The sequence below is a fragment of the Bacillus sp. IT-79MI2 genome (assembly GCF_949768135.1).
Lineage (GTDB): Bacteria > Bacillota > Bacilli > Bacillales > Bacillaceae_G > Bacillus_A > Bacillus_A pseudomycoides.
Map to the genome: position 1 here is coordinate 1 of NZ_CATKPV010000117.1, position 186,306 is coordinate 186,306.

At 34.9% G+C, this 186,306-nt stretch carries 172 protein-coding genes and 11 pseudogenes; 130 read left to right on the forward strand and 53 right to left on the reverse strand.

Translation table 11 applies throughout. The features are described from left to right. Positions 1-457: 457 nt before the first annotated feature. From rfbG to ACM6HU_RS25490, 4 genes are all read right to left on the reverse strand, one after another. Positions 458-1,546: a CDP-glucose 4,6-dehydratase gene (gene rfbG / locus ACM6HU_RS25475; RefSeq protein WP_077294941.1), complete on the reverse strand. Its 1,089-nt coding sequence runs from the start codon at positions 1,544-1,546 to the stop codon at positions 458-460. Between the two features lie 26 nt (positions 1,547-1,572). Beyond that, on the reverse strand, positions 1,573-2,538 hold the full coding sequence (locus ACM6HU_RS25480) for an NAD-dependent epimerase/dehydratase family protein (protein ID WP_016115792.1): 966 nt from the start codon (positions 2,536-2,538) through the stop codon (positions 1,573-1,575). Between the two features lie 116 nt (positions 2,539-2,654). Then, positions 2,655-4,730: a glycosyl transferase gene (locus ACM6HU_RS25485; RefSeq protein ID WP_414848511.1), complete on the reverse strand. Its 2,076-nt coding sequence runs from the start codon at positions 4,728-4,730 to the stop codon at positions 2,655-2,657. Positions 4,731-4,746: 16 nt separating this feature from the next. Continuing rightward, positions 4,747-5,496: a sugar phosphate nucleotidyltransferase gene (locus ACM6HU_RS25490; protein ID WP_016131845.1), complete on the reverse strand. Its 750-nt coding sequence runs from the start codon at positions 5,494-5,496 to the stop codon at positions 4,747-4,749. A 346-nt stretch (positions 5,497-5,842) separates the two neighbouring features. Between ACM6HU_RS25490 and ACM6HU_RS25495 the strand changes: the two genes are divergently transcribed. From ACM6HU_RS25495 to ACM6HU_RS25520, 6 genes and pseudogenes are all read left to right on the forward strand, one after another. After that, positions 5,843-6,181 (forward strand): YmaF family protein, encoded by a 339-nt coding sequence (locus tag ACM6HU_RS25495; protein WP_016115789.1) that lies wholly within the window; start codon positions 5,843-5,845, stop codon positions 6,179-6,181. A gap of 183 nt (positions 6,182-6,364) precedes the next feature. Next, positions 6,365-6,710: pseudogene (locus ACM6HU_RS25500) on the forward strand (DUF2935 domain-containing protein); the annotation flags it as partial. Between the two features lie 300 nt (positions 6,711-7,010). Further along, the gene (locus ACM6HU_RS25505) at positions 7,011-8,063 is read left to right on the forward strand and encodes a pyruvate kinase (RefSeq protein WP_016131842.1); all 1,053 of its coding nucleotides are present in this window, start codon (positions 7,011-7,013) and stop codon (positions 8,061-8,063) included. A gap of 222 nt (positions 8,064-8,285) precedes the next feature. After that, a complete protein-coding gene (locus ACM6HU_RS25510; RefSeq protein ID WP_003199239.1) occupies positions 8,286-8,597 on the forward strand; it encodes a PadR family transcriptional regulator in 312 nt (103 codons plus the stop codon). 4 nt (positions 8,598-8,601) lie between these two features. Then, complete coding sequence (locus tag ACM6HU_RS25515) at positions 8,602-9,144, forward strand: DUF1700 domain-containing protein (RefSeq protein ID WP_016131841.1); 543 nt, start codon at positions 8,602-8,604, stop codon at positions 9,142-9,144. A gap of 5 nt (positions 9,145-9,149) precedes the next feature. After that, entirely contained in the window at positions 9,150-9,950 is an 801-nt protein-coding gene (locus tag ACM6HU_RS25520; RefSeq protein WP_016131840.1) for a DUF4097 family beta strand repeat-containing protein, read from the forward strand. Positions 9,951-9,979: 29 nt separating this feature from the next. Here ACM6HU_RS25520 and lexA read toward each other — a convergent pair whose 3' ends face one another. Further along, entirely contained in the window at positions 9,980-10,600 is a 621-nt protein-coding gene (gene lexA, locus ACM6HU_RS25525) for a transcriptional repressor LexA (protein ID WP_016115782.1), read from the reverse strand. A 142-nt stretch (positions 10,601-10,742) separates the two neighbouring features. On the opposite strand from lexA, the gene ACM6HU_RS25530 reads away from it, so the two are divergent. Both ACM6HU_RS25530 and ACM6HU_RS25535 read left to right on the forward strand, forming a co-directional pair. Continuing rightward, a complete protein-coding gene (locus ACM6HU_RS25530; protein WP_016115781.1) occupies positions 10,743-11,399 on the forward strand; it encodes a recombinase family protein in 657 nt (218 codons plus the stop codon). Positions 11,400-11,444: 45 nt separating this feature from the next. Further along, on the forward strand, positions 11,445-11,684 hold the full coding sequence (locus tag ACM6HU_RS25535) for a DUF896 domain-containing protein (RefSeq protein ID WP_016115780.1): 240 nt from the start codon (positions 11,445-11,447) through the stop codon (positions 11,682-11,684). Positions 11,685-11,727: 43 nt separating this feature from the next. On the opposite strand, the gene ACM6HU_RS25540 is transcribed toward ACM6HU_RS25535, so the two are convergent. Further along, positions 11,728-13,311, reverse strand: a complete 1,584-nt coding sequence (locus ACM6HU_RS25540) for a bifunctional metallophosphatase/5'-nucleotidase (protein ID WP_414848512.1) — start codon at positions 13,309-13,311, stop codon at positions 11,728-11,730. A 645-nt stretch (positions 13,312-13,956) separates the two neighbouring features. Continuing rightward, positions 13,957-14,256 carry a hypothetical protein gene (locus ACM6HU_RS25545; protein ID WP_016115777.1) on the reverse strand — a complete coding sequence of 100 codons (300 nt, stop codon included), beginning with the start codon at positions 14,254-14,256 and terminating at the stop codon, positions 13,957-13,959. A gap of 360 nt (positions 14,257-14,616) precedes the next feature. Here ACM6HU_RS25545 and tkt point away from each other — a divergent pair, with 360 nt between their 5' ends. The 5 genes from tkt to ACM6HU_RS25570 all read left to right on the forward strand — a co-directional run bounded on the left by tkt (position 14,617) and on the right by ACM6HU_RS25570 (position 21,153). Next, positions 14,617-16,617, forward strand: coding sequence for a transketolase (gene tkt, locus ACM6HU_RS25550; RefSeq protein WP_414848513.1), 2,001 nt, complete (start codon positions 14,617-14,619; stop codon positions 16,615-16,617). Positions 16,618-16,773: 156 nt separating this feature from the next. Continuing rightward, a complete protein-coding gene (gene sirA / locus ACM6HU_RS25555; RefSeq protein ID WP_016115775.1) occupies positions 16,774-17,214 on the forward strand; it encodes a sporulation inhibitor of replication protein SirA in 441 nt (146 codons plus the stop codon). Positions 17,215-17,292: 78 nt separating this feature from the next. Then, the gene (locus tag ACM6HU_RS25560; RefSeq protein WP_414848514.1) at positions 17,293-17,514 is read left to right on the forward strand and encodes a YneF family protein; all 222 of its coding nucleotides are present in this window, start codon (positions 17,293-17,295) and stop codon (positions 17,512-17,514) included. A gap of 124 nt (positions 17,515-17,638) precedes the next feature. Then, complete coding sequence (locus tag ACM6HU_RS25565) at positions 17,639-19,390, forward strand: ABC transporter transmembrane domain-containing protein (protein WP_414848515.1); 1,752 nt, start codon at positions 17,639-17,641, stop codon at positions 19,388-19,390. Next, the gene (locus tag ACM6HU_RS25570; protein ID WP_016131836.1) at positions 19,390-21,153 is read left to right on the forward strand and encodes an ABC transporter ATP-binding protein; all 1,764 of its coding nucleotides are present in this window, start codon (positions 19,390-19,392) and stop codon (positions 21,151-21,153) included. Before ACM6HU_RS25565 ends, ACM6HU_RS25570 begins: the two co-directional genes overlap by 1 nt. A gap of 70 nt (positions 21,154-21,223) precedes the next feature. Here ACM6HU_RS25570 and ACM6HU_RS25575 read toward each other — a convergent pair whose 3' ends face one another. Then, entirely contained in the window at positions 21,224-21,394 is a 171-nt protein-coding gene (locus ACM6HU_RS25575; protein WP_414848521.1) for a hypothetical protein, read from the reverse strand. Between the two features lie 262 nt (positions 21,395-21,656). On the opposite strand from ACM6HU_RS25575, the gene ACM6HU_RS25580 reads away from it, so the two are divergent. The 6 genes from ACM6HU_RS25580 (at position 21,657) to ACM6HU_RS25605 (ending at position 28,133) form a co-directional block, all read left to right on the forward strand. Further along, positions 21,657-23,258: an esterase/lipase family protein gene (locus ACM6HU_RS25580; RefSeq protein ID WP_016131835.1), complete on the forward strand. Its 1,602-nt coding sequence runs from the start codon at positions 21,657-21,659 to the stop codon at positions 23,256-23,258. Positions 23,259-24,278: 1,020 nt separating this feature from the next. Next, on the forward strand, positions 24,279-25,322 hold the full coding sequence (locus ACM6HU_RS25585) for a nuclease-related domain-containing protein (RefSeq protein ID WP_016131834.1): 1,044 nt from the start codon (positions 24,279-24,281) through the stop codon (positions 25,320-25,322). A 30-nt stretch (positions 25,323-25,352) separates the two neighbouring features. Continuing rightward, complete coding sequence (locus ACM6HU_RS25590) at positions 25,353-25,916, forward strand: hypothetical protein (protein WP_016131833.1); 564 nt, start codon at positions 25,353-25,355, stop codon at positions 25,914-25,916. A gap of 584 nt (positions 25,917-26,500) precedes the next feature. Beyond that, complete coding sequence (locus tag ACM6HU_RS25595) at positions 26,501-26,647, forward strand: BC1881 family protein (RefSeq protein WP_003199195.1); 147 nt, start codon at positions 26,501-26,503, stop codon at positions 26,645-26,647. Between the two features lie 131 nt (positions 26,648-26,778). Next, positions 26,779-27,516 carry a sulfite exporter TauE/SafE family protein gene (locus ACM6HU_RS25600; RefSeq protein ID WP_255851297.1) on the forward strand — a complete coding sequence of 246 codons (738 nt, stop codon included), beginning with the start codon at positions 26,779-26,781 and terminating at the stop codon, positions 27,514-27,516. 26 nt (positions 27,517-27,542) lie between these two features. Next, positions 27,543-28,133: a DUF2238 domain-containing protein gene (locus ACM6HU_RS25605; RefSeq protein WP_016115768.1), complete on the forward strand. Its 591-nt coding sequence runs from the start codon at positions 27,543-27,545 to the stop codon at positions 28,131-28,133. A gap of 302 nt (positions 28,134-28,435) precedes the next feature. Here the strand turns inward: ACM6HU_RS25605 and ACM6HU_RS25610 are convergent, their stop codons facing one another. Next, positions 28,436-28,636, reverse strand: coding sequence for a DUF3903 domain-containing protein (locus ACM6HU_RS25610; protein ID WP_016115767.1), 201 nt, complete (start codon positions 28,634-28,636; stop codon positions 28,436-28,438). Positions 28,637-28,778: 142 nt separating this feature from the next. Between ACM6HU_RS25610 and ACM6HU_RS25615 the strand changes: the two are divergent. The 3 genes and pseudogenes from ACM6HU_RS25615 to ACM6HU_RS25625 all read left to right on the forward strand — a co-directional run. Then, positions 28,779-28,924, forward strand: a pseudogene (locus tag ACM6HU_RS25615) (NUDIX hydrolase); the annotation flags it as partial. 179 nt (positions 28,925-29,103) lie between these two features. Beyond that, a complete protein-coding gene (locus ACM6HU_RS25620) occupies positions 29,104-29,850 on the forward strand; it encodes an IclR family transcriptional regulator (RefSeq protein ID WP_242226996.1) in 747 nt (248 codons plus the stop codon). An 80-nt stretch (positions 29,851-29,930) separates the two neighbouring features. Next, positions 29,931-31,571: a M20/M25/M40 family metallo-hydrolase gene (locus ACM6HU_RS25625; RefSeq protein ID WP_016133202.1), complete on the forward strand. Its 1,641-nt coding sequence runs from the start codon at positions 29,931-29,933 to the stop codon at positions 31,569-31,571. 145 nt (positions 31,572-31,716) lie between these two features. On the opposite strand, the gene ACM6HU_RS25630 is transcribed toward ACM6HU_RS25625, so the two are convergent. After that, positions 31,717-32,394, reverse strand: a complete 678-nt coding sequence (locus tag ACM6HU_RS25630; RefSeq protein WP_016131828.1) for an LrgB family protein — start codon at positions 32,392-32,394, stop codon at positions 31,717-31,719. After that, positions 32,391-32,756, reverse strand: a complete 366-nt coding sequence (locus ACM6HU_RS25635) for a CidA/LrgA family holin-like protein (RefSeq protein WP_016131827.1) — start codon at positions 32,754-32,756, stop codon at positions 32,391-32,393. Before ACM6HU_RS25635 ends, ACM6HU_RS25630 begins: the two co-directional genes overlap by 4 nt. A gap of 144 nt (positions 32,757-32,900) precedes the next feature. Here ACM6HU_RS25635 and alsR point away from each other — a divergent pair, with 144 nt between their 5' ends. Continuing rightward, complete coding sequence (gene alsR / locus ACM6HU_RS25640) at positions 32,901-33,803, forward strand: acetoin biosynthesis transcriptional regulator AlsR (protein WP_016115762.1); 903 nt, start codon at positions 32,901-32,903, stop codon at positions 33,801-33,803. A gap of 45 nt (positions 33,804-33,848) precedes the next feature. On the opposite strand, the gene ACM6HU_RS25645 is transcribed toward alsR, so the two are convergent. Then, on the reverse strand, positions 33,849-34,445 hold the full coding sequence (locus tag ACM6HU_RS25645; protein ID WP_016131826.1) for a hypothetical protein: 597 nt from the start codon (positions 34,443-34,445) through the stop codon (positions 33,849-33,851). A 198-nt stretch (positions 34,446-34,643) separates the two neighbouring features. Here ACM6HU_RS25645 and ACM6HU_RS25650 point away from each other — a divergent pair, with 198 nt between their 5' ends. The 3 genes from ACM6HU_RS25650 (at position 34,644) to ACM6HU_RS25660 (ending at position 37,161) form a co-directional block, all read left to right on the forward strand. Further along, positions 34,644-35,219, forward strand: coding sequence for an ABC transporter permease (locus ACM6HU_RS25650; RefSeq protein ID WP_016115760.1), 576 nt, complete (start codon positions 34,644-34,646; stop codon positions 35,217-35,219). Between the two features lie 93 nt (positions 35,220-35,312). Beyond that, a complete protein-coding gene (locus ACM6HU_RS25655; protein ID WP_016131825.1) occupies positions 35,313-36,224 on the forward strand; it encodes an ATP-binding cassette domain-containing protein in 912 nt (303 codons plus the stop codon). Beyond that, entirely contained in the window at positions 36,217-37,161 is a 945-nt protein-coding gene (locus tag ACM6HU_RS25660) for an ABC transporter permease (protein ID WP_016115758.1), read from the forward strand. Before ACM6HU_RS25655 ends, ACM6HU_RS25660 begins: the two co-directional genes overlap by 8 nt. A gap of 47 nt (positions 37,162-37,208) precedes the next feature. On the opposite strand, the gene ACM6HU_RS25665 is transcribed toward ACM6HU_RS25660, so the two are convergent. Together ACM6HU_RS25665 and ACM6HU_RS25670 are read right to left on the reverse strand one after the other, a co-directional pair. Continuing rightward, entirely contained in the window at positions 37,209-38,354 is a 1,146-nt protein-coding gene (locus ACM6HU_RS25665; protein WP_016131824.1) for a M20 peptidase aminoacylase family protein, read from the reverse strand. Between the two features lie 139 nt (positions 38,355-38,493). After that, on the reverse strand, positions 38,494-39,402 hold the full coding sequence (locus ACM6HU_RS25670) for an EamA family transporter (RefSeq protein ID WP_016115756.1): 909 nt from the start codon (positions 39,400-39,402) through the stop codon (positions 38,494-38,496). A gap of 660 nt (positions 39,403-40,062) precedes the next feature. On the opposite strand from ACM6HU_RS25670, the gene ACM6HU_RS25675 reads away from it, so the two are divergent. Both ACM6HU_RS25675 and ACM6HU_RS25680 read left to right on the forward strand, forming a co-directional pair. Next, positions 40,063-40,770: a cytochrome c biogenesis CcdA family protein gene (locus ACM6HU_RS25675; RefSeq protein ID WP_016115755.1), complete on the forward strand. Its 708-nt coding sequence runs from the start codon at positions 40,063-40,065 to the stop codon at positions 40,768-40,770. A gap of 89 nt (positions 40,771-40,859) precedes the next feature. Beyond that, the gene (locus tag ACM6HU_RS25680) at positions 40,860-41,366 is read left to right on the forward strand and encodes a CcdC family protein (protein ID WP_016115754.1); all 507 of its coding nucleotides are present in this window, start codon (positions 40,860-40,862) and stop codon (positions 41,364-41,366) included. Positions 41,367-41,448: 82 nt separating this feature from the next. Here ACM6HU_RS25680 and ACM6HU_RS25685 read toward each other — a convergent pair whose 3' ends face one another. Both ACM6HU_RS25685 and ACM6HU_RS25690 read right to left on the reverse strand, forming a co-directional pair. Beyond that, positions 41,449-41,880 carry a DUF2621 domain-containing protein gene (locus ACM6HU_RS25685; protein ID WP_016131823.1) on the reverse strand — a complete coding sequence of 144 codons (432 nt, stop codon included), beginning with the start codon at positions 41,878-41,880 and terminating at the stop codon, positions 41,449-41,451. Between the two features lie 104 nt (positions 41,881-41,984). Continuing rightward, on the reverse strand, positions 41,985-42,281 hold the full coding sequence (locus ACM6HU_RS25690; protein WP_016115752.1) for a hypothetical protein: 297 nt from the start codon (positions 42,279-42,281) through the stop codon (positions 41,985-41,987). Positions 42,282-42,541: 260 nt separating this feature from the next. Here ACM6HU_RS25690 and ACM6HU_RS25695 point away from each other — a divergent pair. Continuing rightward, positions 42,542-43,116, forward strand: a pseudogene (locus ACM6HU_RS25695) (AAA family ATPase). A gap of 92 nt (positions 43,117-43,208) precedes the next feature. Further along, positions 43,209-43,409 carry a hypothetical protein gene (locus ACM6HU_RS25700; RefSeq protein WP_016131820.1) on the forward strand — a complete coding sequence of 67 codons (201 nt, stop codon included), beginning with the start codon at positions 43,209-43,211 and terminating at the stop codon, positions 43,407-43,409. 500 nt (positions 43,410-43,909) lie between these two features. Here the strand turns inward: ACM6HU_RS25700 and ACM6HU_RS25705 are convergent, their stop codons facing one another. Together ACM6HU_RS25705 and ACM6HU_RS25710 are read right to left on the reverse strand one after the other, a co-directional pair. Further along, positions 43,910-44,470 (reverse strand): class I SAM-dependent methyltransferase, encoded by a 561-nt coding sequence (locus ACM6HU_RS25705; RefSeq protein WP_016131819.1) that lies wholly within the window; start codon positions 44,468-44,470, stop codon positions 43,910-43,912. Positions 44,471-44,596: 126 nt separating this feature from the next. Continuing rightward, positions 44,597-45,547 (reverse strand): class I SAM-dependent methyltransferase, encoded by a 951-nt coding sequence (locus ACM6HU_RS25710; RefSeq protein ID WP_016131818.1) that lies wholly within the window; start codon positions 45,545-45,547, stop codon positions 44,597-44,599. Between the two features lie 197 nt (positions 45,548-45,744). Here ACM6HU_RS25710 and hutP point away from each other — a divergent pair, with 197 nt between their 5' ends. The 8 genes from hutP (at position 45,745) to ACM6HU_RS25750 (ending at position 56,116) form a co-directional block, all read left to right on the forward strand. Further along, positions 45,745-46,185: a hut operon transcriptional regulator HutP gene (gene hutP, locus ACM6HU_RS25715; protein WP_003199156.1), complete on the forward strand. Its 441-nt coding sequence runs from the start codon at positions 45,745-45,747 to the stop codon at positions 46,183-46,185. A 102-nt stretch (positions 46,186-46,287) separates the two neighbouring features. Next, the gene (gene hutH / locus ACM6HU_RS25720) at positions 46,288-47,805 is read left to right on the forward strand and encodes a histidine ammonia-lyase (RefSeq protein WP_016131817.1); all 1,518 of its coding nucleotides are present in this window, start codon (positions 46,288-46,290) and stop codon (positions 47,803-47,805) included. A 23-nt stretch (positions 47,806-47,828) separates the two neighbouring features. Continuing rightward, positions 47,829-49,487 (forward strand): urocanate hydratase, encoded by a 1,659-nt coding sequence (gene hutU / locus ACM6HU_RS25725; RefSeq protein ID WP_016131816.1) that lies wholly within the window; start codon positions 47,829-47,831, stop codon positions 49,485-49,487. 12 nt (positions 49,488-49,499) lie between these two features. After that, entirely contained in the window at positions 49,500-50,771 is a 1,272-nt protein-coding gene (hutI, locus tag ACM6HU_RS25730) for an imidazolonepropionase (RefSeq protein ID WP_016115745.1), read from the forward strand. Then, on the forward strand, positions 50,750-51,721 hold the full coding sequence (hutG, locus tag ACM6HU_RS25735) for a formimidoylglutamase (protein ID WP_016131815.1): 972 nt from the start codon (positions 50,750-50,752) through the stop codon (positions 51,719-51,721). Before hutI ends, hutG begins: the two co-directional genes overlap by 22 nt. A gap of 523 nt (positions 51,722-52,244) precedes the next feature. After that, positions 52,245-52,706 carry a CarD family transcriptional regulator gene (locus tag ACM6HU_RS25740; RefSeq protein WP_170927953.1) on the forward strand — a complete coding sequence of 154 codons (462 nt, stop codon included), beginning with the start codon at positions 52,245-52,247 and terminating at the stop codon, positions 52,704-52,706. 618 nt (positions 52,707-53,324) lie between these two features. Then, positions 53,325-54,452: an alkene reductase gene (locus ACM6HU_RS25745; RefSeq protein WP_016131814.1), complete on the forward strand. Its 1,128-nt coding sequence runs from the start codon at positions 53,325-53,327 to the stop codon at positions 54,450-54,452. Positions 54,453-54,541: 89 nt separating this feature from the next. Continuing rightward, positions 54,542-56,116: an FMN-binding glutamate synthase family protein gene (locus tag ACM6HU_RS25750; RefSeq protein ID WP_016131813.1), complete on the forward strand. Its 1,575-nt coding sequence runs from the start codon at positions 54,542-54,544 to the stop codon at positions 56,114-56,116. Between the two features lie 203 nt (positions 56,117-56,319). Here the strand turns inward: ACM6HU_RS25750 and ACM6HU_RS25755 are convergent, their stop codons facing one another. Continuing rightward, positions 56,320-57,861: a BA3702 family sensor histidine kinase gene (locus tag ACM6HU_RS25755; protein WP_016131812.1), complete on the reverse strand. Its 1,542-nt coding sequence runs from the start codon at positions 57,859-57,861 to the stop codon at positions 56,320-56,322. A gap of 279 nt (positions 57,862-58,140) precedes the next feature. On the opposite strand from ACM6HU_RS25755, the gene ACM6HU_RS25760 reads away from it, so the two are divergent. Then, complete coding sequence (locus ACM6HU_RS25760) at positions 58,141-58,509, forward strand: VOC family protein (RefSeq protein WP_016131811.1); 369 nt, start codon at positions 58,141-58,143, stop codon at positions 58,507-58,509. Between the two features lie 29 nt (positions 58,510-58,538). On the opposite strand, the gene ACM6HU_RS25765 is transcribed toward ACM6HU_RS25760, so the two are convergent. Continuing rightward, positions 58,539-59,348: a YitT family protein gene (locus tag ACM6HU_RS25765; RefSeq protein WP_016131810.1), complete on the reverse strand. Its 810-nt coding sequence runs from the start codon at positions 59,346-59,348 to the stop codon at positions 58,539-58,541. A gap of 149 nt (positions 59,349-59,497) precedes the next feature. Here ACM6HU_RS25765 and ACM6HU_RS25770 point away from each other — a divergent pair, with 149 nt between their 5' ends. Genes ACM6HU_RS25770 through ACM6HU_RS25780 form a run of 3 tightly spaced genes read left to right on the forward strand, consistent with a single transcriptional unit; the run spans position 59,498 to position 61,038 of the window. Then, positions 59,498-60,301, forward strand: coding sequence for a protein phosphatase 2C domain-containing protein (locus ACM6HU_RS25770; RefSeq protein ID WP_016131809.1), 804 nt, complete (start codon positions 59,498-59,500; stop codon positions 60,299-60,301). A 14-nt stretch (positions 60,302-60,315) separates the two neighbouring features. Beyond that, positions 60,316-60,774, forward strand: a complete 459-nt coding sequence (locus tag ACM6HU_RS25775) for a peptidoglycan recognition family protein (protein WP_016133198.1) — start codon at positions 60,316-60,318, stop codon at positions 60,772-60,774. A gap of 15 nt (positions 60,775-60,789) precedes the next feature. Next, entirely contained in the window at positions 60,790-61,038 is a 249-nt protein-coding gene (locus ACM6HU_RS25780) for a DUF2164 domain-containing protein (protein WP_016115736.1), read from the forward strand. Between the two features lie 82 nt (positions 61,039-61,120). Here ACM6HU_RS25780 and ACM6HU_RS25785 read toward each other — a convergent pair. Further along, positions 61,121-61,441, reverse strand: a pseudogene (locus tag ACM6HU_RS25785) (GNAT family N-acetyltransferase); the annotation flags it as partial. Between the two features lie 98 nt (positions 61,442-61,539). Here ACM6HU_RS25785 and ACM6HU_RS25790 point away from each other — a divergent pair. The 5 genes from ACM6HU_RS25790 (at position 61,540) to ACM6HU_RS25810 (ending at position 67,351) form a co-directional block, all read left to right on the forward strand. Next, positions 61,540-61,743 (forward strand): hypothetical protein, encoded by a 204-nt coding sequence (locus ACM6HU_RS25790; RefSeq protein WP_016115734.1) that lies wholly within the window; start codon positions 61,540-61,542, stop codon positions 61,741-61,743. 361 nt (positions 61,744-62,104) lie between these two features. Next, positions 62,105-63,724: a long-chain fatty acid--CoA ligase gene (locus tag ACM6HU_RS25795; protein ID WP_414848516.1), complete on the forward strand. Its 1,620-nt coding sequence runs from the start codon at positions 62,105-62,107 to the stop codon at positions 63,722-63,724. 411 nt (positions 63,725-64,135) lie between these two features. Further along, on the forward strand, positions 64,136-64,711 hold the full coding sequence (locus ACM6HU_RS25800) for a biotin transporter BioY (protein WP_016131805.1): 576 nt from the start codon (positions 64,136-64,138) through the stop codon (positions 64,709-64,711). A gap of 83 nt (positions 64,712-64,794) precedes the next feature. Next, positions 64,795-66,261, forward strand: a complete 1,467-nt coding sequence (locus ACM6HU_RS25805; RefSeq protein WP_033671390.1) for an acyl-CoA synthetase — start codon at positions 64,795-64,797, stop codon at positions 66,259-66,261. Continuing rightward, positions 66,254-67,351: an acetyl-CoA C-acyltransferase gene (locus tag ACM6HU_RS25810; RefSeq protein ID WP_016131803.1), complete on the forward strand. Its 1,098-nt coding sequence runs from the start codon at positions 66,254-66,256 to the stop codon at positions 67,349-67,351. Before ACM6HU_RS25805 ends, ACM6HU_RS25810 begins: the two co-directional genes overlap by 8 nt. A gap of 15 nt (positions 67,352-67,366) precedes the next feature. Here the strand turns inward: ACM6HU_RS25810 and ACM6HU_RS25815 are convergent, their stop codons facing one another. Next, on the reverse strand, positions 67,367-67,939 hold the full coding sequence (locus ACM6HU_RS25815) for a DUF6434 domain-containing protein (RefSeq protein ID WP_016115730.1): 573 nt from the start codon (positions 67,937-67,939) through the stop codon (positions 67,367-67,369). Positions 67,940-68,070: 131 nt separating this feature from the next. On the opposite strand from ACM6HU_RS25815, the gene ACM6HU_RS25820 reads away from it, so the two are divergent. Beyond that, positions 68,071-68,514, forward strand: coding sequence for an NUDIX hydrolase (locus tag ACM6HU_RS25820; RefSeq protein WP_016131802.1), 444 nt, complete (start codon positions 68,071-68,073; stop codon positions 68,512-68,514). 49 nt (positions 68,515-68,563) lie between these two features. On the opposite strand, the gene ACM6HU_RS25825 is transcribed toward ACM6HU_RS25820, so the two are convergent. Next, positions 68,564-69,784: an alanyl-tRNA editing protein gene (locus tag ACM6HU_RS25825; RefSeq protein ID WP_077294950.1), complete on the reverse strand. Its 1,221-nt coding sequence runs from the start codon at positions 69,782-69,784 to the stop codon at positions 68,564-68,566. Between the two features lie 119 nt (positions 69,785-69,903). Between ACM6HU_RS25825 and ACM6HU_RS25830 the strand changes: the two genes are divergently transcribed. Next, positions 69,904-70,296: a hypothetical protein gene (locus ACM6HU_RS25830; protein WP_016115727.1), complete on the forward strand. Its 393-nt coding sequence runs from the start codon at positions 69,904-69,906 to the stop codon at positions 70,294-70,296. Between the two features lie 270 nt (positions 70,297-70,566). Here the strand turns inward: ACM6HU_RS25830 and ACM6HU_RS25835 are convergent, their stop codons facing one another. Together ACM6HU_RS25835 and ACM6HU_RS25840 are read right to left on the reverse strand one after the other, a co-directional pair. Then, the gene (locus tag ACM6HU_RS25835) at positions 70,567-70,947 is read right to left on the reverse strand and encodes an Hsp20 family protein (protein WP_016115726.1); all 381 of its coding nucleotides are present in this window, start codon (positions 70,945-70,947) and stop codon (positions 70,567-70,569) included. A 143-nt stretch (positions 70,948-71,090) separates the two neighbouring features. After that, positions 71,091-71,234: a small acid-soluble spore protein P gene (locus ACM6HU_RS25840; RefSeq protein WP_000414451.1), complete on the reverse strand. Its 144-nt coding sequence runs from the start codon at positions 71,232-71,234 to the stop codon at positions 71,091-71,093. Between the two features lie 120 nt (positions 71,235-71,354). Between ACM6HU_RS25840 and ACM6HU_RS25845 the strand changes: the two genes are divergently transcribed. Together ACM6HU_RS25845 and ACM6HU_RS25850 are read left to right on the forward strand one after the other, a co-directional pair. Then, positions 71,355-71,618 (forward strand): hypothetical protein, encoded by a 264-nt coding sequence (locus ACM6HU_RS25845; RefSeq protein ID WP_016131800.1) that lies wholly within the window; start codon positions 71,355-71,357, stop codon positions 71,616-71,618. A gap of 44 nt (positions 71,619-71,662) precedes the next feature. Then, complete coding sequence (locus tag ACM6HU_RS25850; protein ID WP_016115724.1) at positions 71,663-72,388, forward strand: polysaccharide deacetylase family protein; 726 nt, start codon at positions 71,663-71,665, stop codon at positions 72,386-72,388. Between the two features lie 38 nt (positions 72,389-72,426). Here ACM6HU_RS25850 and sspO read toward each other — a convergent pair whose 3' ends face one another. Next, complete coding sequence (gene sspO / locus ACM6HU_RS25855) at positions 72,427-72,576, reverse strand: small acid-soluble spore protein O (RefSeq protein WP_003199101.1); 150 nt, start codon at positions 72,574-72,576, stop codon at positions 72,427-72,429. Positions 72,577-72,868: 292 nt separating this feature from the next. On the opposite strand from sspO, the gene acnA reads away from it, so the two are divergent. Beyond that, positions 72,869-75,592, forward strand: a complete 2,724-nt coding sequence (gene acnA / locus ACM6HU_RS25860) for an aconitate hydratase AcnA (RefSeq protein ID WP_016131799.1) — start codon at positions 72,869-72,871, stop codon at positions 75,590-75,592. A 94-nt stretch (positions 75,593-75,686) separates the two neighbouring features. Here the strand turns inward: acnA and ACM6HU_RS25865 are convergent, their stop codons facing one another. The 3 genes from ACM6HU_RS25865 to ACM6HU_RS25875 all read right to left on the reverse strand — a co-directional run bounded on the left by ACM6HU_RS25865 (position 75,687) and on the right by ACM6HU_RS25875 (position 76,954). Then, positions 75,687-76,013, reverse strand: coding sequence for a YmzC family protein (locus ACM6HU_RS25865; RefSeq protein WP_016131798.1), 327 nt, complete (start codon positions 76,011-76,013; stop codon positions 75,687-75,689). A 23-nt stretch (positions 76,014-76,036) separates the two neighbouring features. Further along, positions 76,037-76,249 carry a hypothetical protein gene (locus tag ACM6HU_RS25870; RefSeq protein WP_016131797.1) on the reverse strand — a complete coding sequence of 71 codons (213 nt, stop codon included), beginning with the start codon at positions 76,247-76,249 and terminating at the stop codon, positions 76,037-76,039. Positions 76,250-76,363: 114 nt separating this feature from the next. Beyond that, a complete protein-coding gene (locus ACM6HU_RS25875; protein ID WP_016131796.1) occupies positions 76,364-76,954 on the reverse strand; it encodes a YjdJ family protein in 591 nt (196 codons plus the stop codon). Between the two features lie 199 nt (positions 76,955-77,153). On the opposite strand from ACM6HU_RS25875, the gene ACM6HU_RS25880 reads away from it, so the two are divergent. The 5 genes from ACM6HU_RS25880 (at position 77,154) to tlp (ending at position 79,718) form a co-directional block, all read left to right on the forward strand. Next, positions 77,154-77,729, forward strand: a complete 576-nt coding sequence (locus tag ACM6HU_RS25880; RefSeq protein ID WP_016131795.1) for a redoxin domain-containing protein — start codon at positions 77,154-77,156, stop codon at positions 77,727-77,729. A 116-nt stretch (positions 77,730-77,845) separates the two neighbouring features. Then, positions 77,846-78,793, forward strand: a complete 948-nt coding sequence (locus ACM6HU_RS25885) for a 3'-5' exonuclease (RefSeq protein ID WP_016115718.1) — start codon at positions 77,846-77,848, stop codon at positions 78,791-78,793. A gap of 271 nt (positions 78,794-79,064) precedes the next feature. Then, positions 79,065-79,208, forward strand: a complete 144-nt coding sequence (locus tag ACM6HU_RS25890) for an FbpB family small basic protein (protein WP_077294947.1) — start codon at positions 79,065-79,067, stop codon at positions 79,206-79,208. Positions 79,209-79,251: 43 nt separating this feature from the next. Further along, positions 79,252-79,386 (forward strand): acid-soluble spore protein SspN, encoded by a 135-nt coding sequence (gene sspN, locus ACM6HU_RS25895; RefSeq protein WP_003199081.1) that lies wholly within the window; start codon positions 79,252-79,254, stop codon positions 79,384-79,386. Positions 79,387-79,493: 107 nt separating this feature from the next. After that, positions 79,494-79,718 carry a small acid-soluble spore protein Tlp gene (tlp, locus tag ACM6HU_RS25900; RefSeq protein ID WP_003199079.1) on the forward strand — a complete coding sequence of 75 codons (225 nt, stop codon included), beginning with the start codon at positions 79,494-79,496 and terminating at the stop codon, positions 79,716-79,718. A gap of 16 nt (positions 79,719-79,734) precedes the next feature. On the opposite strand, the gene ACM6HU_RS25905 is transcribed toward tlp, so the two are convergent. Beyond that, positions 79,735-81,027, reverse strand: a complete 1,293-nt coding sequence (locus ACM6HU_RS25905; protein WP_016131794.1) for a LysM peptidoglycan-binding domain-containing protein — start codon at positions 81,025-81,027, stop codon at positions 79,735-79,737. Between the two features lie 109 nt (positions 81,028-81,136). On the opposite strand from ACM6HU_RS25905, the gene ACM6HU_RS25910 reads away from it, so the two are divergent. Continuing rightward, entirely contained in the window at positions 81,137-81,556 is a 420-nt protein-coding gene (locus ACM6HU_RS25910; protein ID WP_016115715.1) for an acyl-CoA thioesterase, read from the forward strand. Between the two features lie 26 nt (positions 81,557-81,582). Here ACM6HU_RS25910 and ACM6HU_RS25915 read toward each other — a convergent pair whose 3' ends face one another. Next, on the reverse strand, positions 81,583-81,873 hold the full coding sequence (locus ACM6HU_RS25915; RefSeq protein WP_016131793.1) for a HesB/YadR/YfhF family protein: 291 nt from the start codon (positions 81,871-81,873) through the stop codon (positions 81,583-81,585). A 108-nt stretch (positions 81,874-81,981) separates the two neighbouring features. Next, positions 81,982-82,578: a glycerol-3-phosphate 1-O-acyltransferase PlsY gene (plsY, locus tag ACM6HU_RS25920; protein ID WP_016131792.1), complete on the reverse strand. Its 597-nt coding sequence runs from the start codon at positions 82,576-82,578 to the stop codon at positions 81,982-81,984. Positions 82,579-82,804: 226 nt separating this feature from the next. Between plsY and ACM6HU_RS25925 the strand changes: the two genes are divergently transcribed. The 8 genes from ACM6HU_RS25925 (at position 82,805) to ACM6HU_RS25960 (ending at position 94,105) form a co-directional block, all read left to right on the forward strand. Next, a complete protein-coding gene (locus ACM6HU_RS25925; RefSeq protein ID WP_016131791.1) occupies positions 82,805-84,661 on the forward strand; it encodes an anaerobic ribonucleoside triphosphate reductase in 1,857 nt (618 codons plus the stop codon). Then, positions 84,658-85,110, forward strand: a complete 453-nt coding sequence (gene nrdG / locus ACM6HU_RS25930) for an anaerobic ribonucleoside-triphosphate reductase activating protein (RefSeq protein ID WP_016115712.1) — start codon at positions 84,658-84,660, stop codon at positions 85,108-85,110. Before ACM6HU_RS25925 ends, nrdG begins: the two co-directional genes overlap by 4 nt. A gap of 18 nt (positions 85,111-85,128) precedes the next feature. Beyond that, the gene (locus ACM6HU_RS25935; RefSeq protein ID WP_003199064.1) at positions 85,129-85,806 is read left to right on the forward strand and encodes a response regulator transcription factor; all 678 of its coding nucleotides are present in this window, start codon (positions 85,129-85,131) and stop codon (positions 85,804-85,806) included. Positions 85,807-86,516: 710 nt separating this feature from the next. Continuing rightward, positions 86,517-87,746 carry a S1C family serine protease gene (locus ACM6HU_RS25940; protein ID WP_016115711.1) on the forward strand — a complete coding sequence of 410 codons (1,230 nt, stop codon included), beginning with the start codon at positions 86,517-86,519 and terminating at the stop codon, positions 87,744-87,746. A gap of 72 nt (positions 87,747-87,818) precedes the next feature. Then, positions 87,819-88,232 (forward strand): CoA-binding protein, encoded by a 414-nt coding sequence (locus tag ACM6HU_RS25945; protein ID WP_016115710.1) that lies wholly within the window; start codon positions 87,819-87,821, stop codon positions 88,230-88,232. Positions 88,233-88,607: 375 nt separating this feature from the next. After that, the gene (gene parE / locus ACM6HU_RS25950; protein ID WP_016115709.1) at positions 88,608-90,572 is read left to right on the forward strand and encodes a DNA topoisomerase IV subunit B; all 1,965 of its coding nucleotides are present in this window, start codon (positions 88,608-88,610) and stop codon (positions 90,570-90,572) included. Position 90,573: 1 nt separating this feature from the next. Then, positions 90,574-92,997, forward strand: a complete 2,424-nt coding sequence (gene parC / locus ACM6HU_RS25955) for a DNA topoisomerase IV subunit A (RefSeq protein WP_016115708.1) — start codon at positions 90,574-90,576, stop codon at positions 92,995-92,997. A 457-nt stretch (positions 92,998-93,454) separates the two neighbouring features. Next, positions 93,455-94,105: a hypothetical protein gene (locus tag ACM6HU_RS25960; RefSeq protein ID WP_016115707.1), complete on the forward strand. Its 651-nt coding sequence runs from the start codon at positions 93,455-93,457 to the stop codon at positions 94,103-94,105. Positions 94,106-94,148: 43 nt separating this feature from the next. On the opposite strand, the gene ACM6HU_RS25965 is transcribed toward ACM6HU_RS25960, so the two are convergent. The 3 genes from ACM6HU_RS25965 to ACM6HU_RS25975 all read right to left on the reverse strand — a co-directional run bounded on the left by ACM6HU_RS25965 (position 94,149) and on the right by ACM6HU_RS25975 (position 95,597). After that, the gene (locus ACM6HU_RS25965) at positions 94,149-94,499 is read right to left on the reverse strand and encodes a hypothetical protein (RefSeq protein ID WP_016115706.1); all 351 of its coding nucleotides are present in this window, start codon (positions 94,497-94,499) and stop codon (positions 94,149-94,151) included. 235 nt (positions 94,500-94,734) lie between these two features. Continuing rightward, positions 94,735-95,160, reverse strand: coding sequence for a thioredoxin family protein (locus ACM6HU_RS25970; protein ID WP_016115705.1), 426 nt, complete (start codon positions 95,158-95,160; stop codon positions 94,735-94,737). After that, positions 95,157-95,597 carry a disulfide oxidoreductase gene (locus ACM6HU_RS25975; RefSeq protein ID WP_016115704.1) on the reverse strand — a complete coding sequence of 147 codons (441 nt, stop codon included), beginning with the start codon at positions 95,595-95,597 and terminating at the stop codon, positions 95,157-95,159. Before ACM6HU_RS25975 ends, ACM6HU_RS25970 begins: the two co-directional genes overlap by 4 nt. Before the next feature lie 460 nt (positions 95,598-96,057). Between ACM6HU_RS25975 and ACM6HU_RS25980 the strand changes: the two genes are divergently transcribed. After that, positions 96,058-97,086 carry an oxidoreductase gene (locus ACM6HU_RS25980; RefSeq protein WP_016115703.1) on the forward strand — a complete coding sequence of 343 codons (1,029 nt, stop codon included), beginning with the start codon at positions 96,058-96,060 and terminating at the stop codon, positions 97,084-97,086. 117 nt (positions 97,087-97,203) lie between these two features. Here the strand turns inward: ACM6HU_RS25980 and ACM6HU_RS25985 are convergent, their stop codons facing one another. Beyond that, entirely contained in the window at positions 97,204-97,839 is a 636-nt protein-coding gene (locus tag ACM6HU_RS25985; protein ID WP_098116703.1) for a TetR/AcrR family transcriptional regulator, read from the reverse strand. Positions 97,840-97,976: 137 nt separating this feature from the next. Here ACM6HU_RS25985 and ACM6HU_RS25990 point away from each other — a divergent pair, with 137 nt between their 5' ends. From ACM6HU_RS25990 to ACM6HU_RS26035, 10 genes and pseudogenes are all read left to right on the forward strand, one after another. Beyond that, positions 97,977-98,870, forward strand: a complete 894-nt coding sequence (locus ACM6HU_RS25990; protein WP_016115701.1) for an ABC transporter ATP-binding protein — start codon at positions 97,977-97,979, stop codon at positions 98,868-98,870. Continuing rightward, positions 98,863-99,669: an ABC transporter permease subunit gene (locus tag ACM6HU_RS25995; protein ID WP_016115700.1), complete on the forward strand. Its 807-nt coding sequence runs from the start codon at positions 98,863-98,865 to the stop codon at positions 99,667-99,669. Before ACM6HU_RS25990 ends, ACM6HU_RS25995 begins: the two co-directional genes overlap by 8 nt. A gap of 430 nt (positions 99,670-100,099) precedes the next feature. Continuing rightward, positions 100,100-100,633, forward strand: a complete 534-nt coding sequence (locus ACM6HU_RS26000; RefSeq protein WP_016115699.1) for an RNA polymerase sigma factor — start codon at positions 100,100-100,102, stop codon at positions 100,631-100,633. A 12-nt stretch (positions 100,634-100,645) separates the two neighbouring features. Further along, on the forward strand, positions 100,646-101,644 hold the full coding sequence (locus ACM6HU_RS26005; RefSeq protein WP_033671857.1) for a hypothetical protein: 999 nt from the start codon (positions 100,646-100,648) through the stop codon (positions 101,642-101,644). A gap of 61 nt (positions 101,645-101,705) precedes the next feature. Beyond that, positions 101,706-102,755: an LCP family protein gene (locus ACM6HU_RS26010; protein ID WP_016115697.1), complete on the forward strand. Its 1,050-nt coding sequence runs from the start codon at positions 101,706-101,708 to the stop codon at positions 102,753-102,755. Positions 102,756-102,844: 89 nt separating this feature from the next. Then, positions 102,845-103,161, forward strand: a pseudogene (locus ACM6HU_RS26015) (cation:dicarboxylate symporter family transporter); the annotation flags it as partial. Positions 103,162-103,514: 353 nt separating this feature from the next. After that, positions 103,515-105,221: a peptide ABC transporter substrate-binding protein gene (locus tag ACM6HU_RS26020; protein ID WP_016131787.1), complete on the forward strand. Its 1,707-nt coding sequence runs from the start codon at positions 103,515-103,517 to the stop codon at positions 105,219-105,221. Between the two features lie 380 nt (positions 105,222-105,601). Beyond that, positions 105,602-107,314, forward strand: a complete 1,713-nt coding sequence (locus tag ACM6HU_RS26025) for a peptide ABC transporter substrate-binding protein (RefSeq protein WP_016115694.1) — start codon at positions 105,602-105,604, stop codon at positions 107,312-107,314. A 547-nt stretch (positions 107,315-107,861) separates the two neighbouring features. Continuing rightward, a complete protein-coding gene (locus tag ACM6HU_RS26030) occupies positions 107,862-109,574 on the forward strand; it encodes a peptide ABC transporter substrate-binding protein (RefSeq protein WP_016115693.1) in 1,713 nt (570 codons plus the stop codon). 152 nt (positions 109,575-109,726) lie between these two features. Continuing rightward, positions 109,727-110,446 (forward strand): class I SAM-dependent methyltransferase, encoded by a 720-nt coding sequence (locus ACM6HU_RS26035; RefSeq protein ID WP_016115692.1) that lies wholly within the window; start codon positions 109,727-109,729, stop codon positions 110,444-110,446. 234 nt (positions 110,447-110,680) lie between these two features. Here ACM6HU_RS26035 and ACM6HU_RS26040 read toward each other — a convergent pair whose 3' ends face one another. Beyond that, a complete protein-coding gene (locus tag ACM6HU_RS26040) occupies positions 110,681-111,055 on the reverse strand; it encodes a hypothetical protein (protein ID WP_016133195.1) in 375 nt (124 codons plus the stop codon). A 137-nt stretch (positions 111,056-111,192) separates the two neighbouring features. On the opposite strand from ACM6HU_RS26040, the gene ACM6HU_RS26045 reads away from it, so the two are divergent. The 9 genes and pseudogenes from ACM6HU_RS26045 (at position 111,193) to ACM6HU_RS26085 (ending at position 121,777) form a co-directional block, all read left to right on the forward strand. After that, positions 111,193-111,528, forward strand: a complete 336-nt coding sequence (locus ACM6HU_RS26045) for a hypothetical protein (protein WP_033671409.1) — start codon at positions 111,193-111,195, stop codon at positions 111,526-111,528. Between the two features lie 13 nt (positions 111,529-111,541). After that, positions 111,542-111,745: pseudogene (locus ACM6HU_RS26050) on the forward strand (P1 family peptidase); the annotation flags it as partial. A gap of 318 nt (positions 111,746-112,063) precedes the next feature. Then, positions 112,064-114,163: a vWA domain-containing protein gene (locus ACM6HU_RS26055; RefSeq protein WP_016115688.1), complete on the forward strand. Its 2,100-nt coding sequence runs from the start codon at positions 112,064-112,066 to the stop codon at positions 114,161-114,163. Positions 114,164-114,192: 29 nt separating this feature from the next. After that, positions 114,193-117,555 (forward strand): tubulin-like doman-containing protein, encoded by a 3,363-nt coding sequence (locus ACM6HU_RS26060; protein WP_016115687.1) that lies wholly within the window; start codon positions 114,193-114,195, stop codon positions 117,553-117,555. A gap of 57 nt (positions 117,556-117,612) precedes the next feature. Further along, a complete protein-coding gene (locus tag ACM6HU_RS26065; RefSeq protein WP_016115686.1) occupies positions 117,613-117,750 on the forward strand; it encodes a hypothetical protein in 138 nt (45 codons plus the stop codon). Between the two features lie 71 nt (positions 117,751-117,821). Next, positions 117,822-118,067, forward strand: a complete 246-nt coding sequence (locus ACM6HU_RS26070) for a DUF1294 domain-containing protein (protein WP_016115685.1) — start codon at positions 117,822-117,824, stop codon at positions 118,065-118,067. A 305-nt stretch (positions 118,068-118,372) separates the two neighbouring features. Continuing rightward, positions 118,373-119,314, forward strand: coding sequence for an EamA family transporter RarD (gene rarD / locus ACM6HU_RS26075; RefSeq protein WP_016115684.1), 942 nt, complete (start codon positions 118,373-118,375; stop codon positions 119,312-119,314). A gap of 77 nt (positions 119,315-119,391) precedes the next feature. Beyond that, positions 119,392-119,817, forward strand: coding sequence for a divergent PAP2 family protein (locus ACM6HU_RS26080; protein WP_016115683.1), 426 nt, complete (start codon positions 119,392-119,394; stop codon positions 119,815-119,817). Between the two features lie 100 nt (positions 119,818-119,917). Next, entirely contained in the window at positions 119,918-121,777 is a 1,860-nt protein-coding gene (locus ACM6HU_RS26085; RefSeq protein WP_088094229.1) for a prenyltransferase/squalene oxidase repeat-containing protein, read from the forward strand. A gap of 80 nt (positions 121,778-121,857) precedes the next feature. Here ACM6HU_RS26085 and ACM6HU_RS26090 read toward each other — a convergent pair whose 3' ends face one another. Further along, positions 121,858-122,007, reverse strand: a complete 150-nt coding sequence (locus ACM6HU_RS26090) for a YfhD family protein (RefSeq protein ID WP_016115681.1) — start codon at positions 122,005-122,007, stop codon at positions 121,858-121,860. Positions 122,008-122,139: 132 nt separating this feature from the next. Here ACM6HU_RS26090 and fabG point away from each other — a divergent pair, with 132 nt between their 5' ends. Then, positions 122,140-122,880, forward strand: coding sequence for a 3-oxoacyl-ACP reductase FabG (fabG, locus tag ACM6HU_RS26095; protein WP_016115680.1), 741 nt, complete (start codon positions 122,140-122,142; stop codon positions 122,878-122,880). A 109-nt stretch (positions 122,881-122,989) separates the two neighbouring features. Here the strand turns inward: fabG and ACM6HU_RS26100 are convergent, their stop codons facing one another. Beyond that, the gene (locus tag ACM6HU_RS26100; RefSeq protein WP_016115679.1) at positions 122,990-124,474 is read right to left on the reverse strand and encodes an aldehyde dehydrogenase family protein; all 1,485 of its coding nucleotides are present in this window, start codon (positions 124,472-124,474) and stop codon (positions 122,990-122,992) included. Between the two features lie 274 nt (positions 124,475-124,748). On the opposite strand from ACM6HU_RS26100, the gene ACM6HU_RS26105 reads away from it, so the two are divergent. Further along, the gene (locus tag ACM6HU_RS26105) at positions 124,749-125,027 is read left to right on the forward strand and encodes a YhdT family protein (protein ID WP_016115678.1); all 279 of its coding nucleotides are present in this window, start codon (positions 124,749-124,751) and stop codon (positions 125,025-125,027) included. Between the two features lie 3 nt (positions 125,028-125,030). Then, positions 125,031-126,467, forward strand: coding sequence for a sodium/pantothenate symporter (gene panF, locus ACM6HU_RS26110; protein WP_016115677.1), 1,437 nt, complete (start codon positions 125,031-125,033; stop codon positions 126,465-126,467). 292 nt (positions 126,468-126,759) lie between these two features. Here the strand turns inward: panF and ACM6HU_RS26115 are convergent. Then, a pseudogene (locus ACM6HU_RS26115) lies at positions 126,760-127,037 on the reverse strand (hypothetical protein); the annotation flags it as partial. A 503-nt stretch (positions 127,038-127,540) separates the two neighbouring features. On the opposite strand from ACM6HU_RS26115, the gene ACM6HU_RS26120 reads away from it, so the two are divergent. The 4 genes from ACM6HU_RS26120 to ACM6HU_RS26135 all read left to right on the forward strand — a co-directional run bounded on the left by ACM6HU_RS26120 (position 127,541) and on the right by ACM6HU_RS26135 (position 132,474). Beyond that, the gene (locus ACM6HU_RS26120; RefSeq protein ID WP_016115675.1) at positions 127,541-128,473 is read left to right on the forward strand and encodes a nucleoside hydrolase; all 933 of its coding nucleotides are present in this window, start codon (positions 127,541-127,543) and stop codon (positions 128,471-128,473) included. A 119-nt stretch (positions 128,474-128,592) separates the two neighbouring features. Further along, positions 128,593-129,702: a serine hydrolase gene (locus ACM6HU_RS26125; RefSeq protein ID WP_016131781.1), complete on the forward strand. Its 1,110-nt coding sequence runs from the start codon at positions 128,593-128,595 to the stop codon at positions 129,700-129,702. A 179-nt stretch (positions 129,703-129,881) separates the two neighbouring features. After that, a complete protein-coding gene (gene argH / locus ACM6HU_RS26130) occupies positions 129,882-131,390 on the forward strand; it encodes an argininosuccinate lyase (protein WP_016115673.1) in 1,509 nt (502 codons plus the stop codon). A 247-nt stretch (positions 131,391-131,637) separates the two neighbouring features. Next, on the forward strand, positions 131,638-132,474 hold the full coding sequence (locus ACM6HU_RS26135) for a GNAT family N-acetyltransferase (RefSeq protein WP_016115672.1): 837 nt from the start codon (positions 131,638-131,640) through the stop codon (positions 132,472-132,474). A gap of 35 nt (positions 132,475-132,509) precedes the next feature. Here ACM6HU_RS26135 and ACM6HU_RS26140 read toward each other — a convergent pair whose 3' ends face one another. Continuing rightward, entirely contained in the window at positions 132,510-133,262 is a 753-nt protein-coding gene (locus tag ACM6HU_RS26140; protein WP_016115671.1) for a (S)-benzoin forming benzil reductase, read from the reverse strand. A 50-nt stretch (positions 133,263-133,312) separates the two neighbouring features. Further along, positions 133,313-134,047 (reverse strand): iron-sulfur cluster repair di-iron protein, encoded by a 735-nt coding sequence (ric, locus tag ACM6HU_RS26145; protein WP_016115670.1) that lies wholly within the window; start codon positions 134,045-134,047, stop codon positions 133,313-133,315. Between the two features lie 285 nt (positions 134,048-134,332). On the opposite strand from ric, the gene ACM6HU_RS26150 reads away from it, so the two are divergent. The 13 genes from ACM6HU_RS26150 to ACM6HU_RS26210 all read left to right on the forward strand — a co-directional run bounded on the left by ACM6HU_RS26150 (position 134,333) and on the right by ACM6HU_RS26210 (position 147,896). Continuing rightward, a complete protein-coding gene (locus tag ACM6HU_RS26150) occupies positions 134,333-134,950 on the forward strand; it encodes an acetate uptake transporter (RefSeq protein ID WP_016115669.1) in 618 nt (205 codons plus the stop codon). Between the two features lie 301 nt (positions 134,951-135,251). After that, on the forward strand, positions 135,252-135,563 hold the full coding sequence (locus tag ACM6HU_RS26155) for a flavodoxin domain-containing protein (protein WP_088094230.1): 312 nt from the start codon (positions 135,252-135,254) through the stop codon (positions 135,561-135,563). A 232-nt stretch (positions 135,564-135,795) separates the two neighbouring features. Continuing rightward, positions 135,796-135,996: a cold shock-like protein CspB gene (gene cspB / locus ACM6HU_RS26160; protein WP_001179149.1), complete on the forward strand. Its 201-nt coding sequence runs from the start codon at positions 135,796-135,798 to the stop codon at positions 135,994-135,996. Positions 135,997-136,320: 324 nt separating this feature from the next. Then, complete coding sequence (locus tag ACM6HU_RS26165; RefSeq protein ID WP_016115667.1) at positions 136,321-137,166, forward strand: exonuclease; 846 nt, start codon at positions 136,321-136,323, stop codon at positions 137,164-137,166. 1,002 nt (positions 137,167-138,168) lie between these two features. Then, positions 138,169-140,259 (forward strand): right-handed parallel beta-helix repeat-containing protein, encoded by a 2,091-nt coding sequence (locus ACM6HU_RS26170; protein ID WP_275857586.1) that lies wholly within the window; start codon positions 138,169-138,171, stop codon positions 140,257-140,259. 138 nt (positions 140,260-140,397) lie between these two features. Continuing rightward, positions 140,398-140,586: a hypothetical protein gene (locus ACM6HU_RS26175; RefSeq protein WP_140386074.1), complete on the forward strand. Its 189-nt coding sequence runs from the start codon at positions 140,398-140,400 to the stop codon at positions 140,584-140,586. 242 nt (positions 140,587-140,828) lie between these two features. Next, complete coding sequence (locus tag ACM6HU_RS26180; RefSeq protein ID WP_016115664.1) at positions 140,829-141,377, forward strand: AarF/UbiB family protein; 549 nt, start codon at positions 140,829-140,831, stop codon at positions 141,375-141,377. 760 nt (positions 141,378-142,137) lie between these two features. Continuing rightward, the gene (locus ACM6HU_RS26185; RefSeq protein WP_016115663.1) at positions 142,138-142,794 is read left to right on the forward strand and encodes a PIG-L deacetylase family protein; all 657 of its coding nucleotides are present in this window, start codon (positions 142,138-142,140) and stop codon (positions 142,792-142,794) included. Continuing rightward, a complete protein-coding gene (locus tag ACM6HU_RS26190; RefSeq protein ID WP_016115662.1) occupies positions 142,791-144,119 on the forward strand; it encodes a glycosyltransferase family 4 protein in 1,329 nt (442 codons plus the stop codon). Before ACM6HU_RS26185 ends, ACM6HU_RS26190 begins: the two co-directional genes overlap by 4 nt. Next, complete coding sequence (locus tag ACM6HU_RS26195) at positions 144,109-145,284, forward strand: hypothetical protein (RefSeq protein WP_016131780.1); 1,176 nt, start codon at positions 144,109-144,111, stop codon at positions 145,282-145,284. Before ACM6HU_RS26190 ends, ACM6HU_RS26195 begins: the two co-directional genes overlap by 11 nt. A gap of 5 nt (positions 145,285-145,289) precedes the next feature. Beyond that, entirely contained in the window at positions 145,290-146,345 is a 1,056-nt protein-coding gene (locus ACM6HU_RS26200) for a phosphotransferase (RefSeq protein WP_170927949.1), read from the forward strand. Positions 146,346-146,383: 38 nt separating this feature from the next. Then, the gene (locus tag ACM6HU_RS26205; RefSeq protein ID WP_016115659.1) at positions 146,384-147,712 is read left to right on the forward strand and encodes a glycosyltransferase family 4 protein; all 1,329 of its coding nucleotides are present in this window, start codon (positions 146,384-146,386) and stop codon (positions 147,710-147,712) included. A gap of 7 nt (positions 147,713-147,719) precedes the next feature. Then, complete coding sequence (locus tag ACM6HU_RS26210) at positions 147,720-147,896, forward strand: hypothetical protein (RefSeq protein WP_170927950.1); 177 nt, start codon at positions 147,720-147,722, stop codon at positions 147,894-147,896. A gap of 220 nt (positions 147,897-148,116) precedes the next feature. Here the strand turns inward: ACM6HU_RS26210 and ACM6HU_RS26215 are convergent, their stop codons facing one another. Then, complete coding sequence (locus ACM6HU_RS26215) at positions 148,117-149,178, reverse strand: DUF3900 domain-containing protein (RefSeq protein WP_016131778.1); 1,062 nt, start codon at positions 149,176-149,178, stop codon at positions 148,117-148,119. A gap of 162 nt (positions 149,179-149,340) precedes the next feature. Further along, a complete protein-coding gene (locus tag ACM6HU_RS26220; protein WP_016115657.1) occupies positions 149,341-149,667 on the reverse strand; it encodes a hypothetical protein in 327 nt (108 codons plus the stop codon). A 405-nt stretch (positions 149,668-150,072) separates the two neighbouring features. Here ACM6HU_RS26220 and ACM6HU_RS26225 point away from each other — a divergent pair, with 405 nt between their 5' ends. Continuing rightward, a complete protein-coding gene (locus ACM6HU_RS26225; RefSeq protein ID WP_016115656.1) occupies positions 150,073-150,984 on the forward strand; it encodes a VanW family protein in 912 nt (303 codons plus the stop codon). A gap of 773 nt (positions 150,985-151,757) precedes the next feature. On the opposite strand, the gene ACM6HU_RS26230 is transcribed toward ACM6HU_RS26225, so the two are convergent. The 3 genes from ACM6HU_RS26230 to ACM6HU_RS26240 all read right to left on the reverse strand — a co-directional run bounded on the left by ACM6HU_RS26230 (position 151,758) and on the right by ACM6HU_RS26240 (position 153,686). After that, the gene (locus ACM6HU_RS26230; protein WP_016131777.1) at positions 151,758-152,210 is read right to left on the reverse strand and encodes a DinB family protein; all 453 of its coding nucleotides are present in this window, start codon (positions 152,208-152,210) and stop codon (positions 151,758-151,760) included. A 19-nt stretch (positions 152,211-152,229) separates the two neighbouring features. Next, positions 152,230-152,763, reverse strand: coding sequence for a GNAT family N-acetyltransferase (locus tag ACM6HU_RS26235; RefSeq protein ID WP_275857599.1), 534 nt, complete (start codon positions 152,761-152,763; stop codon positions 152,230-152,232). Between the two features lie 503 nt (positions 152,764-153,266). Continuing rightward, positions 153,267-153,686 (reverse strand): CbrC family protein, encoded by a 420-nt coding sequence (locus ACM6HU_RS26240; protein ID WP_088094235.1) that lies wholly within the window; start codon positions 153,684-153,686, stop codon positions 153,267-153,269. A gap of 356 nt (positions 153,687-154,042) precedes the next feature. On the opposite strand from ACM6HU_RS26240, the gene ACM6HU_RS26245 reads away from it, so the two are divergent. After that, on the forward strand, positions 154,043-155,428 hold the full coding sequence (locus ACM6HU_RS26245) for an FAD-binding oxidoreductase (protein ID WP_016115653.1): 1,386 nt from the start codon (positions 154,043-154,045) through the stop codon (positions 155,426-155,428). A 36-nt stretch (positions 155,429-155,464) separates the two neighbouring features. After that, positions 155,465-155,968: pseudogene (locus ACM6HU_RS26250) on the forward strand (SDR family NAD(P)-dependent oxidoreductase); the annotation flags it as partial. 142 nt (positions 155,969-156,110) lie between these two features. On the opposite strand, the gene ACM6HU_RS26255 reads toward ACM6HU_RS26250, so the two are convergent. After that, positions 156,111-156,866 carry a cell division protein FtsQ/DivIB gene (locus tag ACM6HU_RS26255; RefSeq protein WP_229161828.1) on the reverse strand — a complete coding sequence of 252 codons (756 nt, stop codon included), beginning with the start codon at positions 156,864-156,866 and terminating at the stop codon, positions 156,111-156,113. Between the two features lie 767 nt (positions 156,867-157,633). Next, entirely contained in the window at positions 157,634-158,515 is an 882-nt protein-coding gene (locus ACM6HU_RS26260; protein ID WP_016131771.1) for a VanZ family protein, read from the reverse strand. A 990-nt stretch (positions 158,516-159,505) separates the two neighbouring features. Here ACM6HU_RS26260 and ACM6HU_RS26265 point away from each other — a divergent pair. The 6 genes from ACM6HU_RS26265 to ACM6HU_RS26290 all read left to right on the forward strand — a co-directional run bounded on the left by ACM6HU_RS26265 (position 159,506) and on the right by ACM6HU_RS26290 (position 165,806). Then, a complete protein-coding gene (locus ACM6HU_RS26265) occupies positions 159,506-161,617 on the forward strand; it encodes a peptidoglycan D,D-transpeptidase FtsI family protein (RefSeq protein WP_414848517.1) in 2,112 nt (703 codons plus the stop codon). A gap of 77 nt (positions 161,618-161,694) precedes the next feature. Further along, on the forward strand, positions 161,695-162,225 hold the full coding sequence (lepB, locus tag ACM6HU_RS26270) for a signal peptidase I (RefSeq protein WP_016115648.1): 531 nt from the start codon (positions 161,695-161,697) through the stop codon (positions 162,223-162,225). Between the two features lie 112 nt (positions 162,226-162,337). Next, positions 162,338-162,517 (forward strand): hypothetical protein, encoded by a 180-nt coding sequence (locus ACM6HU_RS26275; RefSeq protein WP_414848518.1) that lies wholly within the window; start codon positions 162,338-162,340, stop codon positions 162,515-162,517. A 225-nt stretch (positions 162,518-162,742) separates the two neighbouring features. Continuing rightward, positions 162,743-163,933 carry an efflux RND transporter periplasmic adaptor subunit gene (locus ACM6HU_RS26280; RefSeq protein WP_414848519.1) on the forward strand — a complete coding sequence of 397 codons (1,191 nt, stop codon included), beginning with the start codon at positions 162,743-162,745 and terminating at the stop codon, positions 163,931-163,933. Beyond that, positions 163,930-164,610: an ABC transporter ATP-binding protein gene (locus ACM6HU_RS26285; protein ID WP_016131767.1), complete on the forward strand. Its 681-nt coding sequence runs from the start codon at positions 163,930-163,932 to the stop codon at positions 164,608-164,610. The genes ACM6HU_RS26280 and ACM6HU_RS26285 overlap by 4 nt, the downstream gene beginning before the upstream one ends. After that, positions 164,607-165,806: an ABC transporter permease gene (locus ACM6HU_RS26290; RefSeq protein ID WP_016115645.1), complete on the forward strand. Its 1,200-nt coding sequence runs from the start codon at positions 164,607-164,609 to the stop codon at positions 165,804-165,806. Before ACM6HU_RS26285 ends, ACM6HU_RS26290 begins: the two co-directional genes overlap by 4 nt. A 203-nt stretch (positions 165,807-166,009) precedes the next feature. Here the strand turns inward: ACM6HU_RS26290 and ACM6HU_RS26295 are convergent, their stop codons facing one another. Beyond that, complete coding sequence (locus ACM6HU_RS26295) at positions 166,010-167,032, reverse strand: CamS family sex pheromone protein (protein WP_016115644.1); 1,023 nt, start codon at positions 167,030-167,032, stop codon at positions 166,010-166,012. A 378-nt stretch (positions 167,033-167,410) separates the two neighbouring features. Here ACM6HU_RS26295 and ACM6HU_RS26300 point away from each other — a divergent pair. Then, positions 167,411-167,598: pseudogene (locus tag ACM6HU_RS26300) on the forward strand (hypothetical protein). A gap of 333 nt (positions 167,599-167,931) precedes the next feature. Here the strand turns inward: ACM6HU_RS26300 and ACM6HU_RS26305 are convergent. Next, the gene (locus ACM6HU_RS26305) at positions 167,932-168,306 is read right to left on the reverse strand and encodes a hypothetical protein (RefSeq protein WP_016115643.1); all 375 of its coding nucleotides are present in this window, start codon (positions 168,304-168,306) and stop codon (positions 167,932-167,934) included. A 277-nt stretch (positions 168,307-168,583) separates the two neighbouring features. Here ACM6HU_RS26305 and ACM6HU_RS26310 point away from each other — a divergent pair. Further along, a pseudogene (locus tag ACM6HU_RS26310) lies at positions 168,584-168,907 on the forward strand (hypothetical protein); the annotation flags it as partial. Between the two features lie 50 nt (positions 168,908-168,957). Here ACM6HU_RS26310 and ACM6HU_RS26315 read toward each other — a convergent pair. Then, the gene (locus ACM6HU_RS26315) at positions 168,958-170,193 is read right to left on the reverse strand and encodes a helix-turn-helix domain-containing protein (protein WP_016115641.1); all 1,236 of its coding nucleotides are present in this window, start codon (positions 170,191-170,193) and stop codon (positions 168,958-168,960) included. A 157-nt stretch (positions 170,194-170,350) separates the two neighbouring features. Here ACM6HU_RS26315 and ACM6HU_RS26320 point away from each other — a divergent pair, with 157 nt between their 5' ends. The 5 genes from ACM6HU_RS26320 (at position 170,351) to ACM6HU_RS26340 (ending at position 177,729) form a co-directional block, all read left to right on the forward strand. Then, positions 170,351-172,642 carry a glycoside hydrolase family 3 C-terminal domain-containing protein gene (locus tag ACM6HU_RS26320; protein WP_016115640.1) on the forward strand — a complete coding sequence of 764 codons (2,292 nt, stop codon included), beginning with the start codon at positions 170,351-170,353 and terminating at the stop codon, positions 172,640-172,642. 314 nt (positions 172,643-172,956) lie between these two features. Continuing rightward, entirely contained in the window at positions 172,957-174,063 is a 1,107-nt protein-coding gene (locus tag ACM6HU_RS26325; RefSeq protein ID WP_016131766.1) for an alpha/beta hydrolase, read from the forward strand. A 719-nt stretch (positions 174,064-174,782) separates the two neighbouring features. After that, positions 174,783-175,490 carry an IS6 family transposase gene (locus ACM6HU_RS26330; RefSeq protein WP_016131765.1) on the forward strand — a complete coding sequence of 236 codons (708 nt, stop codon included), beginning with the start codon at positions 174,783-174,785 and terminating at the stop codon, positions 175,488-175,490. Positions 175,491-175,970: 480 nt separating this feature from the next. Then, a complete protein-coding gene (locus ACM6HU_RS26335; RefSeq protein WP_242226979.1) occupies positions 175,971-176,915 on the forward strand; it encodes a nucleoside hydrolase in 945 nt (314 codons plus the stop codon). 355 nt (positions 176,916-177,270) lie between these two features. Continuing rightward, a complete protein-coding gene (locus ACM6HU_RS26340; RefSeq protein ID WP_016115635.1) occupies positions 177,271-177,729 on the forward strand; it encodes a VOC family protein in 459 nt (152 codons plus the stop codon). A gap of 86 nt (positions 177,730-177,815) precedes the next feature. On the opposite strand, the pseudogene ACM6HU_RS26345 reads toward ACM6HU_RS26340, so the two are convergent. Continuing rightward, positions 177,816-178,127, reverse strand: a pseudogene (locus ACM6HU_RS26345) (recombinase family protein); the annotation flags it as partial. On the opposite strand from ACM6HU_RS26345, the gene ACM6HU_RS26350 reads away from it, so the two are divergent. From ACM6HU_RS26350 to ACM6HU_RS26385, 8 genes are all read left to right on the forward strand, one after another. Further along, positions 178,079-178,327 carry a hypothetical protein gene (locus ACM6HU_RS26350; RefSeq protein ID WP_175637015.1) on the forward strand — a complete coding sequence of 83 codons (249 nt, stop codon included), beginning with the start codon at positions 178,079-178,081 and terminating at the stop codon, positions 178,325-178,327. The pseudogene ACM6HU_RS26345 and the gene ACM6HU_RS26350 sit on opposite strands and share 49 nt — an antisense overlap. Next, complete coding sequence (locus tag ACM6HU_RS26355; protein ID WP_016115633.1) at positions 178,328-178,840, forward strand: ribonuclease domain-containing protein; 513 nt, start codon at positions 178,328-178,330, stop codon at positions 178,838-178,840. It abuts the gene before it with no gap. 13 nt (positions 178,841-178,853) lie between these two features. Further along, a complete protein-coding gene (locus ACM6HU_RS26360) occupies positions 178,854-179,129 on the forward strand; it encodes a barstar family protein (RefSeq protein WP_016115632.1) in 276 nt (91 codons plus the stop codon). Positions 179,130-179,275: 146 nt separating this feature from the next. Further along, positions 179,276-180,606 (forward strand): IS3 family transposase gene (locus tag ACM6HU_RS26365; protein ID WP_414848520.1). Its coding sequence is split into 2 segments (ribosomal slippage): positions 179,276-179,648 and positions 179,648-180,606, totalling 1,332 coding nucleotides; the frame shifts between segments, so codons are not numbered across the junction. Between the two features lie 107 nt (positions 180,607-180,713). Next, the gene (locus tag ACM6HU_RS26370) at positions 180,714-183,170 is read left to right on the forward strand and encodes a M4 family metallopeptidase (RefSeq protein ID WP_242226978.1); all 2,457 of its coding nucleotides are present in this window, start codon (positions 180,714-180,716) and stop codon (positions 183,168-183,170) included. 504 nt (positions 183,171-183,674) lie between these two features. After that, the gene (locus ACM6HU_RS26375; RefSeq protein WP_016133108.1) at positions 183,675-185,135 is read left to right on the forward strand and encodes an IS1182 family transposase; all 1,461 of its coding nucleotides are present in this window, start codon (positions 183,675-183,677) and stop codon (positions 185,133-185,135) included. 176 nt (positions 185,136-185,311) lie between these two features. Further along, a complete protein-coding gene (locus tag ACM6HU_RS26380; RefSeq protein ID WP_016115627.1) occupies positions 185,312-185,626 on the forward strand; it encodes a PadR family transcriptional regulator in 315 nt (104 codons plus the stop codon). Position 185,627: 1 nt separating this feature from the next. After that, positions 185,628-186,155 (forward strand): DUF2812 domain-containing protein, encoded by a 528-nt coding sequence (locus tag ACM6HU_RS26385; protein WP_016115626.1) that lies wholly within the window; start codon positions 185,628-185,630, stop codon positions 186,153-186,155. Positions 186,156-186,306 lie beyond the last annotated feature (151 nt).

Below are 186,306 nucleotides of genomic sequence, written 5' to 3' on the forward strand. Positions count from 1 at the left end.
CATAACGTGTTGAGGTTTTTTTCTATTTGGTTGTTCTACATATATCTCATCAAGGGAACTATCTTTGCCCCACTTTTGTCCATGTTAAATTCTTACCCCACATAAGCATCATATTTGCCTTGTTCATTCTCAATGATTTTAGGAATAATAAGAAAATACATATTGGCTGTGATTTCAATGCTTTTATGACCTAATCGTTCTGTATATATTGTCGTTAATATGAGGCGTTGCTTCTTTCTGACAAAAGGAATCACGAAGAGGACGCGTGATTCCTTGTATTTGTAACTTATATAGTTTAAATGAAATGTTTGTTTGGGAATGAAATGGATTACATATAACTTATTTAGAGGGAATAATGTTGGAAGGAATAAAATGTTTCGAGTTAATAGGCATAAGAGCAAACTTATATTCACCCTGAAAGAACAACGTGGTCTATAAAAATTGTTATTTTCTTTTTTTAAGACTGCGAGTATTGTTTAATTTGGTTAATACATAAATTTCTCATCTTTGCACTGGAGTACGTATTGTAATTTTTATACCAATCTACCGTATAGTCTAAGGTCTGTTGGAGGGACCATTTTGGTTCCCAATTGAGCTTGAATTTCGCTTTACTTATATCAAGGTTTAGGAATGTTGCCTCATGAAATTCTTCTTGATGTACATTTGATGATATCCAATTCCCACATCCCCAAGTCTTTATTATACCGGTAACAAGTTCTTTTACTGAGGCAATATTATTTAATTTTGGACCAAAGTTCCATGCACCAGAAAAAAGGATACCATCTATTAAAATTTTTTCTGTTAGAAGTAAATATCCATTTAAGGGTTCGAGTACATGTTGCCAAGGTCTTATTGCATTAGTATTTCTAATAAAGATTTCTTGATTTGATTCCAATGCTCGTATACAATCAGGAATAATCCTGTCTATTGACCAATCCCCTCCGCCAATTACATTGCCAGCTCGAACACTTGCGATTATTTTTTTATGATGCTCATATTTTTTTTCTGGAAAGTAAGAATTACGGTAGGAAGAAATTAAAAGTTCACAGCATCCTTTGCTAGAGCTATAAAGGTCATATCCGCCTATTGGGTCATTTTCGCGATATCCCCAAACCCATTCACTGTTCTCATAACATTTGTCACTTGTAACTATAATTCCTACTTTAGTTGATTCATGTAAACGAATTGCCTCTAATATATTCATTGTTCCCATAACATTTATATCATACGTGTCTCTAGGATAATCATAGGAATATTTAACAAGTGGTTGTGCGGCTAAATGAAATACAATCTCAGGTTTATATTCTTTGAAAACCTTATTTAATTTATTAAAGTCTCTAATATCCCCACGAATATCAATTATGTCGTTTTGAAGATTTGTTAACATAAAATTATCTTTTTTATTTTTAGGATCTAAAGAATATCCAATTACAGTCGCACCTAATTCTTTTAACCATATGGATAGCCAAGAGCCTTTAAAGCCAGTGTGACCTGTAATTAAAATCTTTTTTCCATGAAATACATTATTAAAGCTATTATTTAACAATTGATTCACACCTTAGAAATAGATTTTCATACATTCAGATATAGATGTGCATTATGTTTATACCAATTAACAGTTTTAATAATACCTTCTTCAATACTTATGCGTGGTTCCCAGGAGAGCATACTTTTAATTTTATTAATATTCGGTTTAGAAATCGTTCGTTCATTAGTTCTATAGGATAATGCACCATAATTGGGTCTGTTATTTGTCTGCAAGTGTTTAAAGAGTAATTCCACATAATGTTTTAAAGAGTAAATTTCGCCACTTCCAATATTAAAAATCTCATTTCGTATAGAATTATTTTCAATTGTTAGCATACAAGCATCTATAATATTATCTATATAGCAGTAATCTCTTAATTGATTACATAAGGTTAAATCTACAGTTCTATTCTGCAATACTTGTAAAATAATATAACAAAAAATTTTATGTGGTTCTTCACCTTCTCCAAATATTCCAAAGGGTCTTAAGGTTATAAGATTAGTATTATTTTCAGCAGCAATTTGGTGAGCAAGTATAGTGGCTGCCGCTTTGCTACTTCCATAAATATCTATTGGTGTTAGTGCCATACCTTCATGAATAGAGTCTGTTTTATTTCCATACTCAGAACTACTTCCAATATTAATAATCTTTTTGCAATCTATAGATTTTGCTGCTTGAATAATATTAATTGTACCTAAAACATTTGTTTCAATGGCATTCATGTAATCTGTATGAGCTGAATTTACCCCATATGCAGCAAGATGAAAAATATAATCGGGACAAATTTGTTTTATAATATTTTGAACTTTCATTTTATCGCGTATATCTACTTCATACAGTTTAATACTTTTTGATACGTCTTTAAGACGCCAAGGGTTCGATGATTCTCTTGTCAAAATAACGATTTTTGCTTGTAATCTTAATAATCTTCGTACTAAATGAGAACCAATAAAACCGTATCCGCCAGTGATAAGAAACGTTTTATTTTCAAAATGATCAATCGTATTCATAGAATTTCATTCGTCTCCTTGAAAAAATTTTTAGGTAAAGGGGATAAATAATTTTACTTAGAAAGTTTTGTAGTAATTGGGGAATAATACCATTTATATAAAAGAGAGAACGGATTTCATCTGAAATGCGATGTAGGGTATTGAAAATAGTTTTTTACTGAGGACTTATCTAATTGTCCAGCAAATAAAGGGGTAAGAGAAAAAACATTTTGAAGTATGCGACATGTATTTTTTATTTTTTCGATATAAGGGATATATATATATTCTAAAATTGATTGATCAATTTCTACATGTTCTTGTTTCCATAAATCAAATTCATTTGGATTAATAATTTTCATACTCCCAAAGTGGAAAGTGATTAATTCATCTTGGTCTATAAAAATCTTACTTTCTGTTTTTGTTATAGAAGAATGATTATTTAAAATTAGATTCCAAGGTGCAGTGTTAATACCCTTTTGAGTCATGATTTTGATATTAGAAAATAAATCAGGGATGTGATTTAAATATTTTTGATCTCCCCATCTATTCATCTCAATATCATATACATCCTTGCAATATTCTAGGCACTTATCTTTCCACCATGTTAAAATATCTTTACTGTTTTGATCATTTTTAAATCCTATTAGGCCCGCCTGATACATACCATGTACATTTTCCAGTTCAGTAGTACCTCTCTGTGGACAAAGAAATACAGAGTACTTCCACCATTCATCTAGAATTATATTAGATTTTGCAAAGAAAAACATATCTGCATCACAGTATATAATGTGATCAACTTCAGAATAATGATTAAGAATATGGAGGCATAGAGGGGCTTTTAACGTCCAACAGTATTCCTGTAAACTTCTTTCATTTTTTATATTTAAGAGTTCTTGATTTTCTATGTCTTTCACATGAATCAGTATAGCATGCTTCAATTTTAGATTTGTTAAAATTTGATAAGTTAAATTATCCATACAACAGATCCATACAGTAAAATTTGTGCCATGGCTTTCAAGTGAATAATAACAAGTCAGACCTTGAATTAAACGTTTTTGACTTATAATCATTGAGTAATTCATAAAATGATTTGATTGATTCATTTTTCTTCTTAATTGTGAATCTTTATATAAAGTTTGCGCTTCATTTATATCTTTAACACTTAATAGTCGCTTTGCTGTTTCACCTAATTTTTCTGTTGATTTTTTGAGAGTAAACTGAATTTGTTCTAAATAGGGGGTATAGATATGGTTTAATATATTATTTGGTATTGAGATTTCACCTAAAGACCAAAGGTCAAAATCCTTTTCATTGAAAATGGTAATGCAAGCAAAATGATATACAACTAGTTTATCTGTTTCGATGTATACCTCACTTTGATTTTTATCAATTTTATAATTGTTATTATAAATACAATTCCATGGTGCAGCATTTATACCTAGATTTCTGGAGATTTTTACTTTTGGAAAATAAATAGGAATAAAATCTAAATATTTTTGGTCACCAAATCTTCCATTATCAGGATTAGCACTACACCAATCTAAGCATTTATCTTTCCACCATCGTACGCTTTTTAATCCGTAGAAATCGTTTTTAAATCCAATTAACCCAGCTTGATATTTCCCATATTTTTCTTCTACCCAGTCACGGTCTCTCTGCGGACAAAGATAAATAGAATTGTCACCCCATTCTTCAAATATCGTATTAGGATCAGAGAAGAAATATAAATCACTATCGCAATAAAGAACAGATGGCAAATCATAATTTACCAATAAATATTCAATAAGTACGGACTTTAAAGTCCAACAATATTCATTGACTGTCCTATTTCGTTTAATGGCTTTCAAATTTGCATCCTCTATATCATCGACCTGTAAGAGATTTACATTATTCAAGTTCATTTCTTTCAATACTGAATACGCAAATGAATCTATACAACAAATCCATAATGTGAATCTTTGTGAATTTTGTATTAAAGATTGTCGCAAGGCAATTGTTTTTAAGACATATTCTGTTCCAACAATGGCACAAAAATGATTTCCGGAGTGGGGCTGTTTATTATAAAATAGAGGGTTGATTTTTTTGATTGTAGATTTTTTAGAATGATTTATATCAGGAGCATCTGAAGTATCTGGGGATAACAGAACATCTTTTTCTATTTTAGAGGGAATATAAAGGCGCGGGTAACTTTCCTTTCTATCGTTAAAATTCAATGTTCATTCATTCCTTTCAACTATTTTTGTTAGGGTTCCAGCTTTCATTTGCGTCTTTAAGATCTTTAGGTGTATCAACGCTAATCCAAAAATCATTGTGCTCATAAACTGAAAGTTCCTTGTTTTTTATTAAATTAAGTAGAGGTTCCTCTTCAAGCATACAATCATTATCATTCAAATAATTAAATATTCCTTTATTAAATACAAAAAAGCCTCCATTTATTACAGTATTAAGTAGGGGTTTTTCCTTAAAATCTATAGCAATCCCATTTTCAACCTGTAATAAACCATATTGACTATTTTTTTTAATGCCAGTTAATGTTGCAGTTTTCCCTTTGTCTTTATGAAATTTTATAAGTTCATTAATATTTATCTTTGCTAATCCGTCACCATAAGTTAATAAAAATATCTCATCCTGTATATGCTTTTCAAGTTTTTTTAATCTGGTTCCGGTCATTGTTTCAAGCCCTGTATCTATAAATTTTATATTCCACTGTTTTGGTTCTTCAAGCAACTGGTAATGATTATTCCTTAAATCTAAATTAAAATCATGTTCTTTCCATATATAGTCCATGAAATATTCTTTGATTTTTTCACCTCCATATCCCAATGGTAGGATGAATTCATAATGCCCAAACCTGCTATACCAATCCATTATATGCCAAATGAGAGGTTTTTCTTGAACTTGAACTAGTGGTTTAGGAATATCTTTGAGAATCCCTTGCATCCTCAGGCCTTTTCCACCACACAAAATTATGACTTTCATAACATATTTGCCACCCTTCTGTTTATATAACTAATTTAAACTATGTGGTACATATATAACTTGTATCCACGTATGTACGGACATTTATAAAAAAAATGAAAATTTTAAAATATGGATTTACCGAATAGTTATGACTTACTCAGACTACTTAAAACAATCTTACTAAAATATGATTCTTTACTAAGAGTCTCGGCCTTTTGACATATAACAGTAATAATATGTACTTTAAATTACTTAATTATTCTTATTACTCAACAGTAAGCAAATAGGGAACTAATAGGTATTAATTTTGATTTTAAGCATATAAGTTTAGAAAGTTTATCTTGGTGGCCAAGGAGTGAGCAGAGTGAACAGGGTAGGAAAAGATGATTTTGTTTCAGGATTTGTACCTAATCATAATCATGGTTCTGTTGATTATACATCTGTTGAGGCGGGGCATGTACATCAATGTTTAGATGTAACCTCTCCGCCAATTTCGGTACAGGACGGAGGACATATACACTATACAGAAGGATATGTAGTATTCGAAGATGGACATACGCATTATTATAAGGCGCACTCAGGGCCAGCTATTCCCGTTGGAAATGGGATGCATGTCCATTATTACGATTTTTATACAACAGAAGATAATGGACATAAACATCGTATTAGGGGAGTGGACCAGCCTGCGCCAGGTAATAAATAAAAAGATATTTTTTAAAAGGAAAACTCACGTCCTAATGAAATGTGAGTTTTTTATTTGTAAGTATCTTTTCTTTACAAAACACTAGATTTACAGTTCTTAATGATGCAGTTTAAGTATGATGGGTATCGTCTATTCATATACATGGTGTAGTAGTGAAATTTTCACAAATGAAGTGGGATTTTAATGACTAACGGACAACAACCAATTCCTGATCATTTTGTCATGGATAAGCAAAGGGCTATGCTGCTTCCGTCGGAATTGAAAGCTGCGCCTTCTGAATCATTAACTGAACAATTATTTATTGAACGCTCTTTAACTGAAAATCGATTTTGGTTACGGATTATGAAGGAACATGCACTTTTTCTTGGTGAAGGATTTAATCGGAAAGCTAAATAAAGATAGTGAAAATGCCACAGTTGAATTGAGAAATTTCAAAAAGGCGGGATTGGAACTTATTCAAACATGCCAAATTCGAAATGTAATTAATCCATTACTAGCTGATCATGTTACAAGAGAAGCTGAGCATTTCTAATTTATGATTCATGTGTTGGAAGAAAGGTTGAAACAAAAACAAATGCAACAATCGATGGAATGAGTGCTTTGTTATCATGATGGATACATACTAGAGTATTCATTTGTTAAAAAAGTCCATTTGATGGTGCGCTTTTTTATCATGCAACAACTCAGGTCATTTTCATCATGAAAAGGTCGGTAATTCTTGTACTAAGGAATGATCGGTCTTTTCTACTCTTACATTACAAACCATGTATGAGGAATATTATTTTTTCTTTTTATATGGGAATTATAGATAAAAAAGGATGGTGAAAATATGACAATTGATCGAATTTGTACAATTGGACCGGCGAGTAATAATAAGGATACTTTGTCTCAGTTAATAAGAAATGGTATGAATATTATCCGCCTTAATTTATCGCATGGTTCCCATGAAAGCCATAAGGAAATAATTCAATTAGTAAAATCTTTAGATGATTCCATCAAAATTTTAGGGGATTTACAAGGGCCCAAGATAAGATTGGGAGTTATTGAAGAAAATGCAGTTACTCTTCAAGCAGGAGATACTTTTACTTTATACATTCATTCTATTTCTGGAAACAAAGAAGAAGCAAGTGTTGATTATCCAGGGATTATTAATGACGTGAAAGTTGGAAATAGAATTCTTATTAATGATGGACAAGTTGAGTTAACGGTTGAAAAGATAAGCGAGGATAAAATAGAAACAAAAGTAAAGGTAGGTGGCGATATAGCTTCTCATAAGGGGGTGAATTTACCAGGTACAATTGTTAGCTTACCAGCTATTACAGAGAAGGATAAAAAAGATATTCAGTTTCTTTTAAGTGAGAACGTTGATTTTATTGCATGCTCATTTGTTAGAAAACCTTCTCATATACAGGAAATCCGGAACTTTATCCGCCTAAAAAATGAAACTTCACCAAATCTAATTGCTAAGGTGGAAACGATGGAGGCCATCGAGAATTTTCAGGAGATATGTAAAGAAGTGGAGGGTATTATGATTGCCAGGGGCGATTTAGGTGTAGAATTACCGTACCAATTTATTCCGCTTTTACAAAAAATGATGATTCATGAGTGTAATCGCACAAATACATATGTGATTACGGCAACGCAAATGCTTCAATCCATGGTGGATTATTCTATTCCTACAAGAGCTGAGGTGACTGATGTATTTCAAGCTGTATTGGATGGAACGAATGCTGTTATGCTTTCTGCTGAAAGTGCATCAGGTGATCATCCGATTGAAAGTATTAAAACATTGCGTCTAGTTTCTGAGTTTGCTGAGCGTGTAAAAAAAGATGCCCCCTTTGTTATGAAAGATGTGCTGGAATTATTACATAAATCCATTTAGTGTATAGAATTGTATGATATTATTTATCACGATTTCTCCATGTTTAGGTAAGGGGAATCGTGATTCTTTAATTTGTTTGGTATAAAGAAAAGAGAGGCGGAAAACGGTATTTTATTAAATAGATAACAAACAGTACCTTGTAATAAACAATAGCAAATGGTATATTATGGGTGACGCAAGTACCTTGCATTGAGTGGTACTGATTGGAAAGGAGGATTATCTTTGAACGTCCAGTTTAAAAAAGGTGTGCTAGAACTTTGTGTACTGGCACTTGTCAAACGAAAAGATTGCTACGGTTATGAGCTCGTTCAGCAAATCTCCAATAAATTTTTAATATCGGAAGGGTCTGTATATCCGTTATTACGTCGATTAACAAAAGAGGGCTATTTTCAAACATATTTAAAAGAATCAACAGAAGGGCCACCGCGTAAATATTATCAATTAACAAATCAAGGCGAAGAACAACTCCATTTACTTGTAACGGATTGGCGTGATTTTGCTAGAGGAGTACAAGAAATTATTGAAGAGGTGTAATGAGATGAACAAAGAACAGTTTCTTCGAGATCTATCAGGACATCTTAGAAAGCTATCAGAAGAAGAAAGACAGGATATTTTATACGATTATGAGGAGCATTTTCAGTTTGGATTAGAGGAAGGGAAGACAGAGGTAGAAATTATAAAAGGACTCGGTTCGCCAAAAGCAATTGCGAAAGAGATGTTGGCGTTATATCGTTTTGATGAGATGAAAAAGGATCCATCTGCTTCAAATATAACAAGAGCTGTAATGGCGGCAATTGGTCTTAGTTTATTAAATTTTATTCTTGTATTAGGTCCTTTAATCGCAATTATAAGTTTTATATTTGCACTTTGGATTGGTGGAGTTGCTAGCGTTGTGGCACCACTATTTGTAGTAATTAAAATCCTAACTGGTACTTTTTTGTGGCTTGAGGTATTCGTGTCTATTACGTTTGTTGGTGTTGGATTATTGTTATGTATAGGTGCCTACTACTGTACAAAATGGTTTAAAAATTTTTGTGTGCGCTATGTCAATTGGAATCTCAAAATGATTAGAGGGGAATAGATGAGATGAAAAAGATATTGTTAGTAGCGGTCGCTTGTATCATCATTGGGGTTGTTGGTATATCACAAACATATTCAAAAACAGTAGATGCGGCGGAAAAGGGAGAAACTGAAAGAGTTATAAAAAATGAAGCAATTAAAAATCTAGAAATTGATTTGGATGCTGGGGATGTTACAGTTCAAAAAGGGGATGATTCTTCTTTTTATATAAAACAATCAGGAAATACTACGAAGCAAAAAATGAGTATTGATGAAAAAGGAGATATATTAAAAGTTCAAGGTAAGATAAAAAAAGGAATTTCATTTGATTTTTCATTTTTATCTTTCGGATTTAAAACGCCAGGTGTAACAATTGTTGTTCCGGAGCGTTCCTATCAAGAAATAAAAGTAAGTTCATCTGCAGGTGAGATAACAGTAAATGATGTGAAAAGTGAACGTGTAGAAGCAACAACGCTTGGTGGAGATGTAGAAATAGAGCGGGTGACAGCGAAGAAAGTGGAAGGATCTTCAAAAGCGGGCGGAATTAAAATGAAAAAAGTAAGTGGAAAAGTTGTTGCGAAAACAACAAGTGGAGATGTGGACGTTATTGATCATGACTCTAAATATGATGTGGAAGCAAGCTCGACTGCAGGAGATGTTGATATTCGTCTACTTGAAAAGCCTCAGGATGCGACTGTAAGTGGGAAGACATTTGCCGGTGAAGTTAAGGTTTTCAAGGAAGAAGAAAGAAATGTAGTAGTAGGGAATGGGAGCGTAAAAATTAGCGGACAAACATCTGCTGGAGACGTGACAATTGAAGCGAATTAAAAAATAGACCAGTTAAACTGGTCTATTTTTTAATGTAAATCACGATATACACCGATTACTTTTCCAATAACAGAGACTTTATCTAAAATGATTGGCTCTAAAGAAGAGTTTTCGGGTTGTAAGCGGAAATGATCTTTTTCTTTGTAAAAACGTTTTACAGTTGCTTCATTATCTTCTGTTAAAGCAACAACGATTTCTCCATTGTATGCAGAATGTTGCTGACGAACAACAACTAAGTCTCCATCCAGAATACCCGCTTCAATCATACTATCTCCAGAGATTCGTAGCATAAACACCTGGTCTGCTCCAGCAACAACGCTTGCAGGAAGCGGGAAGTGTTCTTCTACACTTTCAACTGCTGTAATTGGTAAACCAGCTGTAACTTTTCCGACAATTGGGACTTGAACAACTGATTGTGTGTTTGTTTCGATTCTTACTTCTCCTAAAATTTCAATGGCTCTTGGTTTTGTTGGATCACGTCGAATATAACCTTTTTCTTCTAGACGTGATAAATGTCCGTGCACCGTAGAACTAGAAGCAAGGCCAACCGCTTGACCGATTTCGCGTACGGAAGGTGGATAACCTTTTTCTTGTACTTTTAGTTTAATGAAGTCGAGAATGTCTTGCTGGCGTTTTGTTAACTTTTCCATGTTTTTTAACACCTCGTTTTCTTTCGATTTTCTTACTTATAAGTATAACATGCAAAAAAACATTCTACAAACATAAGTTCGAACAAAAGGGCGATTTGTGATACACTAAAGGGAAAATTGAAATGAGGAAGAAGGTTTTAAAATGAATGCAATCATTTATGCCCGTGTAAGCACAACGAAAGAAGCGCAGGAAACTTCATTATCACGCCAAAAAGATGAATTATTGCATTTAGCTGAGCGGTATCAAATGAATGTTATAAAGGTGATTGAGGAGAAGGCAAGCGGCTATACGATTGAACGAGACGGTATATTAGAAGTGTTAGATATGATTCGAGATGAACAGGTCGATGTGCTTCTCATTCAAGATGAAACGCGGCTTGGAAGAGGGAATGCAAAAATTGCTTTAATGCACTGTTTACATAAAGAAGGAATACAAGTATATACACATACGCATAATGGTGAATTACAGCTTTCTGATTCGGATTCTATGGTGCTAGATATTATTGGTATAGTTGAAGAGTATCAGAGAAAGATTCATAATTTGAAGATTAAACGTGGAATGCAGAGAGCGGTAGAAAGAGGGTTTCGTCCAGAAAAAAACTTAAAAAACCGACATTTAAGTACAGGACGTGAAAAGAAAGAAGTGCCGATTGAAGAAATTGTACGTCTGCGTCGCAATGAATTAACATTTGAGGAAATTGCAGCAACGCTTCGTGGTTTTGGACACGATGTATCTAAAGCAACAGTACATCGCAGGTACGTGGAATACACGAAGCAATTGCTTGATAAACAAGACTAACTATTGTATGATAATAATCAGTTTTAAGTAGAAAGGGGATTCGAGATGCTAAGTCACGAACTCATTGAACGCATTAACTTCTTAGCGAAAAAAGCGAAAGCTGAAGGATTAACTGAAGAAGAACAACGTGAGCGCCAATCGCTCCGTGAACAATATTTAAAAGGATTTCGTCAAAATATGTTAAACGAATTAAAAGGCATTAAAGTCGTTAACGAAGAAGGTAAAGATATTACACCGGCGAAATTAAAAGCATTGAAAAAACAAGATAATACAAAGTTAAATTAAGAGGTGGGCGCAGCCCATCTTTTTTTGATTTTAATAGAATTGTTTATTTGATGACTTTCCAATTATGGTTGGTCTTTGCTTCAATTGTCCCCCGTTCTAATATGTAATTCGCGATAAGCTCAGACATATCAATTGGTATGTCTTTTATGATGGGTTTATTTTGATACATAAAATAATTTCCGCCACCACTTGCGCGATAATTATTCATGACTACGTCATATTCTTGATTAAAGCGAATGGGAGATCCGTTATATTCTAAGGAAACGACTCGTTCACCAACTGGTTTTGAAATGTTTAATATGTATGAAATTCCTTCCCACATATCGTAATTGTAATGCTGTGGTTTTGGTGTAGTGTAAGCGGGATTTACAATAATATCTCCCTCGGTATTTAATGTGAAATATTCAGCTGATAGTTCAAGAGCATCTTTAATATCTTTTCCTGTAATACGTATGACCTTTAATGTATTTGGATAAATATAATTCGATACAATATCTCTCATTGTAATTCGATTTGGAAAGCCAGAAGATTCATTATGAAATAGGCTTGTACAAGAAATGTTGACTCCAGCTACCTCCATTTGTACTTTGTTTATAAATTCAATAAAAGGATTGTCTTGTAAACGTGTTTGCATCGCAGTGTGAATTTGCATGTCACCAATAATGGTGCCGATTGGTTGATCTAGCCATTGTTGCGTTTGATTTTCGTAGTCAGATACAAGTGAAAGTGCTTTTTCGTCTGCTTGAACGCCTTTAACAGACAACAGTTCCGAATGACATTTTTTAATTATCCATCGATTTTTATTTTGTTCTAACTCCACTCGAACTTTTCCTAATGAATGGCCATTAGATCCGGGTTGTACAACTGTTACACCATTTACTTTCGTATTTGCAATAGAGCGATGTTGGTGACCTGTTAGTAATATATCAATACCATCTATTTCTTGGCACATCGCATATCCTTGATTCTCACCGGTTAAAATTTCTATTGGTTCTCCAGATTGTAAATCCCTTTCAAAGCCACCATGATATGCTACGACTAATAAGTCAGGTTGCTCTTGGTTATGAATGAGAGAAACCCATTTTTTTGTTGTTTCTAGTGCATCTTCAAATAGTAAATCTTTAATATGATGTGGCTGCTCCCAATTTGGGATGTAATGTGTTGTAACTCCCAAAATAGCGACTTTTATATTAGGATGTATGTGTTTAATGATATAGGGTTTCCTAAAATAAGGATCCTTTGTATGTTTATTTAAAATATTTGCAGATAGATAAGGCATATTCGCGTTTAATACAGCTTTGTTTAATACATCCATTCCATAGTTGAATTCGTGATTTCCGATAACGGCCGCATCATAACCAATGTAATTCGCGATAAGTGACATTGGGTTGTTTTTATGCTGTATATATTTAGCGTAGTGATAGGTGAATGGAGTTCCCTGTATAAAATCGCCGTTATCGATCGCAATTACATGTTCATGTTGGTTACGCTCTTGTGTGATACGTGTTGCAAGTTTGGCTAATCCTATTTCTGCATTTTCATTATTTTGATAGTGAATCGGATAGACTGTACCATGTACATCGCTTGTTAGTAGAATGTTTATATGAACAATGTTGTTCTTATTCAAGCTTATCAACCTTCTTTTTTTGTTATCTTATGATAAATCATAACAGATAATATAGGTTTGTTTTTTATTGAATGTTTAGAAAATCTAAAATTTATAAAGAAGAAAATGAAAATGTTTTCGGAGTATCGTATGATGACAGGAGGAGGGTATTGTGGCTTTGTAACATGAATTTGTATTTGTTTCAAATGAAAAAGGAGAGCTAAGTTCTGAAGATTTTTCTTGGCATGACAGGGAGTTTTTTTATAAAGATGGAATGGTTGTTGAAGAATGCGTGATATTCAGTGATGAAATTGTTTTGTATGTGTCAGATTTTTTACAGTGGATTCCAACATATAATCCTTTTAAGAAAGAGAAAGGGTTTGGTATCCATTATTGGTATTACAAAAATCGAGAAAGAGGGAGCAGAAATAGCGATCAACCTATTTCGCTCATTAGTCAATCTCTTTTCATTGGGACCTGAAAAAATAGAACTCACAGGCTCATTTCAATGGACGGTATGAACACCTTGTTTTTAATCGAGATATTCTTTGTACAGAGTTAGAGTCTTTAATTAGACTACTCTATAAAGTGAACGCAGGAGAAGGACACCTTTTGCATTTTGGAATTTAATTTTTTATCGAGCGTAGTGCTCAGACATAACAAATGTTAATTTTTTCTAAATAAAGCTGAAATAAAAGAAATAGCAATTGCTATAAATAAAGAAATAATGGCGATAAGTAACGAGAGGATTGCAATGAGACTATATAAATAACCTAATCCTTCACTTGTTATCATTACACCCCGATCAAAATACAGTATGCCAAACGTACCAATGGAGAGAATAAGTATGACAACACCTGGGATGTATTTATGGGGTGATTTTAATTTTACTGAAAGGTAAATAGAACTAATTGTAATAAGGGAAAAAACAATTAAAAAGGTGTAGGAAGCCACTTGTTCACTCATCATTTCTCCTCCCGCAGTTTTTATTTGATATATACGATGAAAATCAATATATATTCATTTCTATCTATATGTTGTGAATAAATGGTAAATAAAGGAGTGGTATGGAGGGGGGCAGAATATTTGCTAAATATTTTTATGAGCCACGTATGAAAATGCAGATAATTCCCTTTATTATCAATAAATGAATAATAAAAAAGTATAGCAGATTGAAACCCTATACATTGTGAAATTAAGTATGTTTTTTGAACAAATTCGAAAAAACATCAACATATTTGTCGATACATGTTGTATAATCTTGCGTGGGAAGCTATCATATAAATGTGTAAAACGTTTACTAATATAAGCGAAGGGAAGAATAGCATGTCACATTCAATCGAACAACTTTCTATCAACACGATTCGCACATTATCCATTGATGCGATTGAAAAAGCAAACTCTGGTCACCCAGGAATGCCAATGGGTGCAGCACCAATGGCTTATACATTATGGACTCAATTTATGAAACATAATCCAAATAACCCAACGTGGTTTAACCGCGATCGTTTCGTATTATCTGCAGGTCATGGTTCAATGTTATTATACAGCCTACTTCATCTATCTGGTTACGACGTAACAATGGATGATTTAAAGAACTTCCGTCAATGGGGAAGCAAAACTCCAGGACATCCTGAGTATGGTCACACAGCAGGCGTAGATGCAACAACTGGTCCGCTTGGACAAGGTATTTCGACAGCTGTTGGTATGGCAATGGCTGAGAGACATTTAGCAGCGAAGTATAACCGTGATGCATACAATGTAGTTGACCATTATACATACGCAATTTGCGGTGATGGCGATTTAATGGAAGGCGTTTCTGCTGAAGCATCTTCATTAGCTGCTCACTTAGGATTAGGTCGACTTGTTGTATTATACGATTCTAATGATATTTCATTAGATGGTGATTTAAATCGTTCATTCTCTGAAAGTGTAGAAGATCGTTATAAAGCATACGGTTGGCAAGTAATCCGTGTTGAGGATGGAAACGATGTTGCAGCAATTGCGAAAGCAATTGAGGAAGCGAAAACTGACGAAAAACGCCCAACGCTAATCGAAGTAAGAACAACAATCGGTTTCGGTTCTCCAAACAAATCAGGAAAATCAGCTTCACACGGTTCTCCACTAGGTGTAGACGAAACAAAATTAACAAAAGAAGCGTATGCTTGGACAGCTGAACAAGACTTCCATGTATCAGAAGAAGTATATGATAACTTCCGTAAAACGGTACAAGATGTTGGCGAAACAGCTCAAGCTGAGTGGAACACAATGCTTGGTGAATATGCACAAGCATATCCAGAATTAGCAAATGAATTACAAACAGCGATGAAGGGTCTTCTTCCAGAAGGTTGGGATCAAAACTTACCAACTTATGAATTAGGATCAAAAACAGCAACTCGTTCTTCTTCAGGTACTGTAATTAACGCGATTGCAGAAGCTGTACCATCATTCTTTGGCGGATCTGCAGACCTTGCTGGTTCTAACAAAACATACATGAATAACGAAAAAGACTTTACAAGAGCTGACTACAGCGGTAAAAATATTTGGTACGGTGTACGTGAGTTCGCAATGGGTGCAGCAATGAACGGTATCGCACTTCATGGCGGCTTAAAAACTTACGGTGGTACGTTCTTCGTATTCTCTGATTACTTACGTCCAGCAATCCGTCTTGCAGCGTTAATGCAATTACCTGTAACATATGTGTTTACACATGACAGCATCGCTGTTGGAGAAGATGGTCCAACGCATGAACCAGTTGAACAATTAGCAGCGCTTCGTGCAATGCCGAATGTATCTGTTATTCGTCCTGCTGATGGTAACGAATCTGTTGCAGCTTGGAAATTAGCGTTAGAATCTACAAACACACCAACTGCATTAGTCTTAACTCGTCAAGATCTTCCAACATTAGAAGGTGCAAAAGACGATACGTATGAAAAAGTAGCAAAAGGTGCATATGTCGTTTCTGCAAGCAAGAAAGAAACAGCTGATGTAATTTTACTTGCAACTGGTTCTGAAGTAAGCTTAGCAATTGAAGCGCAAAAAGCATTAGCAGAAGATGGTGTTGATGCAGCTGTTGTCAGCATGCCATCTATGGATCGCTTTGAAGCGCAATCTGCTGAATATAAAGAATCTGTATTACCAAAAGCAGTAACAAAACGTTTCGCAATTGAAATGGGTGCGACTTTCGGATGGCACCGTTACGTTGGTCTTGAAGGAGATGTACTAGGTATCGATACATTCGGTGCTTCTGCTCCTGGTGAAAAGATCATGGAAGAGTATGGATTCACTGTAGAAAATGTTGTTCGTAAAGTAAAAGAAATGCTTTAATGGTTTGTGAAAAATCTCTCCGGCATGGAGAGATTTTTCTATGTAAATGAGTTTATTCGACAGAAAAAGTTTTTTCTTTCTCCGTAGTCAGACAATCATTGCATATTTTCTTCTATATAATGAAGAGAAAAGGTTGTCCAGAGCGGGAGGGAAAGTATGAAAACGTATGAATTGTATTTAATTCAAGAAGATATTGCGAAGGCATACTTTGGTCGGGAGTATTTGTTTTTTGATTTATTTGCTCGATTTTCAGAATCTGATTCCCTTTCGGAAAAGAAAGTGTTATATAAGCAGATGATGTATATTACGATGCCATTACAAGTAATGAGAATTCACCATAAATTAGAACAGGTTTTACGTAGTTTTGGGAAGTATAATAGAACACATCATACACACATGCTTTATACTGGGGCAGAATACGGCGAAATAACGGTGAAATCACAATATATTCAAATGAGTACATCCGGAAATGTATCGATGGAAACGACTTTCTTTGAGGTTCTCAGGAAATGCGAATTGACATTTTTAGCAATGGATTATGAAAATAAAAAGTATGGTTGGTTAAATCCTCTGAAACAAGCACGAACATATGTGTAAAAAATGTCGAATACAATCTTGTCTTATTGAAAAGGTTTTAGTACACTGTAAGGTAGACAACATGAAGGAGGAAAATATATGTCAATTTGGATAGTTGTTCTAGTGGGCGTATTAGCACTAGTAGCAGGCGTGGCGTTAGGATTTTTCATCGCCCGCAAATATATGATGAATTACTTACAAAAAAATCCACCAATCAATGAACAAATGTTAAAAATGATGATGATGCAAATGGGACAAAAACCATCCCAAAAGAAAATCAATCAAATGATGAGCGCAATGAACAAACAACAAATGAAATAAGCGCTAAAGGGGCACTCGATAAGAGTGCCCTTTTCTTTTGGAAAACTGTAGTGTTTAAAACTTTTAAAAATTCTGTATTTTTGATAAACTGAAAACATCGCTCATTTCAAGGGAGGGGGATATAATGAAGATATTTTTTAATTTAGCGTGGTTTTTTAAACAAGAAAAACGGGCGTACATAACGGGAATTATTTTGTTATTTGGTGTAGCACTTCTTGAGCTTGTTGCACCAAAAGTAATTGGAGTTGTTGTAGACCAAATTAATAACCAAACGCTAACATCTGAAAAGTTGTTACAATGGGTTGTTCTTTTAGTAGTTGTCGGGATTACAATGTATATATTACGTTACATATGGCGTATTATGATTTTTGGGTCTTCTTTAAAGCTCGCGCGCCAATTACGAAAGAAATTATATGAACATTTTACAAACATGAGTCCATCTTTTTATCAATCACATCGTACAGGGGACTTAATGGCCCATGCAACGAATGATATTCAAGCAATCCAACAGACAGCTGGAGCGGGCGTTTTGACGCTTGTTGATTCGTTAGCCGTAGGTGGATGCGTGCTAGTGGCTATGGGGTTTACGATTAGTTGGAAGTTAACATTGTTAAGTTTAATCCCAATGCCGATTGTAGCGATTTCAACTAATTATTATGGTACTTTATTACACAGACGTTTTCATAAAGCACAGCAAGCGTTTTCTGAGATCAATGATAAAGTACAAGAAAGTATGAGTGGAATGAAGGTGATTCGCTCAATTGGTCAAGAAAAGGAAGATTTACAAGCATTTCGAAAAAAGTCAGAAGATGTTGTGCATAAAAATATGTTAGTTGCGCGCATCGATTCATTATTTGATCCAACAATTTCTCTTATTGTCGGTTTTTCATTCTTAATCGCTGTGTGCTATGGATCACTATTAGTTGTTCGCGGAGAACTGACAGTTGGTGAGTTAATTACATTTACAACATATTTAGGGACGCTTGTTTGGCCGATGCTCGCATTTGGTTGGCTGTTTAATATTATGGAACGTGGTCGTGCTTCATATGACCGTGTGGAAAAAATATTATCTCAAACTTCAGATGTTGTGAGCAAAGATGGGGCGGTACATAAAGAGGCAAGCGGTGATATAACGTTTGCAATTGATGCATTTTCCTATAAGAAAAATGAAACTCTCCATTTAGAAGATATTCATTTCACACTGAAAAAGGGTGAAACATTAGGTATTGTTGGCCGCACTGGTGCAGGGAAAACGACATTGTTAAAATGTTTAATCAGGGAATATGATCATTTTAATGGATCGCTGCAAGTTGGTGGGAAAGATATTCGTGATATGACGCTGCATGGCATTCGATCTGCTATTTCGTATGTTCCTCAAGACCATTTCCTATTTTCAGCAAGTATAGGTGAAAATATTGCATTTGGAAAGGCTGATGCTACATATAAAGAAATTGCATGTGCTGCTGATATTGCTTGTATTCATGATGATATTGTTCAATTTCCAGAAGGATACGATACGGTAGTAGGGGAACGAGGAGTGTCTTTATCAGGTGGACAAAAACAAAGGATTTCTATTGCACGTGCTTTACTAACGAATGCTGAAATTTTAATTTTAGATGATTGTTTATCAGCAGTTGATGCAAAGACAGAAGAAACAATTTTAACAGCGCTGAAACGAGAAAGAGAGCAAAAAACAACGATTATTACAGCACATCGGTTAAGTGCTATTCAACATGCAAATCTTATTCTTGTTGTTGATGAAGGGAAAATTGTAGAGCGTGGTACACATGAACAACTAATGAGGCAAGAAGGTTGGTATAAAGAGATGTATGAAAGCCAGCAGTTAGAAGCGTTAGTTGAGAAGGGAGGCATATAATGGCTGAGAAAAAAAGAAGCGATTTATGGCGATTACTTTCTTATATGAAACCATATAAAGGCTTATTGTCACTAGCATTTCTATTTCTAGTTGGTGCAACTGTTACAGAAATGATGGGTCCGTTTTTAATTAAACAGTTTCTTGATGAACATTTAGTTCCGCGTAACTTTGAACAATCAGCACTTGTAACCTTATTTGTTGTATATATGATTGCTCATCTATTAAAGGTTTTATTTACGTATTTAAATTTATTATATTTCCAAAATATAGCTTTCAAAATTGTGCAAGATATGCGAGTGGAAGTGTATGAACATGTACAACGGTTGTCATTAAGCTTTTTTGACCGTACACCAATTGGTACCCTCGTATCTCGTATAACAAATGATACAGAAGCAATTAAAGATTTCTATGTGAGTGTGTTATCAACATTTGTAAAAAATGTAGTATTTTTAATTGGAATTTTAGTGGCTATGTTTTTACTTAATGTGAAACTTGCATTGTTTTCTCTTTTATTAATTCCAATTATGTTGACGATTATGACCATGTATCGCAGGAAAAGCTCTGTTTTTTATTTAGAACTTCGCAATCAATTAAGTATTTTAAATGCAAAGCTTAATGAATCGATTCAAGGGATGAACATTGTGCAAGTGTTTCGTCAAGAAAAACGGATGCGAAAAGAATTTGAAGAAGTGAATAATAAGCATTACAGTGCTGGGCGCCGTACGTTAAAATTAGATGCATTGTTTTTACGACCGGCAACAGATTTTGTTCATATTGTGGCGATTGCATTGGTGCTCGCATTATTTGGAATTGACGCTTTGAATAGTCCAGTTGAAGTTGGGGTATTATATGCTTTTGTTAACTATATTCATCGTTTTTTCCAACCTGTAAATGAAATGATGATGAAATTATCTTTCTTCCAACAAGCACTTGTTTCTTCATCACGTGTCTTTCATTTGATGGATGAAAAAGATTTAGCGCCTGTTCAACAAGGGAATGGAGAGCCGAAAGTACATGAAGGAGAAATTGAATTTAAAGATGTTACATTTTCATACGACGGAAAACGTGATGTTTTAAAAAATGTATCTTTTCATGTAAAACCTGGGCAAACAGTTGCTTTTGTTGGACATACTGGAAGTGGGAAAAGTACAATTATGAACTTGTTGATGCGGTTTTATGATATTAAAGCGGGTCATATTTTAATAGACGGTGTAAACTTAGAAAAGTTTGAAGAGAAGGAAATTCGAAAGAGAATTGGGCTCGTATTGCAAGATGCCTTCTTGTTTGCCGGAAATGTGAAACAAAACATTCGCATGTATAATGAAAGTATTACGGATGAAGAAATAAAAGAAGCAGCACGTTTTGTTCAAGCAAATACGTTTATTGAAAAGTTACCAGAACAGTATGATACAGAAGTAGTAGAAAGGGGAGCGGCATTCTCAAGTGGACAAAGGCAACTCATCGCGTTTGCTAGAACGATTGCGACAAATCCGAAAGTATTGGTATTAGATGAAGCAACGGCCAATATTGATACAGAAACGGAAGAGGCCATTCAAACAGCGTTGCAGCGTATGCGAAAAGGTAGAACAACAATTGCGATTGCACATCGCTTATCTACTATTCAAGATTCTGACCAAATCTTTGTTATGCATGATGGAGAAATTATAGAAAGAGGAACACATCAAGAGTTACTGAGTAAGCAAGGATTATATTACAATATGTATTTACTTCAGAATAAAGGAAGCCTTCAGAAAGCCTTGTAGTATTAAGGTTTTGAAGGCCTCTTTTTTATTCTTTTAAAAATGATCACATTGCTGTAATTTCTGTTATGCCTCACATACTGAATTCGTAGTGATACTCTGTTCTTTCGATACATACACCAAATTCTAAATCATCACCAACTAAAACAAAATCTTCAGCACCATTTAAGAACGTTGAAATTATTGATATTTCTTCTAAGTTATTAAATTGTTCATTTTCTAGTGGGTTTTTTAAATTCAGCATTATTACCGATATAGTGTGTGAGATTTTTGTTGAGAAACATTCGTATTTGTTATGAGTGAAAGGAATTAGGGAGCATAGGAAGAATATCGTTTATAAAGAATAAGAAGATGCTGTCAAACTATCATACTTATGAATTGAATAAATATGACTCTTAGAAACTTTAGAAGAAAATGAGATTTGGAAATAATAGCAGTTATTGTATTGCAACAGCATAGTAATCTATAAACTTTGCATCATCTTTCTGAAAAAAGGAGGGGTTATTATGCGAGCATTTAAAAGATGTATGGTGTTGATTACTGCATTTATTTTACTCGTTACTACTTTTGCTATTACAACTGCTGAGGCGAATGTTGTATCAACTTACAGAGAAGCACTTCCACCAAAAGAAACATTTACTCCGGGAGATTGGTTTTTAGGTGAGAAGCCTTTAAATTATGATGAAAATAGGTCCCCTATTGTTTTTGTACAAGGGAGAAATGGAAGTGCGGATAGTTGGTATGGAAAAACAGTTTATCATGATACAAATGATATGTATGATTATGCTTATCGTGCAGGGTATCAAACTGTGTTTGTTCAACTATACGATGCAGCTGGAAAGGGATCTGCAAGTCAGTGGGATAATGGTAAACTGTTGGCTGCAAAGCTAGAAGAGATTTATAATCATTTTGGTAAAAAAGTGAATATTGTGGCTCATAGTAAAGGTGGAATTGACACTCAAGCAGCACTCATTCAATATGGTGCGAATCGTTTTGTAGGAAAAGTCATTACACTGGCTTCGCCGCATTATGGATCAAATTTAGCAGACTTATCGTATAGTTGGTGGGCTGGTTGGCTGGCTTCATTACTCGGACAAAGAGACGATGGCACTTATTCTTTACAAACAGGTGAAATGGCACAATTTCGTTCCGTAATAGATAGCAATCCAAATGTTAAATTAAATCGTTACTATACAGTTGCAGGTACAAGTTGGGGACCGGCTTTCTCTGCTCTATCTTTAGGTGGGCTATATCTTTCCGCGTATGGCTCCAATGATGGATTAGTGAATGAATGGAGTACAAAATTACCTTATGGAACACACTTATTTACCGATTCTAGATTTGATCATGATGATATACGAAAAGGTTCGGCGGTGTTTTCTCGAATTGAACCGTATTTACGTACTTCTACCGCCACGTTCGTTCCTGATACTTTAAATAATAATGATAGAGAATTTGTTAATGATTTAAATACTACTTCTAATCAAACCGTTTTAGGTGGAGAACTAATACAGAATAAATGGATTGATCAAACGTTTGCTGTAGATACAAAAACAGAGGGCGTTGTCTCGGTGTTAACAGCATCTTCAGAAGTGAAAATACAACTTATTTCTCCGTCGGGAAAAGTATATACAAACGAAGATAGTAAGGTCACGATAGGAGATGAAACTTCCTACTTTAAGGGTGCGTCTATTCGGACATTTAAAATAAATCGAATGGAAATAGGGGAATGGCATGTTAAACTAATGACAGCACATGCAAAAGATGCTTATATGATTGTTAGTGATTATAAGCAAAAAGCACCGTTTACTTTGAAAATGCCAGGGAAAATCAAAGCTGATAAAGTTGAATTTCAATTGAAACAATCTACTAAAGAACTAGGAAAACAAGAGGATCTTTCTTTCACTGTCCGAGTTGTTGATCGAGAAGGGAATTTAGTATCGCAATCGAATCAGCTGCAAAGGTTAGATGAGGCTGCATTCACAGGCCTTTTGAATCATATTAAAAAGTCAGATGTATATAATGTGACGATTGATATTAAAGGTATTAACTCAGAAGGTAAAGCTTATACTCGTACGATTGTACGTTCGGTGTATATTGAAAAATAAAAAGTATGGAGGCATTACAGTTTAAAGCTTATTTTATGATTCAATTATTGAGTATATTCTTTTCAAAAAGATATAGAAATATGGAAAGAAAATGGATTATAGTAAATAATCAGGTCTAAATGTAGTAAGGCAAAGAATTATAAATTAAAATATATATTTACTTCAAAATACAAGAGGTCTTCAGGAAAAACTGCGAGAACAAGGTTTTCCTGAAGGCTTTTTTATACTATCATATCTGATTATCGATATTTTCACTCTACTTTTAAAAATTCAATATGTATTCTATCAACTTCAATTTCAACATATTTGTTAAACCATTTGCTATATTCCGAGAGATACCCATTGCTATCTGTGATAAGTATTTCCACATCGATAAAATCCTGATTCAAAATTCCTTTTATACGATATTTGAAAAAAATGGTTGATTCCTCTTAAGTTCTTAACTCCTCGTCTCCCTTCATGTATTACAATGTCATCAAGAACTGTAATGTCTAGAATGATTGGATAACTTTTTCCTTCTTCAATTTTATATGGACAAATAGTAGAAAAGCCTGTAACTATTATGCCGTTAATATTTAATGTGATTTCTTCTTCAACTAGTCCATCAATTTTTCTGTATATGCTAAATATTTCATATATTTTCCTCCTGTCATGAATCAGATGAAGGATAACTTGTTCACTTTCCTATCGAAGGAATATTTGAGTGTATTGGGATAGATGAAGTTTTTAAATGTAGTTTATCCCGCATTAACGGGCAGTAAGACTCCTACCTCAAAATTCAGCGAAAGCAAAGAAGTTAGGAGAGAGATTAACTGCCCATAAAAGTCCGATTGGTGAGGGGGAATAATCAGTGGGGGCGTATATTTCTAGATTTCAAGTTACCTTCATTTTATATAGTGAATAAAGTGTACAAAGTATATCCAAATTTTACAGAGAGTTATTTTAATACGTAGTATAATAGAATAAAATTGATTTTAAAAGTTTAGGTAATATTTTACTAAGCCATAAAGGAGAAAAAAGATGGAATATGTACTTATATGTGTAATTTTAGCTTTATTAGCTGGAGTATTTGTACTGTTTTATAAGAATAAACAGTTAGAATCAGAAAACCAACAAGTGGAATTTGAAAAGACAAAGTCAATAGAAAACTATCAAAGTGAGATGGCTGCAGCTGTAGCGGATTATGAAGAAAAGCAGGAGACATTAAAAAACATAGAGCGTAAAAAGTACAATAATTTAAAAGAGAGTGCAGCTAGAGAAGTAGAAAACATGAGAGTGATGAAGAATCAATTAGCGATGCAGCATAGTAAAGAGCGTAGTGAAATGCAACAGAAACACAGTAATGAGGTACATATGTTACAAGATCTAATTACAGAATTAAGAGCGTATTCTAGAAATGGTGAAGAAATGAATACGCATGAAATATTACATTATATGAAACGGGGATTTGTTCAGGAAGGAATCATAACTGAAGACGAACTACATATTATTCCAAATGTATTTCTTCCCAAAGTACATAGTAGAAGAGAAAATAAAATGGGGAATACTCGAGTTGATCATATATTGTTATCGACAACCGGAATATATGTAATTGAGACAACAGAATGGCAAGGAAGAATGATACACGGATTGACGAAAGAAAATGCAGGGGTATATTCATTTATGATTGATGAGATTGGTAAGTATCAAAATGAATATGAGAAGGAAGAGACATTTGTTTTTATGAAAAAGGGAGATTCAATGACTCTAATGGTAGAAAACGTAGGAAACCCTGTTTATAAAGCAAAACATCTTTCAACAATTGTATATGATTACTTGAAAGAGGTTCATTCGCAAGCTCTAAAAGAAGAAGTTAAGCCCACTGTATATTTCGGTAATGAGACAAATGGAAGTGGAAATGAAATGATCGATCTTTCCAATGAAGTACTTCCGAGGTTGAAGGATAGAGAGCAACTTGTTACGTATTTTAGAAAGGAAAGATTGGAAGGGAAAGTACTATATACAGTGCAAGAATTACAAGGGATAAAAGAAATGATTGAATGTATGGGAGAAGTGAAGTTGTAAAAAATCTGATGTGATAAAGGTGATTTTTCATTGGGAGCGTATAGAGATTTTTTATTGCGGGCAACATTGTATGTTTATGTTTTTTTATATTTGTTTATATGTATCGCTTTCATATTCATCATTGGCATGACTCATTCGTCTTATAATACTGTGAGTATTTTAGTGGTATCAATTCCGTTTATTCTTTTACTGGCTCTTCAGTGGATCGTTTTTCACTTTTCTGGTGGTAATAATAAGGGAATATTTAAAAGTATTACAATTGTGGGAGCGGTATTATTCAGTATTTGTATCGTACAACTAGGTGTAAATGGGTATAATTCAAAGTTTCAAACAGATAGATGGCTAAAAGATGAATGGAAACGAGTATATATGATAGATGATCTTCTAACGAAACATAAACTAGTGGGAAAACCTAAGAAAGAGATTGTACAATTGTTAGGAAAACCAACTGAGACAAGGCGTTTTGAGGAAATGAATCAAACTGTTTATTACCTTGGAGATGAAAGAGGGTCTATTTCTATAGATAGTGAATGGCTCATTCTTCAATTTGATAATGATGATAAGGTGGTAGAGTATAGGTTATATAAAGATTGAAATGAAAAGCAGAAGATCATTATGAGTTATGGTCTTCTGTTTTTTTGTTAATGAATGTAAAAAAGTGAAAAATGGGATTTCTTGTCTATGTGAATTGGGAAAATTTCATTCTACTTTAAACTAGTTTTGTAATCTAGAAGTTTATTAGTCAGAGGGATGTTAAAAAGTTAGAATTTTATAAAAATAAATGGAATTAAAATAGGAAATGATATAAAATTAATTTATTTAATATAAATATAATAAGAAAAAGGGATATGCATATGGAAGATTTACAAACACTCGGTTCATTCTTTTTAGGCCTAGGTACAATGTTTGCGGGGCTAGGGGTATTGCTTGCAGGTATTGGTGTGTATACAAAATTTTCACGTGAATCAAAATGATGAAAGCATCCGTACAGGATGCTTTTTTATTTTTTTTTCAATATGCTACAAAAAGGAATCGTATATTCTTTATGGAATAAGGAATGAAAATGGCAGGGGTAGTGTATATATGGATGCATTGGAACAATTTCATAATCTTACATGCCAGATTCATGACGAGATATTACTGATATAAGGTAACAAGAATGAAAAGGAGGTAAGACGGTGAAAAAAATACCAACTGAAGCCTTGAGTAAGGAATTGATGGAAAGAGAAGGGGTTATATCTATTACAGTTAAAGAATTTGAAAAAATTGAAGTCGCTGGAGTGGTAGTATCTGGGCCAGCAGTCATTTTAATTAATCAAGATTAACAGAGTACATATAATGAATATAGAAAAATAGTGAAAAGCATCCTATGTGGATGCTTTTTTATTTGCTAAAAAAGAAATATATAAGATAATTGAGCCATTGGAGGGGAAAGAAAGTGGCTATTATTATTACAATGTTTCTAATGGGGATTTTATTAGGGTTTGTTGGAGCAGGTGGAGCTGGGTTTATTATTGCAGTGCTCACTCTCGTATTTCATGTGCCAATTCACATAGCGCTTGCGACATCATTAACAGCAATGGCATTTACAACACTTTCTGGAGTGATAAGTCATTATCGAGAAAGAAATGTTGTCATGAAAATTGGCTGTGTTGTAGGAGGGTTTGGTGCGCTTGGATCATATGTTGGATCTAAAATTGGTGCTGGGATTCCTGCACAACTCCTTCATTGGTTTACGGCTGGTATGTTATTTTTATCAGCGATATGCATGTTAATTCGTTTGTTTTTTGTGCAAAATCAAAAAGAATTGTCTGCTAGTTTATCAGATCAGTTATCTCCATCTGTACTGGGGAAAGGTGCTCTGTTAGGAATTGCAACTGGGATATTAGCAGGAGCATTTGGAATTGGTTCAGCACCTTTCATTCAACTAGGATTAATGGTATTACTAGGTTTATCAATTCGTCAGTCAGTAGGGACTACAATGCTTGTTATTTTACCAATTGCAATTGGTGGAGGAGTTGGATATACTTCAGCAGGATATTTAGATTACATGTTATTAGTACAAGTTTTAATGGGAACAATGCTCGGAGCATATATAGGAGCGAAGTTTACAAATTATGCACCCCGTGTCATTTTGAAATTTTCGATGATTATGACACCTGTGTTGGCTGGATGTATGTTATTAATGGAATAAGAAATAAAATACTGGGGGGAAGTGATGTGTCTGTTCATCTTCATAAATTGTTGTGTGTAAGTTTTTGGATTGCATTACTTATATCAGGAATATACCCAAAAGATTCTTTTACATGGTTTTTAGAGGTCGCACCTGCAGCTATTTTAGTACTCATTTTAATGATTACATATCGACGTTTTCGATTTACAACGTTCACATACGTATGGATTTGGATTCATATGTTGATATTGCTCATTGGGGGCCATTATACATATGCAGAAGTACCATTATTCAATTGGCTACGCGATGCTTATGATTTAGAAAGAAATTACTATGATCGTGTTGGGCATTTTATGCAAGGATTTGTTCCAGCATTATTAACAAGAGAAGTACTTATAAAGGTAGTTGAGATTCAAAAAAAAGGATGGCTAGAACTACTTGTAATATCAGTTTGTTTAGCATTTAGTGCATTATATGAGTTGTTAGAGTTTGCAGTTGCAAAATTAACGGGGACAGGAGCAGAAGCATTCCTTGGAACACAAGGAGATGTTTGGGACACGCAGTGGGATATGACACTTGCATTAATTGGGGCGATGTTGGCAATGCTATTATTTCGTAATGTTGAAAATATAAGATAGATTAATATGTTTTACGTATGAATTATGTAAGTAATTCATATTTCCCATATAAAAGGATTTACTATAATATAATGAGTATAGCGTTCGAGTATTCGACGCATTACTAGTATTATATCCCTATCCCTTTTCTAAAAATGCGAACAAGTTTTGCCCTATTCTATTCAATGTTTGATTGTATAGAAATATATTGTTCGATGCCCATTATGGAACGTACATAATGGGGAAATCCCGATCCTTAAAGAGGATGCCCCTAATCTTCATGTGAAAATATGATCGGATGAAGAAAGCTGACCAATGTATGGTCAGCTTTCTTTTTTGTGTAAAAATAATTCTTCTGTAATTTCGGTTTGTAATAGCAGTGTTTTTCCAAAGCGGCGTTTGCATTCATCTCTTACTTTTTGAATGGCAAGTGTATGAGAAGTGGCAGACACGGTGACAGTTGCTTGCCGAGATTTTCGGTTTTCTTCACAAAAGACACACTCCACAACATATTTAGAAATCATACTCTCATCCTTCCGCTTGAATTTCTAGGAATGAGTTGTCTCTGAAGTTGATATAACCCTTCGTTACAAATTCAGCATTTTCCTCTATTTTCAAGGAGAAGAACAGGATAAGAAAGAATATTAGGTATGGGAGGAGAGACACATGAAAAGATGGATTGGAACAGCAGCTATATGTGTGAATGAAAAAATGAAATTTTGATGGTATTACAGGGGAAGAAAGAGGAACCGAAAAGGTGGTCAGTACCAAGTGGTGGACAAGAAGAAGGAGAAACATCGGAATATTGTTGTGATTTTCAGATAATTTAAAAGAAAAGTCAATATTTTTTTGTTTGCGTTTGCAACCTTCTGATAGTATGTTTTTTTATTTTCGGAAAATTCAACAATTTAATTGATTTCAGTTTGAATTTTTGTTAAATTGATAGTTAATTAAGGTTACTAACATATTACAAGTAAAGTTGAGGCGAGTTATGGTACAATCCATTGATCGAGCAATAAGTATTATTAAGTTATTGAATTCTATAAATGACAAAGAATATTGGGCTATTTCTGATATAGCTGATAGAACACATCTACCAGTTAGTACAGTACATAGGTTACTTAACTCTCTAATGGAGCATAGATTAGTTACTCAAATTTCAGAAACAAAACAGTATACGACTGGACCGATGTGGATGGAAATGGGATTACGTCAATTAGAGAAGGTAGATTACAGATCCGTTGCAAGAGAAGTGATGAAGCGTTTGGCTTCTGAAGTTGAAGAAAGTATCTACATGAACATTCCAAATGGAACACATTCTATAATTATTGAAAGAATTGATAGCCCTTTAAAAATTCGAGTTATCGATAACTTAGGGGAACAGATTCCTTTTTCGATTGGCGCTGCAAATAAAACGATGCTTGCCAATATGAAAACAAATGAAATGGAACACATTGTAGAACAGTTACTTTCTTCTTTACCAGAACAAAAGCAAATGCTTTTTGATCAACTCGCAATGATAAGAAATGAAGGATATGCTGTGAGTTATGGTGAGAAAACAGAAGGAACAGCTTCAGTAGCTGCACCTATTATAGGATTTAATCATAAAGTAGTAGGAGCACTAAGCATTGGATTAATTAGTCATCGCATTAACGATGATCGACTATCTTTTCTTATTAGTAAGGTAAAAGAAGCGGCTAATGAAATATCAATAAAAATCGGCAGAACATCGGAATAATAATTTTGATAGCCTGTCGTTATTTTTTTATTCATATAACGGAAATGAATTTCATTATGTGGAAAAATAGGGGGATTTATATGTCAAAATGGCAATCAAAAGAACAATTGGTTCAATTATTAAGCGATCTTGTTGAAATTCCTAGTATTACTGGTTCGGAAGCTGAGATTATATTGCCAGATTTTGTTGTTGGCCAACTAACGGATCTAGATTATTTCAAACAAAATCCCAATCATTTGCAAAAAAATCCAACGGGGGATGGACGATATTTCGTTACGGCTCTAGTAAAGAAAAATGATAGTACAAAAAATACAGTAATTCTTGTTAGTCACTTTGATGTTGTAGATGTACAAGATTACGGAGTGTGGAAGGCAGATGCATTTAACCCTAAAAAATTAACATCTATGTTTTATTCTCATAAAGATGAGCTACCGAATCCTGTACGTGAAGATATAGAACAAGGGGATTGGCTATTTGGTAGAGGAACAATGGATATGAAATGCGGCCTAGCTTTACAAATGGCGATGATTGAGCAAGCCTGTGAAGGAAGATTTGATGGGAATGTCCTTTTATTAGCTGTTCCAGATGAAGAAGTGAACTCTGTAGGGATGAGAGCTGCTGTTCCAAGATTATTAGATTTAGCAAAAGAACATAACTTAGAATATAAAACAGTCCTAAATTCAGAGCCTATGTTTACGCGACATCCTGGTGATCAAAATAAGTATATTTACACTGGTTCTATTGGGAAAGTGTTACCTGGTTTTCTTTGTTATGGAAAAGAAACACATGTAGGTGAACCTTTTGCGGGATTAAATGCGAATTATATGGCTTCATTATTAACAGCTGAATTAGAATTGAATACGGAACTTTGTGATATTGTAGAAGGGGAAGCGAGCCCCCCACCAACTAACTTGTTTCAAAGAGACCTAAAGGAGGATTATTCTGTACAAATTCCTCATCGTGCAGTCACATTATTTAATTTATTTTTACTAGAAAAAACGATGACAGATGTAATTTCGTTGTTACATCAAAAGGTAACGAAAGTAGCAGAGAAAATCGAAGAGTCGTATGAGAAGCAAGCATATCGTTTTTCTAAGTATAATCCATTTATACCGCCTAATCTCAAAGTGAATGTATTAACGTATGAAGAGCTTATCGCTTATGCAATTGAGCAACATGGGCAAGAAAAAATAGATGATATTCAATCTACTGTTATAAAACATAGAGAAGATAAAGATGATCGAGCGGTAACAATTGATTTAGTTGATAAATTAGCTATTTTATGTAAAGAAAAGGCACCAATGATTGTACTTTTCTTTGCCCCGCCGTACTATCCAGCTGTAAGTTCACGTCACAATCCTTTAATTAAAGAAGTAGTTGGGGAAATGGAAAGATATGCTCACTACAATCATGGAATTACATTTGAAAATCAAAATTATTTTGGGGGAATTTCAGATTTAAGCTATGTAGGCTTACAGTATCCAGTTGATTCAATGAGCTCACTTGTAGAAAATATGCCGTTATGGGATAAAGGCTATTCAATTCCGCTCCAGGAGTTAGAAGAGTTTGATGTTCCGGTATTAAATATGGGACCAGTCGGAAAAGATGCACATCAATGGACAGAACGCCTGGACATAAATTACGCATTTGAAACGCTATTAGATATGTTGCCTATATGTATTGAAAAATTACTTGTTCCTAATAAAATTACACAGTCATAGTTATGTTTGTATAGGAAAGAAGGGAATGAAGAAAAGGATAGAAATTGTAGCGATATACTACAGTTCCTATTCTTTTTCTTGTAATGATTTGTTTTTATCCAAAGCTCGATTGATGGGGATAAATAAAATAAGAGTATAGTGTTGTTTAATGTAACCAGGATAAGAAAAGTGGCACAATGACTAGACTTGCACCAGCTGTTAGAAGCATGGATAAACTTGCAATTGTACCTTCAACTGGCCCGATTTCAAATGCTTTTGAAGTACCAGTTCCGTTTGCGCTAGTACCTAGCATAATACCTTTCGCGATGGCTGTTTTAATACGGCATATGCGAATAAGAAAAGGGCCTAAGAGTGCTCCAGTTAATGCTGTAAGTACAACGAATACTGCTGTTAATTGTGACATACCACCAATCATTTCTGAGATTGCCATTGCAATTGGTGTTGTGACAATGTGCGGTGCTAAGCTATGTTCTAGTGATGAATCAATGTGAAAAGCATCTGCTAGAAGAGCTGAAGTAATAACAGATAAAAATGAACCGACAATGACGTTAATTAAAATTGCACTCGCATGTTTTTTTAATAAATCAAAGTATTTATAGATGGGCCATGCAAAAGCTACGGTTGCTGGTTTTAATAGTTCAGTTAACCAATGGCCACCAGAATCGTATGTTTCATAAGAGGTATCTAGTCCAAGTAATAACACGATTAAAACAATTGGACAAACGAGAAGTGGTGAAAGTATACTCCAATTCCAGCGCTGATATAGTTTCTTAGAAATCCAATATGTTAATAGTGTTAATAGTAAACAAAAAAAGCCGATCATTGTGCTGATCCTTTCCGCTTTAATAGCAGTTCTGTTAAGATTCCAGTGACGAGTGTTACACAAAGGGTACTAATCATGATAATCAAAATGAGATCGATACCATATTGTGATAATGTATCTTTGTAGCGGATAACAGCGACGGCAGAAGGAATAAAAAATAAAATAAGTTCTTTTAATAAAAAATCCGCTCCGTCTTGAATCCACTCTTTTTTCACCAAGTTAAATTTTAATGAAATTAATAATAAAAAAATTCCGATAATACTTCCTGGAATTGGGAGGTGTGCCTGCTTTGCGATCCATTCACCTGTCCAAGCGAAACAAAATAATAGTAAGATTTGTCCGCTTAATTTCCACCATTTCATACAGTAACACCTCTTTCGCTTTTTTCATAAAAATTGTAAAAAGAATTAACAATTTCTACTATACGTCCTTTCAAAATGTTTGTCTAATATATAAATTATATGTTATTAATTTATTATACATATTAATCGAAAAGAGGATCTCAAATGGAATTACGGCATTTGCAATATTTTGTTGTTGTAGCAGAAGAGCTACATTTTGGGCGAGCAGCTGCTCGTTTACAAATGACACAGCCACCACTCAGTCAACAAATTCAGCAATTAGAGAAAGAAATGGGAGTTATGTTATTTTCAAGAACGAAGCGGAAAGTTGAGATGACAGAAGCAGGAGAGATGTTTTTAAAAGAAGTGAAAAAAGCATTTGATCAAATTGAGAAGGCAGTAGAAGTCGCGCAAAGTGCACAAAGGGGAGAAGTTGGATCACTTTCAATTGGATTTGTAGGGGCAGCGATATATGATATTTTACCGTCTATTGTTAGGGAGTATCGAAAGAAGTTTCCAAGAGTATCTGTTGCACTGCATGAATTATCGACACCGGATCAAGTTCATGCGCTTCATGATAATCGAATTGATGTTGGATTTTTACGTCCACCAATTAATACGCAATTGCTAGAATTAGAACCAATTCAAAAGCTTTCGTGTACACTATGTTTACCAAAAGCGCATCCACTAGCAGAGAAAGAAGAAATTCACATTGAAGATTTGCAAGATGAACCATTTGTATTTATAACAAGACCGGTTTGGCCTGCGTTATATGATACAATTTTATCGTTATGTAGGAATGCTGGATTCAGTCCACACATTGTGCAAGAGGCAACAGAGTATCAAACTGTTATGGGGCTTGTAGCGGCAGGAATTGGTATAACCGTTATTCCGGTATCGGCAAATAAGTTATATAAAACAGAAGTGGTGTACAAGGCAATATTTGATTCTAAATTTGTAGCTGAAATGTCAGTGGCGTATCGGAAAACAAATAGCAGTCCTGAGCTGTTAGAGTTTTTAAAAATTGCGAGAGAAAAAAAACGAATTGAAGTTGAAAATGATAAGTAAGGCGACACAAATGTGATAAAAGAGGAGATGCTATTGTGATGTATCTCACCTTCTTATTTCAATACTGAATAAGTAGACATGTTCATTTTCTTGAATTAATCGTTGGCGGGATTCTTCATTTTCTATAGAAAGTGCGGATATATGGTTTGTGTTTGTTTTTACCCAAGCAGCAAGAACTGTTTTTTTGTTATATTTTATTTTTTGGGAGCTGTTAATCTCTTCGAATGTAGACCCATTAATATCAGGTAAGCTGTTTTCGGAAGCGGTCATTGAACCACCATCAATTCCCATAAACCATTGCCAAGTTTCGTTGTTTGCATGTTGGAATGTTTGCTGACCAACGGATAATCTTATTTTTTTATCTTTAAAGTCGGAAGAAGAAAACCCACCCATATCTTTTACCTTTTCTCCATTCTGGTAATATTCAATATTTGTAAATATTTCAGCTTGTTTATGAGGAATGGTAACTTCATAAAAAGAGACATGTCCTTGTTGTAAGGGTAATAATTGCAAAAGCGCAGTTTCTTTTTTTGATAAATTATATGGTTTTACAGTTGTGTACGAGTTTACATTTTGTTGGACGCCGCAACTACTAAGAGAAGTAATCAATAAAATGATGCTGAGAAGTAGTGTTTTTTTCATTTAATCCCCCTATATTAATATATTAGATTTTTTATGGGAATCTTCCTGTTTCAGTATAACCTTAGACATAAAGTCATTTTTCTGCGACTTAAGACCTAGTAGAGACTCCGATTATAGTTCGATGTTAAAAAAGTCATATTTTTATACACTAGTAGTATGGAATACTGGACGTTAAGAAGTAAGGTAGGGGAATCAATTATGTCTTTATTTCGGTTAGCAAAGAAAAATATACAAAACTATGCTGTCCAACGATTAAAGCAATTTATATGGATTGCAATGAGTACAATGCTATATTTTTTTATTATATCTATCCAATCTAATGAAGCGGTAATAGAAAAAACACAGCATATACCGTTTTTGTTAGCTACGCTATATTATGGGGAAGTACTGTTGTTTTTTGTATGCACTGCTGTCACATACCAAATGACAAAAAGATTCTTAAAAAATAGGAAACAAGAATTACTGTTGTATGAAACTGCCGGTATGAAAAAAAGAAAAATTTTTTGTTTGTTATGTCAGGAGCAGTTTTTGATTTACGGAGGAGCGATTCTTTTTGGTTTTATTCATGGGATGCTGTTTTTGAAATTATTTACAGTAATTTTTATAAAGTTAATAGGAGTTCATGGAATAAATAGCGTACCGATTACGTTATACGCATTATCGATAACAACAATGTTGGTCGTTATAATCATCTTATTATCAATATGGCAATGTTATAAGTTTATTCAAGAATTTAAACGTGAACAATTATATAAAGTTGAGGAAAAGGCATGAGGCATCATGCCTTTTCCTTCGTTTTACAGTGAAAAATATTCATGATACAGTGGAAGGAAGTGAAAAAAGAGTTGGTCAGAAAGGTTGTATAGAATGGTAAATGAACAATCTATAGTGCGAGTAGAACAATTAACAAAGCGAATCGGATCAAAGACATTAGTAGAAAATATAAGTTTTGAAGTAAAGAAAGGCGAAGTTGTTGGTTTATTAGGACCAAACGGTGCTGGGAAAACAACATTAATGCGAATGATGGTTGGTATGATTCGCATGACGGAAGGTGAAGTCTGGATAGATGGTCAATCTGTAAAACAGAAATTTGAAAGCACAGCTGCAAAAATTGGTGCTGTAATCGAGAATCCAGAATTCTATCCTTTTTTAAGTGGTTATGAAAACTTGGCATATTTTGGTCGTATGAATGGTAATGTTACAGAAGATCGCATTGATGAAGTTGTACAATTACTAGGTATGGGACAGGTTATTGACCGAAAAGTAAAAGCCTATTCACTTGGTATGAGGCAACGCTTAGGAATTGCACAAGCACTTATACATAACCCGGATGTACTTATTTTAGATGAACCAACAAATGGGTTAGATCCAAACGGTATTCATGAAATGCGAATGTACATAAATAAAATTGCACATGAACAAGGAAAGGCAGTTCTTGTATCGAGTCATTTATTATCTGAAGTTGAATTAATGTGTGATCGGGTCATTATTATTCAACATGGAAAATATGTGGCAACACAAAATATTAAACAAGCTGAAAGTTTGGAAATGGAGACGATTCATATACGTGTTGATGATGTGAAGCAGGCAGCGGATCTTTTAACGTATGATGTCTTAATTCAAGGTAATGAACTGATTCTTACTGTGGAAAATGAAGGAATTCCAAATGTGATTCGTACATTAACAGAAAAAGGCATTCGCATTTATCGTGTGTATGAAGAAAGAAAAACATTAGAAGAGAAGTTTTTAGAATTAACAGGAGGCAAGGATATTGTTTAATTTAGTTTATAACGAACTGTATAAAATCTTTAAGCGAAAGCGAACAATGATACCGTTTGTTGTTATTGCAATTTTAGTTATTGGTTTAGGGTGGGTTTCTGTTAAATACTTTCCGTCTTTATCAGGAGATTGGAAAACAGAGTATACGGAGCGAACGGCAGAAATTGAAAAAAAACTTGGGAGTACAAAACAGGATATTATCAATCAAAAATCAGGAGATGAGCTTGTTAAAGAGTATCAGCTTAAAATGAAGCATTTAGATACGAATACACCACCTGCAGATGGTTCACCTCTAACTTTTATGAGAGATACCGGATTAATTGTTTTTCCGATTTTATTACCATTTATTCTTGTATATGCTAGTACAATTTTTGCAAATGAGTACAACTGGGGAACTTATAAATTCTTAATGATTCGCCCGGCGAATCGATTTAAAATTTTAACAGCGAAATATGTTGCGATTGTTATTTTTTCTGGATTATTATTTATATTTAATATGCTTTTCTCACTGTTATGTGGGTTTGTTATTTATAAGTTTCAACAGCCAGCATGGACGGAATTTATTGTACAAAATGGTAGTATTATTGAGCGGAATATCTTTGGTGATGTGAGCCAGTATTATATATTAGAATGGCTACCAACTCTTGTGTATGCAGCGCTTGCTTTTATGATTTCTGTTCTAACAAGATCAAGTGGGGGTGCAATAGGTATTTCTTTATTTGTGGCATTATCTGGTGGAATCATTTTAATGCCAGCATCTAGATATGAATGGATGAAATTTTTATTACCGGCAAATACAGATTTATATGGAATATTACAACATGGAAGCTTAGTTTCAGGGATAACATTCCCATTTGCCTCTTGTATTCTGATGATTTATTTACTTGTTTTCCTAGGTATTTCCTATACTGTATTTTCAAAGCGCGATTTAACATAATAATAGATGGAAAAACCGTTAAGAAGAATGATCTTAACGGTTTTTTTTTATCGTAATTTATTAATAGCTTCTTGAGCTAATAAAGCAAAATATTGTGCGCTTATAGGTAATGCTCCTTCATCTAATGTAAAAGCAGGGTGATGCCATTCTTGTGTCCCAGCTGTTCCCATAAAGACGAATGAACCAGGTATGTTTTGTTGATAAAATGAAAAATCTTCTCCTGCCATAGAAGGTTTTGGTGAAATAATTTGGAGGCCCATTACTTGAGCAATATGGATAGATAATTCTGTAAGTTTTATATCGTTATGAACGGCAGGAGGACCTGGATACCAATGCAATTTCGTTTCAACACCTAGTGCATCAGAAACCCCTTTAATAATACGTTCCATCAGTTCTGGTATTCTTTGGCGTGTTTCAGGTTGGAATGTACGAACGGTTCCTTCTAAAGTTGCTTTTTCAGGGATAACGTTCCATGTATTTCCTGAATGAATGTTTGTTACACTCACGACAGCGTTATGAAAAGAGCTTACATTTCGGCTTACAATTGTTTGTAGTGCCATAACAATTTGAGAAGAGGCAACAATTGGATCAACACCAGCATCAGGTACAGCTGCATGTGTTCCAACTCCTTGTATTTCAATCTCAAAACGATCAACGCCGGCCATAAGTGGTCCATCTTTTATACCAATTGTACCAACTGGTAAATCGGGCTTATTGTGCATACCAAAAATGGCTTGTACGTTTTCTAAATGACCAGCTTCTATTACTTTGCATGCTCCGTCTCCGCTTTCTTCAGCAGCTTGGAATATGAACCTAACAGTTCCGTTAAGTGAAGATTCATTTTCTTTTAATAAGTAGGCAGCGCCGAGAATAGATGCTGTGTGAAAATCATGTCCACATGCATGCATTTTACCAGGATTTTTAGAAGCATAAGATAAATTAGTTTCTTCATGTATAGGAAGAGCATCAATATCAGCACGGAGCGCAATAATTGGTCCATTTTTATCACCGGAAACTTCTGCGATTACGCCAGTTTTTAAATTAGAACTAATAATTGTGATGTTAGCTTCGTTTAACCAGTTCTGTATCGCTTTTGTTGTTTCTGTTTCTTCATAAGATAGTTCTGGATATTGATGTAAATGACGGCGGATGGAGATTAGCTTCTCTGTTAATTGATTTGTGATGGATGTCATCTATTTTTCCTTCTTTCTCAAGATAAACTTCAATTTCTGTTTTTAGTAAAATATATTTATTAGTAATTATATAGGAATTTAGTTCTTTTGGAAGAACCTGCAAGAAAAGAGGTTTCTCAAATGAGAAACCTCTTTTCTTTTATGCAGCAACTTTCTTGTGTGTATGATGTTTTTGATAACGGCCGCGCATTGTATACGCAATTTGCGGAATTGCAATTCCAACCAAAATAAGCGCCACACCAAGCCATTGAGAAGAAAGTACTGCTTCTTTTAAAACGAATACAGACATAATTGTTGTAACAGGTAGTTCGGCTGCCCCAAGAATAGTTGCTAAGCCGGAACCGATTTTTGGAATTCCGATTGTAAAGGCAATGGATGGAATGACAATACTAAATATTCCTAGTCCTAAACCGTATTTCCAAAGCCCTTGTGAAATCGCTCCGTTAAAAATAAATGTTGGTGGGAATACGATCATTACTAAAGTTAAAGCACCCGCCATTAAAAGGACACCCCGTGGTAATGATGGTACTTCAACAGCAACTTTACCACTGACAAAAATGTAGGTTGCAAATGTCACAGCAGATAGTAAACCTAGTATAATTCCAGTTGTATTAAAATCACCTACTGATTTTTCTAATAATCCGCTCGATAAGAATGTACCAGCAAGTAAAAAGATAACAGAAATGACTTTTTCTCTTGATGGCAATGTTTTTGTCGCAACAGCTTCAATGATAATACCAACCCAAACGAATTGGAATAAAAGGATAATGGCAATAGATGCCGGTACAGTTTTTAGTGAAGCGTAGTAAAAAATTCCTGTGAAACTTGCAGATGTTCCAGCGACAAATAAAACAAGCATTTGTTTAAGGGGAACACGATGTCTAGAAAATAGGAGTGTAATTCCAAGTAAAATAAACCAACCGAACAAATATTGACTACCAATTACTTCTCCAAGTGAAAAACCTTCTGCGTATGCAAGTTTAACAAAGATAGCTAAAATTCCATAGCTACATGCTCCTAATAAAACCAATAGAGAATAACGAAGCATGAAAATTCCTCCCATCTTATATATTCAATTGTTCCAAAACGGACATATATAACTAGATGGAAGTATACAAAATTAAAAATGAAGGGTCAAATAAAAGAAAAGTGTGACATTTTATAGAATAATAATAAAAGTATGATATTTATGCATAATCTTGAAAATTATAATTATAGAAGTGTTGTAAGATAAGGTGAAGGGTGTATAAAGGTATCATTTTAAAAAAATATTTTCTTACAGGAAATGTATAGTATACAGAGGTGTGGTATACAAATTATTTGTTGTTTGGAAGAAGCTTTGATATGTTAATGAGTAACAGAATATTATTTATAATAGAAGAGAAATGAAAACGCTTCAGAAAATATGCATTTTAATTTTTCGATATATAAGCTACAGTTATGGATAACAAAAGGTGACCGCTACTTGTTTTCTCTCTTTGTTTTCACTTGGCATGGGGCAGGAAAAGAATCTGACCGCTTCTATGCATGGCGGGATGCTCTCTCCCACCTAAAAAGAAGGATTTTATTTCGGTTTTTTAATTTGTAGTTATATAGCAGTGTGCAGCTATTTTTTCTTATTAAAATGTTGTAAATAGTGAATTCATGAATTGTACATAGTATTTTCTTTTGTTTTTGCTACAATATTGAAGAGGAGAGGAGTGTAACAATGCAAGATATTAATATTTTTTTAGCGTTTGGTGCGGGATTCTTATCATTTATTTCCCCTTGTTGCTTACCGCTTTATCCAGCATTTTTATCGTACATAACGGGAATGTCGGTTTCTGAATTAAAAGAAGAAAATGCGATGCTTCGTAAAAGAAGTATGATACATACGGCGTTTTTCTTACTTGGATTTTCAATTGTCTTTATCGCAATTGGTTTTGGTACAAGTTTTATTGGATCATTCTTCCAAGATTATAAAGATTTAATCAGACAGTTAGGGGCGCTGTTCATCATTGTATTTGGACTTGTAATTGTGGGGGTATTTAAGCCAAAGTTTTTAATGCAAGATCGAAAATTTACATTTAAAAGTCGTCCTAGTGGCTATATTGGATCTATTTTAATTGGTTTGGCATTTGCTGCTGGTTGGACACCTTGTACAGGGCCGATTTTAGTAGCTGTAATTGGACTGGCTACTACGAATCCAGAATCAGCAATGATATATATGATTGCTTACATACTTGGGTTTGCAATACCGTTTTTTATACTTTCATTTTTTATTACGAAAATGTCTTGGATTAAACGGCATAGTGGAACGTTTGTGAAAGTAGGCGGATATATCATGATTGTTATGGGTATATTCTTATACTTTAATTGGATGACAAAAATTATTGCGTATTTCTCAAGTTTATTTGGTGGTTTCACGGGTTTTTAGTATTATCCTGTGAAAATGTTGGAAATACTAACAGAAAAGCATATAATGAAACTGTATTTTCATATTGCCACAAAAAAGGATGAGAAAGTATGAACTTAGTTCTTTTATCAAGTATTGTTGCCATTTGTATGGCTGTAGGTGCGATGTTTATTCGTTTAAAAGCAGCAAAGAAACCAGCAACATTGAAAAAAATTATTCTCCCACCGTTTTTTATGAGCACGGGGGCATTGATGTACATTTTTCCGGAATTTCGTCTAACACCAGCAGAAATGTTAGAAGCAATCGGTGTAGGTTTGTTTTTCTCAATTTTTCTTATTAAAACATCTAAATTTGAAGTTCGTGGACAAGATATTTATTTAAAGCGTTCAAAAGCTTTCGTATTTATTTTAATTGGCTTACTCGTTGTACGTATTGTGTTTAAAACATATTTGAGTCAATCACTTGATTTAGGACAGCTAAGCGGTATGTTCTTCTTACTTGCTTTTGCAATGATTGTATCATGGAGAATTTCCATGTATCGTTCATTCACGAGATTGCAAAAGGAAATGGAAAAAGAAGATGGATTTTATAATGAGAAAGATATGAAATTAACGTAAAAAACCTCAAGATTCCTTGAGGTTTTTTATTATGTTAACCGAGAAGATCCCCTTCTCTAAACGAAGTGAAGGTAGGGGTAGGTCAATTAGCCAGCAGTGATTGATAACGGGAATAGTCAATTTGCTTTTCTTGTAATTTTTTAATTAAAAACTTATGATCTCGTTTTGGAGTTGCTACAATATACCCCTTAATGATTAAATCTTCAGTTATTTTTGAGGCTTTTTCTTTTAAAGCGAGCTCTCCAATTTTACCAGCAATTTTAGATCTTGCAACATCACGAAATAGTTCAGGAACAGGACTTACAAGCTCCTCTAATAATTGCTTTTGCTCGTCATTCCATAAATGCCGTGTTTGATCGATATAGTGTTGTTCCCAATCTAAAATAGACATGCCGTCTTCTTTCGGTAGGCGTTTTAAGAATTTTCGGAACATGAAATATCCACCAATAGACATAAGGCCTAGTAAAATAACAGTCCAAGTAACAATAAACCAACTAAACCATCCTTCGAGCAAGTGTATACCCCCTTTGCGATAACAGTTTTCCTTTTACTAGTATTATAAGCAGTGGGATTGATAGAAAGCAAGAACGCTTGGTCATTTTGACCAAGCGTTATGAATTAAATAAAGTATAGTTGTTCGACACGTAATATGTCAGTATCATCTTCTAAATATTCAATAATAAGTGTGCCGACTTTACGATCTTTATCTTCAGTTGTGAAAATAGAGTAAGAAGTAAAACGTTTTGTTGATAGGCCACTAATATGTGTAGGAAGAGAAATGTAGTCGTTATCGCGGAAAAACTCCATGAGTTCAACATCTTCAAATTGTTTTCGATCTACTGCTTGATTTGTGTAGCGACGTTGTAGTTGTTTTAAAGATTCGTTCCAAGAAATTACTTTTGTATCGTATACCATTTGTTCTATCTCCTTACTATATGTAATCATTCAGAACGTATGTTCTAATCTAGTATACTCTGTTTCTAATAAAAGGGAAAGCAAAAAATAATGTAAGCTTGGATTTCCAAGCTTACATAAAAGGCGTCCATAATCGTCTCTGTTTTTTATTATAAGCTAGATAGAAATAGGAAACAAGGTAGGAAGTATTTTGTTGATAGTTTATAAAATTCCGTTTATTGTAAAAAAGAGGTTTATTTTAGTGGAAAAGGGTGGAAGAAATGACGTGTATAATTTCACTTCAAGGACCAATGGCAAGCGGGAAAACAACGTTAGCAAGGAGATTAGAGCAAAGAGGTTTTCAGATAGTATATGAAAATCCTTATGAAATTGTAGAGAAGAGAAAAAAATAAATTTGGATATTTACACAAAAGAGGGATTTATTACAAATCAAAGAATGTTTATTGGAGCAAAAATAAAAGAAATTTAGAATGCGCGAGGGTGCACTGTAATATTTGATCGTGGTCCGGAAGATATTGAGTTTTATACACTACATTTTCCAAAATTGATAGGGATGGATTGGGATATTGAAAATGAATTAAAAGATGAATTGTATCAATTAAGAAAATGTCGTTCGAATGCAATTTTTTATTTGGATGTTTCTAAAAAGATATTGCAAGAGAGAAAGAAGAATGATAATACGAGAAGACGCAGTACATTTGAAGAACAGCTAGAGTTAATAAACACTGAAAAACAGTGGTATCAACAGTTTCCAGTTACATATGTGAATACTGATGAGGCGACAGTAGAGGAAACAGAGGTGTTTCTTGTGAAATGGTTAAGGGAGAAGAAATAGGAAGAAAACGCACTTGAACAAGGCTTTTAATATAAAGAAAAAGATCATATTAGATCGACTAGTCTATCAATACAAGGAGATGGGGGATCATTATGATGAAGGTAATAGAGAACGTACATGAAGCCTCGATATTACTGTTAGTATTATGTTCATTTTGTTATTATAGACATTTAAAAAAAGTGAAGCGAGAGAGAAAGCTTTCTGCTTTTGAATTTACAATGTACATCTTAACTCAACTGGCATACTTCCTTTGGGCAGGCAGTAGCCTTCTTAAGATTTTGTCAAAATCATAGCATGTATATGAAAACCACCTATTTATAGGTGGTTTATCATTTGAATTTATACGTAGGATTTCATAAGATGTTTCTTTGCTCTTTATATAGGAGAGGACGAATAGGCTTGTTGCATCAATGTAAGTAAGTGTTCCGTTACTTTTTCACGAAGTGTCCCATGCTTTCTATAGTTATATTGATACTCGTTATGAAACCATTTTTTATTTTGATATTGTCCAACAGGATAATTTTTTTTCTTCGGGTTCCTAACATGACCATCAAGCTAATTCATTTCAATGCCCTCAGAATGAAAAATTTATATAGTTTTCAATTTTAATATTTTGGAGGCTTGTATGTAACTTTTTTGTGATTTATAAATCCATGTTACGAAACCGCCCATATCTTTATAATGATGAAGAAATCTCAAGATTGTTGAGTTATGATACTAAAAAAGTCGATTTCTTATTGGGAAATCGACTTTAAAGCTATTGTTCAAGAAAAACACCTGTTTAGCGTAATAACTAAGACTTTATTGCATCTATAATTAACGATGGAAAAACAAGTTTATCCCCTTGATTTCGTGGATCATATTTTTTTGAACGAAAAATAACCCCATCGGCTCCATCCCACTCATTGTAATGAAAATTCCCCTCTTCATCACAATATTCAAGTAATTTTACTTCGAATCCAACAGTTTCAAACATTTTCCTTAAAGTTTCATAATTATGAACTATTTTATGACTAGCTGCGGGATGGTCTTTAGGTCCAGGTCCCCCAACTTGTACACCCTCCTGGTATTCTTCATCTGGGAAAAATGCATCAGGAACGGCGCATCGAATATAACCACCATGCTTTAAAAATTCATAACATACTTTCGCTGCTTCTATGCCTTCTTCATATGATAAATGTTCCCATACATGCTCCGCTAAAATTACCGCTAAAGAATTAGGATCAAACCTTTTTATCCAATCTTCCCTTTTTAATAAATTCAATTCTTCCTCATTCGTATGTAACCAGCCAGGATTATTATTATATTCCCCTGCACCAATTACCAGCTTAATTTCCTTTTGTTTTATAGCCAACAGTTTCACCTCTTATATTTTTGTCTATTGTTATATTTGTAATATGTAATTTTCTTCTTAGGGTATCGCCATATCAACATCAACCTAAGATAAATTTGAAGAATTTGTTATAAAGTAGATTCAAACTTATTTTGTACAACGATAAATAGCAAGTGTTTTCGGATCACGCCATATCCCGTTATGAAGGGCTAACTCATGGTCTATTTCATTTGCAAGCCATTTTTTCATTTCTGAATGAAGATGAATATCATCAGGTATGTTTAAAGATGGAAACATACTAGAGATATAGTTAACGATAGGTGTAGCATGATGAAATAGAAGTGCATTATGAATAACTGTTTCCTCCACAGTTTGAAAAACAGATTGTAATAATTGTTTTCCGTTCTCTAAACAAAATGGAGTAGCTGTTGGTGTTTTTTCAGGTAGACCAAATGCGACTAACATTTTATTACACATCTCATCTATATAAGGTAATGAAACCTGAGAATTTGTTGTGGCTAGAAATTTACCTCCAGGATAAATTACTTTATGGAATCCTTGAATTGTTTTTTCAACATCCGTCATGTGATACAGCATATGTCTTGCGATAATCCAATCATAGGAATCAGCTGGGAAAGGAAGTTTGGTAGCGTCTCCAAGTTTCCATTCAATATTTACATGTTGCTGTGCTGCATTCATAGCAGCTTCTCGCAGCATAGTTGTAGATTGATCCAGACCAGTGAGATGCCCCTTGTGCCCGTTTACGTGTAGTAGTGCAAGGAATTTCCCATTAGCGCACCCAACCTCTAATATTTTTTCTGTTCCTTGTAATTGTAAATGCTCAATTACAACTGTATCTAAATCGACTCGTTTTTCTTCATATTTTTTATGGGTATCAATCCGTGTTTGAAGATGATTACTTACAGCGTATTGTCTTTTTACGTCATTCATTTTTTCTGATTCCACCTTTATGCAAAATTGCTGAATAGCATGTGTTAAAACATCTGTTTTATTTAGGCCTTCATAATGAAGTGTTGCTTCAAATCTTTCTAGTAATCTTTCGTCAATTCGAAAGTGAATATCTTTTCTCTTAACCAATTTTGGGTCCCCCTTACAGCTGTTAGTGAGACTATAGCACGCTTTAGAATTTTCTGTAAATAAAGTGTGTACACAATGGTAACAGAGTATTGAAAAAATTATTCAAATAATCGTTTAAACTATTGACGATTAAACCGTTTTCATATATTCTTAAATTAAGTAATATTCAAATAATTCACAAGAAATGAGAGAGTCACATGCTTCTTCAAGGAACACATCGAATTGGTCGTATGGCCATGTTGTTGGCGCTTGCGGACGAGAATGAAAGTCCTGTATTATCCATTCCAAAAGGTTGGAAATATTGTACTGGGAAAGTTGGTTCTATGAATTCGCAAAAGGTTGTCGCAGCAATGGAAACAGCGGCTAAAAGCAACCAAGTTATTGAAACAGACGTTTACAGAGAAACGCATGCACTTTATCATGCAATCATGGAAGCGTTGTACGGAGTGACGAGAGGTCAAATTCAGTTAGCAGACGTTCTTCGTACGGTAGGTCTTCGGTTTGCAATTGTGCGCGGTACACCATACGACGGGAAAAAAGAAGGCGAATGGCTTGCTGTTGCACTTTATGGAACGATAGGTGCGCCTGTAAAAGGATCTGAGCATGAGGCGATTGGTTTAGGAATTAATCACATATGATTTGCCCATAGTCTATTAGTTAGAAGGGGGCCTTGCTTTTTGGGACAGAAGTCTGTCTTAAAAAGGTAAGGTCCCCTTTTGCTCTTTTAAGGAGGAAAAAGGATGATTACGTTAACAGGATATTCATTGACAGTAGAAGAAATGAAACGTTTGTTGTTTGAAGGGGAAGGGGTAACAGCTTGCCCAAACAGCATGCAAAAAGTGGCTGAGTGCCGTGAAGTTGTAGAAAAAATCGTAGAGGATGGAAAAGTTGTTTACGGTATTACAACTGGGTTTGGAAAGTTTAGTGATGTACTCATTCAGAAAGATGATGTAAAGGCACTACAACATAACTTAATTCAATCACATGCATGCGGAATTGGCGATCCATTCCCTGAAGAAGTATCGCGAGGAATGTTGATTTTACGCGCTAATACGATGTTAAAAGGTGTATCTGGTGTTCGTCCACTTGTTGTAAATAGGCTGTTAGAGTTTGTAAATCGTAAAATTCATCCAGTTGTCCCGCAGCAAGGTTCATTAGGCGCGAGCGGTGATTTAGCTCCATTATCCCATCTTGCTCTTGTTCTATTAGGTGAAGGGGAAGTGTTCTATAAGGGGAAACGCGTTCATGCGATGGTAGCTCTGACAGAAGAAGGTTTAGAGCCAATCGAATTAGAAGCGAAAGAAGGGCTTGCATTAATCAATGGTACGCAAGCGATGACAGCGCAAGGAATCCTTTCTTATATAGAAGCTGAAGCGATTGCTTATCAATCAGAATTAATTGCTTCAATGACAATCGAAGGATTGCGCGGCATTATCGATGCATTTGATGAAAATGTGCATAAAGCACGTGGCTATAAAGAACAAGTGGAAGTTGCAAAGCGTATTCGCGATGTACTTCAAGATAGTAAACTTGTAACAAAGCAAGGGGAACTTCGTGTACAAGATGCATACTCACTTCGCTGTATCCCGCAGGTACACGGTGCTTCTTGGCAAGTTTTAAATTATGTTAAAGAAAAATTAGAAATTGAAATGAACGCAGCAACAGATAATCCACTTATTTTTGATGGAGGGGAAAAAGTGATTTCTGGTGGGAACTTCCACGGTCAGCCAATTGCATTTGCAATGGACTTTTTGAAGGTCGGAATGGCAGAACTTGCGAATATTTCTGAACGCCGTATTGAGCGTCTTGTGAACCCGCAGTTAAATGATTTGCCGCCATTTTTAAGTCCAGAGCCAGGACTACAATCTGGTGCAATGATTATGCAATACGCAGCAGCTTCACTTGTTTCAGAAAATAAAACGCTAGCTCATCCAGCAAGTGTTGACTCAATTCCATCATCCGCTAACCAAGAAGATCATGTAAGTATGGGAACAATTGCTTCGCGCCATGCACATCAAATCATTCAAAATGTAAGACGCGTTTTTGCAATTGAAATGATTTGTGCAATGCAAGCGGCGGAATATCGTGGTACCCAAGAGATGAGTACAGTAACGAAAGCATTTTATCACCAAGGACGTCAGCAAGTACCGTCAATTACAAATGACCGTATTTTCTCAACAGATATTGAAAATATTACACATTGGTTAAAAACAAGTCGCTTTACATTAGAACGATTGGATGCAAATGCAACACTATAAAAAGGGAAAAGGGAGAGATTAAAATGGAAAACGTAAAACAAACAATTCGCGCGCCAAGAGGGACAGAATTACAAACTAAGGGCTGGATTCAAGAAGCGGCACTTCGTATGTTAATGAATAATTTAGACCCAGAAGTAGCTGAAAAGCCAGAAGAATTAGTTGTATATGGTGGCATTGGTCGTGCAGCTCGTAACTGGGATAGCTATCATGCCATTGTTGATTCGTTAAAAACTTTAGAGAGTGATGAAACGTTACTTGTTCAATCTGGTAAACCAGTTGCAATTTTTAAATCACATGAAGATGCACCGCGCGTACTTCTAGCAAATTCAAACTTAGTACCTAAGTGGGCAAACTGGGATCACTTCCGTGAACTTGAGAAAAAGGGTCTTATGATGTATGGACAAATGACAGCTGGTAGCTGGATTTATATTGGTACACAAGGGATTTTACAAGGAACATATGAAACATTTGGAGAAGCAGCACGCCAACATTTTGGTGGTTCATTAAAAGGGACATTAACGCTTACAGCTGGTTTAGGCGGTATGGGTGGTGCACAACCTCTTGCTGTTACGATGAACGGTGGGGTAGTCATTGCGATTGATGTAGATAAACGCAGTATCGATCGTCGTATTGAAAAAAGGTATTGTGATATGTACACAGAATCGTTAGAAGAGGCATTAGCTGTTGCGAAAGAATATAAAGAAAAGAAAGAGCCAATTTCAATTGGACTATTAGGAAATGCTGCAGAAATTTTACCAGAGCTTGTGAAACGTGACATTACACCAGACTTAGTGACAGATCAAACGTCTGCACATGATCCATTAAATGGTTATGTTCCAGTAGGCTATTCATTAGAAGAAGCGGCAAAACTTCGTGAAGAAGATCCAGAACGCTACGTACAATTATCAAAAGAAAGTATGAAAAAACATGTAGAAGCAATGCTTGCAATGCAACAAAAAGGTGCCATTACATTTGATTATGGTAATAACATTCGCCAAGTTGCTTTCGATGAAGGGTTAAAAAATGCATTTGATTTCCCAGGATTCGTTCCAGCGTTTATTCGTCCATTATTCTGTGAAGGAAAAGGGCCATTCCGCTGGGTAGCACTTTCTGGCGATCCAGAAGATATTTATAAAACAGATGAAGTAATTTTACGTGAATTTGCTGATAATGAGCATTTATGTAACTGGATTCGTATGGCACGTCAGCAAGTTGAGTTCCAAGGTCTTCCATCACGTATTTGTTGGCTTGGTTACGGAGAGCGTGCAAAATTCGGGCGTATTATCAATGAAATGGTTGCAAACGGTGAATTATCAGCACCAATCGTTATCGGCCGTGACCATTTAGATTGTGGATCTGTAGCTTCACCGAACCGTGAAACAGAAGCAATGAAAGATGGCAGTGATGCAGTAGCGGATTGGCCAATTTTAAATGCTTTAATCAATAGTGTTAATGGTGCAAGCTGGGTATCTGTTCACCACGGTGGTGGCGTTGGTATGGGGTATTCACTTCACGCTGGAATGGTTATTGTTGCAGACGGAACAGAAGCAGCGGGAAAACGCATTGAACGCGTATTAACTTCTGATCCTGGAATGGGAGTTGTTCGCCACGTTGACGCAGGGTATGACTTAGCTGTTGAAACAGCAAAAGAAAAAGGCGTTAACATTCCAATGATGAAATAAGGAGGAAGAAACATGCTGGACATTTTACTAACGAATATCGGTCAATTGCTAACAATGGATCAAGAAGATGGCTTGTTAAGACAGGAAGCGATGAACACGCTTCCTGTTATCGAAAATGGTGCAGTGGGTATTGAAAATGGTATTGTTACTTTCGTTGGCACAGCGGAAGAAGCAAAAGGGTTGCAAGCAAAAGAAACCATCGATTGCGAAGGGAAAATGGTTTCTCCAGGGCTTGTTGATCCGCATACGCACCTTGTATTTGGTGGGTCTCGTGAAAATGAAATTGCTCTTAAGTTACAGGGAGTACCGTATTTAGAAATTTTAGAACAAGGCGGCGGTATTCTTTCAACTGTGAATGCAACAAAACAAGCGTCGAAAGAAGAGCTTGTACAAAAGGCGAAGTTTCATTTAGATCGCATGTTGTCATTTGGTGTTACGACAGTGGAAGCAAAGAGTGGCTATGGATTGGACGATGAAACAGAGTGGAAACAATTAGAAACGACGGCACAATTGCAAAAAGAGCATCCAATTGATTTAGTTTCAACATTCTTAGGAGCACATGCAGTTCCGAAAGAGTACAAAGGGAAAGCAAAAGAGTTTTTACAATGGATGTTAGATTTATTACCAGAAATGAAAGAAAAACAATTAGCTGAGTTCGTTGATATTTTCTGTGAAACAGGGGTATTCTCTGTAGAAGAATCGAAAGACTTTTTATTAAAAGCAAAAGAACTTGGATTTGATGTAAAAATTCATGCAGATGAAATCGACCCACTTGGCGGTGCAGAAGTAGCGGCAGAAATTGGTGCGGCATCAGCGGACCATTTAGTTGGAGCATCAGATAAAGGGATTGAAATGCTAGCGAATTCCAATACAGTTGCAACGTTACTCCCAGGAACGACTTTCTACTTAAATAAAGAAAGCTTTGCACGTGGGCGTAAAATGATTGATGAAGGTGTAGCGGTTGCGTTAGCGACAGATTTTAATCCAGGTAGTTGCCCAACTGAAAATATTCAACTTATTATGAGCATTGCGATGTTGAAATTGAAAATGACACCAGAAGAAGTCTGGAATGCTGTAACAGTTAACTCAGCGTATGCGATCAATCGCGGCGATGTTGCTGGGAAAATTCGTGTTGGACGTAAGGCTGACCTAGTTTTATGGGATGCATATAATTATGCGTATGTACCATATCATTACGGTGTAAGTCATGTAAATACAGTATGGAAGAACGGTAATCTTGCATATAAAAGAGGTGACAAAACGTGGAGCAAGGCCACTATTTAAAGAAAAATGCAAAGTTTATTGATCGTGAAGTAACGAAATGGAGTGATATGATTAAAGGCTGGGAAGAGGGAGAAGAAATCTTTGGTGCAGCATTAATTGGCGCACCGCTTTCTAAACCATCTATTAGTCATTCTGGTGCATGTTTTGCGCCGAAAACCATTCGCGCAATGCTAGATGCATATAGCACATACGCGATTACAGAAGAGCATGATATGAAAGAAAGTGTCTTGTATGATTGTGGTGATATTAGTATGCATGTTACAGACATAAAAGAAAGTCATGCTCGTATTACTAAGACGCTCGGCAGTTTGATGAAATTGAATCCGCAAATGGTACCAATCGTTCTTGGTGGTGATCATTCCATTAGCTTTCCTAGTATAAGTGGTTTTGCAAGTAGTAAAGGGAAAGTCGGTATTATCCAATTTGATGCGCATCATGATTTACGAAACCTAGAAGATGGGGGACCGTCTAATGGAACACCATTTCGTAGTTTACTAGAGAATGATGTGATCACAGGGAAACAGCTTGTTCAAATTGGAATTCGTAATTTTTCAAATGCTCGCACGTACCATGAATATGCAAAAGAGCATGGTGTGACGGTGTATACAATGAAGCATGTTCGTGAGAGAGCGATTAAAGATATTATTACAGAAAGTATTGACATCTTACGTAGACAAGGGGTTACAGCTATTTATGTTTCTCTTGATATGGATGTATTAGATCAAGCATTTGCACCAGGGTGTCCAGCGATTGGTCCAGGAGGCATGGATAGTATAACTTTACTTGATGCTATAACAGCACTTGGGCAAGAACCAATCGTTCAAGGTATGGATATTGTAGAAATTGATCCAACGCTTGATTTTCGTGATATGACAAGCAGGATAGCTGCTCAAGTGATTATGAGTTTTTTATTAGCAAGAGAAACGATTAGTAGGCAGGTTAGTATATAAGCGAAGGGATTCTCTTATACTTAGTAACATGAAAGATAAGTGAATGCACATGAGGAATTTTAAAAGCGATGTCTCGTCTTTCATGTTGCGCATTATATAAAAAACACATCACTTTTATATGAAGTGATGTGTTTTTTTTGTTCTACAAGTTTTAAAATTAGCGAGGTATGAGGTGTTTTAGTTGTGTCCAAAAGAAAGTAAGTTATTTACTGCATATTTCATAATGCAAGTAGACAAAGAACATGAATCACTAGTGCTCTTTTATAATCATATAAAGTTTTTTAACATAAAGGTGTAGAGCTTTATGCTGAAAGAATCGTAGAGTGAACAGGATAGTGTTTGTCATGAATTGAAACTTATTTTTTTATGATAAAAGCATATTATTTTAGTGTTTTGTGCCATTTGATTTTTTAAGGGTAAATGAATTGACATGGAAAATAATTCTGTGATATTATAAAAATTTTGCTAAAAAAATAAATGTGTGTTAAGCTTGAGAAGGTTACCATATATGGAGGTGGATTATTTGTTTCAAATTGGCGATAACATTGTTTATCCAATGCAAGGAGCAGGTATAATTAAAGCCATAGAAGAAAAGGAAATCTCAGGTGAAAAACAACAGTATTATGTCATAAAAATGTCGGCCAGTAATATGGAAGTAATGATTCCTACGGGGAAAATATTGAATTCAAATATACGACCAGTTACAGATATAACGGCATTAACACACATAATGGATATTTTTCAGCATGGAGAATCAGATAGATTACTTACGTGGAAACAAAGATATAAAGTGAACACAGATAAAATAAAAACGGGTAAAATACAAGAAGGTGCTGAAGTTGTACGTGATTTAATGCGTATGCAGAAAGAAAAAGCACTTAATGCAAGCGAAAAGAAAATGTTAGATAACGCACATGAATTTTTGATTAGTGAACTGGGATTAATTGAAGGTATCACAGAAAATCAAATAAAAAGCTTTTGTTAAGATTTATTGTAGATAATGTATTACATCCCAAAAAAGATCTTGAATTTTTTGGGGATATAATTATAGAGAATCAATCATTTCAAAGACATTCAACTCTTTCAAACCACTTTTAGAGCATTAACCTCTTTTGTTATTACTACAAACTAATCCATTTTTATTTTTTAATTTCTTTTACGAATGTTCGAAGTTTAATTAAATAACTCGATAAAATAGTTACTTGATTTTTGCAATCCTGATTCACACTGGCACGGACGAGGAGCCGTAAGGATGGAAGAGAGGTAGGGCTTTCATTGTTTTAGGTATATATAAGTTATTATTTCTGGAAGAATAATGAATCAATCGCACTTCTATCTTTAAGAATTTTTCACATTTGCTAATATAGTAAATAGTAATTGTTTATCTTTGTACGAAAAAGAGATAAACGAAATGATAGCGCCATATGGTCAACTATAAAAAGGGTTTCCTAATTTGGAAACTCTTTTTATTTTATGTTTATTATTTTTGTTAATTTAATATGCAGATACTATATGATGAGAACTTATAAATTGACGTGGTCGTTCAAGAGAAATTATGATGCGTTTATAGTTAGTTTTTTGATTGAATCAAGGGGGGAAAAGAATGACAAGTTCAAATAATAAAGCGGTAAGTATTTACGAAGGTACGAACATAAATAATTGGGGATCCTTTGAAAATATTGAGGAAATAAAGTTGTTTAATCCGATTCAAATTGGGACATGGTCTCTTCGTAATTGCGTGGCGATGGCACCGATGACTCGTTGTTTTGCTAATGATGAGACGGGAGTAGTTGGGTCTGATGTAGTCGAGTATTATCGTAAACGAGCAGCTGATGGTGTTGGTTTAATTATTACAGAAGGAATAGTAATTAGCCCAAGAGCAAAGGGGAATCCAGGTGTCCCAGGTATTTATACACAAGAACAAATTGATTCCTGGAAACCAGTAACAGATGCAGTACATAAAGAAGGTGGAACAATTATTGCGCAAATATGGCATGTAGGACGTATGAGCCATCATGAACTAACAGGTGGATTCTTACCACAAGCACCTTCTGTGATTGCTGCTCAAGGAAATGTCCCACGTTTTCGGAAGCCTTTTGATAATCCAGAAGCGATGACGATAGAAGAAATTCAAGAAGTTATTGGGCAGTATGCACAAGCTGCTAAAAATGCAATAGAGGCTGGATTCGATGGCGTCGAAATTCACGGTGCACATGGATATTTAATCGATCAATTCGCTTATGAATTTGCGAATGATCGAAAAGATAAGTATGGTGGAGATTTAAAGCAACGATTAACGTTTATGAAAGAAGTTGTGCAAGCTGTAATAGAGGCGGTTGGTGCAGATAAAACACTACTGCGTTTCTCAGCCTTTAAAGGGGATAACCCTAGTTATATGTGGGGAAATCCGGAGGAAGCAATTAAAACGTTTATAAATATGTTCCGTGAAGTAGGATTAACGATGATCCATCCTTCAACAATGAACTATACGCAAGTTATAGCTGACGGAAAAAACTTACATCAATTAGTTCGTAAATATTGGAATGGTATAATTGTAGGAGTGGGGAATTTAAATCCAAAAGAGGCAGAAGAAGCACTACAAGAAGGAACAATTGATGTAGCAGCATTTGGTAGACCATTGATTTCTAATCCGGATTTTGTTCATCGTGTTAAACGCGGGGAAAATTTAGAGGAATACGATGCGAAACAGCATCTTGCTACATTGATATGAATAATAATAAAAGAAGAGCACATAAGGTGTTCTTCTTTTATTATGTAAGCAAAAAATATAAGAGAATGGCATGATAGGGGGAAGCGAAAATGAATGAAACGCTACTCGTTATTATTAGTATATTACTATTGTTAATCTTGCTGTTCATTATCTTTTTTATGGCTACATTCTTTATTAAGAAACGAACACATCATTCTATATTGAAACTCCATCCGTATCTAGGAAGGATGCGTTTTTTATTGGAGAAGATAGGGCCTGAATTTCGGCAATATTGGTTTGATAATGATACAGACGGAAAACCTTTTTCACGTTATGATTTTCAAAGTGTAATGTTTTTAGCAAAATATCGATCTGAAGTTCTAGGTTTTGGCTCGAAACGGGATTTTAATGCATCTGGATATTATATTGCAAACACTCTATTTCCAGTTCTTACAGAAGAACTCAATGTGGACCTTTCTGAAGAGCATGCTGCAAAAAAATATGTAATTCATAAAGAAGGTGTGTTTTCTAGAAAAGAAAAATTAACTGTAGATGAAACAAATCTTTGGCTATATGAGGAAGATGATGCAATTGTAGTTGGAGAGAATCGTAAATTTCCATGGAAAATATATGGAATGTTTGGGGCATCTGCTACTTCTTATGGTGCAATTGGTGAAAATTATATTTTATCTACAGGATATGGATCGAAAATGGCAGGGGGGTCATGGATTAATACAGGTGAGGGTGGTGTAATTCCAGAGCATATACAAACAGGTGCAAATATTATTGCTCAAATCGGTCCAGGTTTATTTGGATATCGTGATGAAGAGGGGGGGTTTTCAATGGATGAGTTCGTAGTTAAAGCTAAAGAGCCGAATATTAAAGCATTCGAACTGAAATTTGGGCAAGGTGCAAAAATACGCGGTGGACATTTAGAGGGACAAAAAGTGAATCGGAAAATAGCTGCTGTTCGAAAAGTAAAAGAAGGGGAAACGATAAATTCACCAAATCGTTTTGCGTTTTTATATCATGCTAAAGACGCCTTGCGTTTTATTCATGATTTGCAAGAAAAAGGTGGTAAACCAGTTGGAATGAAAATAGTTATCGGGCAACAAAAACCGCTAGAAGAGTTATTACAAACGATGAAGGAATTAAATATTTATCCAGATTTTATTACAATTGATGGCTCGGAAGGAGGCTCCGGTGCCACTTATAAATCGATGGCAGATAGTATGGGGATACCACTTATACCAGCACTCATTACGTTTGTTGATACAGCCTGTCGTTTTGATGTTCGAGATAAGTTGAAAGTTTTTGCATCGGGAAAATTAGTAACACCTGATAAAGTAGCAATAGCCTTAGCAATTGGTGCCGATGCAGTTAATTCTGCACGCGGATTTATGATGGCAAGTGGGTGTATTATGGCACTTCAGTGTCATTCCGGACAATGTCCTTCGGGGGTTGCGACAACGAATCCACATTATCAAAAAGCATTAGACCACAATGAAAAAAAGTGGCGCGTGATGAATTATATTGTGAGCATGAGATATAGTTTGTTTGCGTTATCAGCAGCGGCAGGGGTGAAAAGTCCACGGCATTTAACAAGGGATCACATTGTATTTAAAGATGAAACAGGTAGAGTTATTCCGTTATCGAAATTATTTCCAGTAGTAGGTGAAAAGTGAGAGAAATAGCACGAAACATTCCTTGCACTTTGGCGGAGGGGATGTGCAAAAAAAACATCATTATATTTTCTGGATATTTTGACTTTAAGTTTTTTAGAAAGTGGGTTTATAAAGATTTTTTCGTGGATGGAAACAATACTGGAGCAAGTGACAGAATAAAATATTAGTAAATTACTATAAAAAGAGTAAATAGAAAGATCTATTTACTCTTTTTCCATTTCGTTATTATTTGGCAACGGGGAGATGGGTAATCGAATATCTACAGTTGTTCCTTTATTTAACTCACTTGAGATTTGAAGTTTACCGTAATGTTCTTCGATTATTTTGTAGCACATCATTAAGCCTAATCCAGTTCCTTTTTCTTTCAAACTATAAAAAGGTTCTCCTAAACGAGAAATACGATCTTCTGGAATGCCACACCCCTCATCTATAATACGGATTAAAATGAAATTCTCATCTACTTGCTTTGTTTGAATGAAGATATTTCCTCCGCGAGGCATGGCTTCAATCGCATTTTTAAGTACATTAATAAAGACTTGCTTTAGTTGATTACCATCACATTGAATTTCTGGCATAGTCGAAAGATGATCCATAATAATATGTGTACTATGCATGATGGCGGTAGGTAAAATAAAGGTTACTACTTCTTCAATTAATGATTGGATTTGGTGAGAATGAATAGATAACACTTGTGGCTTAGACATTGCCATAAATTGACTTGTAATGGATTCCATTTGTGAAATTTCGCTAAGCATAACATCTATATACCATTTGTTTTGTTCGCTAATATCGGGTTGCAATAATGTTAAGAATCCCTTTAAGGCCGTTAACGGGTTGCGGATTTCATGAGCGATTCCTGCTGTTAGTTGTCCGACTACTGCTAATTTTTCAGATTTTCGTAGTAATTTTTCTGTTTTCTTTAATTCAGTAACATCCCTGCCCATAACAATAAGGCCTTTTCGTGAGCCATCAGGATGGAAGAGTGGAACTTTTGAAAGATCCAAGATAAGGTTGGACGTACTTTTATGAATAATAAATTCTTCGCCATGAATAATTTTCTTTTGTTGCCATGCGAGTTCATCAATTTGTTCACAATGTAAAAATGCTTCGCGGTACGCTTCATTATATTGAACGAGTTCACTATCTTTTTTTCCGTGATAAGGAACATCATGAAAATCAAAGCAAGAAAGTGCGTAATCATTTGCTTCAAGCCAGCGCCCTTCATGATCTTTAAAGATGACAAAGGCAGGCATTGAGTCCATCAATGTGCGCAATCGTTTTTCGCTCTCTTTTAACATTTTTTCGATTTTTTCAGATTTCTCGAGTGGCTTCATAATTGCATATACACCTGAGAGATGATTTTTAATAAAAATAGGGACTAATTTTGTAACTACATCTATTTGATATCCATCTTTATGGTGGATAGAAAGTATGTATTCTTCTTGATTATCAGCTGTAGTATTTTTTATAAATTGCAGTACTTGATCAGAAATATGTGCTTCTATAATAGAAGTAATTGTTTTTCTTTCTAATTCCTCTGAAGTATATCCCAATATTTTTTCCGCAGAGGGATTAATATGTAATATGATTCCTTGTAAGTTCAATGAAATAATACCATCAGGATTATGTTCAAAAAGAGATGCGTACATTTCTGTTAAAGTACAATTTTGAATATGATTTCGCAAACGGCGGGGTATAGCCGAATGACGACTTTTTTGAATAGATGAGAACTTTTTTCGACTCATAATTTTTCCTCCGTGCAACTAGCATCTAAAACAGATTCAATAACCTATTATAAATATAATATATGAAAAACATTATATATTTCTATAAAAAACAAATTTACAGAATAATCTGTGTTTTTTATTCTTTTTAATTAAGTTGTTATTAAAGCGCCTTCTTCATTATAGAACAAATGATATGCCTGTGGCTGTTAAGTAAATCTTATGGAGTTTTATAAAACTTATATAAGTTATTTTTAAAGCAGTATACTATAAAATAAAAATATAAAGGAGGAGAGAGATATGGCAGGTTATATTCAAGGGATTGACCATGTACAAGTAGCAGCACCAGTAGGGTGTGAAGAAGAGGCAAGAGACTTTTATGGAAATAAAATAGGTTTAGAAGAGATTCCGAAACCAGAAGAATTAAGAAAACGTGGCGGTTGTTGGTTTCGTTGTGGAAATCAAGAAATTCATATAGGAGTTGAACAAACTTTTTCTCCGGCTAAAAAAGCGCATCCAGCTTTTTATGTTCAGGGGATCGATGAATTTAAGGAAAAACTAATCGGGCAAGGGATTCAAGTCATAGATGATTATGCTCGTCCAGATATAATTAGATTTTATGTTTCAGATCCATTTGGAAATAGACTAGAATTTATGGAGAATAAATAAAAAAACTAGGTGGAACTTCACCTAGTTTTTTAACCTCTCCTAAATAACCCTAATACTTCAACAGTCTCCGTAATATTAACGAATGCTTGTGGATCAATTTCAGAAATGGCTAGTTTCATACCAGCAAGCTCTTCACGTGAAACAACAGTCATAAGTACATGTTTTTTCTCACTTGAATACGCACCTTCACCATCAAGAAGTGTAATTCCTCGCACAACAGTGGAAAGGAGTTTCTTTTTCATTTCTTCTGCTTGATTTGTTACAATCATAAGTGTAACTTTACGATGTTTCGTATGAACGGCATCAATTACTTTACCTGTTACATAGATTGAAAGTAAACTCGTTAACGCCACATCCCAGTTGAAGAAAAATCCAGCAATGACAACAACGACTGTATTTAAAATGATAAGAAAACCACCAAGTTTAATATCTCTTTTGCGAGATAGTAGCATACCAATAATATCAAATCCACCTGTTGAACCATGGCAATTAAAGACAAGGCCAACTCCTGCTCCGGCAATTACGCCTCCAAATATAGAAGATAGAAGTGGATCTGTTGCAACGACTTGTACTGGAATCAAATATAATGCTACTGATAATACAACTACAGAGACGATTGTATTAAAAATTATTTTTTTTCCAAGACCTATGTACCCTAAAATAAGAATAGGTAAGTTTAATGCGAAGTTAATAATGCCTGTGTTTACAGGGGTTACAATTCCTAAGATAATAGCAATTCCGCCAATTCCACTACTTAAAATCTTGTGGGGGATAAGGAAAAGATTAAAGGCAATTGCAACAATGATAGAACCAATGATAACTCCAAGAAATCTGACCATCTTTTTCCCGTCCTTCACTAAAAAATCATATTATTTCAAGATTATATATGAGATTGAAAGTTTTAGGTGAAAACAGTTTATTTCGGGAAGTTAGACTACTTCAAAAAATCAAATTATTTTTACATATTTCATTAAAGGGGTGTAAAAATATGAAAATTCAAATGTATCAACAGAAAAGTCCTTTGAAACAGGAATGTGAGGACTCGTTTTTTTGTAATGAAGAATTGAAAATCTATGGTGTATGTGATGGTGCAACGCCACCCGTCCCATTTCAAGATGAAGAGGGGCATAATGGAGCATATCTAGCTTCAAACGTATTTGCAAGTCATTTTACATCGCTAAAAGAAGTGACAAGTTTGCAAAAAGCAATTGCAAACGCAAACGAAGCATTACAAGAAAAAATGATAGATTATAAGATTGATACGACAAAGAAAGATCATTTATGGTGTACATGTATTGCTGTAGTTCGTATAAAGGATGAAAGCATTCAATATGCTCAACTTGGTGACTGTATGCTTGTTGCTACATTGCATGATGGAACCATAAAGGTGTTAACAAAAGATACAGTGAAAGGAATTAGTGCACGAGCGCAAAGAAAGCGTGAAGAAGATAGGGAAAAGGGACTTCTTGTATGGGAAGAATATATATTTAATGACATTAGGCAGCAACTAAAATATAATCGTTATCTTGCCAATATGCCCAATGGGTATTCAGTAGCAAATGGGATGTCGGAAGCAATTACTTGGATCCAACAAGGGGAATTACCACTTTCTGAAGTGAAAGGAATATTTATTTGTTCGGATGGATTATTTCACCCAGACTGGTCACTTGAGCAAACAGTACAATATGTAAGCATGCATGGTATAAAAGAATATGTTTCTATAATAGAAGAATTAGAAGAACAAAAACGGATTCGACCAGATGATAAAACGATAATCATGATTGAGTTGTAAAAGGAGGATCCTGAATGGAAATTAAGCAAGCAAAACTGACGTTTCAAGATGAATTGCAGCCTTTACAAAACGTAACAAAACTCATCATTCATCACACTGCTGAAGATGGATGGGATGTGTATAAAACACATGAATTCCATCAAAAGGTACGAGGATGGAGTGGCATCGGATATAATTATTTTATTGAAGAAGATGGGACGGTGTTTGAAGGTAGGGGATTATACATTGGAGCCCATGCAAAAGGATATAATAGCAAAACGATAGGGATTTGTATGACAGGTAATTTTGATAAATATGATCCGACTTTAGCGCAAATCGATTCTTTACATTCACTATGTAAGTGGTTTATGAAGAAGTTTTCTATATGTGAAGAACATATACTTGGTCATCGGGAATTAGAAGGTGTCACAAAAACTTGCCCAGGAACACGTTTTTCTATGGTAGAGTTAAGGAAAACATTATCTCAAAAATAGAGGAGAAAAGGATTCATGATGAATGTAAAAATACCAAATGAAAAGAAAGATGAGCTTGTAGAACAAATTCAGAAGTTTTTTGAAGAGGAAGACTTAGATACAATCGGGCGTTTTCAAGCAGAACGTTTAATAGAAGAAATGATAAAATTACTTGGACCATATGCATATAACCAAGCGATTGGAGATGCGAGAAAGTTAATTACAGATAAGTTGTCGAACATAGAAGAGGATTTATACGTATTAGAAAAACAAGAAGGTAAGTAAAAAGAGGCTTAAATATTAAAGAAACATAACTATTAAGAGTAAAGATAGTAAGGATTGAATATCCTATCCATACTATCTTTTTTCATTTCTTATCGTTTTCATGAGTCCAAATTGATTTTGTATAAGCAATATTCATACCGCAGCGTTCCATATTGTTTTGACTTATACTTCCAAAACGAGCTTGACCAACAAGTAATTTACATTGTGATTCAAAAGTTGTGTGGATCCGTTTTTGAATTAATAAAGTATGGCAGCCTCGTCGCTGGTAATCTGGTAAAGTGGCAGAGGCAGCGAGTGAAGCTATACCTTGATTCATATAAAGTACACCTATCCCAGCAGGAATATCTTCAATCGTCGCTATGTAAAAACGCCATCCTGGTTTACCAAAAAGGACTTGGTTATTTTACCTTTTAAAATTTAGGAGAAGTAGGATTTTTTTATGGGAGGAAATTGGAAGATTGCTGTCGAAGGGAGTAGAAACAGAACGAAGGTGGTGCTCTCATGCGAAAGAAAGAGATACATACATGCTCTTATTGTGGCTCTAGCAATATTGGGGAAGGTGAGTTTGTTGGATATGCGCAAATAAGAAAAAAAGAAACGATGTTTACGTCTTCTCCAGTAGATGCTTATATTTGTACGGATTGTGGAAGTATACTTTTGTTGAAAGTGCGAAATTATCAAAAATTCAAGAAGAAACCAATATAAATAGAAGAAAAGCATTCATATCCAATGCTTTATACAAATCGATTAATATTATGCTTGATACATATACGAGATATTCTTGATATATTCGAATATAATTCAAAAAAATAATTAAAAATGATGTATTTGTAAAAAGAACATGTCGTGATATGAAGAGGTATGCGATTTTGTGTGATACATATGTTCAAAAAGACAGAGAGTGGTTTATAAAGGAGTCACTCTCTGTTTTCTATGAGAGGTGTGTGCTAGAAGAAATATTTCTCTGGAAATATTTCAGAAAATACAGAAAAATAAAACTCATAAGTGCGAAAGTTTGGTATAATGTCTAAAAATGAAAACGCTTTAATAGGAGGTTGGGAGAAATATGATGATGAATGTACCATTAACAATTAGTTCAATGATAGAAAGGGCAGAAAAGTTGTTTCCAAAAAAAGAAATTGTTTCACGTACACATGATACTATAACAACTTTAACATACAAGCAATTAGGAGAAAGAACAAGGAGACTCTCTAGTGCGTTACAGAAATTAGGGATAAAAGAGGGAGAACGAGTTGGGACTTTAGCGTGGAATCATCATCGTCATGTGGAAGCGTATTTTGCTATTCCGAGTATTGGATCTGTCTTGCACACTATTAATATTCGTTTATCTGCACAGCATATTTCCTATATTATTGGACATGCAGAAGATCGCATTTTACTCGTTGATGAAGATCTCGTACCCCTCGTTGAAAAAATTCAAAGTGAATTATTGACTGTACAAGCATACATCATTATGACCGACAAAAAAGAACTTCCAGAAACTTCACTAGAGCCGGTCTATCACTACGAACAGCTTCTTACAGAAGGGGATCCTGATTTCCAATTCTTGAAAGATATGGATGAAAACACGCCAGCTGGTATGTGTTATACGTCAGCGACAACAGGTAATCCAAAAGGTGTTGTATATACACATCGTAGTACAGTACTTCATTGTATGGCTCTAGGATTAGCAGATACAGCTGCATTATCTGAAAGTGATGTAGCAATGGCAATTGTTCCAATGTTTCATGTGAATGCTTGGGGATTACCTTTTGCAGCAACGTGGTTTGGATCAAAACAAGTTTTACCTGGTCCGATGTTTACACCGAAAATATTACTTGAAATGATCCAGGATGAAAAAGTGACGTTGGCTGCTGGTGTACCAACGATTTGGCTTGGTGTTTTACAAGAACAGGAAAATAATAACTATGATTTATCAAGTATGAAGCGGATTTTATGCGGGGGTGCTGCTGCACCTAAAAGTGTGATAGCTGCATTCGAACAAAAACATAATGTTCCTTTTGTGCATGCATACGGTATGACGGAAACAAGTCCACTTGTGACACTTGCACGGTTAAAAAGCTATGAAACAGATTTATCCTATGAAGAGCAACTGGAAATTCGATCAAAGCAAGGATATCTTGTGCCAGGCGTTGAAATGAAAGTAGTGGGAGTAAATGGGGAAGTGAAATGGGACGGAACTGAAATGGGAGAATTATGTTTACGAGCACCATGGATAGCTGCAAGTTATTATAACGATGAACGAACGGTAGAAGGATTCCGTGATGGTTGGTTATATACAGGTGATGTTGTTACAGTTGATGAGGAGGGCTGCGTTAAAATTGTTGATCGCACAAAAGATGTTATTAAAAGTGGGGGTGAGTGGATTTCATCTGTAGATTTAGAAAATGCTTTAATGGCACATGAGGCTGTATTTGAAGCTGCAGTTGTCGCGGTACCTCATCCTCAGTGGCAGGAGCGACCTGTTGCATGTGTTGTGCAAAAACAAAATAGTTCTGTAACGAAAGAAGAATTATATGAATTTTTACGACCGCAGTTTGCGAAGTGGTGGTTGCCGGATGATATCGTTTTTATGGAGGAGATCCCTAAAACATCAGTTGGGAAATTTTTGAAACAAGCGTTACGAAAAGAATTAGAGCATTTGCATAGAAGCAGTGAAAAGTAATATATAAGAAAGGGCGACTCACCACGATATGATTGTGAGTCGCTTTTTATATTGAATAATGACTAATTTACAGCGTTTTCGATTGTAAGTTTAAAATATTTGGTCGACATTTTATAGGCTGGATTTTCAAAATAATAGTTGCCTAGTTCGGTAGAAAATTCTTGAACTAATGAGTGCTACTTTTTCCTTGATCGAAAAGCTTATAATAAATGTCAGCAATACTAATAATACAAATTGAAATAGATTTAGAAAAGAGTGAATCATACAAGTTAGCTTTTTATATAGGATACAGCGTCATTTGTTAACTTCAACTGAAAATGTGTTGACATTAAATCTCTGGGAAGGTAATATAACTTCTGTAATATGTTACCTTGAAAGTATTTATAGTTTACAAATAGGAGAAATAGACAGATGAATACAAAGAATTTAGTTTTTGTTGCTTTATTTAGTGCAGTTATGGGTGTGTTAGGACTGATACCACCAATTGCGCTTTCTGTTACACCTGTTCCTATTACATTGCAATCTCTTGGTGTTATGCTTGCAGGAGGATTGCTTGGATCTCGCCTTGGGGCATTAAGTCAGATGGTTTTCTTGTTTGTAGTTGGGATAGGGGCACCATTGTTAGCTGGTGGCCGCGGTGGTCCAGGCGTATTTGTTAGTCCAAGTGCAGGGTATTTAATCGGATACGTTGTTGGAGCGTTTGTGATAGGGTATTTTGTAGAGCGTTTACGCCATGCATCTGTTATAAAAGTATTTTTGATTAATATAATTGGTGGAATTCTAGTTGTTTATATATTTGGCGTGACTGTTCAATCATTTATAATGGATATCTCTGTGTGGCAAGCGATTAAAGTAAGTGTCGTATTTTTGCCAGGTGATTTCGTTAAAGCTGTGATTGCAGCATTTCTTGTACCTCGATTATATCGTTCATTGAAGCACGTCATTACGCCTGCTGTAAAGAATGGTAAAATCTCAAATGCTAGATAAAGAGCGTAAGGGATTTTATAAAATGTAGGAAACACGTATTAGCGTGTTTCTTTTTGTTATCTGAAAGGAAAGGATGAATAGTGGTGGGGATTACATTGTCTTATATAAAACATACTTGTATACATCCGAATAAAATGGCGATAAAGGAAAAAGATAGACTACTAACATATAAAGAATGGCACGAATCTGTTTGCCAAGTTGCAAATTGGCTCAATAAAGAAAAAACAACGAATAAAACGGTCGCGATTTTACTAGAGAATCGTATTGAATTTTTACAGATCTTTGCAGGTGCTGCAATGGCAGGATGGGTTTGTGTTCCACTTGATTTAAAGTGGAAGCAGGACGAACTTGAAGCAAGATTGGAGTTAGCAAATCCCTCTATTGTCATTACCTCTGAGCAATATAAGATGAGTGAATTGCCGCGAATAAATGGAACTGTACTTTCTATCAATAAATGGAATCAGATGGTGGATAATCAGTTAAATACGTATCATTCTTCAGAAAGTGTACAAAACCACCCTTTCTATATGGGGTTTACATCGGGATCAACTGGGGAAGCAAAGGCATTTCTTCGTGCGCAGGATTCTTGGGTTCATAGCTTTGATTGCAATTTGCATGATTTCCATATGAAAAATAATGATACGGTTTTGCTTGCTGGTACATTGGTCCATTCCCTTTTTTTATACGGGGCAATAAGTGCGCTGTATTTAGGGCAAACAGTGTATCTTATAGAAAAATTTATCCCGAGTCATGTTCTATCTATATTGGAACAAGAGAATATTTCAGTGATGTACACAGTTCCGACGATGCTAGAGGCATTATATAAAGAAGAAAGTGTTATTGAACAGGAAATAAAAATTATTTCTTCAGGAGCAAAATGGGAGGCGGAAGCAAAACAGAAAGTAAAAACCGTATTTCCGTATGCAAAAAGATATGAATTTTATGGTGCTTCTGAATTAAGCTTTGTCACAGCACTAACAGATGTAGAAAGTGAAAGAAAAGCCAGTTCAGTTGGAAAGCCATGTCATAATGTGCAAATTCGGATATGTAACGAAAAGGGTAAGGAATTGAAGCAAGGTGAAATTGGAACTATTTATGCGAAAAGTGATCAGTTTTTTATGGGATATTTACTGAACGGAGATCTATCTTGTCAAGTTACAGAAGATGGTTGGATGACTGTACATGACATAGGCTATCAAGATGAGGAAGGTTTTTTATATATAGTAGGTAGAGAAAAAAATATGATTTTATTTGGAGGTATTAATATTTTCCCTGAAGAGATTGAGAGTGTATTGGGCACTCATCCAAATGTTGATGAAATCGTAATTGTTGGTGTGAAGGATGGGTATTGGGGAGAAAAGCCTGTTGCCATTGTAAAGGGAAAAGGAACAAAACAAGAATTGAAACGATTTTGTTTACAGCATTTATCATCTTTCAAAATTCCAAGAGAGTGGTATTTTATTGATGAAATTCCTCATACAAGCAGTGGGAAAATTGCTCGTGAAGTGGCAAAACATATAGTTGTAAAACAGGAGAAAGTATATGAATAGAGCGGTGATTGTACTAGCAAAACGAACGCCTATTGGCAAGCGAAATGGAATATTGAGAGAGTATGAAGTACAGCAATTGGCAGCACCTATACTGGCGCACTTAAGTAAAGGTATAGAGCATGAAATAGACGATGTAATATTAGGAAACGTTGTTGGACCAGGCGGAAATATTGCACGGTTATCGGCACTTGAAGCTGGGCTGCTATATAAGGTACCAGGTGTAACAATTGATCGCCAATGCGGGGCTGGATTAGAAGCAATTCGGATGGCTTGTCACTTGATTCAAGGTGGTGCAGGGAATTGCTATATTGCCGGTGGTGTTGAAAGTACAAGTACATCTCCTTTTGAGAAGAGAGCTCGCTTTTCTCCTGATTTTATCGGAGATCCAGATATGGGGATAGCAGCTGAACATGTAGCAGAGCGCTACAAAATTACAAGGGATATGCAGGATGAGTATGCTTGTTTCAGTTATAAAAGAACATTGGGAGCGCTAGAAAAAGGATATTTACAAGAAGAAATTATCCCGATTTCTTCAAATGTAACGGAGGATGAAACGATAAAGTACGGAATGAATTATGAACGAATTATAAAGAGAACAAGGCCAGCTTTTTTACAAGGAGGAACAGTGACAGCAGGAAATTCTTGTGGTGTGAATGATGGAGCTTGTGCTGTGCTTGTAATGGAGGAGGGAAAGGCTCGTGAACTTGGATATAAGCCGATTCTTCGGTTTGTTCATAGTACTGTTATTGGTGTAGATCCACATTTACCAGGGAGTGGGCCTATATATGCTGTGCAAAAGTTATTACAAGATCAGAACCTATCAATAGACGATGTTGATTATATTGAAATGAATGAGGCCTTTGCTGCTAAGATTGTGGCCTGTGCGCAAGAATTACAAATTTCCTATGAAAAGTTAAATGTAAACGGTGGAGCAATTGCTCTCGGTCATCCTTACGGTGCATCAGGAGCTATGCTTGTGACTCGGTTATTCTATCAAGTACAAAGAAGAAAGGCGCAATACGTAGTAGCAACATTAGGTATTGGCGGGGGAATTGGGCTTGCTCTATTATTTGAAAAAGTAGAGGGCTAGAAAAAATCTAGTTTTCTACTTTTTTGGTTCATAGACATTACTTCCAGGTTTTGATTTTATTTCATTCCAAGCAGAGATAGCATCGACTTTTGTTTTTCCTTTGTTATATGAATCTTGGAAAAAGGCACGTGTAAAGCGATTGTATTCAAATTGAGCACCGATGTTTGGTTTATATGAAGGATCATTTTTTCTTTCTTGTTCTTCATACCAAAACGTCACAGCATCTTCATATGTTTTTCCGATATTTTCTTTGAAGAAGTTTTGTAGTGTTACTGTGAATCGGAATTTTGCACCGATTATTTCTTTGAAAAAAGCCCGAACATCTTCGCTACAGCGGTGATTTTCAGTAATAATGGTTTGTAGAGAAAGTGGCTCATAAGAAGAAGGTAGGATTTGTTTTTTTCTGGCGGGACTATTTTTCAGTATTTTACCTGTAGTTAAAAAGGTTGCAATGCGCTCAGTAACTTCTATTTTAGAACCACTTGTTGGCAAATCATATTCACGACAAAATTCCTGCAACTCTGTTTTTAGCCAATAATAATTTTTAAAATCTTCAATTAGTATGTTTCTTGTTAAAGGCGGACGCATAGAAATCGCTTCTTTCTTCTATAATTTCCTTAATTGTAAAACATATGTTCCTTTTGTGGAAGGGGTTTAGCTAATAATCTAGAATTATATAGCTTGGAAGTCATATGTATAGAATGAAAAGAGGAGACTATATGAATCATTTATTACAAGTTCGAGTAACTGGAATTTTGATTGAGAAAGAAAACCTTTTAATTGTAAAGCAAAAAGTTTCTGATCGAAATTGGTCTTTACCAGGCGGAAGAGTAGAGGGTGGAGAAATGTTAGAAGAAGCTATGATTCTAGAAATGAGAGAAGAGACGGGATTGGAAACTAGAATTAAGAAATTACTATATATTTGTGATAAACCGGATGTTACGCCATCACTAGTACATATTACGTTTTTACTTGAAAGGGTGTCGGGAGAAATAAAGTTACCGTCTAATGAATTTGATCATAATCCAATCCATGATGTGAAGATGGTACCACTAACAGAATTACGAAATTATCATTTTTCTGAGGCATTTATCGAACTTATTGAAAAAGGATTTCCTAATGCAGGAACTTATCAAGGATTGAAACAAAATATTGGCTTGTAAGTAGATAAAAATCTAAAGGATAGCATCAGGCTATCCTTTAGATTTTACTTTAAAAAGTTTCTTGTGATAAATGAATAAGATGAGCTAGAAATTCTTCACCTGTAATAATTGCTTTTCCTCCGCCGCGAGCGCTTTTTTGATTACCGCCGCCTTTTCCTTCAATAGTAGGAAGAGCATTTTTCAAAATTGTATTCATGTTTGCTGTTACCGCTTTCCCGCATGCAAGAACGCATTGTAATTTTTCTTCATTTTCGGTAACCAGGTATGTAATAGAGTTTTCATTTTGTTCGGTAATGATAGCTGATAATTTCGTGATTTCCTGCATGGAACGATTTGTAAAGACTTTAGAAATGAGTGTTCCAGCATGTATGTCTATGGATTGTTGCAGCAATTTATTTGCTTCTACGAAAAGTAGTTTTTCGTTCATAGTTTGTAGTGCTTTTTCGCTTTCTTCTTGAGAGGTAAGAAGCTGGGTTACTTTATTTGGAATATCATTTTCACTACTATTTAACTGTTTGGAAACGTCTTTAATAATTTGTTGATGACGCTCCATTAACTTGAGTACACGCCATCCTGCAACAAATGTTAAACGGATACCACCTTTATTTCGCTCCCACCCTATTATATGAATTGGCCCCACTTCACCTGTATATTTTGGATGTGTACCACCACAACCGTTATAATCATAGTTTTCAATGATTACAACGCGAATATTTTCTGTAATTGTTGGTTCTTTTCGGAGCGGTAACTGTTTTGCTTCCTCTAAGTTCATCCATTTAATATGGATAGGATGATTTTCAAAGACAATTTGATTTGCAATTTGGAGTGCGCTAGTGGCTGTTTCTATCAAAAGCTCAGGCGTGTCTAAATCAATTGTTATCGTTTCTTTTCCAAGATGAAAACCAATTGTAGGAATGTCAAAATGATCCCAAAATGCAGCGGATAGGATATGCTGAGCTGTATGTTGTTGCATATGATCAAAACGACGCTGCCAATTAATTTTACCTGTTACTTCTTTTGTATGTAATTCACTTGATATAAAATGACGGATTTCGCCCTCAACTTCCTCAACATTGACGACGGAAGCTTCATTTAATGTTCCTGTATCATGTGGTTGCCCACCGCCAGTTGGGTAAAATGCTGTTTCTGTCAAAGTAACATATAATTTTTCTTCGCTATCATAGGCCTGTTTAATAATTTGAGCTGTAAATGTTTGCTGATAGGCATCGATGTAATATAATTTTTGGTTCACTTTCGTACTCCTTTCTATCTCACTAGTTTCATTGTAAAGCAATCTAAATAAGTTTCCTAATATTTCAGAAGAAAAAACCTCTTTTTTAGAATTTTCTTGCTATAATAAGAAAAAGGGAATATACGGGGGTGGATGAAATGCTGTATGAAAATGGCGTAGACAAATTGATTCGTCTCAATACAAATATTTCTGAACTATATCGAGAATTACATGATATGACTCGGACTTTAATGGAGTGTAATCGAGAAAGTATAATATTCGATCGGTTATATGTGAAAGAGTTATTATGGAAAAAAGAAGATGTGTCCGCTATGTATGATCAGCTTCTCGTTCAGCTTTGTATCAATGAATGCTTTGATTTAAAAAGTGTCATCACTGGTGAATACAAATATACGTATGAGGAAGTGGAAAATGCGGTTCTTGAATTTAATGAAAAGTATGATGTGAACATCCTAATCAAGGACGTTTGCAAAGAATTACAGTTTACATATGGTATTGACATGGAATTATCTAGGACAGCCAAGGTATAATTATATTTACTATAGAAACAGGGAAAAGAAAGCTGTTAGTTTGCTTTCTTTTTCTATGCATATGTATGAAGTAGGGTTAGAAGGTTAATTTTACCCCGCATTAACGGACAGTAATCCTCCCTATCTCAAGGTTCAGAGAGAAGCAAAGAAGATAGGTGGGGGGATGAAGAACCCCACACTGATGGAAGTTTCACTTTATATAAAATAAAGAAAAAACAGGGTAGGAAAAATTAGTAACAAACTTTTTCCACTCTGTTTTTATATAACGTTTTAATTAAAAAAAAGAACTTTTTTCTCATGTTCATTTGCAACTTCAGTTTTTGAAATGTGTATGGCAAGAAAGCCATTTTCTAAACAGGCTAGCATTTTTTTATAGATGATGTTAGCAGGTAAAGAAATTGTTCGTTGCAAGGACGAGTTCTTATGAAATATATGAATTGCTAGGCCTGTCTCCATCTTGTTTATAAGTACATTTTGTTCTGACACATTAGGGATATCAGTTTCTAAAATATACTCTTGCTCCGTTTCGCAAAGATCAATGTGGATGTGATTAGGGAAACTGAAGTTGTCGTATGAATCAGAGCAAAACTGATCCATCCATTCTTCAAAACCATCAACATGAAAAAGACAGTTTTTCTTTTTCTTGCCCATGTAAGACACCCTCCGTAAAGTCTCAATTCATATTATAATATGCATTAAGAAATTAGAGGTGAAAAACAAACTAGAAAATATGTTGAGTGGTTTGTTGTAAATAGCTTAAGTGAGAAGGACAATGCATGTGCATTGTCCTTCTTTTACATATCGTGATGCGCGTGATTTTTTTGTCTTGAATGATTTCGGTTTTTTACTTTATGTGACCCACTTAGCGGCTCAGGTTGCCCAGAGGGCTGTCCTTTTTTTGTGTTTTGACGAATAGACTTGCTATTGTTTTTTTCCATGTTGTGTTGCACCTCCTTCTTGTATTTAGAATGAGAGAACTTTGTAAATTTATACGAGAATGTTTTTATGAAAAAAGGTAAAGCTAAGTAAGACTAACTATAACAGAAAGGGGAAAGCGTATGCCGTATCATAAAGATAAACAGCAAGCTTTTCAAGCCGCACAACAAGGAGTCGTACAAGCGGAAAATTTATACAACAATATTGTGAAAAATGACCCGAATTATGGTCAGGATTTAAAGCATTTACGCCAAGAAGTTCAAGAGGCATATGAACAAATTCAAAATGCATTGGAAGTAGCATCTGAAACACAACGTCCACAACTTGAGCGGTATGAAAGTAATTTGCAAAACATTATACGAGATGTGGATCTGCTAGGCGATTGAACAGGTTGTATGAGTTCAACAACCTGTTCAAGTTTGGAGTCAATATGTTGAAAAGAAAAATTTCTGTAATAATCATTTGTTTGGTTTGTGTAGTACATATATTTCAAGTGGACAAAGTAGAAGCGAAAATGCTGATGAGAAAAGAATTAGAGCCTACGGGTTATGTAACGTGGGAGGTACCAAATAACGAGAAGATAATTGCAATTACATTTGATGATGGTCCGGATCCTACGTATACTCCGCAGGTGTTAAAGCTATTACACCAATATAAAGCTGAGGCAACTTTTTTTATGATTGGTTTTCGGGTTCAGCGGAATCCGTATTTAGTTAAGCAGGTGCTAAAGGAAGGACATGAGATTGGAAATCATACGATGAATCATTTATATGCTAGAAGTGCATCTGATGAAAGATTAAAAGATGATATTTTAGCGGGGAAAAAGTATTTACAAAAGTGGGTAAAGGAGCCGCTACTTTTCCGTCCACCAGGTGGATATATTAACGATGCAGTTTTTACAACGGCAAAAGAAGCGGGTTATCAAACCGTTTTATGGTCTTGGCATCAAGATCCAAAAGATTGGGCAAATCCAGGAACTGAGTCCATTGTGAATCATGTTGTGAAAAATGCGAAGAGCGGAGATATTGTGTTACTGCATGACGGAGGAAATGATCGTAGTCAAACGGTAGCTGCATTAGAAAAAATCCTGTCGGCCCTTCAAAAGGAAGGGTATCGATTTGTGAAAGTTTCGGAATTGTTACGTTATAAGCATTAAATAAAAATCCCAAAAGGATTTCCTTTTGGGATTTTTCATTATTGATTCTTTTTACGTTTTTTATTATTTTGACGCTGAGCTGGTGTTAGTGGCTCGTTTGCGAATTCTTCATTATAGCCAGTTCCTTGTCCTTGTGCTGATGCAGCATTCATTCCTGAAATTACATGATTTGCTTTACGTTTACCCATTTATTTTCACCTCTACAATGTTTTCTTTATAAAAATACTTCTCTGTTCATTACATGTATGAACAGAGAAGAAAAGCTCCAAAAAGAAAGCTTTACTTTATGATAATAGTATTCATAAGGAGAGCGAATACTATTCGGATTTAGAGAGATAAAGAAAACTTATGATAAACCATAAGTTTCTTATTATTTACTTATTTAGAAAGTTGTAATAAGATATTATCGTAAGGTATTGAAAAATTTGTCTACATTTTATATTCAGACAACTTAGTCACGTTTAACAGGGGGGAAACATAATGGTCAAACATAATCCATTTCAATCTCGTGAAACATTTGAAGTAGATGGAAAAACGTATCATTATTATCAATTGAAAGCGCTTGAAAACGCAGGGGTTGGCAACGTATCAAAATTACCGTATTCAATTAAAGTTTTGCTTGAATCTGTACTTCGTCAAGTTGATGGACGTGTAATTACAGAAGAGCATGTTACAAATTTAGCGAAGTGGGGAACGAAAGATGTTCAAGATATCGATGTTCCATTTAAACCATCTCGCGTAATTTTACAAGACTTCACAGGTGTTCCAGCTGTCGTTGATTTGGCTTCACTTCGAAAAGCAATGGCGGACATGGGTGGAGATCCTGATAAAATTAATCCAGAAATTACTGTAGACCTTGTAATCGATCACTCTGTACAGGTTGATAGAGCGGGTACAGCAGACGCGCTTGAATTCAACATGGACTTAGAGTTTAAACGTAATGAAGAACGTTATAAATTTTTAAGCTGGGCACAAAAATCGTTTGATAACTATCGTGCAGTGCCACCAGCAACAGGTATTGTACACCAAGTAAACCTTGAGTATTTAGCACCAGTTGTTCATGCGGTGAAAAATGCTGAAGGTGAATTAGTTGCATATCCAGATTCATTAGTGGGAACAGACTCTCATACTACAATGATTAATGGTATCGGTGTCCTTGGATGGGGCGTTGGTGGTATTGAGGCAGAAGCAGGGATGCTTGGACAACCTTCATACTTCCCAGTACCAGAAGTAATCGGTGTTAAATTAACTGGTACACTTCCAAGTGGTACAACAGCAACAGACGTTGCGTTAAAAGTAACACAAGTGTTACGTCAGAAAGGTGTAGTTGGTAAATTTGTTGAGTTCTTCGGTAGCGGACTACAGAGCATGCCTTTAGCTGACCGTGCAACAATTTCAAACATGGCACCAGAATACGGTGCAACTTGTGGATTCTTCCCAATTGATGAAATTTCATTAGATTACTTACGTTTAACAGGAAGAGACGAAGAACAAATTCGCATTGTTGAAGAATACTGTAAAGCAAACGGTTTATTCTATACAGCAGACAGCAAAGATCCAATTTATACAGATCTTGTTGAAATTGATTTAAATACAATTGAATCTAACCTTTCAGGACCAAAACGTCCACAAGATTTAATCCCTCTTTCAAACATGAAAGATGAGTTCCATAAAGCGGTTGTGGCACCAGTTGGAACGCAAGGACTTGGGTTCAATGAACAAGAATTTGATAAAGAAGTGAAAGTTGCATTAAAAGATCAAGAAGTAACGATGAAAACAGGTGCAATTGCAATCGCTGCGATTACAAGCTGTACAAATACATCTAACCCATATGTATTAATTGGTGCAGGCTTAGTTGCGAAAAAAGCAATTGAAAAAGGACTTAAAGTACCTGGTTATGTAAAAACATCATTAGCACCAGGATCTAAAGTAGTAACGGAATACTTAGATAAATCAGGCCTAACAACTTATTTAGATCAATTAGGATTCCAAACAGTTGGTTACGGATGTACAACTTGTATCGGTAACTCTGGCCCATTAGAACTAGAATTAGAAGAAGCAATTGCGGCAAATGACCTATTAGTAACATCTGTTCTATCTGGTAACCGTAACTTTGAAGGTCGTATTCATCCGCTTGTAAAAGCGAACTACTTAGCATCACCACCACTTGTTGTGGCGTATGCACTTGCTGGTACAGTCGATATCGACTTGAAAAATGATGCAATCGGTAAAGATGCAAACGGTAACCCGATTTACTTTAACGACATTTGGCCATCAGCTAAAGAAATTGAAGAAGTGGTTCAAAGCGTCGTAACGTCTGAATTGTTCAAAAAAGAATATGCACAAGTATTTAACAGCAATGAACGCTGGAATGAAATCCAAACTTCAAATGAAGCGTTATATACTTGGGATAATGACTCAACATACATTCAAAATCCACCGTTCTTTGAAGGATTATCAAAAGAACCAGGTGAAGTAGAAACCCTTTCAGGTTTACGCGTAGTTGGTAAATTTGGTGACTCTGTAACAACAGACCATATTTCACCAGCAGGTTCAATTGGTAAACATACACCAGCAGGCCGCTATTTATTAGAAAATGGCGTACAGCCAGTTGACTTTAACTCTTATGGTTCTCGCCGTGGTAATCATGAAGTTATGATGCGTGGTACATTCGCAAATATCCGTATCAAAAACCAAATCGCACCAGGAACAGAAGGTGGATATACAACTTACTGGCCAACTGGTGAAGTAACATCTATCTATGATGCTGCGATGAAATATAAAGAAGATGGCACTGGACTTCTTGTAGTTGCTGGTAAAGATTACGGTATGGGAAGCTCTCGTGACTGGGCTGCGAAAGGTACAAACCTTTTAGGAATTAAAGCAGTTATCGCAGAAAGTTTCGAACGTATTCACCGTAGTAACTTAGTACTAATGGGTGTATTACCATTACAATTTAAAGATGGCGAAAGTACAGAAACATTAGGTCTTGTTGGTAACGAATCATTTGAAATTCAAATTGATAAAACAGTTAAGCCACGTGACCTTGTAAAAGTAGTTGCAATTGACCCAGAAGGAAACGAAAAACAATTTGAAGTAATAGCACGTTTCGACAGTGAAGTTGAGATTGACTACTATCGCCACGGTGGTATCCTGCAAATGGTTCTTCGTGAGAAAGTTGAAGAATCTAAGGTGTCAAACTAAGTAAAATGTTGTAGTAAACGAGAAAAGTAAATATTTTCAATCAAAATGAGGAAGCTGACTGATGTTAGCTTCCTCATTTTATGGGCAATTATCTTTATTCTGGTTTATTGAGCTTGTATTCGTATGTAGAATAGTTTTCGGTATTAAATTCTTTTACTAATATAATCTTATTTGTGTCCGGATCATATTTGAAAATTTTGATAGTATGTCTATCACCACTTGTAGGATCATCTTCTTGTAAAGCAAATGTATTTTCTGCAATTTGTGTCATATTATTAGTTGGTACATCCATTCTTGGAGTGTCGTGATTTGTAGAGACTTCAACAACCTTCCCTCTGTCAAAAAATATAAGGACTAAAATTAAGATGACAAAACATATGCGCATATAGCGTAGTTCTTTACTAATTGGATGCTCTCCCATAGCATTCGTCCTTTCTATGATTATTATGAACTAGAGATTGTTGTAATGGAGTAAAAGCTAATAATGCCAAGTGTAGTGAATAAAATAAACGATATCAAAGCTGTATAAATGCAAACACGGCCGATTTTTCTTCTTTCAGGATCTTTACTAAATAGGGATATAATCCATCCGATAATACCAATAGGATAGAATATGAAACTGAAAATATAGAGAATAGCTTTTTCAAATGAGTGCATAAGAACCCTCCTTATTTCAAATGAAGGTATTTGAAATAAACAATAGAAAGTAGTGGTAAAATAACAAAAATAAAAGTCACAGGATGGATGAGTAATCGCAGCAGGAGTATCACCTCATGTATTTAAATTTTTACGAAAACGTATTTGAGTGAAAATTTTAGAAACGATTAGTCCGATTATATAAAGAAAGCTTAGAATAAAAATTGTGCTAGAGATAGGCGATTTTTGCGAAGCGTATAACAACCTATCAATATAATAAATTTGATTTACATCTGTAATTGATTTTGGTGAAAAGACTAAATATTTCTCCCAATTCTTTTCCACAGCAATTATCGCACCTGTAGAATGTGTGACAAGTAATGTGTAAAGAAAAATAGGAAGAACAATCATGAGTTGTAAACCGATTAATCCTGTTTTATGTTTTCTCCAGTATAACCAGCGAATTATCATAATTCCTATTAAATAGACAATGGATAATACAAAAATTGTAGTAAAAACTGGATTATACTTAAAGGCATACAACAGTTTGTCAATTTCATAAATTTGATTGGAGCCTTCTGCTGTTTGGGGAGTGAAGACGATATGTTGTTTCCAGTCCTCTGAAATACTTAAGTAGCTAGCAGTCCAGCTTGTAATAAACAATGAGAAAAATAAAATGGGGAGAATGATAACATATTGTAACCAATGTAAAACGGTTTTATTCATAAATAATGACGCCCTTTCCAAATTATAACTATTTTTATTATATGATAAAAAGAAGTGATTTTCATTTTTATTAAGAATATTCTATTTATTTTGAAGGAGAATATTTCCAAGCTTGTCCGTATAAGCTAAAATAAAGTATAAATACTATTGTTATTTTTAAGTGATATATAAAATGAGATAAGCGATAAGGATGATGTATATGTGGCGAAAGCTTACCATTGTTGTAGTGTTGCTTTGTTTAGCGAGCTATGCAGTTTATGAACAGCTCGGAAAGAATGAGAAACAAGTAAGGGAAGAACCAGTGAAAAGCGAAGCGGCGATGAAAGAAGTCATTGCAAAAAATGGGATTGAAGTAGGCAAGATTGCACCGGATTTTGAGTTATCAAAATTAGATGGCACAAAAGTAAAATTATCGGATTTTAAGGGGAAGAAAGTTATTTTAAATTTCTGGGCAACGTGGTGTGGACCTTGTCAGCAGGAAATGCCGGATATGGAAGCTTTCTATAAGAAGCATAAAGATGATGTAGAAATCCTTGCTGTAAATTATACGGTTTCTGAACGTGCTAACGGAGAAGAAAAAGTGAAAAAGTTTGCAGAAGAGAAGGGATTGACATTTCCTATTTTACTTGATAAAGATATAAATGTTACAACAATGTATAAAGTAATTACCATTCCAACTTCTTATTTTGTGGATACAAAAGGTGTGATTCAAGATAAATTTATCGGACCGATGACACAAAAAGAAATGGAGAAGAGAATTGCGAAAATAAAATAATGAAAGAGGACAGAATTGACTATTTGTCATTTCTGTCTTTTCTTTTTCATTAAGCAGCTTGTTCGTGATATGATGAAAGAAATTTCATCGAAAATAATGATTGGGGAGCGTATATTGTGGGGAATTTACCATTGACAGGAGACTATGTTGTTATTGATTTTGAAACGACAGGATTTAACCCTTATAATGATCGAATAATTCAAGTGGCAGCGGTTCGGTATCGTAATCATGAGCTGGTAGATCAATTTGTTTCTTTTGTAAATCCAGAGCGATTTATTCCTAATCGAATTACGAGTTTAACAGGAATTACAAATTATCGCGTTTCGGATGCTCCAACGATTCAGGAAGTTTTGCCGTTATTTTTAGCGTTTTTAGGAGAAGATACCATTGTTGCTCATAATGCTTCGTTTGATATGCGTTTTTTAAAGAGTAATGCAAATATGCTTAGATTGCCAGAACCTAAAAATATAGTAATTGATACCGTCTTTTTAGCGAAAAGATATATGAAACATGCCCCGAACCATAAGTTAGAAACTTTAAAAAGAATGCTCGGAATTCGTTTAAGTTCTCATAATGCACTTGACGACTGTATCACATGTGCAGCTGTGTATCAAAAATGTGCTGCTATTCAAGAAGAAGGACAAAAGAAAACAAAAAAAGAAACGGTTGAAGAAGACGAAGTGTACACACTAATAAAAGAAATGCTTGTAAAGCATAATCGCGATATAGAATGGATTCGCAATGTGAGTGTTGGAAGTTATCTAGATATAAAGGCTTTTTATCCGATTATAAGGGTGAAGGTAAAAGGGCGAAAAAAATATGTTTTAACTGAAAAGACAGAACAAGACATATTAGGAATATATCCTACTTTAAAATGTGAGCCGGCTTTAAAAAGTGAAATAGGGACAACTAGAATTATGATTGAAAGCATAGAGGACTTCACAAAGTTAGAAAATTATATTTTAGAGAGTTATGATGCAGTCATGCAAGCGCTGAATGAGTACAAAGAAATGAAAGATAATGCGGATGAAGAAATTAAAAAGTATTTAAGTATAACGAAATGATAAAGTGAAACTTTAATCAGTGGGGGAATTCTTCATCTCCTACTTAAGTTGTTTCATTTTGCTGAATTTTGAGAGGATATTACTTGTTTGTAAATAGCAGGATAAAATGTTTGGGAATCCATTAGTTGTTTAAGAACAGCTAATGGATTTTTTTGTTAACAAAAGACTTTTCTTTGACAAAACATAAAATTTTCTTGCAAATCTGATTAAAGAGTTTTTCATTTGCTTATACTAACTATAGTAAGAAAGAGAAGGAGAAAGGATGAGCAGCATGAGAAGAAATCGTCGAAGAACATTTAAAGAACTTGTGAAGGAAAATAAGCGGCAACTACTAAACGATCGTGATGCAATTGAACGGATTGAGGAACGAATCGAGAAGCGTTATGAAATGCAACTTTTTAAGCAGGCTGAATAATTCTTATCACTAGTATGATACTAGTGATAAGGAGGCGATAAGAATGGGAAATCCAAAGAAGAATTCCAAAGATTTTACACCAGATCATATTGGAACACAGTCGAAAAAAGCCGGTGGAAACAAAGGGAAGCAAATGCAAGACCAAACAGGGAAACAACCAATTGTTGATAACGGTTAAAGAAAAGGAGAATGTTTTCATTCTCCTTTTTTTTATGTGCATACATAATCTAATTCGTTTTTGGAAAACTAACATGGTATGTATATTTCAACTAGGAGGGAATTCATATGACAGAGCAATATAAAGCGAATCCAGATGACAGAAGTGATAATGTAGAAAAACTACAAGAAATGGTACAAAATACGATTGATAACTTTAATGAGGCAAAAGAAACTGCAGAGGTTTCGAATGAAAAAGATCGCGCTGCAATTGAAGCGAAAAATCAACGCCGTTTAGAAAGTATTGATTCATTGAAAAGTGAAATAAAAGATGAATCTGAATATGATGCGTAAAAAAGGCTGACAGTTGTCAGCCTTTTTTTGTAATCGAGAAATTTTCCACAAGTAAACGCCAATTTTGCGGGAAAGGAAGCCCGATTTTCCAATAGCTAATCCCGCGAATGCCTTGTTCTTTTATTAAATTAAATTTACTCTGAACAGACCTGGCATCTTCAAACCATACTTCATGCTGTACACCATTTTCATCAAAGTAATTAAAGTGTGGTGCTTGTGCTGTAAAATCATAACGAATTGGAACATTATATTTACGGGCAAGTGCAACGGCTGCGACAGAGCTAATGGCTTTTGCTGGTGGATTTCCTTCTTTAAAGGGAAGCTTCCAGTCGAAGCCATATAAATTTTGTCCCATCATAATTTTTCGCGGAGGCATTTGAGATTTTGCATATTGAATTACCTGTTTCACGGGACCGATAGGAGATATAGCCATCGGTGGTCCTCCTTGCCATCCCCAGTCATATGTCATAATCACGACAAAATCAACAATTTCCCCCTGGGCTTTGTAATCGTGTGCTTCGAAAAATTTTCCTTTTTGCTTCGAACTTGTTTTTGGGACAAGTGTGGTGCTTAACGTATATCCTTCAGGTAGTCGTGTTTTTACATTTCGTAAAAATCGGTTATATGCTTCGCGATCTTCGGGTGCAACATTTTCAAAGTCAAAATGAATATCACGCATATTATATTTTTTAGCTGTTTGGAGGATATTTGTAATGAATTTATTTTGAATAGTAGCGTTTCTTAGAAGAACAGAGGCTAATTCAGCGCTAAAATTTCCATTTTCAATATTTGTAATAACGAGCATTGGGATTGTTTGACCTTGCACTGCAATTTGAGCAATTTTTGCGGTTTCAGTCGGCTCTTTTAACGTTCCATCGCGCAATGCTTCAAAGCTAAAGTAGGCTAAATATGTGAGATAAGGATTGATGGCCCGCGTAGCATTCACTAAACTTTCTTTAATTGGAATAGTAGAAGGTTGTAAGTAGGCAATAGATTCTATCGTTCGTTTAGAGCCATTTGGTACATATAGTTGTTGACCAACATGAAGAATGGACTTTAATGATAGATTGTTAACTTTTGCTAAGCTAGCAAGAGGAACGTTATATGTTTGAGAAATTCGATAAAGACTGTCTCCGGGCTGTACATAATAATTATTACCTCTCGTATTTACAATTAGTGCCTGACCGACAACAAGTGTCTCAGCTGGATTGAGTCCGTTGTCTTTTACAATTTCTTCGGGTGTAGTGCCATATTTTGACGCTAAGCTATATACGCTATCACCACTACGAACGGTTACAATTTGAATCATATATTCGCTCCTTTCAGTAAAAAGATCCACCGTTTCTATTTTATTTTTGATTTCACTGTATTATGATTAAATGTATGTAAGGAAACAGAAGTGAGAAGGAGATAAAGATATGTTTGTAGCAGAACACGAAATCGAGATCCGCTATGCGGAAACAGATCAAATGGGCGTTGTTTACCATTCAAATTATTTAGTATGGCTTGAATTAGGGCGTACAAAATTGATACAAGAATTAGGATTTTCATATATTGAAATGGAGAAAGAAGGAGTTATTTCTCCCGTATTAGATTTGCAAATTTCATATCGGAAAGCAATGCGTTATGGAGAAAAGGCAATCGTGAAAGCATGGATTGATTCAGTTAGTCCCCTTCGTGTTATATATGGATATGAAATTTATAACGGTGATGGAGATCTTTGTATTACAGCTACAACAACAAATATTTGTGCGAAAAAAGAAGGGTTTCGTCCTGTGTCCTTTAAGAAATTATATCCAGAGTGGTATGCGAAATATGAGGAAATTAAGAAAAAATAAAAAAGCGTGGCAAAAGCCACGTTTTTTTATTTTTCGTAATTAAATTGAGGGAAGTCATCACCGTCGTTAAAGGTAACGGATAAGTCATGTCCATCAAAGAACCATTCATCATCACCTTCAACGAAGAAAGTAATGCCGTCTTCTTGAGTTTGAACAGCAGGATGTGCAGGATCGTCTTTACGGATTCCTAAAGAAAGTCCTTTTTGAACAGTACTGCAACCGCCATATTGTACGAAAAAGCGAAGTGTATCGCCAGATTGTAAGTTTAATTCATCTTTATACCAATTTACTGCTTCTTTTGTTACGGAAAGATTCATGTATAGTTCCTCCAAGTTATGTTGCTTTTTCTTTAGTATAAAAAATAACGCAAAAAGACGCTATTAATATGCTTTGCGTTTTCTTTTTGCGTTATGTGGGTCACAACCTTACTTTTGTTTCTTTGTCAAATTTGCTTTTGGTTCAGTTTTATTTATAATTCGTCCAATATTTGCACGGTGTCTATAAATAACCATACCAGCTAATAAACACATCGCAACAATGAAGATTTTATCCCCGTCAATAATTGATGCGATAACAGCTACGATAGCTGTTACCATAGAAGAAAGCGATACGTATCTCGTTGTAAATAGAAGGGTGAAAAAGATAACAGCTAATATTGCAAAAATAACTGGCGCATAGCATAAGAGTACTCCAGCAGAAGTTGCAACTGCTTTTCCGCCGCGGAATTTTGCAAAGATTGGGTATACATGTCCAAGAACTGCAGCTAATCCAAACCAAAGGGGATGGATATCTAAGGCAAAAATTAACGGCAGAGCTGTCGCTAACGTTCCCTTTAAAATGTCAGCAATTGTAACGATAAAACCTGCTTTTTTCCCTAGCGTCCGAAATGTATTCGTTCCTCCTAAATTACCGCTACCATGCTCGCGAATGTCGATTCCGTAACCAATTTTTCCAACAACAAGTGCAGATGGAATCGAGCCAAGTAAATAGGCAACGATAAATAAAAGATATGTAATAAGCATGAGTTCAGTCTCCTTTATTCAAATGTGTTGATAAAGGGTAAAAAGAGTTTTTCCCATATATTGTACCATACATTTGTAAAGAGCACATTTCTTTTTTGTAAATGAAAAATTCAAAGTTTCTTAAAAAAACTTTCACAAGAATGTTACATTTCTCACAGACTCACCAGAACTATATGTTGTATCATTTTGTTAGTGAATAAACAAGATGTTGTTGGGGGTTTGAAAAATGATGAAACAAAGTGCGCGTGGAGAAGAATTAGTGAAGATGTTTGAAACAATAGTCCACGGGAATGAGCAAGATTTAATACAAGAAAATGCAAATGTTGATGGACGGTCTCCTATGGGAATGATGGGAACATTCGCATCTGAGAGCGCAAAATATTATGCAACGGAACAGTTGCTTTCTGAACAAGTGAAAAAAGCAATCAATCAAAATATATTATACCCACATGATTTAGATTTTTATGCGACAGGTACGACAACGTGTTCGCAAATTCCTTTAGCGCAAATGCTTGAGAAAGGATTTCATACTGGGCATGGACATATGAGACAACCACAAGATATTAAAAGTGCATTGGCACTTTCTTCGATTATTTTCCAAGCGAATCAAAACATGCAGCATGGTGGTCAATCATTTGCGTTATTTGATATTGATTTAGCACCGTATGTAAGAAAAACATTTGAGAGAAATAAGAAAAGATTAGGGACGTATCCGTTAACAAAAGAGCAAGTAGAAGAGTTTGCATGGAAAGAAACAGAGAATGATACGTATCAAGCTTGTGAAGCTTTTATCCATAATTCCAATAGCATGCATAGTAGAGGCGGTGGGCAAGTTCCGTTTATTTCTATTAACTACGGAACGGACACGTCGAAAGAAGGAAGATTGTTAATTAAACAATTATTACGAGCGACGCAAGCTGGATTAGGAAAAGGGGAAACACCTATTTTCCCAATTCAAATCTTTAAACTAAAAAAAGGTGTGAATTTTGAAGAAAGTGATCCGAACTATGATTTATTTGAATTGGCGTTAGAGACGACAGCAAAACGATTATTCCCCAATTTTTCATTTTTAGATGCACCATTTAATGCAGTGCATTATGATGGGCGTCCAGAAAGCGAAGTATGTTATATGGGTTGTCGTACTCGTGTTATGTCCAATATTCATGGGGAAGAGACTGCAATTGGAAGAGGGAATTTATCGTTTACTTCTATTAATTTAGTGAAACTAGCGTTGATTAGTGGCTCGAAAGAAGCATTTTTTGAAGCTTTAAATTATTATATCGATCTTGGTATTCGTCAACTACTAGAACGATTTGCTTACCAATGTACGAAAAAGGCAAGAGATTTTCACTTTTTATATTCACAAGGAGTATGGCGGGGCGGAGAAAATTTGCACCCTGAAGATTCTGTCGCTGAAATTTTAAAGCAAGGAACATTAAGTATCGGATTTATTGGTCTTGCAGAATGTTTAGTTGCTTTAAAAGGAAAACATCATGGAGAAGACAAAGATTCATGGAATCTTGGACAGGAAATTGTTGCCTTTATGAGACAGAAAATGGATGTGGCAACGGAAGAACATCAATTGAATTTCTCTTTAATTGCAACGCCTGCAGAAGGACTGTCGGGAAAATTTGTTAGAAAAGATCGAGACGAATTTGGGGTTATTAGCGGTGTAACAAATCATAACTACTATACGAATTCATTTCACATTCCGGTTTATTACAACATTCAAGCGATAGACAAAATCCGTTTAGAAGGACCGTTTCATGCGCTTTGTAATGGTGGACATATTACGTATATTGAATTAGATGGGGCCGCGGTTCATAATCAAAAAGCATTAAAACAAATCGTGCAGGCTATGGCGCAATATGGAGTTGGCTATGGATCAATTAATCACCCAGTAGATCGTTGCAAATGCTGCGGCTATCATGGTGTCATTGGAAATGAATGTCCAAGCTGTGGAAACGAAGACGAGAATCAAATAGAAAGAATCCGTCGCATTACGGGATATCTTGTAGGTGATATGTCCAAATGGAATAGTGCAAAGCGCAGTGAAGAAGAGGATCGGGTGAAACATAAATGAGAGTAATGAATATTATTCATGATAGTGTAGTAGATGGGGAAGGATTGCGGACAGTTGTGTTTTTTGCGGGCTGTCCGCATCGTTGTTTAGGATGCCATAATCCTAAGTCATGGAATATTTGTAATGGAACTGAAATGACCGTAGAAGAAATTGTGAAAGAGATTGCCAAAAATCCGCTTACTGATGTAACATTTTCAGGTGGAGATCCATTTTTTCAGGCTGCGGAAGTGAAGAAAGTAGCAAATGCGGTGAAAACTTTGAAAAAAAACTTATGGATTTACACTGGTTATACATTAGAAGAGATACAGAGTTCTCAAAATAATGATATGATAGAGTTGTTACAGTATGGGGATGTTCTGGTCGATGGAAGGTTTGAACTTGAAAAAAGAGACTTAACACTTCCATTTCGCGGAAGCTCCAATCAACGTATTATTCGATTGAAAGAGTAAAAAGGCGGGATAGGTCAGATGAACAAAACAGTATTACTTGTTGAAGACGAAAGAAGACTACGCGAAATTGTTAGTGATTATTTTCGCAATGAAGGTTTTGAAGTGATAGAAGCTGAAGATGGAAAACAAGCATTAGAATTATTTGCTGAACATACAATTGATTTAATTATGTTAGACATCATGTTGCCAGAGATAGATGGTTGGTCTGTTTGTCGTCGCATTCGAAAAGAGTCAGCGGTACCAATTATTATGCTTACAGCACGTTCTGATGAAGATGACACATTGTTAGGTTTTGAACTTGGGGCTGATGAATATGTAACAAAGCCTTTTAGTCCAAAAGTACTAGTAGCTAGGGCGAAAACTTTATTAAAACGTGCTGATGGGGCAGTAGGAGTTGCAGAAGAGAATGCACTTTCTATGGCTGGAATCGATGTGAATCGTCTTTCGCGCACGGTATCGGTAAACGGAGAAGAAATTATATTAACGCATAAAGAATTTGAACTTCTTGTTTATTTAATGGAGAATAAAGGAATCGTATTATCACGCCAACATTTATTAGATCAACTTTGGGGATATGATTATTATGGTGATGATCGTACTGTAGATACACATATAAAAAAGTTGCGGAATAAGTTAGGTGACAAAGCAAAACATATCGGGACTGTCATTCGAGTTGGATATAAGTTTGAGGAATAGTTTTTAAATACTATGTAATAGAAAAAACGATAGAAAAGATTTCTTTTTTGGTTGGAAGAGAGAATCCGCCCATGGATAGAAGCGGTCAGTGCCTTTTTTAGCCCCAGGCCAAGTGAAAACAGAGGGGGAAAACGAGTGGAGATCTCTTTTTATTTTCATAGTCGCGAGTAGTAAAATGGTGTGAAATCAATATATAGTGGAGAACTGATAGAAAAGCTTTCCTTTTTGGTTGGAAGAGAGAATCCGCCCATGGGTAGAAGGGTTCAATGCTTTTTTAGCCCCATGCCGAGTGAAAACAGAGGGAGAAAACGAGTGGAGATCTCTTTTTATTTTCATAGTCGCGAGTAGTAAAATGGTGTGAAATCAATATATAGTGGAGAACTGATAGAAAAGATTTCTTTTTTGGTTGGAAGAGAGAATCCGCCCATGGATAGAAGCGGTCAGTGCCTTTTTTAGCCTCAGGCCAAGTGAAAACAGAAGGAGAAAATGAGTGGAGGTCTCTTTTTGTTTTTCGTAGCAGCAACTTATATGTTGAAAATATAGTACATTTACACTCTCTTTTGTAGATGAAAATGTACAAATTACAGATTTTTTGTCTACAATAATGAAAAAAAGTATTTTTTTAATTGGATTTCACGATGAGTTCACAAGAAGGACACAAAATGTGACTATACTGAAAATACGAATTCAGCAGAGAGGGGATATCAATTATGGGATATTATGACGGACCAAATATGAATGAAGAGCATAGTGAAACGAGAGAAGTAAAAAAATCAGGTAGTAAAAAAGGGTACTTTTTTACAGGTCTAGTTGGAGCAGTTATCGGAGCTGTTTCCATTAGTTTTGCAGCACCGTATATGCCATGGACAAATGGAAATGGGACGGCATTAACTTCTAATTCAAAAGTAGAGGGAACTGTGGTTCCTGTTGTAAATAAAGTAAAGGGTGAAACAGATTTACCTGGTATGATTGAAGGGGCGAAAGAAGTAGTTGTAGGTGTTATCAATATGCAACAGAACATAGATCCATTTGCAATGGAGCAAGCAGGGCAGGAACAAAAAGCTGGAACAGGATCTGGTGTAATTTATAAAAAAGTTGGGAATAAAGCGCTCATTGTAACAAATAATCACGTAGTAGACGGAGCAAACAAACTGGCAGTAAAACTAAGTGATGGTAAAACAGTGGATGCAAAATTAGTTGGGAAAGATCCATGGTTAGATCTAGCAGTTGTAGAGATTGATGGATCTAATATTAATAAAATAGCAACACTTGGTGACTCCAGTAAAATTCGCGCTGGTGAATCAGCAATTGCGATTGGGAATCCATTAGGTTTTGACGGTAGTGTAACAGAAGGAATCATTAGTAGTAAAGAACGCGAAATCCCAGTTGATATTAATGGTGACAAACGCGCAGATTGGCAAGCGCAAGTTATTCAAACAGATGCAGCGATTAACCCTGGGAACAGTGGGGGTGCTTTATTTAATCAAAACGGTGAAGTTATCGGTATTAATTCTAGTAAAATTGCACAACAAGAAGTAGAAGGAATTGGCTTTGCTATTCCAATTAATGTAGCAAAACCAGTGCTGGAATCCCTTGAAAAAGATGGAACGGTAAAACGTCCAGCGATGGGAGTAGGAGTCGCATCTCTTGAAGAGATACAACCGTATGCAGTAGATCAATTAAAGTTACCAAAAGATGTTAGAAGTGGCGTTATTTTAAGTAAGATTTATTCCGTTTCACCAGCTGAAAAAGCGGGACTTGAGCAATATGATGTTGTTGTAGCGTTAGATGGACAAAAAATTGAAAATGCGCTTCAATTCCGTAAATATTTGTATGAAAAGAAAAAAGTAGGCGACAAAATTGAAGTTACGTTCTATCGAAATGGTGAAAAAATGACAAAAACAGCTACACTAGCAGATAACTCAGCTGCTACGAATTAATAAAGAAAGTCTCTTTCGTATTGAAAGAGACTTTCTTTATCGGCTATACTAAAAGAATAGGAGGGAGTTAATATGACAATTGAAAACCCAACTCGTACGGAAATTGGTGAAGTATTAAAAAATAGTAAAACAATTGCGGTTGTTGGATTATCTAACAAACCAGAACGTACATCATATATGGTTTCAAAAGCAATGCAGGATGCAGGGTATCGTATTATCCCGGTAAATCCAGCCGTAGATGAAGTGCTGGGGGAAAAAGCTGTTCCGTCATTAAAAGACATTAAGGTGCATGTTGATATAGTAAATGTATTCCGTCGTTCCGAATTTTTAATGGACGTTGCAAAGGAATTTGTGGAGATTGATGCGGATGTTTTTTGGGCACAATTAGGAGTACAAGATGAAGATACATATAAATTTTTAAAGGAAAAGGGCTATACTGTTATTATGGATCGTTGTATAAAAGTAGAACATGCAATGACGAGGTAGTATAGACATTGTAAACGAAAGATCGATTCAGCTCGGGGTAATACTTGAAGACTGGGTAGATGAACGAGGTGTTCATCATGAGATTTTTTAAAGGCTGTTTTTGGGGATTGCTACTTGTTATCCCATTTTGGATAATTGTCATTTGGTTAATTGCCAAATGGTGGAGTGTGTAATTGGAATGCATATCCATTTTTCGTTGACAAACGATTATTTTTCTGAAATAGTAGCCTAGAGGAATCCTTGTGAAAAAACAAGGATTTTTCTATTGAAAATAGTATATAAAAGACATAACATAACTTGCCAAAAGGATGGTTAAGGCGTTATTCTATAATAGAAACATATGTTCTGACTTTGATTAGGAAAGGGGCAAGGAGTTTGGCGAAGCATCAATTTCAATATAACGAAGATGCAATTCAAGTGCTTGAAGGTCTTGAAGCCGTTCGAAAACGCCCGGGTATGTATATCGGGAGCACGGACAGCCGTGGGTTGCATCATTTAGTATACGAAATAGTAGATAACTCCGTTGATGAAGCATTAGCGGGATTTGGCGACGAAATTTCTGTCGTAATACATAAAGATAATAGTATTAGTGTTATTGATAAAGGGCGCGGGATGCCTACGGGAATGCATAAACTTGGAAAACCTACACCTGAAGTGATTTTAACTGTACTTCATGCAGGGGGGAAGTTTGGACAAGGAGGTTATAAAACGAGTGGCGGTTTACACGGTGTTGGTGCATCTGTTGTAAATGCATTATCAGAATGGCTCGTTGTAACCATTAAACGCGATGGGTATATATATGAACAACGTTTTGAAAATGGTGGTGTTCCTGCAACGACACTAGAGAAAATTGGAAAAACAAAACAATTTGGAACAACGATGCATTTTAAACCAGATCCATCAATTTTCAGTACAACAAATTATAATTATGAAACGTTATGTGAGAGATTACGTGAATCTGCATTTCTGTTAAAAGGTATGAAAATCACTATAAGAGATGAACGAAATGATTTAGAAGATGTTTTTCATTATGAAACAGGAATTGAAGCATTTGTTTCTTACTTAAACGAAGAAAAGGACTCTATACATCCAGTTGTTTACTTCGCTGGTGAACAAAATGGGATTGAAGCAGAACTTGCATTTCAATTTAACGATGGCTATTCAGAAAACATTCTTTCATTCGTAAACAATGTACGTACGAGAGATGGAGGGACACATGAGGCAGGATTTAAAACAGCGATGACACGTGTCTTTAATGAATATGCTCGTAAAGTCTCTTTGCTAAAAGAAAAAGATAAGAACCTAGAAGGTACAGATATTCGCGAAGGATTAGCGGCGATTGTTTCTGTACGTGTACCGGAGGATTTATTGCAATTTGAAGGTCAAACAAAAGGTAAGCTTGGTACAAGTGAAGGACGTTCATCTGTCGATGCAATTGTTTCGGAACATTTAGCATACTTTTTAGAAGAAAATCCAGATGTAGCAACACTTCTTGTGAAAAAAGCAATTAAAGCAGCACAAGCCCGTGAAGCAGCACGTAAGGCTAGAGAAGAAGCTCGTACTGGTAAAAAGAAAAAACGTTCAGAAGGAACGTTGAGTGGGAAGTTAACACCTGCGCAATCACGTAATCCACAGAAGAACGAACTATACTTAGTAGAGGGTGACTCTGCTGGTGGCTCTGCAAAGCAAGGGCGTGATCGCCGTTTCCAAGCTGTCTTGCCACTGCGAGGTAAAGTAATTAACACGGAAAAGGCAAAGCTAGCAGATATTTTCAAGAATGAAGAAATTAACACGATTATTTATGCAATTGGTGGCGGCGTTGGAAATGAATTTGCTGTCGAGGATATCAACTATGATAAAGTTGTCATTATGACTGATGCTGATACAGATGGTGCACATATTCAAGTGTTACTACTTACGTTTTTCTACCGTTATATGAAGCCACTAATTGAAGCTGGTAAAGTATTTATTGCTCTTCCACCTTTATACAAAGTAAGTAAAGGAAAAGGAAAAAGCGAAGTTATTGAATATGCATGGTCAGATGAAGAATTAGATGGCGTAACAAAAAAGGTCGGTAAAGGATATATGTTGCAGCGTTATAAAGGTCTTGGTGAAATGAACGCGGATCAGTTGTGGGAAACAACAATGAATCCCGAAACCCGTACGCTAATTCGTGTGAAAATAGATGATGCAGCTAGAGCAGAGCGCCGCGTAACAACATTGATGGGTGACAAAGTAGAGCCACGTCGGAAATGGATTGAGCGTAATGTACAGTTTGGTATGCAAGAGGAAGGTAATATTTTAGAAAATGAAATGATTATGGAGACGGAGGTGGAATAACATGCAGGCAGAGAAGTTTCATGACCTCCCGCTTGAAGACGTGTTAGGTGACCGCTTTGCACGTTATAGTAAATATATTATTCAAGATCGCGCGCTACCAGATGCGCGTGATGGTTTAAAACCAGTACAACGTCGAATTTTATATTCAATGTATGTAGAAGGAAACGTACATGATAAAGCGTTTCGTAAATCAGCGAAAACAGTCGGTAACGTTATTGGTAACTACCATCCACACGGTGATTCTTCTGTGTACGAGGCGATGGTACGTTTAAGTCAAACTTGGAAAGTGCGTAATGTTTTAGTTGAGATGCACGGAAATAACGGTAGTGTTGATGGTGATCCGGCAGCGGCAATGCGTTATACAGAAGCACGTTTGTCACCAATCGCATCTGAATTATTACGTGATCTCGATAAAGAAACAGTAGAATTTGTGTCAAACTTTGACGATACAAGTGAAGAGCCTGTCGTACTGCCAGCAATGTTCCCGAATTTATTGGTAAACGGTTCAACAGGGATTTCAGCTGGATATGCAACAGAAATTCCACCGCATCACCTTGGAGAAGTAATTGATGCAACAATGATGCGTATCGATAAGCCGAATAGTTCCGTAGATGACTTATTAACAGTTATAAAAGGACCTGATTTCCCAACAGGTGGCATTATTCAAGGGCTTGATGGAATTAAAAAAGCATATGAAACAGGAAAAGGGAAAATCATCATTCGTGGAAAAGCGGAAGTTGAAACGATTCGCGGTGGCAAACAGCAAATTGTCATTACAGAAATTCCATACGAAGTCAATAAAGCAAACCTTGTAAAGAAAATGGATGAACTACGTCTAGATAAAAAGCTAGATGGAATTGCGGAAGTACGTGATGAGACAGATCGTACAGGTCTTCGTATTGTTGTGGAACTAAAAAAAGAAGCAAACGCAGAAGGTATTTTAAATTACTTATATAAAAATACTGATTTACAAGTTCCATATAACTTCAATATGGTGGCTATAAATAATCGTCGTCCAACATTAATGACGTTACCCAAGATTTTAGATGCGTACATTGGGCATCAAAAAGAAGTTGTTACACGTCGTTCAGAATATGAGTTGCGAAAAGCTGAAAATCGTCAACATATTGTGGCAGGTTTAATGAAAGCATTATCGATTTTAGATGAGGTAATTGAAACAATTCGAGCATCTAAAGATAAGCGTAATGCAAAAGATAATTTAAGTGCAAAGTTTGGATTCACAGAAGCGCAGGCAGAAGCAATTGTATCCTTGCAACTGTATCGTTTAACAAATACAGATATTACAGCACTAGAAAAAGAAGCGGAAGAACTAGAGAAGAAAATTACAGAATTACAAGCGATTTTACAAAGTGAGAAAAGGCTTCTTCAGGTCATTAAAGCAGATCTAAAGAGAGTAAAGAAAACGTATAGCGATAATCGCCGTGCTGTTATTGAAGAAGAAATTGAAGAAATTAAAATTGATGTGGAAGTTATGATTCCACAGGAAGATGTCATCGTTACTGTAACGAAAGAAGGTTATGTGAAGCGAACCGGTTGGCGCTCACATAATGCATCGAATGGGAAAGACTTCGGTATGAAAGAGGGCGACATCTTACTCGAGCGTTTCGATACAAATACAACAGAAATAGTTCTCTTATTTACGAATAAAGGAAATTATATTTATCTTCCAGTATACGAAATGCCAGACATTCGTTGGAAAGATTTAGGGCAGCATGTGGCAAATATCGTTTCACTTGATAGGGACGAGACATTAATTTGGGCAACCGTTGTACCGAATTTCGAGGAAGAAAAGCGATTTATTGTGTTTGTTACACGAAATGGTATGATTAAGAAAACGGAATTAAATCAGTATAAAGTTCAGCGCTATTCAAGAGCGTTTGTAGCCGTAAACTTGAAAAAAGATGATGAAGTTGTCGATATCTTCGCAACAGATGGAACAAGTGATATTGTTCTTGCAACACATGGTGCATATGCACTTATTTTTAATGAAGAAGAAGTAAGCCCAGTTGGTGTAAGAGCAGCTGGGGTAAAAGGGATTAATTTAAAAGAAGATGATTATGTTGCTTCTGGTAGACCGTTAAATAGTGAAAAAGATCAATTGATTCTCGTAACGCAGCGCGGTGCAGTTAAGCGATTAAAAGCTTCCCAAATTGAGAAATCAACAAGGGCGAAGCGAGGCCTGGTTATCTTCAAAGAGTTAAAACGTAATCCGTACCGCATTGTCGGTATTGAAATTGTTCGTGATGATGAACTTGTTTATATGAAAACAGAAAAACAGATTGTAGAAGAAATAGATCCGAAAGCATTTCGTAATAAAGACCGGTATAGTAACGGTAGTTTAGTACTAGATGTTACTGATACGGGTGAAGTGGTTGAGACGTGGACGAAGAAACGGATAGAATGAATAAGCGATAATAAAAATTCCAATTAAATATACTCATTTTATTAGTGAAAACCATGTTCTATATTATATAGAGCATGGTTTTTTTTGAAATATTGGAAGCTTTAAGCTTATTACTATTCTAATGAATTTTAGGATTTATCCCGTATTAACGGACAGTATCACTCTCACGTCAAATTTCAGTGAAAGCAAAGAAGTGAGAGATGAACTGTCCGTAAAGGTCCGATTAGTTCAACTAACCATCAGTAGGGGATGAAGAAACCCACCATTCATGGAAGTTTTACCTTATAAAATTCCTGTTGTACAAAATAAGTATCTTTACATAAATTTTCTCAATATAGAATTACATAAATTTTTGAATTTAATATTTAAAAATTCAAACTATTAATTTACAATAACTTAAGAACTATGGAACAGTAACAAATGTATGAACTATATTCTATAATAAAGGAGTCCATAAATGAAAAAAGTATATTCCTTTTTAATGACTGTATCTGTATGTATATTTATATCTGCTTGTTCCAATCAAACAAATTCTGAAAAAGAGGTAGAATCTGATAATAAAAAAGCTCCAATAGCTGAAACTAATGTAAAAGCTAAGCCTTATACAGAACCATTAACACAAGTAGGACAAGAAGCAAAGCATCCACTTGGAACAGTGATTCTAAAGCAATTAAGTGAGCCTAATACAATGATAGAAGCAGGGTCTCTTCATATTCAAGTAGAAAGAATTAAGGTAATTCAGAGTACAGAAGTAAGTGAAATTGGGAAATACAACTTAAAAGAACGAGGACTAGGTACAGAGCAAATGAATGCAATACAATTTACAACCACTTTAGAAAATACTTCAGATCAAGTACTTGATTTGGAACAAGGGCCTTTTAAAACACTTGTTTTAAGTAATGGTGAACAAGTAGATGTATATAAAATGAATGCGGATCCAAAAAGTCGAAGCTTAAATGCGAAGGAAAAAATGAAGTTTACACTTATCTGTTTCTTATCTCAAGCTCCAAATGATGTTAAATCCGTAAAAGTAATTACTGATGCGGTACGAGATCAGCAAACAAAAAATGAAGTGAGCACAGTAACTACTACTGAGATTACTATGTAAAAAAGAAAACAGCCTGATGAGGCTGTTTTCTTGTGTTTTCCAATTAAAAAGCGCAGTATCCAACAACTGGTTTGGATGAACCAGTTTTAATGAAATAGTCAGGAGCAAAGCCTTGATCTAACTCACCACCATAGCCATTATCATCTACAAAATCCCAAACCTTACTTCCCATATAAGATTCGCCATTCACATAGCAATATAACCAAAGTTGAGTGCCATCTGGAATGTTTGATTCAGTCCGTGTGCCATTTATTGTTGGAGTTGTGCGAAGATCAAGCCCAGAACCTGTTTTTTGTACCGGATAAAAAGCAGCTTCCGTTACCGATTGACTTGCAAATAAAACCGAACCTGCTACTGCTACTGAAGCAATTGATAATGCAACTTTTTTAAACATACGTGTTACCTCCTAATAAATTATATTTTATTGCAGATGGGGAATCCCCCTCATACCTATCAAATAAAAATCATCCTTTATTCAAGATTGGTAAGCATGAGGGAGAGCCCCTTTACTCCCCTATAAATTAATAGAATGTATGGTTAAAAATAAAAAATAAAGCTAATGTTTGTTTCTTTATCAATACTCTAGTTATGAGCTTGAAAAAATAGCGTTTTTGGTAAAATAAAAACGCTTATTTGTTGTTTTCAAACCATGTTTGAAACGTTTGTAAAGACTGTTCGCCTAATATACGATTCATTTCCTTTCCATCTTTGTAAGAAATAATTGTAGGTGTTCCTTTTATCTGAAACATATCCCAACCTTGTTTATATTCTTCTAGATTCAAAACTTGCATATCAATATTCATATTTTTTGTCATAGGAACTACAATTGGTGAAATCCTTTGGCAATGCGGACAGGTCGTTTTGTAGAAATAAACTATTTTTGTTTTGTGATTTGATAGATCTTGTTGCAATTGTTCGGGGGTAATTTGATTTTTATAATAATTTACCTTCTCAGTACTTATGGTTTTTTCACTTTTTGTTCCTTTATTGGTTAGAACAAAAACAAGTGTAAATATTGATAAAATAGTAATAATGAAAAAAAGCATTTTTTTCATATACTGTTTCTCTCCTTGCTTATTTTCATAAGAATAAAGCCACAAATAATAATAAGAAGAAAGGCTATTAGAGCGAGAAATGGGATTGTAATAAATCCGAACCAATCTAAATAATCCCCTGTGCAAGGTATTCTTCCACATGATGTTCCGTTTTCAGATAAAAATGGGATTTTTTGAAGGGAATAGTGATAGGCAGCTATACATGCGCCAATGATAGCGAGAATCAAACTATAAATCCCAATTCTATAATCTTTCCGAATAATAGCTGTTCCTAGTAAAAGAACTAGTGGATACATGAGAATACGTTGATACCAGCATAATGTACAGGGCTCATATTTCATTATTTCAGACAGATACAAACTCCCGAGGGTTGCAATAAAGGAAATCGACCAGCTACTAAACAATATGTATTCTAGTTTTTTTTCTGTATTGTTCATGACTTCACCCTTCCTTTTTTAGAGATGGAAATAATGAAATAAATCCTCTAAGAAAATAGAAGATAAAAAATAAATTTTAAAAATAGTTAGCTCAAGAGTTATTATAAATTATGTTTTTGTTTTGTATATTGAGAAAATTTTAATTTTATAAAATCTTATAGAAGAATAAAGTGAGATGAATTGAAAGTGGGCGTATACTTTTTTGGGGAATGCCTATGCCTATCAAGCAAATGTTTTATAGTACTCTCAAAACGAAAATTTCTTCTCTACAGTCATTTATAAGAATTCAGCTTGTCTTGTTATTTAAGTAACGGCTAATAATCAGTGGGGTATGAAGAAATCCCCACTGATTAAAGCTTTACTTTATTTTTACCGATCTAAGAATGAGCAAATGGTTATGTAAATAAAATAAAACTTGATATAATAACTATGAAATCGTTCTCAAATGTGGAGGGAATATATGAAAAAAATAGGAGTAGGGATTGTAGGATTTGGATTTTCTAGTACAACATTTCACATCCCTTTATTACAAACGATAGATGAATTTGATATTCGTGCGATAGTATCTTCGAAAGAAGAGGTAGTGAAACAAGCATTACCAACTGCGCAGGTAGTTCATACGGTTGGAGAATTAGTAAAGAGAGACGATATTGATCTTGTTGTTATTACGTCACCAAATACAACGCATTTTCCATTTGTAAAAGAAGCTATTGTACATGGCAAACATGTCGTTGTAGAAAAACCGTTTGTTGTTTCAGTTGAAGAAGGAGAAGAGCTTATTACATTGGCGAAAAAGCATGATGTAATTGTTAGTGTGTATCATAACCGTCGTTTTGATAATGATTTTTTAACAATAAAGAAATTAATTGAGGAAAAACAAATTGGAAATGTGTGTACATATGAAGCTCATTTTGATCGCTTCCGTCCTCATGTACGTGATCGCTGGCGTGAAAAGAACTTACCAGGATCGGGGATTTTATACGATCTAGGATCGCATTTAATTGACCAGGCATTACATTTATTCGGAAAACCAGATGCTGTTAGTGCGGATATAGTAAAGCAACGACCTGGGGCAGAAACGGATGATTATTTCCATATTGTACTTTACTATGGAATCAAGCGTGTCATTTTACATAGTAGTAGTTATGTGAAACATGCAGGTCCTCATTTTAGTGTTCATGGGGATAAAGGCTCAATTGTTAAATATGGTATGGATTCACAAGAAGACCAATTAAAAGCTGGTATGAAGCCAGGTGACATAGGATATGGAGAAGATAGTGAAAGTAATTTTGCTGTTTTAGAAACAGAAGAAGAAGTAAAGCATATTCCAACAGAAGTGGGATGCTATGAAATATATTATAAAGGAATTCGAGATAGTATAGTAAATGTTGTGCAACCTCCTGTAACAGCTGAAGAGGGTTTACAGGTGATTCAACTTATTCAATTGGCAATTGAAAGTAGTGAAACAGGTAGAGTTATCTCGCTATAAGTTAAAAAGACACGATTTCGTGTCTTTTTTTATGGATTTTAGGATTGGAATATATATTTTTGTTGTGGGATATAATTTTTCTCTTCGAATGAAATATAAACAATTCAAATTATTAATCTAATTTTCCCGAGTGACATTTTCAGGGTTGGAAAGCCCATAAAAAAACATCGTAACGATATCTTTTATATGTTTTTCACGATCGTCCTCCAAGAGTTGTACACCGTAATCTTCGCCGAACTTACTAAACATTTGAATGTATAGTAATATCATTTCTTTTGAAAGATGGGGATTAATTTCATTTTTACGTTGTGCATTTTCTAATATCTCTAAAAACCAAGGCAGGACTGTTTCATTTTGGTAACGATATATAAATTCGCGAAGCTCTGGATCTTTTTGGATTACTTGCAACAGCATGTCAGGGTGAAATAAACTACCACTTTCCATTTTACGTCGGATCATCTTATGCAACATCTCTTGGAACGGCATATTTTCAGCTGCTATCTCTTGATAGAATTGAAACTCAGTTGTCGCGAATTCTTGAATAAGTTCTCGGAAAAGCGCATCTTTACTACCAAAATGATTATAAATGGTAACTTGAGATACTTTTGCTTTTTTTGCGATGTCCTCTATTTTTATTTCATTAAATCCACGCTCTGAAAATAATGATAACGCAGCGTCTTTAATGGCGCGTTTTTTCTTTTCTTTTACTTTTTCAAAACCGTTCAATACAATCACCTCATTTAAAATATACAAGAAAGTAGAGATGAAAACAATAAATTTGAAATATGAACATAAAAATATTTCAAAAAGTTGTTGCCAATTTAAATAGAGAAGAGTACAATAATTTTGAAATATAAAACATAAAATATTTCAAAAAATGAGGTGGAATAATGATTTCAGTCCAAAATGTAACAAAAAAATTTCCAAATGGAAAAGGGTTATTTGATATTACCTTTCAAGTAAAAGAAGGTGAAGTTTTTGGTTATCTAGGACCAAATGGTGCAGGAAAATCAACAACGATTCGTAATTTAATGGGATTTATAAAGCCAACTGCTGGTCATGCAGAAATTTTCGGTCTAGACTGCTGGAACGAAGCTGCAAAAATTCAAAGGGAAGTTGGTTATTTACCAGGGGAAATTTCCTTTATAGAAGGAATGAACGGATTAGAATTTTTAAAACTTATGCAAGGTATGCGCGGATTGAAAGATGTAAAGAGACGTGATGAGCTTATTGAAAGATTACAATTTGATGTGAAAACACCAATTCGGAAAATGTCTAAAGGGATGAAACAAAAAGTAGGAATTGTAGCTGCATTTATGCATGATCCAGAAGTGTTAATTCTGGATGAACCAACGTCAGGATTAGATCCACTCATGCAGCAAACTTTTATTGATTTAATACTAGAGGAAAAACAAAAAGGAAAGACAATCCTCATGTCATCCCATATTTTTACAGAAATTGAACGGACATGTGACCGGGTAGCCATTATTAAGGAGGGGCGCCTTGTAACGGTGGAAAATATTCATGATTTACAAGGCATGAGAAGACAGGTAATGGATGTAACGGTTTCATCTCAAGTGGAAATGCGTTCTTTACAAAAGGAAAATTTACAATTTGAAGCGGTGAAGGGGAATACAGCGTCCGTTATTGTACAGGGGAATTATCAGGAAGTATTACAAACGCTTGCTAGGTATAATGTGAAAGCACTTCAAACAAGAGCGATGGATTTAGAACATTTATTTATGCATTATTATGATGCGAAGGAGGGTGTGAAACATGAATAAACAGCTGTTTTTAGCTAGCTTTAAAGAAAATCAAAAAAGCATATGGAGTTATTCAATTGGTGCGGCTCTTTATTTGTGGTTATTAATTTGGATATTTCCATCGCTCGTATCTGCGAAAGGATTAAATGAAATGATAGATGCTATGCCAGATAGTGTGAAAAAGATTGTTGGTATGGAAAATTCGATTCAAAATGTAAGTGATTTTTTAGCAGGTGAATACTATAGCATGTTGTTTATTATTATATTGACAATTTTTAGTGTAACGGTTGCTACACATGTAATGGCTCGTTATGTAGATAAAGGGGCGATGGCTTATTTGTTGACAACACCTGTATCTCGAGTGAAAATTGCAATAACACAAGGGGTAGTTCTTATTCTAGGATTGCTGATTATTATACTTGCGACGTATGGAGCTGGTGTATTAGGAGCAGAGTGGCTCTTGAAAGATAACAATTTAAATCAAGAAGTATTCTTCAAAATGAATTTAGTTGGGGGGCTGTTGTTTTTCGTAGTCAGTGCCTATTCATTTTTATTCTCTTGTATATGTAACGATGAAAGAAAAGCTCTTAGTCTTTCTGCCAGTGTTACAATTTTGTTTTATTTACTAGATATGGTAGGGAAATTAAGTGATAAGCTAGAATGGATGAGAAATATATCATTATTTACGTTGTTTCGTCCAAAAGAAATTGTGGCAGGGACATGTAACATATGGCCGGTAAGTATTGGATTAACTTTTGGTGCGATTTGTATCTTTGTAGTAGCGATTGTATTGTTCAAAAAGAGAGATTTACCGCTATAGATAAAGTGAAACTTTAATCAGTGGGGGGTTTCTTCATCCCCCACTGATTATTAGTTGAACGAATCGGGCTTTTACGGGCAGTTTATCTCCCACCTAACTTCTTTGCTTTCGCCGAATTTTGAGGTGGGAGTATTACTGCCCGTTAATGCGGGATAAATAGAGTTGAAAAGATAGTTAGTTCCTTTATGAACTAACTATCTTTTTTTATTTCTGGAAAATTATAAAAAAAATGAACCTTTTTCCCCACTAAACCATCTAATAAGTGTAAAGTTTTATTGGAAGATATAAAGTGAAACTTTAATTAGTAGGGGGTTTCTTCTTCCCCAATTGATTATTAGCCCGCCCCACCTAACTTCTTTGCTTTCGCTGAATTTTGAGGTGGTGGGTCTTACTGCCCCGTAAATAGCGGGATAAAACGGGAGGATAGACAGTGAAAGTAATACCTGTATATAAAATAATGGTAAAAGAAGAGAGTAATGTTTCTTTAGCTAAAAACGGTGATCATGAAGCATTTGTCTCTTTAATACATACACATAAAGTTCAGCTCTATCGTATAGCCAAAGCAATGCTATATGATGAGAATGACGTAGAAGATGCGATACAAACAACAATTCTAAAGGCTTATGAAAATATAAAAAAGCTTAAAAATGAGGAGTTTTTCCAAACATGGTGCATTCGAATTCTGATTAATCAGTGTAATGAAATGATACGATCACGAAAAAAGGTAATCGCGATAGAAGGAAATAATGATTATATGATAGCATTTGATTCTTATGAAGATATAGATCTTCATAATGCAATTCAGTCTTTAAATGAAGAATTAAAAGCTGTAACAGTACTCTACTATTATGAAGATATGAATCAAGAAAATATTGCGGCATTATTAGAAATACCAAAAGGAACTGTTAAATCAAGGTTGTCACGGGCAAGAGAACAACTGCAGAAGCAATTACGAATGGAATAGGAGGTGTATGTGTTGGATAAGGATGAATTATTTGATGAAAAACTGAAAAAGCGAATAGACCGAGAGAAAACAATGTTACCGGAGCATTTGAATCGGAAAATTAATGATACATTACATAATCTCCCGGTTAAGAAGAAGTCTTATAGAGTTCAAGCTATGGCTGTTAGTGTGGCAATAATGGCATTGTCAATCGTTTCTATGTTTGAATTTTCTGTGCAAAGTTTTGCACAAAAAGGTGGAGTATTTGAATATGTAACGAAAAAGGCATTTTCAGATTATGAAAATGAGGAAGAAACAAAGTCTAATGTAAATTATCCTGAAAAAGAAAAAATTCACAAAAAAATGCTGGATTCAATCGATCATTTTAAAAGTGTTAAGGGGCAATTTGAAGAGTACTCTAGTTCATCTCGCCTAATTACTACTTATAAGTACGCAATTGATACAAGGAATCAGAGAGGGATTTCTTCTAAAGAGGATCGTCAGTCAAAAAAAATGACAGTTTTATATAACCAAGGGAAAAAACAAGAGTTTAATGATAAAGATTATACATATAAAGAAGTGAGATGGAAGTCAGAACCTAAAAATATAGAGTTACTAAAACTAACACCTACTGAAAGAGCATTTAATAAAGTGGGAGAGAAAAAGCGGTATGATGATGAATATGTCGGACTAGCAAAATATAGTATTCAATCGGAGTTTGCAAATTTGTTAATTCGATATAAAGATTGGAATTTTAAAGAAATAAAGTATCTTGGATTAGACTGTTATAAAATAGAGGGTGTTATAAACATAGAGATGCCTTTAAGTACATCTGAAGACTTACGAGGAAAATTCGAAATGATTGTAGAAAAAAATACGGGGATTATGTTGAATTTTCTTAGTTTTCATAATGGAATGATCCAGTATTCTATTACTACGGAAAAGATACAAATAAACAAAGGGATTGATGAAAACGTATTTCAAAAAGATGTTTCTTCATACGAAAAATTGAAAAATGTATTGAATAAATAATGATCTTGTTATTTTGATAGTTTTTAATTCGTATAGAATAATAAATATGGGGGGAACTAATATGGAGAAGAATTTACCTTCACGTGAAAAAAAGAATAAGAAAAAATATAAAAAAAGAAAAGTAATAGGGATATTTGCAGGGGTGTTGTTAGCTGTTGGAATAGGATATGGTGCGTATCTGTATAATAAAACTTCAAATGCGGTACAAAAAGCTTCTCTCAGTCTAGCACGTGGTGAGAAATCTGATTTGCGTGAGGAAGTTGTAAAGCCAATAACAAATAATGTTTCTCTTTTAATTATGGGCATTGATGAAAATCAAGAGCGTCAAAAAGAATATAATGGTGCATTTCATACAGATGCATTATTACTAGCTACTTTTAATAAGGATGATAAGACAGTCAAGTTAATAAGCATACCACGTGATACGTATACATATGTTCCAATCGAAAAGAAAAAGGATAAAATAACACATGCATATGGTAGAGGCTTTGTAAAGAACGGAAAGGATGGAGGACCGCAAGCGTCTGTTGAAGCGGTAGAAAAATTATTACATGTACCAGTTGATTATTTTGTGAAATTCAATTTTAATTCATTTATAAAAATTGTTGATGATTTGGGTGGTATTGAAATAGATGTTCCAATTGAGTTTTCTGAACAAAATAGTAAAGATGAACCGGAGGCTATTCATTTGAAAAAAGGAATGCAAACATTAACTGGTGAACAAGCACTTGCTCTTGCAAGAACACGTCATATCGATAGTGATGCTATGAGAGGACAGCGTCAGCAGCTTGTCATTGAAGCGATCTTAACAAAATTAAAAAGTGCAGGATCTGTTACGAAAATAGGAAAGATGATTGATGCTGTAGATGGTGAGTTTAAGACAAACTTAGCTTTGGCTGATATGCTGTCGTTTTATAAATATGGATTAAATGCTTCAATTGAGAAAATTCAATTAGCTGGAGATGATTTGTATTTACCGAATGGGCCGAAAGGTGAACGAGTCTATTATTATAATCCAGATACAAAGAGTTTGAGAGAACTTAGTAATATACTTCGAGTACATCTTGGATTAAGTGAACAGCAAATTAAAAAAGAAGATGGGGAGAGTTAAAGTATATGAAAAACATAATATAAAATATTTTTTAGTAAAGCAGATCATTATAAATATCTGCTTTTTTGTTTGAATGATACAGTGAAGGTTTTTACGTCGATCTTTCGCTTGGTCAACAATTAACAATAATAGCTATTTTGTTAGTTACTTCAAAAGGGGAAGACGCTGTAACTGGAGAGGGCTTTATGTATTGGCATCAACTTTATCAGCGATACATGTTATTCCGTTAGAAGGATTAGCTCTTCTATTAGGGGGAGATCGTTTTCTGTCAGAAACGCGCGCTATCGTAAATTTAATTGGTAATGGTATTGCAACTGTAGTTGTTGCGAAAAGCGAAAATGAATTTAACGAGGGGAAAGATAAACAGATGCTAATAGGTATGCAAAAAGAAAAAATAGCCGGATAAAAAGGTCAGTAAAGCTGACTTTTTTTATTTTGTCAAGAAAGGATTTACCAGAATTATATATTATTTATTAAGAATAATTCAGAAGAGTTTTCTTTACAATTGGAATAAATAGAAGAAAAATCAAATGCATATAGTAATACAAGAAAACTCTATATCAACGTGATAGAATGTTTATGAATATTACTGCAATAAAATAATTTTTACAAAATTTTTAATAATAATACTTTACAAAAAACAAAAAATTAGTAGAATAATAGTTAATAGGAATCTTTTGATAAGAATATAAAGAAAAACAGAATTATCAGAAATTTCTTAATCTAGAAACGTACAGGAAATTAGGGAGGGTACAAAAAGTGAAAAAGAAAAAGATGAAAAAACTAACAGCAGTCGTAGCACCAGTTTTAGCAATGAGTATGGCATTAACAGCATGTTCTACAGGTGGAGACAAAAAAACAAGTACGAATTCAAGCGGAAGTGATAGCAAATCGGATGCTAAATTAGCGGCAAAGCAAGTACTGAATCGTACAGAAACAAACGAAATTCCAACGATGGATACTTCCAAAAGTACAGATACTCTTGGATCACAAATTCTAGGGAATACAATGGAAGGGTTATATCGTCTTGATAAAGATAATAAGCCAATCCCAGCTGCAGCTGAATCAAGCACGAAAAGTGAGGATGGCAAAAAATATACATTTAAACTTCGTAAAGACGCAAAATGGTCAAACGGTGACCCAGTAACAGCAAAAGATTTCGTATTTGCATGGCAACGTTTGTTAGATCCAAAGACAGCTGCAGAGTACTCATTTATTGCTTATTATATTAAAAATGCAGAAGCAATTAACAAAGGAAAAGCGGAAGTGTCTACACTAGGTGCAAAAGCGATAGATGATTACACACTCGAAGTTGAACTAGAAAGCGCAGTTCCATACTTCTTAAACTTAACGGCATTCCCATCGTACTATCCACTAAATGAAAAGTTTGTAAAAGAAAAAGGAGATAAATTCGGTTTAGAATCGGACACTGTAGTTTATAATGGACCGTTTGTTCTAACTGATTGGAAGCATGAAGAAGGCTGGAAGCTGAAGAAAAATGATAATTACTGGGACAAAAAGAGTGTGAAGTTAGACGAAGTTAACTATAGTGTTGTAAAGGATATGGCAACTCGTGTAAATTTATATGATAGTGGCCAAATTGACTTTACTTTATTAGCTGGAGAGTTTGTTGACAAATATAGAAATAAAAAAGAAGAATATGGAGTATATTCAGAACCAAGTACGTTCTACTTACGTTTAAATCAAAAACGTGCTGGCCAAGATACACCACTAAAGAGCAAAAAATTACGTGAAGCAATTGCGTTGTCAATTAATAAAAAAGATTTAGTGAATGTAATCTTAAATGATGGTTCTAAACCTGCTGATTACTTAGTGCCAAAAGGATTAGCGAACGGACCAGACGGTAAAGATTTCCAAGAAACGTTTAAAACTGGCCTGAAAAATGACACTAAAAAAGCAGCGACAGCTTGGGAAGAAGCGAAGAAAGAGCTTGGTAAAGATCAAGTGACACTTGAGTTCTTGAACTATGATACAAGTAATGCGAAAAAAGTTGGAGAATATGTAAAAGACCAAATTGAGAAAAACTTAAAAGGTGTAACAGTTAATATTAAAATGCAGCCATTTAAACAAAAATTAAAATTAGAATCTGAGCAAGATTATGATTTCTCATATGGTGGTTGGAACCCAGACTATGCGGATCCAATGACATATTTAGATATGTTTGAATCAACAAATTCTCAAAACCAAATGGGTTACTCAAATCCAAAATATGATGAAATCATCAAAAAAGGAAAAACAGAGTTAATGGCAGATGCGAAGAAACGTTGGGAAGAGTTAGGAAAGGCAGAAAAACTGTTGCTTGAAGAAGATGTAGCGCTTGTACCGTTATACCAAAGTGCTAAATCGTATGTAATGAAACCAAACGTAAAAGGTGTTGTAAAACATAACATCAGTCCAGAATACAGCTTCAAGTGGGCTTATGTAACTGAAAAAGACGGAAAGTAATAGAAAGATAGAAAAGCATTTCTAAAAGTAGGACATCTACTTTTAGAGGTGCTTTTTTCTATGTAATGAATCTTGTTTAAAGAGACTTCAGATATTAGAGGTGATGTTTGATACAAAATTTAAATATGAATAATTTCATATTAATTTAAATAAATGATAAGAAGGATATTGCTGTCATATAGTGAATGGAGAGATTTTGTAAAGTAGTGTGACTAAAATATACCATCATTATAGTAGAAAATATTTTCGAGATTTAAAAAAATAACTTTACAAAACATAAAAAAATAGTAGAATATTAACTAATAAGAATTTTCTGATAATGCTAATATATCAGAAATCTATCGAGGGTATCATCGTACATATAATTAGGGGGGGACACAATGAAAAAGAAAAAGTTGAAGAAGTTAACAGCGGTTGTAGCACCAGTTTTAGCAATGAGTATGGCATTATCGGCATGCTCGGGATCAGGTGGGGATAAGAAGACAAGTACAACGTCTAATAGTGGTGAAGAGAAAAAATCTGATATTAAATATGCAGCAAAACAAGTATTAAATCGTACAGAAAATCAGGAAATTCCAACAATGGATACTTCAAAATCAACAGATACACTTGGTTCGCAAATTTTAGGGAATACGATGGAAGGGTTATATCGCCTTGATAAAGATAATAAACCAATCCCAGCTGCAGCTGAATCTAGCACGAAAAGTGAGGATGGTAAAAAATATACATTTAAGCTTCGTAAAGATGCAAAATGGTCAAATGGTGATCCAGTAACAGCGAAAGATTTCGTGTTTGCATGGCAGCGCTTACTTGATAAAAACACAGCTTCTGAATATGCGTTTATTGCTTACTATATTAAAAATGCAGAAGCAATTAATAAAGGAGAAGCAGACATATCTACATTAGGTGCTAAAGCGGTTGATGATTATACCCTTGAAGTGGAATTAGAAAAACCAGTTCCATACTTCTTAAATTTAACAGCATTCCCATCGTATTACCCGTTAAATGAAAAGTTTGTGAAAGAAAAAGGAGATAAATTCGGTTTAGAGGCGGATACCGTTTTATATAATGGACCATTCGTAATGTCTGAATGGAAGCATGAGCAAGGTTGGAAGTTGAAGAAAAACGATAATTATTGGGATAAAAAGACTGTGAAACTTGAAGAAATAAACTATAGTGTTGTAAAAGACGTAGCTACAAAAGTGAACTTATATGATACTGACGCAATTGACTTTACATTATTATCAGGAGAGTTTGTTGATAAATATAAACCGAAGAAAGATGAATATGGTGAGTATGCAGAATCAAGCACTTTCTTCTTACGTTTGAATGAAAAACGTGGTGGTCAAGATACACCGCTGAAAAGTAAAAAATTACGTGAAGCAATTGCGTTATCAATTGATAAAAAAGGTTTAGCGAATGTTATCTTAAACAATGGATCCAAACCAACGGATCAATTAGTACCAAAAGGACTTGCAAGTGGACCGGACGATAAGGACTTCACAGAATCATTTAAAAATGGTTTGAAACAAGATACAAAAAAAGCAGCTGCAGCATGGGAAGAAGCGAAAAAAGAGCTTGGTAAAGACCAAGTGGCAATTGAATTGTTAAGTTATGATGATGGAACAGCGAAAAAAGTTGCTGATTATATAAAAGACCAAATTGAGAAAAATTTAAAAGGTGTAACGATTAATACGAAAATTCAGCCGTTTAAACAAAAATTAAAACTAGAGACAGCACAAGACTATGAAATCTCTTATGCTGGATGGAGTCCAGACTACGCAGATCCAATGACATTTATCGATATGTTTGAAACAAAGAGTTCTTACAACCAAATGAGCTATTCAAATCCAAAATATGATGAAATGGTTAAACAAGCAGGAAATGAATTAATGTCTGATGCGAAAAAACGTTGGGAAGTGTTAGGAAAAGCAGAGAAATTATTGCTTGAAGAAGACGTAGCAATGATTCCTTTATATCAAAGAGGCAATGCGTATGTAATGAAACCAAATGTAAAAGGAATTGTAAAACATAATATCAGCCCAGAGTACAGCTTCAAGTGGGCGTATGTAGAGGAAAAAGGCGGAAAATAATATGGAATTAGAAAAACGCCTCCGGAAGTAGGCCAACTACTTTTGGAGGTGCTTTTTCATGGGAAGAATCTTGTTTATAATTTGTCTTATTGCTAAAAGGATAAAAATTCATAAATACTACAATAAAAGTAGTATTTATGAATTTTTAAGATAATATAATCTCAAATTGATTAAGAATGGCAGTGAGGGATTAAAGGGCAATAAGACCCCCTACCACAAAAGTTAGTGAAGGTGGGGGATGAAGAAAACCCACACTGATTAAAGTTTCACTTTATAGAGAGAAAGGAGGTTATATATAATTCGAAAAAATAGAGATGAATAAGAAAGCTTTAGTGCTCATATAGTAGATGGGGAGAATCTTGTAATTGTGCTATTAAAAAGTAAATCATTATTATAGAAAAACTATTTTCGGAATTTTTAAAAATAACTTTACAAACTCGAAAAAAATAGTAGAATATTAATTAATAAGAATTTTCTGATAATATTATAAGTATTAGAAAATCTCTCAAATGTAGCATCGTACATATAATTTAGGGAGGGTACACAAATGAAAAAGAAAAAGATCAAGAAACTAACAGCGGTTGTGGCACCGGTTTTAGCAGTAAGTATGGCGTTATCGGCATGCTCGGGGTCAGGTGGGGATAAGAAGACAAATACAACGTCTAATAGTGGTGAAGAGAAGAAATCTGATATTAAATATGCAGCAAAACAAGTACTAAATCGTACAGAAACAAACGAAATTCCAACGATGGATACTTCTAAAAATACAGATACTCTTGGGTCACAAATTTTAGGCAATACAATGGAAGGGTTATATCGCCTTGATAAAGATAATAAGCCAATCCCAGCTGTGGCAGAATCAAGTACGAAAAGTGAGGATGGAAAAAAGTATACATTTAAACTTCGTAAAGATGCAAAATGGTCTAATGGAGATCCTGTAACAGCAAAAGATTTCGTATTTGCATGGCAACGGTTAGTAGATCCAAAGACAGCTGCTGAATACGCATTTATTGCTTATTATATTAAAAATGCAGAAGCAATTAACAAAGGAAAAGCAGAAGTATCTACTTTAGGTGCAAAAGCAGTAGATGATTATACACTTGAAGTTGAGCTGGAAAGCGCAGTTCCATATTTCTTGAACTTAACGGCATTTGTATCGTATTACCCACTAAATGAAAAGTTCGTAAAAGAAAAAGGAGATAAATACGGTTTAGAATCTGATACGGTAGTTTACAATGGGCCGTTTGTTCTAACTGACTGGAAGCATGAAGAGGGTTGGAAGTTAAAGAAAAACGATAATTATTGGGATAAAAAGAATGTGAAACTAGAAGAAATTAACTATAGTGTTGTAAAAGACGCAGCTACTCGTGTGAATCTATATGATAGTGGTCAAATTGACTTTTCTTTATTAACTGGGGAGTTTGTTGATAAATATAAATCGAAGAAAGATGAATTTGGAACATATCTGGAACCAAGTACATTCTACTTACGCTTGAATCAAAAGCGTGCTGGTCAAGATACACCACTAAAGAGCCAAAAATTACGTGAAGCAATTGCGTTGTCAATTAACAAAAAGGATTTAGCAAATGTAATTTTAAATGATGGTTCCAAACCTGCCGATTTCTTAGTTCCAAAAGGATTAGCGAATGGACCGGACGGTAAAGATTTTCAAGAAACGTTTAAAAACGGTTTAAAACAAGATTCTAAAAAAGCAGCGGCGGCTTGGGAAGCAGCGAAGAAAGAGCTTGGTAAAGATCAAGTGACACTTGAATTCCTAAACTATGATACGAGTAATGCAAAAAAAGTTGGTGAGTATGTAAAAGATCAAATTGAGAAAAATTTAAAAGGTGTAACAGTTAACATTAAAATGCAGCCATTTAAACAAAAATTAAAATTAGAATCTGAGCAAGATTATGATTTCTCATATGGTGGTTGGAACCCAGACTATGCAGATCCAATGACATATTTAGACATGTTTGAATCAACAAATTCTCAAAACCAAATGAGTTATTCAAATCCAAAATATGATGAAATAATTAATAAAGGGAAGAAAGAATTAATGGCAGATGCGAAGAAACGCTGGGAAGAATTAGGGAAGGCTGAAAAACTGTTGCTTGAAGAAGATGTAGCGCTAGTGCCGTTATTCCAATCAGGTAGATCTTATGTATTACAACCAAATGTAAAAGGAATTGTAAAACACAATATCAGCCCAGAGTATAGCTTTAAGTGGGCATATGTAACAGAGAAAGATAGCAAGTAATAAAAAAAGCATTTCCAATGGTAATTACTTTACCTTGGAAATGCTTTTTTTATGAGTAATGTGGGAGCTACTTTGAGAAAATAGTACGTTATTTTTGCACAGTACATTACGTTTATGCATATAGGTATTCTAGAAAAAAGAAGGAGAATCTTATGAAACGGAATGTATACATTGACTTTTTAGCTTATTACGGAATTGGAAGCGCACATCCTGGTGGTTTTACGCTAACAAAACAGTTATTGGCACAGTTACCATTATACCGTGAAGCAAATGTGCTTGAAATAGGATGCGGAACAGGGCGTACAGCAGCTTATATGAAAAAACAATATGGTTATAACGTCACAGCAGTTGAAAATAATGAAATTATGATTCAAAAAGCAAAAAATAGATGGTCACAAGAACAATTATCCATTGAACTGATTAAAGGAACTGCTGAACAGTTGCCGTTTTTAAATGAGAAGTTTGATCTTGTATTAGGTGAATCTGTACTTGCTTTTACAAACAAAGAACAGTTGATTCCTGAATGTTATCGTGTCTTGCAAAAGAACGGGAAACTTGTTGTCATTGAAATGATAATTGAGAAGCACTTAACAAAAGAAGAAGAGGAGAAAATACTACAATTTTACGGAATAAAGGAGTTACACACAGAAAAGGAATGGATTGATTTATTTCAAACGACAAACTTTAAAAGGATAACGATTGTAGGTGGAGGAACGATTGCCGAAACGATTGCAGGACAAATGGAACAGCCAGAATGGAACCTGTCACATTTTATTCCGGCTGAATTGTACGATGCATGGGTGCAGCACGAACAGGTATTGCAAATGTATCAACATATTTTAGGGCACCGTGTATTTATTTGTGAAAAATAAAAAGCAGATTAAAAAATCTGCTTCATTTATCCTACTATTTGTGGGCAGTAATATTCTCACCTCAAAATTTAGCAAAAGCACAGAAGTTAGGTGAGAGATAACCTACCTTACCCGTAAAGGCCTGATTGATGGGGGCTGATTAAAGTTTCACTTTATTCGCGTATGATAGGATAACTGTATTTCATTATTTTTGAAAAGGAGTTGACTAAAAAATATAGTCGACTTCTTTGTATATTAGATGAAAAATAATGCAGCTAAAGCAATACCAAAAATAAATCCGAAACCTAATTCAACGGCACCACTTCCGCAAAATCCTCCTCTACAGCCTCCATCAAAGCCACAGCCTCCATCAAAACCAAAGCCTCCATCAAAGCCACAGCCACAATGGTTACATTGACCTAAACCACCACAAAAATCACAGCCACCACCTGCATATGCATCATGGTAACCAAATCCTGTATCAAAAGATGATCTATAGGGTTCAATCCAAACAGAATCATTTGTCACATCAACAATCTTACCGATATGAACATAACCATCTACATCTTCAATACGTACAACTTTACCAAAATAACGATGACAAGTATTGTAACATTTTTGACAATGCATGTTCTTGCCTCCTTCCATATACAGTAATACGATATGTCATCGGGACAAGTGCGGCTTGTACGATTGACCTAAGTTTCATAATTGTTACGAGAAAGGGGGAATATATGGTGAAAGTGTATGAAAAAGGAGTGGGAAGTATGGAACCTAAAGATCAATTTCAAACATATGAAGTTCCTTGGAATGAATTTACGAATGCCCTTCGTAGTGAAATGGAAAAGCAAGTAGGAGCAGATATTATTGACCAAGTCGTTTGTGATTTAAAGGATGGGTTTGAAGTGTATACATATATACAAGGAGATTTAGATTTTGAATATAAAGAAGAACTTGAACGAAAACTTGGGAGTGATGGGAAAATTCCTAATTTATTAACTGTTATGTTATTAGCAAGTATTTATCATACAAGCGAAGAGAATATTCGTTTGTATGCGGATCGTAAAGACAATCCTATTGTTGAAGTATATGTGAAACAATAAAACACGCTGTTATAGGCGTGTTTTTATTTGTATGGAAAAATGTAAGGAAATTCACACTTTAAGGAGAGGGGATATTGTGATTGCTTTTTCAACAGCGCATCGTATTCCTCATACCATTGCTACAGAAACTTTACAATATTCTTTTTTACGTGAAGATGGTAAGGAAGTTTCATATCTGTTTACGATGACTGTAGAAGTGATAGAAGAGGCTATTTAGAAAGCTTTATGCATAGCAAAAATGACAAGTGGAAGTAGGGGATATTTAGAAAAAACACCGTATTCAAAGGTGAAAAGTTATTTTTAATAGAAGAGAAAATCAAACTTTTTTATAGGGATTTTTTGTATGAAGAGTCTGTTTTGATTAATTTGCTTTCAAAACAAGATCGTTACTGAAAAGGAGGTTATCATTCTAGTAATTTAGTTTACATAATGACATTATAATGATCTACATATCCCAAAATACAAGTCATATATCTTGTTTCTTTTCATAAATTTAAACATAGGAATTTGTCTACAAAGGTGGCGAAGCCTCATCATGAAGATTCGAATTTGTGCCACATTCATCTTTTTTCTATTATTGTGTTTGAATCCTTTTTCAACTTTTGCAAAAGGAGAGGAGGCAAAAGAAAGGGTCGTTTCACTTGTATATGATGATTCTGGCAGCATGAGAAATAACGATCGCTGGAAATATGCCAACTATGCTTTGCAAAGTTTAGTTGCATTATTAGATGAAAAAGATAGATTTTCATATGTTCCAATGAGTCGTCCTACTGAAGCGTTAAATATCACACTAACAAATGAAAAAAGACAAACAGAAATTGATCAAATTGGAGCGTGGAAGAATTATTTAAATACGCCGTTTAGCGCAGTAGAGACCGCGATGCAATCTATTAAAAAGGAAGCGGACATAAATGGAAAACGTGAATTTTGGCTTATTGTATTAACTGACGGGGCATTTAATGAATTAGAAAAAGAAAAGACCGGCGGTAAAGAACAAATCACGCAGAAACTGGAACAGTTTAAAAAAGAAATGGAAGCGAAAAAAATATCATTGCATCCAGTTTTAATAACAATGGAAGAAAACTTAGGACAGCAAGAGCAACAACAGATGAATACGTTTAAAGAAATTTGGAAGCAAGAAATAAATGGTATCGTTATGCCAACGAGTGGAGAAGATGGAGTCATTCAAAGTGTAAATCAAGCTGCTGCCTTGGTTGCGAATCGAGATCCGTTTTCTTCTGTTGAATCTGTCGTGAAAACGACTATATCTGGTAACAAATTAGAGATTACTACACCATTCCCATTAAAGCGAATGACGCTCGTACAACAATCTTCTAATACATCGCGATATCGGATAGACCAACTTGCCAAACCATTAGCAGTACAATCGTCCTTTTCGATTCATGCACCAGGAGAATCAAATTTATATGGTGGTATTACTCATATTGGTGCTACGAATCATGAAGTGATTAAACCAGGGACATACACGTTAGAAATTGATAGAGATATTGTGAAAGAAGGATCGAAAGTACTTGTTGAACCAGCACTTGATTATACCATTGCTACTTATGATAAAGAGGATAAAGCGAAAAAAAACGTCGAGAAAATGTATGAGGGAACGAAAGCAGTGATTGAAGCGAAACCGACGGATTTACCAATACAATCTTCTTATTTCCAAGCAGAAGTAGAACTAGATGGAAAGCTGTATCCGATGAAATGGGATGATAAAAGGCATGTGTTTTACTATGAATTACAAATTAAAAACCAATTTGTACGTGGGAAAGTTCATATGAATATAAAAGGGTTTTACAGGCAAACGAGAGAATTCCGAATTGATCCGATGCCAAAGGCAAAATTATCTTTACAGGTCATTACGAAAGATTATGAAGAAAAGGTAACGAATTTAGAAAAGAGTAAACCACTTGTCCTGCAGCCATTACTGAATGGTGAACCAATGACAGAAGTGGAGGTAAAAAAGCTACTGCAATCTACTGGTGTCACATCTCATCAATCGATTAACTACGAATTGCGGCAACATGAAAATCAAATTTATGTGTATCCTCGTCCTTACTACTCCGATACATTCAATTTTACAGATACCGGCACCATAGAAGCTACCATCACTATAAACGATTCAAAGTTACAAGAAGTGAAGAAAACGATTTCGTTTTATATTCAAAATGCACCATTTTGGGAACGTTATGCGCTAATTTTTCAATTTGTAATACCGATTGGGTTACTGCTTTTGCTTTTTGCGATTCTTGTTTTAGGATGGATTGTCCGACCAAGGTTTCATCGTAAAGCAATGTTGTACTATGAATGGGATCAAGAAGTAGCAAAAGATTGGCTCTATCAATCTGAACCAGAATTACTAAGAAACAAGTGGTGGAAACATTATTTTGGCATTCCATTTCGAGCAGAACGAAAGACGGTACAATCAGTAACTTTTATAGCGAAAAAAGGTTCGAAGTCTATATTTGTAGCAAAGGAATCACAAGTGATTGGTATGATTATTGACGGTATGTTTATAACAGAGGAAGAGGCCGGAAATGAGCATAAGACATTATATCCGAACGAGATTTTACTAATTGATCGTGGGTATGGAAAAGAAATTTATCGATATGAATGTGAATAATAGGAAGTTCAAATAGGAAGGTGGTTCACATGACATTACAAGTTCCAACAATTTTAATTGGCTTAGGTGGAATCGGGAGTACCGTTACACACCAAATATATGAGAAATTGCCAGAGGAACGACGTAAAAAGGTAGCGATGCATGTCTTTGATACAGATGTGAATACATTAAGTAAATTTGAGCATATTCGTAAGTTCAAGACACAAACGAGCTCTAGTAAAACGCCGCGAGAATATATTGCAGGGGATCCAACGATCCCGGAATGGTTTCCAATGGACCCTACTATTCTGGATAAGCCGTTAACTGAAGGAGCTGGTCAACTGCGTGTGATTTCACGCTTAGCTCTTCGGGCAGCGATGAAAGAAGATAAATTGACTGCTTTTTGGCAAGAAATCGAAAAGATTTTTCCTGTCACAAGTGATCAAACAGAGTATGGTGTTCGAGTTATTATCGTTACATCATTAGCTGGTGGCACTGGCTCGGGTATGTTCTTACAAATTGCGTTGTACCTACGTGAAATGCTTCGCAAGAAATTGCAACATCATAACATTTTAATTCGCGGTGCGTTTTTAATGCCAGATGCACTTGTTAAGACGCGCACCGTTAGTGCGAAAGAATTTGAAACTGTTCAGGCAAATGGTTACGCGTCATTAAAAGAACTTCATGCAATTACACTTGGCTCAACGGGTGAATTATCAAAGCGGGGGGGTGTAACAATTGAACTAGAGTATCGTCCAGATCAAGTGGATGAAGACGGAAGAACGAATCATACAATTAAAGAGCATCATTTACCATATAATTATTGTTTCTTATATGATTATGAAAATTTACATGGTCATCATTTACACAATCTATCAGATTACATGGAACAAATGACAAATACGATTTATTTACAGTTATTTAGTCCGATGTCCACAAGTCATTTTGCACAAGAGGATAATCAAATTCAGCAGTTGGCGGAATCGAACGGAAAAGCACGTTATTGTGGTGCTGGAACTGCAAAGCTTATTTATCCATATGAGCATGTTTTAAAATATTGTGCCTTGAAATGGGCTGTGCAAGGATTAGATGAATCCTGGCTACATTTAGATCAATTGTTTCAAGAGAAAAAACAGCGGTATGAACAAGATGTTCGTCGTGGTATGCAGCGTGAGAAGCCAGAGCGGGGAAAGAGTTATTTAGAAGATTTAGAGCATCTTGCCACTCGCCCAGAACAAGCACATATTTTCTATAGACAAATGTACAATGAAACACGCGAAGGTGCAGAAGGTGGTAAGGTAGGCGTCGCGAAATCAAAATTATTTTTAGAAGCGGTCGAAAGTTACGTGCAGCGTACAGTACAAAAAGATGAAGAGTTAAACAGATTACAGCATGAGTGCAAAATATCTGCTGCGAAGCTTAAAATGATGGAACAAATGAAGGGCGAAGTAGCAAGAGTTGATCACGCTGTCAGGTTGTATGCCTATGCGATACCGAGCCGTGTGCATGAGCATGTGACGACACTTTTATATGACATGATAGAATCAGACCGCTATACGCCTAGTGGATCAGAGGGGCAGTCATATCAACTAAATACATGGTTTTTAAAGAAAACAGAAGCTGTTCATCCAGTGGCTGCTCGTTTCATGCTGTATGAGATTCGAAAGCAATTAGTAGAGAAAATGAATCGATTACATGAGAGCAATGAACAGAAGCGTAATCTAATTCAAAACTATGATAAGAAATTTAATGTGAGCAATATTGATGGTACAGTAACAGCTGTGCGACGTGTTGAACTTGCACAGCAACAAGGTTGGTTTGGCAAAATGTTTTATAATCAGCAGCGTATGTTCCGAAAAGAATTTGAAGATATAGTGACGCAATACGTGCATAAGTTAAATGAATATCGCAAAGAAATGCTACTGGAACTCGTTTATCAATCGCTATATCAGGCAGTAAATAAAATGATCCAACATTGGGAAAGATTCTTTGATAATTTACAAGAAACACGTGAAAATTTGCTGTTTGAAATTCAAAAACGCAGCAAAGAATTTGAAGGGAAAACAAATCCGACGAATGTATATGTGTTAGCAGATGAAAAGCTACAAGAAAAAATATGGGAAGATATGCAGCAGCATTTAAACTTAGGTGTGCTTCCAAAGGATATATCAGCAGAGATGTATATGAGCTTGTATGCGGAATATTGCCGCGATGCACAAGCAGAGGAAAGTCAATCGAAGAAAGTAGAGGATTTTTATCGGGAGCATATTTTAACGTATTGTTATAACGAGCTCCAAGTCCGATATCGTGACAAATTAGAACTCAATATTATTGAAGCATTGCGAAAAGAAGCTGATTTTAAAAAGCGTGATCGTAATGAATATGTGAGAGAAAAAATTGAAGATCTCTTCCATCTAGCAAGCCCATTTATCCCGAAGGTAGCCCATCATCGAGAGTTACAATATTGGGGTATACATCCATCACTAAAACAGGAACTACAGGAAGAACTATTGCAAGAAATGTTTCAAGAAAAAGATACAGTGAATGAAGCATTTTCACCATTTGAAGTAATTTGTTACCGAGCTCATTATGGATTATCATTACAAGATTTTCCTAAACTTTCATCGGGACATCTTGCAAATGGTTTTATGAATGATAAAGGAGATTATTTTCAGTCTTATTATCGTCGTGTGAATAAATTGAATATTAAAAAATCTAATTTAACACCACATTTAGATAAATATTGGCACTTACCAGCCTTCATGCCCGATTTAAATGCAACGCAAACGAAGCTAGATTATGATAAATGTAATCGTGCTCTTCTTTATGCATATATGTACCGGTGGATTAGTCTTGTCGCTGTCGATGGTCAATTTGTATATCAATATAATGGTGTAGGGCGAAGCTTTTTAATTCAGTCAATGGGGAAAAACATTTCAAGTGAAAGCTATAAATTACATCGAGCATTACTTCATAATCCGTTTATTTATGAAAATATTTTGTCCCGTTTTGAAGAAGAGCAGGAAAAAGCAATGCTCCAAGGCGGACATTTGTATACACAGGCCTTTGTATTAGGGGCTCAGGATGTGAGATGGCTTAGAAAAGAGCACGTTCATAATATTTTAGATATCATTTTAATGTATGACCGTGAGGCAAAGTATGATCCAACGCTAGAAGAAACATCAGATGAATTATTGCGTTTACTTATGGATGAGATTGGTCTGTATTTTCAAAACTATTATGGTACAGGAGCAGAAATGGTTGCGAAGAAAGAGGCAGAGATGTTTGTAAAACAACTATGGGACCGTTCGTATGCGAAAGGGTATGTTGATCCAAATAGTGCGCCTTATAAAAAATGGCAGCACTTATTACATGTTCAAGATGAAGAACAAGATACAAAAACGAATGTGTAGGGGAAAGATAGGGAACCTTAAGTATGGAAATGCTATTTATGAAAAGAGGGGTTCCAGGTGCCATTTTTAGGAAGTGTGTATCAAATATTTGGATTATATCCGGAGATTTACCATGCGATGATTTCAATGGAAATAAAAGAGCAACGATTTATGGATGAAAATACAGAACAAGAAGAACAAGAAACAGAAGCATGAATGACCATGCAGGTTAGCCTGCATGGTCATTCATGTTACAATAAAGGGAATTTTTTTAGGGAGAGAAAGAAATGAAATGGATTTATTTTATTATTAATGCTATAGCATTTAGTCTTATGGGATTGGATAAACAAAAAGCAAAAAAGAAGAAATGGAGAACACCAGAAAGTACTTTGTTTTTAGCAGCAGCAGCTGGAGGAGCAGTTGGTGCATGGATTGGTATGTATGTATTCCATCATAAAACACATAAAGGTAAATTTGTTTTTGGTATACCAGTACTTGTTGTAATTACACTAGGTTTATTTTGCTTCATATAAGGAAAGGAATCTATATATATATCCATTCTGATTTTCCAACATATAAGTTGCTACTATGAAGAACAAAAGGTGACCGCTACTTGTTTTCTCTTTTTGTTTTAACTTTGCCTGGGGCAGGAAGAGAGTCTGACCACTTCTATGTATGGCTGGATGCTCTCTCCCACCTAAAAAGAAAGGTTTTATTTCGGTTTTTCAATTTGTATATAGGTACGAGGAATGTCGAAAAAGTTATAAGAGTAATATTGGTAAAGTAGCTCTGTGACAACGTATAATGAATAGAAAAAGAGAAGAGGAGAAAAGGGAAGATGGAGAGTCAAAAAGCACTGGAAAAGAAAGGGGTTTTATATGCGGCTGGTGCTTATATGATGTGGGGGGTTCTTCCTGTTTACTGGAAATGGGTAGGGGAAGTTCCTGCAGAAGAAATATTAGCACATCGTATAGTTTGGGCATTTGTTTTTATGCTGCTGATTTTGGGGGTCTCAAAGCGATTAAGGCAATTTCTTAGCGAGCTTGTGAGCCTTTTTAAACGACCTAAATTATTAATCTCGTTAACAATCGCCTCCATTTTAATTAGTGGAAATTGGTTTGTGTACATATGGGCTGTGAATCAGAATCATATAATTGAAGCGAGTCTTGGCTATTATATTAATCCTCTTGTGAGTATTTTACTTGGTACTGTTGTTTTGAAAGAAAAACTTAACTTTTGGCAATATGTTGCAGTTGGTTTAGCGGGAATAGGTGTTATTGTTTTAACGTTTCGATACGGTTCGATTCCATGGATTGCCCTTTCACTGGCGTTTACATTTGGATTATATGGGTTGACCAAGAAATTACTGAATTATGATGCAATGATAGGTCTTACAATGGAAACAATGATTGTGACGCCCCTTGCGGTTATTTACTTGATTATGATTGGTGAGCATGGTTTTGGTTCATTTGGTTCTATTTCGATCACTTCAACGTTACTATTAATGGGAGCGGGGGTTGTTACGGCATTGCCACTTTTTTATTTTGCAAAAGGAGCACAGCTCATTCCACTCTATATGATCGGTTTTTTACAATATATTTCACCGACCATCAATCTAATTTTAGGTGTCTTTATTTTCCATGAGCATTTTACGTCGGCTCATACGACAGCCTTTTTCTTTATTTGGATGGCATTATTAGTATTTTCAATGGCAAAAACAAAATTTTTACTTCGTAAGCAACCGAAATTTCTTAAAAATAAATCAGCAAAAGTATCATAAAGCGTAGTATTTTCTACGCTTTTTTCTTTATACTTATAGTATGGAATTTCCATTACCGAAAGTAGGGAGCTGGAAATATGGAGACAATTTTACATAATGATCCGCTTATGGCAGCTGTAATGGCTTGGTTTTTGGCACAACTAACGAAAGTCATTTTTAAACTAGTAAAGACGAGAGAATTTGATTTTGCACAATTTTTTGCTTCTGGTGGAATGCCAAGCTCTCATTCTTCAACGGTTACAGCGTTAGCAACAGGAGTTGGCATGGTGGAAGGAGTTACGAGTGCAGTGTTTGCTGTAGCAGCCATTTTTGCCATTATTGTCATGTACGACGCTTCAGGAGTAAGGCTCGCAGTAAGTAAACAGGCGAAGATTTTAAATGATTTTTTTCATGGTAGACAAACAGAATATAAGAAATTAAATGAACTTGTCGGACACACGCCTTATCAAGTTGTTGTCGGAGCTATTTTAGGAATTGTTGTTGGAATTGGATATTGTTTATGAGCAGAATGTGTATTTACATGTTCTGCTTTTATTTGTTTTATACATAATTGCGTGCGAAGTGGAATATCGTATACGGATTTAGAAAGGGTAGGTGAAAAGGGTGTTATTATATGAAAAAGTGCGTGAGAAAGTTAAGAAGGAAATTACTGCACTGCAGGCGATGCAACAACAAGATGGCATGTGGTGCTTTTGTTTTGAAGGTTCACCGTTAACAGATTGTCATATGATTTTTTTACTTAAATTGTTAGGCCAAGATCAAGAGATAGAGCCATTTGTTGCAAGACTAGCATCTCTGCAAACAAATGAAGGAACTTGGAAGCTGTACGAAGATGAGCCTGTTGGTAATTTGTCAGCCACCATTCAGGTGTATGCGGCTTTACTTGCTTCTAAAATGTATACGAAAGAAGATATAAATATGAAGCGTGCAGAAGCGTTTATTCGGAGGCAGGGTGGGATTACAAAGGCTCACTTTATGACGAAGTTTTTATTAGCGCTTCATGGAGGATATGAATATCCTTCTTTATTTCACTTCCCAACACCCATGTTATTTTTACCTGAAGATTCCCCGCTTAGTATATTTGAGCTAAGTAGTTCCGCACGTATTCACCTCATTCCGATGATGATTTGTATGAATAAACGATTTACTGTGTCCAAAACGATTCTTCCTAATTTAGATTATATTTCAGGTGGGAGTAAAAAGCAGTGGTTCCGTGAAGAACGTTCACCATTGTTTCAAACGCTTCTTGGAGATGTGAAGAAGTTTTTATTATATCCTTTATCTTTGCATCATAAAGGGGACAAAGAAGTAGAACGTTTTATGATTGAGCGGATTGATACAAATGGAACATTATACAGTTATGCGAGTGCTACATTTTACATGATTTATGCATTCCTTGCACTGGGGCATTCCATTCAATCGCCGCTTATTTCCAATGCAGTATTAGGATTGAAAACTTATGTATGGAATATGGATAGGGGAACTCATCTTCAAAATTCACCATCTACAGTGTGGGATACCGCTTTACTAAGCTATTCGTTGCAAGAAGCAGGTGTACCACATGATCACCAAATGATTCAAAAAGCGACAGATTATTTACTGCAAAAACAACATAAAGAGAAAAAAGATTGGAGTGTGCATGCTCCATCACTAGACGCTGGAGGTTGGGGCTTTTCAGATATTAATACGACAATTCCTGATATTGATGATACGACAGCTACACTTAGAGCGTTAGCGCGAAGTAGGAAAGGGAATCAAAAAGTAGAAGAAGCTTGGAAAAAAGGAATTGAATGGATGAGGGGATTACAAAATATTGATGGGGGCTGGGCTGCTTTTGAAAGAGGTGTAACAAGTAAAGTTTTAACACATTTACCTCTTGATAACTCAGGGGACATGGTTACGGATCCGTCTACGCCAGACATTACAGGTAGGGCGTTAGAGTTTTTTGGAACGTACGCTCCAAAAGAGTTACAAGGTGACCCAAAAGATCGAGCGATTCGTTGGTTAATTCATACGCAGGGGAAGAACGGATCCTGGCATGGGAAATGGGGTGTGTGTTACATATATGGTACTTGGGCAGCTCTCACTGGTTTACGCTCTATAGGAGTTTCATCTAATCATATAGCTTTACAAAAAGCAGCTACATGGTTAGAGAGTATTCAGCATAGTGATGGAGGGTGGGGCGAGTCTTGCAGGAGTAGTATAGAGAAGCGATTCATTTCGTTACCTTTTAGTACACCATCACAAACAGCATGGGCGCTCGATGCACTTATTGCTTATTATGATACGGAAACGCCTGTTATTCGAAAAGGGATTTCTTATTTACTTACACATCTAACTCAGAATCAAGATTATCCTACAGGCATAGGGCTACCAGATGGATTTTATATTCGATATCATAGCTATCATCATATATTTCCACTCCTTACTTTTGCTCATTATATAAAAAAATATAGAAAATAAACCGAGAAATGATCTCGGTTTATTTCGTTTTTTATGGGTAGTAGGTCCCAATTGCAAAAGGATAAGGGCGAGATAGCGCCTTATTTTTGTTCTGACTGGCGTTTTTGACGTGCATCGGCGGCGTCAGCACGTGCGTTTGCTTCTAAATCATCATGATCAGCGAGTTCACGAGAAAACTCTACATCAATACCATCAGAAGTTTTGTTTCGTCCTAGGTGCTTTTTGTTCATTCGACACAATCTCCTTGTGTGTATGCTATGTTGCAACTTTAGTTTGACACAAATAGACTTTTTTATACAAAAAGGATTTAGAAAGGAAAGAGCCGAAATATACAGTATAAGTAATAGAAATGGGGGAGAGTAATGGAGTTTTTACATGGGAAAACAGCTGTTATAACAGGAGCTGCACAAGGGATAGGAAAAGAAATTGCTTGTACTTTTGCAAAGTTAGGTGCAAAGGTGTTAATTAGCGATGTAAATGAGGAGAAATTAAAAGAAACAACAAGAGAATTTTTAGACCAAGGATATGAAGTAAGTTTATACGCATGTGATGTGAGTAATCAAAACGAAGCGAAGTCATTAATTGAATACGCAGTTCAAACATTTGGGAAATTACATATTTTAGTGAATAATGCAGGGGTTACAAGAGATGCGATGTTACATAAAATGGAGAAATCAGCTTGGGAGCAAGTAATGCAAGTAAACTTAACCGGTGTGTTTTATTGTATGCAACCGGCACTTCTTTATATGAGACAGCAACAATTTGGACGTATCATCAATATTTCTTCCATTAGTAGGGAAGGGAATATTGGGCAAGCAAATTATGCTGCAACGAAAGCGGGTGTCATTGGATTAACAAAAACGGCAGCAAAAGAAGTGGGTGGATTTGGTATTACTTGTAATGCCATTTGTCCAGGGTTTATGGATACAGATATGACAAAAACAATACCAGATAAAGTGAAAGAGAAGATGGTTGGTGCAATCCCAGTTGGAAGAATTGGAACGCCACAAGATATCGCGAATGCAGCGGCCTTTTTCGCTTCAGAGTATGCTTCTTATATTACAGGCGAGGTATTAAATGTGAGTGGTGGCTTGCAAGTGTAAGAGATAGTTCCATATTTTTAAATATGTTACGGAATAAAATATTTGGGCTCTCTAAACGAGTTGTTACATAATAAGTAGAGCCTGACCAACTTTGGTCAGGCTCTTTCATTTAGTTTAGGTTCACCCAAACACTTTTCACTTCTGTATAGTTGTTTAATGCATAAGATCCCATTTCACGACCAAGGCCAGATTGCTTAAATCCACCGAATGGAGAAGCTGCATCAAATACGTTATAACAGTTTACCCACACTGTACCAGCACGGACTTTGCTGGCAATGTAATGTGCATTTTTCACATTTTCTGTCCATACACCAGCAGCTAAACCAAATGATGATTTATTTGCACGTTCAATTACTTCATCAATATCATTAAATGGCAATGCGGAGATGACAGGACCAAAAATTTCTTCTTTGGCGATTGTCATTTCATCATTTACATCTGCGAATACTGTTGGGGCAACAAAATACCCTTGCTCGTATGGTTTGTTTCCACCAACAAGTACTTCTGCACCCTCTTCAATACCTTTTTCAATGTATCTCATAACGCGTTTTTGTTGTTCTTCGGAAACGAGAGGCCCAATTGTAGTTTGAGGATCTAATCCTGCACCTTGTGTTAATTTTTTCGAATATAGAACAAGGTCAGCCATAACGTTATCATACATTTTCTTTGGAATAAATAAACGTGACCCTGCACAACATACCTGACCTTGGTTAAACATAACGCCAGAAAGTGCAGCTGGAATGGCACGAGATAAATCAGCATCTGGTAGGATGATATTTGGTGATTTGCCGCCAAGCTCTAACGTAACTCGTTTCAGTGTTTCAGATGCTTGTCTCATAATTTGTTTACCGACAGGAGTCGAACCTGTAAATGCAATTTTATCAACGAGAGGATGATTCACAAGAGCTTGTCCAGCTGTTTCACCGAATCCTGGTACGATGTTAACAACACCTTTTGGGAATCCAGCCTCTTCAAATAATTCAGCTAAGTATAGAGCGGAAAGAGGTGTTTGTTCCGCTGGCTTCAACACGATTGTACAACCAGTTGCAAGAGCAGCCCCCATTTTCCACATTGCCATTAGAAGAGGGAAGTTCCATGGAATAATTTGACCAACGACACCAACTGCTTCATGGCGTGTATAGTTGAAATATTCTCCAGAAACTGGAATTGTTTGGCCGACGATTTTTGTAGCCCAGCCAGCATAATACCGCATATGTTCAATTGCAAGCGGAATGTCTGCTGCTAATGTTTCACGAATTGGTTTTCCATTATCCAACGTTTCAAGTTGTGCAAGTTCCTCTTTGTGTTCCTCCATTAAATCTGCAAGTTTATACATAAGACGGCTGCGTTCAGCGCCGCTCATACGCGACCAAGGTCCTTCATCAAATGCAACTCTAGCAGCTACTACAGCTTTATGAATATCTTCGCGACCAGCTTCGGAAACAATCGCAAGTGTTTCGCCAGTTGCTGGGTTAGGAGTTTTAAATGTCTTTCCGGAAGCGCTTTCGACGAACGCCCCATTCACATATAATTTTTTTGTTCCTTGAAGAAACTTTTCTACTTTTTCATGAAGATTTACAGCTAGTTGACTCATTGTATAACCCCCTTGAAAATATAATGTAAACGCAGTACGAGACGGCGTTTATTCCAATAGCAAGGTTGTAAAGAGACTAGGTGAAAGACCTCTAATTTTAATCATAAATAAAAAATACTGAAAATTCAAATTTTATTTACGTTACAATTGTAAAAGATATGTAATAAAGAATTGGATTCTACATAATTATAAAAATTCCTGTTCGTTTTTGTTTTCTAGTAGGAAAAACTAGAAAAACAGTGGTACAATTATACATCGTGAGAGGAGGGGGAAAATGAAGAATCAACATGATGACCCACGTTTTCGAATTGCCCATAGAGAAGCGTTAATCGGTCTTGGACTTGCTTTTATTAATTTTATAATATGGTATGGTTTTGCTTATGGGCTTGGTAGTAAGGATCCAAGTGAATATACATATGTATTAGGTTTTCCAGCATGGTTTTTTTATAGTTGTATAGTTGGATTTATTGTAATGGTTATCCTTCTTATTTTAGTTGTACGTTTTGTATTTCAAGATATTCCGCTCGATGAGGAAGAAAAAAGTGAGGAATGATAGATGAATTGGTATGTAATAATTCCAATGATAATTTGTTTTATCGTTGTATTTTTAATTGGTGTATATGCATCAAGACGTGTACAAGCAACGGCTCATAATAAATTTTTACAAGAATATTTTCTTGGAGGTCGTGAGCTAGGTGGCTTATTATTAGCTATGACAATGATTGCTACGTACGGTAGTGCGAGTAGCTTTATTGGGGGACCTGGTATTGCATACAATATGGGACTTGGATGGGTATTGTTGTCAGCGATCCAGGTTGTAACGGGTTACATTGTCTTGACAGTACTTGGCAAAAAGTTTGCGATCATTGCAAGAAAAATGGAAGCAATTACGCTTATTGATTATTTAAAAGGAAGATATAATCATAAAGCAGTGGTCATTCTTTCAGCACTATGTATTATTATCTTTTTATTTTCAGCAACAGTTGCCCAGTGGGTTGGGGGCGGAAGGTTAATTGAATCGTTAACAGGCCTTTCGTATACAACGTCTTTATGTCTTTTTACATTTTCTGTACTTGTATACGTTTTAATTGGTGGATTCCGTGCTGTTGCTTTATCCGATACATTACTCGGCATGATTATGTTAGCGGGTACAACAATTATTTTAATTGCAACGGTGATTGCTGGAGGCGGAATTGAAAAGATTATGCAAGAACTCGTTCAAATTAATCCGAACTTAATTACGCCGTTTGGAGCGGATGGTAGTTTAACAAAAACGTATGTGACATCATTTTGGATTTTAATTGGTGTTGGTGTTGTTGGTTTACCGCAAATTAGTGTACGAGCGATGTCTTATAAAAATTCAAAAGCAATGCATCAAGCGTTAATAATTGGCACAGTTGTTGTTGGTACAATTATGATTGGCATGCATTTAACAGGTGTGTTTGCTCGCGTGGTGCTCCCAGGCGTAACTGTACCAGACAAAGTAATGCCACTTCTTGCACTGGAAGTATTACCACCTTGGCTTGCTGGAATCTTTTTAGCTGCCCCAATGGCAGCAATTATGTCCACTGTAAACTCACTATTACTACTTGTGAGTTCTTCAATTATTAAGGACATATATGTAAATTACATAAATGAAAATGCCGCTGACACGGTTATTAAAAAAGGAAGTTTGTGGATTACTGGCATTGTCGGCTTACTCGTGTACGCAGCAGCTATTAAACCACCTGATTTCTTAATTTGGTTAAATTTATTTTCTTTTGGTGGATTAGAAGCAGCTTTTATTTGGCCGATCGTTTTAGGGTTATATTGGAAGAAGGGAAATGCAACTGGTGCACTTGCTTCAATTCTCATTGGTGTTGGTTCTTATATGATATTTCATCTTTGTTTCCCAAAACCATTTGGTCTGCATACGGTCGTGTTTCCCATTTGTTTTGCTTTCATTGCGTATGTAATAGGTAGTATGTTAACGTCAAATAAAGTGAAACTTTAATCAGTGGGAGGCTTCATTTCCTAGCTAACTTCTTTGTTTTGGCTGAATTTTGAGGTGGAAGTGTTACTGTCCGCAAATAGCGGGATAAAGTACCATAAAGATATAGGTTTGAATAAAATATACAAGTTGGATAGGTTCTATATTTTTTAATCAATGATAGAAAAAGATGATTAGGTTGGGGCAAAAGAGTTTATGCTCCAACCAAATAAATTTGTTGGAAAAATAGGCAATATAAAAAGTAGGGCTCTTATAGATTCAATAAGAGCCCTACTTTTTATAATTAAAAACTTAATTATGATGCGAATTTATGTGTAGGATAGGTTGGATAGTTATTTTTGTTTTTATGGAAAGTTTCTGAAAAACAAATCCGTCTAGACCGACACGCCCAGCGTTATGTCCTGCTACTAAAATAAGTATAGACAATAGTATCATATTTGGATTTGTACTTACAGTTCCACTTAAAAGAAAAGCAGTGTTTATAATAATCCCGAAAAATACAGCGGTTTTAGTTAGCCTTCCTAAAAGAAGTCCAAGCCCAACTAAAATTTCTCCCCATTGTACGAGAAAGCTAATTGAACTACCCCCACCTTCACTTCGTTTAGAGGAGGGGGTCTTCTCGGTTAAAATGATAAATAAAGCTTTTTTGTTATTACGTAAAAAATCAATAAACATAATAAATTCCTCCGATACATAATAAAATGTATTTACAAGTTTATTCTGTATTTTTGTGAATCGAATCACAATGAACGAAATTTGAACAAATGGTTTAATCCAGTGGCTTTTTGAATAATTCATCGTTTATTCAAAAAGCAGTGTGTGAATACAGTGTGATTTTAATTTATCCCGCATTAACGGGCAGTAAGACCCCCACCTCAAAATTTGGCAAAAGCAAAGAAGTTAGGTGGGGGATATGCCCGTAAAAGCCCGATTGGTTCAACTAATAATCAGTGGGGGATGAAGAAACCCCCCCACTGATTACAGTTTCACTTTATGGCGTATATGGTTTGAAAAATAGTTAACATGTATTTTGGTTTATACCATAATAAGAGGTGAAGGGATGGGGGGGAAGTGCCATGAAAAAGGTGCTTTTTTTAGGAGATCCAGGTATTGATGATTCTTTAGCCATTATGTATGGGCTATTACATCCTGAGATTGAAATCGTTGGGATTGTAACTGGATATGGAAATGTAACACAAGAGCAAGCAACGAGCAATGCTGCGTATTTAATGCAACTAGCAGGCAGAGAGGATATACCAATTATAAATGGAGCAAAAATGCCGTTGTCGGGTGAATTTATAACATATTATCCTGAAATTCATGGAGCAGAAGGGTTAGGACCAATTCGCCCTCCAAAAACCATTCAACCAAATATTAAATCGTTTTGCACAATCTTTGACATTATTAAGCGTTATAAAAAAGAAATTATTATTGTTGATGCAGGAAGATCAACAAGTTTGGCAACGGCGTTTATTTTAGGGAAAGATATAATGAAAGATGTAAAAGAGTATTACTGTATGGGTGGAGCATTTCTTGTTCCAGGGAATGTTACGCCTGTAGCAGAGGCGAATTTTCATGGCGATGCACTTGCTGCAAATGTTGTGACACACTACGCAAAGAATTTGACACTAATTCCACTCAATGTTACAAAGGATGCTATTATTACACCAGAAACTGTTCAATATATAACAAAACATTCAAAAACAAAATTTAGAGAATTAATTGACCCTATTTTTAAGTATTATTATAAAGCATATAAGAAAATAGATCCGAAAATTACTGGAAGTCCCATTCATGATGTTGTTACGATGATGGCAGTTGTAAATCCCTCTATTATTGAATATGTATACCGGAAAGTAGATGTGGACTTAGAAGGTAGTGCAAAGGGGGAAAGTATTGCTGATTTCCGACCGCAACCTGATGCAGTAGCTCTTAAAAATTGGGTGAGAATTGGATGGAAATTAAATTATAAGAAGTTTGTTGAAAACTTTGTTCGATTTATGACATAGACATAATAGGAGATTACAAGTTACAATAATAGAGATAATTATTTAGACAATTGTCTCTATTATTTTGTTTATAACTGTATATAATAGAGAAAAGATATAAATTAGGAGAGGGATTTCACTTGAGAAAAGTTATAATATGTGCAGGAATCATTGGTGTATTCATAGTACTTATATCCGGTAACTTTTTAGTGAAAAAAGTTTGGAGTTCCAATAATGACGATGCTCAATATGTTGCCTCATTTGTTGAAGAACATAAAGATGAAAAAAATAGTGCCCTACTTATAAAGCGAAATGATAAAGTTGTTTATTCTGTGAATCCAGATGTCGTGTTACCAGTTGCGAGCACGATGAAGTTAATTGTTGCACTTGAATTTACGAAACAAGTTGTAGATGGGAGAATTGACCCAAATAGTTATGTGTCAATTGATGATGTAAATCGTTACTATATTCCAAATACAGATGGTGGTGCGCAGGATCGTTGGCAAAAGTATTTAATGAAAACTGGTAAAATGGATGAAAATGCCGTTTCTTTAGAAGAAGTTGCGAAAGGGATGGTGAAATTTAGTTCAAATGCAAATACAGAATATTTAATGGATCGACTTGGACTAGATTATATTAACCAAAATTTACAAAGCCTATCACTTCCTTCACATCAACCGTTATTTCCTATTGTTTCTTCTCTATACATTCCGGGATATTTGCAGAAGGAACTGCATATTCCAAAATCTAAATTAGAGAAAAAGTTAAAAGAAATGTCTTCAGAAGAATATCGTCGTTATGCCATGTTAATACATGAACGGTTAAAAGAGAAAGGACCGTTATTACAAAAAGAAATTCCGCTCTATTTAGAAGGGAAATATGAAAAAATATGGTCAGATAGGCTGCCAGCTGCATCCGCAAATGATTATATGGTGCTTCTGGAAAAAGCGAATCATAAAAAAGGATTTACAAAGGCTGGAGAAAATGAGTGGGCAAATCTCGTTGAAACGGACATGAAAGCAAAGAAGTATCGTAAGTCATTCCGGCATGCTGGACAAAAAAATGGGTATACACCATGGACATTAGCAAAAGCAGTTTATGCCACTGATAAACTTGGGAATTGTACAGAAATTGTATTTTTAGCAAATCAATTGGATGAAGATGATAGTACAGAGCTTCGTAAGCACTTGCTAAATTTACATTTCCAGGTGTTAAAAAGTGAAAAATATGATGCCACTGTTATTAAATAAACCCGATGCGTGAAGCATCGGGTTTATTTTTATCCTGTAAAGGCCCGATTGGTGAGGGCTAATAATTAATGGGGAGATGAAGGGATTTCCCACTAATTATAGTTTCACTTTATACAAGCACCTTTTCAAAAGCTCAGGGTATGATGATTAGTAATAACTGGGCGAAAGGAGAAAAGGTGATGAAACAAAATAAGGAGGAATTTATAAAGGGTGAGGGCGCTGATTTCCCTGGGGAAACCTATGCAAATTGTGTGCTACAGCATGTGTTTCAATTTCAGCGAGATTACTTATTGCAAGAGATGTTTATGATTCATCGTGCTCATATTATCATGCTTATTGAGCAAAAATTAATGAAACAAAAAGATGCAAAAGTTATTTTAACAGCGTTAGAAAAAGTGGCACAAATTCCAAAGAGTCAATTACTGTATGAGAAGGAGCATGAAGATCTCTTTTTTTTAGTGGAGCATTTAATTGGGCAAGAAGCAAATCATAATTTTGTAAGTAATATGCATATTGGCAGGAGCCGGAATGATATGGGGGTCGCGATGTATCGGATGAGTTTGCGTCGCTATTTACTCCGTTATATAGAGCATTTTCTTCTTTTACAAGAAAGTATGTTAGAAATTGCGAATGAACATATGGAAACAATCATGCCTGCTTATACGCACACACAACCTGCCCAGCCGACAACATTCGGTCATTATATGTTAGCAATATATGATACAATGCATCGGGATTTAGAGCGTGTTTGGAAGGTATATCATCTTGTCAATCAATCTCCTTTGGGTGCAGCTGCTCTATCTACTACAAGCTTTCCTATAAATAGACAGCAGGTTGCAAAGTTGCTCGGTTTTTCAAGTGTTATTGAAAATTCATATGACGCTATTGCAAGCGCAGACTATTTATTAGAAACAAGCGCGACACTTATGGTAGCGATGACGAATAGCAGTAGATGGCTCCATGATTTCTTACTACTAGCAACAAAAGAATACAATGGGATTACTGTCGCAAACCCATACGTACAAATCAGCAGTATAATGCCGCAAAAACGGAACCCTGTTTCCATTGAACATGCTCGTGCTCTCGCTAGCAGTGCACTTGGAGAAACTTTCACTGTATTTCAAATGATTCATAATACACCGTTTGGAGATATTGTTGATACAGAAGATGATTTGCAGCCTTATTTGTATGAAGGAATCGAAAAGGCAATTCGTGTGTTTTGTATGATGAATGCAGTAATTCGAACGATGAAGGTGGAAGATGAAGTTTTAAGAACTCGCTCGTTTCAACATGCGATTACAATAACAGATTTTGCAGACGCATTAACAAAAAATTATAAGATTCCTTTTCGGCGTGCTCATCGTGCTGCAAGTGATATTGCAACAATGTCTATACAGCAGAAAAAAGAGTTACATGAACTGAATTTCACAGAAGTAAATATATATTTACAAGAAAACTTTCATGTAATACTTTCAGAAAAAGAATGGGATGATATTATATCACCAGAATCATTTGTTGAAAAACGGACTGTATATGGTGGGCCGAGCAAAAAAGAAATGGTACGTATGATTCAAAAGAGGAGAGAGTGTTTTAAGAACGAAGAAATTAAATTCGAAAGGGAAAAACAACGGATCTCACAAGCTGAAAAAGAAGTAATGACGATAGTCTTGAATATTATTGAATCGTAAAAGCAGGATTTAATGAATGAATCGCCAATATTCTATTTAAATATAAAAATATAAATCCAAATAAACCCCTTCTTTTTAGGTGAGAGAGAGTATCCGGCCATGCATAGAAACGGTCAGATCCTTTTCCTGCCTCATGCCAAGTTAAAACAGAGAGAGAAAATGAGTGTAAGTCACCTTTTCTTCTTCGTATCAACGACTTATATGTCGAAAAATCAAAAGGGATTTATATAGAAAGAAGAGATTGTCGATGATTCAATTACAGGTATATGAAGATGTTTCTTATTTTAAGAAGGAAGTCACCCCCATTTTGGAAATGAATGAGCAAGAAAATAATTTATTGTTAGGGGTGTTACAGTCTACGGAGAATCCGTTGTTTATGGCAATAGCAAAGCAAAATGAAAAAATTGCTCTCATACTTCTTCAAACTGAGAAAAAGCAAATGATTGTCGCTAAATCCGAGATTTCGCAAGAGGCTATAGAGGGGATAGCGAAACAATTAACAAAGGTGTATCCAGATATACCGGGATTGATTGGTGAAAAGCGAGTAGTGAAACAATTAGCTGAAGAGATTGCAAAATTAGAACAAAAGAAGCTTTCTATTCGTATGAATCAAGGTGTGTATGAATTAAAAAAAGTAAAGAGGCAATGGGGGGAATATGGAGTTTTCCGGCGAGTAAACAGCGTTGAACTACCATTAATTGAAAAGTGGGTGCACCAATTTTGTGAAGATGTTCATTTGCCCACTACGGAAGAAAAAGCAAAACAAACTGCAAATACATTAGTAAGTACAAATCGGTTGTTTGGATGGGAAGTAGATGGGAGATTAGTTTCAGTAGCTGCAATTACAAGGCCTACTAAGAGTAATATTACAATCAATTTTGTATATACACCGAAAGAAGAACGTAAACAAGGGTACGCTTCTAATTGTGTAGCTGCTCTCAGTCAGCTCATGTTAGACCGAGGTTATAAAACAACTACTTTATATACAGACTTAGCAAATCCAACGTCGAATAAGATTTACCAAGAGATAGGATATGAACCAATAATGGAATCTGTATTAATATTTTTAGAACCGATAAGATAAAAGGCTCGCTTATATGCGAGCCTTTTGCTATGAAACTATTTTTCATCAATGCGAAGTACGCCGCCAGATTCGAAATGGGGTGTATCTAAAAGATGAATAATCGCTTTAGCGACATATTCAGGGGAGAGTAATTTTCCTTCTTCTTTTAAAGCGATAAATCGATCTAAGTTAGTAAAATCTTCTTTTTCTGTTTGCCGAATTTGTTGCTGCATGTCTGTGTCAACAACACCTGGGGCAAAAGCAATTGTTTTTACTGGATATTCTTTTTCAGCTTCCTCTATAGCGACACATTGTGTAAACATGTTCACGCCAGCTTTCGTTGTACAATATGCTCCCCATCCAAAGTATGGTTTTTGACCGGCTCCTGAAGAAATGTTAATAATACGTTTGTCCACGTTCCAATTTTTCGTATGTTTCATAAACGAAGAAGTAAGGATCATCGGTGCAATTAAATTAATTTGTACATTTGCAATCAAAAGTTCACTTTCTGATTTTTCAATCGGTTTCATTGGTGCGAGGGTACCGGCATTATTAATCAAATGGATAGACGATATGTTTTCTTTTTCAATGGATGAAAAGATTGTTTCAAAATGAGTTTCTAGATTATGTACATCTTGGAGATCGATTGAGTGAAATGTTAAAGGAATATCTTTTTGTTTTGCTTTTTCAATAAGTTTTTCATTTTGTCTTCTAGAAATACAAATGAGTCGTGTATTTTCCTCTAATAATTGTGTAGCGATTGCCTCGCCTAATCCTTGTGAAGTACCTGTTACAATGACGTAGCGCATTTCTTTAAAACTCCTCCCATATATGTAATAAGTGGTGTCGATAAGGTGTTTTATCTACATGGTATAGTATAGAGCATCTTATATAAAGAAAGTAATCTTTTGAATAAAATGTTGTTTTCAAGATGTACATGCTGGAATAAATCAGATTCAAAATCTTCTAGACGATTATAAACCATACGATATGTGCGGCATGCATGCTCTGGGGGAGTAAAATCATTTGTAATGATTCGTAATTCTTTTATAAGATCGCCAGCTCCATCATGCTCTTGTTCTAATTCTTCAAGCCTTTCAATTGCCAAAATTAAATTTTCTTGAGATGAATTTTGTTCGTATTTTTTGATAAGCGGGAATACAAGAGTTTCTTCTTTTATTATATGTTGTTCAAGTTCTAATTTTAATTCATGAAAAAGTCGGTGAACGGTACTTAAATGCGACTCTGTTTGACCATGTACGCGAAATACTTTTGTTACATATGGGCTCAGCTGTGGCAATTCTTCTTGAATATATCGATGATGTTTTTGGATAATATGGTCAATTAGTATAGAAAAATTAGCCTCACTCCAGTTTGTAGATTCATTATTTTTTGATTTATATAAAATATATTGTTCATTTAATAGTTTTAAAAGTTCATCAGGAGAAATTTCTTTTGTTTGTGTCGCTATTTCAATTGTTTTGTCCCCGCCACAACAAAAATCAATACGATGTTTTTTAAACAAATCACTTGCTTGTGGAAAAGTGGTAACTATTTCACCAACAATAGATGTTTTAGTAAAAGGTGTAGCCATATGAATCACTCCTCTGTTCATTTGTATGTTTTTAGCTTAATGGATAAGAAAAGAGATCGAGGTGATTATAATCACAAATATAATGTAGAATTCATGCATGTTTTGTAGATGCGGGGAGGAGTTGTTCAATCTGTTTGAAAAAGTAATGGTGGTGATTCTTCTTTTGAAAATGATATTTCATTGTTACAAAAATGTGAAGTCTGACGACATACAATAAAAACCATTGACATACATATCTGAATTCAGTATTGTATTCAGGTATGTGTTCAAAATCAGGAGGTTTTTATGAGTAATCAAACTACACATCATGTAAAAATGACAACAGCGGATCCATCTGGAATTGGTCTATTTGGATTAGCAATGGTAACACTTGTAGCATCATCACAAAAGCTAGGATTAACTGATGGCGTTTCATTTGTATTACCATGGGCAATCTTTTTAGGAGGATTTGCACAACTTTTTGCTTGCGTTCACGATGCAAAGCATAATAATACGTTCGGTACAACTGCTTTTGGTGCGTATGGTCTATTTTGGTTAGGTGTTGGGACATCATGGTTAATTCAACTTGGTGTATTTGGCGAAAAATTGGCACAAGCTGTAGATCCAAAGCAACTTGGTGTTGCATTTATTGGGTATCTAATCTTTACAATTTTTATGACTATTGGAGCAATGGAAACACATAAAGTATTATTTATGATTTTTGTACTTATTGATTTCTTATTTATCGGTCTTTCATTTAGTACTTTAGGTGTTATGCCACATGCTATGCATAACTTAGCAGCGTATTCTGAACTATGTATTTCATTACTATCTTTCTATGGTTCAGCAGCTGCTGTATTAAATACACATTTTGGAAAAGTTGTATTACCAGTAGGAAAGCCATTTGGCATTTTTAAAAAATAAAAATAGAGGAGCACGAATGACAAGAAGAGTCATTCGTGCTTTTTTTATAGCGTGCCCAGTTAAGCTAAGTATTGCTTACTGGTGAAAGTCTAGGTAAGAACCAATTCGCCTAGTAGCTGCTAGGCAACTAGTGGAGAAATTCTAAAGTTGAAGCCCTGTGACAAAATAACCTCTAATAGATAGCCGAATTGCTGATTGTCTAAAGGGTGATAGGGAAGTTGAATAAGTAAACAAGTAAGTGTATTTAATGCGGTAAGGAGAAAAATAAAAAAGATAATCAATTGTAAAAAGGGGTGTCAACATGGCGGAAATTTTAATAGCATTTGCAAGTATGTCAGGAAATACAGAAAGTATCGCTGATTTAATTAAAGTGAGTTTGGATGCATTTAATCATGAAGTGGAATTGAAAGAAATGGAAGGGATGGACGCAGAAGAACTATTAGAATATGATGGTATCATTTTGGGGTCTTATACGTGGGGAGATAGGGAACTACCATTTGAAGCAGAAGACTTCCATGATGATTTAGAAGGTATAGATTTAGCTGGGAAAAAAGTTGCTGTATTTGGATCTGGAGAATCGAAAGTGATGCACTGGGAGGAAAATGTTGTGTAAAATGTAAAAAAAAATAGAGAATTTAGCTTTACTTTTATTATATTGGTATGATATAGTGATTATAAACCATTTTACTTTTAATAATATAGAGATTTAAATGAGCTGTAACTTCAGAAGAGGATAGCAATGTTAAATCTCCTCTGCGGTTGCAGTTTTTTAATGTCGTTATTATTGTTGTAAAGTGGTCGAAAATGAATATGTACATATAGGTACATTGTAGGAGGATTTTTTCATGCAAAACGGTAAAGTAAAATGGTTTAACTCAGAAAAAGGTTTCGGATTTATCGAAGTTGAAGGCGGAGAAGACGTATTCGTTCATTTCTCAGCTATCCAAGGCGACGGATTCAAAACTTTAGAAGAAGGTCAAGAAGTTACTTTCGAAGTAGAACAAGGTAACCGTGGACCACAAGCTACTAACGTAGTTAAGAAGTAATTGAATTGAAAAGAGAAGGGCTTGCCCTTCTCTTTTTTTTATTGTGCCTGATTCATTTCATTCTTTCGAATGTATGTTTATCCCGCTATTCGCGTGCAGTAATACGCTCACCTCAAAATTCGACGAAAGCAAAGAAGCTAGACGAGAGATAAAGCAAACCTCGCTGATTAAAGCTTTACTTTATATACAAAAAAATTTAGTTATTTTTGACTGAATATTCAAAAAAGAAATCTCAGGATCTTTTTTATAAATTTTGTTTTGTGTATTTGTACAGTGGGGAATATATAATTAAAAATATAATCAGATAAGGAAGAGGGATATGACTTGAATGAACTTAAATATTATATTGTCTTTGATGTTGAACGGAATTTTCGACCTTATAAATTGCAAGATCCCTTGGAAGTGGTTGATATTGGGGCAATCAAGGTAGAAGCAAGTACAATGCGTATAATAGGACAATTTTCTTCACTTGTTAAACCAACCGCACCTCTAACTCGCCATACAACAAAATTAACAGGCATTACAAAGCAAGATCTAAAAGAGGTAGAAATGTTTCCAGAGGTAATGGAACGATTTCTTCAATTTGCTGGGGATGATTATATGTTTATAACATGGGGAAAGGAAGACTATAAATTTCTTGCGCAAGATTGTAAGCTACATCATATAGAATGCCCTAATATAGAGAATGAGAGAAAATTTGATTTGCAAAAATTTGTATTTCAAGCATATGATCAATTATTTATACATACACCAAGTTTAAAATTTGCGGTGGAACAATTTTCTTTAGAATGGGAAGGAAAGCAGCACCGTGCCTTTGCAGACGCTAAGAATACCTTGAATATCTTTCTTAAAGTATTCAAGGAAAAGGATATTTATAAGCGGTATAAACGAAATGAAGAACTCGTACTTGTAAAGAATGGTTTATTAACTGAAAAAGCAAAAAAGAAAATGAAAAGATGGGTATTTAAAGAATTAAAGAAAAAAGAACACAGTCCATTTACTTGGGATGATTTTCAAAATAGCAAGACATGGGGGAATATAACGGAACGATATTATATTGATAATAACACAATACGACTTTTACAAAATTATTTTACTATGGCTGTAAAGAAAGGTGAGCAGCAGTTGCGAGTGTTAGAAGAGATAAATAACAAAATAAATGATGCATAGTCAAAAGTTAAAAGTGTTCGTGTAAATGAATATAAAAAGATTTATTTTTTTAGTCGAGCTTCTTTGATTTGAAGAACGATGATTATAAATGTTAGAATTTTCCGGAATTTAATGTATGAAATTGCATTGTTTTTTGAGGTGAATAGATGAAAAAATTGTACTTAGTAATAAGTGTGCTTCTAAATTTTATTTTTGGTTTTCTTTTTGGGTATGCTCTTTTAGGGGTATTAATAACTGTTTATTCAATCAATTGTCTATTTAATGGTTGCTCAGATATGGTAGAAGAATGGGTGGGTATTGTTATGGGTTTAGTTATTACTTTGATAATAAGTGGTATTCTTTTTCCGATGATTATATTTACGAACAGAAAGTTTTTACATGCTGTGAAGATGAGAAAAAAACATTATTTCCTTGTCATTCCCCCTTTTTTTATTCTAGGTACTTTTTTTAGTTTTTATTTAAGATCGAGCCATATCGGTCCATTTTAAAGAAAGTGCGGCATTTCCCGTGATTATTCCCCTCTCATCAGTTGTTTCTTACGGACAATTCTCCTTGAGCTGTCTTCCTTAAATTCTGATATATTTTATTGTAGTTTAAAGATAACTGCTTTTCTTCAGTTCTAGTAGTTATACAAACAATAGCCTGATAGGATATATTGAAGAAATGTCATCTTTTTGAATTCTAATAGTAGGTTTTCGTGTCCGGATATGTATAGTAACTAAGGTACAGGCAAAAGGATGTGAGTAAAAATAAAAGAGCGCTACAGAATAGCGCTCAATAAAAACTATAATATGGAAGAGGGGATGCAATTGTAAAATAAAACTGGTCTTTAAAAAGGTGATTCAATCTTTTAAACATTGTTAAATCTAACGAGAGAATATAACTGTTTTTTTATGAATAGGACTGTAAATTTTAGTGATTTTTAAAACAGTTTCCTTTTATAGGGACGGTTTCTTTTATCAATGAATATACTATTTTAAGAAAATGAAGGGGTGAAGAGAATTGGATTATTTAATTGAATTAAATCAGTGGGGTATAAAAGAAGGATTCCCCACCAAGCCCTATGCAGATGCTGATTATATACAAGCTGATAAGAATATACAGGGAATAAACAGTGCATTACAATTTGCGGCGGCTAACAATTATGCTGAAGTGACTCTTCCAAAGGGGAATTATGCGATCTGTTACCCTCGTGAAATCGCTATGGTTTCTAATATTGACTTTAATTTAAGTGGTTCAACACTAAAAGTAATATATGATTCTAACAAAAAATCACCATTCGATAATAGAACAACTACTGATTATTACAACTTTAAAGGAAATAGTGTTGTTTTTAGCAAAAACACTAATTCTCATTTATTTGGCGGAACCGTCATTGGATGTAGGGATGATAGGAGTTTCTTGAATCCTTTAGAAGCAGCAATGGAGCACACATATGGAGTTCTCTTTCAAAGAAGTTCAAGTTATTGTTCTATGACAAATTGTACAGTTCGCGATTACATGGGTGATAATGTTTCATTTAGCTCAGATTCTATATATAACTATGGTGAATTTGATCAAGGACTTACATTAAGTGCTTTAGATTACACAACTGGACAACCAATCACCTCGGCTAATACACTCATAACAAAACTGTTAAACATACCTCAAGATTTAACACCAAAGATAAATTCTTTCCTTATAGCTGGCGCAGGATACGCTAGAAAAACTAATTTGAATACTAAAGAATTGGACATCTTCTTTTACGACAATAGCAACAAATTCATAGGGGTTATGAAGAAAAGACGAATTTATACCGATATTTCTATTCCTGTTACTGCAACTAAGTTTAGATTGCAGTATTACAATGAAACTAACCCAAGTAAGAATATGCAGATTACTATTATGTTTGGCGGGATTCCCCATCATAATACAGTGAAAAAGTGTGAAATATTTAATGGGCATAGGGGCGGTATTACTTTAGGTGGTAGCTATAACAAAATTGTAAACAATAAAATCCGTGATAATGGAAAAGGTTTGGTTAGGTTTTTGGATGGAAAACCGCTTTTCAATGACCCGACTAGATATTCGATAAATATGGAAGATAGTTATGGGGCAAGTTGTACGATAATAGATAACGAAATTTACGGTAGTTATCATGGTATCTTAGTCGGGTGTTACGATGTTTTAATAGAGCACAATCACATTTACAACATTGATAATATTGCAATCAATTTGTATTCTCTCGTGCATGCAAACATTAAGGATAACTTCTTATACAACTGTCAAAACAACATTGGCCTTATGACTTCTAATTTCAGTGCGGCGTTTGTGAATATCGAAGGCAACAGCTTTACAGGTGGCATCATGAATGTAACTAGTGATTCATACAGGGTTTCATTATCAAACAATCAATACGTAAATCCTGACATGATTGCAATGGGCGATAATTGCACGTTTGATAATAATTACATTATTTTTACAGAAAATCTAGTTACTGCACCGTGGCTAAAGGCAAACAAAATAAGCAGATGTACCTTTAAATCTGTCCCTATACAAAAGGAAATGACGTTTAAAGTGAAAGAGTATGATAATTGTAGATTCGAAAACTTACGAGTCAGATCTGAAAATCCAAATCCTAAGAATGTAGATGTCTGTGAATTCACTAGATCAGAATTTATTAATTGTGAGCTGAGAAATCATATGTTTAGCGGACGCCCCATGAACGTTAAGGTTACTAAATCAAAGCTTATAGATACGACCTGCGAAGGCGGTATTACAAATGTGGACAACCAAGTATCATACACGTCATTAGAAGAATGCGATATCACTATCAATACCAAAAATAATCTGTTTTTATCAGATACAAACAGACCCTATACAATTTATAAAGCAGCAAATTGTATAGTCACGATAAACAATACATCTTTTGGTGCCTTATTAGCATCTGGCTCAGCTAATGCAGCGAATGAACTAGTTCTAGAAGGAAATGAGTTTGTTTATACAGGCTCTACACCTTTGAATTTAAAATACTATACAAATAAAAATCATATACGTAACTTTGTTGATTCAGACAATATTTTTACAAATATCACTTTACCTACTGTTTCCTAATGAAGACTAAGTGTATGTGAAGCAATAAAAGAAACCGGCTATGTAATAAGAGTCGGTTTTTAATACATAACGTATTTATTCCATGTTAAGCGGGGGCAACCGGTTTAATAGGGTCAGTCACCCCTGGGAAAATTGTCCATGAAGGACGGTATCCTCATTCCGTTTCAACTCGTTCGAATCATTAACGAAAGATATCCATACTTAGGAAATTTGTTTGCACCACAAGTATTTTGCCAGTTGGTTATCGATACGGTTACGGTTTGTGGCTGGTCAGTTTGGTTGAAAGTGAAAATTTGGATGAAGTTGGTTTTTACTGAGTGCAAATAAGATTGAAGTAAAGGATAGAAAAGTAATTTGGCTTGATGACAATGGGATGAAGCCCCCCCACTGATCAAACTTTCACTTTATTGCATTTCAAGGTTTTAAAATAATATCTATTAAAAAACCATATGAATTGAATCAAGTTATCAAAATATATATTAGTCTAGGTTACATATGTAAGTGATGAATCATAGAATATGAGGTGATACTATTGCAAAAACACGAAATCCTTATTAAGGAGCGATCAAATGAAGACATACTTTAATAAAAGAAAAATCAGCAGAAGAGACTTGAAGGAATATAAGCTCATTGGGGATGGGAAGGATGGAGAGGTATATCAATTAACCCATGATAAATGTGTGAAAATGTTTTTCCTGGAAGAAACTCAAAAAAAAGAGTTGAAAGCTCTGGTAATTGGACAATCATCACCTATTATTCCACGACTTTATGAATATGGAGAGAATTATATTGTCATGGAGTATATACATGGAATTTCACTTGCACGTCACTTAAAAAAAGAAAAACAGATCACTGAAGAATTAACTGAAAAAATATTAATAATGTTGGATGAATTGAAAAAGATCGGATTTACCAGATGGGACACGGAAGTAAGACACGTTTTAATAAATGAAGAAGGTCAGTTAAAAGTTATTGACCATAAAAGAGCTTTTACCTCAAATAGCAAGGCTCCTATTAAATTATTAAAGGGGTTTAAAAAATTTGGATTGTCACAGGATTTTTTAAATAATGTGAAGAATATACCTTCTTCTGTTTATAATACATGGGTGAAACATTGATAAAAAACAGAAGTGTCTTGCGCATAACGTTTTTTTATATTGAAACCAACACTTTGTTTTTTGATCACTTCCTTCTAGAATTCATCGCATAGAGGCAGAAATACACATGCAAATCTTGATAGACTATAAGGCTGTATTAAAGATTGATTAGTAGTAATGAGCAGTCTTTAATACAGGCTTATTTTATCCCGCTACATTAAATTTGGGCAGGGAGTAAAGAAGTTAGGTGGGGAATAAACTGTCCATAAAATCCTGATTGGTGCGGGCTAATGATCAGTGAAGATGAAGAAAACCTCCATTGGTCAAAGTTTCACTTTATTCTTTAACAAATGGCAGGACCAGTGAATGACCCCTCTCTAACATTCTAACGAGCTGTTTGAAGAAGGCGCTTCCTGTTTCATAGAGCGTTGCTGATTGGATACCCAATCAGTCTGACGTACTCTCCACAGGAGTCGTTTATACTGTTCGGACACAACCTTGCCCTACATTTAATACGAGAATGTATGTTCGTTTTTCTTCCTGTCACTAGCGTATACTATGTTGCAAAAAAGGAAATAAAAACTTCGTGCTATCTACGACCACCATTCATCCCCTCCCTACGACCTGGGCCATGCCCTGCACATGCTTAAGGAAGGGGACTTCTGTTGGAATCCTGTTAAAAGATGATAAACAATAGAACAGGCTCTCCGCTAATGACAGTTTCTTTTTGCAGCATCAATCATAAGTTAAGTAGTACACGGTATAAGGAGTGATAAAAAAAATGAGAGAGTGTGTTTTAGTCATTGGTGCTCACCCTGACGATGAGCTATTAGGAGCCGGCGGGACTTTAAAAAGACTAGTAGAAAATGGCTATCGGGTAATTTCAATCATTACTGCTTTAGGAAGAAAAGAGGAAGCCCATCACATACAGCAGCTAAGCCGGTGTGCAAATAAGGTAATTGGTATTGAAGAAGTGATATTCCTCAAGCATGCTAATTTAGAGTTAGAATTAATTCCGCTGCATCAGTTAACGAAAGAAATAGAACAATTAATACAGACCTATAAACCAAGTAAAATCTTCACCCACCATTATGGAGATGTCAATATTGATCATTTAATTACTTTTCAAGCGGTTTTGACCGCGACTCGACCTCTGCCGAACCAAAAACCGATAGAATTAATTACATTTGAAACGGTTTCCTCTAGTGAGTGGAATATCCACACGAATGATAAAGTTTTCAAATCTAATTATTTTGTCGACATTACAGATCAAATGGATTCCAAAATTGCGGCGCTCAAACATTACGATGTAGAAATGAGAGATTTTCCTCATCCTCGTTCATATGAAGGAGTTCAGTATTTAGGAAGAGTTAGAGGAATGACGATTGGCGTACAATACGCTGAAGCGTTCGAAGTGGTAAGGAGGATCTGGCGATGAAAAAGAAGCTTATGTTTCCATATCCCTATGTAATTAAAGAAATGGATAAATATTTTGGAATTCGTTCGTTCTCATTTCAAAAAAAGAAGAATGAAATGTACGAACGTTATACAAATACAGGGCCAAAGACAGTCCGAAAGAAAAGCCTTTCTATATTAATTGCTACGTTTTGGGACTATCCTCATACTGGAGGTTTATCTAATTATATTACAGCACTTAGTGAAGGGTTAAGACAACAAGGACATCAAGTCGACATTATCTCTCCTAATCAATTTCCTCGGAGTAAAGTAGAGACCCTGCGTGAAGTAATTGTTCCCAGCTTAAAAGATTTCTTTAATACACGTTATGGAAGTTATAATAGCATGATTTTGAAAAGTCACAGACATATGTATATCTATGAAAAGATGCTTCTTCACAATATCGACTTAAAAAAATATGATATCTTCCATGCGCAAGATTTGTTTACAGCGAATATATTAGGAAGAATCAATGTATATTACGGAAAACCTTTGTTGTTTACACCCCATGGGATGTTTACCTTTAACCGGCTGAAATTTGGTATATTTAAAAAAGGTTCGCTGGAAGAAGTCTATTATCAAACATTAGAAAGAAAAGCCATTGAATTTGCCAATCACCTTATCATTCTCAGTGATTCATTTCGTGATCCGTTAATGCAGCTAGGGACCAAACAAGAGAACATGACAACTGTACTTACGGGTATTGATTACCCTGAGAAGTATCGCACAAAAAATACATCAGCACACAAGAAGGTCGTTATTACATGTGTAGCGAGATTAGGCCCAAGAAAAGGCCATAATGTATTATTTGACGCACTTTCAAAGCTGAAAAGAAAATATACTGATAACATTAAAGTGCTCATTGTCGGAGATGGTGAGATGAGAGACACTTTAGAAAAGCAAGTCGATTCTTTGGGTCTTTCCATGGTGGAGTTTTTAGGGGCAAGGGATGATGTGCCAAACATTTTAAGCAAAACCGATGTTTTTGTACTTCCAACCCTAAACGACAGCCTGCCTATTTCTATCATTGAGGCCATGCATAGTGGAGCTTGTGTCATTTCGACAACATCGGGAGGCATACCTGAATTGGTGAATCACTCCAAGACAGGCATTCTAGTCGCTCCAGGAGATACAGCTAAACTGGCACGTGCATTAAAGTTCGTCATTGCAAATCAGGAAGGTCGGGAGCAGTTGGGTGAAAATGCAAGAAACTTTGCTAAAAAACATTTAACTAGAGAGACAATGACAGCTCATATTGAAAAGATCTACAAAAAGTATTTGAGTGAGGAAGAATTCTATGAATCATGAACACGCAGCAGTTGTACTGGACTTAAGTGCCAATGGAATCGGAATCATCAGAAGCTTAGCGAGAAAAGGGATCAACGTTTATGCGTTCGATATAGAGAAACCTTATAAGATAGGAAAATCACGTCTTGCTTCATGTGGAGTATGCCCAAGTCCTTTATCAGATGAAAAGGAATTACTAACTTTTTTAATCAATTTGGCTAAAGAATTTAAACTGAAACCGATTTTGTATACAGGTGCGGATGATTATGTGGTGTTCATTTCAAAATATCGAATGGAACTGTCTAACTACTATTTATTTTTGTTTCCTGAACATTCGCTGATTGAAGAAATACTGGATAAACACAAAATGTATGAATTAGCAGTGAAGCATAATATTCCATGTCCTAAAACGTATGTGATCGAACATAAAGAACAAATTGAAGAAGCGATATTGTCTCTGGATTTCCCATGTATATTAAAGCCGACTTTGGGCCATGAGTTTCGAAAAAAAATAAATAAAAAGGCCATATTCATAAAAGATCCAGATCAACTAAGAAATGAGTATGAATTGTATCGGCAGCATGGAAAGCTCATTATTCAGGAAATCATTCCTGGCGACAATCAGCATTTTTATAAAGTGGCCACTTTTTATGACGACAATATGGAGCTACTAGCGTTATTTTCTTTGCAAAAGAATCATCAATTCCCAGCTGAATTTGGAACGGGAGCTCATATTGTTAGTAAACAAATTCCAGAATTGGTGGATATATGTTTACCATTTTTAAAAAAAATGAACCTTAAAGGTATTGGTATGGCAGAGTTTAAAAAGGACCCCCGAGATGGGGTTTATAAGTTTATTGAAATAAATCCTCGTTTTTGGTTAACGCATAGCTTGACAGGACCTGCTGGCGTGGATTTTGTTTATATGTATTATTTATATTTAACCAAGCAAAACCCCGTGCCGAGGCTCAAACAAATAGACGGTGTCAAATGGATTTATCTTGTGCGGTATTATTTAACGTTCCGCCACAAGAAAAAAAGAGCCGAAATGACGTGGAAAGATTTTTATGAAGGCTTGCGAGGCAAAAAAGAGTTTGCTTTGTTTGCATGGGATGATCCAATGCCGTTCATTAGAAGCACGTGGTCTCATTTGAAGAACGCCTGGAAACAAAAACGAAAGGAATGAAAACGTTGTACGAGGCAAAAGTATTATTCCATCATTTTGAGAAGTTGAAGATTTCAGAAAAGCTTTCTTATTCAATGGCTGAGAGGGTTGTAATAGACCCTGCTAAAATCGAGTGTCTAAAATCAACAACAAGAATGAGTATCTACAAATTATCTCTTCGAAAAAAAACGAATCATTATCCCATTATTTTGAAAATATATTATTCAACAAACTATAAAAATGAAGTAGAGATTAATGTATATCAGAGAGCTTATCCTATATTGAAAGAGTTTCTTCCTCAAATATACCATGTTGAAAAAAGCGAAAATGACACCTGGATATTCATGGAATTTGTTCAGCAAGTACGCGGCCAGATCACCTTCTCCCCGAAACATTTTGACTACATTATCCCCACCGTTGCCAAACTTCACGCACACACATTTGAAGACAACTTTAAAAAGCATAAAGATGTTTGGAAATCTTGGCTTCCTATTTATGAATCAAGCCACATGAGAAGTAATCGAGCCAAATATATTGGAAAGACGATTGCTTTTCTCGATGACGCAGCGAAAGACGACCGGTTAAGGGAGATCATTAAACCCTATCATAAACCGCTAATAAAACTATGTCATAAGGGACCGGATTTTTTCCCGGAACTATTTGAAAATGGTTCATCTATAACGCATGGTGATCTTCATATGCAAAACATATGCAGCAACAATGTGACACCAGGTGCACCATGGAATATCCAGTTTATCGATTGGGAGTCCATTAAGTATGCACCCGTCTGGTTTGATATGGTTGTTTTAGTCGAAATATTATTAGGTTTCAGAAAAGATTGGCAGAGTCATGCAGAAGAAATTCGCACGCATTGTGTGAAATCATATACAAAACAAATGCAGAAGAATGGCATTCAATTTAAAACGGCTCCAATTGACCTTTATAAAATGGCGTATTTGCAGAGAACATTAGAAAAGGGGTTGCATACCCAGCTACGAAGAATATTCGATAACCGCGGTGGCGAGCTATTAACGTATCATCTTGAAAAAGTTTCAACTTGGGGAAGAGAATTAGGTTTATAAGATAAATAAAATTTTCACATTAGCAGAGTTAGGAGGAGATGCTTCTGAATACAATAAAGGAAGAGCGAAATGAATACATCTGTCCTTTCCATGCGAGCCTGCTAAAAGTCATGGATGAATACTATAAAATAGATAGTAAAAAGAATCATTTAATGGAACCATTTCAGACATTTGGAATCAAAAAGAATCGCATACCAAGTAAAACAAATAAACTAAAGATCCTCTACGTAACGTTTTTGCGATATCCAAATACTGGAGGGTTATCAAGTTATATTACTTCCTTAAAAACAGGTTTTGAAAAGTATGGTCATGACGTAGATGTCATCTCACCTACTCAAATGACAGCAGTTCATCTAGAGCAAGATATCCCGCAGGCTGCCGAACATGCAAGGGACTTTCTGCTGCAACGATATGGTACAGTCAATGAAAAAATTATAAAAAACACTAGTTTCATGAACGTGTATAAGTCTTTCTTAAGAGGAAGAAATCTAGAACAATATGATGTGTTTCATGCACAAGATTTATTTTCTGTCTTTTTATTAGGACAACTAAATCTAGAATATAAGAAACCTCTTTTTTTTACACCGCATGGACATTTTACAAAAAGCCGGTTAAAGTTCGATAAAATAAAAAAAGGATCAATTGAGGAAGTTTATTTTAGTGAAATTGAAAAACAGGGAATAAGAGCATCCGATCAAATCATAACGATCAGTAATTCTTTTCATTCCCCTTTAAAAGAGTATGGCGCAAAGATAGAACAACTGGTTACTGTTCATACAGGCATACATTTTCATCAAGCTTCTATACCTAAACAAGAGTATAATGATAATCTTGTAATTTCCTGTGTTTCCCGCCTTTCTCCCAGAAAGGGTCATGACATTTTTCTGAAAGCGCTCTCGCGAATTCAACAAGATTTATCTAATGTAGAAATATGGATTGTTGGTGATGGTGTCATGAGAGAAAGACTAGAAGACCAAGTACTACAACTTGGTCTCGACAATATCAAGTTCTTTGGCAGAAGAACAGATATACCAGAAATCCTTTCCTCTTCTGCTATCTATGTCTTACCTACCATTAACGATAATTTTCCGATTTCAATTATTGAAGCTATGTTTTCTCGTCAAGCTATTGTTACAACAAATTGCGGTGGTATACCAGAAATGATTCAAAACGGAAAAACAGGGATCATTTGTGAACCGGGAAATGTACAACAACTTTCCGATGCTCTTAAATTGCTTTTAGCAAATAAGAATCTTCGTGAACGTTTAGGAAGAAATGCTCAGGAATATTCACGACAACATCTAACTCAAGGTGGGATGATTTCAAAGATAGAAAGAATCTATCACTCTTTTATAAGCGATATGTAGAACATGTATGGAATGTCGTAATAAAAGGAATGATGACTCAATCTATAAAGGAGAAATTCTTCATAGCCAGTTAAATATTAGTAAAGCGATTGAAGTATTAAAATGGAAGCCTGCTTCAGACGTCTCATTTGGTTTAGACCAAACGATTTCTTACTTAAAGAAAGCAAATCAAAGTAAAAGCTGACTTGAAGAAATTTGTATGTATGAAGAATGAATAGATAACTCATATGTGAGGAGCTAGTGTATTTGTCAATTGAAAATCCAGCCATTTTGTCATTAAAAACCCAGTCGTTCTTCTTCGAAGTAATCGAAGAAGAACGGCTGGGTTTTTAACGATTATACGGGCTTACTTTTAGATTATCAAATACAAAAATCGTTTTAGTGACACTAAAATTTCTTTTATTTTACGTCTTACTCGCAATCCGCTCCATTACTTTCTCTAACTCATCCGGCTTCAAAAACTCAATAGGAGAGAATCCCTTCTCAAACGTAAGTGTATCCGCCTCAATCATTAGTACATATTTATCATTAACCTTGGCAATATGAATCTGTTCCCCAAAATCTGCAAGCAATGCCTTCACAGAAATATGATCTGCCTTTAGCTTTAATTCTATCTCAGGGGTATGCTCCACAATTTGCGCTGTAGCTTCCATTACTTCTTCCGTTGTGAAATGTTCCATAATTTCACGCTTAGGACTGGCAGCCCATACTTCCATCGCTTGGTCGAATTGTTCTCGTTCTTCCGTACCTTCTTCAAACACGTCTTCGATTTGGTCGTATACCATGTCCATAACTTGTGTTTTCATAATTTCTGGCATAGAGCGTTCGTATTCGACGAATTTTAAGAAATCCTCAAAGTAGCGTGCGTGTGATGCTTGGTGGATTTTTAGTTCGCCAGGCTCTACAATGCCTTCTTCTGGCATGTATGGGTATTGAATAGATTTCATATTTTTTGTCGTAATTGCCATTTCAACGTTGCGAATAAGTGTTGTTTCGTCGGAAATGGAAGCAACTTTTGGCTCGAAGTCACACTTCATAACGAATACGAATGGATCGTCAAAGTATTTCCTCAGTTTTGCTTGAGCAACTAAAAATACACCACCGCGTACTGCACTTGTATCGATATATGTATAAACGAGAGGTTCACTCATATCTTTAAAATTCTCTTTCGTTTCTGCAAAACGGATACGATTAAATAAATTATAATGAGGGTTGGAATCGAATTCGTGCCCAGTTTCTACAATAAATCGACCAATCTTTGTTGGGGCTTGTTCGGTTTTTGCATGACGTTCTACTTTTCGTTTAGATATTTTTAATAATTCACCATCTAAGAACTCTTTTAAGGGGCTGTCCTCATATTCTTCAGCATCCAACGTTTGAAAATGTTTATATCGCTTATCTGCTTGTTCACCTTTTCCTTCTACTTGTATAACATAGAAGGAGAGGAAGTTTATTTCAAAATCCATATTTATCACCTTGTTTCATTTCATTGACTCTTATCAGTATAGAGATGGAGAAAACTTTCGTCAATTTAATAAAATAAAACGGATAACAGGGGCTTACTATTTGTTAATTTGAAATATAGGAAGGGAGAGTCCCTTCCTTATATAGTTCTTTGTTTTACTAATTTAAAATCCATCCTCAAGTGCTGAAAATGGAATGTTTAGTCGATTCTCTACAGTACGTAAACGCTGATTTAATCGATTGAGTCTACGTGTATGACGTTCTACTGTCTGCTGAAGTTGATTTACTCTTTGTTCTAGCTCATTTACTCGTCTTTCTAACTGACGGCCGCCACTACCTGGAAAGGAAATTGGAATTTGAAATTGTCTATTTGGATCATATGGATCAATTTGTTCTGTTTGTTCTATATATGGTTGATATTGCGATTGCCCGTCATATGATTGTTGATAGTTATAAAGGTTGTAGGGGGCATATGAATTGTAGGGATACATAAACATCCTCCGTTCTCTAAATTTGCTTGAATTCATCATAATGTATGTGTAAGAGCGGATAGGTGGCACGGCAAATACCTATTTTGAATAGGGTGCTTCATCAAATGTATTCAAGAGAATTTGTGATAAGTTTTTATAAATGAGAATTGCCTATGAAGAATTCCAAAATATTAATGTATTAAAATTGTTTTTGAATAATCATTTGGTATATACTGGTTAAATAAGAGGAGCATTACAAACTTAAGTTTCTAAGTAAATATGTGTAGACATTTCTTAAAGAAAAGAGTAATTTTAATATAGTGGAAATCAAATTGTAATATTTTGTAGTCATATTGCAAAGTCATGTAATTATACATACATAAAATTGAAAACAAAGAGTAATGGTAGGGAAAGGGAGAGAGTATATTGTTACGTAAGGTACAAAGTATAGTAATAGGGGCACTATGTGTAAGCATAGTGAGTGGATGTGGTACAAAAATAAGTGAAGTTTCATTGGTAAGTGGCATAGGAGAGCATGCAGTAGAAGCTAAGACTGGTGTCAATGAAAGTGTAAGTTTAGTAGATGCTAGAAGTGGTAAAGAAGTAAAAAATGTTAATATAGCAAGCTTAGGTTATTTTGAAGATGAAAATAAGTTTGAAAAAGAAGTAACGAAGGTTGCTAAGGAAGTCGGAAAAACTATTGATCAAAAGATGGTCCCTTCTCGTATGGCAAGTGATGGAACATGGCAAGAAGGTAAGCCTTCTTATGAGTTAATGGAAAAAGAGCTAGTAGATAAACTAATGAACGTAGGAATGTGGGATTCTTCGTACCAACTACCAATTGTTGAGAAAAAACCTGTAGCGAAGCCGGAAGATGCAAGTGGAAATGGTGCAGTTTTAGGAAGATATGAAACAAACTTAGGTGGTTCTACAGGTGGTAGAATCGAGAATATTCGTTTGTCTGCAAGTAATATTAGTGGTGTCGTATTAGGAAAAGGAGATCGTTTCTCTTTTAACGCATTAATTGGAGATACAACACCAGACAAGGGATATCAGTTAGGAAAAGAGATTGTTGACGGCAAACTAGTAGATGGTTATGGCGGAGGAGTATGTCAAACATCTTCTACTCTTTTTAATGCTGCAGATCAAGCTGGTTTAAAAATGGTGGAGAGAACTACACACTCCAAAACAGTAGGATACGTTCCACAAGGCCGAGATGCTACGATTGCATATCCATATTTAGATTTAGTGTTTGAAAATACAAATGAAGTACCTGTGAAGCTTTATATGAGCATAGAGGGTGGAAAACTTGTTGCTGAGGTACGTGCAGCAAGATAAGAATTACCGTACATAAAAGTCTTATAGATTCAACTAACGATTAGTGGAAGATTAGGGGAATCTCCACTGATCGAAGTTTCACTTTATTATGATCTGAGCCATTCTTTCTAGTATTTTTCTAGAAGGGGTGGCTTTTTGTATACATATAAATCAGTAATGAAAATTTATTCGCTATTCGCGGGCAGCAATACTCCCACCTCAAAAATCAGCAAAAGCAAAGAGATTAGGTGGGAGATAAACTTCCTGTAAAAGCTCGATTTTTGAGGGCTAATAATCAGTGGGGATGAAGCCCCAACCGATTATTAAAGATTTACTTTATCTACTGATTTAAAAAACTTCTTTTGATAAACTAGAATAAATAGGAAATAGGGTGTTTTAAAAGTATATTTACAATGAGACAGCTATAATTTGATATAAAAACGCCAAGTGAACCAAATGAAAGTTTGTCTAAATAGATAACAGTTTTAATAAAGGATAATAGGCATAATTTTGAGGAGGAGAGAACTATGCAATTCATTTTAGAAATGGTAGCAATTGCTGGAATAATATTTATTATTTTGATTTTAGGATTTAGTAAAACGTTAAAAGATGTCAATAGAAGGAAGAAGAATAAAGAAAACAAATGACTCATAATGCATAATGATAGAGAAAAAAGGTGCTTATGTATAGAAAGCATAAGTTTTTTTATAACAAAAATAAGGAGGAGGTGGGGCTGTGAGCTGTCCTCCTTATTTTGGATATGTAATCCAAATCGGGCAAGGGTGAAAAGGAATTTAGTTTTTATGTTTTGTAAATATTTGATTAAGATGATGGTTCATATGATTAATATAATCTGTAACAAGCCATTCTAAAGTTACTTCCTGTTGGTCTTCCAACTTACATGTAAGTTGCCAGTGTTCATTCTTTACATTGCTTAGTAATTTTATCATTTGTATGTTAATAGCTTCCCATAATTTTAGAATTTCATTTGCTGAAAAAGATTGTTGATAATTATGTACTTGCACCCACAAATCTTGATCATAGCCAGTGAGTATAATTGTTTCCTTTGAAGTAAGAATATCAACAAAGCGTCTATGGTTTACCGTACCGGAATCGCAAAGATGACCTAATATTTCTTTTTTAGACCATTTTATTGGGGCGAGTTTTATATCCATGTCAGAAAAAAGTATAATTTTTTGAGATGCAGTATGAATTATATGTTCTAATTGGGTTGCTAATGTAGACATGTGAATCCCTCCATTTTCATTAATAACTGAATGTTTGCAGCTCAATCCAATACCTTTTTACAACATTACCATCTTCTTCGATAAAATCATTATCACGAAGTCCTCTGTTATGCAAAATTGTTTTTTCTGAAGCAGTATTATCTTCATCGCAAACGACAAGTACTTTTGTAACACCTAATTCTTTTATTTTTTCTAATGATAAAGCTAATAATTTTGTAGCATATCCTTTTTGTCTTGCTGAAGGACGAATACCATAACCGATATGCCCACCAGCATTGAATAGATGCTCAGTTAAACGATGGCGAATATTTACAGCACCAACGATCTTGTTATCATTTGTGATAAGCCAATAGGTAGAGTCCGGTACCCAACTATCGGGAATGTTTTTACCTTTCGCTGCATCTAGCAACTCTTGAATCATTGCTGGAAAATTAGAATGATCTTTTGTGATAACCCAAGGAATCATCGTTTCACCACTATTTTTCCATTCTTGATAGAATTCTAAATATTCTTCTTGTAAGTCAATTGTGGGTTGTACTAAGTAGACATCCATTATTATTAGGCTCCTTTTATATGTTTTTCGAAATATTAAAATAATCTTAACATAATTTGGATGGTAGAGAAATAAAGTACTTGGAGATATTGATGTTTATGAATTTAAAGGATATAGATTAGGAAAAGATTTCTACTCTAGAATCCCTTTTTTCTGAAGTTAAATATTTTGAATTTATGTATGTATAACACCTCTTAAACATGTATTCCAGCATTATAGGGATGAAGAGTGGCCTGCTGATGAAAGGAAGTTTTCTATTCTCTGTGATTCTAGTTCAGCTTTAATTGGTAGTTTCGGAGGAGAGATTAAGCCATCTGCATTAGAGACGAATCATTCAGCAGTAATTGAAGTAATAAAAAATGCTTTTTACCATGATATGATGATGCAGCACATCGAAGAGGATTTTGGGAAAGAATTTCAAGAGAAGTATGGGGAGAATTACCGGAAAATGTTAAGCTATTTCAAAGAGAAAGGCTGGCATATTTAATGACGGCAATTGATATTCAATTTTGTAGCGAACTAATAAAACGTGTAGGAACCCGTTTATATGAAATTGCTAAATGAGCGATTTCTTCCCATTCCACATATCCAATAAATGCACAAAAATCATTACAATGACTCAGCCAATACTCCTGTTGCCATCCACCATATCCAGGCGTTCTATGGATAAGTTCTTTTATTTTTTCTTCATTATTTACTTCCTCACAGGAGTGTGGATCTTGAAATTCTTCATCAAATTTTTTAGATGCATTTCCATTAGCGATACACCAAGGGCAGATGCTTTCTACATTTTCTATAGAATAGAAAGGACCACTATAAACATATTCACGTTCGTTTTTGCAAACAGAACAAGTCGTAAATTCTTTTTTTATAATTCCTAGTTCTAGTGCGTTTGGATTATATTTAAAGGTCGGTAATTGCACGTCTGATTCCCCCTATAAATGATATTTGTATTTATACTGTATTCCTATTGCCAAATTGTAATCAGGTTAATTTGAATATAAACAAAATATCTTTATTTTACAAATATTGCTGGGGATGATTTGACTGGCAAATTAACGAGAAAGAAGATTTTTTCTAATTTCATGTTACATATTTTTGTGAGTTGATTAACTTATGGATGTTCAACTTAATAGTAATTGCGCGGTGTTTTTTATTTAGGACTTGAATTATTAGTTTTTTCAGATTATTATTTATGAAATAGTTCATCAGATGAATCGTTATAAAAAGATCTTAAATTGTATATGAAATCTGTAACAGAATGGTGGGAGAGAATGAAATGAAAGCTGTAACTGCAAATCTGATAATTGCTTTAAAAGAGGTACTTCCTGAAACACAAGTAGTAGTAAATGAAACGGTGAGAGAACTGCACAGTAAAGATGAATCTTATCATCCTAGCAGTCTGCCTGATGTTGTTGTATTTCCAACAACGACAAAAGAGGTTAGTGAGATAATGAAACTAGCGAACAAGTACCAAACACCAGTTGTACCATTTGGAGTAGGCTCAAGCTTGGAAGGTCATGTAATTCCATATGAAAATGGCATTACAATTGATTTTTCACTGATGAATCAAGTGCTGGAGGTAAGAGAAAAAGATTTTCTAGTTAAAGTGCAACCTGGAGTAACTCGTTCACAGCTTAATAAAGAATTAAAAAAGTATGGATTGTTTTTCAGTGTGGATCCAGGGGCGGATGCAACATTAGGTGGAATGGCTGCTACAAATGCAAGTGGAACGACTTCAGTAAAGTATGGCGTTATGCGTGATCAAGTTCGTGATTTAGAAGTTGTACTTGCAGATGGAACGATTATACATACAGGGAATTTAGCTGCAAAGTCATCATCTGGTTATCATTTAAATGGTATTTTCGTTGGATCAGAAGGAACACTTGGTTGTTTTACGGAATTAACGCTAAGAGTATATGGAATACCTGAGCATACGATGGCAGCAAGAGCATCTTTTCCGACAGTGAATGATGCGGTAGAAGCTGTAATTGATATTTTACAAGCTGGCATTCCGATTGCGAGAATTGAGCTTGTTGATGAACTTTCAATGAAACAAGTTAACAAATATAGTGAAACAAACTATAGGGAAGAGCCAACGTTATTTTTAGAGTTTCATGGAAATGAAGCGGGATTAAAACAAGATATTGATTTCACAAAAGAAATTGTTAAAGATCACAAGTGTAAGGCTATTTCATTTGAAACAGAAACAGCAGCAAGAAATAAATTATGGGAAGCAAGACATAATTTAGCATACGCTTATGTTCATAGTTGCCCAGGGAAAAAACTGATGAGTATGGATGTTTGTGTACCAATTTCAGAGTTAGCAAGTGCAATACAGTATGCAAAAGAGACTTTAGATGCTATGGGAATTGTTGGGGGAATACTTGGACATGTCGGAGATGGGAATTTTCACGTTCTATTAATGGTGAATCCAAATGATACAGAGGAAGTGCATAAAACAGAAGCGGCAAATGAAAAAATTGTGATGTATGCTCTTGAGCGCGGTGGAACATGTACAGGTGAACATGGGGTAGGGATTGGTAAACAAAAATATCAAGAAAAAGAGCATGGAGCAGCACTTCTTGTGATGAAAAAAATGAAACAAGCTCTTGATCCGAAAAATATTCTGAATCCAAATAAGATTTTTAAAATTAAAGAATAGGGAATGATTCTGTCAATGATCCACGACTGAAGTCGCGGGTTTGGAAACTTTGCTTCCGTTGGGGAACAAAATTTAAATAAAATTGAGACGATGCTTCACTTGAATATTGAAGCCTTAACCGTTCTGTCCTCTCTTTATGTACGTGACTATGCAGATGTTGAAGGAACGCAAATCATCAATGTTTCTTCAGGAGGAGGATACTTGATTGTTGCTGATGCTGTGACCTACTGCGCGACAAAGTTCTATGTAAGTGCCTTTACAGAAGGTCTCGCACAAGAATTGAAAGGAAAAGGAGCAGCCATGCAAGCGAAAGTCTTGGCTCCTGCTGCAACAGAGACCGAATTTGCGAAACGATCCTATGATGTTGATAATTTTGAATATAATGGTGTTGTTCCTAAGTTCCATACAGCTGAACAAATGGCCGGTTTCTTGCTCGATTTATATGACAGTGGGAAGATGGTAGGAATTGTGAATGGAGAAACGTATGACTTCGAATTAAGAGATCCGATTTATCCGTATGTGACCAGGACAAGAAACTAGTTTTTGAAAATCCCAACATAACAAAAAGCCGATAGTTTTGAAGTGCCTCCCAAAAGTTAGACACATTCTAACTTTTGGGGGGCACTTCAGAACTACAAGTTCTTTTTTCTTTTTCCTATAATAGCAAATGTAATTTCAAGGCTTATAATTTGTTATTTGCAAATATAGAATCTTCTAAGTGAATTACAGGGTATTGTTTAGAATCTAAGTTTTTAGTTATGACTGGATATAGTTCCATTTTTTCAGACAAATCAGTGATTGAAGCGCTCACTGTAAACCCGTTTTTCGCATATAAATATATATGGAATTTATCATTCTTAGTTGGCAAAAAATTAATCTCAGATATTATACTTTGTATTTCGCTTGGTAATTTATTTAACTCCGAAATAAGTTCTCTAAGTTGTTTTTCATCATTTCTAGTAAATTGTTTTATTACAGGTACACTTTTGGAGATTTTATTATTTGTAACTTTATCCAATATTGTACCATTTTCAAGTAGAAGATAATACTTATTATCTTTAATCATATATGCAACAGTGCTATTTTCTTTAACATTAATAGTGACTCGACTTGGAAAGTTCTTTGAAATTTTGACTTCTTTAATCAGATTATTTTTCTGTATTCTTTTTTTTATATCTTCTTCATGTAAATTCCAATAATTATCTTTGTCGCTTAAATTGGATAGACTTATAATTTCTGCTTTTGAAATTATTTCATTTCCAGTTACATATATTGTTGAAATTTTTCCAAAGCGATTAAAAAATAATAACAAAATAAAAGTTATTAATACACATATACTTAATGCTTTTTTCCTTCTAGCTGCTTTTAAATTTCTACTTTGTATTAGTTGTTGATGACGAACCTGTTGGTTAAATGGATATACATTATTTTGATTCATAATACCTTCCTCTAGTAGCCTACTATATTCCATTTAAAAAAATGCTCTAACATTTGTTGTTTAGTATGTTAATGGCCATCATGTACATATTTAGACTTTTTTTACACTGCAGGGTGTATCCCCTAGCTACTAAAACGGACATAAATTCCTAAAACATTATATACATAATAGAATAATTTCTCAATATAGTTATAATATACAAGTGATATTCTTCACAATTAAATAAACAGATACAGCATTTTAGATTTCTAATTAAAAAATTAGTAACATTTAGTGATATAGTAAATCATCTCTAAGTATTCTTAAAAAAATATCACCATTTTGTAAAATAATCAAGGTGTCGAAAGAAATTTCATTCTCCCGATATCTAATATAGGGAATAAGGGAAGTAATGCTAAGAAAGATAAATGATTATTTTCGTCGCGGGACTGAGAAGATTCTACCTCTAAGCGTAGGTGGCGAGTAGTTCACAAATGCTTCGTAAAAAATCACATAAACAAAGGGAGAAGAGTGATAAACATTCTTCTCCCTTTGTCTGTAATTAGGGTTAGCATTATACTAATAAATATACGCTGTTGTGAACTGCTAGATGAACAATCCACTTCTAAGATTTTAAAAGAAAGAAATAAATAATAATATGATATGCAATATTGAATATTAAGATATAGGTGTTCGGTATATACCTAAATTGGAAGACTTGTATTTTATATTAAATATATACAAATAAAAAAATACACAAGTATCTAAATTAGCGGATTTCAAATCCATTATTTTTGCCATTCTGTAAGTGTAACATCCCATAGTAATACATCGGTATCAATGAACTTGATACAAAGTTCATTTGCTTTATCCAACTCTATTTCAAAGGAACTTTTTGATGTAGATATGTTTTCTTCAGAGAATTGAACCGTTTGTACATCTTTTCCATCCACAGAAATAATTATCTTTCCAGAACGTTTGCTAGCACCATCTGGGATACCAAGATAGCCCGAAATTTTTACATATTTACCCTTTAACAAGTATTTAAATTGCTGAAAATCTGTGCCATTACTACTATACATATTTAATTTAGATTCAATTTTTTTATGAGCAATTTCAAAACTATGGAAATTTTTATCTTTCGGTGTATATCCATTAGTTTCTGTCAGTTGATTTAGTCCTATAATAGTTCCGTTTTTGAGAGATTGTTGCTGCTTTTCTAATGATTTGTTAAATTCAGCTACAACAACAATCAATCCTAAGGTAAGGATTGATGCTGTTACACAAGTAATAATAAGTTTTTTTAAAAAAGTATTTGAACGAAATCCAATTTTATATGCAACAAATCCTATTGTAGCACCCATTGCATTCACAATCACATCATCAATGTCAAAACCCCCAAGAAAAGTTAGCATTTGTAAAACTTCTAGTATAAGGATTGAAATGCAAAATGAGGTAATGAATCGAATGAAGCTACAGCGGTATAACAAAGGAATTAGTACTCCAAAAGGTATGAATGCAGTTAAATTCCCAAAATTAAAAACCCATAGGTTAAAGTCTTCTTCACTTGTCATATTTGGTAATCCTAAAGGAATACTAGTCGGAATTAACTGGTATTGGTATTCATAATTAATATATTTTAATCCCAACCTATCAAAACCAAGAAACATAAAGTAAAGTATTAAAATTGAATAAAAGCCTAATATTGTGAGGACAATCTTACGATGTTTACCTTTGATAATAAAACCTCCTATTACTCAAGAATATTCTTATTGTTTTTATTAAATATGTATTTTTAAAATATAGCAATAAAAACATATTAATATAAGTAATAATGATGCATCAACAAAAAAATAATTTGTCAAAAAGTTAAATTGATAAAGGTGGTGAATAAGTATATCGGAATCAATTTTTGGTGATTTATTTATTTTAAATGTCGTTTAAACGTAATTTATATTTTTGAATAAAACTTATACACTACACTAAAAAGGTATTTTATACAGTTCATTCATAAAACGATTATTAACAATTCGATAAAATGTGTGAGGATTCAAAAAACATTTTTCAAAAAATAACAAAATTGTGGAACACGCTTGTTGAGGAGATTGAACATGAAATGTGTATAATCCGTAGGACAGGGTGCTTACAATTTAGATTTTGGATAAATTTATTGTGGAATAAATTTCATAAAACTTATATATAGAGATATAAAAGTATTGTCATTAAAGATATCTCTAAAGACTCTAAATAGAGAAAGTGTTCTTTAATTTTGTTTGACAGGAAAATTTTCATTTGTATAATAAAGAAATGAGTTTATCTAGGTATTGCTATTTTATTTTTTATTTGAAAATGGATCTGTCGCCCTCACATTAGTAGTTATGTTAGTAACAAACGGATTGGAAACGTTTAATATAATGTCGTTTTTATTTGATTTATAATAATGTTTATTGTTTCTGAAAAGTACGAATACTCCCGTTTAATCACATATTAATAAGATTACTTGGGTATTTGAAGTTGTATTATCGTTAATCGTAAAATGCAATATACTAAATTAGTTAATGATTTTTTATTAGAAAGCTATCAGCTGTAATAAACTTATTATTTTTAATTGCATTTAGAACTGTATTATTTTAATATATTGTACTTAAGAGGAGAATGAAATGAAACAAAAACAGAAAAAAAATACTAAAAAAAGTATGATTCCCTTAAGGTTGAATATATTGTTTTTCTGTGTATTTTTACTATTTTCAGCTGTTATTATTCAGCTAGGAAAAGTACAAATCGTTGATGGAGAGAGTTATAAGAATATAGCGGAGAAACAAGGGAATTCCACAATCAGTATTCCCGTTCCACGTGGGAAAATTTTTGATCGAGAAGGAGAAAAAGTTGTTAACAACAATGCTATTCGTACTATTACATATACAAGGATGAAGGGTGTAGATTCAGAAGGCATTCTAAAAACAGCTAGAGATCTTGCAAACGTACTTGAAATGCCAGAAGAAGACATAAATAAGTTAACCGAAACAGATAAAAAGGATTTTTGGGTAAAGTTAAATAAGGAAAAGGCTCAAAAAAAGATTACGAAACAAGATGAGGCAAAATTCCGAGCCAAAAATATTGAAGGGAAAGAGCTTGATAAAAAAATAGAGGAATTAAGACGAGAACGTATCACAGATGAAGAACTAAGCGAATTAACACCAAAAGATTTAAAAGTATTAGCTATTAAAAGTAAAATGAGTTCGGGCTACTCAATGACACCTCAAATTATAAAGAAAAATGTGCCTGAGAAAGAATACGCCATTATAAGTGAAAATTTAGCTAAATACCCAGGGGTAGATACAACAGTTGAATGGGAACGTAATTATGTAAATGGTGATTTATTTCGTTCGGTATTGGGTAATATAACAAATTCTGAAGAAGGACTGCCTAAAGAACAATTAGACTCTTATATGGTACGTGGTTATAGCCGTAATGATCGCGTAGGAAAAAGTTATATTGAACAACGATATGAAGATGTATTACATGGAACAAAAGCAGAAATTAAAAATATTACTGATAAAGAAGGAAACATTATTCGAACGGAAACCGTTTCTAAAGGGAAAAGCGGAAACAATGTAACGTTAACAATAGACATGAAATTACAGGAACAGGTAGAAGAGATTATTGAAAAGCATTTAAAAGCTTTTAAAGGTTCAGAACGTTTATTAGACCGAGCATTTGTTGTTATGATGAATCCAAAAACGGGGCAACTTTTATCTATGGCAGGGAAAAAATTAGTCAAAAAAGATGAAAATATAGAAGTAGAAGATTATGCTTTAGGCACAATGACAAGCTCCTATGAACTTGGATCTACTGTAAAGGGAGCAACACTTTTAACAGGATATGAGACAGGTGCCATAACACCAGGAACATATTTTTATGATGCACCAATGAAATTTAAGGGAACAGCAAAAGCTAAGAAATCTTGGAAAGACTTTGGAACTATTGATGATATAAGGGCATTACAAGTTTCATCTAACGTGTATATGTTTAATACAGCTTTAAAAATTGCAGGTATAAATTATGTACCGAACAGTTCTTTAGATATTAAAGCGGCTACATTTGATAAGATGAGATATTATTTTGGGCAATTTGGATTAGGAGTTTCGACTGGAATTGATTTACCAAATGAAACGTTGGGACAACAAAAAAAACAAAATTATCAACCAGGTTTTTTACTAGATTTAGCTATTGGTCAGTTTGATACATATACGCCGTTGCAACTTGCACAGTATGTTTCTACCATTGCAAATGGGGGGTATCGAATGAAGCCACAGATTGTACAAGAAATTCGGGAGCAAACAACGAAAGAAGAAGATATTGGTAAAGTTGTACAAACTATGCAACCCATTGTGCTGAACCGCATAGATATGAAAAAGGAATATATCGACCGAGTACAAGAAGGCTTTAGGCAAGTGTTCCAAGAGGGTGATGGAACTGGTGTGAGGTATTTCCAAAAAGCTCCTTATAAACCAGCTGGTAAAACAGGAACAGCGCAAACAGTTTATGGAGGCGAGGACCCTGTTGGTAGAGATTCAGAAGGGAATCGTATTCATTGTTACAATTTAACTTTAGCAGGATATGCCCCATATGATAATCCAGAGGTTGCATTTTCCGTTGTTGTACCATGGGTAAATGATGATAAAGGTGGAATTAATTCAATGATTGGTAAAGATATCTTAGATGCATATTTCGCTTTAAAAAAGAATCAAGGAAATAACGTTTCTCCATAAACAAACAAGTTGAATGCTTCTAGTAAATATATATAAACGAAACGCCCCTACATTAAAATTTTGTAGAGGCGTTTTTCATGAAAATAATCAATAAGGAATGGAAAAGCATGAAGCAAAAGAACCCCAAATATTGGCGTAATATAACATTGTTTTTATTGATTACAGTGATGCTTATGATAATAAGTTTAAACTTTTTATTATGTAAAATAGAAGGGAGATCTATGTATCCTACTTTACAAAATGAAGAGTATATACTAGTTAATAGAGCAGGTGCAGCAATTTTTCCATTACGTCATGGAGAAATTGTTATTATAAAAAAACCCAATGATCCTAAGTATTATGTGAAAAGGATAATTGGATTGCCAAAAGACAAAGTTAAAATAGAAAATGATATTCTGTATATTAATGGAAAGGAAAAAAAAGAAAACTATATTTATAAAGATTTAAGTAATAAATCCAAATATCTTGCTAACTTTGAAGAAAGAGAAGTACCTTCAAATAAATTATTTGTAATGGGTGATAACCGTTACCATAGTAAAGATAGTCGAAATGGTCTGGGATATATTGATAGATCTAGTATTGTAGGAACAATAATATATCAATTTTAATTATTTGAATTTTGATTTTTTCCTTGAAAGTTATTTTAAGTTCATTAACTGTTCGATTCGTCGGAAAACACTTTGGATTTGGTATATTAAAAAAATTAAAACGTGTATAAATATGAAATATTGCATATTGAAATGCATTGATATCCAAATGAATTCTCGCTATTATAAAAATTTACCACAATTCAATACTCAAAAAAGAGGAGGAAATCATATGGAAATCGCAATTGCAGTTTTGAAATTCATTGGTGGAGTAATTCCATTAGTAACAGAATTATTAAAAGCAGTAATGTAGTTTAGTTTTTGCAATTATTTATATCATATGAAGCACAAAATAAAGGGGTCAGTTTCTTTACAATAAAGGATCGACCTCTTTATTTTGTGCTTCATATAGCCTAAGGTATTAAAAGGTTTTTAGCTTTTATTTTTTGGTTTATAGACAGTTGCTTTAGGGGTTGTCCATATAAATTGTTCAATAAATGTATGTACTAAATTATATCATCATTAAGGGGAATACATTATGTTACCAACTACAACACATCGATCAACTAAAAAGAAAAAATGGGTTATTATCGGAGTTACTGCATTAATTATTGCCATTGCAGCCGTCAATATTTTTGTTATGCAAGGTAAGAAGAAGGAGACAGCAAAGGGAGACGCTGTTAGCTTTGAGAAAGTAACAGAACGTACACCCAATAATACAAAATTGATTTCTGGACAAGTAAAGCCGGGAAATATCGAGAGCTTCTATGCAGATCCAACAAAAGGAAAAGTGAAGGATATTGCGGTGAAAGAAGGGCAAGAAGTAGAAAAAGGAACGAAATTATTCTCTTATGATAATGAAGAAATCAATTTACAAATGAAACAAGCTGAGCTTGATCAAAAAATGGCAAGTATGCGCTATGATCAAGGGAAAAAGAAAATAGATTCACTAAATAAAGAGATTAAGAAAGCAAAAGATAGCGGCGCTGGGAAAGAAGTAACAGATCCGTTAGAAGAGCAAGTAAGTGAACTAGAAATACAGCAAAAAACAACTGAACTTGAGAAAGAAAAAGGTCAATTACAATCACAACAATTAAAGAAAAAACAAGATGAACTCACAATTTATAGTAATTTTGCTGGTGTTGTACAAAAATTAGATAAAGATGCAGCACAAAGTTCGACGCAAGCGATGGGTGGACAAGGAAAGTCATTTTTACAAATCGCTTCTAAAGATCCATTCCAAATTCAAGGGACGTTAACAGAACTTCAAAAATCACAAATCCAAAAGGATCAAACATTTACAGCAACTGCAAAAGCCAATAACAAGAAGAAATGGACAGGTAAAATTACAGAGATAAGTGAATTCCCGACAAGTGCAGAGATGGCACAAGCAGCTAGTGTTGGTGAGGGAACACAAAATATGTCTCAGTATACATATAAAGCTAGTTTAGATGGTCAAGAAGGTTTATCTTCAGGCTATCACGTATCACTGCAAGTAAACTTAGAGAATAAGAAGATGATTGCTGTTCCTAGTAAAAGTATTATTGAAAAATCTGGTAATCTATTTGTTTATGTAGAAGACAAAGGAAAACTTCGTAAACAAAATGTGAAAAAAGGTTCTACTGATGGAGATTGGACAGAAATCCTTGAAGGTGTAACAGTGGGACAAAAGGTGGTTAAAAATCCTTCCGACAACGTGTATGACGGAATGGAAGTGAAAGAAAAATGATTACGTTAAACAATATTCATAAAACATATTACCAAGGGAAGCTAGCGGTACCGATTTTACATGGTATTAGTTTAACAATTCAAAACGGTGAGTTTGTTTCCATTATGGGACCATCTGGCTCAGGGAAATCAACCCTTATGAATATTATCGGTTGTTTAGATCGTCCAACAGAAGGCGAATATGTGTTAAACGGCGTGAATATCTTAACGGCAGATGAAGCAAAGCTTGCCCTTATTCGTAATGAGTATATAGGCTTTGTATTCCAGCATTTTAACTTATTGCCACGTCTTTCAGCAGTAGAAAATGTAGAACTACCGCTTATATATGGCGGTGTGAAGAAAGCAGAGCGTCGTCAGAGAGCTCTTGAAGCACTGGGGAAAGTCGGATTGACCGACCGTGTGCACCACCTGCCGAGCGAACTTTCAGGTGGACAAAAACAGCGTGTGGCTATCGCGCGTTCCATTGCGAATAATCCAACGTTTATTATGGCGGATGAGCCAACTGGTGCTCTTGATACAAAGTCTGGGGAGCAAGTTATGGACATCTTCACAAAGTTAAATGCAGAAGGTACGACGATTATCATGGTTACGCATGAAGAAGAAGTTGCTGCATATTCTTCACGCCGAATCGTGCTAAGGGACGGGAAAATTACAGAAGATAGAAGGTGTGTGGTATGAGTTTACTAGATAGTATAAAGATTGCTCTCTCTTCTATTCTAGCTCATAAACTGCGCTCAGCGCTTACGATGCTTGGGATTATTATCGGTGTAGGTTCTATTATTACTGTTGTTGCGATTGGGCAAGGCGGGGAGGTGATGTTAAAGTCGCAAATTGCTGGCTCTGGTAATAATGTGATGCCAATTCACTTCACTGCGGATATGAATGATCCGTATGGGATGGGAGCAACGGAAAGACCGAAATTAACAGAGGAAGATATCTTTGAAGTAAAGAAAATTCCGGAGATTGCGCATGTTATTACAACAAATAATACAATGGAACCACTCGATATTAATGATAAAAAAGAGGTGGTTAATGTTATAGGGCTAGATAGTGAATATTTTGCAGTGAATAAAACGAAAGTAGTAAAAGGTCGCTCACTAAATGAAACGGATATGTCCCAAGGGAATAACGTGGTCATGATTAGTACGAGTATGGAAGATAAGGTGTTTAAGAAAGAAAATCCCGTTGGCAAAATTATTGAAATGAAAGGCCAACCGATGCAAATTATCGGCGTGTACAAGTCAGATAATGAGTTTATGGGAATGGGCCCTTCAGAAGCATTAATTCCAATTACATTATGGCCAACATTATATGGAAAAGATGAAATTCAAAATATTTCTGTACAGTCAAAAAATATAGATAATCTAGAAACTGCAGGTAAAAAGGCTGTTGAGGTTTTAAATAGCCGTAAACCAAGCGATGCTTCTGGTAAGTATGAAATGGTGAATTTAAAAGAATTCCAAGAAGGTGTTTCTAAAGTAACAAATATCATGACGATGATTATCGGCGGTATCGCGGGTATTTCGTTAGTCGTTGGTGGTATTGGCGTTATGAACATTATGCTCGTATCCGTAACAGAGCGTACCCGTGAAATTGGGGTACGTAAAGCACTTGGAGCAACGCGCAGTAAAATTTTACTGCAATTCTTAATTGAGGCTGTTATGTTAACGCTTCTTGGTGGATTAATCGGGATTGGTCTTGGTTACGGGGGCGCATATATTGTTTCCACATTTGCGAAATGGCCACCACTCGTTTCATGGCAAGTAGTTGTTGGCGGCGTATTATTCTCGATGACGCTTGGTATTATCTTCGGGTTAATTCCAGCAAATAAGGCGGCGAAATTAGATCCGATTGAAGCACTTCGTTACGAATAGGTTAAATCGGGGCAACAACTTAAGATTATAGAAGCGGGTACAATTGTAGATCTAAAACCCTATGTAGAATCTGTTTCAAAGTACAATCTTTTTACATTTGTTCGCCCAATTATTTTAAAGCGCTAATGATAAAATAATCATGGTACATTAAACTAATAATAAAAGTAAAAAAGACAGTATAATAACTGTCTTTTTTATTTTTATTATTCAATAAAAGAAACAAAAGGTTCATCTTCATTTTTTTCTCTTACAACAACTGCTTCAACTTTTTGCTCTGACTTTATATTCATTTGAACCTTAACATCTTTAGAGAAAGCATCAAGTATCTCTTGGACTATCATTTGTGTAAAAGCAATCAGTTCTGATTTACCATTAAATTTAACTAACACATTCATATTTACAGTATCCATATGATCATCTTTATAAAAAATTGTAGCATTAACCGGTATATAATCAGCTTTATTGAAGTCTTTCACTTTATTAGAAAACTTATCTAACTTTTCATTATCTTTATTATATACTTGTTTAAAATCATCAGAAGGATAAGCAAAGGATTTTTCGTTAATATTAACCCACTGTCCTATACTATTCTCACCTTTTTGTACTGTTACACTAGAAATAAAAGTACCGGCTTTTAAAGAATCAGAAGCTTCCTGTTTAAAAATAGAAAAAGTAATAGGAACTTTTACAAAGTTCTTATTATCATAAAGAACTTTTAAAAGTTGATTAGCAATTTCACTGCCCTTAACATTTGCTTCTTCATTAGAATGATTTGAAGTCATGGCTAAACCGATAACAACACCAGCTAAACTCAATTCACCTGAATTTTTCTTAGTATAATAATCATATTCTATAATATTAGATACATAAGGTACTTCTTGTTTTGTGAGTAGTTCGTCTATTGTTTTTTGAGAAATATATTCACTTCTTTGTAATAAATGATTTTTTGTATCAAATTGCTTAGATGCCATATTCATTAAACCTAATTCTAATTTATCTATATCTAATTTAGAATTAGTTTGTATATTAACTGTATTTATTATTTTATGTTCTTTTAAAGGAATAATAGTTTTATAATAATTATCAGAAATAGAATATTTCGGAATAATGCTATTTCCCTTCGTATTTTTTTCTACAACTTTCTCTTCTTTTTTAATAATATTAGTACCATTACAAGCACTTAATAACAAACTAATAATTATCAAAAATAATGATATCTTTTTCACCTATAATAACCACCTTTAACCATTGCTCTTTTTTTATACAACATATAGTGTATCACCAAATATCTAAAAAAAAAGAGATTAATGAAAATATATATATGCATCTAACAATATTTCCTAACGTTAAAAATAAAAATATGATATTTATATAAAAAAAGCCGTAAAAAACATTTGTAACTATCTCTTCTGGATATTCTGCTACTTAATTAATTACTACTTACGTAGGACCAACATGAATCCAAGTTTAGATTTATTAACATAAAAAAGAAGAGGGTTTTTATAATCCTCTTCTTTTTTATATGTTCATTAGCTGTTTTGTTCACTTAAGAATACTTTAGAATTTATCTATTATATTATAACGGTATGAAACACATTTTTAATATGAAATATTGCATATTAAAAATGTGTTGATTTATTTGTAAGCGTTTACTGAAATAAGGGTATAAGATTTACCACATCTTAATACTCAAACAAGAGAAGGAAATACTATGGCGATCGTAATGGCAGTTTTAAAATTTGTAGGTGGAGAAATTCCATTAGTACAAGAACTTTTAAAATCATTCATGTAAGTTTTTATTTCAAACATGTATGTAAAAATCTCACACAAATGATTTGTATATCTGGGCATAAGTGCTTTGTGAATCAATAGTATGAACAGATTTTAGAAAAGAAAAAGAATTTCATTAGGAATAGCAATCAAAAAGCACTCATTCGAGTGCTTTTTGATTGTACAGTAATACTTTAATACTCTATAATTAACTTTGGGGAAGGTAATCTAAGAGCATTAGACGTAGTCTTAGCATTATCTTTTATTTGATAAACCATAAAATTGAATAATTTTGTGGTTTATTTTTTGTAAATCCACAAGTTTTAAACTACTTTTAATAAACGTAATCATGAAATTAACATCGAATTACAGTTCCGGAATAGAGAGTCAGGAAATGGTCACCAATATCAATTATAGTTGTTGCTTGTATATAACCTTTAAAACCATTTGATGAATAATAAATTTCTTTTGGAATACTTTCTTTAACCTGATAACTAGTTTTTGAGTACTTCACATAATGGTTTGTGATTACTTTTGATTCAGGGACAATATTAGCTCTTTGTTCAAAAGTATTTGTGATAGTAGAAGGTGAATTAAATTCAACATTTTCATGAGAAATACGATCCAAACTTTCAGCTTTTACACCTTCTGTTTGAGAAAAGGCACCTAAGCTACCTATTCCTATTAATGTAGCAAGTGTAAACTTTGAAAATCCTGTGAATTTCCCCATTTTATAAGCCTCCTTTAAGTTTTTTGTAAGATAAGGTCCTTACACTTCACAGTCTATATCTAGCAGATAGGAAGTGTACATACATATCATTAGACAAAATTCTACATTATTCTCTATTTTTTTTTAGGTTATGTATAATAATCCGTTGTTCAACAAGTTGTCACAAATAAAAAATGATAATGATAACAAAAAAATGAATAGTATATTCGTTGCTTGTATTATTATTAATTATTTTAATATTCTAAAATAATTGGATAAAATCTATATTGAAAGGTTGATTCGAAAAGATAAAATCGTGTTAGTTCTTCATCTAGATCCAACAGGAAACCAAAGTAAAAGTGTATTACAATTAGCGTATCTAAATAGCTTTTATCAGACAGGATTAAAAAATCTTATCGATAAAGCCGTTATTGAGCATACAGAAGAGAAACATCAATTGGATACAACAGAATTTCATAAAGTAGATGAGATTCCTTTTGATTTTGCTCGGCGTCGTATGTCTGTCGTTGTCAAAGATACGAGTAATATGAACCTAATGGTTTGTAAAGGTGCAGTAGAGGGAATTTTATCTATTTGTACACACGCGGATATTAATGGAAAAGCATTGTGGTTATAGAGAAATAAAGTTGAAAAAGAAAAAGATGAAAGGATTTATTTAACACCCCCATTTTTAAATTGTTTAGGTGAAACACCAGTATGTTTTTTAAAGACTTTCGTAAAATGACTTTGGTCATGAAAGTTTAATAGTGTGGAAATTTCGGATAAAGAATGTCTCGTATAGGTCATTAAGCTTTTTGCCTCATCTATCTTAGCACGCTGAATATATTCGCCTAGTGAAATTCCCACTTCTTTTTTGAAAAGGAAAGACAAATAACTAGAATTTAGTGCGGCTATTTTTGCTAGATGGGAAAGTGTAATATCTTCGTAAAGATGAGTGAATATATAATTTTGACATGCGTTTATGGGTTTTGAATACTTTTGCATCTTCCCATTTTTTACTCGTTCCGAGAACTCAAGTAAAGCATTCTCCAAAAATGGAATAATAGCTTTACTTTCTTTTATTTCTTCAAGGTTTTGGATGAGTAAGTCACTAAGGGTATATGCGATTTCAGGGAATAGTCCACCATCTACGGCAGCTCTAGTCGCAAGTGTGATGGCTGCGATGGCGGAATTTTTTTGGCTTCGCAGGTGACTCGTTTTCGACAACACCCCCGGATTCCCTGATTCAGGTAATCCCTTTAGGTTTTGAATTAAATCATCCTTTTTCCCTTCCTTAATACACGCAAAGATTTTCTTCTCAGCCAGTGGATCGATATGAGTCAGTAAATTTTGACGGCGTTCCGATATACGTATATCGGGCTGTTCCACTTCAAATTTTTCCTTTTCTAACAGCATATTTTTTTGTAGGATATCAACCATGTCTAATTTTTGTTGATACAGCATGTAATAAAGGACCATGCTCAAATTTAAAAAATTCAAATTGCTTAAAACAGGGAGAGAATGATAATATCCAACCATTTCATCCTTGTTTATTTTTAGATGAAGGTCATTGATGATTCCTTTAATTGATACTTCTGATAGCCTCGAATAAAGGACAGGACCGACAATGATGTTCCCGCTAAGTTGGTCATTTGAACGCAGGTTAATTGAGAAAAAGTTTTCAAGGCAGGAGGTCTCCCTCAGTACTGGAAAACGATAGAAGTTTTCCTCCCTAAATAGTTGACGAAATATCTCCTCTTTTGAAGTATACAAGGGGCTATGCTGAAAATTGCGGGAGTGTTCAAATACTAAATCTCCCTTGTTATCAATAAAAAAGATAGGTATTTTATGCATGTCAAAGACCAGCTTACAAATATAATCTAAATCCTCTAGTTTGGAGAAATTCATTATTTTAACCTCCATTCGTTAAAACTCAGCCAATATATAACATCAGCTAAAATTTTTACAATTATTCTAAAAAAAATACCATAATATCAAAAAAATAAAAACTATAATAGGTTTAAGAAAGCGCTCACTTAATAATCTTTTGATTAGGAGGATTATCATGGAAAGGGATATTAAGCAAATTATTTCACAAATGACACTAGAAGAAAAGGCAAGTCTATGTTCTGGATTAGACTTTTGGAATACAAAAGGGATTGAGCGATTAGGAATTCCTTCCATTATGGTAACTGATGGACCGCATGGACTTAGGAAACAGGCAGAGGGAGCAGATCACTTAGGGATTTATAATAGTGTCCCAGCTACTTGTTTCCCATCAGCAGTAGGGTTAGCGAGTACGTGGAATAAAGAATTAATAAAACAAGTAGGAGTTGCATTAGGAGAGGAATGTCAGGCTGAAAATGTCGGTGTTCTTCTTGGGCCAGGTGCAAACATTAAGCGTTCGCCGCTGTGCGGAAGAAACTTTGAATATTTTTCAGAGGACCCTTATTTATCATCTCAAATGGCTGCGAATCATATTAACGGCGTACAAAGTCAAGGAGTTGGAACATCATTAAAACATTTCGCTGCCAATAATCAGGAACATCGCAGAATGTCGACCGATGCAATTATTGATGAGAGAACATTGCGCGAAATCTATCTTGCCAGCTTTGAGGACGCTGTTAAGGAGGCACAGCCATGGACAGTAATGAGTGCTTACAACAAGGTGAATGGTGAATACGCTTCGGAAAATGACTATTTGTTAAAGGATATTTTAAGGGATGAATGGGGATTTGAAGGTTTTGTCGTTTCTGATTGGGGTGCAATAAATGAGCGTGTTACAGGTTTAGCGAACGGTTTGGAACTAGAAATGCCTTCAAGCTTTGGGATTGGTGAAAAGAAGATTGTTGATGCAGTTAACTGCGGTCAGCTATCTGTAGAAAAGCATGATCAAGCAGTAGAACGTCTTCTTAACATTATTTTTAAAACCGCTGATAACCAACGAGAAAACGCTGTGTATAGTAAGGATGCGCATCATCAGCTTGCAAGAGAAGTCGCACGCGAAAGCATGGTGTTGTTAAAAAATGAAGATAACATTCTTCCATTGAAAAAAGAAGGAACGGTAGCTGTGATTGGGGGATTCGCAAAGGAACCTCGCTATCAAGGCGGCGGAAGCTCTCATATTAATCCAACAAAACTTGAAAGCATTCTCGAAGAAATTGAAACTGTATCAGGTAAAAATACGAATATATTATTTGCCCAAGGCTATGATCTTGCCAGTGATGTTTTAGATGAAAACATGATTAATGAAGCAAAAGAAGTAGCAGCTGGAGCAGATACAGTGGTTCTTTTCGTTGGACTTCCAGATCGTTATGAATCAGAAGGATATGATCGGAAGCATTTACAGATGCCAGAAAATCACGTGCAATTAATTGAAGCCGTTGCAGAAGTTCAAAGTAATATCGTTGTAGTTTTAAGTAACGGTGCTCCAATTGAAATGCCATGGATAGGTAAAGTAAAAGGAATACTTGAAGGCTATTTGGGTGGACAAGCATTAGGCGGAGCGATTGCTGATTTATTATTTGGTGATGCGAATCCAAGCGGGAAATTAGCGGAAACATTCCCGAAAGTTTTAAGCGATAATCCTTCTTACTTAAACTTCCCTGGTGAAGGTGACAAAGTGGAATACAAAGAGGGTGTGTTCGTCGGATACCGTTATTACGATACGAAAAATATTGAGCCATTGTTCCCATTTGGTTTTGGGTTAAGCTATACAAACTTTAAGTATAGCAATCTTTCAATTAATAAGAAAGAAATAAAAGATACGGAGACTGTTTCTGTCAGTGTAAACGTGAAAAATACTGGTAGTACAGCAGGTAAAGAAATTGTTCAGCTTTATATAAAAGATGTTGAAAGTAGTATAATCCGTCCTGAGAAAGAACTAAAAGGATTTGAAAAAGTGGAATTACAGCCGGGCGAAGAAAAAACGGTTACCTTTACGTTAGCTAAAAGATCATTTGCTTATTATAACGTTGAATTGAAGGACTGGCATGTTGAAACAGGTGAGTTTGAAATTTGGGTAGGAAAGTCTTCAAAAGAGATTGTTTTACATGACAGCATTTATGTTCAATCAATGGCTTTAATTCGAAAACCAGTACACCGTAATACGTTACTTGGGGACTTATTTGCGAATCCAATTTTAGCACCAATTGCAAAAGAGCTTATGGTAAAGGCATTAGAAGATAATCCGCTTGCTAGTATGACTGAAGGGGATAGTGATGCCTCCGAATTGATGGATGCCATGCTGAACTATATGCCATTACGTGCACTAGTGAACTTTAGCGCAGGTGCTTTTACAGAGGAAATGTTGTGTGAAATGATTGAGCTATTAAACAATGAGCAAATGAATCGTTAAGCGGCGAATTAGTTTTCTGTCTATTTGAACATTCTTTGTTAAGGTTAAGTTGAATAATCGAGGCTTATTGTTTCGAATTTTAATCATGGTTATGAATGTGGTACGACCTTGTTAGAAAATAGTGAATTATGTATTGAAATGGTAGATAGTTATTATACTGCAGATCATATGAATAACGAATCTTTAATGCCTAGTCTGAAAGCGGGTGCTCGGCCGTGTATGATTAGATTGAGGATTCTCGTACAGCAAAATACTGAAGAACTCGGTAACAAAGTTTTCCGAAATTAAAATTATCAGAAAAGGAGACGGTAATAATGAGTAATACAACTACTTACGTTAATCTAGTTTCTAAACTGAGTGAGGAGATACAAGCTGTCAAAAAAAGAGGAATCGATTTTATTGCTAAACCGATTCCTGATTCTGATGCGATTGGTGAATTAGACCCTCGAGTTCTCCAAGTGACTTTACAAACGGCAGAAAAAATGGCTGCGATGGAAAACCAGCCATTTAATCCTTCAAATACTATGGGTTTTGTTACGGGAATGCGGGCTATGATGGGTTGGAACAATGACGACGTTACGAAAAGTCAGGTTGAAACCACTTATAAAACAATTAATGGAACAAATGGACCGATTCCTCTGCGGATCTATACACCTTCTAACGAAGGAGTTCTGCCTGCTGTTGTCTTCATTCACGGCGGAGGATTCATAGCCGGAAGTGTTGATGTCGTGGAAAATCCGTGTAAAGCATTGGCAGAAAAGGCAGGTGCCGTTGTTATTTCTGTTGATTACCGTTTAGCCCCTGAGCATCCATATCCAGCAGGGTTGACAGATTGTTTCGAATCCGTAACATGGGTGTATGAGCACGCTGAAGAAATTCGTGTGAATCCACAGCAAATTGCCATTTCTGGAGACAGTGCGGGTGGTAATTTGTCTACAGTGTGTGCGTTAATGGATCGTGAGAAGGGGACGGAGATGATTAAATTTCAGGCGCTTATTTATCCATCAGTGAATATGGCCGGCGTCCAAACCGAGGATTTCAACTGGAGCCTTGATCAGTATGAGATTCGTAACCATGCAGAGATAATCACTCCGCTGGTTACAGCGTTGGGTGAAAGCAGTAGGGTACTTTTCCAAATTTATTTGCAAAATAATGGGAAAATCACAGATCCCCATGTTTCTCCACTGCTGTCGGATCAGTTAAGCGGTATGCCGGAGACGCTGATTGCAACTGCCGAATTTGATTATTTAAAAGTAGAGTGTGAAGCTTACGCGGCAAAACTAGCACGCAGCGGGGTTCCTACGAAGCTGATTCAGTACAATGGTACAGACCATGCTTTTATGGATAAAATTGGTTTGTATCCGCAAGCAGAAGATTTAATGAATGAAATTGCAAAAGAGATCAAGCGAGTGTTTGCTTAATTTTATTCCGCGATTTACGGGCAGTTATTCTTCACCTCAAGATGCAGAGAAAAGCGAAGAAGAGAGGTGGGGGATAACTGCTGGCATGTGCTTGATTGGTGAGAGCTTTCCACCAGTGAGGGACGAGGAAAATCTCTCACTGATGGAAGTTTTCCTTTATCGAAAAAGCAGATTGTCATGATGAAGAAACAAGTAGGCTGGGGAGAACGATCAGCTATGGCCTTTCAGACACGGCTTCCAATTTAATTTTTCAAATGATTACGTAATTATGGGAATTCTATCGTTTCGTTGAAATAGATTGAACGTGAGATGGAGCATGGACGGAATCAAAATTTAGCAATGGATATATATTTGTATAAAATAGGAGAAATAATAGATTCATATGTTGCCATACAAAAATAGGTAGGATGAACTATACAGTTGTTTTCAAAGATAAATGGTTATTAACCGTTTATCCTTTTTTATTTGTTTAGAAAAACTAAAAAAATATTAATTAATGTTCGAAATTTCTTAGATTTAATTGCCAAAATATACATCCTTGTATTGATGATACACATTTGTAATTAATCTTGATTTTTATCGGGGTATAAATAGAAAGGAGGTCTTGTATGACTTATGCAAAATAAGGGTTCCGGTGCAAAAACTTCAAGATACATGCAAGTAATCTCTAAATCTTGGACATACTGATACTATTACTCTAAAAAAGGTGTGTGATCGGTATGAAAAAGGAAAATTTGTTCAAATGGAAGCACTATCAGCCTGATATTATCTTATTAACGGTAAGATGGTACCTACGGTACAACCTTAGTTTTCGTAATTTGGTGGAAATGATGGAGGAACGAGGTTTGTCTATTGCTCACACCACCATTATGCGTTGGGTGCATCAATATGGACCTGAATTAGACGAAAGAGTACGACGTCATCTTAAGACAACAAATGATTCCTGGAGAGTCGATGAAACGTATGTGAAAGTAAAAGGTCAATGGATGTATTTATATCGCGCAGTCGATTCAGAAGGAAATACCATTGATTTTTACCTAAGTAAATCAAGAGATACACAAGCAGCCAAGCGCTTTTTCAAGAAAGCCTTAGCTGCTTCTCATATTTGTAAACCTCGTGTTATAACAGTAGACAAGAACCCAGCCTATTCCGTAGCGATTCAAGAGTTAAAAGAAGAGAAACGTATGCCTGAGGGCATACAAATAAGGCAAGTTAAATATCTCAATAATATAGTGGAACAGGATCACCGTTTCATTAAGAAACGTGTGCGTTCTATGTTAGGATTCAAGTCGTATGAAACAGCCACTTCTATATTGAGTGGCGTTGAAGCCATGCATATGATAAAAAAAGGACAACTTCACCCACAGGTGAAGTCTGCTCAAAATGAAGTTAGATTCATACATAAGTTGTTTGGAATTGCATCATAATCTGTCATTGAACAGTCCATGTAGGTTCTATGTCTCTATCAAATGGTTTTTGCACCGGAACCTTTTCTTCCTTGTTTATTTACCTTTATTTTATTCAATAATTTCTTCTGTATCCCTGCACTAAGTGTCATCCATATATTCGATTCAGAAAGCTTGTTTGTTGCAACCAATAATCAAAATCTTCAATATCGTAAACATATCTTTTAATCATGGAAGGCTTTCATCCTTTATTTAACAAATAAGAATAACAAATTTTGTAGGGCCGCCATATTCGGAAGTATCAGAAAAAATACTTTAAAATCAATAATTATATATACTAATTCATTTAACACAAAAGGAATTTGTCCATTATTAACGAAATTGTATGCTAACTAAATGAATTCATTCATACACACTACTACAAAAAGACATAGGAACAATCTTATATCATGATACTTAATTATGCTCTGTTTAAGAAGTCAATAAAATTAAGGAGATAGCATGGGGAAAAAAGTATTGTTTTTTGGAGACTTTGGAATTGACGATACGATAGCGATTACATATGCACATTTAACAGATAAAATTGATATTATAGGAATTGTTGCAGACTATGGGAATGTACCTCAAGTTGAAGTGACTAGAAATGTTCGTTTTTTACTTAAAAGTGTAGGAAAAGAATATATAAAAGTTTTTGGTGGGGCGGAGCATTCCATGTCCTCAGAAGCTGAAACTTTTTATCCAGAAGTTCACGGCAAATTTGGGATAGGACCCATTCACCCAGGACTAGAGCTTCAAATATTTGAGAATTTCTTTGAGGTTCTCAAACTTATTAAGCAGTATAAAAATGAACTTATTATTGTGAATACAGGAAGGCTAACGTCACTTGCAACCTTATTTCTCCTTTATGGAGATGTGATGAAAAATGTCCATTCTTATAATATTATGGGGGGAGCTTTTCTATATCCAGGAAATGTTACTCCCATTGCAGAAGCTAACTTTTATGGCGATCCTGTAGCGGCTAATATTGTAATGAGATACGCAAAGAATCTATCAATTTATCCTTTGAATGTTACACAATCGGCTATCGTAACACCAGAAATGGTCAATTATATTCACTCTAAAGGAAAAACTAAGTTTTTAAAGCCCCTTTTAGACTATTACTATTATCAATTTTATCAAAAAAAGGTTCCTGGAATACAAGGTAGCCCGGTTCATGATACGCTCACTTTGATTGCGCTTAATCGTGATGATATTTTTACGTACCATCAATCGGCTGTGACGGTTAATATACTTGATAGTGTACGAGGACAAAGCATAGGAGATTTTAGATCGACATTTGAACCAGAAACATTCGGTAATCGTCCAAAACATAGGATTGCAATACAAATGAATTATGAACAATTCTTTAAGGAGTTTATGACTGTAATGACTAGCGAACTATTTTAGTGAAAAATCTGATATACTATGACCCATTTTTACACGTATCTCGGCTGAACCCCATGCCCATCAACTTAAGAATTTTATAACGCCCCAAAACGAAAATTCCACATGAATATCCATAATTTCATCTCTTTTTTCATCTAATTTGAAAATAAGCTTTCTATTTTTAAAAACCATCGACACCAACTCGAATTATATGAATGAAATCCGTACATTTGAATATTCTCACACTTTTGCAGGAAAGAAAGATTATACAAAAGTAGGATGATTTAAGATATATTTACTTGTATTATAATAACAAAAAGATATCGACATAAAAATTTAAATATTATAAATTACAATAAAGAAGGGAATAAACATAATGATACAGAGCATATACGAAACTCATTTACATGTAAGAAATTTAGAAAAATCGATAGATTTCTATCAAAATAAGTTAGGGTTAGCATTAGCAAGAAAACTATCCAAAAGAAGAGTGGCTTTCTTTTGGGTAGGAGAAAATAAAAAACAAATGCTTGGACTATGGGAAGTACATAATATTGAAGACTTTGAGACGAAACACTTTGCTTTTGGTGTAGATTTAGAGTTTTTAAAGACTTCTAAATTATGGTTAGATAAGCGTGGAATAGAAGTGGTAGGAAGTCAGGGGAAAGGAAATCAAGAGCCAATTGTCCAAAGCTGGATGCCGGCTGCAAGTGTATACTTTCTGGATTGTGATGGAAATAAATTAGAGTTTATTTCTATGTTACATGATGATCCAGATGAATTAGAATATGCATCCTATTTAAGTGAATGGGATGCGGAGCACCAAGAAAAATAAATGAAATTGTATCTATAAGGGGTACGGAAACGATTCAGGGTATGAGGGGCCACTCTGGGATTTAATTACAAATCTAAAAAAGAACTTTATTCCAGTTCTTTTAATCTACGATATAGAGCGGCCTGACTCACTCCTGTAATCTGACATATTTCCTTTACTGTTTTATTGGTATGTTTTCGTAATTCAATTGCATGGTTCATGCCAGGATGTTTATCTGTGTATTTCTTCACTCTTCCTCTATATACTCCTTTTTGTTTTGCTAGCTTTATTCCCGCATGTTGTTTTTCTTTAATCATTTCACGATCTAATTCACTAAAGGCAGCCATGACAGTTAAGAAGAACTTACCCGTTGGAGTTCTTGTATCAATTCCTAAATTTAAAATTGCAAAGTGAACATCCAATTGCAAGTCATAAGATTGATATACCTGCTGCGGCTAGAAATATTGGGAATATTGATTTAAGTAATAGTTTACGAGATTTTGGAGTTCCACGAGAAAAGATTAATCAATATATAGCTGAACAAAACGCAACAAATAACTTCATGAACACTACATTGGATATTATGCCTATTCTTAATGTACCTAAAGAAGCGATTTAAATGTACCAAGGAAAAGAGATAGGTACAGAGCGGAAGTATGGTCCTTCTGATTATGCAATGGGTGTCTTAAGTGTTGCGTCAGGTGGAACAGTTAAAACAGTTGGTAAAGTAGTCGGAACAGTTGCTGATCTTGAGAAGAAAGCAGAAAAACTGTCAAAGGCTTCTAAAAGTACGAAGTTTACAAAGTATCCTACAGGTTTTGATGAAGTTGCTAAACATATTAAAGAGCATAAAACACTTCCAGGTAATTATATTACCAAAGAGCAAGCGGAGGCTTTAGTATGGAAGAATAGGGCTGGTAACCTTCATGAAGTGGCCCCAGGTAAAAGTATTGGTGGAGATATTTTTGAAAATAGAAAGAATCAACTCCCAAATGCTACTGGGGGAAAATGGTACGAAGCTGATATCAACTATTTGTCAGGATATCGAGGCAATGATAGAATTGTTTATTCCAACGATGGATTAATATATAAAACTTCAGATCATTATAAGACATTTACTCAAATTAATTAGGAGCGGATTATTTATGGAAATACTACGATTAGACGGTCGTAAGTTTACTAGTGAAGAAATACTACACAAAGTATTGAAAAAAGAATTAGATCTTCCTAATTATTATGGAGAAAACGCTGATGCATTGTGGGACTGTTTAACAGCTTGGGTAATTCTTCCTTTAAAAATAGAATGGGAATTCTTTGAAGAAAGTAAACAGATGTTAGGTGAAGAGGCTGATATAATTTTAGAAACGTTTCAGGATGCACAAAAAAAAATGCCTGGGAGATTTTTTTTTGTTGTGAAATAATAGATGTAATAAAAAGCGCATGTCCAAATTTGAACTGTACCCCGAATCGTGGATACTTAAAAAAAGTCTATGATTCGGGTTTTTTTTGTGTTTTTGCACTTATTCCTCGTTATAATGGAAACAATGATAAAAGTGAGGTACGGGAAATGAGTAAAATTATTTTTAATGAAATTCAAATGAAACAGCTAGAGAAGAATAAAAATGTCGTGAAGGTATCAGAACGTTCTATTACCTATTGTGCGGATTTTAAAATAAAAGCTGTGAAAGAAAATCAGAGTGGGAAAGGTCCGAATCAAATCTTCCTAGAGAACGGGTTCGATTTAGCTATCATTGGTGAAAGAAAGCCAAATTACTGTTTGAAGCGTTGGAGAAAGACATATGAGCAGTTTGGCGAAGAAGGCTTCTATACAGAACGTCGTGGAAAAGGAAGTACCGGCCGTCCTTCCCAAAAACAACTATCTTCTGACGACAAGCTAAAGAAAGCAGAAGCGCGTATTGCTTTTCTAGAAGCGGAACTTGCATTCTTAAAAAAGTTAGACGAACTCGAAAGGCAGGCGTTACAGAAGAAACGTTAACACCACGTGAAAAATATACACTCATTGAACAAACGATTCGTCGCTTCCAATTCCCACGTATGGTGCACTATTTTTGCGAACTAGCTGATGTAAGCCGGAGTGGTTATTACGCTTGGCTTCGTAAGATAGACATACACATTGAAAAAGAAGTAAATGATGAGAAAGATTATGAATTGATTCAAGAAATTTTCAACCGTAAAAAGAAAAAATGTGGGGCACGATTCATCAAAATGACGTTAGAAAATACAAAGGGAATTACAATGAATTTAAAGCGTATTTTTCGGATTATGCGTAAGTATAATCTCATGACAAAGATTCGTCGTGCGAATCCATACAAACAAATCGCAAAAGCGACGCAAGAACACAAGACTTGTCCTAACTTACTCCAACGTCAATTCAATCAAGAAGAGTCAGAAAAAAGCATGTTAACTGATATTACGTATTTGTTTTATGGAAGAGGGAAGAAAGCTTATTTATCGTGCGTAAAAGATAGTACGACACGTGAGATTTTAGCCTATCACGTCTCTCCCTCTTTACAAATGGATATTGTCTATCAAACATTAGACAAATTGAAAGATAGATTAGGAGATACCCTTCATCCAGAAGCACTTTTACACTCGGATCAAGGTACACATTACACGCATCCTGAATTTCAGCGCCGTGTAAAAGAAATGGGGATCAGACAATCTATGTCACGTAGAGGAAACTGCCTGGATAATGCCCCAATGGAGTCGTTTTTTGGTCATATGAAAGATGAATTAGACTATAAGTGTTGTCAAACGTTCCAAGCTCTTCAATTGGTAATCGACAATTATATGCAAGATTATAATTACGATCGCTATCAATGGACACTCAAAAAAATGGCTCCGGTACAATACCGAAACCATCTCTTAAGTGCTTAATTCTTTATGGTCTTTTTATTAAACTGTCCATTTTATAGGGTACAGTTCAGACAGTATACTACTTTTTAAAAGCTTAATATTTTTGGGGATTATACGAGGTAAATATCATGAAAAATAAAAAAAGAAGAGCTACAGTTGCATTAACAACAGGATTAGCTTTAACAGCTGTAACACCATATGGAGTAGGTCATGCAGAGGAAACGGATCAACTACAAGTTCAAATTCAGGAGGATTCGTTCCGTACAGGTGAACTTACACAACCATCACAAAAGGCACCAGAGAATGTAGTAAAAGATGCTCTTAAGGAAAAGACCGAGCAAGCTTTGTCCCCAAAACAAGTTAATGGAGAAACGGGAGTAGATTATAAGGTTCTTCAAAAGCGTGGTTCTTATGATGGGACTACACTTGTGCGCATGCAACAAACATACGAAGAAAAAGAAGTATATGGGTATCAATTGACTGCACACGTAGATAAAAAGGGTGTTATTAAAAGTGTTTCAGGGGATAGTGCGCAAAATTTAAAACAAGAAGATTTAAAGAAGCCTATTAATCTATCACAAGAAGAAGCGAAACAATATATTTATACGAAGTACGGGAATGATATCAATTTTGTTTCTGAGCCAGAAGTAAAGGAAGTTATTTTTGTTGATGAAAATAATGGACAAGCCAGCAATGCATACCAGGTTACATTTGCTGCTGCAACACCAAAATATGTATCTGGGACTTATTTAGTGAATGCTAATAATGGTGAAATGTTAAAAAATATGGTACAAGAATCAGATTTAAAAGCAAGTAAAAAGCTTGTTGGAGCCTTAAAGGAAAGTAGAAAAAGCAATCTTACATCATTAACTGGAACAGGAAAAGATGATTTAGGTATATCTCGTACATTTGGTATTTCTAAACAAAGTAATGGGAAATATGCACTTGCTGATTACACTAGAGGGCAAGGAATTGAAACGTATGATGTGAAATACAGAGATATTACTAAAGAGGAAAGATATTACCCTGGTATACTAGCAACTAGCACTTCAACAACATTTAATGATCCAAAAGCGGTAAGTGCTCATTTCTTAGCAACAAAGGTATATGATTTTTATAAAAATAAATACGAACGTAATAGTTTTGATAATAAGGGACAAAAAGTAGTTTCAGTTGTACATGGGTGGGATTCTGAAGATACAAATGATCCGAAAAATTGGGAGAATGCATTCAGTGCTAATATTAATAATAGTAGCATGCTTGTATATGGAGATCCTATTGTAAAGGCATTTGACGTAGCAGGACATGAATTTACACATGCGGTTACATCTAGCGAATCCAATCTTGAATATTCCGGAGAATCTGGTGCGATTAACGAGGCGTTATCTGATATTATGGGAACAGCTATTGAGAAATATATAAACAATGGGAAATTCAACTGGACAATGGGAGAACAAACTGGATCAGTTTTCCGTGATATGGCAAATCCATCTTCAGTTCCTTCTTCAACTGGAGTACCGTATCCAGATGATTATAGTGAATTTAACGATTTTAATGGATGGGATAATGGAGGTGTTCATTTCAACTCAAGTATTATTAATAAAGTTGCGTATTTAATTGCAAAAGGTGGCACTCATAACGGTGTAACTGTAAAAGGTATTGGCGAGGATAAAATGTTTGATATTTTCTATTATGCAAACACTGATGAATTAAACATGACTTCTGGTTTCTCCGAATTGAGATCGGCATGCCTTCGAGTTGCAGCAAATAAATATGGCGCGAAATCAACTGAAGCTCAAGCAGTCCAAAAAGCTTTTGATGCAGCAAAAATTAAGGTAACAGTGAAAAAAACTGCGGAAAACCAAGCGCTGGAGTTAACTGTACCGTTTACAACTACACTACATGTAGGTGATACGTTCGACCCGATGAGAGGTGTAAAAGCTGTTGATAAAGAAGATGGTGATTTAACAAATAGAGTAAAACATAAAGGCAATGTAGATACTTCTAAACCAGGTAAATACATTGTGGAGTATTCGGTTGTCGATTCCCAAGGGGTTAATGCAACGGCTACACAGACTGTAATTGTAGAGGGAAATGGAGAAACTCCAGGTATGGAACCTAAATTAACAGTGCCTGTTGGAGCAACAATTAGTGTAGGAGATTCATTCGACCCAATGGCAGGAGTATCAGCTACTGATAAAGAAGACGGTGACCTTACTTCTAAAGTAACAGTTGATGGTAAAGTAGATACATCTAAAGCCGGTACTTATGAAGTAATATATAGTGTCAAAGATTCCGCAGGTAATGAGGTAACTACAATACAAAAAGTGGTTGTGAAAGATAAAGACACTAACAACGGTAATGGCCCTGATAATGACAATAACAACACTAACAACAGCAATGCTTCTGATACTGGTAACAGTACTATCTTAAATAATAGTACTTCTGATAAAAAAGAAGTTACATATAAAGAGCTTCCAAAAACGGGTGCAAGTACAAATAACAGTGCAGCAATGGGTGTATTGATGGTTCTTGCAGGTATTGTTCTTTCTTTTGGTCGTAAATTTAGAAAGGTATTAAAATAATGGTAACTTATTGCATTTTATTGTATTATTGCAGTGAATTAAAAAGCACCTTCAAATATTGAAGGTGTCTTTTTATCAACTTTTATAAACTAATTTTCTAATATAAACATTTCGAAGTTAATATAAAAACACTATTGTTTAGGGGATAAATGAGGAGAGGTTCAAATCCATAAGAGGCTAATATTCGGTATACAGAAAAGATGGCGTTTTTTATGAACTTTTATTAATATTCAGCTAGAGTCTGATTTACATAGTAGGCCTCACCATATCCAAAAAAGAAACTTGTACGTTTAAACACAAATTGGACACATTTTAACTGATACACTGTACGTTAAGCGCAAAGTTTGTTACCAAAAAACTAGCCTTTTGAAAAAAAGATCCCCTAATATGAGGGCACTGAAAAAGTCCTCATAGTTTAAAAAGTGAAAGCTTCCTCGATTTCATCGAGGAAGCTTTCACTTTTTTCATGTATAATGGTTGTACTAATTCTAGGTGGTGTTCCGGATGATTTCAAAACAACAATCTCTTAACCTTAGTCCATTCATGGCGATTTACGATATCGTCGTGCCAAAAGATAATATGCTTCGTCAATTTAATGAAATGGTTGATTTTTCTTTTGTTTTAGAAGAATTGAAGGATAAATATTGTCTCGATAACGGTCGCAATGCAGTGCCGCCCGTTCGTATGTTCAAATATTTATTGTTAAAATCCATTTTTGATTTATCCGATGTAGATGTTGTCGAACGCTCAAAATATGACATGTCTTTTAAATATTTCTTAGATATGGCACCAGAAGATATGGTGATCGACCCTAGTTCGTTAACGAAGTTTCGTAAGCTTCGTTTAAAAGATGTAGGGTTACTTGACATGCTCATCCAAAAAACAGTGGAAATTGCACAGGAAAAGGACTTGATTACAAGTAAATCAATTATTGTTGACGCTACGCATACAAAAGCACGCTTCAATCAAAAATCGCCGAAAGAATTTTTAATGGAGAAATCAAAACTACTCCGCAAAGCGGTTTATCAAATCGATGAAGGAATGAAAGAAAAATTCCCACCTAAAACAACGACGAATGACTTAGGTGACGAACTCGAATATTGTCAAAAAGTCATTGAAGCGGTAGAAAAAGAAGAAATGATTCGTAAATATCCAAATGTGAAAGAAAAACTCAACTATTTGAAAGAAATTGTAGAAGACCACCAAGAACACCTTCAATTTTCACAAGATCCTGATGCACGAATTGGACATAAAACAGCCGACTTCTCTTTCTTTGGATATAAAACACATATTGCGATGAACGAAGAACGTATCATTACAGCGGCGGTGATTACAACAGGTGAAAAAAGCGATGGAAAATACCTTCAAACATTGGTTGAAAAAAGTCGTGAAACAGGAATGGAAATTGATACGGTCATTGGAGATACTGCTTATTCAGAGAAAAATAATATTCAATATGCCAATCAACATGAATTACAATTAGTCGCTAAATTAAACACAATTGTGACACAAGGACCACGTAAAAAAGAAGATGAATTTGAGTTTAATAAAGATGCGGGTATGTACGTTTGTAAAGCTGGACATATGGCTATCCGTAAAGCACGTACTGGTAAAAAGGGAACAAACAAGAATCAAAGCCACACTTACTATTTTGATATCAACAAATGTAAAGTATGTCCATTTAAAGATGGGTGTTATAAAGAGGGCGCGAAAAGTAAGACGTATTCTGTCACCATAAAATCGACAGAACATAAGGAACAACAGGCATTTCAGGAAAGTACATACTTCAAAGAAAAGGGGAAAGAGCGTTATAAAATTGAAGCGGAAAATAGTGAACTGAAGCACAGACCCGGGTATGATGTGGCATCTTCCTCGGGTCTGATTGGCATGCAAATGCAAGGAGCAATGGCCATATTCGCTGTTAACTTAAAACGAATTATGACCCTATTAAAAGAAAAAAAGTAACAAAAATATAGAAAGAAAAGTCGCCTTTCTTGTTTTACATGTGTTTTATGAGATGAAAAACAGAAGTTTTTCAGTGCCCTCAATATTAACTCCATCTTTTTTATTGTTTAATATATTACTTTATGATATATTATTTTTAGATATATCATAAAGTGATATAGGAGAGTAGGAATAAAATGAAATCATTAGAGCAGTTAACTGATTCTGTATTTTATATTATGGCAGGATTCACCAAACCAAGGCATGGCTATGCGGTGATGAGCTTGATTGAAGAATTAACAAAGGGGAAAGTAGTAATTGGGCCTGCATCACTATACACAATTATTAAAAAGTTAATAACCGAATCTTACATTGAATTATTTGATGATTCAGACTCACGTAGAAAAGTATATGTTTTGACAGATAAAGGTAGAGAAGTGTTGGAACAAGATATTTTGAGACGTAAAACGATGCTTGATTTTGCTGAAAATGGATTAAAAGGGGAGAACTAAAATGGGGAAAACAAAATACATCATGTCAAATGGGATTGCTTTTTCAGAAGAAATAGATTTAAAAAAGCTAAGAAAGTATGCTGCAAAAGGATGGATTGTGAAACGTTTTAAACGAATGGGATATGAATTAGAAAAGGGCGTTGCTGAAGATACTATTTTTAGTCTTGATATAAGACCATTAGCAGAAAATGAATTGGAAGAATATATTGAAATGTTTGAATTGGCAGGTTGGGAATATGTTTGTTCAAGTTATTATGGTGTGCACCTATTTAAGGCCAAACCTGGTACAAGACCAATTTATACAGATAAAGAAACAAAACAGGAGAAAATAAAAACACTTAGACAACCAGTTATGTCAACAGTTTTAATTAGTATGACCATGCTGATTGTAAGTTATTTAGTTCATTCGGTAAGTTCAGGGGTATTAAGTACAATATTTTCGATAGTTTTCTTATTTTCCCTTGTCATTACCATTCCAATGTTAATGACATTAATGGCGACCTACTACCATTCGATTCGAACAAAATAGTATAGAAAGGGGTCCCGCCACATCGCTATCAAGCTAAGAAAATACAACTACCCCCAGAACGAGATTTTGTGCTAATTCGTAATAAAAAAGCTCATTTTTTCGTTTTGGGTATATTAAAAAATTTTAGGTTGATGGTGATGTGGCGGTACCC

Bases quoted from the DNA above. Each gene is read 5' to 3' on its own strand.
- ACM6HU_RS25480 (WP_016115792.1), bottom strand. From the start codon at position 2,538: ATGAATACGATTGATCATTTTGAAAATAAAACGTTTCTTATCACTGGC.
- ACM6HU_RS25490 (WP_016131845.1), bottom strand. From the start codon at position 5,496: ATGAAAGTCATAATTTTGTGTGGTGGAAAAGGCCTGAGGATGCAAGGG.
- ACM6HU_RS25505 (WP_016131842.1), top strand. From the start codon at position 7,011: ATGACAATTGATCGAATTTGTACAATTGGACCGGCGAGTAATAATAAG.
- ACM6HU_RS25515 (WP_016131841.1), top strand. From the start codon at position 8,602: ATGAACAAAGAACAGTTTCTTCGAGATCTATCAGGACATCTTAGAAAG.
- ACM6HU_RS25520 (WP_016131840.1), top strand. From the start codon at position 9,150: ATGAAAAAGATATTGTTAGTAGCGGTCGCTTGTATCATCATTGGGGTT.
- lexA (WP_016115782.1), bottom strand. From the start codon at position 10,600: ATGGAAAAGTTAACAAAACGCCAGCAAGACATTCTCGACTTCATTAAA.
- ACM6HU_RS25530 (WP_016115781.1), top strand. From the start codon at position 10,743: ATGAATGCAATCATTTATGCCCGTGTAAGCACAACGAAAGAAGCGCAG.
- ACM6HU_RS25535 (WP_016115780.1), top strand. From the start codon at position 11,445: ATGCTAAGTCACGAACTCATTGAACGCATTAACTTCTTAGCGAAAAAA.
- ACM6HU_RS25545 (WP_016115777.1), bottom strand. From the start codon at position 14,256: ATGAGTGAACAAGTGGCTTCCTACACCTTTTTAATTGTTTTTTCCCTT.
- tkt (WP_414848513.1), top strand. From the start codon at position 14,617: ATGTCACATTCAATCGAACAACTTTCTATCAACACGATTCGCACATTA.
- sirA (WP_016115775.1), top strand. From the start codon at position 16,774: ATGAAAACGTATGAATTGTATTTAATTCAAGAAGATATTGCGAAGGCA.
- ACM6HU_RS25560 (WP_414848514.1), top strand. From the start codon at position 17,293: ATGTCAATTTGGATAGTTGTTCTAGTGGGCGTATTAGCACTAGTAGCA.
- ACM6HU_RS25565 (WP_414848515.1), top strand. From the start codon at position 17,639: ATGAAGATATTTTTTAATTTAGCGTGGTTTTTTAAACAAGAAAAACGG.
- ACM6HU_RS25570 (WP_016131836.1), top strand. From the start codon at position 19,390: ATGGCTGAGAAAAAAAGAAGCGATTTATGGCGATTACTTTCTTATATG.
- ACM6HU_RS25575 (WP_414848521.1), bottom strand. From the start codon at position 21,394: ATGCTGAATTTAAAAAACCCACTAGAAAATGAACAATTTAATAACTTA.
- ACM6HU_RS25580 (WP_016131835.1), top strand. From the start codon at position 21,657: ATGCGAGCATTTAAAAGATGTATGGTGTTGATTACTGCATTTATTTTA.
- ACM6HU_RS25585 (WP_016131834.1), top strand. From the start codon at position 24,279: ATGGAATATGTACTTATATGTGTAATTTTAGCTTTATTAGCTGGAGTA.
- ACM6HU_RS25600 (WP_255851297.1), top strand. From the start codon at position 26,779: ATGTTTCTAATGGGGATTTTATTAGGGTTTGTTGGAGCAGGTGGAGCT.
- ACM6HU_RS25610 (WP_016115767.1), bottom strand. From the start codon at position 28,636: ATGATTTCTAAATATGTTGTGGAGTGTGTCTTTTGTGAAGAAAACCGA.
- ACM6HU_RS25620 (WP_242226996.1), top strand. From the start codon at position 29,104: ATGGTACAATCCATTGATCGAGCAATAAGTATTATTAAGTTATTGAAT.
- ACM6HU_RS25625 (WP_016133202.1), top strand. From the start codon at position 29,931: ATGTCAAAATGGCAATCAAAAGAACAATTGGTTCAATTATTAAGCGAT.
- ACM6HU_RS25630 (WP_016131828.1), bottom strand. From the start codon at position 32,394: ATGATCGGCTTTTTTTGTTTACTATTAACACTATTAACATATTGGATT.
- ACM6HU_RS25635 (WP_016131827.1), bottom strand. From the start codon at position 32,756: ATGAAATGGTGGAAATTAAGCGGACAAATCTTACTATTATTTTGTTTC.
- alsR (WP_016115762.1), top strand. From the start codon at position 32,901: ATGGAATTACGGCATTTGCAATATTTTGTTGTTGTAGCAGAAGAGCTA.
- ACM6HU_RS25645 (WP_016131826.1), bottom strand. From the start codon at position 34,445: ATGAAAAAAACACTACTTCTCAGCATCATTTTATTGATTACTTCTCTT.
- ACM6HU_RS25650 (WP_016115760.1), top strand. From the start codon at position 34,644: ATGTCTTTATTTCGGTTAGCAAAGAAAAATATACAAAACTATGCTGTC.
- ACM6HU_RS25655 (WP_016131825.1), top strand. From the start codon at position 35,313: ATGGTAAATGAACAATCTATAGTGCGAGTAGAACAATTAACAAAGCGA.
- ACM6HU_RS25665 (WP_016131824.1), bottom strand. From the start codon at position 38,354: ATGACATCCATCACAAATCAATTAACAGAGAAGCTAATCTCCATCCGC.
- ACM6HU_RS25670 (WP_016115756.1), bottom strand. From the start codon at position 39,402: ATGCTTCGTTATTCTCTATTGGTTTTATTAGGAGCATGTAGCTATGGA.
- ACM6HU_RS25675 (WP_016115755.1), top strand. From the start codon at position 40,063: ATGCAAGATATTAATATTTTTTTAGCGTTTGGTGCGGGATTCTTATCA.
- ACM6HU_RS25680 (WP_016115754.1), top strand. From the start codon at position 40,860: ATGAACTTAGTTCTTTTATCAAGTATTGTTGCCATTTGTATGGCTGTA.
- ACM6HU_RS25690 (WP_016115752.1), bottom strand. From the start codon at position 42,281: ATGGTATACGATACAAAAGTAATTTCTTGGAACGAATCTTTAAAACAA.
- ACM6HU_RS25700 (WP_016131820.1), top strand. From the start codon at position 43,209: ATGATGAAGGTAATAGAGAACGTACATGAAGCCTCGATATTACTGTTA.
- hutP (WP_003199156.1), top strand. From the start codon at position 45,745: ATGCTTCTTCAAGGAACACATCGAATTGGTCGTATGGCCATGTTGTTG.
- hutH (WP_016131817.1), top strand. From the start codon at position 46,288: ATGATTACGTTAACAGGATATTCATTGACAGTAGAAGAAATGAAACGT.
- hutU (WP_016131816.1), top strand. From the start codon at position 47,829: ATGGAAAACGTAAAACAAACAATTCGCGCGCCAAGAGGGACAGAATTA.
- hutI (WP_016115745.1), top strand. From the start codon at position 49,500: ATGCTGGACATTTTACTAACGAATATCGGTCAATTGCTAACAATGGAT.
- ACM6HU_RS25745 (WP_016131814.1), top strand. From the start codon at position 53,325: ATGACAAGTTCAAATAATAAAGCGGTAAGTATTTACGAAGGTACGAAC.
- ACM6HU_RS25750 (WP_016131813.1), top strand. From the start codon at position 54,542: ATGAATGAAACGCTACTCGTTATTATTAGTATATTACTATTGTTAATC.
- ACM6HU_RS25755 (WP_016131812.1), bottom strand. From the start codon at position 57,861: ATGAGTCGAAAAAAGTTCTCATCTATTCAAAAAAGTCGTCATTCGGCT.
- ACM6HU_RS25760 (WP_016131811.1), top strand. From the start codon at position 58,141: ATGGCAGGTTATATTCAAGGGATTGACCATGTACAAGTAGCAGCACCA.
- ACM6HU_RS25765 (WP_016131810.1), bottom strand. From the start codon at position 59,348: ATGGTCAGATTTCTTGGAGTTATCATTGGTTCTATCATTGTTGCAATT.
- ACM6HU_RS25770 (WP_016131809.1), top strand. From the start codon at position 59,498: ATGAAAATTCAAATGTATCAACAGAAAAGTCCTTTGAAACAGGAATGT.
- ACM6HU_RS25775 (WP_016133198.1), top strand. From the start codon at position 60,316: ATGGAAATTAAGCAAGCAAAACTGACGTTTCAAGATGAATTGCAGCCT.
- ACM6HU_RS25780 (WP_016115736.1), top strand. From the start codon at position 60,790: ATGATGAATGTAAAAATACCAAATGAAAAGAAAGATGAGCTTGTAGAA.
- ACM6HU_RS25790 (WP_016115734.1), top strand. From the start codon at position 61,540: ATGCGAAAGAAAGAGATACATACATGCTCTTATTGTGGCTCTAGCAAT.
- ACM6HU_RS25795 (WP_414848516.1), top strand. From the start codon at position 62,105: ATGATGATGAATGTACCATTAACAATTAGTTCAATGATAGAAAGGGCA.
- ACM6HU_RS25800 (WP_016131805.1), top strand. From the start codon at position 64,136: ATGAATACAAAGAATTTAGTTTTTGTTGCTTTATTTAGTGCAGTTATG.
- ACM6HU_RS25810 (WP_016131803.1), top strand. From the start codon at position 66,254: ATGAATAGAGCGGTGATTGTACTAGCAAAACGAACGCCTATTGGCAAG.
- ACM6HU_RS25815 (WP_016115730.1), bottom strand. From the start codon at position 67,939: ATGCGTCCGCCTTTAACAAGAAACATACTAATTGAAGATTTTAAAAAT.
- ACM6HU_RS25820 (WP_016131802.1), top strand. From the start codon at position 68,071: ATGAATCATTTATTACAAGTTCGAGTAACTGGAATTTTGATTGAGAAA.
- ACM6HU_RS25830 (WP_016115727.1), top strand. From the start codon at position 69,904: ATGCTGTATGAAAATGGCGTAGACAAATTGATTCGTCTCAATACAAAT.
- ACM6HU_RS25835 (WP_016115726.1), bottom strand. From the start codon at position 70,947: ATGGGCAAGAAAAAGAAAAACTGTCTTTTTCATGTTGATGGTTTTGAA.
- ACM6HU_RS25840 (WP_000414451.1), bottom strand. From the start codon at position 71,234: ATGGAAAAAAACAATAGCAAGTCTATTCGTCAAAACACAAAAAAAGGA.
- ACM6HU_RS25845 (WP_016131800.1), top strand. From the start codon at position 71,355: ATGCCGTATCATAAAGATAAACAGCAAGCTTTTCAAGCCGCACAACAA.
- ACM6HU_RS25850 (WP_016115724.1), top strand. From the start codon at position 71,663: ATGTTGAAAAGAAAAATTTCTGTAATAATCATTTGTTTGGTTTGTGTA.
- sspO (WP_003199101.1), bottom strand. From the start codon at position 72,576: ATGGGTAAACGTAAAGCAAATCATGTAATTTCAGGAATGAATGCTGCA.
- acnA (WP_016131799.1), top strand. From the start codon at position 72,869: ATGGTCAAACATAATCCATTTCAATCTCGTGAAACATTTGAAGTAGAT.
- ACM6HU_RS25865 (WP_016131798.1), bottom strand. From the start codon at position 76,013: ATGGGAGAGCATCCAATTAGTAAAGAACTACGCTATATGCGCATATGT.
- ACM6HU_RS25870 (WP_016131797.1), bottom strand. From the start codon at position 76,249: ATGCACTCATTTGAAAAAGCTATTCTCTATATTTTCAGTTTCATATTC.
- ACM6HU_RS25875 (WP_016131796.1), bottom strand. From the start codon at position 76,954: ATGAATAAAACCGTTTTACATTGGTTACAATATGTTATCATTCTCCCC.
- ACM6HU_RS25880 (WP_016131795.1), top strand. From the start codon at position 77,154: ATGTGGCGAAAGCTTACCATTGTTGTAGTGTTGCTTTGTTTAGCGAGC.
- ACM6HU_RS25890 (WP_077294947.1), top strand. From the start codon at position 79,065: ATGAGAAGAAATCGTCGAAGAACATTTAAAGAACTTGTGAAGGAAAAT.
- sspN (WP_003199081.1), top strand. From the start codon at position 79,252: ATGGGAAATCCAAAGAAGAATTCCAAAGATTTTACACCAGATCATATT.
- tlp (WP_003199079.1), top strand. From the start codon at position 79,494: ATGACAGAGCAATATAAAGCGAATCCAGATGACAGAAGTGATAATGTA.
- ACM6HU_RS25905 (WP_016131794.1), bottom strand. From the start codon at position 81,027: ATGATTCAAATTGTAACCGTTCGTAGTGGTGATAGCGTATATAGCTTA.
- ACM6HU_RS25910 (WP_016115715.1), top strand. From the start codon at position 81,137: ATGTTTGTAGCAGAACACGAAATCGAGATCCGCTATGCGGAAACAGAT.
- ACM6HU_RS25915 (WP_016131793.1), bottom strand. From the start codon at position 81,873: ATGAATCTTTCCGTAACAAAAGAAGCAGTAAATTGGTATAAAGATGAA.
- plsY (WP_016131792.1), bottom strand. From the start codon at position 82,578: ATGCTTATTACATATCTTTTATTTATCGTTGCCTATTTACTTGGCTCG.
- ACM6HU_RS25925 (WP_016131791.1), top strand. From the start codon at position 82,805: ATGATGAAACAAAGTGCGCGTGGAGAAGAATTAGTGAAGATGTTTGAA.
- nrdG (WP_016115712.1), top strand. From the start codon at position 84,658: ATGAGAGTAATGAATATTATTCATGATAGTGTAGTAGATGGGGAAGGA.
- ACM6HU_RS25935 (WP_003199064.1), top strand. From the start codon at position 85,129: ATGAACAAAACAGTATTACTTGTTGAAGACGAAAGAAGACTACGCGAA.
- ACM6HU_RS25940 (WP_016115711.1), top strand. From the start codon at position 86,517: ATGGGATATTATGACGGACCAAATATGAATGAAGAGCATAGTGAAACG.
- ACM6HU_RS25945 (WP_016115710.1), top strand. From the start codon at position 87,819: ATGACAATTGAAAACCCAACTCGTACGGAAATTGGTGAAGTATTAAAA.
- parC (WP_016115708.1), top strand. From the start codon at position 90,574: ATGCAGGCAGAGAAGTTTCATGACCTCCCGCTTGAAGACGTGTTAGGT.
- ACM6HU_RS25960 (WP_016115707.1), top strand. From the start codon at position 93,455: ATGAAAAAAGTATATTCCTTTTTAATGACTGTATCTGTATGTATATTT.
- ACM6HU_RS25965 (WP_016115706.1), bottom strand. From the start codon at position 94,499: ATGTTTAAAAAAGTTGCATTATCAATTGCTTCAGTAGCAGTAGCAGGT.
- ACM6HU_RS25970 (WP_016115705.1), bottom strand. From the start codon at position 95,160: ATGAAAAAAATGCTTTTTTTCATTATTACTATTTTATCAATATTTACA.
- ACM6HU_RS25975 (WP_016115704.1), bottom strand. From the start codon at position 95,597: ATGAACAATACAGAAAAAAAACTAGAATACATATTGTTTAGTAGCTGG.
- ACM6HU_RS25980 (WP_016115703.1), top strand. From the start codon at position 96,058: ATGAAAAAAATAGGAGTAGGGATTGTAGGATTTGGATTTTCTAGTACA.
- ACM6HU_RS25990 (WP_016115701.1), top strand. From the start codon at position 97,977: ATGATTTCAGTCCAAAATGTAACAAAAAAATTTCCAAATGGAAAAGGG.
- ACM6HU_RS25995 (WP_016115700.1), top strand. From the start codon at position 98,863: ATGAATAAACAGCTGTTTTTAGCTAGCTTTAAAGAAAATCAAAAAAGC.
- ACM6HU_RS26010 (WP_016115697.1), top strand. From the start codon at position 101,706: ATGGAGAAGAATTTACCTTCACGTGAAAAAAAGAATAAGAAAAAATAT.
- ACM6HU_RS26025 (WP_016115694.1), top strand. From the start codon at position 105,602: ATGAAAAAGAAAAAGTTGAAGAAGTTAACAGCGGTTGTAGCACCAGTT.
- ACM6HU_RS26030 (WP_016115693.1), top strand. From the start codon at position 107,862: ATGAAAAAGAAAAAGATCAAGAAACTAACAGCGGTTGTGGCACCGGTT.
- ACM6HU_RS26035 (WP_016115692.1), top strand. From the start codon at position 109,727: ATGAAACGGAATGTATACATTGACTTTTTAGCTTATTACGGAATTGGA.
- ACM6HU_RS26040 (WP_016133195.1), bottom strand. From the start codon at position 111,055: ATGCATTGTCAAAAATGTTACAATACTTGTCATCGTTATTTTGGTAAA.
- ACM6HU_RS26045 (WP_033671409.1), top strand. From the start codon at position 111,193: ATGGAACCTAAAGATCAATTTCAAACATATGAAGTTCCTTGGAATGAA.
- ACM6HU_RS26055 (WP_016115688.1), top strand. From the start codon at position 112,064: ATGAAGATTCGAATTTGTGCCACATTCATCTTTTTTCTATTATTGTGT.
- ACM6HU_RS26060 (WP_016115687.1), top strand. From the start codon at position 114,193: ATGACATTACAAGTTCCAACAATTTTAATTGGCTTAGGTGGAATCGGG.
- ACM6HU_RS26070 (WP_016115685.1), top strand. From the start codon at position 117,822: ATGAAATGGATTTATTTTATTATTAATGCTATAGCATTTAGTCTTATG.
- rarD (WP_016115684.1), top strand. From the start codon at position 118,373: ATGGAGAGTCAAAAAGCACTGGAAAAGAAAGGGGTTTTATATGCGGCT.
- ACM6HU_RS26080 (WP_016115683.1), top strand. From the start codon at position 119,392: ATGGAGACAATTTTACATAATGATCCGCTTATGGCAGCTGTAATGGCT.
- ACM6HU_RS26090 (WP_016115681.1), bottom strand. From the start codon at position 122,007: ATGAACAAAAAGCACCTAGGACGAAACAAAACTTCTGATGGTATTGAT.
- fabG (WP_016115680.1), top strand. From the start codon at position 122,140: ATGGAGTTTTTACATGGGAAAACAGCTGTTATAACAGGAGCTGCACAA.
- ACM6HU_RS26100 (WP_016115679.1), bottom strand. From the start codon at position 124,474: ATGAGTCAACTAGCTGTAAATCTTCATGAAAAAGTAGAAAAGTTTCTT.
- ACM6HU_RS26105 (WP_016115678.1), top strand. From the start codon at position 124,749: ATGAAGAATCAACATGATGACCCACGTTTTCGAATTGCCCATAGAGAA.
- panF (WP_016115677.1), top strand. From the start codon at position 125,031: ATGAATTGGTATGTAATAATTCCAATGATAATTTGTTTTATCGTTGTA.
- ACM6HU_RS26120 (WP_016115675.1), top strand. From the start codon at position 127,541: ATGAAAAAGGTGCTTTTTTTAGGAGATCCAGGTATTGATGATTCTTTA.
- argH (WP_016115673.1), top strand. From the start codon at position 129,882: ATGAAACAAAATAAGGAGGAATTTATAAAGGGTGAGGGCGCTGATTTC.
- ACM6HU_RS26135 (WP_016115672.1), top strand. From the start codon at position 131,638: ATGATTCAATTACAGGTATATGAAGATGTTTCTTATTTTAAGAAGGAA.
- ACM6HU_RS26140 (WP_016115671.1), bottom strand. From the start codon at position 133,262: ATGCGCTACGTCATTGTAACAGGTACTTCACAAGGATTAGGCGAGGCA.
- ric (WP_016115670.1), bottom strand. From the start codon at position 134,047: ATGGCTACACCTTTTACTAAAACATCTATTGTTGGTGAAATAGTTACC.
- ACM6HU_RS26150 (WP_016115669.1), top strand. From the start codon at position 134,333: ATGAGTAATCAAACTACACATCATGTAAAAATGACAACAGCGGATCCA.
- ACM6HU_RS26155 (WP_088094230.1), top strand. From the start codon at position 135,252: ATGGCGGAAATTTTAATAGCATTTGCAAGTATGTCAGGAAATACAGAA.
- cspB (WP_001179149.1), top strand. From the start codon at position 135,796: ATGCAAAACGGTAAAGTAAAATGGTTTAACTCAGAAAAAGGTTTCGGA.
- ACM6HU_RS26175 (WP_140386074.1), top strand. From the start codon at position 140,398: ATGAAGGACGGTATCCTCATTCCGTTTCAACTCGTTCGAATCATTAAC.
- ACM6HU_RS26180 (WP_016115664.1), top strand. From the start codon at position 140,829: ATGAAGACATACTTTAATAAAAGAAAAATCAGCAGAAGAGACTTGAAG.
- ACM6HU_RS26185 (WP_016115663.1), top strand. From the start codon at position 142,138: ATGAGAGAGTGTGTTTTAGTCATTGGTGCTCACCCTGACGATGAGCTA.
- ACM6HU_RS26190 (WP_016115662.1), top strand. From the start codon at position 142,791: ATGAAAAAGAAGCTTATGTTTCCATATCCCTATGTAATTAAAGAAATG.
- ACM6HU_RS26195 (WP_016131780.1), top strand. From the start codon at position 144,109: ATGAATCATGAACACGCAGCAGTTGTACTGGACTTAAGTGCCAATGGA.
- ACM6HU_RS26205 (WP_016115659.1), top strand. From the start codon at position 146,384: ATGCTTCTGAATACAATAAAGGAAGAGCGAAATGAATACATCTGTCCT.
- ACM6HU_RS26210 (WP_170927950.1), top strand. From the start codon at position 147,720: ATGGAATGTCGTAATAAAAGGAATGATGACTCAATCTATAAAGGAGAA.
- ACM6HU_RS26215 (WP_016131778.1), bottom strand. From the start codon at position 149,178: ATGGATTTTGAAATAAACTTCCTCTCCTTCTATGTTATACAAGTAGAA.
- ACM6HU_RS26220 (WP_016115657.1), bottom strand. From the start codon at position 149,667: ATGTATCCCTACAATTCATATGCCCCCTACAACCTTTATAACTATCAA.
- ACM6HU_RS26230 (WP_016131777.1), bottom strand. From the start codon at position 152,210: ATGTCTACATTAGCAACCCAATTAGAACATATAATTCATACTGCATCT.
- ACM6HU_RS26235 (WP_275857599.1), bottom strand. From the start codon at position 152,763: ATGGATGTCTACTTAGTACAACCCACAATTGACTTACAAGAAGAATAT.
- ACM6HU_RS26245 (WP_016115653.1), top strand. From the start codon at position 154,043: ATGAAAGCTGTAACTGCAAATCTGATAATTGCTTTAAAAGAGGTACTT.
- ACM6HU_RS26255 (WP_229161828.1), bottom strand. From the start codon at position 156,866: ATGAATCAAAATAATGTATATCCATTTAACCAACAGGTTCGTCATCAA.
- ACM6HU_RS26260 (WP_016131771.1), bottom strand. From the start codon at position 158,515: ATGTTTCTTGGTTTTGATAGGTTGGGATTAAAATATATTAATTATGAA.
- ACM6HU_RS26265 (WP_414848517.1), top strand. From the start codon at position 159,506: ATGAAACAAAAACAGAAAAAAAATACTAAAAAAAGTATGATTCCCTTA.
- lepB (WP_016115648.1), top strand. From the start codon at position 161,695: ATGAAAATAATCAATAAGGAATGGAAAAGCATGAAGCAAAAGAACCCC.
- ACM6HU_RS26275 (WP_414848518.1), top strand. From the start codon at position 162,338: ATGAAATATTGCATATTGAAATGCATTGATATCCAAATGAATTCTCGC.
- ACM6HU_RS26280 (WP_414848519.1), top strand. From the start codon at position 162,743: ATGTTACCAACTACAACACATCGATCAACTAAAAAGAAAAAATGGGTT.
- ACM6HU_RS26285 (WP_016131767.1), top strand. From the start codon at position 163,930: ATGATTACGTTAAACAATATTCATAAAACATATTACCAAGGGAAGCTA.
- ACM6HU_RS26290 (WP_016115645.1), top strand. From the start codon at position 164,607: ATGAGTTTACTAGATAGTATAAAGATTGCTCTCTCTTCTATTCTAGCT.
- ACM6HU_RS26305 (WP_016115643.1), bottom strand. From the start codon at position 168,306: ATGGGGAAATTCACAGGATTTTCAAAGTTTACACTTGCTACATTAATA.
- ACM6HU_RS26315 (WP_016115641.1), bottom strand. From the start codon at position 170,193: ATGAATTTCTCCAAACTAGAGGATTTAGATTATATTTGTAAGCTGGTC.
- ACM6HU_RS26320 (WP_016115640.1), top strand. From the start codon at position 170,351: ATGGAAAGGGATATTAAGCAAATTATTTCACAAATGACACTAGAAGAA.
- ACM6HU_RS26325 (WP_016131766.1), top strand. From the start codon at position 172,957: ATGAGTAATACAACTACTTACGTTAATCTAGTTTCTAAACTGAGTGAG.
- ACM6HU_RS26330 (WP_016131765.1), top strand. From the start codon at position 174,783: ATGAAAAAGGAAAATTTGTTCAAATGGAAGCACTATCAGCCTGATATT.
- ACM6HU_RS26335 (WP_242226979.1), top strand. From the start codon at position 175,971: ATGGGGAAAAAAGTATTGTTTTTTGGAGACTTTGGAATTGACGATACG.
- ACM6HU_RS26340 (WP_016115635.1), top strand. From the start codon at position 177,271: ATGATACAGAGCATATACGAAACTCATTTACATGTAAGAAATTTAGAA.
- ACM6HU_RS26355 (WP_016115633.1), top strand. From the start codon at position 178,328: ATGTACCAAGGAAAAGAGATAGGTACAGAGCGGAAGTATGGTCCTTCT.
- ACM6HU_RS26360 (WP_016115632.1), top strand. From the start codon at position 178,854: ATGGAAATACTACGATTAGACGGTCGTAAGTTTACTAGTGAAGAAATA.
- ACM6HU_RS26370 (WP_242226978.1), top strand. From the start codon at position 180,714: ATGAAAAATAAAAAAAGAAGAGCTACAGTTGCATTAACAACAGGATTA.
- ACM6HU_RS26375 (WP_016133108.1), top strand. From the start codon at position 183,675: ATGATTTCAAAACAACAATCTCTTAACCTTAGTCCATTCATGGCGATT.
- ACM6HU_RS26380 (WP_016115627.1), top strand. From the start codon at position 185,312: ATGAAATCATTAGAGCAGTTAACTGATTCTGTATTTTATATTATGGCA.
- ACM6HU_RS26385 (WP_016115626.1), top strand. From the start codon at position 185,628: ATGGGGAAAACAAAATACATCATGTCAAATGGGATTGCTTTTTCAGAA.